199 protein-coding genes, 1 tRNA gene and 1 pseudogene (1 of these 201 running past the window's edge) are annotated in these 229,793 nt (G+C 64.1%); 97 read left to right on the top strand and 104 right to left on the bottom strand.

The window, feature by feature from the left end; all coding sequences use genetic code 11:
* The 4 genes in view from zwf to ACQR1W_RS21535 are tightly spaced (at most 2 nt apart) and all read left to right on the top strand, a layout consistent with a single transcriptional unit that may run on beyond the window.
* Positions 1-1,151: the 3' portion of a glucose-6-phosphate dehydrogenase gene (gene zwf, locus ACQR1W_RS21550; protein WP_434852678.1), read on the top strand. It extends 364 nt beyond the left edge of the window; 1,151 of the gene's 1,515 nt are visible here — the last part of the coding sequence; its start codon lies beyond the left edge, outside the window; the stop codon is at positions 1,149-1,151.
* Between the two features lie 2 nt (positions 1,152-1,153).
* Entirely contained in the window at positions 1,154-1,909 is a 756-nt protein-coding gene (gene pgl / locus ACQR1W_RS21545; RefSeq protein ID WP_434852677.1) for a 6-phosphogluconolactonase, read from the top strand.
* A complete protein-coding gene (locus ACQR1W_RS21540; RefSeq protein ID WP_434852676.1) occupies positions 1,890-2,456 on the top strand; it encodes a gluconokinase in 567 nt (188 codons plus the stop codon). Before pgl ends, ACQR1W_RS21540 begins: the two co-directional genes overlap by 20 nt.
* Positions 2,456-3,268 (top strand): HAD family hydrolase, encoded by an 813-nt coding sequence (locus ACQR1W_RS21535; protein WP_434852675.1) that lies wholly within the window; start codon positions 2,456-2,458, stop codon positions 3,266-3,268. The genes ACQR1W_RS21540 and ACQR1W_RS21535 overlap by 1 nt, the downstream gene beginning before the upstream one ends.
* A 25-nt stretch (positions 3,269-3,293) precedes the next feature.
* Here ACQR1W_RS21535 and ACQR1W_RS21530 read toward each other — a convergent pair whose 3' ends face one another.
* Positions 3,294-5,105: a glycoside hydrolase family 15 protein gene (locus ACQR1W_RS21530; protein WP_434852674.1), complete on the bottom strand. Its 1,812-nt coding sequence runs from the start codon at positions 5,103-5,105 to the stop codon at positions 3,294-3,296.
* Positions 5,106-5,158: 53 nt separating this feature from the next.
* Positions 5,159-7,117, bottom strand: a complete 1,959-nt coding sequence (gene malQ / locus ACQR1W_RS21525; protein WP_434852673.1) for a 4-alpha-glucanotransferase — start codon at positions 7,115-7,117, stop codon at positions 5,159-5,161.
* A gap of 348 nt (positions 7,118-7,465) precedes the next feature.
* Here malQ and treS point away from each other — a divergent pair, with 348 nt between their 5' ends.
* Genes treS through treY form a run of 5 tightly spaced genes read left to right on the top strand, consistent with a single transcriptional unit; the run spans position 7,466 to position 19,564 of the window.
* A complete protein-coding gene (treS, locus tag ACQR1W_RS21520) occupies positions 7,466-10,765 on the top strand; it encodes a maltose alpha-D-glucosyltransferase (RefSeq protein ID WP_434852672.1) in 3,300 nt (1,099 codons plus the stop codon).
* Entirely contained in the window at positions 10,762-12,906 is a 2,145-nt protein-coding gene (gene glgB / locus ACQR1W_RS21515) for a 1,4-alpha-glucan branching protein GlgB (protein ID WP_434852671.1), read from the top strand. Before treS ends, glgB begins: the two co-directional genes overlap by 4 nt.
* A gap of 4 nt (positions 12,907-12,910) precedes the next feature.
* Entirely contained in the window at positions 12,911-14,986 is a 2,076-nt protein-coding gene (gene glgX, locus ACQR1W_RS21510; protein ID WP_434852670.1) for a glycogen debranching protein GlgX, read from the top strand.
* Positions 14,983-16,749 (top strand): malto-oligosyltrehalose trehalohydrolase, encoded by a 1,767-nt coding sequence (treZ, locus tag ACQR1W_RS21505; protein ID WP_434852669.1) that lies wholly within the window; start codon positions 14,983-14,985, stop codon positions 16,747-16,749. The genes glgX and treZ overlap by 4 nt, the downstream gene beginning before the upstream one ends.
* A gap of 1 nt (position 16,750) precedes the next feature.
* Positions 16,751-19,564: a malto-oligosyltrehalose synthase gene (gene treY / locus ACQR1W_RS21500; protein ID WP_434852668.1), complete on the top strand. Its 2,814-nt coding sequence runs from the start codon at positions 16,751-16,753 to the stop codon at positions 19,562-19,564.
* On the opposite strand, the gene ACQR1W_RS21495 is transcribed toward treY, so the two are convergent.
* Positions 19,561-19,872 (bottom strand): polyhydroxyalkanoic acid system family protein, encoded by a 312-nt coding sequence (locus tag ACQR1W_RS21495; protein WP_434852667.1) that lies wholly within the window; start codon positions 19,870-19,872, stop codon positions 19,561-19,563. The genes treY and ACQR1W_RS21495 overlap by 4 nt on opposite strands.
* Positions 19,873-20,042: 170 nt before the next feature.
* Here ACQR1W_RS21495 and ACQR1W_RS21490 point away from each other — a divergent pair, with 170 nt between their 5' ends.
* Positions 20,043-20,207, top strand: a complete 165-nt coding sequence (locus ACQR1W_RS21490) for a DUF3309 family protein (protein ID WP_008967756.1) — start codon at positions 20,043-20,045, stop codon at positions 20,205-20,207.
* A 125-nt stretch (positions 20,208-20,332) separates the two neighbouring features.
* Here ACQR1W_RS21490 and ligD read toward each other — a convergent pair whose 3' ends face one another.
* Entirely contained in the window at positions 20,333-23,002 is a 2,670-nt protein-coding gene (gene ligD / locus ACQR1W_RS21485; RefSeq protein WP_434852666.1) for a DNA ligase D, read from the bottom strand.
* A 124-nt stretch (positions 23,003-23,126) separates the two neighbouring features.
* On the opposite strand from ligD, the gene ACQR1W_RS21480 reads away from it, so the two are divergent.
* Both ACQR1W_RS21480 and ACQR1W_RS21475 read left to right on the top strand, forming a co-directional pair.
* Complete coding sequence (locus ACQR1W_RS21480) at positions 23,127-24,008, top strand: Ku protein (RefSeq protein WP_434852665.1); 882 nt, start codon at positions 23,127-23,129, stop codon at positions 24,006-24,008.
* 153 nt (positions 24,009-24,161) lie between these two features.
* Complete coding sequence (locus ACQR1W_RS21475) at positions 24,162-24,554, top strand: hypothetical protein (RefSeq protein WP_434852664.1); 393 nt, start codon at positions 24,162-24,164, stop codon at positions 24,552-24,554.
* On the opposite strand, the gene ACQR1W_RS21470 is transcribed toward ACQR1W_RS21475, so the two are convergent.
* The 7 genes from ACQR1W_RS21470 to ACQR1W_RS21440 form a co-directional block, all read right to left on the bottom strand.
* Positions 24,551-25,240 carry a response regulator gene (locus ACQR1W_RS21470; protein ID WP_434852663.1) on the bottom strand — a complete coding sequence of 230 codons (690 nt, stop codon included), beginning with the start codon at positions 25,238-25,240 and terminating at the stop codon, positions 24,551-24,553. The genes ACQR1W_RS21475 and ACQR1W_RS21470 overlap by 4 nt on opposite strands.
* The gene (locus ACQR1W_RS21465) at positions 25,237-27,954 is read right to left on the bottom strand and encodes a DUF4118 domain-containing protein (RefSeq protein WP_434852662.1); all 2,718 of its coding nucleotides are present in this window, start codon (positions 27,952-27,954) and stop codon (positions 25,237-25,239) included. The genes ACQR1W_RS21470 and ACQR1W_RS21465 overlap by 4 nt, the downstream gene beginning before the upstream one ends.
* Before the next feature lie 69 nt (positions 27,955-28,023).
* Positions 28,024-28,629, bottom strand: a complete 606-nt coding sequence (locus ACQR1W_RS21460) for a K(+)-transporting ATPase subunit C (RefSeq protein ID WP_434852661.1) — start codon at positions 28,627-28,629, stop codon at positions 28,024-28,026.
* A 144-nt stretch (positions 28,630-28,773) separates the two neighbouring features.
* Positions 28,774-30,882 carry a potassium-transporting ATPase subunit KdpB gene (gene kdpB, locus ACQR1W_RS21455; RefSeq protein ID WP_434852660.1) on the bottom strand — a complete coding sequence of 703 codons (2,109 nt, stop codon included), beginning with the start codon at positions 30,880-30,882 and terminating at the stop codon, positions 28,774-28,776.
* A 25-nt stretch (positions 30,883-30,907) separates the two neighbouring features.
* Positions 30,908-32,611: a potassium-transporting ATPase subunit KdpA gene (gene kdpA, locus ACQR1W_RS21450; RefSeq protein ID WP_434852659.1), complete on the bottom strand. Its 1,704-nt coding sequence runs from the start codon at positions 32,609-32,611 to the stop codon at positions 30,908-30,910.
* A gap of 37 nt (positions 32,612-32,648) precedes the next feature.
* The gene (locus ACQR1W_RS21445) at positions 32,649-32,738 is read right to left on the bottom strand and encodes a K(+)-transporting ATPase subunit F (protein ID WP_008974092.1); all 90 of its coding nucleotides are present in this window, start codon (positions 32,736-32,738) and stop codon (positions 32,649-32,651) included.
* A 12-nt stretch (positions 32,739-32,750) separates the two neighbouring features.
* Entirely contained in the window at positions 32,751-32,918 is a 168-nt protein-coding gene (locus ACQR1W_RS21440) for a hypothetical protein (protein ID WP_434852658.1), read from the bottom strand.
* Positions 32,919-33,767: 849 nt separating this feature from the next.
* On the opposite strand from ACQR1W_RS21440, the gene ACQR1W_RS21435 reads away from it, so the two are divergent.
* From ACQR1W_RS21435 to dapA, 4 genes are all read left to right on the top strand, one after another.
* Positions 33,768-34,148 (top strand): hypothetical protein, encoded by a 381-nt coding sequence (locus ACQR1W_RS21435; RefSeq protein ID WP_434852657.1) that lies wholly within the window; start codon positions 33,768-33,770, stop codon positions 34,146-34,148.
* Positions 34,149-34,167: 19 nt separating this feature from the next.
* On the top strand, positions 34,168-34,452 hold the full coding sequence (locus ACQR1W_RS21430) for a hypothetical protein (RefSeq protein ID WP_434852656.1): 285 nt from the start codon (positions 34,168-34,170) through the stop codon (positions 34,450-34,452).
* Between the two features lie 139 nt (positions 34,453-34,591).
* Complete coding sequence (locus ACQR1W_RS21425; protein WP_434852655.1) at positions 34,592-34,867, top strand: hypothetical protein; 276 nt, start codon at positions 34,592-34,594, stop codon at positions 34,865-34,867.
* Positions 34,864-35,826, top strand: coding sequence for a 4-hydroxy-tetrahydrodipicolinate synthase (gene dapA, locus ACQR1W_RS21420; protein WP_434852654.1), 963 nt, complete (start codon positions 34,864-34,866; stop codon positions 35,824-35,826). Before ACQR1W_RS21425 ends, dapA begins: the two co-directional genes overlap by 4 nt.
* Positions 35,827-35,871: 45 nt before the next feature.
* Here dapA and ACQR1W_RS21415 read toward each other — a convergent pair whose 3' ends face one another.
* From ACQR1W_RS21415 to mobB, 8 genes are all read right to left on the bottom strand, one after another.
* A complete protein-coding gene (locus ACQR1W_RS21415) occupies positions 35,872-36,114 on the bottom strand; it encodes a hypothetical protein (protein ID WP_434852653.1) in 243 nt (80 codons plus the stop codon).
* 135 nt (positions 36,115-36,249) lie between these two features.
* On the bottom strand, positions 36,250-39,018 hold the full coding sequence (fdhF, locus tag ACQR1W_RS21410; protein ID WP_434852652.1) for a formate dehydrogenase subunit alpha: 2,769 nt from the start codon (positions 39,016-39,018) through the stop codon (positions 36,250-36,252).
* Complete coding sequence (locus tag ACQR1W_RS21405) at positions 39,015-40,718, bottom strand: NADH-ubiquinone oxidoreductase-F iron-sulfur binding region domain-containing protein (protein ID WP_434852651.1); 1,704 nt, start codon at positions 40,716-40,718, stop codon at positions 39,015-39,017. The genes fdhF and ACQR1W_RS21405 overlap by 4 nt, the downstream gene beginning before the upstream one ends.
* 136 nt (positions 40,719-40,854) lie before the next feature.
* Positions 40,855-41,130: a hypothetical protein gene (locus tag ACQR1W_RS21400; RefSeq protein ID WP_434852650.1), complete on the bottom strand. Its 276-nt coding sequence runs from the start codon at positions 41,128-41,130 to the stop codon at positions 40,855-40,857.
* A 93-nt stretch (positions 41,131-41,223) separates the two neighbouring features.
* Positions 41,224-42,948 (bottom strand): OFA family MFS transporter, encoded by a 1,725-nt coding sequence (locus tag ACQR1W_RS21395; protein WP_434852649.1) that lies wholly within the window; start codon positions 42,946-42,948, stop codon positions 41,224-41,226.
* A gap of 771 nt (positions 42,949-43,719) precedes the next feature.
* Positions 43,720-43,956: a sulfurtransferase TusA family protein gene (locus ACQR1W_RS21390; protein WP_434852648.1), complete on the bottom strand. Its 237-nt coding sequence runs from the start codon at positions 43,954-43,956 to the stop codon at positions 43,720-43,722.
* Between the two features lie 41 nt (positions 43,957-43,997).
* Positions 43,998-45,254 (bottom strand): molybdopterin molybdotransferase MoeA, encoded by a 1,257-nt coding sequence (locus ACQR1W_RS21385; protein WP_434852647.1) that lies wholly within the window; start codon positions 45,252-45,254, stop codon positions 43,998-44,000.
* Positions 45,255-45,262: 8 nt separating this feature from the next.
* A complete protein-coding gene (gene mobB, locus ACQR1W_RS21380; protein ID WP_434852646.1) occupies positions 45,263-45,784 on the bottom strand; it encodes a molybdopterin-guanine dinucleotide biosynthesis protein B in 522 nt (173 codons plus the stop codon).
* A gap of 177 nt (positions 45,785-45,961) precedes the next feature.
* On the opposite strand from mobB, the gene ACQR1W_RS21375 reads away from it, so the two are divergent.
* From ACQR1W_RS21375 to ACQR1W_RS21365, 3 genes are read left to right on the top strand one after another with little or no spacing between them, the layout of a single operon-like run.
* Positions 45,962-46,852, top strand: a complete 891-nt coding sequence (locus ACQR1W_RS21375; protein ID WP_434852645.1) for a formate dehydrogenase accessory sulfurtransferase FdhD — start codon at positions 45,962-45,964, stop codon at positions 46,850-46,852.
* On the top strand, positions 46,845-47,480 hold the full coding sequence (mobA, locus tag ACQR1W_RS21370) for a molybdenum cofactor guanylyltransferase MobA (protein ID WP_434852644.1): 636 nt from the start codon (positions 46,845-46,847) through the stop codon (positions 47,478-47,480). Before ACQR1W_RS21375 ends, mobA begins: the two co-directional genes overlap by 8 nt.
* Positions 47,470-48,084, top strand: a complete 615-nt coding sequence (locus ACQR1W_RS21365; protein WP_434852643.1) for a cation transporter — start codon at positions 47,470-47,472, stop codon at positions 48,082-48,084. The genes mobA and ACQR1W_RS21365 overlap by 11 nt, the downstream gene beginning before the upstream one ends.
* Positions 48,085-48,285: 201 nt before the next feature.
* Here ACQR1W_RS21365 and ACQR1W_RS21360 read toward each other — a convergent pair whose 3' ends face one another.
* The 3 genes from ACQR1W_RS21360 to ACQR1W_RS21350 are packed head-to-tail and all read right to left on the bottom strand — an operon-like array spanning position 48,286 to position 50,562.
* Positions 48,286-49,110 carry a substrate-binding domain-containing protein gene (locus ACQR1W_RS21360; RefSeq protein ID WP_434852976.1) on the bottom strand — a complete coding sequence of 275 codons (825 nt, stop codon included), beginning with the start codon at positions 49,108-49,110 and terminating at the stop codon, positions 48,286-48,288.
* 33 nt (positions 49,111-49,143) lie between these two features.
* Positions 49,144-49,866, bottom strand: coding sequence for an ABC transporter ATP-binding protein (locus ACQR1W_RS21355; RefSeq protein ID WP_434852642.1), 723 nt, complete (start codon positions 49,864-49,866; stop codon positions 49,144-49,146).
* Positions 49,867-49,869: 3 nt separating this feature from the next.
* Positions 49,870-50,562 (bottom strand): ABC transporter permease, encoded by a 693-nt coding sequence (locus ACQR1W_RS21350; protein ID WP_434852641.1) that lies wholly within the window; start codon positions 50,560-50,562, stop codon positions 49,870-49,872.
* 87 nt (positions 50,563-50,649) lie between these two features.
* On the opposite strand from ACQR1W_RS21350, the gene ACQR1W_RS21345 reads away from it, so the two are divergent.
* Together ACQR1W_RS21345 and ACQR1W_RS21340 are read left to right on the top strand one after the other, a co-directional pair.
* Positions 50,650-51,534, top strand: a complete 885-nt coding sequence (locus ACQR1W_RS21345; RefSeq protein WP_434852640.1) for a substrate-binding domain-containing protein — start codon at positions 50,650-50,652, stop codon at positions 51,532-51,534.
* A gap of 115 nt (positions 51,535-51,649) precedes the next feature.
* On the top strand, positions 51,650-52,831 hold the full coding sequence (locus tag ACQR1W_RS21340; RefSeq protein ID WP_434852975.1) for an ABC transporter substrate-binding protein: 1,182 nt from the start codon (positions 51,650-51,652) through the stop codon (positions 52,829-52,831).
* Between the two features lie 168 nt (positions 52,832-52,999).
* Here the strand turns inward: ACQR1W_RS21340 and ACQR1W_RS21335 are convergent, their stop codons facing one another.
* Positions 53,000-53,992: a TAXI family TRAP transporter solute-binding subunit gene (locus ACQR1W_RS21335; RefSeq protein ID WP_434852639.1), complete on the bottom strand. Its 993-nt coding sequence runs from the start codon at positions 53,990-53,992 to the stop codon at positions 53,000-53,002.
* A 104-nt stretch (positions 53,993-54,096) separates the two neighbouring features.
* On the opposite strand from ACQR1W_RS21335, the gene ACQR1W_RS21330 reads away from it, so the two are divergent.
* Both ACQR1W_RS21330 and ACQR1W_RS21325 read left to right on the top strand, forming a co-directional pair.
* The gene (locus ACQR1W_RS21330; RefSeq protein ID WP_434852638.1) at positions 54,097-55,068 is read left to right on the top strand and encodes a Bug family tripartite tricarboxylate transporter substrate binding protein; all 972 of its coding nucleotides are present in this window, start codon (positions 54,097-54,099) and stop codon (positions 55,066-55,068) included.
* A 165-nt stretch (positions 55,069-55,233) separates the two neighbouring features.
* Positions 55,234-55,309 (top strand) — tRNA-Ile (locus ACQR1W_RS21325).
* A 193-nt stretch (positions 55,310-55,502) separates the two neighbouring features.
* Here ACQR1W_RS21325 and ACQR1W_RS21320 read toward each other — a convergent pair.
* The 4 genes from ACQR1W_RS21320 to ACQR1W_RS21305 all read right to left on the bottom strand — a co-directional run bounded on the left by ACQR1W_RS21320 (position 55,503) and on the right by ACQR1W_RS21305 (position 59,419).
* Complete coding sequence (locus ACQR1W_RS21320) at positions 55,503-56,297, bottom strand: adenylate/guanylate cyclase domain-containing protein (RefSeq protein ID WP_434852637.1); 795 nt, start codon at positions 56,295-56,297, stop codon at positions 55,503-55,505.
* 439 nt (positions 56,298-56,736) lie between these two features.
* A complete protein-coding gene (locus ACQR1W_RS21315) occupies positions 56,737-57,414 on the bottom strand; it encodes a cupin domain-containing protein (RefSeq protein WP_434852636.1) in 678 nt (225 codons plus the stop codon).
* A gap of 60 nt (positions 57,415-57,474) precedes the next feature.
* Positions 57,475-58,620, bottom strand: coding sequence for a flavin monoamine oxidase family protein (locus ACQR1W_RS21310; RefSeq protein ID WP_434852635.1), 1,146 nt, complete (start codon positions 58,618-58,620; stop codon positions 57,475-57,477).
* 28 nt (positions 58,621-58,648) lie between these two features.
* Positions 58,649-59,419, bottom strand: a complete 771-nt coding sequence (locus ACQR1W_RS21305; protein ID WP_434852634.1) for an SDR family NAD(P)-dependent oxidoreductase — start codon at positions 59,417-59,419, stop codon at positions 58,649-58,651.
* Between the two features lie 242 nt (positions 59,420-59,661).
* On the opposite strand from ACQR1W_RS21305, the gene gcvA reads away from it, so the two are divergent.
* On the top strand, positions 59,662-60,576 hold the full coding sequence (gene gcvA / locus ACQR1W_RS21300; RefSeq protein WP_434852633.1) for a transcriptional regulator GcvA: 915 nt from the start codon (positions 59,662-59,664) through the stop codon (positions 60,574-60,576).
* 209 nt (positions 60,577-60,785) lie between these two features.
* Positions 60,786-63,416 carry a magnesium-translocating P-type ATPase gene (gene mgtA / locus ACQR1W_RS21295; RefSeq protein WP_434852632.1) on the top strand — a complete coding sequence of 877 codons (2,631 nt, stop codon included), beginning with the start codon at positions 60,786-60,788 and terminating at the stop codon, positions 63,414-63,416.
* A 54-nt stretch (positions 63,417-63,470) separates the two neighbouring features.
* Here mgtA and ACQR1W_RS21290 read toward each other — a convergent pair whose 3' ends face one another.
* Complete coding sequence (locus ACQR1W_RS21290) at positions 63,471-64,310, bottom strand: DUF1194 domain-containing protein (RefSeq protein WP_434852631.1); 840 nt, start codon at positions 64,308-64,310, stop codon at positions 63,471-63,473.
* A 722-nt stretch (positions 64,311-65,032) separates the two neighbouring features.
* Here ACQR1W_RS21290 and ACQR1W_RS21285 point away from each other — a divergent pair.
* Both ACQR1W_RS21285 and ACQR1W_RS21280 read left to right on the top strand, forming a co-directional pair.
* The gene (locus tag ACQR1W_RS21285; protein WP_434852630.1) at positions 65,033-65,872 is read left to right on the top strand and encodes an MBL fold metallo-hydrolase; all 840 of its coding nucleotides are present in this window, start codon (positions 65,033-65,035) and stop codon (positions 65,870-65,872) included.
* 84 nt (positions 65,873-65,956) lie between these two features.
* The gene (locus ACQR1W_RS21280) at positions 65,957-66,991 is read left to right on the top strand and encodes a hypothetical protein (protein WP_434852629.1); all 1,035 of its coding nucleotides are present in this window, start codon (positions 65,957-65,959) and stop codon (positions 66,989-66,991) included.
* A 20-nt stretch (positions 66,992-67,011) separates the two neighbouring features.
* On the opposite strand, the gene ACQR1W_RS21275 is transcribed toward ACQR1W_RS21280, so the two are convergent.
* The 3 genes from ACQR1W_RS21275 to ACQR1W_RS21265 form a co-directional block, all read right to left on the bottom strand.
* Positions 67,012-68,352 carry a hypothetical protein gene (locus ACQR1W_RS21275; protein WP_434852628.1) on the bottom strand — a complete coding sequence of 447 codons (1,341 nt, stop codon included), beginning with the start codon at positions 68,350-68,352 and terminating at the stop codon, positions 67,012-67,014.
* 137 nt (positions 68,353-68,489) lie between these two features.
* Positions 68,490-69,764: a hypothetical protein gene (locus tag ACQR1W_RS21270; RefSeq protein ID WP_434852627.1), complete on the bottom strand. Its 1,275-nt coding sequence runs from the start codon at positions 69,762-69,764 to the stop codon at positions 68,490-68,492.
* 31 nt (positions 69,765-69,795) lie between these two features.
* Positions 69,796-71,502, bottom strand: coding sequence for a GumC family protein (locus ACQR1W_RS21265; RefSeq protein ID WP_434852626.1), 1,707 nt, complete (start codon positions 71,500-71,502; stop codon positions 69,796-69,798).
* Between ACQR1W_RS21265 and ACQR1W_RS21260 the strand changes: the two genes are divergently transcribed.
* Positions 71,453-72,388 (top strand): glycosyl hydrolase, encoded by a 936-nt coding sequence (locus tag ACQR1W_RS21260; protein WP_434852625.1) that lies wholly within the window; start codon positions 71,453-71,455, stop codon positions 72,386-72,388. The genes ACQR1W_RS21265 and ACQR1W_RS21260 overlap by 50 nt on opposite strands.
* A 20-nt stretch (positions 72,389-72,408) precedes the next feature.
* On the opposite strand, the gene ACQR1W_RS21255 is transcribed toward ACQR1W_RS21260, so the two are convergent.
* Positions 72,409-73,428 (bottom strand): glycosyltransferase family 2 protein, encoded by a 1,020-nt coding sequence (locus ACQR1W_RS21255; protein ID WP_434852624.1) that lies wholly within the window; start codon positions 73,426-73,428, stop codon positions 72,409-72,411.
* Between the two features lie 109 nt (positions 73,429-73,537).
* Here ACQR1W_RS21255 and ACQR1W_RS21250 point away from each other — a divergent pair, with 109 nt between their 5' ends.
* Positions 73,538-74,401 carry an aldo/keto reductase gene (locus tag ACQR1W_RS21250; RefSeq protein WP_434852623.1) on the top strand — a complete coding sequence of 288 codons (864 nt, stop codon included), beginning with the start codon at positions 73,538-73,540 and terminating at the stop codon, positions 74,399-74,401.
* On the top strand, positions 74,392-76,047 hold the full coding sequence (locus ACQR1W_RS21245) for a GMC oxidoreductase (RefSeq protein WP_434852622.1): 1,656 nt from the start codon (positions 74,392-74,394) through the stop codon (positions 76,045-76,047). The genes ACQR1W_RS21250 and ACQR1W_RS21245 overlap by 10 nt, the downstream gene beginning before the upstream one ends.
* On the opposite strand, the gene ACQR1W_RS21240 is transcribed toward ACQR1W_RS21245, so the two are convergent.
* Complete coding sequence (locus ACQR1W_RS21240; RefSeq protein ID WP_434852995.1) at positions 76,014-76,208, bottom strand: hypothetical protein; 195 nt, start codon at positions 76,206-76,208, stop codon at positions 76,014-76,016. The two genes, ACQR1W_RS21245 and ACQR1W_RS21240, sit on opposite strands and share 34 nt — an antisense overlap.
* Here ACQR1W_RS21240 and ACQR1W_RS21235 point away from each other — a divergent pair.
* The 4 genes and pseudogenes from ACQR1W_RS21235 to ACQR1W_RS21220 all read left to right on the top strand — a co-directional run.
* Positions 76,164-76,574, top strand: a pseudogene (locus ACQR1W_RS21235) (glycosyltransferase); the annotation flags it as partial. The gene ACQR1W_RS21240 and the pseudogene ACQR1W_RS21235 overlap by 45 nt on opposite strands.
* A gap of 201 nt (positions 76,575-76,775) precedes the next feature.
* Positions 76,776-77,303 (top strand): glycosyltransferase family 4 protein, encoded by a 528-nt coding sequence (locus tag ACQR1W_RS21230; RefSeq protein WP_434852974.1) that lies wholly within the window; start codon positions 76,776-76,778, stop codon positions 77,301-77,303.
* Between the two features lie 381 nt (positions 77,304-77,684).
* On the top strand, positions 77,685-78,368 hold the full coding sequence (locus ACQR1W_RS21225; RefSeq protein WP_434852621.1) for a sugar transferase: 684 nt from the start codon (positions 77,685-77,687) through the stop codon (positions 78,366-78,368).
* 475 nt (positions 78,369-78,843) lie between these two features.
* Positions 78,844-79,188: a hypothetical protein gene (locus ACQR1W_RS21220; RefSeq protein ID WP_434852620.1), complete on the top strand. Its 345-nt coding sequence runs from the start codon at positions 78,844-78,846 to the stop codon at positions 79,186-79,188.
* 44 nt (positions 79,189-79,232) lie between these two features.
* On the opposite strand, the gene ACQR1W_RS21215 is transcribed toward ACQR1W_RS21220, so the two are convergent.
* On the bottom strand, positions 79,233-80,027 hold the full coding sequence (locus ACQR1W_RS21215) for a class I SAM-dependent methyltransferase (protein WP_434852619.1): 795 nt from the start codon (positions 80,025-80,027) through the stop codon (positions 79,233-79,235).
* A gap of 480 nt (positions 80,028-80,507) precedes the next feature.
* On the opposite strand from ACQR1W_RS21215, the gene katG reads away from it, so the two are divergent.
* Positions 80,508-82,688: a catalase/peroxidase HPI gene (gene katG, locus ACQR1W_RS21210; protein WP_434852618.1), complete on the top strand. Its 2,181-nt coding sequence runs from the start codon at positions 80,508-80,510 to the stop codon at positions 82,686-82,688.
* Positions 82,689-82,776: 88 nt separating this feature from the next.
* Here katG and ACQR1W_RS21205 read toward each other — a convergent pair whose 3' ends face one another.
* The 4 genes from ACQR1W_RS21205 to ACQR1W_RS21190 all read right to left on the bottom strand — a co-directional run bounded on the left by ACQR1W_RS21205 (position 82,777) and on the right by ACQR1W_RS21190 (position 89,300).
* Positions 82,777-83,889 carry a hypothetical protein gene (locus tag ACQR1W_RS21205; RefSeq protein ID WP_434852617.1) on the bottom strand — a complete coding sequence of 371 codons (1,113 nt, stop codon included), beginning with the start codon at positions 83,887-83,889 and terminating at the stop codon, positions 82,777-82,779.
* Between the two features lie 114 nt (positions 83,890-84,003).
* Positions 84,004-84,819: a lytic murein transglycosylase gene (locus tag ACQR1W_RS21200; protein WP_434852616.1), complete on the bottom strand. Its 816-nt coding sequence runs from the start codon at positions 84,817-84,819 to the stop codon at positions 84,004-84,006.
* A 102-nt stretch (positions 84,820-84,921) separates the two neighbouring features.
* A complete protein-coding gene (locus tag ACQR1W_RS21195; protein WP_434852615.1) occupies positions 84,922-88,077 on the bottom strand; it encodes an efflux RND transporter permease subunit in 3,156 nt (1,051 codons plus the stop codon).
* Positions 88,078-88,103: 26 nt separating this feature from the next.
* Entirely contained in the window at positions 88,104-89,300 is a 1,197-nt protein-coding gene (locus ACQR1W_RS21190) for an efflux RND transporter periplasmic adaptor subunit (RefSeq protein WP_434852614.1), read from the bottom strand.
* A gap of 345 nt (positions 89,301-89,645) precedes the next feature.
* Between ACQR1W_RS21190 and ACQR1W_RS21185 the strand changes: the two genes are divergently transcribed.
* Positions 89,646-90,074, top strand: coding sequence for a GFA family protein (locus ACQR1W_RS21185; protein WP_434852613.1), 429 nt, complete (start codon positions 89,646-89,648; stop codon positions 90,072-90,074).
* A 19-nt stretch (positions 90,075-90,093) separates the two neighbouring features.
* On the opposite strand, the gene hutU is transcribed toward ACQR1W_RS21185, so the two are convergent.
* Genes hutU through hutI form a run of 3 tightly spaced genes read right to left on the bottom strand, consistent with a single transcriptional unit; the run spans position 90,094 to position 94,541 of the window.
* Positions 90,094-91,764 (bottom strand): urocanate hydratase, encoded by a 1,671-nt coding sequence (hutU, locus tag ACQR1W_RS21180; protein WP_434852612.1) that lies wholly within the window; start codon positions 91,762-91,764, stop codon positions 90,094-90,096.
* Between the two features lie 18 nt (positions 91,765-91,782).
* Positions 91,783-93,330, bottom strand: a complete 1,548-nt coding sequence (gene hutH / locus ACQR1W_RS21175) for a histidine ammonia-lyase (RefSeq protein WP_434852611.1) — start codon at positions 93,328-93,330, stop codon at positions 91,783-91,785.
* Entirely contained in the window at positions 93,327-94,541 is a 1,215-nt protein-coding gene (gene hutI / locus ACQR1W_RS21170) for an imidazolonepropionase (protein ID WP_434852610.1), read from the bottom strand. The genes hutH and hutI overlap by 4 nt, the downstream gene beginning before the upstream one ends.
* Before the next feature lie 87 nt (positions 94,542-94,628).
* Between hutI and ACQR1W_RS21165 the strand changes: the two genes are divergently transcribed.
* The 5 genes from ACQR1W_RS21165 (at position 94,629) to ACQR1W_RS21145 (ending at position 99,514) form a co-directional block, all read left to right on the top strand.
* Positions 94,629-95,987, top strand: coding sequence for a formimidoylglutamate deiminase (locus ACQR1W_RS21165; RefSeq protein WP_434852609.1), 1,359 nt, complete (start codon positions 94,629-94,631; stop codon positions 95,985-95,987).
* The gene (gene hutC / locus ACQR1W_RS21160; RefSeq protein ID WP_434852608.1) at positions 95,984-96,727 is read left to right on the top strand and encodes a histidine utilization repressor; all 744 of its coding nucleotides are present in this window, start codon (positions 95,984-95,986) and stop codon (positions 96,725-96,727) included. The genes ACQR1W_RS21165 and hutC overlap by 4 nt, the downstream gene beginning before the upstream one ends.
* Before the next feature lie 121 nt (positions 96,728-96,848).
* Positions 96,849-97,805, top strand: a complete 957-nt coding sequence (locus ACQR1W_RS21155) for an ABC transporter substrate-binding protein (protein ID WP_434852607.1) — start codon at positions 96,849-96,851, stop codon at positions 97,803-97,805.
* Between the two features lie 153 nt (positions 97,806-97,958).
* Positions 97,959-98,732, top strand: coding sequence for an ABC transporter permease (locus ACQR1W_RS21150; RefSeq protein WP_434852973.1), 774 nt, complete (start codon positions 97,959-97,961; stop codon positions 98,730-98,732).
* Positions 98,729-99,514 carry an ABC transporter ATP-binding protein gene (locus ACQR1W_RS21145; protein WP_434852606.1) on the top strand — a complete coding sequence of 262 codons (786 nt, stop codon included), beginning with the start codon at positions 98,729-98,731 and terminating at the stop codon, positions 99,512-99,514. Before ACQR1W_RS21150 ends, ACQR1W_RS21145 begins: the two co-directional genes overlap by 4 nt.
* A gap of 37 nt (positions 99,515-99,551) precedes the next feature.
* On the opposite strand, the gene ACQR1W_RS21140 is transcribed toward ACQR1W_RS21145, so the two are convergent.
* Positions 99,552-99,797: a hypothetical protein gene (locus ACQR1W_RS21140; protein WP_434852605.1), complete on the bottom strand. Its 246-nt coding sequence runs from the start codon at positions 99,795-99,797 to the stop codon at positions 99,552-99,554.
* Positions 99,798-99,861: 64 nt separating this feature from the next.
* Positions 99,862-100,623: a DUF899 domain-containing protein gene (locus ACQR1W_RS21135; RefSeq protein WP_434852604.1), complete on the bottom strand. Its 762-nt coding sequence runs from the start codon at positions 100,621-100,623 to the stop codon at positions 99,862-99,864.
* A gap of 84 nt (positions 100,624-100,707) precedes the next feature.
* Here ACQR1W_RS21135 and ACQR1W_RS21130 point away from each other — a divergent pair, with 84 nt between their 5' ends.
* A complete protein-coding gene (locus ACQR1W_RS21130) occupies positions 100,708-101,928 on the top strand; it encodes a helix-turn-helix domain-containing protein (RefSeq protein WP_434852603.1) in 1,221 nt (406 codons plus the stop codon).
* Positions 101,929-101,961: 33 nt separating this feature from the next.
* Entirely contained in the window at positions 101,962-102,600 is a 639-nt protein-coding gene (locus ACQR1W_RS21125; protein WP_434852602.1) for a Vgb family protein, read from the top strand.
* 197 nt (positions 102,601-102,797) lie between these two features.
* On the opposite strand, the gene ACQR1W_RS21120 is transcribed toward ACQR1W_RS21125, so the two are convergent.
* A complete protein-coding gene (locus tag ACQR1W_RS21120; protein ID WP_434852601.1) occupies positions 102,798-103,907 on the bottom strand; it encodes a hypothetical protein in 1,110 nt (369 codons plus the stop codon).
* Positions 103,908-104,122: 215 nt separating this feature from the next.
* On the opposite strand from ACQR1W_RS21120, the gene ACQR1W_RS21115 reads away from it, so the two are divergent.
* Complete coding sequence (locus tag ACQR1W_RS21115) at positions 104,123-104,938, top strand: sugar phosphate isomerase/epimerase family protein (RefSeq protein ID WP_434852600.1); 816 nt, start codon at positions 104,123-104,125, stop codon at positions 104,936-104,938.
* Between the two features lie 35 nt (positions 104,939-104,973).
* Here ACQR1W_RS21115 and ACQR1W_RS21110 read toward each other — a convergent pair whose 3' ends face one another.
* The 3 genes from ACQR1W_RS21110 to ACQR1W_RS21100 form a co-directional block, all read right to left on the bottom strand.
* Positions 104,974-105,225 carry an alpha-amylase family glycosyl hydrolase gene (locus ACQR1W_RS21110; RefSeq protein ID WP_434852599.1) on the bottom strand — a complete coding sequence of 84 codons (252 nt, stop codon included), beginning with the start codon at positions 105,223-105,225 and terminating at the stop codon, positions 104,974-104,976.
* 111 nt (positions 105,226-105,336) lie between these two features.
* Complete coding sequence (locus ACQR1W_RS21105) at positions 105,337-105,588, bottom strand: hypothetical protein (RefSeq protein ID WP_434852598.1); 252 nt, start codon at positions 105,586-105,588, stop codon at positions 105,337-105,339.
* Positions 105,589-105,705: 117 nt separating this feature from the next.
* On the bottom strand, positions 105,706-106,593 hold the full coding sequence (locus ACQR1W_RS21100; RefSeq protein ID WP_008970692.1) for an NAD(P)/FAD-dependent oxidoreductase: 888 nt from the start codon (positions 106,591-106,593) through the stop codon (positions 105,706-105,708).
* 496 nt (positions 106,594-107,089) lie between these two features.
* Between ACQR1W_RS21100 and ACQR1W_RS21095 the strand changes: the two genes are divergently transcribed.
* Positions 107,090-107,284 carry a hypothetical protein gene (locus ACQR1W_RS21095; RefSeq protein ID WP_008970693.1) on the top strand — a complete coding sequence of 65 codons (195 nt, stop codon included), beginning with the start codon at positions 107,090-107,092 and terminating at the stop codon, positions 107,282-107,284.
* Between the two features lie 65 nt (positions 107,285-107,349).
* On the opposite strand, the gene ACQR1W_RS21090 is transcribed toward ACQR1W_RS21095, so the two are convergent.
* The 6 genes from ACQR1W_RS21090 to ACQR1W_RS21065 form a co-directional block, all read right to left on the bottom strand.
* Positions 107,350-108,852: an ABC transporter substrate-binding protein gene (locus ACQR1W_RS21090; RefSeq protein ID WP_434852597.1), complete on the bottom strand. Its 1,503-nt coding sequence runs from the start codon at positions 108,850-108,852 to the stop codon at positions 107,350-107,352.
* A gap of 32 nt (positions 108,853-108,884) precedes the next feature.
* The gene (locus tag ACQR1W_RS21085; RefSeq protein ID WP_434852596.1) at positions 108,885-109,937 is read right to left on the bottom strand and encodes an ABC transporter ATP-binding protein; all 1,053 of its coding nucleotides are present in this window, start codon (positions 109,935-109,937) and stop codon (positions 108,885-108,887) included.
* The gene (locus tag ACQR1W_RS21080) at positions 109,934-110,935 is read right to left on the bottom strand and encodes an ABC transporter ATP-binding protein (RefSeq protein WP_434852595.1); all 1,002 of its coding nucleotides are present in this window, start codon (positions 110,933-110,935) and stop codon (positions 109,934-109,936) included. The genes ACQR1W_RS21085 and ACQR1W_RS21080 overlap by 4 nt, the downstream gene beginning before the upstream one ends.
* A 2-nt stretch (positions 110,936-110,937) precedes the next feature.
* Positions 110,938-111,822: an ABC transporter permease gene (locus ACQR1W_RS21075; RefSeq protein WP_434852594.1), complete on the bottom strand. Its 885-nt coding sequence runs from the start codon at positions 111,820-111,822 to the stop codon at positions 110,938-110,940.
* Entirely contained in the window at positions 111,819-112,769 is a 951-nt protein-coding gene (locus ACQR1W_RS21070; protein ID WP_434852593.1) for an ABC transporter permease, read from the bottom strand. Before ACQR1W_RS21070 ends, ACQR1W_RS21075 begins: the two co-directional genes overlap by 4 nt.
* Positions 112,770-112,860: 91 nt before the next feature.
* A complete protein-coding gene (locus tag ACQR1W_RS21065; RefSeq protein WP_434852592.1) occupies positions 112,861-114,282 on the bottom strand; it encodes an amidase in 1,422 nt (473 codons plus the stop codon).
* Positions 114,283-114,403: 121 nt separating this feature from the next.
* Between ACQR1W_RS21065 and ACQR1W_RS21060 the strand changes: the two genes are divergently transcribed.
* A complete protein-coding gene (locus ACQR1W_RS21060; protein ID WP_434852591.1) occupies positions 114,404-115,291 on the top strand; it encodes a LysR substrate-binding domain-containing protein in 888 nt (295 codons plus the stop codon).
* A gap of 82 nt (positions 115,292-115,373) precedes the next feature.
* Here ACQR1W_RS21060 and ACQR1W_RS21055 read toward each other — a convergent pair whose 3' ends face one another.
* A complete protein-coding gene (locus tag ACQR1W_RS21055) occupies positions 115,374-115,535 on the bottom strand; it encodes a DUF2934 domain-containing protein (protein ID WP_434852590.1) in 162 nt (53 codons plus the stop codon).
* A 110-nt stretch (positions 115,536-115,645) separates the two neighbouring features.
* Between ACQR1W_RS21055 and ACQR1W_RS21050 the strand changes: the two genes are divergently transcribed.
* Positions 115,646-116,380, top strand: coding sequence for an SDR family NAD(P)-dependent oxidoreductase (locus tag ACQR1W_RS21050; RefSeq protein ID WP_434852589.1), 735 nt, complete (start codon positions 115,646-115,648; stop codon positions 116,378-116,380).
* A 33-nt stretch (positions 116,381-116,413) separates the two neighbouring features.
* On the opposite strand, the gene ACQR1W_RS21045 is transcribed toward ACQR1W_RS21050, so the two are convergent.
* The 3 genes from ACQR1W_RS21045 to ACQR1W_RS21035 form a co-directional block, all read right to left on the bottom strand.
* Positions 116,414-117,337, bottom strand: a complete 924-nt coding sequence (locus ACQR1W_RS21045; RefSeq protein WP_434852588.1) for an alpha/beta fold hydrolase — start codon at positions 117,335-117,337, stop codon at positions 116,414-116,416.
* Positions 117,338-117,373: 36 nt separating this feature from the next.
* Entirely contained in the window at positions 117,374-117,991 is a 618-nt protein-coding gene (locus ACQR1W_RS21040) for a TetR/AcrR family transcriptional regulator (protein WP_434852587.1), read from the bottom strand.
* A gap of 215 nt (positions 117,992-118,206) precedes the next feature.
* Positions 118,207-118,662, bottom strand: a complete 456-nt coding sequence (locus ACQR1W_RS21035; RefSeq protein WP_434852586.1) for a hypothetical protein — start codon at positions 118,660-118,662, stop codon at positions 118,207-118,209.
* A 162-nt stretch (positions 118,663-118,824) separates the two neighbouring features.
* On the opposite strand from ACQR1W_RS21035, the gene ACQR1W_RS21030 reads away from it, so the two are divergent.
* The 3 genes from ACQR1W_RS21030 to ACQR1W_RS21020 are packed head-to-tail and all read left to right on the top strand — an operon-like array spanning position 118,825 to position 122,144.
* The gene (locus tag ACQR1W_RS21030; RefSeq protein ID WP_434852585.1) at positions 118,825-120,237 is read left to right on the top strand and encodes a GH1 family beta-glucosidase; all 1,413 of its coding nucleotides are present in this window, start codon (positions 118,825-118,827) and stop codon (positions 120,235-120,237) included.
* Entirely contained in the window at positions 120,234-121,202 is a 969-nt protein-coding gene (gene glk / locus ACQR1W_RS21025) for a glucokinase (RefSeq protein WP_434852584.1), read from the top strand. The genes ACQR1W_RS21030 and glk overlap by 4 nt, the downstream gene beginning before the upstream one ends.
* A gap of 3 nt (positions 121,203-121,205) precedes the next feature.
* Positions 121,206-122,144 carry a 1-phosphofructokinase family hexose kinase gene (locus tag ACQR1W_RS21020; protein ID WP_434852583.1) on the top strand — a complete coding sequence of 313 codons (939 nt, stop codon included), beginning with the start codon at positions 121,206-121,208 and terminating at the stop codon, positions 122,142-122,144.
* Here the strand turns inward: ACQR1W_RS21020 and ACQR1W_RS21015 are convergent.
* Entirely contained in the window at positions 122,104-123,237 is a 1,134-nt protein-coding gene (locus tag ACQR1W_RS21015; RefSeq protein ID WP_434852972.1) for an SbmA/BacA-like family transporter, read from the bottom strand. The two genes, ACQR1W_RS21020 and ACQR1W_RS21015, sit on opposite strands and share 41 nt — an antisense overlap.
* 245 nt (positions 123,238-123,482) lie before the next feature.
* Here ACQR1W_RS21015 and ppsA point away from each other — a divergent pair, with 245 nt between their 5' ends.
* The gene (ppsA, locus tag ACQR1W_RS21010; RefSeq protein WP_434852582.1) at positions 123,483-125,951 is read left to right on the top strand and encodes a phosphoenolpyruvate synthase; all 2,469 of its coding nucleotides are present in this window, start codon (positions 123,483-123,485) and stop codon (positions 125,949-125,951) included.
* A gap of 188 nt (positions 125,952-126,139) precedes the next feature.
* Positions 126,140-127,660: a Do family serine endopeptidase gene (locus tag ACQR1W_RS21005; protein WP_434852581.1), complete on the top strand. Its 1,521-nt coding sequence runs from the start codon at positions 126,140-126,142 to the stop codon at positions 127,658-127,660.
* Between the two features lie 65 nt (positions 127,661-127,725).
* Here the strand turns inward: ACQR1W_RS21005 and ACQR1W_RS21000 are convergent, their stop codons facing one another.
* A complete protein-coding gene (locus ACQR1W_RS21000) occupies positions 127,726-128,751 on the bottom strand; it encodes a histone deacetylase family protein (RefSeq protein WP_434852580.1) in 1,026 nt (341 codons plus the stop codon).
* 234 nt (positions 128,752-128,985) lie between these two features.
* Between ACQR1W_RS21000 and ACQR1W_RS20995 the strand changes: the two genes are divergently transcribed.
* The gene (locus tag ACQR1W_RS20995) at positions 128,986-129,762 is read left to right on the top strand and encodes a class II aldolase/adducin family protein (RefSeq protein ID WP_434852579.1); all 777 of its coding nucleotides are present in this window, start codon (positions 128,986-128,988) and stop codon (positions 129,760-129,762) included.
* Between the two features lie 243 nt (positions 129,763-130,005).
* On the opposite strand, the gene ACQR1W_RS20990 is transcribed toward ACQR1W_RS20995, so the two are convergent.
* Positions 130,006-131,286 (bottom strand): hypothetical protein, encoded by a 1,281-nt coding sequence (locus ACQR1W_RS20990; protein ID WP_434852578.1) that lies wholly within the window; start codon positions 131,284-131,286, stop codon positions 130,006-130,008.
* A 362-nt stretch (positions 131,287-131,648) separates the two neighbouring features.
* On the opposite strand from ACQR1W_RS20990, the gene ACQR1W_RS20985 reads away from it, so the two are divergent.
* The 7 genes from ACQR1W_RS20985 to ACQR1W_RS20955 all read left to right on the top strand — a co-directional run bounded on the left by ACQR1W_RS20985 (position 131,649) and on the right by ACQR1W_RS20955 (position 141,941).
* A complete protein-coding gene (locus ACQR1W_RS20985) occupies positions 131,649-132,986 on the top strand; it encodes an MFS transporter (RefSeq protein WP_434852577.1) in 1,338 nt (445 codons plus the stop codon).
* A gap of 1,119 nt (positions 132,987-134,105) precedes the next feature.
* On the top strand, positions 134,106-135,011 hold the full coding sequence (locus ACQR1W_RS20980) for a LysR substrate-binding domain-containing protein (protein WP_434852576.1): 906 nt from the start codon (positions 134,106-134,108) through the stop codon (positions 135,009-135,011).
* A gap of 162 nt (positions 135,012-135,173) precedes the next feature.
* Entirely contained in the window at positions 135,174-136,118 is a 945-nt protein-coding gene (gene kdgD, locus ACQR1W_RS20975) for a 5-dehydro-4-deoxyglucarate dehydratase (RefSeq protein ID WP_434852575.1), read from the top strand.
* Positions 136,119-136,280: 162 nt separating this feature from the next.
* On the top strand, positions 136,281-137,636 hold the full coding sequence (gene gudD, locus ACQR1W_RS20970; protein ID WP_434852574.1) for a glucarate dehydratase: 1,356 nt from the start codon (positions 136,281-136,283) through the stop codon (positions 137,634-137,636).
* 54 nt (positions 137,637-137,690) lie between these two features.
* Entirely contained in the window at positions 137,691-139,139 is a 1,449-nt protein-coding gene (locus ACQR1W_RS20965) for an aldehyde dehydrogenase family protein (RefSeq protein ID WP_434852573.1), read from the top strand.
* Positions 139,140-139,390: 251 nt separating this feature from the next.
* Entirely contained in the window at positions 139,391-140,932 is a 1,542-nt protein-coding gene (gene garD, locus ACQR1W_RS20960) for a galactarate dehydratase (RefSeq protein WP_434852572.1), read from the top strand.
* 208 nt (positions 140,933-141,140) lie between these two features.
* On the top strand, positions 141,141-141,941 hold the full coding sequence (locus ACQR1W_RS20955) for a class II aldolase/adducin family protein (RefSeq protein WP_434852571.1): 801 nt from the start codon (positions 141,141-141,143) through the stop codon (positions 141,939-141,941).
* A gap of 122 nt (positions 141,942-142,063) precedes the next feature.
* On the opposite strand, the gene ACQR1W_RS20950 is transcribed toward ACQR1W_RS20955, so the two are convergent.
* Complete coding sequence (locus ACQR1W_RS20950; RefSeq protein WP_434852570.1) at positions 142,064-143,152, bottom strand: SMP-30/gluconolactonase/LRE family protein; 1,089 nt, start codon at positions 143,150-143,152, stop codon at positions 142,064-142,066.
* Between the two features lie 256 nt (positions 143,153-143,408).
* Here ACQR1W_RS20950 and ACQR1W_RS20945 point away from each other — a divergent pair, with 256 nt between their 5' ends.
* The 4 genes from ACQR1W_RS20945 to ACQR1W_RS20930 all read left to right on the top strand — a co-directional run bounded on the left by ACQR1W_RS20945 (position 143,409) and on the right by ACQR1W_RS20930 (position 148,652).
* The gene (locus tag ACQR1W_RS20945) at positions 143,409-144,023 is read left to right on the top strand and encodes a hypothetical protein (protein ID WP_008971222.1); all 615 of its coding nucleotides are present in this window, start codon (positions 143,409-143,411) and stop codon (positions 144,021-144,023) included.
* A gap of 109 nt (positions 144,024-144,132) precedes the next feature.
* The gene (locus ACQR1W_RS20940; protein WP_008971223.1) at positions 144,133-145,287 is read left to right on the top strand and encodes a patatin-like phospholipase family protein; all 1,155 of its coding nucleotides are present in this window, start codon (positions 144,133-144,135) and stop codon (positions 145,285-145,287) included.
* A gap of 27 nt (positions 145,288-145,314) precedes the next feature.
* A complete protein-coding gene (locus ACQR1W_RS20935; RefSeq protein WP_434852569.1) occupies positions 145,315-147,222 on the top strand; it encodes a peptidase M4 in 1,908 nt (635 codons plus the stop codon).
* A gap of 131 nt (positions 147,223-147,353) precedes the next feature.
* Entirely contained in the window at positions 147,354-148,652 is a 1,299-nt protein-coding gene (locus ACQR1W_RS20930; protein WP_434852971.1) for an MBL fold metallo-hydrolase, read from the top strand.
* Positions 148,653-148,656: 4 nt separating this feature from the next.
* On the opposite strand, the gene ACQR1W_RS20925 is transcribed toward ACQR1W_RS20930, so the two are convergent.
* Positions 148,657-150,099 carry a PLP-dependent aminotransferase family protein gene (locus tag ACQR1W_RS20925; protein WP_434852568.1) on the bottom strand — a complete coding sequence of 481 codons (1,443 nt, stop codon included), beginning with the start codon at positions 150,097-150,099 and terminating at the stop codon, positions 148,657-148,659.
* A 58-nt stretch (positions 150,100-150,157) separates the two neighbouring features.
* Here ACQR1W_RS20925 and ACQR1W_RS20920 point away from each other — a divergent pair, with 58 nt between their 5' ends.
* The gene (locus ACQR1W_RS20920) at positions 150,158-150,880 is read left to right on the top strand and encodes a pyridoxamine 5'-phosphate oxidase family protein (protein ID WP_434852567.1); all 723 of its coding nucleotides are present in this window, start codon (positions 150,158-150,160) and stop codon (positions 150,878-150,880) included.
* Between the two features lie 110 nt (positions 150,881-150,990).
* On the opposite strand, the gene ACQR1W_RS20915 is transcribed toward ACQR1W_RS20920, so the two are convergent.
* The 7 genes from ACQR1W_RS20915 to ACQR1W_RS20885 form a co-directional block, all read right to left on the bottom strand.
* Positions 150,991-152,820 carry a CocE/NonD family hydrolase gene (locus ACQR1W_RS20915; RefSeq protein ID WP_434852566.1) on the bottom strand — a complete coding sequence of 610 codons (1,830 nt, stop codon included), beginning with the start codon at positions 152,818-152,820 and terminating at the stop codon, positions 150,991-150,993.
* A gap of 4 nt (positions 152,821-152,824) precedes the next feature.
* Positions 152,825-153,835 (bottom strand): CobW family GTP-binding protein, encoded by a 1,011-nt coding sequence (locus ACQR1W_RS20910; RefSeq protein WP_434852565.1) that lies wholly within the window; start codon positions 153,833-153,835, stop codon positions 152,825-152,827.
* Entirely contained in the window at positions 153,832-155,442 is a 1,611-nt protein-coding gene (locus tag ACQR1W_RS20905) for an amidohydrolase family protein (RefSeq protein WP_434852564.1), read from the bottom strand. Before ACQR1W_RS20905 ends, ACQR1W_RS20910 begins: the two co-directional genes overlap by 4 nt.
* Before the next feature lie 223 nt (positions 155,443-155,665).
* A complete protein-coding gene (locus ACQR1W_RS20900) occupies positions 155,666-156,496 on the bottom strand; it encodes an ABC transporter permease (RefSeq protein WP_434852563.1) in 831 nt (276 codons plus the stop codon).
* Between the two features lie 10 nt (positions 156,497-156,506).
* Complete coding sequence (locus ACQR1W_RS20895; RefSeq protein ID WP_008967268.1) at positions 156,507-157,535, bottom strand: extracellular solute-binding protein; 1,029 nt, start codon at positions 157,533-157,535, stop codon at positions 156,507-156,509.
* Positions 157,536-157,548: 13 nt separating this feature from the next.
* On the bottom strand, positions 157,549-158,613 hold the full coding sequence (locus tag ACQR1W_RS20890) for an ABC transporter ATP-binding protein (protein ID WP_434852562.1): 1,065 nt from the start codon (positions 158,611-158,613) through the stop codon (positions 157,549-157,551).
* A complete protein-coding gene (locus ACQR1W_RS20885; RefSeq protein ID WP_434852561.1) occupies positions 158,613-159,437 on the bottom strand; it encodes an ABC transporter permease in 825 nt (274 codons plus the stop codon). Before ACQR1W_RS20885 ends, ACQR1W_RS20890 begins: the two co-directional genes overlap by 1 nt.
* A 391-nt stretch (positions 159,438-159,828) precedes the next feature.
* Here ACQR1W_RS20885 and ACQR1W_RS20880 point away from each other — a divergent pair, with 391 nt between their 5' ends.
* The 6 genes from ACQR1W_RS20880 to ACQR1W_RS20855 all read left to right on the top strand — a co-directional run bounded on the left by ACQR1W_RS20880 (position 159,829) and on the right by ACQR1W_RS20855 (position 168,616).
* Positions 159,829-160,719 carry an ABC transporter substrate-binding protein gene (locus ACQR1W_RS20880; RefSeq protein WP_434852560.1) on the top strand — a complete coding sequence of 297 codons (891 nt, stop codon included), beginning with the start codon at positions 159,829-159,831 and terminating at the stop codon, positions 160,717-160,719.
* A gap of 253 nt (positions 160,720-160,972) precedes the next feature.
* Positions 160,973-162,595, top strand: a complete 1,623-nt coding sequence (locus ACQR1W_RS20875) for an amino acid ABC transporter permease/ATP-binding protein (protein ID WP_434852559.1) — start codon at positions 160,973-160,975, stop codon at positions 162,593-162,595.
* A gap of 58 nt (positions 162,596-162,653) precedes the next feature.
* Complete coding sequence (locus ACQR1W_RS20870) at positions 162,654-163,895, top strand: acetamidase/formamidase family protein (RefSeq protein ID WP_434852558.1); 1,242 nt, start codon at positions 162,654-162,656, stop codon at positions 163,893-163,895.
* Between the two features lie 131 nt (positions 163,896-164,026).
* Positions 164,027-166,357: an acetamidase/formamidase family protein gene (locus tag ACQR1W_RS20865; RefSeq protein WP_434852557.1), complete on the top strand. Its 2,331-nt coding sequence runs from the start codon at positions 164,027-164,029 to the stop codon at positions 166,355-166,357.
* Between the two features lie 138 nt (positions 166,358-166,495).
* Positions 166,496-166,879, top strand: a complete 384-nt coding sequence (locus ACQR1W_RS20860) for a RidA family protein (RefSeq protein WP_434852970.1) — start codon at positions 166,496-166,498, stop codon at positions 166,877-166,879.
* A gap of 141 nt (positions 166,880-167,020) precedes the next feature.
* Positions 167,021-168,616, top strand: a complete 1,596-nt coding sequence (locus tag ACQR1W_RS20855; protein ID WP_434852556.1) for a gamma-glutamyltransferase family protein — start codon at positions 167,021-167,023, stop codon at positions 168,614-168,616.
* A gap of 53 nt (positions 168,617-168,669) precedes the next feature.
* Here ACQR1W_RS20855 and ACQR1W_RS20850 read toward each other — a convergent pair whose 3' ends face one another.
* Together ACQR1W_RS20850 and ACQR1W_RS20845 are read right to left on the bottom strand one after the other, a co-directional pair.
* Positions 168,670-169,926 carry an MFS transporter gene (locus tag ACQR1W_RS20850; protein ID WP_434852555.1) on the bottom strand — a complete coding sequence of 419 codons (1,257 nt, stop codon included), beginning with the start codon at positions 169,924-169,926 and terminating at the stop codon, positions 168,670-168,672.
* A 91-nt stretch (positions 169,927-170,017) separates the two neighbouring features.
* On the bottom strand, positions 170,018-170,971 hold the full coding sequence (locus ACQR1W_RS20845) for a threonine/serine dehydratase (protein ID WP_434852554.1): 954 nt from the start codon (positions 170,969-170,971) through the stop codon (positions 170,018-170,020).
* 66 nt (positions 170,972-171,037) lie between these two features.
* On the opposite strand from ACQR1W_RS20845, the gene ACQR1W_RS20840 reads away from it, so the two are divergent.
* From ACQR1W_RS20840 to ACQR1W_RS20810, 7 genes are all read left to right on the top strand, one after another.
* The gene (locus tag ACQR1W_RS20840; RefSeq protein WP_434852553.1) at positions 171,038-171,337 is read left to right on the top strand and encodes an ArsR/SmtB family transcription factor; all 300 of its coding nucleotides are present in this window, start codon (positions 171,038-171,040) and stop codon (positions 171,335-171,337) included.
* A gap of 266 nt (positions 171,338-171,603) precedes the next feature.
* On the top strand, positions 171,604-172,041 hold the full coding sequence (locus tag ACQR1W_RS20835; RefSeq protein ID WP_434852552.1) for a hypothetical protein: 438 nt from the start codon (positions 171,604-171,606) through the stop codon (positions 172,039-172,041).
* 63 nt (positions 172,042-172,104) lie between these two features.
* The gene (locus tag ACQR1W_RS20830; RefSeq protein WP_434852551.1) at positions 172,105-172,392 is read left to right on the top strand and encodes a hypothetical protein; all 288 of its coding nucleotides are present in this window, start codon (positions 172,105-172,107) and stop codon (positions 172,390-172,392) included.
* An 11-nt stretch (positions 172,393-172,403) separates the two neighbouring features.
* Positions 172,404-173,828 (top strand): TolC family protein, encoded by a 1,425-nt coding sequence (locus ACQR1W_RS20825; protein ID WP_434852550.1) that lies wholly within the window; start codon positions 172,404-172,406, stop codon positions 173,826-173,828.
* Positions 173,829-173,845: 17 nt separating this feature from the next.
* Positions 173,846-175,183 carry a multicopper oxidase family protein gene (locus ACQR1W_RS20820; protein WP_434852549.1) on the top strand — a complete coding sequence of 446 codons (1,338 nt, stop codon included), beginning with the start codon at positions 173,846-173,848 and terminating at the stop codon, positions 175,181-175,183.
* A gap of 44 nt (positions 175,184-175,227) precedes the next feature.
* The gene (locus ACQR1W_RS20815) at positions 175,228-175,686 is read left to right on the top strand and encodes a cupredoxin domain-containing protein (protein ID WP_434852548.1); all 459 of its coding nucleotides are present in this window, start codon (positions 175,228-175,230) and stop codon (positions 175,684-175,686) included.
* Positions 175,687-175,718: 32 nt separating this feature from the next.
* The gene (locus ACQR1W_RS20810; RefSeq protein ID WP_434852547.1) at positions 175,719-176,021 is read left to right on the top strand and encodes a copper-binding protein; all 303 of its coding nucleotides are present in this window, start codon (positions 175,719-175,721) and stop codon (positions 176,019-176,021) included.
* 170 nt (positions 176,022-176,191) lie between these two features.
* Here ACQR1W_RS20810 and ACQR1W_RS20805 read toward each other — a convergent pair whose 3' ends face one another.
* Positions 176,192-176,320 carry a hypothetical protein gene (locus ACQR1W_RS20805; protein ID WP_434852546.1) on the bottom strand — a complete coding sequence of 43 codons (129 nt, stop codon included), beginning with the start codon at positions 176,318-176,320 and terminating at the stop codon, positions 176,192-176,194.
* Positions 176,321-176,878: 558 nt separating this feature from the next.
* On the opposite strand from ACQR1W_RS20805, the gene ACQR1W_RS20800 reads away from it, so the two are divergent.
* From ACQR1W_RS20800 to ACQR1W_RS20790, 3 genes are all read left to right on the top strand, one after another.
* Positions 176,879-177,523 (top strand): hypothetical protein, encoded by a 645-nt coding sequence (locus ACQR1W_RS20800; protein ID WP_434852545.1) that lies wholly within the window; start codon positions 176,879-176,881, stop codon positions 177,521-177,523.
* A 511-nt stretch (positions 177,524-178,034) separates the two neighbouring features.
* The gene (locus ACQR1W_RS20795; RefSeq protein WP_008967248.1) at positions 178,035-179,198 is read left to right on the top strand and encodes a TAXI family TRAP transporter solute-binding subunit; all 1,164 of its coding nucleotides are present in this window, start codon (positions 178,035-178,037) and stop codon (positions 179,196-179,198) included.
* Between the two features lie 665 nt (positions 179,199-179,863).
* Positions 179,864-181,063, top strand: a complete 1,200-nt coding sequence (locus ACQR1W_RS20790; RefSeq protein ID WP_434852544.1) for a hypothetical protein — start codon at positions 179,864-179,866, stop codon at positions 181,061-181,063.
* A gap of 419 nt (positions 181,064-181,482) precedes the next feature.
* Here ACQR1W_RS20790 and ACQR1W_RS20785 read toward each other — a convergent pair whose 3' ends face one another.
* A complete protein-coding gene (locus ACQR1W_RS20785; RefSeq protein ID WP_434852543.1) occupies positions 181,483-181,710 on the bottom strand; it encodes a hypothetical protein in 228 nt (75 codons plus the stop codon).
* Between the two features lie 360 nt (positions 181,711-182,070).
* On the opposite strand from ACQR1W_RS20785, the gene ACQR1W_RS20780 reads away from it, so the two are divergent.
* On the top strand, positions 182,071-184,299 hold the full coding sequence (locus tag ACQR1W_RS20780; protein WP_434852542.1) for a tetratricopeptide repeat protein: 2,229 nt from the start codon (positions 182,071-182,073) through the stop codon (positions 184,297-184,299).
* Between the two features lie 193 nt (positions 184,300-184,492).
* Here the strand turns inward: ACQR1W_RS20780 and ACQR1W_RS20775 are convergent, their stop codons facing one another.
* From ACQR1W_RS20775 to ACQR1W_RS20750, 6 genes are all read right to left on the bottom strand, one after another.
* Entirely contained in the window at positions 184,493-185,713 is a 1,221-nt protein-coding gene (locus ACQR1W_RS20775) for an alpha/beta hydrolase (RefSeq protein ID WP_434852541.1), read from the bottom strand.
* A gap of 337 nt (positions 185,714-186,050) precedes the next feature.
* Positions 186,051-186,293 carry a hypothetical protein gene (locus tag ACQR1W_RS20770; RefSeq protein ID WP_434852540.1) on the bottom strand — a complete coding sequence of 81 codons (243 nt, stop codon included), beginning with the start codon at positions 186,291-186,293 and terminating at the stop codon, positions 186,051-186,053.
* Between the two features lie 348 nt (positions 186,294-186,641).
* Positions 186,642-187,286: an aspartate/glutamate racemase family protein gene (locus tag ACQR1W_RS20765; RefSeq protein ID WP_434852539.1), complete on the bottom strand. Its 645-nt coding sequence runs from the start codon at positions 187,284-187,286 to the stop codon at positions 186,642-186,644.
* 150 nt (positions 187,287-187,436) lie between these two features.
* Positions 187,437-188,447, bottom strand: a complete 1,011-nt coding sequence (locus ACQR1W_RS20760) for an amino acid ABC transporter substrate-binding protein (protein WP_434852538.1) — start codon at positions 188,445-188,447, stop codon at positions 187,437-187,439.
* Positions 188,448-188,459: 12 nt separating this feature from the next.
* Positions 188,460-189,809: an aspartate aminotransferase family protein gene (locus ACQR1W_RS20755; protein WP_434852537.1), complete on the bottom strand. Its 1,350-nt coding sequence runs from the start codon at positions 189,807-189,809 to the stop codon at positions 188,460-188,462.
* A 3-nt stretch (positions 189,810-189,812) separates the two neighbouring features.
* Entirely contained in the window at positions 189,813-190,685 is an 873-nt protein-coding gene (locus tag ACQR1W_RS20750; protein WP_434852536.1) for a MurR/RpiR family transcriptional regulator, read from the bottom strand.
* 85 nt (positions 190,686-190,770) lie between these two features.
* On the opposite strand from ACQR1W_RS20750, the gene ACQR1W_RS20745 reads away from it, so the two are divergent.
* Positions 190,771-191,955: an amino acid ABC transporter permease gene (locus tag ACQR1W_RS20745; RefSeq protein ID WP_434852535.1), complete on the top strand. Its 1,185-nt coding sequence runs from the start codon at positions 190,771-190,773 to the stop codon at positions 191,953-191,955.
* 2 nt (positions 191,956-191,957) lie between these two features.
* Positions 191,958-193,061: an amino acid ABC transporter permease gene (locus ACQR1W_RS20740; RefSeq protein WP_434852534.1), complete on the top strand. Its 1,104-nt coding sequence runs from the start codon at positions 191,958-191,960 to the stop codon at positions 193,059-193,061.
* 322 nt (positions 193,062-193,383) lie between these two features.
* Here the strand turns inward: ACQR1W_RS20740 and ACQR1W_RS20735 are convergent, their stop codons facing one another.
* Positions 193,384-193,626, bottom strand: a complete 243-nt coding sequence (locus ACQR1W_RS20735; RefSeq protein ID WP_434852533.1) for a hypothetical protein — start codon at positions 193,624-193,626, stop codon at positions 193,384-193,386.
* Between the two features lie 233 nt (positions 193,627-193,859).
* On the opposite strand from ACQR1W_RS20735, the gene ACQR1W_RS20730 reads away from it, so the two are divergent.
* Both ACQR1W_RS20730 and ACQR1W_RS20725 read left to right on the top strand, forming a co-directional pair.
* Positions 193,860-194,162: a DUF1330 domain-containing protein gene (locus tag ACQR1W_RS20730; protein WP_434852532.1), complete on the top strand. Its 303-nt coding sequence runs from the start codon at positions 193,860-193,862 to the stop codon at positions 194,160-194,162.
* Positions 194,163-194,394: 232 nt separating this feature from the next.
* Positions 194,395-194,706, top strand: a complete 312-nt coding sequence (locus ACQR1W_RS20725) for a hypothetical protein (RefSeq protein ID WP_434852531.1) — start codon at positions 194,395-194,397, stop codon at positions 194,704-194,706.
* 184 nt (positions 194,707-194,890) lie between these two features.
* Here the strand turns inward: ACQR1W_RS20725 and ACQR1W_RS20720 are convergent, their stop codons facing one another.
* Genes ACQR1W_RS20720 through ACQR1W_RS20710 form a run of 3 tightly spaced genes read right to left on the bottom strand, consistent with a single transcriptional unit; the run spans position 194,891 to position 196,057 of the window.
* Positions 194,891-195,439: a GNAT family N-acetyltransferase gene (locus ACQR1W_RS20720; protein WP_434852530.1), complete on the bottom strand. Its 549-nt coding sequence runs from the start codon at positions 195,437-195,439 to the stop codon at positions 194,891-194,893.
* 36 nt (positions 195,440-195,475) lie between these two features.
* Positions 195,476-195,778, bottom strand: coding sequence for a type II toxin-antitoxin system RelE/ParE family toxin (locus tag ACQR1W_RS20715; protein WP_434852529.1), 303 nt, complete (start codon positions 195,776-195,778; stop codon positions 195,476-195,478).
* 3 nt (positions 195,779-195,781) lie between these two features.
* Positions 195,782-196,057, bottom strand: a complete 276-nt coding sequence (locus ACQR1W_RS20710; protein ID WP_434852528.1) for a type II toxin-antitoxin system ParD family antitoxin — start codon at positions 196,055-196,057, stop codon at positions 195,782-195,784.
* 71 nt (positions 196,058-196,128) lie between these two features.
* Here ACQR1W_RS20710 and ACQR1W_RS20705 point away from each other — a divergent pair, with 71 nt between their 5' ends.
* The 3 genes from ACQR1W_RS20705 (at position 196,129) to ACQR1W_RS20695 (ending at position 199,861) form a co-directional block, all read left to right on the top strand.
* Complete coding sequence (locus ACQR1W_RS20705) at positions 196,129-196,605, top strand: hypothetical protein (RefSeq protein WP_434852527.1); 477 nt, start codon at positions 196,129-196,131, stop codon at positions 196,603-196,605.
* 540 nt (positions 196,606-197,145) lie between these two features.
* On the top strand, positions 197,146-199,275 hold the full coding sequence (gene flhA, locus ACQR1W_RS20700; RefSeq protein ID WP_008974050.1) for a flagellar biosynthesis protein FlhA: 2,130 nt from the start codon (positions 197,146-197,148) through the stop codon (positions 199,273-199,275).
* 388 nt (positions 199,276-199,663) lie between these two features.
* Entirely contained in the window at positions 199,664-199,861 is a 198-nt protein-coding gene (locus ACQR1W_RS20695; RefSeq protein ID WP_008974052.1) for a hypothetical protein, read from the top strand.
* Positions 199,862-199,987: 126 nt separating this feature from the next.
* Here the strand turns inward: ACQR1W_RS20695 and ACQR1W_RS20690 are convergent, their stop codons facing one another.
* From ACQR1W_RS20690 to fliI, 4 genes are all read right to left on the bottom strand, one after another.
* The gene (locus tag ACQR1W_RS20690; RefSeq protein ID WP_434852526.1) at positions 199,988-200,953 is read right to left on the bottom strand and encodes an anti-sigma factor; all 966 of its coding nucleotides are present in this window, start codon (positions 200,951-200,953) and stop codon (positions 199,988-199,990) included.
* Between the two features lie 38 nt (positions 200,954-200,991).
* Entirely contained in the window at positions 200,992-201,537 is a 546-nt protein-coding gene (locus tag ACQR1W_RS20685) for a sigma-70 family RNA polymerase sigma factor (RefSeq protein WP_434852525.1), read from the bottom strand.
* Positions 201,538-201,667: 130 nt separating this feature from the next.
* Positions 201,668-202,087 carry a flagellar export protein FliJ gene (gene fliJ / locus ACQR1W_RS20680; protein ID WP_008974055.1) on the bottom strand — a complete coding sequence of 140 codons (420 nt, stop codon included), beginning with the start codon at positions 202,085-202,087 and terminating at the stop codon, positions 201,668-201,670.
* A 109-nt stretch (positions 202,088-202,196) separates the two neighbouring features.
* Complete coding sequence (gene fliI / locus ACQR1W_RS20675) at positions 202,197-203,519, bottom strand: flagellar protein export ATPase FliI (RefSeq protein WP_434852524.1); 1,323 nt, start codon at positions 203,517-203,519, stop codon at positions 202,197-202,199.
* 371 nt (positions 203,520-203,890) lie between these two features.
* On the opposite strand from fliI, the gene ctrA reads away from it, so the two are divergent.
* Positions 203,891-204,592 carry a response regulator transcription factor CtrA gene (ctrA, locus tag ACQR1W_RS20670; protein ID WP_006614002.1) on the top strand — a complete coding sequence of 234 codons (702 nt, stop codon included), beginning with the start codon at positions 203,891-203,893 and terminating at the stop codon, positions 204,590-204,592.
* Positions 204,593-205,771: 1,179 nt separating this feature from the next.
* Here ctrA and ACQR1W_RS20665 read toward each other — a convergent pair.
* Positions 205,772-206,248 carry a hypothetical protein gene (locus ACQR1W_RS20665; RefSeq protein WP_434852523.1) on the bottom strand — a complete coding sequence of 159 codons (477 nt, stop codon included), beginning with the start codon at positions 206,246-206,248 and terminating at the stop codon, positions 205,772-205,774.
* Positions 206,249-206,676: 428 nt separating this feature from the next.
* Here ACQR1W_RS20665 and ACQR1W_RS20660 point away from each other — a divergent pair, with 428 nt between their 5' ends.
* A complete protein-coding gene (locus ACQR1W_RS20660; RefSeq protein WP_434852522.1) occupies positions 206,677-207,564 on the top strand; it encodes an alpha/beta hydrolase in 888 nt (295 codons plus the stop codon).
* A gap of 218 nt (positions 207,565-207,782) precedes the next feature.
* On the opposite strand, the gene ACQR1W_RS20655 is transcribed toward ACQR1W_RS20660, so the two are convergent.
* The 7 genes from ACQR1W_RS20655 to ACQR1W_RS20625 form a co-directional block, all read right to left on the bottom strand.
* Entirely contained in the window at positions 207,783-208,652 is an 870-nt protein-coding gene (locus ACQR1W_RS20655; RefSeq protein ID WP_434852521.1) for an EamA family transporter, read from the bottom strand.
* Between the two features lie 319 nt (positions 208,653-208,971).
* Positions 208,972-211,206 carry a phospholipase D-like domain-containing protein gene (locus tag ACQR1W_RS20650; protein ID WP_434852520.1) on the bottom strand — a complete coding sequence of 745 codons (2,235 nt, stop codon included), beginning with the start codon at positions 211,204-211,206 and terminating at the stop codon, positions 208,972-208,974.
* 461 nt (positions 211,207-211,667) lie between these two features.
* Entirely contained in the window at positions 211,668-213,065 is a 1,398-nt protein-coding gene (hydA, locus tag ACQR1W_RS20645) for a dihydropyrimidinase (RefSeq protein WP_434852519.1), read from the bottom strand.
* A gap of 26 nt (positions 213,066-213,091) precedes the next feature.
* On the bottom strand, positions 213,092-213,823 hold the full coding sequence (locus tag ACQR1W_RS20640; protein ID WP_434852518.1) for a maleate cis-trans isomerase family protein: 732 nt from the start codon (positions 213,821-213,823) through the stop codon (positions 213,092-213,094).
* Positions 213,820-214,605 (bottom strand): ABC transporter ATP-binding protein, encoded by a 786-nt coding sequence (locus ACQR1W_RS20635; RefSeq protein WP_434852517.1) that lies wholly within the window; start codon positions 214,603-214,605, stop codon positions 213,820-213,822. The genes ACQR1W_RS20640 and ACQR1W_RS20635 overlap by 4 nt, the downstream gene beginning before the upstream one ends.
* 2 nt (positions 214,606-214,607) lie before the next feature.
* Positions 214,608-215,417: an ABC transporter permease gene (locus ACQR1W_RS20630; RefSeq protein ID WP_434852516.1), complete on the bottom strand. Its 810-nt coding sequence runs from the start codon at positions 215,415-215,417 to the stop codon at positions 214,608-214,610.
* Between the two features lies 1 nt (position 215,418).
* Positions 215,419-216,369 carry an ABC transporter substrate-binding protein gene (locus ACQR1W_RS20625; protein WP_434852969.1) on the bottom strand — a complete coding sequence of 317 codons (951 nt, stop codon included), beginning with the start codon at positions 216,367-216,369 and terminating at the stop codon, positions 215,419-215,421.
* A gap of 263 nt (positions 216,370-216,632) precedes the next feature.
* Here ACQR1W_RS20625 and ACQR1W_RS20620 point away from each other — a divergent pair, with 263 nt between their 5' ends.
* From ACQR1W_RS20620 to ACQR1W_RS20595, 6 genes are all read left to right on the top strand, one after another.
* Complete coding sequence (locus ACQR1W_RS20620) at positions 216,633-217,373, top strand: GntR family transcriptional regulator (protein ID WP_434852515.1); 741 nt, start codon at positions 216,633-216,635, stop codon at positions 217,371-217,373.
* An 84-nt stretch (positions 217,374-217,457) separates the two neighbouring features.
* Positions 217,458-217,862 (top strand): DUF350 domain-containing protein, encoded by a 405-nt coding sequence (locus ACQR1W_RS20615; RefSeq protein ID WP_434852968.1) that lies wholly within the window; start codon positions 217,458-217,460, stop codon positions 217,860-217,862.
* Between the two features lie 2 nt (positions 217,863-217,864).
* Positions 217,865-218,248: a hypothetical protein gene (locus ACQR1W_RS20610; RefSeq protein ID WP_434852514.1), complete on the top strand. Its 384-nt coding sequence runs from the start codon at positions 217,865-217,867 to the stop codon at positions 218,246-218,248.
* A gap of 119 nt (positions 218,249-218,367) precedes the next feature.
* Entirely contained in the window at positions 218,368-218,595 is a 228-nt protein-coding gene (locus ACQR1W_RS20605) for a hypothetical protein (RefSeq protein ID WP_434852513.1), read from the top strand.
* A gap of 8 nt (positions 218,596-218,603) precedes the next feature.
* Positions 218,604-219,764 (top strand): glutathionylspermidine synthase family protein, encoded by a 1,161-nt coding sequence (locus ACQR1W_RS20600; RefSeq protein ID WP_434852512.1) that lies wholly within the window; start codon positions 218,604-218,606, stop codon positions 219,762-219,764.
* A gap of 133 nt (positions 219,765-219,897) precedes the next feature.
* Positions 219,898-220,278: a response regulator gene (locus ACQR1W_RS20595; protein ID WP_434852511.1), complete on the top strand. Its 381-nt coding sequence runs from the start codon at positions 219,898-219,900 to the stop codon at positions 220,276-220,278.
* A gap of 39 nt (positions 220,279-220,317) precedes the next feature.
* Here the strand turns inward: ACQR1W_RS20595 and ACQR1W_RS20590 are convergent, their stop codons facing one another.
* The 9 genes from ACQR1W_RS20590 to ACQR1W_RS20550 all read right to left on the bottom strand — a co-directional run.
* Entirely contained in the window at positions 220,318-221,259 is a 942-nt protein-coding gene (locus tag ACQR1W_RS20590; protein ID WP_434852510.1) for a peptidoglycan-binding domain-containing protein, read from the bottom strand.
* Positions 221,260-221,538: 279 nt separating this feature from the next.
* The gene (locus ACQR1W_RS20585) at positions 221,539-223,008 is read right to left on the bottom strand and encodes a sensor histidine kinase (RefSeq protein WP_434852967.1); all 1,470 of its coding nucleotides are present in this window, start codon (positions 223,006-223,008) and stop codon (positions 221,539-221,541) included.
* Between the two features lie 31 nt (positions 223,009-223,039).
* A complete protein-coding gene (locus ACQR1W_RS20580) occupies positions 223,040-223,336 on the bottom strand; it encodes a circadian clock KaiB family protein (RefSeq protein WP_035982264.1) in 297 nt (98 codons plus the stop codon).
* The gene (gene kaiC / locus ACQR1W_RS20575) at positions 223,333-225,087 is read right to left on the bottom strand and encodes a circadian clock protein KaiC (protein ID WP_434852509.1); all 1,755 of its coding nucleotides are present in this window, start codon (positions 225,085-225,087) and stop codon (positions 223,333-223,335) included. Before kaiC ends, ACQR1W_RS20580 begins: the two co-directional genes overlap by 4 nt.
* A gap of 181 nt (positions 225,088-225,268) precedes the next feature.
* Entirely contained in the window at positions 225,269-226,141 is an 873-nt protein-coding gene (locus tag ACQR1W_RS20570) for a CheR family methyltransferase (RefSeq protein WP_434852508.1), read from the bottom strand.
* Positions 226,138-227,334, bottom strand: a complete 1,197-nt coding sequence (locus tag ACQR1W_RS20565) for a protein-glutamate methylesterase/protein-glutamine glutaminase (protein WP_434852507.1) — start codon at positions 227,332-227,334, stop codon at positions 226,138-226,140. Before ACQR1W_RS20565 ends, ACQR1W_RS20570 begins: the two co-directional genes overlap by 4 nt.
* A gap of 89 nt (positions 227,335-227,423) precedes the next feature.
* Complete coding sequence (locus ACQR1W_RS20560) at positions 227,424-227,789, bottom strand: response regulator (protein WP_008970816.1); 366 nt, start codon at positions 227,787-227,789, stop codon at positions 227,424-227,426.
* A gap of 59 nt (positions 227,790-227,848) precedes the next feature.
* Complete coding sequence (locus ACQR1W_RS20555; protein ID WP_008970815.1) at positions 227,849-228,319, bottom strand: chemotaxis protein CheW; 471 nt, start codon at positions 228,317-228,319, stop codon at positions 227,849-227,851.
* A gap of 28 nt (positions 228,320-228,347) precedes the next feature.
* Positions 228,348-229,793, bottom strand: a 1,446-nt coding sequence (locus ACQR1W_RS20550) for a chemotaxis protein CheW (protein ID WP_434852506.1), incomplete at its 5' end; no start/stop codon positions are given.

Raw genomic sequence — 229,793 nt, 5'->3', positions numbered from 1 at the left:
ATCGGCTGTTCTATCTGGCGACGCCGCCGAGCGGGTTTGCCCCGATCGCACGCCAGCTCGGCCGCGTCGGCCTGCTCCGCGAGGACGGCGGCGCATGGCGCCGGCTGGTCGTGGAGAAACCGTTCGGCACCGATCTCGCCTCGGCCAAGGCGCTGAACGACGAACTCCTGAAGCTCGTCACCGAGCATCAAATCTATCGGATCGATCATTACCTCGGCAAGGAGACGGTGCAGAACATCCTGGTGCTGCGCTTCGCCAACGGCATGTTCGAGCCGATCTGGAATCGCCACCATATCGACCACGTCCAGATCACCGTGGAGGAGAAGCTCGGCGTCGGCACGCGCGGCAGCTTCTATGACGCAACCGGCGCGTTGCGCGACATGGTGCCAAACCATCTGTTCCAGCTGCTGTCGCTCGTCGCCATGGAGCCGCCCGCACGGTTCGACGCGCACACCGTGCGTTCGGAAAAGGCCGAGGTGCTGGCTGCGATCCAGATCCAGAGCGAAGCCGAGGCGCTGCAGAATTCGGTGCGCGGGCAATACATCGCCGGGCGCATCGGTGATAGCGGGCTTCCGGATTATCGCAGCACGCGGGACGTCAATCCGGAGAGTACGACCGAGACCTATGCGGCGCTGAAGCTCACCATCGACAATTGGCGCTGGGCTGGCGTGCCGTTCTACCTGCGCACCGGCAAGGCGCTGGGTCTGAAGCGGACCGAGGTCGCGATCAAGTTCCGCCAGGCGCCGTTTGCGATGTTCAGCTGCACGCCGGTCGAGACGCTCGCTGAGAACTATCTCGTCATGGGGATCGAGCCGACCCAGGGCATCACCCTGCAGTTCAACACCAAGGTGCCGGGCCCGACTGTCCGTACCGACGGCGTGCAGATGAAGTTCAACTACAAGGACTATTTCCAGGCCGAGCCGGCGACCGGCTATGAGACGCTGATCTATGACTGCATGATCGGTGACAACATGCTGTTCCAGCGCGCCGACAGCGTCGAGGCCGGCTGGAAAGCGGTGCAGCCCTTCATCGAGGCCTGGAAGAAGGCCGGCCATCACGGCCTGCAGACCTACACAGCCGGCAGCGACGGGCCGACCGCTGCGGCCGAGCTGCTGACACGCGATGGCCGCAGCTGGCGAAAGCTCGATTGACGATGTCAGGCGCGAGAGGCCGCCGACTGATTCGCATCGCCGACAAGGAGGCGATGGCCAAGGCGGCCGCCGAGCAGCTGCTGACGCAGATTGATGTTAATCCCGGCCGGGTCGCGATCTGCCTCTCCGGCGGCTCCAGCCCAAAGCAGCTCTACCGGCTGCTGGCGACTGAACCCTATCGCAGCCGCGTGCCGTGGCAGCGCGTGCACTGGTTCATCGGCGACGAGCGGTTCGTCCCGGCGGGCGATGCACTGCACAATATGGCGATGGCACGCGACGCCTTTCTGAACGCCTGTGCGCCGGCAGCAAAAATCCATGCGATTCCGACCGACACGGCTGATGTCCACCAGAGCGCCCGCGCCTACGAACGCACGCTGCAGGATTTTTATGGAGCTGATCGCCTCGATCCGGCGCGGCCCCTATTCGATCTGGTGCTGCTCGGCATCGGGCCGGACGGCCACACCGCGTCGCTGTTTCCGGGCTCACCGGCGCTCGATGTGCACGACCGCTGGGTCGTCGGCGTCGACCAGGCCAATGTCGCGCCCTTCGTGCCCCGGGTGACGCTGACCCTGCCCACACTGGGCTCCTGCCGCAAAATGCTGTTCGAAGTGGCGGGGGCGGACAAGCGCCCGATCTTGACGCGGGTGCTGTCGGGAGAGAATCTCCCGGCCAATCGCGCCCATTCGGATCAGGAGACCGTCTTCCTGGTTGATTCGGCGGCAACGCCGGAGAATTTGAGTGAACAACCTGACGTCTGACCTGCCCTCTGCACTGGTGATCATGGGCGTGTCCGGCTCAGGAAAAAGCACGATCGGCGAGGCGCTGAGCGCCCGTCTCGGCTGGCGCTACGAGGATGGCGATAGCTTCCATCCCGCCGCCAACGTCGCCAAGATGAGCGCCGGCCATCCGCTGACCGACGCCGATCGCTGGCCCTGGCTGCAGGCGATTGCAGCCGAGATCGAGCGCTGCCGCGCGGCCGGCGAGCATGTCATCATCGCCTGCTCGGCCCTTAAGAAGGCCTATCGCGACATCCTCGTGCACGGGCGCGACGACATCCGCATGGTCTACCTGAAGGGCACCGAGGCGCTGATCGCGGATCGGATCGGTCATCGCAAGGGACATTTCATGCCCCCGGGCCTGCTTGCCAGCCAGTTTGCGACTTTGGAACCACCCGCCGATGAGGAGCATCCTGTCACGGTCTCGATCGATGCGCCGGTCGAGGTGATCGTGGATCGCATCTTGCAAAAGCTCGACATCGAAAAGCTCGACATCGATGCCAGCCGCGCAGCCAACAGGAGCTCCTGATGCCCCCTATCGCGCTCGTTGTCTCCGACGTCGACGGGACCTTGCTCACGCGGGACAAGACCCTGACCGATCGCGCGCGTGACGCGGCACGGCGCCTGCACGAGGCCGGCATCGCCTTCACCATCACCTCCAGCCGGCCCGCGATCGGCATGCGCTTCCTGGTCGAGCCGCTGCAGATCAGCCTTCCGGTCGGTCCCTTCAACGGCAGCTCGATCGTCGATCCCGATATGACGCCGGTCGAGCAGAGCCTGATCCCGACGCGCGCGGCAGAACGCGCACTCGAGATGCTCAACCAGTTCGGGGTCGACATCTGGCTGTTCACCAATGATGCCTGGCTCACCCGCAATCCTGATGGCGACTACGTGCCGAACGAGAAGCGCGCGATCCGCGCCGATCCAACCATCATCGAGGATTTCTCACCCTATGTCTCGAACGCCTGCAAGATCGTAGGTTCGAGCCGCGATTTCGAGCTTCTGGTCCGCTGCGAGGGCGCAATGCGCGAGGCGCTGGGCGACCAGGCGCTCGCCGTGCGCTCGCAAAGCTATTATCTCGACATCACCCCGCCGGGCCGCGACAAGGGCACGTTCGTCGCCGCGACGGCGGAACGGCTCGGGATTCCGCTGGCGGCGGTCGCCACCATCGGCGACATGCATAACGACGTCGCGATGTTCAAGGTCAGCGGGCTCTCGATCGCGATGGGCAATGCCAGCGACGAGGTAAAGGGCTATGCGAAAGAGGTCACGACCTCAAATGAGGACGAAGGCTTTGCCAACGCGATCGACGCGATCCTGAGCGAGAATGCGAAGGGTTGACTGCTGCGGAGATACCCGACGGCGCTCACGACTCCGATCGCTGCATCGCCGGCTTCTTGCTCGTGGCCTTCGCTGCACTCAGATTGTGCGCAGTCGTGACCAGCGCGATGTGCGTGAGGGCTTGCGGGAAATTTCCGGTCTGGCGCCGTGCCTGGGTGTCGTATTCCTCGGCCAGCAGCCCGACATCATTGGCGATCTCGACCACGCGCCTGAACAGCACATCGGCCTTGTCGAGGTTACCCGCCAGCACATGGGCATCAGCGAGCCATAGCGTGCAGGCCAGAAAGGCGCCCTCGATCGGCTCCTGCTCGTCGGGCCGACGCTCGCGCGGATCATGGCGGAGCACGAAGCCGTCGCGGATCAAATGCTGCTCGATCGCCTCGATCGTGCCGCGGATGCGCGGGTCCGAGCAGGGGAGGAAGCCGACGGCGGGTAGCAGCAACAGGCTCGCATCGAGCAGTCTCGAGCCATAGGATACGACGAAGGTGTTCAGCGCGGCGTCGAAGCCCTTCGCGCACACGTCCTTGTGGATCGTCTCGCGCAGGCGGTACCAGCGCTCGAGCGGCGCCTTGAGGCCGAATTTCTCGGCGCTCTTGATCGCACGGTCGAACGCCACCCAGGTCATCACCTTGGAAAATACATAATGGTGGCCCTCGCCGCGGCGCTCCCAGATGCCATGATCGGGCTGGTCCCAGACGTCGGTGAGATGATCGAGCACGGCGCATTCGAGCGACCAGGTGCCGTCATAGAGCTTGAGCTTGGCCATCCGCGCCTGGTGGAAGGCGTCGATCAATTCGCCGAACACATCGAGCTGCAATTGCGCATGCGCAGCGTTGCCGATCCGGACCGGCTGCGACCCTTCATAACCCGGCAGCCATTCCGCCTGCCATTCCGTCAGCCGCCGCTGTCCCATGATGCCGTACATGATCTGCATATGGGCGGGCGCACCGGCCGCGGCGCGCAGCAGCCAATCATGCCAGGCCAGCGCCTCCTCGGTGTAGCCGGAGTTCATCAGCGCGAGCAGCGTGAAAGTCGCGTCACGCAACCAGCAGAAGCGATAATCCCAATTCCGCCAGCCGCCCAGCTTCTCCGGCAGCGATGTCGTCGGCGCGGCAACGATGCCGCCGGTCGGCGCAAAGGTCAGCGCCTTGAGCGTGATCAGCGAGCGCATCACCAGGTCATCGTTCTCATCCTGATAGGTGCAGCGGCCGGACCAGTCGCGCCAAAACCCTTCTGTATCAGCCAGCGCGCGATCAGGATCGATCGCCCGCGGCACCGGCAGATGCGAGGGCGCGTAGGTGAGCACGAAAGGCACGGTCTCACCGGCCTTGATGGTGAACTCAGCAACAGTGGTCATGTTCTCGCCGCGAGTCTCGACCGGCGTGCGCAGCACCGCCATGTCCTGCCCGCAGATCGCAAGCAGCGCGGTTCGGTCCTCGGACCGCTTCACCCAGGGAATATCGACGCCGAAGCCGAAGCGGATGATCATGTCCATCCGCATCGGAACGCTGCCGCTGAGACCGCGGACCATCCGGACCACATCCGAGGCATGGCCGCGCGGGGGCATGAAGTCGATCAGCTCGACGGCGCCCTCGTCGGTCTCAAACCGCGTCTCGAGGATGAGCGTGTTGCCGCGGTAGCGGCGCGAGCTGCTCTTGATCCCGCTCTTCGGCGCGATCAGCCAGCGACCATGATTGTGGTCGCCAAGCAGCGCCGCAAAGCAGGCGTCGGAAGCGAAATCCGGCCAGCACAGCCAGTCGATCGATCCGTTGTGACTGACGAGAGCCGCCGTCTCACAATCGCCGATCAGGGCATAATCTTCGATCCTGCAGGACATTCCACCCTCTGATGCCAACGTCCCCCCATGTTAGAGTGCCCCGCTCCGCAACCTCATTGTTTCATCCCTGCCGCGCTGACGCGCTCCGCTGTGGCCGCCTTCAGCGCGGCGACATCGACAGCGCCGGCGATGTCTTCCAGCGCGATCGGAACTTTCTGCCGCCAGTTCGGATGCTCGTCGATCGTCCCGGGAATATTGGGCTGATCGACCACGCCGAGCAGGTCCTCGAGCGAGACGGCGAGCAGGCGGCATCGCGTCCGGGACAGGAAGCCGATCGCCGAGTGGACATCGTTCTGACCGATGCCATTGTGCCGCAGCACCTCGTCCAGCATGCCGAGCGCGCGCCACCGCTCCTCGTCGGTCTCGCCCGGATCGATCCCGAGCGCACGCTTGGTGTTGAGATCGCCGAACGAGCGCCAGCCGGCATAGGTCGAGAGATCATGCGTGTTGAGGGTGACCAGCGCATTCGGCTGGTAGTAGTCGAGATCGCGGAAGTGACCGTTGTCCTCGCGCTCGAAGATCATCACCTTGTAGGACCAGATGCCCCAGTCTGCCATCTGCTCACGAAAGCCGGGCGGCACGGTGCCGAGATCCTCGCCGATCACCACGCAGGCGTTGGCGACGCTTTCCAGCGCCGTGGCCGCGAGCAGCGCATCGAACGGCATCTGCACATAGGCGCCCTGCCGCGCCGGGAAACCGTGCGGCACCAGATAAAGGCGCTTCAGACCGAGCACATGATCGAGCCGGATCGCGCCGGCATGGCGCATCGAGGCGCGGATCATCTCCCTGAACGGCTCGAACGACCTGAGCTCGAGCCCCGGCGCGTTGAAACCGGCCAGCCCCCAGTTCTGTCCGAGCGTATTGAGCGGGTCCGGCGGCGCGCCGACCGACAGGCTCCGCGAGATCGCCCCCTGTTCGTTCCAGGCATCGAAGCCATCGGATTGCACGCCGACGGCCACGTCGAGATAGAGCCCGACCTTCATGCCGAGCCGATGGCCAAGCTCCTTGCAGGCGCGCAGCTGGCGCTCGGCCAGCCATTGCACATAAGCGACGAAATCCGTTTCCTTCCGGTCCGGTCCCTGCAGCATTTTTCGGAATCGCGCCGCGTCAGGCTGCCGCCATTCTTCCGGCCACTCCCACCACGGCTGCTTGAACCGATGGCGCAGGACCTCGAAGCAGCAGAAGCGCTCCAGAAGCTCGCCGCGTTCGGCGCGATAGGCCACGAACTCCGCTGCATGTGCAGCATCTGCTCCGGCCCTGAAAGCCGCGAAAGCAGCGCGCAGTGCCGGCCACTTCAAGGCGGCGACGGCCTTGTAATTCACCTGCTCGGTCTGCCTGACGGATTCGAGCGCACTGGTATCGATCCCGCCCTGAAATCCCGGCGCCTGCTCGACATCGATGTAGAGCGCATTGAGAAACAGCCGGCTGTTCGGGGCATACGGACTGAAGTCGCCGGGCCGGTCGTCGAACAATGCATGCAGTGGGTTAAGCCCGACACCGTCAGCACCGAGCTCCGCACCGAGCTCGATCAGATCGGCAAGATCGGTGAAGTCGCCCATTCCCCAATTGCGGCCGGAGCGGATTCCATAGAGCTGCACAGCAAGCAGCCAGCCCCGATCGAACTCGCCGCCAAATGCCTTCGGCGGCGCGACGATCAGCGGCAGCTCCTCACGACATAATGATGCATCGATGAGCTGCAGCCGATAGGACCCGACCGGCAGATCGTCCGGCCACTCGATCATCGGCTCCTCGGCCTTGCCGACAGCCACCGCCTCGTCGCCGCGTCTGATCGTCCAGCTGACCGGCAGCTTGGCGGCATCCCCGAGCCGGCTGCGCGCCGGCTGGCCGGTCCGGATCACCACGGTGCCGTCGAGCAGCCGGTGCGGTGTTGGCTGCGGAAAGGATTCGACGATGATCTTCAGCGCCGCTTCCTCGGTGACATGGCGGCGGCCCTGACCATCGAAGAATTCGGTCATGATTCCGAGGCTGTGGGCTTGGCTGAAGAGATCCATTCGGCACGCGTTTCCCCGCAACTGGGTCGGACGTCACGGAATTGTTGTGGGACCACAAGAGGATAGTCTCGCCTAACGCATCGCCCGGGCTTGTGTTCCCGAGGGAACCAAGCTTGGGTGCGCGGCTTTGTATAGGGTGGGCGTCTCGTTTCGGCAACGAAACGGGACGTCAGTTTCTTGTCAATGGCATCACCGTGAACAAATTCACTCAAACCGTCGCGAGCGCCTCCATTCGCGGCTCATTTTCCCCTATTTTGCCCTCTTGTCGGGAGAGCCGCGTGCAGCGGATCGAACCCACCTACCTTTCTCTCCGCCAATTCGTCCGCTGCTGAGAAGCGTGAGGGCCTCATGAACCTGTTGTCATCCCTGGATGCGACCGACCTCGTCACCGATCTCCATGGCGACGGCCTCTGGTACAAGGATGCCATCATCTACCAGCTTCACGTCAAAGCCTTTGCCGACAGCAACAATGACGGCATCGGCGATTTCGTCGGGCTGACCGAGAAACTGGATTATCTGCAGGACCTCGGCGTCACGACGCTCTGGCTGCTGCCGTTCTATCCGTCGCCCGGCCGCGACGACGGTTACGACATCGCCGATTACGGCACCATCAATCCCGATTTCGGGACCATGAAGGATTTCAAGCGCTTCATCCAGGAGGCGAAGCGCCGGGGCCTGCGGGTCATCACCGAGCTCGTCGTCAACCACACCTCCGACCAGCACCACTGGTTCAAGCGCGCCCGCCGCAGCCCGCCGGGCTCCAGCGCGCGCAACTGGTATGTCTGGAGCGACACCGACCAGAAATATCTGGGCACGCGCATCATCTTCACGGACACCGAAAAATCGAACTGGACCTGGGATCCGGAGGCCGGCCAGTTCTATTGGCACCGCTTCTTCTCGCACCAGCCGGACCTCAATTTCGACAATCCGCGCGTGGTCAACGCCATCATCCAGGTGATGAAGCGCTGGCTGGACGCCGGCGTCGACGGCTTCCGGCTCGACGCCATCCCCTATCTCTGCGAGCGCGACGGCACCAACAACGAGAACCTCCCCGAGACGCATGCCATCATCAAGCGCCTCAGGGTCGAGCTCGACAATTACGCCCAAGGCAAGCTGCTGCTCGCCGAGGCCAATCAGTGGCCGGAGGATGTGCAGGAATATTTCGGCCAGGGCGACGAATGCCACATGGCTTATCATTTCCCGCTGATGCCGCGCATCTATATGGCGATCGCCCAGGAGGACCGTTTCCCGATCACCGACATCCTGCGCCAGACCCCGGACATTCCGACCAACTGCCAATGGGCGCTGTTCCTGCGCAACCATGACGAGCTGACCTTGGAGATGGTGACCGACGTCGAGCGCGATTATCTGTGGTCGACCTATGCCAATGATCCGCGCGCGCGGATCAATCTCGGCATCCGCCGACGTCTTGCTCCCTTGATGGATAATGACCGGCGCAAGATCGAGCTGATGAATTCGCTCCTGATGTCGTTCCCGGGGACACCGATCATCTATTACGGCGACGAGATCGGCATGGGCGACAACATCTATCTCGGCGACCGCAATGGCGTGCGCACCCCGATGCAATGGACGCCGGACCGCAATGGCGGCTTCTCCCGCGCTGATCCGGCCCGGCTCTACGCCCCGATGATCATGGACCCGGTCTATGGTTATGAGGCCGTCAATGTCGAGGCCCAGTCGCGCAGCCTGTCGTCGCTCTTGAACGCCAATAAGAAACTGATCTCGGTGCGCAAGACGACGCTGGCCTTCGGCCGCGGCACCATGAGCTTCATCCGGCCGACGAACCGGGCGGTGCTGGCCTATGTCCGGCAGTACAAGGACGAGGTGATCCTCTGCGTCGCCAACCTGTCGCGCTCGGCGCAGGCGACCGAGCTCGACCTCTCCGCCTTCAAGGACCGCATCCCGATCGAAATGCTGGGCCGCACGCGTTTTCCCGCGATCGGCGAGCTGCCCTACATGATCACGCTGGGACCCTATAGCTTCTATTGGTTCCAGCTCAAGGAGCGCGAGAAGTCCGAGCCGGTCGTCCAGCGCGTGGTGCCCGAATTCGAAACGCTGGTGGTGCCGCTCGGCTCGACCTGGGTGTCGCTGGCACGCACCCGCAGCGTGTTCGAGCGCGATGTGCTGCCCGGCTTTCTCACCCGCACCCGCTGGTATCCGGTCCGCCAGCAGGAGGCGATCCATCCGACGCTGACTGCGGCGATTCCCTTCTGCGACATCGGCGACAACCGCCCCTGGCTGATCTTCTTCAAGTCCGGCGAGCGGCCGGAGCCGCTTCGCTATCTGCTGCCGATGCAGATCGAATGGGTGCGTTTCGACCGGGAGCGCTACAACCCGCAAGCCTTCGCGGCCGTGCGCCAGGGCGCGCGCGAAGGCACGCTGCTCGACGTCGCGACCAGCCCGATCTTCCTCGCGCTGCTGCTGCGCAATCTGCGACAGTCGCTGACCGTAGAGGAAAACGGCCTGCGGCTGGAATTCCGCCCGACCGCGAGGTTTCCCGCCGAGCCGATCCGCGAAACGGACCAGGTCAAAATCGTCGAGACCGACCGCTGCAGCAGCAAGGCGGTGGTGGACAATGCGTTCTTCGTCAAAATCTATCGCCAGCTCGAGGCTGGAGCGCATCCCGAGATCGAGACCGGCCGCTTCCTCACCGAGATCGTGGCCTTTCCCAACGTGCCGCCGCTGCTCGGCAGCGTCGAACTGATCCACGAGGGTGAACACCAGGCCGTTGCGACCGTGCACGGCTTTGTCGAGAATCAAGGTGATGGCTGGACGGTCAGCGCCGCCTATCTCGATCGTTTCGTCGACGAGCAGCGCGTCCGCGTGGCGAACGACGATCCGCGCTCGAGCCAGGAGCAGCCGCCCTATCTCCGCTATATGACGCAGGCCGGCCGCCGCGTCGGCGAATTGCACGCGGCCCTTGCATCGCGATCCGACCTCGCCGATTTCGCACCCGAGCCGATCAGTGCCGACGACGTCGACCATTGGGTCGATGCCATCCGCGCGCAGGCGGCCCGCGTGTTCGCGATGCTGAGCGAGCGCCGTGATCGCACCAAGGACGCCGAGCGGGTGCTGGTCGATCAGGTCCTCGCGAGGCAGGCGGACCTTTCCGAACAGCTCAGCACCTTGAGGCCGCAGGATCTTGATGGCCTCAAGATCCGCGGGCATGGCGACTTCGACCTGCGGCAGATATTGATCGTGAAGGACGATATCTTCATCGTCGACTTCGATGGCGACGAAGAGCTGCCGCTCGTCGAGCGCCGCCGCAAGGTGCCGCCGGCGCGCGATGTCGCGGGCTTCGTCCGCTCGATCGACTGCTCGGTGCGCGCTGCGCTTGAGCGCGCCTTGAGGACCGCCTCCGACGAGCATGGCAAGCTCAGCACCGCGCTCATGGGGTGGCGCGATCACGCTGTCGCCGCGTTTCTGACCGGATATCGCGAGATCAAGGCGAATCAGCGCCTCTGGCCGGCTGACCGGCATGCGGTCGAGGCGATGTTGAATTTCTTCATGCTGGAAGCAGCCATCGCCGAACTCGACTATGATCTGGCGCGCCGGCCGGAGCGGTTACGCATCGCGTTGAGTAACCTGCTTCGCGTCATGTCTTTGTCAGTCAGCGAGTCCTCATGACCCAACTTTCTCCCGAGGCGTTTGCGATCATCGAAGGTCGGCATGCCGACCCGTTTCGCTATCTCGGTTTGCACCACGTCGACGACAAGACGGTCGTCCGCGCCTTTCTGCCCGAGGCCTCGCGCGTCGAAGTGGTCGGCGAGCATGGCGAGCTCGCGCCGCTTTCGCGCATCCACGATGCCGGCCTGTTCACCGGAACGCTGGCAGGCGGAGCGCAGCGCTATCGGCTGCGGACCCATTTCGGCGAGCATGTGGTCGATCTCGAGGATCCCTATCGCTTCCCGCCGATCCTGAGCGATTTCGACCTGCACCTGCTCGGGGAGGGCACGCACCAGCGGTTCTACGACAAGCTCGGGGCACATCCGATGGTGCTCGACGGCGTCGAGGGCGTCGGCTTCGTCGTGCTCGCGCCCAATGCGCGACGCGTCAGCCTGGTCGGGGATTTCAATTTCTGGAATGCGCGGCGCCATCCGATGCGGGTGCGCGGCAATGGCTATTGGGAGCTGTTCATCCCGCGCGCCAAGGCCGGGGACCACTACAAATTCGATATTATCGGCCCGCAAGGCGAACACCTGCCGCTCAAGTCCGATCCGATGGCCTTCGCGGCCGAGCTGCGTCCGAAGACCGCCTCCATCGTCATGGACGAAACCCGGCTGCCCCACCCGCAGCCAGCGCCAGCCGGCATCAATGCGCTCGACAAGCCGATCTCGATCTACGAGGTCCATCTCGGCTCCTGGCGACGCCGGGATGGCAATCAATGGCTGAGCTATCGCGAGCTCGCCGAGCAGCTGCCCGCCTATGCGCGCGACATGGGCTTCACCCACATCGAGTTCTTGCCGGTCAGCGAGCACCCGTTCGACGGCTCCTGGGGCTATCAGCCGACCGGCCTGTTCGCGCCGACCAGCCGGTTCGGCTCACCGGAGGATTTCTGTGCGCTGGTGGACGCCTGCCATCGCGAGGGTATCGGCGTCTGGCTCGACTGGGTGCCCGGCCATTTCCCGGACGATCCGCATGGGCTCGGCCATTTCGACGGCACCGCGCTCTATGAGCATGCCAATCCGATGCAGGGCCGCCACCTCGATTGGGGCACGCTGATCTACAATTACGGCCGCACGGAAGTTTCTAATTTCCTGCGGTCGAACGCGCTGTTCTGGCTGGAGCGCTATGCGATCGACGGTCTGCGGGTCGATGCCGTCGCTTCGATGCTGTATCTCGATTACAGCCGTCCGTCGGGCGGCTGGATTCCCAACAAATATGGCGGGCGGGAAAATCTCGAAGCGATCGAATTCCTGCGCCGCGTGAACACGGAAGTCTTCCGCAATTTCCCGCAAGCGACCACGGCTGCCGAGGAATCCACGGCCTGGCCGCAAGTCTCGCGCCCGGTCGAATTCGGCGGGCTCGGCTTCGGCTACAAGTGGAACATGGGCTGGATGCACGACACCTTGCGCTACATCAGCAAGGACCCGATCCACCGCAAATATCATCACGGTGAGATCCTGTTCGGCCTGCACTACGCTTTCTCCGAGAACTTCATCCTGCCGCTCTCCCATGACGAGGTCGTGCACGGCAAGCGCTCGATCCTGGGCCGGATGCCGGGCGACGACTGGCAGCGCTTTGCCAATCTGCGCACCTATTACAGCTTCATGTTCGGCCATCCCGGCAAGAAGCTCCTGTTCATGGGCTGCGAGCTCGCCCAGGAGCGCGAATGGGATCATGATCACTCGCTCGACTGGCACCTGCTCAGCCAGCCGAAATATGCCGGCATCCAGGCGCTGATCCGCGACCTCAACCTGCTCTATCGCAACCAGCCGGCGCTGCATGAGCGCGATTGCGAGCCCGACGGCTTCGAATGGCTCATCACCGACGACGCCGATCGCAACGTGTTCGCCTGGTTGCGCAAGGGCCGCGATGCGCGCACCCGCTGCGTGGTCGTCGTGAATTTTTCGCCTAACGTGTATTACAACTATAAGGTTCGGGTACCCTTCGGCGGCGCATGGCGGGAAGTTTTCAATTCAGATTCCGTTCATTACGGCGGCAGCAATGTCGGCAATATTGGCGAGGTCCATGCCTCTGAAGGTCAAAACGAGCTCAACCTCATCCTCCCTCCCCTGGCAGCGGTATTTCTCGTCCCGGAAGGCTGACTCGATGCGGCTGTCGGCCGGAACGCCCACCCGTCTCGGTGCAAGCTGGGACGGGCGCGGGACTAATTTTGCATTGTTTTCGGCCCACGCGGAGAAGGTCGAGCTGTGCCTGTTCGACAGCCAGGGCCGGCGGGAGATCGAGCGGATCGAGCTGCCGGAACGGACCGAGGATGTCTGGCATGGCTATCTCAACGACATCTCGCCGGGGCAGCTCTATGGCTATCGAGTTTATGGCCCTTACGAGCCGGAGCGCGGCCATCGGTTCAATCCGAACAAGCTCCTGCTCGATCCCTACGCCAAGCGGCTCGCCGGCCGCCTGGTCTGGAGTGATGCGCATTTCGCCTATCGCGCCGGAAGCCCGCGCGAGGATCTCTCCTTCGACCGACGCGACAATGCGCGCGGCATGCCGAAGGCCGTCGTCGTCGACGAGACCTTCAATTGGGGACGGCGCGAGATGCGTCCTTCCATCCCCTGGGAAGACACCATCATTTACGAGGCCCATGTCAAAGGGCTGACCATCAAGCGCGAGGACGTGGCGCCGAACCTGCGCGGCACCTATGGCGGGCTGTCCTCGCCCGCCATGATCAAGCACCTGAAGCGGCTTGGCGTCACCACCATCGAACTGCTGCCGATCCACGCCTTCATCGACGACCGCATGCTGGTCGAGAAAAAGCTCGTGAATTATTGGGGCTACAACACGATCTCCTATTTCGCGCCCGAGCCGCGCTACGCCCAGGACAATCCGCTCGACGCGTTCAGGACCATGGTCGCCCGGCTACACGATGCCGGCATCGAGGTGATGCTCGACGTCGTCTACAACCATACAGCAGAGGGCAATCATCTCGGCCCGACCTTGTGTTACCGCGGCATCGACAACGCCTCCTACTACTGGCTGAAGCCCGACAACCCGCGTTACTACGACGACTTCACCGGCTGCGGCTCGTCGGTCAATCTCACCCATCCGCGCGTGCTGCAGATGGTGATGGACTCGCTGCGCTACTGGGTCGAAGTCTGCCATGTCGACGGCTTCCGCTTCGACCTTGCCACCACCTTGGCGCGTGGCCCGCACGGCTATGATCGCGCCAGCGCCTTCCTCACCGCGATCCGGCAGGACCCGATCCTGGCCGGCGTGAAGCTCGTGGCCGAGCCCTGGGACGTCGGTCTCGGCGGTTATCAGGTCGGTGCGTTTCCGTCGCAATGGTCGGAATGGAACGACCGCTATCGTAGCGCCATGCGGCGCTATTGGAGCGGCCAGGGCAGCCTGATCGGGGAAGTCTCGAGCCGGATGACCGGCTCGTCCGACCTGTTCAATCATGACGGGCGCACGCAGCGCGCCAGCGTCAACCACGTCACCGTCCATGACGGTTTCACGCTCGCCGACCTCTTCAGCTACAATTCGAAGCACAACGAGGCCAATGGCGAGGACAACCGCGACGGCTCCAACGACAATCACAGCAACAATTGCGGCGTCGAGGGACCGACCGACGATCCCGCGATCAACGCGTTGCGCCGGCAGCTCCGCAAGAACCAGCTCGCCTGTCTGTTCCTCGCGCAAGGTCTGCCGCTTCTGCTCGCCGGCGACGAGGTCGGCAATTCGCAGAACGGCAACAACAATGCCTATTGCCAGGACAACGAGGTCGGCTGGGTCGATTGGGGCAGAATGGGACGCGAAGGCGACGATCTCGTCGACTTCATCGCACACATCACCGAACTGCGCCGCAGGTTCGGTCAGATCCGCGCCCGCCGCTGGCTCGATGGCCGGCGCCCTGACGGCAGTTTCGGCGTGCTCTGGCTTACGCCGTCGGCACAGGAGATGACGCAGGAAGACTGGACGTTCCCCGATGGGCGATTTCTCGCCTATGTGCTCGGTCCGGTGGAACCGGAGCAGTTGCCGATCTTTATCGTCCTGAACGCGGCCCCCGAAGAGATCGGATTCAATTTGCCCAAGCTCGCCGAATACAAGACGTGGCAACAGGTTCTCGATACGACGGAAGCCAAGCAGACGCCGGCAGACTTCGCTTCCGGCGCCGAACTCGTGGCGCCGCCCCGCTCCGTGCTGGCCTTCGCAGGCCTGTCATGAGGCCGCGTCAGTTTGGTCCTCGCCTGACCAAGGACGGCGTCTCGTTCCGCCTATGGGCTCCGGGTGCCGAGCGCGTCGACCTCGTGCTGGACACGCCACGGCCGATGCAGCGGAGCGAGGACGGCTGGTATGTGCTCGACGTCCCCGGTGTCGGCGCGGGGACGCGCTACAAATTCCTGATCGACGGCGAGCTCGATGTGCCCGATCCCGGCTCTGATTTCCAACCCGAGGACGTCTTTGGTCCGAGCGAGGTCATCGATCACGCCAACTTCGCCTGGCGCGCCAAGGACTGGCGCGGCCGCCCCTGGCAGGATGCAGTATTCCTCGAAAGCCATGTCGGCACGTTCACGCCGGAGGGCAGCTATCGCGCGATGATCGACAAGCTCGACCATCTGGTGGAGACCGGCATCACAGCGCTCGAGCTGATGCCGCTGGCGGATTTCGCAGGGACCCGCAACTGGGGCTATGACGGCGTGCTGCTCTATGCCCCGGACAGTGCCTACGGCCGCCCCGATGATCTGCGCACGCTGATCGACGAAGCACATCTGCGCGGGCTCATGGTGTTCCTCGACGTCGTCTACAACCATTTCGGCCCGGAAGGGAATTATATCGGCCGCTATGCGCCGACCTTCTTCACCGACGCGCACACGCCCTGGGGCAGCGCCATCGACTATGGCCTGCCCGAGGTGCGCGCCTATGCGATCGAGAACGCGCTGCATTGGCTGACCGATTACAGATTCGACGGCCTGAGATTCGATGCCATCAACCACATCCTGACGCCGCCAGGGGACGTGCCGATGCTGCATGAGCTGAGTGCAGCGGCCGGCGAGCTCGCGGAGGAGACAGGACGCGATATCCATCTCGTGCTGGAGAACGGCGACAACCTCGCCAGCATGTTGGATTCGACAGAAGATCCTCCGCACGGCAAGTTCCGGGCGCAGTGGAACGACGACTATCACCACGTCTGGCACGTGATGCTGACCGACGAGGACGCCGGCTATTACGGCGACTATCAGGACTCTCCGCGCGGTGGCCTGGCCCGGACGCTCGGCTCCGGCTTCGTCTACCAGGGCGAGCCGGCCGCGTTCTGGGGCGGCAATCCACGCGGCGAGCCGAGCGGGCATCTGGCACCGGGCGCCTTCGTCAACTTCCTGCAGAACCATGACCAGATCGGCAACCGGGTGTTTGGCGACCGGTTGGAGGCTCTGGCACCCGCCGAGGGCATCCAGGCCGCGCTGGCCGTCACCCTGCTCGCGCCGACCGTGCCGATGCTGTTCATGGGCGATGAATGGGGCTCGACGCGGCCGTTCCCGTTCTTCTGCGATTTCAAGGGCGACCTTGCACATGCCGTCCGCAAGGGCCGCCGCACCGAATATGCGTGGGCCTACGCCAAATATGGCGATGAGGTCCCCGATCCCCTGGACATCGAGACATTCAGGTCCGCGGTGATCGATTGGGAGGCGTGCAACACGAGCCCGGGCAAGGAACGCTTGGCGCTGGTGCGCGACCTGCTTAGGCTGCGTCACAAGGAGATCGCGCCAAGGCTTCCCGGCGCGCGCTTCGGCGAAGCTCATGTGACCGACGATGGGCGCCTCACCGCCTATTGGCTGATGGGCGACGGCACCAAATTGCGGCTGCTCGCCAATGTCTCGGGCAAGGAGATCGCAGGTCCTTCGTCGGAATTCCCTGGCACGCTGATCTGGGGCGGGACGCCCGCTGATTGCCTGCCGCCCTGGTCCGTGTTCTGGAGCATCGGAGGGTAACATGCCTCCGGCCATCCCGCTCGCCACCTATCGCCTGCAACTCACCGCAAATTTCAACTTCGACGCCGCTGCGCGCGTCGTGCCCTATCTGAAGGCCCTCGGCATCAGCCACCTCTATGCCTCGCCGTTCATGAAGGCGCGCAAAGGCTCGATGCACGGCTACGACATCACCGACCACACCAAGTTCAATCCGGAGCTGGGCGGCGAAGAAGGTTTTGCGCGGCTCGCTGCCGCACTGCAAGACAACGACCTCGGACTGATCCTCGACTTCGTGCCGAACCATGTGGGCGTTCACTACGACGACAATCCCCGGTGGCTCGACGTGCTCGAATGGGGCCAGGCGTCGCCGCATGCAGCGTCGTTCGACATCGACTGGGACCAACTCCCCTATCGCGCCCGCGGCGGCGTGCTACTGCCCATCCTTGGCTCATTCTACGGGGACGCCCTGGAACACGGCGAGATCGAGCTGCGCTATGACGCCAATGAAGGCAGCTTTTCCTGCTGGTATTTCGAGCACCGGCTGCCGATCGCACCAGAGCGCTATGGCGAGATCCTGCGGGTGATCGTCAAGGACACCGGCGCCGAACAGAGCGAGGCCGGCGAAAAGATCCTGGAGCTCGCCTCGCGCTATCGCGGCCTCCGCCACCCCAACCGCAAGGAGGCGCCCGCCTTCAAGGCGGAGCTGAAGGACATCCCCGGCGCAGCCGACATCATCGGACAAGGGCTCGCCGCCTATCGCGCCGGCCCTGACCGCCCGGCTCAGACGTTGGCCCTGCATCATCTCCTGGAGCGGCAGCACTACAAGCTCGGGCATTGGCGGCTCGCCTCCAGCGATATCAACTATCGCCGCTTTTTCGACGTCAATACGCTTGCCGGCCTGCGCGTCGAGGACGCCGGCACGTTCGAGGCGATCCATCGGCTGGTGAAGAAGCTGATCGCCGACGGCCAGTTGCAGGGACTGCGGCTCGACCATATCGATGGTCTGCGCGACCCCGCACAATATTTCCAGCGGCTACGCCGATTGATCCGCGACGCGCGCGGACCGGCCGCACAGCCGTTCTACGTCGTGATCGAGAAGATCGTCTGCGAGCACGAGAAGCTGCCGCACTTCGCCGGCGTGCACGGCACCACCGGCTACGAGTGGATGAATGTCATCACCCAGGTGCTGATCGATCGCAAAGGCCTCGAGCCGCTCGACGAGATCTGGCGCCAGATCAGCAACATCTCGCCGCGGTTGGAGCCACTGCTCAAAGCGGCCAAACGACGTGTGCTGGAAACTCTGCTGACGAGTGAATTCACCGTGCTGACGCGCCTGCTCGCGCGCATTGCCAACGGGCACTATTCGACGCGCGACTATTCGGAAGACAGTTTGCGCCAGGCGCTCGAACTCTACGTGCTCCATTTCCCGGTCTATCGCACCTATCTCACGGGCGCGGGCCCGACCGCGGCGGATCGCGCCCTGATCGATCGCGCGATCGAACGGGCGCGCGCCGAATGGTTCGCGTCCGACGGCTCGATCTTCGATTTCCTGCGCGACGCGCTCACGATGGATCTTGTCAAGGGCGATCGCCATGCGACACACAGCGCGCCACGCGTTCGGCGATTCGCCCTGAAGGTGCAGCAGTTCACCGGCCCGATGATGGCAAAGTCGCTGGAGGATACCGCCTTCTACCGCTACCATCGGCTCTTGGCGCTGAATGAGGTCGGCGGCGATCCGGCTGCGCAGGGCCTGTCGATTGCTGATTTCCACGCATTGATGCGGCAGCGTGCCAGGGATTGGCCGCACGGCCTGACTGCCACCGCGACACATGACACCAAGCGCGGCGAAGACGCCCGCACACGCTTGATGGCGCTGACCGAACTGCCCAACGACTGGACCTCGACGGTCGCGCGCTGGAAGCTGCTGAACGCGCCGAACGTGGTGACCGAAGGCAACATGCGCGCGCCCTCGGCGGCTTTCGAATACATGATGTACCAGACCTTGATCGGAATTTGGCCAGTGCATGGAGCTGCCGACACCTTGCCGGAGCGGCTGCAGGCCTATGCGCTGAAGGCTGCGCGCGAAGGCAAGCAGGAGACATCCTGGCTCAATCCTAACGAGGCGTATGAGAAAGGCTTGCGCCTCTTCATCGAGCGCATCCTCGATCGGGGGCGGTCACCGGAATTCCTGCAGTCGCTGGAGACATTGGCGAAGCGTATTGCGCTGTTGGGCGCGCTGAATTCGCTGAGCCAGATCACGTTGAAAGCGACGATGCCGGGCGTGCCCGATTTCTATCAGGGCACCGAATTCTGGGATCTCTCGATGGTCGATCCCGACAATCGGCGACCGGTCGATTTTGCGGCACGCGAGGCGGCATTGCGCGAGGTCGAGGACCCGGACTGGGCGAGCCTGACGCAACATTGGCCGGATGGACGGATCAAGCTGGCCTGGACGCGGCACTTGCTGAAATTGCGGAACGAGATGGCGCTGGTGTTCACGGAAGGCAGCTACGAGCCGTTGGAGGTCAGCGGCCCACACCGCGAGCACATCATCGCTTTTGCGCGGCGGCGCGGACGTGATGCCGCAATCACCATTGTCGCTCGCGCGTTTGCGCCGTTGACTGATAGTGGCCGCGTCTGGCCGGGCCCGAACGCCTTCGATGCCGCGGTGAGCCTTGAAGGCTACAGAATCGTGGACGGGGACCACGTGAGCGCGCTGCCGGTGTCCTCCCTGTTCAGCCATCTGCCGGCGGCCGTGATCGGCGCCCGGGCAGACCGTGCCGTGCATCCACTTCAGAAGCCGGCGGCTGCGCAGGCGGATGCTTCCACCGGTTAGCTCTTCTTCGACAACAGCAGCTGCCCGCGGCTGCGAATGGCGGCCTGCGCGGCTTCCGCAAAGCGCTGCAGCAACCAGGGCAGAACGACCTCCACGCGGACATGATCGTCAGCGACATTGATCTGGCCTGAGGCCGCCTGACCGAGCGCGCGAACGCGAAAGAACATCTGGTCGCCATCCCAGCGTTCCTCGTCGACTTTTAGCACCGGCACGCTGGCGGCGGCCCGCGTGAGCCCGTTCTGCAGACGGCGAACCGCCTCATCCTTGCCGAGACGATGCGGGATCGAGATGACGAGTGGCGCAGACATCGGAAATCTCCTTCCTGCCAATCGCTTAGATGTAGTTACGCCACCTGCGGCTGCAAAGACACAGCCCGCATTTTCCCTGCCCCCATTCCGGAACTTTCGAAGTTCCCGTCAGTTTCCTCGGCGAACGAAAGTGCAATCTCACCCCAAGCGGGGCTGGAGGAGGGACTATCATGTCAATCGGAACAATCATCCTGATCATTCTCGTGATCGCGCTGCTCGGCGGCTTTTCCGGGATCGGGGGCGGACCGTTCTACGGCACCGGCTATTATGGCGGTGGCGGTCTCGGGCTGATCATCGTGATCATTCTGATCCTGGTCCTGCTCGGACGCATCTGATCCGAACACATCATTGATGACCGCCGGATCGGGCATGGCAAAGCCATGCCCGATTTCCCTGTTAGGCCTTGTCCTGAGCGGCGAAACGCAGGTGATCGGTCTTCAGTACGAGCGCCGTCGCGAGCTCATAATTTCCCCGCCAGTTGCTTGATCGCCGCCTTGATCGAGCCTTCGGCCTCGTCATATCCCTCCCATGCTTTTGTCCTGGCAAGCAGCGCCGGCACTGTGCGGACCGTGTAGCGCTTCGGATCAAGCCCGTTCTTCACCTGCGCCCAGGTCAGCGGCATTGATATGGTGGCGCCCTCGCGCGCGCGCGGTGACAATGGTGCCACCGCCGTCGACATCCGGTCGTTGCGCAGATAGTCGAGAAAGATCTTTCCCTTGCGCAGCCGCTTCGACATGTTGAGCAGATAGTCCGCCGGGCTGTCGTTGGCCATCCACTGGCAGATACCTTGCGCGAACGCTTTTGCTTCCGGCCACGTCACCTTGTCGCGCGCGCCATGACGCAAGGGCGTCACCACATGCAGGCCCTTGCCGCCGGTGGTCTTGCAGAAGCTTTCGAGCCCGACGCTCGTGAGCCGTTCGCGCATATCCCTTGCCGCCGCAATCACCTCCTCGAACGCGACGTTCGGCGCCGGATCGAGATCGAAAACCAGCCGCCCCGGCACATCATAGGCAAACGGCGCGCAGTTCCAGGGATGCAGCTCGACGGCGGCGACCTGCGCCACCGCCGCCAATCCTTCCACGCGATCGATCTCCAGATACGGCTTGCGATCACCGGAGACCTTGGCGAGCTCGAGCAGCTCCGAGGTGCCCTGCATCCCGTGGCGTTGGAAGAACCTCTCACCGTCGATTCCATCAGGAGCGCGCACGATCGAGCACGGGCGGCCCTTGAGGTGACCGATCATCCATTCGCCGACCGTTTCGAAATAGCGCGCGAGATCGAGCTTGGTGACCGGAGCGCCGTCGCCGCCATCCGGCCATAGCGCCTTGTCGGGCTTCGAGATGACAACGCCCATCACCTCAGCGTCGCGCTTCGGCTTCGACGGCGCCTTGAACACGGCCGTGCCGGCGCTCGTCGCGGTCGCGGCCGCACGTGCGACCGGCTGCCGGACCTTGGTCAGGACAGGCGCGTCGGCGACAACCTCCTTCGCCGGCTTGTCCTGGCGCAAGCCTTTGAACGAGGCCTGCCGCACATTGCCGCCGTCGGTCCATCCGGCAAACTCGATCTCGGCGACCAGGTCAGGCTTGAGCCAATGGATGTCGCGCGTCTTGCGCGGGGCATTCTCGCCGCTGAACGGGCTTTTGTTGGAGGCCGACGCTTCCAGCGCCGGCATGATCTGCTTGACCTTATCCTGGCCGAAGCCGGTGCCGACGACCCCGACATAGGCGAGATGATCGTCCTTGTTGACGCCGACCATCAGCGAGCGGAACTTGCCGTTCGTCGTCTTCCAGCCACCGATCACCACCTCATGGCCCGGTCGCGTTTTTGCCTTGGTCCAGCTCTCGCTCCGGCCGGAATGATAAGACGTATCAAGCCGCTTCGAGACGATCCCTTCCAGCTTCAGCTTGCGCGCAGACTCCAGCACGGTTTCGCCGTCGCTCTCGAAGTGCTCGACATAGCGAATATGCGGGTTCTTGCCCTTGATCGTCGCCTTCAACAATTTCTGCAGGCGCGCCTTGCGCTCGCGCAACGGCAGCCGACGCAGGTCGAGCCCTTCAGCAAACAGCAGGTCAAACGCGAAGTAGATCAGCTCGTCGGTCTTGCCATCGGAGAGCGCGGCCTGCAGCGCAGAGAAATTTGGATTACCTTCGCTGTCCAGGGCGACAACCTCACCATCGATGATCGCATCCGGCAGCTTTGATGCTTCCTCCGCGACGGCGCCGAACTTCGCAGTCCAGTCCAGCCCCTTGCGCGTTTTCAGGGTCGCCTCGCCGCCCTCAACCCTGATCTGCACGCGATAACCGTCAAACTTGATCTCATGGCCCCAGCCGTCGCCACCCGGCGGACGTTCGACCGAGGTGCAGAGTTCGGGCGCAACGAAGTCCGGCATCGCCGACACTTTCTTCGGCTCTGGGCTTTTTCGGGCCGCCGGTTTGGTCGCAGCCGGCTTGCGCGACCGTGCCTCATTCGCTTCGCCGCGGTTGGAGTGCCAGACGGCATCCGCGCTCACCGCGTTCGTCTTGGCCAGCATGAACGGCTTGGGCGCCCTGCCCTTGCCAACCGCGATCTGCTCCATGGTGCGCCCCGAGGCAACAGATTTGTCCTGCGCCAGGATATCGTTGGCCCCACCCTCGCGCGCGAATTCGTCGCGATGCTTGATCAGCAGCCAGTTGGTGCGCTTGCCGCCGGTGCGATCATGGCGCATCCGCACCAGCACCCAGCTGCCGTGCAGCTTCTTGCCTTGAAGCGTAAACTTCAGATCGCCCTTCTTGAAACCGCGTTCGGGATCGTCGCTGTCCCAATAGCCGCGGTCCCACAGCATCACGGTGCCGCCGCCATACTCGCCTTCCGGAATCGTGCCTTCGAAATCGCCATAGTCGAGCGGATGATCCTCGACCTCTACCGCAAGCCGCTTGTCATGCGGGTCGAGCGAGGGGCCCTTGGTCACGGCCCAGGACTTGAACACGCCGCCAAATTCGAGCCGGAGATCGTAGTGAAGGCGCGTCGCATCGTGCTTCTGGATCACGAAGCGCGGCCGCTCGGCTGCCGCGACCTTGGCGTCGCCCGAAGGCTCCGCGGTCTTGTCGAAATCCCGCTTTTTGCGGTAGGTGGAAAGCTTTTTCAGCGCCACGACCTTGATCCCACTGAAGCCAAGCGGCGCCAGCCTAACACGTCCGGGCCGCCACCCGGAACCAAAACCCCTGAGATCAGTTGGGGTTCCCAGACCTTCATGCCAAGCAGCCGGGAGTTATGGGATGGCGCCGCGTGCCTATTGGAAAGGGACACTCAAGCTGTCGCTGGTCAGCTGCCCGGTCGTGCTCTATCCGGCTGCGACGTCCACCGAGAAAACCCGCTTCCACCTGATCAATCGCGAGACCGGCAACCGGCTCAAGCAGCAGATGGTTGACTCTGAAACCGGCGACATCGTCGAGGGCCAGCAGAAGGGGCGCGGCTACGAGCTGTCCAAGGGGCAATATGTCGAGATCGAGCCGGAGGAGCTCGAGGCTGTCCAGATCGAGAGCAACCATACCATCGATATCGATAGCTTCGTGCCCCGCGACGAGATCGATCAACGATACCTGAACCACCCGTATTACATCGCGCCGGACGGCAAGGCTGCGCTCGATGCGTTCGCCGTGATCAGGGATGCCATGAAGGATCAGGACCGCGTCGCGCTGGCGCGCATCGTGCTGACCCACCGCGAGCACATCATTGCGATCGAGCCGCTCGGCAAGGGCATGCTCGGCACCACGCTGCGCTTTCCGTATGAGCTGCGCGACGAGAGCGAGTTCTTCGACGACATCAAGGCACCCAAGATCACCAAGGACATGGTCGAGCTCGCGGGCCATATCCTTCAGACAAAGGCAGCGCATTTCGATCCCGCGACCTTCAAGGACGAATACGAGACCGCGCTGAAGACCTTGGTGAAGCGCAAGGCCGCCGGCAAGCCGGTCAAGCTGCCCGAGCCCGAGGAGCGGCCAAGCAACGTGATCAACCTGATGGATGCGCTCAAGCAGAGCCTGAAGGCCAAGCGGACCACGAAGCCGTCGCGCGCCTCGGCCCGCCGGCCTCGCACCCAACGCCGCTCCGCCAAGAAGACGCACCGTTTGGCGGCGCGACAGCGGAAGGCGGGGTAGTGTCATTGACACCGTTGAACGCCCCTGAGAGTCTGTCATCGCGACCGGAGCGCCGTGTCCGCTCCAGCCCGAAGGACGACGGCGGAAGCAATCCAACGTGGTTGCGGGAAGATCTGGGTTGCTTGGTCGCTTCACCCCTCGCAATGACGGTGGATGGCCGGGACCTCGCCCGGCCATAACGGTGCGGTAGCTCAGCTCTTCTTCGATGCCCGTTTCTTTGTCGACTTCCTGCTGGACTTCTTTGCGGATTTCTTCGACGACGCCCGGGCGCTCTTCTTTTTCGGCACCTTCTGTCCCGCCCGGCGCGCTTCCGACAGACCGATCGCGATCGCCTGTTTGCGGCTCTTGACCTTGCGCCCAGAACGGCCGCTCTTCAACGTCCCGGCCTTCCGCTTCTTCATTGCGCGTCCGACTTTCGCGGATGCGCCCTTGGAATATTTGCGTGCTGCGCGTGCCATGAAAATAGTCTCCTGTGGCACCAAAGCAATGACGACGCGCGCAGAAGGTTCCCGACAACCTCGGTTGAGCTCGCATCGGCGAACCTAATCCGGCGCACGCAGGCGATAACCGATGCCGGTTTCGGTGAGCACATAGTGTGGGCGTTCGGGGTCCTCCTCGATCTTCTGCCGCAACTGGCGGACATAGACGCGCAAATATTGCGCGTCGGTCAGCTCGTCCCACAATTCCTTCAGCAGGAAGCGATGGGTCAGCACCTTGCCGGCATGCTGAACCAGCACGCGCAACAGTTCATACTCCTTCGGTGACAGCTTGACCTCGCGCTCGCCGACCTTGACGATGCGGCGCACCAGGTCGACCGAGAGATCGCCGGTGCGAAACACCGGGCGCTCGCCCTTCACCTGCAGCTGATGCCTCAGCGCCGCACGCAGACGCGCAAGCAGCTCGTCCATCCCGAAGGGTTTTGTGACGTAGTCGTCGGCGCCGAGGTCGAGCGCCTGCACTTTCCCGGCTTCGTCGCCGCGGCTCGACAGCACCACGATTGGCACGGCGTCGTTACGCGCGCGAACCGTCCGCAGCAGTTCGTGGCCGTCGATATCGGGCAGGCCGAGGTCGAGAATGATCAGCGCCGGCTCTTGCGCGAGCAGTTCGAGCGCTTTCTTCCCATTCGGAGCCTCCAGGATCTCATAACCCTGCGTGCTCAAACCCATGCGCAAGAGCTTGCGGATCGGCGGCTCATCGTCGATGACGAGCACCTTGATGGGGGCCCCGGTCATGCCGCGGTATCCAATGATTTGGATTGTAAAGGGATAGGCAATCGGATGGTCAGCACCGCGCCGCTGCGGTCGTTGCGGTTGCCGGCCCAGATCTGGCCGTGCATCGCCTCGATGAAGCCGCGCGAGATCGCGAGCCCGAGGCCAGTGCCGGGTCGCACATGGTCGCCCTTCTGCACCCGGTAGAACTTGTCGAACACATGCTCGACCTCGCCCGGCGGGATGCCCTCGCCCTCGTCGCAGACGTCGAGCACCACGCTCTGACCGTCGCGCCGCGACCGGATCGCGATCAGCGTGTCCGGTGGCGAATATTTCGCCGCATTGTCCAACACATTGAAAAGCACCTGCTCGAACAGCACGGCGTCGAGCTCGAGCATCGGCAGATCGGCGGCGAGCTCGAGCGAGATCTTGTGGCGCGCCAGGATCTTGCTGGCGCGGCGCAATGCGCTGCCGATGATCTCGCCGATGTCGTGCGGTGCCGTGTTCGGGACGATCGCGCCGGATTCGAGTTTGGTCATGTCGAGCAGATTGGCGATGAAGCGATTGAGGCGCTCGGATTCGTCGATCACGGTCGCGAGCAGATCCAGCTTTTCCTTCTCGCTCAATCCGGCCGCAAGATCACGCATGGTCGAGGCGGCACCCAGCACCGAGGCCAGCGGCGTCTTCAGATCATGCGAGATCGAGGTCAACAGCGCCGAGCGCAGCCGGTCCTGCTCCATCGCCCGTTTGACCTTGTCCATATCCTCGACCAGAAGCACGCGCTCGATGGCGAGCGCGCCCTGGTCGACCAGCGCATCGAGCAGGCGACGCTGGTCCGGCGTCAACAAAGGTCCGGTGCGGTCGTCGTCGATGCCGATGACGCCGATCGATCCGCGGCCGGTGCGCATCGGCAGGAACAGTCGCTTGGCACCGGGCAGCGTATCCGAGCCGCGGCCGGCGGCGCGGTCATTGCTCCACGCCCAGCTCGCCGCGGCGAGGTCGGCATCGTCGAGCTGATCTTCCGGCGGATAGCCGGCCATCACCGTCAGCTTGCCGTTCTGCGGCAGCAGCAGCACGACGCGCACCTTGAGCATCAACGCCGCCTGATAGGCGGTGGCCCACAACACGTCATCGAGCGTCGCAGTGCCCGCGAGCTTGCGGCTGAACGCATAGAGCTGCTCGGTGGTCCGGATGCGACCAATCGCGGAATCCGCCTGCACGCGCACCCGCGATGCGAGATTGGAGACCAGGATCGCGATCAGCATGAAGAAGAAGAACGCCGCGATGTTGGTCGGATCGGTGATGGTGAAGGTGTAGATCGGCGGCAGAAAGAAGAAATTGTAGCAGAGCGAGGCGAGCACGCTCGCCAGCAGCGACGGCCACAGGCCGTAACGCGCGGCAACGCCAACCACCGCGGTGAGAAAGACAAGATCGACATTCTCGACGCCGAACCAGGGTTGGATCAATTCCGCGATCCCAAGGCCGAGCGCCGTGATCAGCACCGCCGTCAAATAGGGGCGCGGCTGGAACGGCTCGCTCCGCGCGCGGGTCTGCACCGAGCTGTTTGCATTGGGCGGCGGCTCGTCGCCGGCGATCACATGGACGCTGATATTGCCGGCGCGCCGCACCAGATCGTGCACCACTGAGCCTCTCATGATCTCGAAGAGGCGCGAGCGGTTGGACTTGCCGATCACGATCTGGGTGACGTTGTTGGCCTGGGCAAAGCTGATGAGATCGTCGGCGATATGACGGCCGCCGGCGGGAATCGCCAGCGCCTCGCCGCCAAGCGACTCGGCCAGCCGCAGCGTATCCGCCAGCCGGTCGCGCTCGGCATCGGTGAGCTGCAGGCTGCGACGCGTTTCGATGGTGATCGCGGTCCACGGAGCATGGACGCGGTCAGCCAATCGCTTGGTGTAGCGTACCAGACCGGCAGCACGCGGGTCCTCGCTGACACAGACCAGAATGCGCTCGCCGGCCGCCCACGGGCCGGCAATGGCATTGGCCTGCATGTGCGTGAGCAGCTGCTCGTCGACCCGCTCGGCGGTCCGGCGCAGCGCCAACTCGCGCAGCGCCGTCAGATTGCCCGGCGAGAAATAATGCTCCAGCGCGCGCTCGGCCTGCTTGGGGACATAGACCTTGCCCTCCTTGAGCCGCTGGATCAGGTCATCGGGCGTGAGATCGATCAGCTCGATCGCGTCCGCCCGGTCGAAGATCGAGTCCGGCACCGTCTCGCGCACCCGCACATGAGTGATCTGGGCGACGACGTCGTTGAGGCTCTCGATATGTTGGATGTTGACGGCGGTGTAGACATCGATGCCATGCGACAAGAGCTCCTCGACATCGAGGTAGCGCTTGGGATGGCGGCTGCCGGGGACGTTGGTGTGAGCCAGCTCGTCGACCAGCGCGAGCTTCGGTCGGCGCGCGATGACGGCATCGAGGTCCATCTCCTCCAGGACCTGGTCCTTGTAGGTGATGCGCTTGCGCGGGACCACCTCCAGCCCGCGGACCAGCGCCTCGGTCTCAGCGCGGCCATGGGTCTCGACGAACCCGACCACCACGTCGATGCCCGCCCTCAGCCGGGCCTGCGCGCTCGAGAGCATCTCATAGGTCTTGCCCACGCCGGGCGCGGCACCGACGAAGATCTTCAGGTGCCCGGCAGGACTATCCGCCCGCCGGGCAGCCTCGAGCAGGGCTTCCGGCGAGGGACGTTGATCAGAATCGCGGCGTTGACTGGCCATAATGCATTATAGATAAGCGGCCCGTCGCGCCAAGCCTAGCGCTCGGGGCGCGCTTTCCGTTCAGCAGCTTTACTTGCCCGTCGCGGTATCGAGAGCCAGGTTGAGTGCGAGCACATTGACGCGCGGCTCACCAAGCAGACCGATCAGGCGGCCTTCGGTGTTCTGCGTCACCAGGGCGCGGACCTTGTCCTCCGGCAGATTGCGCGCCTTTGCCACCCGCGGCACCTGGAAGAGCGCGGCCTCCGGCGAGATGTCCGGGTCCAGCCCGCTCGCGGACGTGGTGACGAGATCGACCGGCACGGCTTGCGACGGGTTCTCCGCCTTCAGCTTCTCGACATCGTCCTTGACGCGGTCCGCCAACGCCTTGCTGGTCGGACCGAGATTGGAGCCGCCGGAATTGGCCGCGTTGTACGGCGCAGACACCGTCTTGGTCGAATCGTTCGGATCCGGCGCCGTGGTCGCCGAGGGGCGGCCGTGGAAATATTTGTCGTCCTTGAACTCCTGCCCGATCAGGCTGGAGCCGATCACCTGGCCGTTGCGCGTCACCAGGCTGCCGGCCGCCTGCGCTGGAAAGATCGCGCCGGCGATGCCGGTCATCGCCAGCGGATAGATCAGTCCGGTGATCAGGGTCAGCGCCACCAGGACAAAGATGGCGGGACGGATTTCTCTGAGCATTGTGGTGTCTCCATTTATTCCGTCATTGCGAGCGAAGCGAAGCGATCCAATCCACCTGCTTCGTCATTCCGGGGCGATGCACAGCATCGAACCCGGAATGACGGTGGACGTGTTGATTGCTTCGCTCGTCATGACGATTGTCGTTTAAGCCAAGTGCAAGGCGGTCACGATGAGGTCGATCGCCTTGATGCCGATGAAGGGAATGATGATGCCCCCTAAGCCATAGACCATCAGGTTGCGCCTGAGCAGCGCGCCGGCGCCGATGGCGCGATAGGCGACGCCTTTCAGCGCCAGCGGGATCAGCGCGATGATGATCAGCGCGTTGAAGATGATCGCCGACAGGATCGCGCTCTGCGGGCTCGCCAAGTGCATGATGTTGAGCACGTTGAGCTGCGGATAGAAGGCGAGGAACATGGCGGGGATGATCGCGAAATACTTCGCGACGTCGTTGGCGATCGAAAACGTCGTCAGCGCACCACGCGTCATCAACAGCTGCTTGCCGATCTCGACCACCTCGATCAGCTTGGTCGGGTTGGAGTCGAGATCGACCATGTTGCCGGCTTCGCGCGCGGCCTGCGTGCCGGTGTTCATGGCGACGCCGACATCGGCCTGCGCCAGCGCCGGCGCGTCGTTGGTGCCGTCGCCGCACATCGCCACCAGCTTGCCCTTGGCCTGCTCGTCACGGATCAGCTTGAGCTTGTCCTCGGGCGTGGCCTGAGCCAGGAAATCGTCGACCCCCGCCTCGGCCGCAATCGCCGCCGCGGTCATCGGGTTATCGCCGGTGATCATGATGGTGCGGATGCCCATCCGACGCAGTTCGGCAAAGCGCTCGCGAATGCCGCCTTTGACGATATCCTTGAGCTGCACGATGCCGAGCAGCCGGCCATCCTTGGCCACCGCCAGCGGCGTACCGCCGGTCTTGGCAACCTCGTCGGCAATCGCGCGGACCTCGCGCGCAACATCGCTTTCTGCGGGCTGAATGGCGCGTACTGTGTTGCCGGACGCAAGCTGCGCTGCACCGCCGCCGATGTAGTTCAGGATCGCGTCGACCGCGCCCTTGCGCACCGAGGAGCCGCCGGCATCGACGCCGCTCATCCGGGTCTGCGCCGTGAATGGAACGAAGGTGGCGCCGAGCTCGGCCATGTCGCGACCGCGAATGCCATACTTCTCCTTGGCCAGCACCACGATCGAGCGCCCCTCCGGGGTCTCGTCGGCGAGCGAGGCGAGCTGGGCAGCATCTGCCAGCTCCTGCTCGCCCACGCCGCGCACGGGACGGAAGGCTGTGGCCTGCCGGTTGCCGAGCGTGATGGTGCCGGTCTTGTCGAGCAGCAGCGTGTCGACGTCACCGGCGGCCTCCACCGCGCGGCCTGACATCGCCAGCACGTTGAAGCGCACCAGGCGGTCCATGCCGGCGATGCCGATCGCCGACAACAGCGCGCCGATCGTGGTGGGAATCAAGGTCACGAACAGCGCGACCAGCACGATCACCGAGATCGAGCCGCCGGCATAGGCGGCGTAGCTCGGGATCGTCACGGTGGCGAACACGAAGATGATCGTCAGGCCCGCCAGCAGGATGTTGAGCGCGATCTCGTTCGGCGTCTTCTGCCGCTCGGCGCCCTCGACCAGCCTGATCATGCGGTCGATGAAGGTCGAACCTTGCGCCGCCGTGATCTTCACCCGGATCCAGTCGGACAACACCTGCGTGCCGCCGGTGACGGCCGAACGGTCACCGCCGGATTCGCGGATCACGGGGGCCGACTCACCGGTGATGGCGGCCTCGTTCACGGAGGCGACACCCTCGATCACCTCGCCATCGGACGGAATGACGTCGCCGGCTTCGACCAGCACGATATCACCGACCTTGAGGCTGGTGCCCGGCACCATCCGATAGCTGCGGTCGTTTCCAGTCAGGAGCTTGGCCTGGCTCTCGGTGCGGGTCTTGCGCAGCGAGTCCGCCTGCGCCTTGCCGCGGCCTTCCGCGACGGCTTCGGCGAAGTTCGCGAACAGCACCGTGAACCAGAGCCAGAGGATGATCTGGAAGGTGAAGCCGAGATTGGCGCCGCCGGTGACGAGATCGCGCAGGAAGATGACGGTGGTCAGTGCTGCGACGACCTCGACCACGAACATCACGGGGTTCTTGATCATCAGCCGCGGATCGAGCTTGACGCAAGCGGCCTTGATGGCGGGCAGCACGATCTTTGGGTCGAGCATCGTCGACATCGTCGTGCGTTTTTGCAGTTTCATGGTTTCCATGGAGATCACTCCGAATGACGACGGTTCAGAACGTGGCGCCGGAGATCATCGCGAGATGCTCGACGATCGGTCCGAGCGCCAGTGCCGGGAAGAAGGTGAGGCCGCCGACGATCAAGATGACGCCGACGACGAGGCCGACGAACAGGCCGCCCGTGGTCGGGAATGTGCCCATCGACGGCGGGATCGACTTCTTCTGCGCGAGCGAGCCGGCAATCGCCATGGCAGGCACGATCATCAGGAAGCGTCCGACGAACATCGCGGAGGCGAGCGTCAGGTTGTAGAAGAAGGTGTTGCCGCTCAGACCCGCGAAAGCGGAGCCGTTGTTGCCCGTGGCCGACGTGTAGGCGTAGAGCACCTCGGTAAAGCCGTGCGGGCCGGCATTGGCCATCGATGCGACCGCTGACGGCAGCACCACCGCAACCGCGGTCCATCCCAGCATCATCAGCGGCAGGATCAGGATCGCCAGCATGGCCATCTTGACCTCGCGTGCCTCGATCTTCTTGCCGACATATTCCGGCGTGCGGCCGACCATCAGCCCGGCGACGAAAATCGCGAGCACCACGAACAGCAGCATGCCGTACATGCCGGAGCCAACACCGCCGACGATGATTTCGCCCAGCTCGATATTGATCAGCGGGATCATGCCGCCGAGCGCGGTGAAGCTGTCATGCATGGCATTGACCGCGCCGCAGGATGCCGCGGTCGTGATCACGGCGAACAGCGAGGACGCGACGATGCCGAAGCGAACCTCCTTGCCTTCCATGTTGCCGCCGGTCAGGCCCAGCGCATTGAGCGTGGTGGTCCCGCTGGCCTCGGCCCAATAGGTCACGACCACGCCGGCGAGGAACAGCACGCCCATCACGGCGAGGATCGCCCAGCCCTGGCGCTGGTTGCCCACCATGCGGCCGAAGACATTGGTGAGCGCTGCGCCGAGCACGAAGATCGAAATCATCTGCACGAAATTCGACAGCGCGGTCGGGTTCTCGAACGGATGCGCCGCATTGGCGTTGAAAAAGCCGCCGCCATTGGTGCCCAGCATCTTGATCGCGACCTGGGAAGCGACCGGGCCGACCGCGATGGTCTGCTTGGCGCCCTCCAGCGTCGTCGCCTCGACATAATCGCCCAGCGTCTGCGGCATGCCCTGCCAGACCAGGAACAGCGTGTAGACGATGCAGATCGGCAGCAGCACATAGAGCGTGCAACGGGTGATATCGACCCAGAAATTGCCGACCGTGCGCGCAGACGCTCGCGCGAAGCCGCGGATGAGCGCGATCGCCAGCACGATGCCGGTTGCCGCCGAAAGAAAGTTTTGGTGGGTCAGGCCGACCATCTGCGTCAGGTAAGAGAGCGTGCTTTCGCCGCCGTAGTTCTGCCAATTGGTGTTGGTGATGAAGCTAATGGCGGTGTTGAACGACAAATCTTCCGCGACGGCTGACTGGCCCGCGGGGTTGAACGGCAGGATCGCCTGCAGCCGCATCACGCCGTAGATGATCAGGAAGCCGCCGACATGAAACAGCAGCATGGCGACCGTGTAGGTCAGCCAATGCTGCTCGCGCCGCTCGTCGACGCCGCCGGCCCAATAGATCGCGGACTCGATCGGGCGCAACACCGGGGAAAGAAACGTCCGCTCGCCCGAAAAGACGCGGGTCATGTACCAGCCGAGCGGTTTTGTGAGCGCGACAATGATCGCGCAGTAAAGAAGGATCTGGATCCAGCCGATTGCGGTCATGGGAGTTCTCTTTGAGATACGCTGAAAAGCCCGGCGGTCAGAACCGCTCGGGCCGCAGCAGCGCATAGGTGAGGTAGATCAGAAGGCCGACCGAGACGGCGGCGGCGAGCGAATAGTCGAAGATCATGTGCGCCTCCTCTTAGAGCCGCTCGCAGGCGTAGGTGTAGCCGATCGCCACTGCGAAGAGGCCGGCGGCAAGCGCCAGCATCAGAATGTCCAGCATGGTTTGCTCCAGGTCGTGCGCGAGAATAGGCCGCGCACAAAGCTGCCCCGGTCCGGATGAGCAGAATTGCGATGGATCAATCACGGTGGCTCTTCTGCTGCCTGGATCCGTGGCCTGGAAGTGCCATTTCGGCCATAGATTTTCGAGACGACGCCCGCGGCGAACTTATAGGAATCTCATAAAGACGGACCGCACTGCCGACCTGGGGGACACGCACGAGACACAATTCCGCTCTCTCGCGACGCACGAGGCGTCCGAGCTTTTGCGTCTTCGTAACCCTCTTGAGGCAGAGGGCGCAGGGAATGCCGGGTATCCACTGATACCCATGGCCCGCCTGCAGAAAAAAAGCAGGCAGCAGTCACCACAGGTCCAGCCGATCACCGGCATTCCCTGCGCAGTGGTTTTAACGCTTATACGTGATCTCCCCGGTGCGCCGGGCTTTCTGGCCACCGCTTTGCGCATGGTGCGTTCGCACCAGCGCGGCATCAGCGTCGGGATGCCAGGACCACACGATTTCACGTCCGCAACGCCTGCGCTCGTCGTGCGCAAGCGATCGCGGCCACCGCATCCTGCCTCCACGTTCGTGACGACGCGTACGCCCCTCCGACGAAGCAGGACGAGCAGACCATAGCATAATTTCTGAAAAAACGAAATACTTTTCTTGCACGAAGGCTGAACACGCCGATCGGCTTGAAAGCGCGTGGGAAATCGACTTTTCGGCGCACGCCGGCGTCAGAGGCGTCTCGTGCCTATGCCGCGCTTATTTCTCCCGACCCGCGCCCATCTCGTTTCTTTACGGCCCTTTCGCCATGTTGGCTGATGCAGTCCAAAGGCTGCAGCAATATGACCCAAGGGACAAACGTCATGTCGCTCACGACCTCATATCACGCATTTGCCGGACGCGACGATGTCGCCGCAACGACGTCGGCCGTCATGGCTGAGATCCTCGGCAGTTCCAGACGGGAGTCTCCGGTGCTGGAGCGCGGCTACCGCAGAGCGCGGATCGAGGAGCTCATGGGCTCCGGGGCGCGGATCGATGCCGCGCTCGAGCTCGTCGCGCTCGAATTGCCGCAGTGGCAGCTGCGGCGGCTCGCCTACGACGGCGGTGAATGGCATTGCGCGCTGTCCCGCATGCGCGAACTGCCCGACTGGCTCGATCGCTCGGTCGAGGGCCGGCACGCCGACCTCGTCCTTGCGATCCTCGAGGCCTGTATGGAAGCCCGCGAATACAGCGAGGTGAGGAGCGCCCCGCATGTGCCGCTTGTCAAAGCAGCCGCGGCGACGACGCCGTTCTGCTGTGACAACTTCGCCTGAGCGGCCGGGGGAAGAGGCAGTGGTGCCGTTTGCAGAGACACCGACCGAGCTTTCGCCGCTGCGGGTCATGGCACGCTTCGTCGTGCGGACGTCCATCCTGTTGGTCTTCGCCTCGTTCGGCACGATCGGCTTCGGCCGCAGCCTCGCCGCGCTGCTGTGGATGACGATCATCCTGTGCGCGGTGCTGGGGACGATCCGCCGCGAGCGCGTCTTCACCGCGGGCCTCAATCATTGGGACGAGATGGTCGCCTATACGGCGCTTTATTGCGGCGTCATGGCGCTCAATCAGCTCGCCACGTCCTGAGCGCAAGGCATTTACGCGGCGCTTATGACGTCGAGCGTCTCGCCGCCTCGAATTCCTATCCGCTCCCCTCGATATTCATCAACGACAGCGACGTCGCCTCGCAGGAGATCCGCGCGCTGTAACTGAAAGGACCACGTCCGTGAAACTCGTCGAACCTCCGTCGTGCAATCAATCCACTGCCGCCCTCGTCTTCGTCGGCAGGAACAGAAGCGGCCAATGGGTCGCCCAGGAACAGAACGGCCTCTATGGCGGCCTGTTCGTCAGCCGCGCGGCGGCGATGAAATATGCGCTGTTCGAGAACGGCCATCATCCGGAGACCATCGTCGAACTGTCCCGTGCGATCGAGCTCGACACCGAAGGCCGGCTTGCGCCGGTCGGCATCCTGTTCGGCGCCGGCAAGCGGCCTGTGGCATGACCTCGCAAATCGCGGCCTATCGCTGGGGCGGCGCTCCCGCCAGATGGCTCGCAGGCACCATTCCCGACATCCCAACGCCGTTCGACCCCGATGGTGCGGTCGATCTCGCCGCTCTTGGCGAGCTCTGCGAGCGGCAGATCGAGGCTGGCGCGCTGGCAGTGGTCGTCTGCGATATCGTCGGCGAAACCGCCACGCTCACGCCTGCGGAACGTGACGCGATCATCCGCATGGCGGTCGAGGTGTCGCGCAAACGAATCCACGTGATCGCCGGCGCCGGCTCGAATTCCACCCGCCAGGCGGTGGAGAACACCAAGCAGGCGGCCGCCGCCGGTGCCGATGCGATCCTCTCGGTTGTGCCTTACTACAACAAGCCGATGCAGGACGGGGTCTTTGCGCATTTCCGCGCCGTTGCCGAGGCGACAGCGCTACCGATCATCCTGCATGATTGTCCGGCGCGGACCGCGCGCGGCTTGTCCGACGACACGCTGGCCCGGCTCGCACAGTCCGCTCAGTTCGTCGGCTTGCGCGACAGCACCGGCGACATTGCGCGCACGGCATCCTTGCGTGCGCGGTTGCCGGCCGGCTTCCGGCTCCTGTCCGGCGATGATGCGACCGCCTTGCCCTTTATCGCCGCAGGCGGCGACGGTTGCTTCTCTCAGATGATGAACGTCGCGCCGGAGCTGTGCAGTGCGATGTTTGCATATGGCCAGCGGGCGCGCTGGCGCGCTGCGCGACGGCTATACCGTCAGATGCTGCCGCTGATCGAGCTCCTGGCCCGCGAGACGCCCGCAGCGCTCAAATACGCTCTGAGTTTAGATGGCATGGTACGTGCGGATGTCCGGCTGCCGCTGGTCGAGCTGGACCCGTTCGCTCAGACGGCCGTGGCGGATGCCCTCAGCCTGCTCCCGCCACACGATGCGATCGTCCCGGCCAGCCATAAGTTGCGCGCGCAAGCCTGAGCCAGAGACGCAATCGCGATACGCGGATGTCAGGCGCTAGCCTGTTCAGAAGTCCCATTTGTCGCCAAGAACGAGCGGTAGCTGCGGCTGCCGCTTGACCTCAGGCGCGGCAATGGAAGCTCTACGGGATATCAATTCATCGCGCAGCTGCCGGAGCCTTGCCGCGGCGATCGCCGCGCGGATTTTCTTGAAGGTGACGCGGAGCCTGCGAGTGGCCCGCGCAAGCGGCGCCGCTCCATCTTTGCCAAAGCCGCGCCCGGCGCTCCGATGCAGATCGATCGACATCATGACCACTCTCCTGATCCCGGCGCAGGTCAGCGTGCCGGCAGACAGGAAAGATGGACGTCACCGTCGTAGGAATGCGAGACGGCCTCCAGCCGCCTTGCATAGGAAAACCATAAGTGCCGCGTGCAGCGGCCCTCCTTATTCCGCGGCTGCCGTGCGGAGCTCGGCGCGTTCGACCTTGACCGCGCAGAACTTGAACTCCGGGATCTTGCCGAACGGATCGAGCGCGGGATTGGTCAGGAGATTGGCGGCGGCTTCCGCGTAGCAGAACGGCATGAACACCATGTTCTCCGGCACGTCGCGGTCGGAGCGCACCTTGACCTCGACCGCGCCGCGGCGGGTCTGCAGCCGGATGAAATCGCCCGGCACCACCTGCAGGCGCCGCATGTCCTTCGGCGACATGAAGGCCACCGCCTCCGGCTCGATCTGGTCGAGCACGTTCGAGCGGCGGGTCATCGATCCCGTGTGCCAATGCTCGAGCACGCGGCCTGTCGACAGCACCATCGGATATTCATCGTCCGGCAGCTCGTCCGGCGGGATGATATGCGCAGGCACGATCTTGCCGCGGCCGCTCTCGGTCGGAAAACCGGTGGTGAAGATGATCTCGTTGCCGGGCTTATCGGGATCGTCGACCGGGTAGGTCACCGCGCCCTCACGCACCAGCCGCTCCCAAGTGATGTTCTTGAGCGACGGCATCACCTCGGTCATCTCGGCGAACACGTCGGCCGGCCCGTTGTAGTTCCAGGGCAGGCCCATGCGCTTGCCGATCTCCTGGATGATCCAGAGATCCTGCTTGGCGTCGCCCGGCGGCTTGATCACCTCGCGCGCGAGCTGCACACGACGGTCGGTGTTGGTGAAGGTGCCGGACTTCTCGGCGAAGGCCGAGGCCGGCAGGATCACGTCAGCGTGGAACGCGGTCTCGGTGACGAACAGGTCCTGCACCACCAGGTGATCCAGCATCGCCAGCGCCTCGCGCGCGTGCTGCAGATCGGGATCGGACATCGCGGGATTCTCGCCCTCGATATACATGCCATGGATTTCGCCGGCATGGATCGCGTTCATGATCTCGACCACGGTGAGCCCGCGCTCTGGATCGAGCTGCTGCTGCCAGAGCTCTTCGAACTTGCCGCGCAGGTCGACGCGGCCGACCGGCTGATAGTCCGGCAGGAACATCGGAATCAGGCCGGCGTCGGAGGCGCCCTGCACGTTGTTCTGGCCACGCAACGGATGCAGCCCGGTGCCGGGACGGCCGACCTGGCCGGTGATCAGCGCCAGCGCGATCAGGCAGCGCGCGTTGTCGGTGCCGTGGACATGCTGGCTGATGCCCATACCCCAGAAGATGATCGAGGCTTTCGCGCGCGCATACATGCGCGCAACCTCGCGCAGGGTCTCGGCCGGGATGCCGCAGATCGGTGCCATCTTCTCCGGCGTGAACTCCTGGATCTTCTGCTTCAGATCGTCGAAGCCTTCGGTGTAGCCGGCGATGTATTGCTCGTCGGTCAGGCCCTCGGTGATGATGGTGTTGATCATCGCGTTCAGCATCGCGACATCACTGCCGGGCTTGAAAGCGAGGTGCTTATAGGCGTGGCGCGACAGCGTCTGCCGGCGCGGATCCATCACGATCAGCTTGGCGCCCTGCTTGGTCGCGTTCTTGATGAAGGTCGCCGCGACCGGATGGTTCACGGTCGGGTTGGCGCCGATCACGATGATGACCTCGGCATCCAGCGCCGCTGAGAACGGCGCCGACACCGCGCCCGACGCCAGGCCTTCGAACAGTGCCGCGACCGAGGAGGCATGGCACAGCCGGGTGCAGTGATCGACATTGTTGGAGCCGAACCCGGTGCGCACCAGCTTCTGGAACAGATAGGCCTCCTCGTTGGAGCCCTTGGCCGAGCCAAAGCCGGCCAGCGCCTTCGCTCCCTTCTCATCGCGGATCTTGACCAGACCGCGTGCCGCGATGTCGAGTGCCTCGTCCCAGCTCGCCTCGCGGAAATGCGTGAACGGATTGGCCGGGTCGACCTGGTCGTTGGCATCCTTCTTCGCGTTCGGCATCCGTACCAGCGGCTTGGTCAAGCGATGCGGATGGTGGATGTAGTCGAAGCCGAAGCGGCCCTTGACGCACAGCCGGTTGTGATTGGCCGGGCCGTCGCGCCCTTCCGCATAGATCACCTGCTCGTCCTTGACCTGGTAGGTGACCTGGCAGCCGACGCCGCAGAACGGACACAGCGAGTCGACCTTTCGGTCGGCATAGGTGACGCGGGTCTGCTTGTCATCGAGCATCACGGCCGGCATCAGCGCGCCGGTCGGGCAGGCCTGCACGCATTCGCCACAGGCGACGCAGGTGGATTCGCCCATCGGATCGTCGAAGTCAAATACGATCTTGGCGTCGGCATTGCGATAGGCCATGCCGATGACGTCGTTGACCTGCACCTCGCGGCAGGCGCGCACGCACAGGCCGCACTGGATGCAGGCATCGAGATTGACGCGCATCGCCGGATGGCTGGCATCGGTCTGCCAGCGCTCCGCGCCCGGGAAGCGGCTCTCGGTGACGCCGGTCTTCTCGGCCCAATGCCAGAACTTGGAGTCCGGATCATGCGAGGTCTCGCGCGCCGGCTGGTCGGCGACCAGGAGCTCCATCACCATCTTCTGCGCAGCGACGGCGCGGCTGCTCTCCGTCTTTACCTTCATGCCGACGGTCGGCGTCCGCTTGCAGGAGGCCGCAAGCACGCGTTCGCCCTCGATCTCGACCATGCAGGCGCGGCAGTTGCCGTCGGGGCGATAGTCCGGCGCCGGCGAATAGCAGAGGTGCGGGATCTCCTTGCCCTGCCGCTGCGCCACCTGCCAGATCGTCTCGCCGGCAGCGGCTTCGACATTGACGCCATCGAGCTCGAACTTGATCACAGTCATTCGGCTGCGTCCTTGAATTCGTCGGGGAAGTATTTGATCACGGATGTCAGCGGGTTCGAGGCCGCCTGGCCGAGCCCGCAGATCGAGGCATCGCGCATCGCCTGGCTCAATTCGTCGAGCAAAGCCCGGTTCCAGACCGGCTCTCGCATCAAGAGCGCCGCCTTCTGCGTGCCGACCCGGCACGGCGTGCACTGCCCACAGCTCTCATCCTCGAAGAACTTCATCAGGTTCAGCGCGGCGGCGCGCACGCTGTCCTCTTGCGACAGGATGATCACCGCGGCCGAGCCGATGAAGCAGCCGTATTTCTCCAGCGTGCCGAAATCGAGCGGAATGTCGTCCATCGACGCCGGCAGGATGCCGCCGGAGGCACCACCGGGCAGATAAGCGTAGAGGGTGTGGCCGTCGGCCATGCCGCCGCAGAACTCGTCAATCAGTTCGCGCACGGTGACGCCGGACGGTCCCAGCTTGACGCCGGGCTCCTTGACGCGCCCCGATACCGAATAGCTGCGCAGCCCGTTGCGGCCGTTACGGCCCTGGCTGGTCCACCATCCGGCGCCCTTCTCGATGAGGTCGCGCACCCACCACAGGGTCTCGACATTGTTGATCAGGGTCGGCAGGCCGAACAGGCCGACCTGGAACGGATAAGGCGGCTTGTGCCTGGGCAGGCCGCGCTTGCCCTCGATGCTCTCCAATAGCGAGGACTCCTCGCCGCAGATATAAGCGCCGGCACCGCGCCGCAGATGCAGCACCGGACCGCCCGGCGGCAGCTTGGCAATTTCGCGCGCCAGAATCTCGCGCGCCGCCGGATATTCGTCGCGGATGTAGATGTAGACCTCGCCGGCCTCGACGACATGGGCGCCGATCAGTGTCCCCTCGAGGAAGCGATGCGGGTCGCTGTTCAGATAGTGGCGGTCCTTGAAGGTGCCGGGCTCGCCCTCGTCGCCATTGACCGCCATCAGCCGCGGCCCGGGCTCGCCGAGCACCGCGCGCCATTTGCGCCCGGTCGGGAAACCGGCACCGCCGAGGCCACGCAGGCTGGCGTCGTCCAGTGCCTTCAGAATGTCGTCACGGCTGATGCGTCCGGCACGCAGATCATTGAGCAGCCTGTAGCCGCCGCCGGCGACATAGGCATCGTAGTCGATATAGTCAGGAATGTGCGGATGGCTGTCGCCACGGCCAGCGGTCGCCAGCACCTCCGCCGGCGTCGCCTGATGCACAAAGTGATGGCCGACCTCGGCCACCGGCGCGCAATCGCACAAGCCGACGCAGGGCGCGCGCACGACCCGGATACCAGGGCCGGCCTGGGCCTGCAGATCGCTCAGCAGCTGCTCGCCGCCCATCATGGCGCAGCTCAGCGAATCGCAGACGCGAACCGTCAGCGGCGGCAGGTCCGGCTCCCCTTCCTTCACCACATCGAAATGCGCATAGAAGGTCGCGGTCTCGAACACCTCGGCAAAGGACAGCTTCATCTCATCGGCCAGGGCGGCCAGATGCGCCGCCGAGATCTGATGATAGGTGTCCTGGATCAGGTGCAGATGCTCGATCAGGAGGTCGCGCCGCCGTGGCCGATCACCCAGCAGTTCCGCGATCTCATGCGCCGCGGTCGGATCGACTTGGCGGCCCTTCGGCGTCGCCTTGGCGCGGCGCCGGCCCTCGCCAGGATGGTCGAAGGCTCGAACCTTATGCACGTCATGAACCATAAGCGCTTCATTCCCTTTGATCTTTAGACCCACTCTAATCTCTGGCATGCCAGAGGCAAGTGGAACTCACGACATGACCAAGTCAGCAACCAAGTCGCGGAAATGAAGGGAACCGGTTTCCGAAGCGCGGTATGACTCAGCCTTTGCTCATGCAGTCCGAGATGTAGAACCAGCGATCGTCACCGATGAGACCCTTGGCCTTGACCTCTTTGCGGCAGGCCTTGAGCTTCGGTTTGTTGGCGCTCCATTGCGCCTTCATTTCCTTTAGCCTCTGCACCGTCAGCTTCATCCGCGACGGTTTTGCGCCCTCGGTCGACGCCGGAGCAGCCGGCGTCCCTGTCTGCGCGATGGCGGCAGGGAGCTGGCCTGCGACCAGCACCAAGGCAACACAACAAATCCAGATTCGAGACATTTCAATCCCCCAAATTGATTGATCAACAATAGTAAAAACGACATTGCGGGACGCGCCGAACCGGCGCGCCCCGCAATTGATAGCGCAACGCGATCAGAAAATCTTGACCGCGCCTTCCAGGGTTTTCAGCGTGCCCCAGAGTAGCGGCACACCGACGAAGGCCCAGAACAAAGCCGCCTTGAGATCAAGGCCGCCCTTGCCGATGCCGAACGAGCCGTGCTGGATCGAAGCTTCGCTCTTGGCGGTCTCCGACTGATAGCGGGCAACCTCCTCCGGGCTCATGTTCCACTTGTGGTCGACCGGCTTGATCAGGAAATTGCAGACCAGCCCGGCGGCCAGCATGGCGCACAGGATATACATCGTGCTGTTGTAGAGCTGGTCGCGCGGCACGCCGGCGGCCAGCTGGAACTCACGGATGTAGTTCACGACCACCGGGCCGATGATGCCGGCGGTCGACCACGCCGTCAGGAGCCGGCCGTGGATGGCGCCGACGAAGAGCGTTCCGAACATGTCGGCCAGATAGGCCGGCACCGTCGCGAAGCCGCCGCCATACATCGAGAGGATGATGCTGAAGGCCAGCACGAACAACAGCTTCGAGCCGACCACGGCAAAGGTCGGCGCCGCCGCGTACAGAACGATGCCGATCAGGAAGAAGCAGTAGTAGGTGTTCTTGCGGCCGATATGGTCCGACAGCGACGCCCAGAAGAACCGGCCGCCGATGTTGAACAGCGACAACAGACCGGCAAAGCCGGCTGCGATTCCGGCGATGGTCGCCTTCTGCGCGGTGTCGAGCTGATTGAAACCGACATCAGGCAACCCGATCAGCTTGCCGGCGAAGATCTCCTGCAGCATCGGCGAGGCCATGCCGATCACGCCGATGCCGGCGGAGACGTTCAGACACAGCACCCACCAGATCAGCCAGAATTGCGGCGTCTTGTGCGCGTTGCGCAGATGCACATGGTGCTCGGAGATCATCGCCTTCTTGGTGGTCGGCGGCGTCCAGCCGTCCGGCTGCCAGCCGGTGGGGACGACGCGATAGGCGAAAGCGCCGATCATCATGAAGATGAAGTAGACCAAACCCATGGTGACGAAGGTCTGCCAGACGCCGACTTCGGCCGCGGATTTGTAGCCCGCGAAAGCTGACAGGCTCGGCCCGGTGAACTTCACAGCTCCAAAGTCGAAGCTGAAGAAGTTGCCGCCATTCATGAGAATGTTGGCCAGGGGCGCGCCGATCATGGCGCCACCGCCAAATCCCATGATGGCCATGCCGGTCGCCATGCCGCGCCGGTCCGGGAACCATTTCACGAGGGTGGACACCGGCGAAATGTAGCCAAGGCCAAGCCCGATGCCGCCGATCACGCCGGCCCCAAGCCACATGATCCAGAGCTGGTGCACATAGACGCCCAATGCGCCGATCAGCAGGCCGCCTCCCCAGCAGCATGCAGCGACGGCGCCCGCCTTGCGCGGACCGACTCGCTCGAGCCAACCGCCCCAGATCGCAGCGGAGACGCCGAGCAGCACGAAGAACAGCGTGAACATCCACCCCAGGCTGGCGACCTTCCAGTCACACGTCGTGGTGAAAAGCTCCTCGACCAGCGACATGTCCGGGCAGGCCTTGGTCTGGGTGATGCCGATCGAGCGCGACAACGGCAACCAGAACACAGAGAAGCCATAGGCCATGCCAATGCACAAATGGATGCATAGCGCCGCCGGAGGCACTAACCAACGATTGAACCCGGCCTTGGCGACGGTGTGCTCGCGGTCAAAAATTCCCGCGGTTTCGCCGACCATGGTTCCAGCACTCTCAACACTCGCCATCCAAACCTCCCCTACATGCGCCCGTCCCAAGGCTCTGCATCATCTTCGGTCCCCTTGATCAGAATCAACGCGATCAGTCGCGCCGTCACGTATTGCTCCACCACGACGATTTCGCGATGCACAAGGGCCGGACGTCGGCTTTGACACGCATAACACCCCTGCCGACGTCTTATGCCGCTTGCCATCATTGCGTCGGGGCTTGCTAACCCCCCTCGATTCCACGACGGGCATGGCTGATCCTCCGCAACCTCTGCGGAGAAATCATGATTGGTGCAGAAGCTTCCGACAATGTCGAGCGAAAACGCGAGCCTTGTGGGAAACAGCGTGCATTCGTCGCATCGCAGCAACAAACATGGCTGATTGTTACTACGTGCCGCGCGCATATCATTAGTTCGCCACTAGCGGCTGCAAGCAACGGCTGCGGCGGATTGACGCTCTACATTCGAATCTCCGATCGCACTATCAAGATTCCGAATGAACTACGGCTGCATTTCGCACCGCGATATGCCCGTCGCGATACATGGCATCGCGTGACACCGTCGGCCTGCCTGCATTCGCCTGCAAGCCGCGGGCAAAATACGGTTGTCGGATCAACTTCAAAACCTCTCTGCCGAGCAGCCTACCAACTCATGCTCCGCTTCAATAGTTCGCATCCCTTTGTGTGCGAACTACGGAAGCGGGGTACCAGAAGCGTTCATCAATGGCTGGCATCCCAGCACAGCTGGACGCACATTTCCGTGATCAAGTTGCGATCAGGTCGGTCGCCGGCGATCAGGCCGCCGCGCCTAGCTTTTCGATCAGGAACACGATGCGCTGCTCGCTGCGCTCGCTGATCTCCACCTTGTCGCCGGTCTCCCGGATCAGATTAGGGATGTCAATCACTGACAACGGATCGGTGCAATGCACTTCGAGCCGGTCGCCGGGCTTGAGCGGCTTCAGCGCCTTGCGAGTCTTCAGGGCGGGGAGCGGGCACTTCAAGCCCTTCAGATCAAGCATCGTCGTGGTCATGGGCGGACCATGGCCAAGTGAAAGCGCAGCGTCAACCGCACTCAAATCAGTTCGGCATAGGAGAGGAATCCGACGCTCTGGCCAGGCTCGACCTTGGTGATGTCTTCGCCGAGTTCAGCCAATCCATCGGTCTCGATCAGCGACGACAGCAGACCGGCGCCTTCGCGCGGGAATTTGACCGCCTCGAACGAACCGTCCGCCGCACTGCGCAGGGACACGCGAACATATTCACGGCGGCCGGCTTTTTTCTTGTAGCTGAAGGCGGCGCGCACCGGCTTCGGCGTCAGCGCTTCCGGCAGCGCACCGGCCAGGGCCAGCACGGTCGGCCGCACCACGTGGACGAAGGTGACGAAGCTCGCGACGGGATTGCCGGGCAATCCGATGAACGGCGTGCCCGAGATGATTCCCATGGCGACAGGCCGTCCCGGCTTGATCGCCATCCGCCACAGCACCAGCGAGCCGACGCTCTCGACCGCCGCCTTGACGTGATCCTCCTCGCCGGTGGAGACGCCGCCGGTGGTCAGAAGCAGATCGTGCTGGCTCGCGACCTCGCGCAACGACGCCGCGAGCGGCGCACGCTCATCGCTGAAGATGCCGAGATCGGAGACGCCGCAGCCGAGGCGCTTCAACATCGCCATCAGCATGAACCGGTTGGAATCGTAGAGCTGCGCCGGGGCCCGCGATGCTCCCGGCGACGCCAATTCGTCGCCGGTGGAAAACACCGCGACGCGGATGCGCCGCCGCACTGCGAGGGACGTCAGGCCAAACGCCGCAGCCACCGCAACATGCTGCGGCCTCATGCGCTGCCCTGCCCTGAGCGCGACGACGCCGTTCGCCATGTCCTCGCCTGCCGGGCGCACATTGGCGCCTGGCTTGAGACCGGCCGGAAGCACCACCCGGCCGTCCTCGTCGACGCGCACATCCTCTTGCATGAACACGGTGTCGGCGCCGCCGGGCATCGGCGCGCCCGTGAAGATGCGCACCGCGTGCGCGGCCGGAACAGGCGTTGCTGCCGCGCTGCCCGCGGGCACGCGCCCGGTCACGACGAACGTCGCTTCACCCTCCGCCGGCAGATCGCTCGCACGCACCGCATAGCCATCGACCGCGGAGTTCGTGAACGGCGGCAGCGGCAAGGGCGCTGCGATATCGCCGGCGAGGATGCGGCCGTCGGCCGCGATCAGCGGCAAGGTCTCGGTTTCCGTGACGGCACTGACCTTCGCCGTGATGATGCCGACGGCATCATCGATCGACATCAACGGGCCGCCAAAGGCAAAACAATCGTCGGAGAGCTGCGCCATGGGGCCTCTTACCGTCTTCCGATCGCAAGAACGTCCGCGACCGGCATCGCCAGGCGTTGCATCATCGCTGCGATCGCCGGGATGTCGTCGAGATGCACCACGGGTAGCGACGTTTCAACCTGGACATCGCTGGCGATGCCGACAATGTCAGGATCGTTCGGGAACAGCAACGGCTTGCCATTGCCTGCACGATGCACCTCGATCTTGCGATGCGGCTCAGTCTTGTAGCCCTCGACGACGACAAGATCGACCGGAGACAGTTTGGCCACGAGCTCAGGCAGGGCCGGCTCGGCATGCCCGCGCAATTCATGCATCAAGGCCCAGCGCGCTGCCGACGACACCAGCACCTCTTCCGCGCCGGCTTCCCGATGCCGCCAGGAATCCTTGCCGGGCACATCGACATCGAACTTGTGATGCGCGTGCTTGATCACGGAGACGCGCAGGCCCTGCGCCTTCAGATGCGGGATCACGCGGGTCAGCAGGGTGGTCTTGCCGGCACCGCTCCAGCCGGCGAGGCCAATCAAATTCATTGCGGTCTCCGAACGGAACCAGATACGGCCGTCATCGCGAGGCAACAGCGACGAAGCGATCCAGTTCTTTCTGGGCCTCTGGATTGCTTCGCTCGCAATAACGGCGCCCGGTTGCAACTCTTCTCGTCAGCTAGCTTTATATCGGCGGCCCAGGAATGTCATGCTAACGTCTGCATCATGACCACATCTGCAAGAGCCCCCGCCCCCCGCATCCTGCCCAATCCCTCCGATCCGCGGCTGACCGAGCGCGTCAGCGGCATCGACCAGACCGGCGTGCGGGTCGAGATCAACGTGCCGGTGGAGCGGCCGCTGACGCTCTATCTCAACGCCCAGGAGATCGTCACCATGATGACGATCGGCGACTATCCGGAATATCTGGCGCTCGGCTATCTGCTCAACCAGAACATGCTGAAATACGACGACGTCGTCACCGAGGTCGAGTATGACGACGATCTCCAGGTGGTGGTCGTGCGCACCGCACATCACACCAATTTCGAGGCGAAGCTGAAGAAGCGCACGCAGACCTCGGGTTGCGCGCAAGGCACCGCCTTCGGCGATCTGATGGAGGCGATCGAGAGCATCGTGCTGCCGAAAGCAGAGCTCCGCACCTCCTGGCTTTATCAGATGACGCAGACCATCAACACCATGCCTTCGCTCTACCTGGAGGCCGGCGCGATCCACGGCTGCGTGCTGTGCGAGCAGGGTACGCCCGTCTGCTACACCGAGGATGTCGGTCGCCACAACGCGGTCGACAAGATCGCAGGCTGGCTCTACCGCCACGGTGTCGACCCCGCCGACAAGATCCTCTACACCACCGGACGGCTGACCTCGGAGATGGTGATCAAAACGGTGCGGATGGGCATTCCCATTCTGGTATCGCGTTCGGGCTTCACCGCCTGGGGCGTGGAGCTCGCGCGACAGGTCGGGCTGACCCTGGTCGGCCGCACGCGCGGCAAGCGCTTCATCGCGCTCTCCGGGCAAGAGCGCATCGTCTACGACCAGGACCTCGCCTATGTCGAGGAGGAATCGGCAAAGCATCGGCGGAAGGGCGAAGGCGGTGATGACTGACGCGGCGGGTTCCAGGCAAATTTCCGGCGTCGTGCTCGCCGGCGGGCTGGCGCGGCGGATGGGCGGCGGCGACAAGCCGATGCGCATGATCGCGGGTCGCACCATTCTTGAGCGCGTGATCGCGCGGCTTGAGCCGCAATGCGGCCGGCTCATTCTCAACGCCAATGGTGATCCCGCGCGCTTTGCGGCCTTCGGCCTCTCCGTCGTGCCGGACAGCGTCGCCGATTTTCCCGGACCTCTCGCCGGCATTCTGGCCGGGCTCGACTGGGTCGCGGCCAACCAGCCGTCGGCGCAATGGATGCTGAGCGCAGCCGGCGACTGCCCGTTCCTGCCGCGCGACCTCGTGGCGCGACTGTACGCCGCGGTGCAGGCCGACGACGCCGAACTGGCGGTGGCAGCCTCCGACGGACAGTCGCATCCGGTGATCGGCCTGTGGAGGGTATCCTTGCGGGATCAGTTGCGCCATGCGCTGGTCGTCGAGGATATCAGGAAGATCGATCGCTTCACGGCGCGCTACAGGCTGGCAACCGTGAGCTGGCCGGTGACCCCGGTCGATCCGTTCTTCAACGCCAACACGACTGAGGATCTCGCGGAGGCTGAACGATTGGCGGGGCTTGATGGCGGCTGACGAAATGACGAATGATGCGGCGACCACCGCCGTACGCCGCACGGTGATCGCGGTCGCACTGCTCAATCTCGGATATTTCGGCATCGAGTTCGCGGTGGCACTCGCGATCGGCTCGGTCTCGCTGTTCGCCGACAGTGTCGACTTCCTCGAGGATGCTTCGGTCAACCTGTTGATCCTCGTAGCACTGCGCTGGAGCGCGCTGGCCCGCGCGCGGCTCGGCATGGCGCTCGCAGCAGTCCTGCTGGTGCCGGCCTTCGCCGGGCTCTGGACCGCAGGCCAGAAGTTCTTCACCGCCATCATCCCAGCGCCGCTGCCGCTGACGATCACCGGGCTCGGCGCGCTGGTCGTGAACCTCTCCTGCGCACTGATGCTGGCGCGGGTCCGCCATCACCATGGCAGCCTGACGCGCGCAGCCTTCCTGTCGGCACGCAACGACGTGCTGGCCAACATCGCGATCATCGCAGCCGGGCTGGTCACGGCGTCTCTATGGCACTCAATTTGGCCCGACCTGATCGTCGGCGTCGGCATCGCCTGCCTCAACGCGGATGCCGCGCACGAGGTGTGGGAGGCCGCGCATGAGGAGCACAAGGCGGCGAAGGCGTAGCGCGTTACAAAACGTAGTGCAGCCACGGCGACGGTGAACTCCCTCCCCTCTTGCGGGGCGCGACGAGCTGCGCTTGCGCTGAGAGGGTTGGGGTGGGGGGTGCCCCAAGCGACACTGCCGCCGTGGCCCCCCACCCCCGACCCCTCCCCGCAAGGGGGAGGGGAGAGAACCGCACCTGCGGCAACCGCTCCCAACTACTGATCACGGCTTCGCGTTCGGAAAGAACAGCTGCTGGCCGTCGATCTTGTAGTTGGCGATCGCGGTCTGGCCGTCCGGCGAGATCAGCCAGTCGACGAAGGCCTGCCCGTCTTCCTTCTTCACATGCGGGAATTTCTCCGGGTTCACCAGCATGACGCCATACTGGTTGAACAGATGGGTGTCGCCCTCGACGACGATCGCGAGATCCCCGCGGTTCTTGAACGAGATCCAGGTGCCGCGATCAGAGAGCACATAGGCGTTCATTGCGCTGGCGGTATTGAGCGCTGCGCCCATGCCCTGCCCGATCTCGCGGTACCACGGCCCCCTCTGCGCAGTGATGTCGATGCCGGCGTCCTTCCAGAGTGCCAGCTCGGCCTGATGGGTGCCGGAGCGGTCGCCACGCGAGACGAAGGGCGCAGCCTTGGCGGCGATCGCCTTGAACGCCGCCAGGATGTCGTTGCCCTTCACAGCCGCCGGATCGCTGCTCGGTCCGATCAGCACAAAGTCGTTATACATCACGTCGTAGCGCTTCACGCCAAAGCCTTCGGCCAGGAACTTCTGTTCCTGCGGCTTGGCGTGGACGAAGACCACGTCGGCATCGCCGCGCCGCGCGGTGTCGAGCGCCTGTCCCGTGCCTTGCGCGACCACCTTCACGTCGATGCCGGTCTTGGCCTTGAACAGCGGCAGCAGATAGCCGAACAGGCCGGAATCCTGGGTCGATGTGGTGGAAGCGACCACGATCGAGCGGTCCTCCGCGCTCGCAGGCGCAAGTGCGGTCCAGGCCGCGACCAAGCTGACGACGAGGAGAGAGGCGAAGCGAGAGCGCATCACGATAGCCTTCTTGATCTTGATGATGAGCGTTCAGAGCACAAGATCGCCGCGGATGAACGCCGCGGCTTCCGGCGTGGCCGGATTGTCGAGGAAGTCGATGACGAGGCTGCGTTGGCGCACGGCGCCGCGCACCATGAAGATCACGTCGCCGGCGAGCCTGCGCACCTGGCCGAGGTCATGCGTGGTCATCACGATCTTGATGCCGGACTGCGCCGCGGTCAGCACGATGTCTTCCAGCGCACGTGTCGCGGCCGGATCAAGGCTTGCGGTCGGCTCGTCCAGGAACAGGATTTCGGGATTGCGCGCCAGCGCGCGCGCCACGGCCAGCCGCTGCTGCTCACCGCCGGACAGCCGTCGCGCCGGACGTTCGGCGAGATCGGTCAGGCCAACCCGCCCGAGCAGTTCGGCAATACGCGCGGGACGTTCGCCGCGCGGCACACCCGCTTGGACAAGCGCGTAATCCACATTGGCGGCGGCGCTTCGCCGCAGCATCGCCGGTCGCTGAAACACGAAGGCGCGCCGCGCCGGCGCACTGACCTCGCGCCCGCCCCAGGAGACGTGCCCTTGGCTCGGGCCCACCAGGCCCATGCACAGCCGCAACAGGCTGGTCTTGCCGGAGCCGTTGGGTCCGACAATCAAGGTCGGGGCACCCGGCGTAATCCGGAGGCTGACGCGGTCGAGCAGCGCGGTGGCGCCGACCCGCAGCGACACCTCGTCAAGAACCAGCGGCAGGTCGCTCGAGGGCGCACGCATGATCTAACCCGCCTGCCGTTCCGACCAGGCGCGCATCGCCCAGGCGGCTGCGTTGATCGCCACCACGATGGCGAGAAGGACAAGTCCCAAACCCAGCGCGAGCGGCAGATTGCCTTTGGAGGTCTCGAGCGCTACCGCCGTGGTCATGGTGCGCGTGAAGCCATCGATATTGCCGCCGACGATCATGACGGCGCCGACCTCGGCGGCGGCGCGGCCGAAGCCGGCCAGCAGCGCCGTGAGCAGGCTGTAGCGCGCGTCCCACAACAGCGTCGTTACCCGCCCGACCGGGCCGACCGCCATCGCCGCGAGTTCATCGCGATATTCGACCCAGAGGTCGGCGATGGTCTGGCGCGTCAGCGCCGCGATGATCGGGATGATCAGCACGGTCTGTGCGATCACCATCGCGCTCGGCGTGAACAGGATGCCGAGCTCGCCGAGCGGACCCGAGCGCGACAGCAACAGATAGACCGCCAATCCCACCACCACCGGCGGCAGACCCATCATCGCATTCAGCGCGACCACCACCGCCTCACGGCCTGGAAACCGGGTCAGCGCCAGCCAGGCGCCAAGCGGCATGCCGATCAATGCTGAGAACGCGACGGCGGCGAGACTGACGATCAGCGACAACCGGACGATCGCGAACAATGTCGCGTCGCCGTTCGCAATCAACTCCCAAGCACTGCCGTGATCCGTCATCCGCTGCTCCGGATAGCCTTGTTCGGCACAGATTCCAGAGCCTGTCAAATAATTGAAGAGGACCAGAAATATGCATATAGGTGCAGGATGGAGTTCCTCACCACCAGCGAAGCAGCCGACTACCTGCGCCTGGGCGAGCGCAAGCTCTATGAATTGGTGACATCGGGTGCAATCCCCTGCAGCAAGGTGACGGGGAAGTGGCTGTTCCCGCGCCACGAGCTCGACCTTTGGGTGCAGGCCGGCATGGCGCGGCCACCCGGCATGCCAGTGGCCGATCCACCGCCAATCGTCGGCGGCAGCCAGGACGATCTGCTCGAATGGAGCCTCCGTGAATCCGGCTCGGCGCTGGCCTCGCTGAACGAGGGCACGATGCGCGGTGTCGAACGGCTGCAGCGCGGCGAGGTGATTGCGACCGCTATCCACTTTCACGGCGGCGAGCCGGCCCGGGATGACGCCAACGTCGCAGCCGTCAGGGCGATGCCGGGGCTTTACGACGCGGTGCTGGTCGGGGTTGTCAGGCGGGAACAGGGGCTGCTGGTGGCGCCGAGCAATCCGCGTCACCTCGCGAGCTTGGCCGATGTGCTTGCCTCCGGCGCGGTCGTCGCCATGCGCCAACCCGGCGCAGGCGCGCAGCTGCTGCTGGAATCGCTGCTCGCTCGCGCCGGCGCCAGCCTGAAGGATGTGAAGCGAGGCGAGCCGCCCTGCCTCACCGGCCCGGACCTGGCTGCGGCGATCCGCAATGGCAACGCCGATTGCGGCATCGCAACCCGCGCAGCGGCCAAGGCGGCCGGGCTCGATTTCGTGCCGCTCACCTGGGAGAACTTCGATCTCCTGATGCGGCAGCGCAGCTATTTCCGTCCGCCCATGCAGGCGCTGATCCGCTTCCTGGCAGAGAAGCGCACCCGGGAGCGCGCCACCGAACTCACCGGCTATGATACCTCTCCCGCCGGACAGATCCGCTTCGCGGCCTGATTGACTGACGCGGCAGGTTCACTGCACAAAGGAACGACCGGCCGAAAGAGCCGGACACATCGGGGAGGACGGATTGCCAATCATCGACGTCGAACGAGCGAGCAAAGCCGCGCTCATGGCCGCGGCCGTGCTCTTGATCGCACCAACAGCGCGCGCCGAGATTTCCGACGGCATCGTCAAGATCGGTGTGCTCTCCGACATGAACGGCCCGGCGTCGACGCCGACCGGACAGGGCTCGGTCACGGCCGCGCAGATGGCCGTCGACGATTTCGGCGGCAAGGTCTTGGACAAGCCGATCAGCGTCATCGTCGGCGACCATCAGCTCAAGGCAGATATTGGCGCAGCGATCGCCCGGCGCTGGTACGACACCGAGCAGGTCGACCTGATCGTCGATGTTCCGGTCTCCGCGGTCGGATTAGCGGTGCAGACCATCGCCAACGAGAAGAAGCGGCTGTTCATCACCCAGTCGACCGGCGCGGCCGATTTCCACGGCAAATTTTGCTCACCCTACGCCATGCAGTGGGTGTTCGACACCCGCGCGCTCGCCACCGGCACCGCCAAGGAGGTGGTGAAGCGCGGCGGCGACAGCTGGTTCTTCATCACCGATGACTACGCCTTCGGCCATTCGCTGGAGCGCGATGCCTCGAGCGTCGTGACCGCCAATGGCGGCAAGGTGGTGGGCTCGGTGCGGCCGCCCTTCGCCACGCCTGATCTGTCGTCCTTCATCCTGCAGGCGCAGGCCTCCAAGGCCAGGATCATCGGCATCGCCGCTGGGCCCCCGAACAACATCAACGAGATCAAGACGGCGGCCGAGTTCGGCGTGATGAAGGGCGGCCAGCAGATGGCGGCGCTGCTGGCGCTGATCACCGACATCCATTCGCTCGGCCTGCCCGCGGCGCAGGGCCTGCTGCTGACCACCTCGTTCTACTGGGACATGGACGACAAGACCCGCGAATGGTCGAAGCGCTATTTTGCCAAGATGAACCGGATGCCGACGATGTGGCAGGCCGGCGTCTATTCCGCCGTCACCCACTATCTGAACGCGATCAAGGCCACGGGCAGCGACGACCCGCTCGCGGTGGCGGCGAAGATGCGCGAGACGCCGGTCGAGGATTTCTTCGCGCGCCATGGCAAGCTCCGTGCCGACAATCTGATGGTGCATGATCTGGTGCTGGTGCAGGTCAAGTCGCCGGAGGAGAGTAAATATCCGTGGGACTATTACAAGATCCTGGCGACGATCTCCGGCGAGGACGCATTCGGCCCGCCCGATCCGGCGTGTCCGCTGGTGAAGAAGTGACGCTGGGGCCACGGTGAAGGAATTGTCCCCGCCTAGCGCGCAATTGCGCGCGAGACGCGGGGACTGATAACGACCGACGGCGATGATGGAGGGATGCAGCGCGATAAGCGTCACGCTCCAGAACCAGTATCACGCCGTCGTCCCGGCGTTCGCCGGGACGACGGCGTGCTATTTGGCGGCGCCAATCTCCTTGAAGTACTTCAGCACACCCGGATGAATGAGATCGACGCTTGGCGCGGCCGCGACCGTATTCGCGGCCGTGGTCTCGCAGGCCTGCGCCAGCGTCTGACAAAGCGTCGTTTCCGCACCGTGCAGCGTGCGGGCGAGACGATAGGCGACGTCGTCCGGCAGGGTCTCGCGCACCAGGACGAAGCTCCAGGAGCCGAGCGACGCGATCGGTTCGCGCTGCCCTGGATAGCTGTTCGCCGGCACCGTCAGCGACTTTAAGAAGCTGTGCTTGGCGCGCACCATTGCGATCTCGTCCGCCGAAGGCGCGATGAAACGCGCGCCGCCGGCACTGTTCGCCATTGCGACAAAGCCCGGCCAGCCGGTGCCCGCGCCCCACAGCGCCGCCGCACGACCATCCTGGACCATGGCCGGCCCGTCGCCGGCGCGGTCGAGATAGATCGCCTTGAAATCCGTATCCTGCTTCAGGCCGAGACCGTCGAGGATGTAGCGCGACATGATCGGCAGGCCGGAGCCCTTGGCGCCGAACACAACGGTCTGCCCGATCAGATCGCGAATGGTCCTGTATGGGCTGTCGGCGCGCACGACGAACAGGCCGGGACTTGAAAAAATCGCGGTCAGGATCTTCAGCCGGGTCGGCGGCCGGTCGATGCCCATGAAGGCCTGATAGGCCGGCTCGCCCGCGACCAGGCCGAGGTCGAGCTCGCCCTGCTCGAGCAGCGGGATGTTCTCATTGCTGCCCTTGGTGTTACGCGGAACGATCTCCAGCGACGGATCGCCCGCATTCATGGCTTTAGCAAAGGCATCGCCGTAAAGCGGGAAGCCGCCGCCCGGTGTCGCGGTTCCCAGGCTGATCGCGGCCTTGCTGGTTGTGGCGCTGGTGATGGCGGTTTCTCCCTGCTGCGCTGCAGCGCTGCCGCTGAGCAGCGCAAGGGTCATGTAGAGGGTTATGCAAACGACACCGACAGGCCTCATGATCCACCATCCGCTCTCCGCGACAGCGAGCTTGTAGGCAACGGCGCCGCTTTATGGAAGCATGAGCCCGATCACAACGACAAGAGTTTCGAGGAGGAAGACCGATGAGGAGATCGCGTGCGATTCTGTTCGGCCTCGTTGTCCTGATCGGCATCACCTTGCGGCCGCTGCCGGCCGCCGCCGGCTATCCGGATCATCCGGTGCGCTGGCTGATCGGCTTCGCGCCGGGCGGCCCGGTCGACGTGGTCGCGCGCATCATGGCGCAGTGGCTGTCCGACCATTTCGGCCAGCAATTCGTGGTCGAGAACCGCACCGGTTCGGGCGGCAACATCGCCGCGGCAGCCGCGATCAATTCGCCGCCCGATGGCTATACGCTGCTGTTCGTCGCGCCGAACAACGCGATCAGCACCTCGCTCTACAAGAAGCTGTCCTACGATTTCCTCCGCGACACCGTCCCGGTCGCCAGCATCATGCAGCTCACCAACATGCTGGTGGTCAGCAATGCGGTGCCGGCAACAACGGTGCAGGAGTTCATCGACTATTGCCGCGCCAATCCCGGCAAGATCTCCTATGCCTCCTCCGGCAACGGCACCTCGGTGCACATGTCGGCCGAGCTGTTCAAGGCAATGACCAAATGCGACATGCTGCACGTGCCCTATCGCGGCTCGGCGCTCGCCTTTCCCGATATCATCTCCGACAAGGTGCAGCTGATCTTCGACAACCTGCCGAGCGCGCTGGAGCAGGCCCGCGGCGGCAGCGTGCGCGCGCTCGGCGTCACCTCGCCCCAGCGCTGGCCGACGGTGCCGGACGTGCCGGCGATCGCCGAGACCATCCCGGGCTACGAATCGGTCGGGTTCTACGGCATTTCGGCCCCCAAGGGTACGCCGCCCGAGATCGTCGGTATCCTCAACAAGGCCGTCGAGCAGGCGCTGAAGGACCCCAAACTGGTAGCGCGGCTGGCCGAGACCGGCGGCATCCCGCGCGCCATGGCGCCGGAGGAGTTCGGCAAGCTGGTGGCTGACGAGACCGAGAAATGGCGCAAGGTGGTCGAATTCGCCGGCGTGTCGGTGGATTGACGGGCCGGGCCGTTGCGGCTGTGGTTCGGCCCGGCGGCGGCATTGCGGGATCGCGGCCCACGCTGTAAACGAGGCCGGCACCGTCGCCCGGTTCCCCCGCCAGCAGCTTCGGATCAGCCCGTGCTGGTCCGCGGAGAGGCTTTTGTGCGGGGCGCCAGCGTCGCGGGGCCTGTAGCTCAATGGTTAGAGCCGGCCGCTCATAACGGTCTGGTTGCAGGTTCGAGTCCTGCCGGGCCCACCACATCAGTGGCTTACTCGGTACAGCCCCTTGTTCCGCTGAGTTGACCCACGAGAAACGCCCCGTGCCATCGCTCCGCGCTTCTTCGGTCGAGGGACTGCACTCTCACCTATGGTCTTCGCTCTCGATCATGAATGCGGTGGGGGCTCTCGCACGAACTGGCCGAGCAAAACCGTTGCCCACTCTGCAGAACACCTCAAGGTTCGACCCGATACAGGCGCCATCGCTTCGGCACGCCTTTGAGTTGATGAACGCCGCGATCCTTGAAGCGGATACCGGACTGCGACATCAGATCCTTCACTGCGCTCGAGACGAGCACTTCCCCGCCACGCGCTTTCGCGGCGACGCGCGCGCCGATATGAAACGCGAGACCGACGACCTCGGCTCCGCTCACTTTGTATTCGCCCGCATGAAGCCCCACCCTGATTTCCAGGCCCAGCGTGCGCACCGCCTCCTGGATCGCGGTCGCGCAACGGACAGCGGCAACCGGCGCCTTGAAGGTCGCGAGCATTCCGTCTCCCGTCGTCACGACCTCCTTTCCGCGCAAGGTCTTCAGTTCTCTGCGGACCGCGGCGTAATAGTGGCTCATCACCAGCGTCCAGCGGGAATCGCCGAGTCGCGCGGCTTTTTCGGTGGAGCGAACGATATCGACAAAGAGGATCGTCGCGAGCGCTTGTTCGAGTTCGGCGCCACGGCCGGCGGATTTGCGGCGGATCGCAATAGGTCCTGCCAGCGGTTCATAGCGATGGTTGCGTCGCCGCGCGATCGCGGCTTTTGCATAGCCTTTGGCACGCTCCGCCGTGCCGCACCGAATTGCTTTCACCCTCGGTGTAAGCGTCCAGTAGACCTTTCGCCCATCGCCGGCGCCACGGACCTCTACGGCGCCCCACTTCAGGAAAACCGTCGAGCCAACCCGTCGAACACACCATGCCTTTGACGTGTATCCGGAAACGTTCGACTGATGGACTCCGATGCGAAGAAACTTGGACATGAACGTGCGGCCGATCGAAAGACCGTTTGGGCATACCGGCAGTCAAGCGTAGTCGTACATTTCCATGTTGGCAACAGCTCTACTTCGAGCAAATGATGTCCGGCATGTGTGTCCGATCGCAGAAAAGCGTGCGGCGCACGCCCGACGTGTGGACGCCGGCGAGCTAACTGCCGGCGTTTCTCTTCGCAGCCGCCTGCGTACCGACCGCCGCCGCCATTGCAGCGCTCGATGGCGTCGGCGGAGCTTCTTGCTATCGCCTAAGCGGACGAAGATCGACGATCGCTGCCGTGAGCGGGAGACGCTGCGCAAGGCCGTGGCGGGCGGGGCCACCACGGTAGACTTGGCCGCCGCGACAGGATCAGCTGCCCCCAAGCGTAGAGCCCGCTCTGAGCTACCGCCCCAGACGGAGATGCCTCCGCTCCCGATCACCCGACAGAATTCAAGGCAGTCGGCAGACGTCGGGATGAAGCAAGGGCGCGTCCTTCAACCAGAATTTAGCGCCGTCCGAGCCGGCGACGGCGCGCAACGCATTGCCAGCCGGCAAGCGGATCCAGCTTTGCGATGTCAGCATCTGATCGCCAATCGACAAGCTCCCCGCGAGAACAAGCGCTTCAAGCCCGCGTACATTGTTGATCATGATCGTCTCGTCGGGTGCCCAGCTCTCGAGACGTACGTTTTCGAATCCGTCGTCGAACAATTCAATCGCGCTCGCCGCGCCCAGTCTCGGCTTCATCAGACGATCCTCCGCGGGCCGCCACACGATCTGCTCACGATCGCCGTCCCGGAATTGCCAAAGCCGGACGAAGATCGTGCAGCCGTCCTTCGACGCGGGAACGTGCGAGGTCCCCGGAGGATTGCGGAAGTAGCTGCCGGCCGGGTAATCGCCGTGCTCATCCTGGAACACGCCGTCGAGAACGACGATCTCCTCGCCGCCGCCGTGCGTATGGCGGGGAAACGCACTGTGAGGTGCGTATCGCACGATGGAGGTGGCGCGCGCCACCTCGTCACCGATGCGGAACAGCATCCGCCGATCGACACCCGCCGCCGGGCTCGCTTTCCACGGGAGCTCCGCGGCGTGAACGATCACAGGAACCGTCAGATCATCATTGATACGCATGGCACCCCTCCTTTCGTGGTCAACATCATTCTCAACTTGGTCTGGCCGGATCTCATCTCGTCAGAGGTTTCCTTCGAATGAGGCTCGACCGCCGACGCGCGTCGTTCGCAGACGTGCGACTAGCGAAGCGGCGGCGCCTTCCGCTGCATGGACGGCACCGGCGAGATATCCCGGCTCGCGAGCGCTCGTCTCGCTACCGGCCAGAACGATGCGGTCGCGCCATCCTTCACCGACCCATGGGCCACGATCCGCGACGGGATGAACGGCCGCGATTCGGTCCCGGTCCGTGGCCGTGAGGGGATCGGCCGCCCAATCCTTGAAGAGAGTAGCGCGAACCTCGGCGGCCTTCGAGTCGAACAGGAGAGCCAATTGCTGGATGCAGGACGCGATGATCGCTGCCTCCCCCAGCGAAGCGCGGTCTTCCGCGGGTAGGCCGAGAAAGCCGAACAATGCGGCTTTGCCGGAGGCAGTCGTAGCATCGTGCACTTCGGCGAGCGGTCCCACCATGCTTTGCGCCGTGCCCGACAGACCCTTCTCAAGCCAGAATGGCCGATCGTATAGCGCGAAGAACTTCGCATGCGGTGCCATCCACGTCGGCGTATCGCGCCAGCGTCGCGCCGACGTTTGATCAATTCGAGGGGTAAACGAGACGGCCGCTTCAAGCAGACGCGGCGGGAGCGCGAAGACGACTTGCGATGACCGGTAACTCCTTTCAGCGCCGCCAGCGTCGATGAAGGATAGCTCGACATCATCGCCGTCCAGCATCGCGCCAGTCACTCGGGCGTTGAGCTCGATATTCCCGTCCGGAAGGCCAGCGGCGAGCGCCGATATAATCGAAGCCGTGCCGCCGACGAGCCGCATGGAAGGGGACGCTCCGCTTAGTCCCCCGAACCGCCGGGGGGCTTCGAGAGGCAGTCGATGTAAGACGATGTCACCGCCACTCTGCTGAGCGAAGCTGGCCAGTCCAAGGCCGTCGACGAGCCGACTGAAGGACGGCTGCACGTCGGGCCAGAACCAGGACGGACCGAGATCGAACCCATCGCACGAGGCTTGGCCCGACTCGTCGACCGACAGGATACGTCCTCCGAGCCTTCCTCGCGCTTCCAACAGTCGAAAATCGATCCCCGCACGGTGGATCAGATGGGCCACGGTCAGACCGGCAAGGCCCCCTCCGACGATCAGAACAGCAGCATCCGATGACGACACACTGAATTCTCCCTAACTGCTGGTCCAATTATTGGCGGCCGGCGGTGACGCCACCGTCAACGGGAAGTACGGTGCCGGTGATCCAGGACGCCTGGTCAGAAGCAAGAAACAGAATGGCCTCGGCCACGTCCCGCGGTTGGCCATTGCGGCCGAGCGGATGGAAGGCGTCGAAGCTCGGAAGCACTTGCTTCACCTGCTCGTCGGACATGAAAGTATTGTAGACCGGAGTTTCCACGACGGCAGGCGCGACGGCATTGATGCGGATCTTATATCGGGCCAGTTCGATCGCGAGATTGCGCACCATCGCATGAACGCCGGCATTGGCGGCGGAATAAGCCGCCGAAGGCGTAGCGCCGATTGCCTGGATCGCCCACATCGAGCCCGTCTGGACGATGGCGCCACCCCTGTCCTTCATGGCTCTTGCTGCGGCCTGGGCCGCAAAGAACTTCCCCTTCAGGATCGTGTCGAGATACCAGTCGTAGTCCGCCTCGGTGAGTTCGAGGAAAGGCTTCGGGTTGAAAACCCCGGCGTTGTTGACCAGGACGTCCAGCTTTCCGAAGCGGGCAACCGCAGCCCCTACCAACGCCGCGCCAGTTTCGGGATTGGCGATATCGCCGGCCGATATGATGACTTTCTCACCACCCGGATCGATCTCACGAGCGGCCGCCAGCAATTTCGCGGCATCGCGCCCGTTGATCGCGACCTTCGCGCCTTCGGCGAGGAAGCGCGCGGCGGCTTCCTTGCCGATACCTGAGCCACCGCCGGTGACGGCGACCACTTTTCCTTCGAAACGCATCATATTCCCGCCTCTCCTCCGCGCATCTCTCGGCTTGCCAACTCAGGCCAGCGTCGGGATGACGCCTCATCTAGAAGAAAAACTATTCGGTGCACCGGCCGCCGCCGAAGCAGGATGCAATCCACATCTCGGCACCTCTGCCCTTTTGCATGAGCCTCAAATGGCTTTCGTTGATTGTTATTGACAGACGCGCAGCGCGTCGCAAATCTGAAGTTCTTTCCGTCCGCTAAAGAAAATCTTTTTGGATGAGATCACCGATCTTTTTGAACGCGCTCCGGGCTTTCGAGGCCAGTGCCAGGCACGAGAGCTTTTCCGCCGCGGCTTCGGAACTCAACGTGACGCCCGCGGCCGTTGGACAACTCGTGCGGAGTCTCGAGGAGTGGCTCGGCACATCGCTATTTCACCGAAGTCCCAGCGGGCGGGCCAGGCTGGTCCTGACCGAGATCGCTCAGCGCGCGCTGCCGGACATACGCGCCGGGTTCGACCGATTGAGTCTGGGCCTTGAACGCCTCAAGGAGGGCTCGGCAAACGGCGTGCTGACGGTTACGGTCAGCCCCGCCTTTGCGGCCAAGTGGCTGCTGCCGCGCATCGATCGCTTCCAGGCGTTATGGCCGGATATTGACCTGCGGCTCGATACCAGCCTCAAGCTGCTGGATTTCGTCGCGCAAGGGATCGATATCGGGGTGCGGTATGGCGCCGGGATTTGGCCCGGCTTGACTGCCGAAAAACTCATGGACGAGGAGATCTATCCGGTCTGCTCGCCGACGCTGTTGCGCCGGAACCGACGGCTACGGACGCCAGCCGATCTGGCCGCTCAGACGCTCATTCATGATCTGTCAGTGGATGCCCGAGCCGGTTTCGCGACATGGAGTACCTGGCTGGAGAAAGCCGATGCGCCGGATGTCGCAACGAAACGGGGATTGCGGATCAATAATTCGGCCGCGGTCCTGCAGGCAGCGATCGACGGACACGGCGTCGCGTTGGCTCGCAGTATCATGGCGCGTGACGACCTGGCGGCGGGCCGCTTGGTGCGGCTCTTTCCCAAGGTCGAGTTGGCCTCGGCGCTTGCATACTACGTGGTCTATCGTCCGGAGTGTGCCGCGCTGGCGAGACTGGTTGCCTTCCGCGACTGGCTCGTCGCGGAGGCGTCGATGGCATAGAGGCAGGCCGCTGCTGCGGCAAGGCCGCTTCGACCGACGATCCGACCTCTATTCCTGCTCTCGCTCATTCGAGAGCGCGCAGACGAGCTGTGATATTTCCGGGATGCCGTGGCGACGCCCTGGCGTGCCAGCCGCTTGATCTCCCGCAACATGGTGCGGCGCAATGATGATTGTATAGGTTTCGTCAATCCCTCAGCGGATCCAACACCATGCACTTGCTGTCGAAGCCGATGAAGAAGATTGACCACCATGGCGCCGATGCGGCGGTGAACCACGGCTGGCTTGCCGCAATGAGCCACCTTGAGCCCGGCGACGCCTGCACGGAGATGGGTTCGACACCGGAAGGAATACTCGCTGCCGACGCGGCCGCGCGGCTGAAGAAGCTCGGACCGAACCTCGTTGCGCGGGAACGCAAGCCAACCATTCCCGAGGAGATCTGGAATCGCGCGCGCAATCCGTTGAATGCGCTGCTCCTGACGCTGGCTGTGGTCTCCTATTTCCTGGGCGACGTACGCGCAGCAATTGTGATTGCTGCGATGGTCGTGCTGGCGATTACAACAGCCTTCATCCAGGAGCACCGCTCCAACGAGGCTGCAGCCCGGCTGCGGGCCATGGTTCACACCACCGCCAGTGTCAGACGCAGGCCCAGCCAATCGGATGATCCGTTCACCGAGATTCCTATCGATCATCTCGTGCCGGGGGATGTGGTGCGGCTCTCCGCCGGAGACATGATTCCGGCTGATCTGCGCCTGCTCGATGCCAGGGATCTGTTCGTCAATCAGGCCGTCTTGACGGGTGAATCCATGCCCGCCGAGAAGCACGGCAAATGCTGCACGTCAGAGCACGAGGACCCCCTCGACCTGCCGAATGTCTGCTTCATGGGAGCCAATGTTGTTTCGGGCTACGGCACCGGAGTGATCTTGCGAACCGGCCGAAGCACCTTCTTCGGCCAGCTTGCCCACGAGATTGCAGGCCGCCGCGTTCCGACCGCCTTCGACCAGGGCGTCAACAGGTTCACCTGGCTGATGATCCGCTTCATCCTCGTGATGGTCCCTGCCGTTTTCCTGATCAACGGCCTGACCAAGCACGATTGGCTGGAGGCGCTGCTTTTCGCGGTCGCGGTGGCCGTCGGCCTCACGCCCGAAATGCTGCCGATGATCGTGACGGTCAATCTCGCCAAGGGCGCGATCGCAATGTCGCGCAAGAAGGTGATCGTCAAGAGGCTGAATGCCATTCAGAATTTCGGGGCGATGGACGTGTTGTGCACCGACAAGACGGGCACCCTCACGCAGGATCGAATTATTCTCAAACGGCACATCGATATCGAGGGAAATGACTCGGATGAAGTGCTCCAATACGCGTTCTTGAACAGCCATTTCCAATCCGGGTTGAAGAACCTCCTCGACAAGGCGGTGCTTGCGCACGCCGAACTCGATCAACGATTGCGGGCTGACGGAGGCTATTCGAAAGTCGACGAAATCCCCTTTGACTTCACACGCCGGCGGCTTTCCGTGGTGGTCAGGCGCGATGGCACGAAGCATCTGCTGATCTGCAAGGGCGCGGTCGAGGAGATTTTCGCCGTCTGCTCGAACTACTCGCTGAATGGTGAGGTGGGCCGGCTCGACGAAACCCACTTTGAGACAGCCAAACAGCAGACCAGCGTCTTGAATTCCGACGGATTTCGTGTCGTTGCGGTGGCCTACAAGGAGATGGCCCCCTCGAAGACGGTGTATTCGGTCGAGGATGAGGCAGACCTGACGCTTCTCGGATACATCGCCTTTCTGGATCCCCCGAAAGAAAGCGCAAGGGAGGCCATCGCGGCGCTCGCGCGGAAAGGCGTTCAGATCAAGGTCCTCACCGGCGACAACGAGGTCATTACACGCAAGATCTGCCATGAGGTTCAACTGGAGCCAGGCGAAATTATGCTGGGCAACCGGATCGGCCAGATGAGCGATGCTGAACTGGCCGAGGTCGCCGACCGCACGACGGTTTTCGCCAAACTGAACCCGGAGCAGAAGGAAAGAGTGGTGCAGGCCCTTCACGCCAAGGGACACGTCGTCGGATTCCTCGGCGACGGTATCAACGATAGTCCAGCCCTGAAAGTCGCTGATGTCGGCATCTCGGTGGACACCGCGGTCGATATCGCAAAAGAATCGGCGGACATCATCCTGCTCGAAAAGAGCCTTCTCGTCCTTCAAGAGGGCGTAACGGAAGGTCGCAAGATCTTCGCGAATATCACCAAGTACATCAAGATGGGCGCGAGCTCGAACTTCGGGAACATGTTCAGCGTGCTCGGGGCAAGCATCTTCCTGCCGTTCCTGCCGATGGCGCCGATCCAGGTCCTGACCAACAATCTGCTTTATGACTTCTCGCAGACGACGATTCCGACCGACAATGTCGACGATGAGTATGTGGCTCTTCCGCGAAAGTGGGACATCGGCAACATCTTCAAGTTCATGATCTTCATCGGACCGATCAGCTCGATCTTTGACTACGCGACCTACGGCATGATGCTCTTTATCTTCGATGCCTGGAATAATCCGCATCTGTTTCAAACCGGCTGGTTTGTCGAATCGCTACTGACTCAGACCCTGATCATTCACATCATCAGAACCGCACGGATTCCGTTCGTCGAGAGCCACGCAAGTCCTGCGCTCATTGCGACGACAGTGATCATCTGCACGATCGGCATGACGTTGCCCTTTACCTGGGCCGGCGCCGCCCTGGGCTTCGTGCCACTGCCGTGGGCTTATTGGCCGCTGGTGGGAGCCCTGCTGCTGACGTACGCAATACTTACGCACTTTGTGAAGGTCTGGTTCACGCGAAGATGGGGCCTTTGACAGGCGTGCGTCGTGCGATCCAAGTTAGTCCGGCCGGCCAGAGCGCCGGGCCCCCTAGCGTCCCCAACGATCCTGCCAGATCTTCTCGCCGATCGCGCAGCTGATGCGCGGCGCTTTTTCGGCGATCGGAACCATCCGGTGTCCGGGTGTCCTGTCCGCGACCTCCCGGATCAACTTGGCGCGGATCGCCTCCTTGAAATTATCGCGATCCTTGATCGGCACCACAAAAGAGCCCGGGCCGCCGATGACACAATCCTCATAATACCAATCGAGATTGTCGATATCCATCGTCGAGTAGGATGGCTCCTTCACCATGACCGGCAGGCCATTGATGACGATCCCCTTCGCCAGCGCCTCATCGCGAACGGACGTGACCGGGGGACCGTTGTTGTTCGGGCCGTCGCCTGAAATGTCGATGACGCGGCGCAGTCCTCGGTACGGGTCCTGCTCGAACAGCGGCATCGCGAACAGGATGGCACCCGAGATCGAGGTACGCGACCCGCGCCGGACCGGCGTCTGCAGGATTTCGTTTGCGATGGCGTCAGCCGTCTCCGGCCCCTCGATCACGCGCCAGGGAATGATGATCTTCTGGTCGCTCGACGCGGACCATTCGAAATAGGTCAGGGAAATCCTGGCGTTCGGCCCCGTCCGCAGCGCCTGCAAGAATTCCGTGGAGGTGATGGCCTGAGCATATCCCTCGCGCTGAACGGCGAGTTCGTCCAGATCCATTGAATAGGAGACGTCGACAGCAATGACAAGCTCAACATCCACCGGGGTCGCGGCTTGCTTGTCTGCTACTTCGGATCTTTGGCCCGGCGCCGCAACGCTCGTGATATCGGCGCCAGCAAGCATGCCAGCGACCAGCACCGTTCCGATCGAGATACACCGTCGCATAGTGGACCTCCGCATCTTGAAACGATGGTGACACGCGAGCTGCGCCGCTGCAAAGCGGAAGTTATGCTGCTCACGTTGAAGTTAATGGCAGTGCAGCCACAATCATGACGGTATTTCCAAACGCCCCGCACGCCCGCCGATAATGCGCCCGAGGCGCCGTTCACCTGGGGTTGCGGTCCATCCATCACGAAAGGTGATGCCCCGCCTCTGGTCAATGCACGAAGCAAGACGTAGCCATCTGAGTATCCAATCTGGCTCAATCCAACCTGGCTCAATCCATGACGCAAAGGGCCAGCTGCTCGCGAAGCGAGATATGACCTGGCTCCTTGTTAAATCGCCGATGCCAGCTCGCGCTCAAGACGAAGCGTTCCATACTCTCGTCGATGAAGCCGCGAAATCCGCCGCCATCGCCACAACGATGTGCTCGATAGCGGCATATTCCTCAAAATATCTATACCTCGTATACGCGATATTGATTTCAAATTGATCCCGAGGTTCTGCATGAGGCGTGTGTGCGGCCATCACGCGGCAAGCGGATTTGAGGAGGACCCGGCGTCATGTTGGAGACTACGTATCGGCATCACGCATGGCGGATCTCATGGCGGGCGGCGGCGTTGGCCTGCGGGCTTCTGATATGCGGAGGCAGCGGTCCGCTCCCGGTCAGTTCGGCGTCAGCTGCGGCCCCCTTTGCGAAGGTTGCAGCGCCGGGCTTCTTTCGCACGATGTTGGGTCGCTTCGAAATCACCGCTCTTTATGACGGAGCGCAAGCTGTCGACCTGGTCAAGCTCCTCGATGAGCCCCCCACCAATACCGAAGTCGCCCTCAAGAGTGAGTTTCTGGAAAATCCCGTTCCGACATCCGTCAACGCCTTTCTCATCAACACCGGATCAAGGCTTGTTCTGGTGGATACCGGTGGAGCGGAATTTTTCGGCGGGCGGCTCGGCAAGCTCCAATCGAACCTTCGCGCCGCGGGTTACGAACCGGACCAGATCGACGACGTCCTGCTGACTCACATGCACCGGGACCATATCGGAGGCCTCGTGTTGAACGGTGCGCGCGCATTTCCGAATGCGATGATACACGCCGACAGACGCGAGTCGGACTATTGGCTGTCAAAGGACAATCTCGACAAGGCTCCGGACGGAGCGAAGGCCAGATTCCAAAGTGTGGTGGCCAGCCTCACGCCCTACATCGACGCCGGACGGTACCAACCGTTCGAAACTGACTCCGAAATCATCCCTGGAATCCGCTCGATCAGAAGCTACGGGCACACGGCGGGGCATACGGCCTACGCCGTCGAAAGCGAAGGGCAGCTTCTGTGGCTGACCGGCGATGAGATCGTAGCCGCTGCGGTACAGCTCGCAAATCCCGAGGTGGCGACCGCCTTCGATACGGACGGCGCTGCCGCCGCGACGACTCGCGAACACATGCTTGAGAATGCCGCAAAGCAAAGGGCATTGATCGGAGCCGCGCATCTGCCCTTTCCCGGGCTCGGGCACATCGGTACGAGGGGGGCCGAATGGCAATGGGTGCCGCTGGACTATTCGGCCGCCGCTCCATGACACGGCGCCGACATCGGCTGTCTATCGCGGCAGGAACGAAGATCGCTGCACCGCGTTCATCCGCATCTCGGAGGACCGCCCCAGATGAAACTTGTGTGGCATGCCGACAACCTTCTGGAAGTTGACTGGCTGCGTGATGTCTTAGGAGATCTGGTCGAGGAGGAATGCACGGACCTCGCGCTGACCTGCTTCGATGATGACTGCATTCATGTCGTCAGCAGCAATTCGCGACCACTGCCTGCATACGAAGACTACTTCCAAGAGTGCCGAGCGAGGTGCCGTCGCCTGGTGCTGCTTCATACCAGCGACGAATGGTTTTCGGGAGGCTACGCGCTCTACCGCCATTTCGACGCGGTGATCCGGAACTTCGCAACCGGACTGGCACGGCACGAGGGGATATGGACGATCCCGGAGGGGTATGCCAACGGCACGAGAACATCCGGCGCGGTGCGTCCGATCACGGAAAGACCTTACGTCTGGTCCTTTACCGGGGAGATCAAGGCCTCTCGAACCGACATGGCTGCCGCCTTCGCAGGGTTGGAGCCGAACTTCCTGACCGGCACCGCGTCCATTTACGGAAGCGGTGGCAGAAAACTGAGCAAGCCCGAGTTCGATGACGTTCTCGACAATACGATGTTTTCGCCTTGTCCGATGGGGAACGCCATTCTCGAGACGTGGCGGCTCTATGAGAGCCTCGAGCTCGGATGCATCCCGATCATCGAGACCAGAGCCTCGATCGACTATTTTACGCGGCTGTTCGGACCGCACCCCATCCCGTCATTCAGAAGCTGGGAGGCTGCTCGCACCTACGCGCAACATGCGCTCGCAGACAAATCTTCCCTGCTCCGGAAGCAGTCGGAGATTTCGAGCTGGTGGACGGCAAAAAAGCAGGACGTTCGAAAGCAGGTGCGTCGCGCGGCGACCGGCCCATCGCATCGTGCCGCCCTGCAAAGATTTGGCGCTCTCACCCGCAACCGCTACCCGCCGGTGCATGAACCTCTGCGTCTCCTGGAGCTCCTGCGCCATCAAAGCGGCGGCAGCCTGATGCGACGGATCAAGCGTCCCGGCGGTCCGCTCAGACGTATCGCGCGCGAGAGCTTGCGCAACCTTCGTGCTTGACAACCTTCGTCCCCGAGATGTCAGATTTCGCCGGTCCCGACCTGTAACTCTTCCGGAGATTTTTCGCGCGCGCTCTTGTTCCGCAGCGAAGAACTCAACGAATATAGACATTCCGCGTAGAGCACCGAGCCCGCTCCATAGACAATCACATAGGCGACGATGAAGGTGTCGATCGTCCAGTGAAGCAGCACCATCAGCGTGCTGACCAGCACCATGCCGCCGAGCGTGAGACATGATCGGCGGGCGAGCTCCCCGAACCGCCCCACGCCGATCAGCACGATCTGGCAAGTTGTCTGTACCAGCATGAAGGCGAACATCGCGCAGATCGCGATGCGCATGACCGGCGAGACGATCGCGTTGTGGTTCAGAATGAGGCCGAAGAGCCGTTCGCCGAACAGCGCGATCGCGAGGATGCCCGCCGTCATCGGCATCAATCCAATCATCACCCCTTTTGCTGTTGCCCGGACCAATCCGGCGGCATCCTCGTTGTGGACCGCGCGGGTCTGCTGGGGCAGGACGGTCTCGGCACCAATCAGATAGCTCATGACTGCGAAGCGGGTCACCTTGTAGAACATATCGAATGCGACAATCGCCATCGCATCGCCTGCCACGGCGAGCAGATAGTATGGGAAAACGCTGATGATGAAGTCGGTCAGCGACAGCAGGACAGTGGCCCCTACCCCGCGGATTTCATTCCGAAGCAAGCGCACTCCGTTGAGAAACGCGCCGCGTCTCGGCATGAAGCCATAGAGCCTTGCCAGCCCGAGCAGCCCGGCAATCGACAGCACCCATATCGCCAGGCTGATCGCGCTATACGACACAAACGAAAGGCCGAGGAGCATTGCCACGGTCACGGCCAGGAGCGCAACGCGCCTGCCCAGATCGACGGCTTCCGTCCATACGAAGCCATCCCTGGCATTGACGGCCACCCGAAGGGCCATGCGCGGCAAGGCGCAGACTGCGCCGGCAAAGATCAGGAGATATGCGAGGCCGTGAGGGGCGACCTTAAGGAGCCCCGCGGCGAGCGTGGCCGCCAAGATCATGACCGAAACAACGCCGATCGCGATGTACAGCGTCACGATGGTCGCAACCAGGTCCTGGTCGTCCTGGCTCGCGTCGTCTCTGTCGGCTTCCGCGAGATAGTGAGAGCGAAGTTTGAAGAATGTCAGCCCCGTGATCCCGAGGTCGCTCTGCACGACAAGCGCCGCCGTGGCCAGCAGGCTCGCGATCACGGCATAGGAATTGAGGCCGATCGTCCGGACCAGCACATACGCCAGGACGAAATTGGATATCGCCGTGAGCGCCGAATTGACTCCCTTCAGCGTGAAGAGTGCGAGCGAGCTGTGAGAGATCCGATTCAACCGGGAGCGGATCGTGCTGCTCAGATATGTCTCGGGGCCGGCAACTGGCCGGCTCAGCCCGGATTGAGACACCGTTCGCTCGCCCTCGCCCTTTGGGAGACGTTCGGAGTCGTTCGCGGTCCATGGCGGCCGGCCGGTCATCTCGTCCCCAGCGCCGGCACGAACATGTGGCCGGTCTCCTCGGGTGCACCTTCGCGCGCCTGATCTGTTGCGGGGGCTGTTTTGCCAAGCCAAACCACCAGAGCTGCGAGCTGCATCAGAATCGACGGATTCAGCAGGTAGCCACCGAGGAACAGGTAAGTATAGCCAAGCGCAAAACGCAGGCCTCGAGGTCCCCTGCAGAAGGCAACATAAAAGAACCTGACGTAAGCCAGCGCGCCCAGCAGGCCATATTCATAGATGACCTTCCCCCAGGTCGGATCGAAGGCGTAGAACGACAACAGCCTGAATTGCTCCTGCACCGTGCCCGGACCCCGTCCAAGGAAAAACGTCAGGTCGTTGGCGAACACCACTTCCTGCAGCACCCTGAACATCGACAGGAAGCGCGCCCAGCCGCTCGACTGCACATCCGAAAATTCACTGATTCGCCGCGTGAATGCATCGAGGGACAAGGCGTCACCAAACATGATCAGCACAAGGCCGAGCAGCGCCGCGAACACAAACAGCCGAGAGTGCCCGTGACGCAGGAAATAGAATGGAAGGAACAGCGCCAGCATCGTCAATCCGGTGCCTGAATAGCTGCACAAGAGGCCGGCGGTGAGGATAACCAGCCGGAGCGCCGTGGATCCGAGCACCAATTCGGCGACCAACGCAACAGCGAGAAATTGACAGAAGAAGGATGGCTCCAGGAAGAAGACCCCGTTGCTCTTGTACACGGGCGACGACCAGTAGAGCGGAATCAGCGAATTGTATCCGGCCACGGTCACGTTTTCCGGCAGGTGCTTGTCGAGAAAAAACGCGACGTCAGGTCCGACGACGAACTGTCCCACGAATTGCAGAACGCCGATCAGCGCGCAGACGCAGCCGACCGTTGAGAGAAAGCTCATCATGCGACGCTGAAAGTCCTCGGACGAGGCATTCCGGAAGACCAGCGGAAACTGCGCAACCACGAAGAACCCCAGCGACAGCGCGGACACATGCGGGCTGGGTGACAGCGCAGTGCTCAACGCTCCCAGCGAAACGAAAAGCGCATACCAGACCAACGCGGTCGTATTGATCTCGAGCACGCCCGCGAGAAAGGCGGCGATCGTCACAGCAGGAAACACGAAGAGGTTCAGCGGATATAACCCGCCGGTCCCAGGCAGCGCGATCTTTTGCAGAAAGACCGCGGACACAAGTGTAAGAGCGCAGACCGCAAAGCCCGACCGTGCGGCCAGACGCGCAGCCGCTCCTGCTGGCGCGACCTCCAGCATCAAGTTGCTTTCCTCGCAGCCTCGATGTGCCTCATGCGACAGGCCCCTGGCGGCGGAAGCGATAATCGGCCATCTCATAGTCGGCCATCTCATGGGCCGGCGTCCACTCGTCCGGCTCGGACGCAAATCGATCGCTGAGACGCTCGTCGACGTCTGGCTGCCGCCAGCGCTTATACGCGCGTCGACGCCGCGCGCTGATCGCTTCGAACATCACGCAAACAGCCGCCCCACCCACCAGCCCGATGACGGCGCCCAAGGCGACGAAAAGCGGCTTGGGCGGAAACACCGGCTCGGTGGGCGCCGTGGCGGATTGCGCGACCTTCACGTTCGAGAGCTTTTCGCTGGCATCCCAATCGGCGTTCATCTGGGCATCGGCAGCGCGGCCGACATTTGCTTCCATTACCTTGGATATCTGGTCGAGCTGGTCCTTGAGGCGGCTGAACTCCGCCGTGATCGACGACAGCTCGCTCAGCTTGTGCTCGACGTCAGCAACTGCCTCGGTCTGCGCCTTTTCCAGCGATCGCAGACCCACGATCTCCGAATTGAGGTTCACAAGCGACTGTGCGGTCTCCTGGAACACGCGCACCAACAGCAGGGGGGATTCATTTGCCGGCACCTTGTTGGTGTCGGTCAACGCGTCGCTATTCCCAGCGGGAACGTTCTGTTTAGGGCCCGTGATCTCGCCAGGAAGCGAGATTCGGCGACGGAGCTGTGTCAACGTGTTCTGGAAGGTCGCGGCCTGCGCTTCCTTCTCTGCGATCGAGCCGCGCGTCTTTGCCAGCGCGACCAGCGCATTGTCGCGCCGCGTGAGCGCAAGCTCAGTCTCCTGGCTCACCGAGTAGGTCGAATGCTTCTGTGCAAAATCGCTCAGCTCGGCGGAGGCACGCTTGTACTCGTCGCGGTAGCGCGCAGCCTGCTGGCGAAAGAAGGCCGGCGCTTCGGCATTGCCGCTGAGATCAGCCTGGCGCTGGAGAAAGTCACGTACCACGAGGCCCAGGAACTGTTCGGCAATCTTCGGGTCTTCATGCCGGAACGTCAGAGACAATATCTGCGAGTCTTTCTCGAGCGTCACCGCGAGGCGCTTCTTGACCTTCAACAGCGCGCGATCGGCATCGGAACGCTCTTCATCAGGCTTCCTGGGTCGAACCGAATCCAGCATGGGTCTGACCGGATCAAGAACTCTCGAAATCGTTGTCGACAGTTCAGGAGGCAAGATATCCAGAGCATGCCACGAGGTCGTCTGCTTCCGGTCAGGAAACAGGCGTTGCGCGCCAAATTCGCCGATCGCCTGCCGAAGCACGTCTTCGCTATTGATGATGTAGATCTGCGAATTCAGCTGGTAGCGGAGCGTGTCGGGAAACTGAGCCTGTTGCCGCTGCGCCCGGTCAAGGGTGGTCATCAACAAGGCTTCTGACTGGAACATCGGCGTCACCGCGAAGGTGAAGCCGATTGCGCCGGCGACGATCAAGGCGAAGACCGTCAGGAATGTGAGCCGTCTGGCCCAAACAATCTTGCTGAGTAGGCTGAACGACATGCACGTCTCGCGGTTAGTAGGCCTTGGGCAGGTGCGAAAGAGGCATGTGGCAAGTGCGAAATGGCGCCTTGGTTCCAAAATTTGTTGGCCGAAGCGACCAGATCGGCTGCGTCCACATGCCGAAAAAAAACGCTCACAGGAATGGGATTTCCTCATGTTTCTGCGCACCTCGATTGCCGCTTTATTGTTGGTCTGGTTCGGCACCCCATGCTCTGCGGGCAGTCCGGCGCTCGGCGCTTACGTCGGGAACAGCACGTCCAACTCGCAGCAATTCGAGAGTTGGCTCGGCAGACCGGTCGATCAGATCCCGGCGCACACCGGACGCACGGACTGGAACGACTGGATCAACAGCATCAGCTGGTCAGTGCAGCTCTGGTCGCCGCTCAACAAGCCGATCTGCTGGACCATTCCGCTGTTTGCCGACGGCGGGTCTTTGTCGGAGGCCGCGGCCGGCGCGTATCAAGCTTCCTACGTTCGGGCGGCACAAATGCTGGCGGTCACTCGACCGTCGGACGCCGTGATCTACGTGCGAACAGGAGAGGAATTCAACGGAAACTGGATGCCGTGGTCGGCAGCGGGACACGAGCAGGATTTCGTCAAGGCGTATCGAAACTTCGTCGCGGCCTTCCGTTCAGTGTCTGACCGCTTTCGCTTCGAATGGAACGTCAATGTCCGCGAAACGCGCATGAACCCGGCCGATGCCTATCCCGGCGATGATGACGTCGACGTCATCGGAATGGACTTCTACTACAACATCCAATGGAACCCGACGGATCCCATCAAGGCATGGGATGAAATGGTCAACAGCCAATATGGCCTGCAATGGCTCGAGGATTTCGCCTCGGCCCACAAGAAGCCATCGGCCTATCCGGAATGGGGCGTGAACTCTGACAGGGCCGGCCCCTACATTGCGAAGGCCGCGCAATGGTTCTCGGATCACAATGTGCTGTATCAAAACGTCTGGAATTCGAATGACGCTTTCCCGGGCAAGCTCAGCGATGGGCAATATCCCAATGCAGCGGCGGCCTATATCGCCGCATTCGGCGCAACGACGTCGGGTGCCAACATGCGCGCGAGCCCTAACAGGTGAGCGACGTTTGACGCCGAATGCTAACGCAGAACCTCGTCAGACACAGGGATCTGAGGTCTTTTGGAAACTGAGACCCGCAATGCGCGGTAAACGAAGCCGGCTGCCCAACTTTGATGCATAATCATCGCGGCAGGACCGGCCGCACATCCGGCCGGATCGCGCTGTGATACTGCCAAATATAGTCCTCCGGTCAGGCACGCCCCCGCGTAGGCCAAACTCGGCAGAAAGAACAGCCATCCAAAAGCAACACCCGAAGCCACGCTGAGCATGTTCATTCCAAGCGCACCCAAGGGCAGCAATTGCCTGGCTTTCGGTCGACGGCGGTGCTTGAGCATTGTCCTTGCGCGGCCGGAGCCATGGTTGAAATATTGGCGGGCGAGCGCGCCGAGAGAGCTGCGCGGAAAATAGCTGATGGCGAGCTCCGTGCACAGCCAGATCTGCGCACCTGAATTCCTCAGCCGGACATCAAGCTCAGCATCTTCATTGTGGGTGAAACTCTCATCATAGCCGCCGATGGCCAGGAACGTCCTGCGCGCGAAAGCGGCATGGTGACCATGATCCACATAGCACGAGCGATTTCCGACCCGGTGCGACGCCCCGCCATTTCCCAAACGACTGTTCTGCGCAGCGGCTATCCCACGCTGCAGAAAGCTCGTTCCGCGCGTGCGCATCGGCACCACGACGGATGCCGCGTCCCGCTCTCTCAGCTCTCGCACCAGCCCGGCAACAAAGCCGGGCGGGTACTCGGCATGCGAGTCGGCGCGAATGATGATTTCGGAGTCCGGTCTGGCCAATATTGCGCCACGATTGAGCGCGGCCGATTGGTAGCGCGCCGGATTCATCTCCAGCCGAATTCTCGGATTGAGCCTCGCCAATTCTTCAACGATCAACGCTGTGTGATCGGTGCTGCCGCCATCGAGCACGATCAGCTCATAGTCGAGGCCTTCGCCCTCCGGAATCAGTGAACTGATCGCCTGCCGAATGTATTTCTCCTCATTCAGCGTTGGAACGATTATCGTGACGGACGGTTCAGGTGGCATGAGATGATCCCGAAGCGGAACTCAGGTTGACCTACGCAAACGCGCCAGTGTTTGCGATGGGGTCGGTGTCACGGGGCACAATGCTGATCAGTTATCCAGGTTCCAATCGATGAATGGCCCGGCTGCGTTCGATGTCGTTCAGCAACGGCTTGGACTGGGCTGCGCACGTCTCGGCTCCGTTCTCGGCCGCGATCGAGCCAATGCTTTCACGCTGATTCAAGCAGCATATGATCGCGGCATTCGCTTCTTCGACACGGCGAACATCTACGGCCAGGGCGAAAGCGAACGCATCCTGGGCGCGGCGCTCGGCAGCCGACGCAAGCGCGTCACCCTCGTGACGAAGGCGGGACAATATTTTCCTGCATGGATGCGCATCGCCAAACCGCTGAAAAGCACCGTCGCGCCCCTGATCCGTCGAAGCGGCGCCGGTCGTCACCTGATTTCAAAAGCGCGCGAGGCACCCTTGCCGCAGAATTTCTCCGATCACGGTCTCCGCGCATCCATCGACGCCAGTCTCCGGCGACTGAACACCGACTACGCGGACATTCTTCTCCTGCACAGCCCGCCCGCGGACGTGATCGCCAGGGGTGACGCGCTTGGCTTGCTGGACAAAATGCGTGACGCTGGCAAGGCCATCAAAATCGGCATCTCGTGTGAAGACGTCCAGACAGGTTTGCTTGCATTGGACGATCCGCGCGTCGACGCCGTCGAGCTCCCGTTGTGGCCGCCCACGGAGATGACGGATCGCTTCCTTGATCGCGCGCGACGTCAGGCCGTGTTCGTCATCGGCCGCGGCCTGATCAACACTGCACAGCCAGCCAGCAGCAACGATCGATGGTCGGCCGCCCAGGCGGCGCTCACAGCCTCACTGGCGCGGAGTGAAATCAGCCGCGTGCTCATCGGCACGACCCGTCTTGCGCATCTCGATCAGGTGCTGGATGCCGTTCGGAGAGCGGAAACGTCGTGTTCATAGATGGACGTCAGATTCCTTCGGGATCGGACCTCGACACGGAGGTCTGCATCATCGGCGGCGGCCCTGCGGGCATCGCAATCGCGCGCGAATTGTTGGGAGCGTCACGTTCGGTCATTCTGATCGAAAGCGGAGGATGGCGGCCCAACAGGCTGACCCAGAGCCTCAATGCAGCCGAACTTGCTCCCGACAGCCGGCATCCGCCGCCGGAGATGTATCGGGAGCGGCGCTTCGGCGGTTCTTCCACGATCTGGGGAGGCCGCTGCGTCCCGCTGACACGAAGCGATTTCGAACCGCGATCTCACGTCGCCAACAGCGGCTGGCCGATTTCATACGACGACATGGTTCCGTACTATTTGAGGGCACTGACGTACTGCGAAGCCGGCGAGTTTGCATTTGACCCAACCTGCCTGGATGCGCCGGGGCCGCTCATCGACGGATTTGACAATGAAGCGATCATGGTCGGACTAGAGCGCTTCAGTCCACCGACCGACTTCGGCCGGCGTTTCAAATCGGATTTGATTGGATCGCCCACACACCGGATCTTGCTGGAATCGACCTGCGTCCGCTTATCGAGCGATGCCTCCAGCCGCGCGGTGGACGCTGTCGAATGCACGACCATCGCGGGCAACCATTTCCGGATTCGCGCGACATACGTGGTGGTCGCGGCCGGCGGATTGGAATCCGTGCGTCTGTTGGCGGCATCCAAGCTTGCCAATTCGAGTGGAACGCTCGGCCGGTACTACATGTCGCACCTCGAAGGCACCTTGGGATGGCTGCAGGTCGCCCCAGGACGCCAGGTTGCCTGGAACTTCGCGCGAACACGCGATGGCATTTATGCCAAGCATCATCTTCGACTGTCCAACGAGATCCAGCAGCGCCATCGGCTGCGGAACATGATCTTCCGCCTCCACCATGCGAATCCCATGGATCCCCAGCATGGTGATCCAGTGTTGTCGTTGATGTACATCGCCAAGCGATTCATCCTTCCCGAGTATCGCCGCAAGATTTCCACGGTCGAACTGGAGTCGTTGGATCGATTGCCAAAAGGGCGCGCGCTGACCGCCCGTCACGTCGCCAACGTCGCCAAGAACCCGTGGCCGTTGATCAAATTCCTGAGCTCCTGGGTCTACAAGCGTCACGCCTGCTATCGCCGCATCCCCTATGTGGCGCTGTACTCGAAGGCCGGCTCCTACCCGCTCGACTACAATGCGGAGCAGACGCCCTCATACGAAAGTCGGCTTTCTCTCACCCATGAGAAGGACCGCTTTGGCGTTCCCAGGCTTCACATCGATTGGCGGGTCTGTCCCGATGATCTCGCCTCGATCGCGGCAAGCTACCGGCAGGTGCACAGCATCCTGGCCGAGACGGGCGTCGCTGCGGTCGTCTATGACGAAAACCTCCTGGACGAAAGCGTGAAGCAGACCATCCCGGTCGGCGGGCATCACATCGGCACCGCGCGGATGAGCGATGATCCGAAATACGGGGTCGTCAACCCGCAGTGCCGGACGCATGATCTCGAAAATCTCTATTTGGCCGGAAGCGCGGTGTTCCCGACCAGCGGCTCTGCCAACCCCACGCTGACGATCGTCGCATTGGCGATCCGCATCGCCGATCACCTCAAAAGCGCCTTGCGGAGTGCCACGTGACGATATCGATCCTTTGGCTTGGGCGAACGATGCCCATTCCACTCAATGCGGGCGATCGTATCTATTCTGCTCAGCTCGCCGGAGCGGTCGCGCGCCAGGGGGCGAATGTCGCTTTTCTGGGTCTGCAAAATCCCGACGATCAAACCGGCAGCCTCGCTCATCTCGAGCCTCGGGTGCGCTGGAACGTGGTGCCTGGCGCTCCCAACGCGAAGCTGCTCGCGTTAGCAAGCAACCTTCCGATGGTGGGAGCGCGATTTGCGACCAAGAACTACCGGGCCACGATCGCGCAGGAACTTGAGACGACCGACTATGACGTCGTGGTCTTGGATCAATATGGAATGAGCTGGGCGGTTGCTGACATCAGACAAATCGCCCGGAATCGTCCGGTCCTGGTTCATGTGTCGCATGACTTTGAGACCAGGGTCACCGATCAAATCGCCAACAATTTTTCCGGCGACATGATTCGCAAATTCCTGCTCAAGCAGAATGCGCGGAAGACGCGCCTCGCGGAACAGTGTCTCGCACGTTCCTGCGATTTTCTGGTGACCCTGACGGATGAGGACCGCGCTGCGTTCAATGACATCAATCCCACGCTCGGCTGTGTCGTTCTGCCGCCGGGCTATGCCGGGACCAGGCAGCGCGCCCGCGCCCTGGACAAGACGGTGCCGCGGCGTGCGATCATTGTCGGTTCCTTCAGCTGGATCGCCAAACAGATGAACCTCGAGCGAATGCTGGAAGCGGCGAGCGGCACCTTCACGCAGCATCGCATCGAGCTTCATGTCGTCGGCATCATACCGGAGCCGCTTCTGTCGCGTTTACGGCTGCGGTTCCCCTGGGTCGTATTTCGCGGCTTCGTCGATGATCTCGGCGAAGAATTTCGAAATGCGCGGATTGCCTTGGTTCCAGAGGAGATCGGCGGCGGGTTCAAGCTCAAGATCTTGGACTACATCTTCTCGCGCGTGCCGGTCGCCGCCGTTGAGGCAGCGCTCGGTGGAATTCCCAAGCAGCTGAAGAGCCACTTCATCGTCGAGAACAGCGTTAGCAAGCTGCTGGCAAGCGTTGCAGCCATGATGGACGACGTCGACGCTCTCGACAGGAGGCAGAGTCTTGCCTTCGAGGTGGCGGATGGTCTGTTCAACTGGGACGCCAACGGGCGTCGCCTGCTGGACAAGTTGGAGTGCGCTCTCGGCGCGAGGCCGATCAAAAAGTCATCTCAGATCTGGGCCGCGCCCAGTCCAGCGCATCGTTCTGCCTGAGCGGATTCCGGTCGCGCACGTTCCGGCGCCGATATTCGCTTCCTCTGGGAACGACGGTCTGAAGTTCCTGACATGAACTTGTCGCAAGTGAGCTCGAGTAAGCCAAGGACTCTCAAGCGGCCGAACCTGATTGGTCGGTCGCGACGCCTACGATCAAAGTTCACGTACTACTCACGATTCATCTACTTCTCACAATTCATCTACTTCACGTGCACAACAACCGATCACGCTGATGCCTAATTGGGCGAGCGAATGGCTTTTTTCTGGTGACTTCCAGGACGCGAGGAACCGTCGCACAAATTTGGGAAAAATTGGAACGATGATTAGCAAAACGATTTTGTTCGCATTGCAGCATTCACCTGTGCGTCGGAGTGCCCACTCATGAATGGAATGGCAAAAGCGAATAGGGTCGATGAAGACACACTATTTGTTTTGGTGCAGACCACCCATCCGATAGGCCTCGCTTCCAAGCGGGTCACAGACATCATTTTGGCGTTGGGCGGCATCGTTCTGCTCGCGCCATTTCTGGTGATCTGTTGCTTGGCGACGGCCCTGTTCTCCCCCGGCCCCGTGCTGTTCCGACACAAGCGCGTCGGGTTCAATGGAAAGCAGTTCGATTGCCTGAAATTTCGCACCATGGCGACGAATGCATCCGAACGCTTGCGCCGGCATCTTGAATCGGATCCCGCCGCCGCGGCGGAATGGATCGCGACGAGAAAGTTGCGCAACGATCCGCGTGTGACCGCCGTTGGCGCCTTGTTACGGAAATCCAGCCTGGATGAGCTGCCGCAACTCTTCAACGTCCTCAAGGGCGATATGAGCATTGTGGGACCGCGACCGGTGACGGAGGAAGAGCTGGGCCGATACTCCGACGCCCTCAACGCATATTATGCGTGTCGTCCCGGGATCACCGGGCTTTGGCAGGTCAGCGGGCGGAGCAGCACGACCTTCCAACGGCGCGTCGTCCTCGACAGCTATTATGCGCACAACTGGTCGATGATCCTCGACGCCAAGATCATCATGGCAACGATTCCGGCGGTCTGTTTCTCGAACACGGCCTATTGACGTGTAGCTGGCACGAAACGCACGTCCTCGCTTCATCTGCGCCGCTGACCGGCTGAGCCACAATCGATCGGTCCGGCGAAACGAGGCGTAAGCCGCCTGCAAAGTTCAGCCGCCAAGCACTCGCCCTCAGTCGGCCGGTCGCGAATCGATCGACGATGACGCTAAATCGACCGCATCCGGCATTCGCATAGTTCTGCCGCGTGAGGCTCGTGTCCGGATGTATCCGGACCTGGGAGCTGTCCGTGGATACGGACGCACGGCCCTTTTCGGGTCAAGACCGGCAATCGAAACCGCCACTTTGCCTAGAGGGCCGTTGCACGGCACTTCTGCAAGTTCCGAATCTCACGTAAGCTTATCGCGCTTTCGCTGTCGCAGATGCCTGGAGCAGAGCCGAATTGGTCCCCGATCATTTCTCGACAATCGACCAAATGGAGATGCGCGCCGCCTTGTGGGCTCGATCTCGAGGGGCACTCATATGATATATTTTGCCGTTGGACTGGCATTGCTGGGAACTGCCATCGGGCTGGTGTTCCGATGGAAAGTGCTTTTGCCCATCATCATCCTCGTACCTTTCGCGGCGGTCGTCTTCTCGGTCGCTCGAGGAGCAAGTCTTGAAACTACGGTGATAATTGTCCTCGCCGCGGAAGCCATCCTCCAGGGCGGCTATTTCTTGGGTTTGCTGATCCGCTTTCTTGCCACCGCCGTCAAACGACTGGTCCGCCCTTCAAGCTTGATCGAGAGGGGTCGTGTTCCCGAGACCCGCGATAATGACCGCCACCCCGCTCCGCCCACACAGCCGGGATCATCGACGCTCAGCTAGAGGTGATCGAGCCAATTTCGCAAAGACGCTTTTGGCGACGACAGTTATTTCCAGGCGTAGAGCTTGAACTCCGGTAAATCGCCCTCTCCCGGCTTTCTCAGCACCCAGAGATTATAAGCCGCGAGGTCTCTCAGGCCTATGGCATGCATCGTGCTGTCGTACAGGTATGAGATCATGTAGAAAGGCAGAAAGAATTCAAGATAGGAGCTGCTGTTGTAGCCTGGCAGATGGTAGACGGCCTTAAAGCCGGAGGCCTGCACCATCTTGCGAAAAGCGGAATAGTTCGTCCTGTCATAGTGCGCGACAAAGCCGAGATGCTCGGCGGTCTCGCCCATCGCCGTCGCCAGCAATCTTTTCGAGGCCGATTTGGGCAGCATCCTGTTGGCGACGGCAAACGGCGCATACCGTCCCGGAAACTGGGCGATCAAATATCCACCGGGCCGCAAGACATCGAACGCATTGTTGAGAAATCGTTGATTGTCGCTGAAGTGCTCGATGCCCGAGCTGATCATGACAAGGTCGACACTGCCTGGGGGGATCGGGATCTGCGCGACGGCATCGCATTCAATCTTCTCATCGAGCAGCGGGTTGTCCGCCATTTCGGCGCCGTCGATGTCCACCCCGATGAGCTTGATGCTGTACCAGGTCTTGTAATGTTTCGGAAAATGCCACTGTTGTCCCGCCCCGACATCGAGCACGATTTTGGTATCTGGATGGGACAACAGGATGGCTCCTATCTTATGATAGGCGGCAAAGACATTCGCCTCATGAAAATGGTCGGGAGTGATCGCCCGTGAAACCTTTCGGTTGAGCGCCAAGAACGACCGCAACGGTTCCATTGAAATTCTCCCCGGCAAATGGTCTGGCTCAAGGGGTTGCGCACCAACGGATTGGTAGGCCTCCCCGACGGTCATGCAATCCGATCGCGTTTGCGCAGCCGAGCGAATGGCGGACGCATCTACGAACGAAGGGGATGACTCGGTGCTGATGAAGGCATTATCAACCGACCAGAAACGCCCCGCATCTCAATCATTTCAGGATCATTTTGTGCCTCTGCAGCATCGCTTTTGGCGCGGTCCGGCCCGAACCCAGGTTCCGAACCCAGACGCTGATGCGGTGGCGAGAATTGGGGGACGAAGTCAGGACAAAGCAACAGCCGGAAGGCTCAAGGGAACAAGCGTCCTAAAACCATCACAGAATCATCATCAGAAATTCTTATCCTTCCAATCATCAATCTCGATTTCCCCTGATGGCGCAAGCTCCTTAGAGTGCGCCCACCCAAGCCAGGGAAACCATCTACAGCACGGCAGGAGGCAACCATGGACGACGTCAGCAAGTGCCCGTTTTCGGGCGGCTCGAAGGGATTCACCAACAAGGAATGGTGGCCGAACCAGCTCGACCTCTCAGTCCTGCATCAGCATTCGAACCTCTCCAACCCGCTGGGCGAGGCGTTCGACTATGCCAAGGAGTTCAAGAGCCTCGACCTCGATGCCGTGATCAAGGACCTCAAGGCCCTGATGACGGATTCGCAAGCGTGGTGGCCGGCCGACTTCGGTCATTACGGGCCGCTGTTCATCCGCATGGCGTGGCACGCAGCCGGCACCTATCGCATCGGCGATGGTCGCGGCGGCGGCGGACGCGGGCAGCAGCGCTTTGCCCCGCTCAACAGCTGGCCTGACAACGCCAACCTCGACAAGGCGCGCCGTCTGCTTTGGCCGATCAAGCAGAAATACGGCCAGAAGATCTCCTGGGCCGACCTCTTCATCCTCACAGGCAACGTCGCGCTGGAGTCGATGGGCTTCAAGACCTTCGGCTTCGGCGGCGGTCGTCCCGACACTTGGGAGCCCGACGAGGACATCTATTGGGGGCCGGAAGGCAAATGGCTCGCGGACGAGCGCTACAGTGGCGATCGTGAGCTCGCCGGCAATCTCGGCGCGGTCCAGATGGGCCTGATCTACGTCAACCCGGAAGGGCCGAACGGCAACCCCGATCCGCTCGCGGCCGCGCGCGACATCCGCGAGACGTTCGCCCGCATGGCCATGAACGACGAAGAGACGGTGGCGCTGATCGCGGGCGGCCATACCTTCGGCAAGACCCACGGCGCCGGCGATGCCACGCTGGTCGGCGCGGAGCCGGAAGGTGCAGACATGGCCGAACAGGGCCTCGGCTGGGCCAGCAAATATGCTTCGGGCAAGGCCGGTGACACCATCACGTCAGGTCTCGAAGTGATCTGGACCACGACGCCCACGAAGTGGAGCAACAACTTCTTCTGGAACCTGTTCGGCTATGAATGGGAGCTGACCAAGAGCCCGGCCGGCGCGCACCAGTGGAAGCCCAAGCACGGCGCCGGCGCCGGCACTGTGCCGGACGCGCACGATCCGTCGAAGCGTCACACGCCGTCGATGCTGACCACCGATCTCGCGCTGCGCTTCGATCCGGCCTACGAGAAGATCTCGCGCCGCTTCTACGAGAACCCGGATCAGTTCGCCGATGCCTTCGCCCGCGCCTGGTTCAAGCTGACCCATCGCGACATGGGCCCGAAGGTGCGCTACCTCGGCGCGCTGGTGCCGAAGGAAGACCTGGTCTGGCAGGATCCGCTGCCGGCCGTCGATCACGCGCTGATCGACGAGAACGATGTCGCGGCGCTCAAGGCCAAGATCCTGGCCTCGGGTCTTTCGATCTCGCAGCTGGTCTCGGCGGCCTGGGCGTCGGCGTCGACCTTCCGCGGCTCCGACAAGCGTGGCGGCGCCAATGGCGCGCGCGTTCGCCTCGCGCCGCAAAAGGACTGGGCCGTCAACCAGCCGGCGGAGCTTGCAAAGGTGCTGAAGGGCCTTGAAGGCATCGCTGCGGACTTCAACGCGACGGCAGCCGGCGGCAAGAAGGTCTCGATCGCGGACCTGATCGTGCTCGGCGGCAATGCCGCGGTGGAAGCGGCGGCCAAGAAGGCCGGTGTGGACGTAAAGGTGCCGTTCGCACCGGGGCGCTCCGATGCTTCCGAGGCCCAGACCGACGTTGAGTCCTTTGCGGTGCTGGAGCCAAGGGCAGACGGCTTCCGCAACTATCTGGCCGGCACGCAGTGGCTGTCCGGTGAGGAATTGCTGGTCGACAAAGCACAGCTCCTGACCCTGACGGCGCCAGAAATGACGGCACTGGTCGGCGGCATGCGCATGCTCGGCACCAATGCCGATGGCTCCAAGCACGGCGTGTTCACCAAGCAGACGGAGACGCTCAGTAACGACTTCTTCGTCAACCTGCTTGACATGAGCACCGCCTGGCAACCGGTCGATCAGGGCGAGCACACCTTCGAAGGCCGTGATCGCAGCACCGGCGCAGTGAAGTGGACTGCGACCCGCGCCGACCTGATCTTCGGCTCCCACTCGCAGCTGCGTGCGCTTGCCGAGGTCTATGCGAGCTCGGACGCCAAGGCGAAGTTCGTGAAGGACTTCGTCGCGGCCTGGACCAAGGTGATGAACCTCGACCGCTTCGACCTGAAGGCGTAAGAGTCGCCGTTAACGGCCAATCGACCGCACTGAACGAGAGCGGCGCTTCGGAAACGAGGCGCCGCTCTCTTGCAACGACTCCACGGCATCATGGCTGGATATCATCAAGCCGCTCCAGGAATTTCCGCTTAGTATTGTGTCTTGCACGGATATCGGCAATCCGACGCACGAATTCGGCCGTCGTTCCTTGCTCGCCCGCGAGCGCCTTGAAATCGGATAACAAGGCAGCCGCATTGTCGTAACCGGATGCATTGCGCCGCTCGACCTCCGTTTCGATCTCACGCCAGACCGCTTCTCCGCGCTGCTTGAGCGCCTTGAGCCGAACCTCACGCGCCTTTTTGTCGTGCTCGGCTTGGCGCCGTCTCTCAGCCTCCTGGCGTTCGGCATCCGCGCGCTCGCGAGCCGCAGCAACCTGTTGCCGGCGCGCCCGCAAGTCTCCCGCGGTTCGCTGCGTAACGCAGGCCGCGTCCTTCTGGCGAAATCGGCGCTTCAGCTCCGATGCAACATGTGCATCACCGTCAACGACGCGCAACAGGAGCTGGATCTTCTCATGTTCGGAAATGGTGCCGATGGCGTCGCGCAACTCATCTTGCGACTGCCCTGCCGCTGCAGCATTCTCAGCCGCCGCCTGCAACAGATCCGGGTCGATCAGGAGAAATTCGCCCAGGCTCTCAAGGGCACCACTGAGCGGGCCAATTCCTGGCAGGGGCTCCAACTCCTCATTGGAGATCAGCTCCTCCTCAACGGCCGTCAGCCAGATGAGATAAAACAACCTGAGGTCACCGCAAAGCAGGTCAGCGCGGAGTGGCGCGAGCTTCGCCATCCAATGCGAACCATCGTCCCACTCGTCGATGTCGAGCTCGTAACGGCTGATATCGACGATGACATTGTCGCCGGAGACCGACATTGCGACCCAATCGATATCGCTCAGAAAGGGTTCGGCATCCGAAGGATCCAACGCCGGCCTCGGCACACGAATCATGAGGCGCCGCGCGCCCCAATTGGCGACATAGACATGGAGATCGAACCACGCCTCCATGAACTTGTGCGGATCGCCTTTGAGATCGCCCCATTCATAATGGTTCGTGAAGCTCGTCGCGGTGATCTCCGCGCGCGAGGATATCGAGCGCAGCTTTTCCTGCACGCCAGCATCGAGGCTATGGTCGATCGCCAGAAATTCGTAATATTGATATTCGCTCATGATGATGAGGCAGGCTGCCGGTCACGGCGGACATCACATGGTTAGCCCGCCGCCAATCATAGTCCAGCCCTTGCCATCCGCCGTTCGTTTCTCATCCACAGCAATCACCTGAGCTCACCGCTCCGCAGCCGAGCCGCCGCCGTCGATCTGGCGGCCCATCAGCGCGATTGCCTTCTGATAGACACCCGCGGCGTTCCAGGCTTCGATCGCGGCAAAGTTCGGCTCGCCCGGCTGATAGCCGGCGCCGGCGCGCCAGCCGTTGGCATGCAGGAAGTTCGCCGTGGACATCAACGCATTGGCAGCGTTGTCGAGATTGCCGGTGCCGTAGTTCAAGATCGTCTTCGGCATGAACTGGGTCTGCCCGACCTCGCCATGCATCGAGCCGCGCTGCGACGGCGACAGCTGGCCGCGATCGATCAGCTTGAGCGCCGCATAGAGCTGATCGGTGAAGAATTCCGGACGCCGGCAGTCATAGGCCAACGTCGCGATCGAGGACAGCATGTGCTGATTGCCGCGCTGGCTGCCGAACGCCGTCTCCATGCCCCAGATCGCGATCAAGGGGCCAGGCGGCACGCCATAGCGCTGCTCGATCGAGGCGAATAGTGCCGCGTGCGACTGCTTCATCGCGCGGCCGCGCGCGACGATGCCGGCGGCACCGCGCTTGGCCAGGAACTGATCGAGCGACAGGCCGAAGCTGCGCTGGCTGCGATCGGCGGCGATGGTGGCGGATGCGTAGTTGGTCTGCATCAGCGCGCCGATCGCGCTCGCCCCAATGCCCTTGGCACGGGCCTCCTCGCCGAACTGTTGCTTCCAGGTTTCGAAGCCGCCCGGCCCATTGCCGCACTGCGCGGCATCGGCCCGCACCGCCACGCCTGCCACAAGCACCAAAGCCAGCACGGCCGCCTTCGCAACATCTCCGCCCTTGGTCATCCGGCTATCTCCCTCGGCCAACCTGCGGTCTTCCCGCGGAAGGAAGCTCTTAGCACCGGGCGGCGCGCGATCCTACCCTCCAGAGCCGCACAACGGCCGAGTTCAAACCGCCACCGGCTTCTTGCGTTCCCGGCCCTCGGCGAGATTGCGCACCACCACGTAGAAGATCGGCGTGAACATGAGACCGAACAGCGTGACGCCGAGCATGCCGAAGAACACGGCGACGCCGACCGCCTGGCGCATCTCCGAGCCGGAGCCCGTCGAGATCACCAGCGGCAGCACGCCGAGAATGAACGCGAAGGAGGTCATCAAGATCGGCCGCAGTCGCAGCCGGCAGGCCTCGATCACGGCATCGAGCCGCTCGCGGCCTTCGTTCTCGATGTCGCGCGCGAACTCGACGATCAGGATGGCATTCTTGGCGGCAAGCCCGACCAGCACCACGAAGCCGATCTGGGTCAGGATATTGATGTCCTGGCCCATGATGCGGACGCCGATCGTTGCGGCCAACAGGCACATCGGCACGATCAGGATCACGGCAAACGGCAGGGTCCAACTGCCATATTGCGCGGCCAGCACCAGATAGACGAACAGCACGCAGATCGGAAACACATAGAGACCGGCGCTGGCGCCGTTCACCTGCTGAAACGACAGGTCGGTCCACTCGTAGCCGAAGCCGCTCGGCAGCGTCTCATCGGCCAGCCGCTTCATGATGTTGATCGCCGTCGCCGAGCTCACGCCGGGCAAGGTATCGCCCTGCACCTCCGATGACGGATAGAGATTGTAGCGGGCGACGCGATCGGGACCTGCGACATCCTTGAAATCGACCACGCTGCCGAGCATGACCATGTCGCCGGCCGCGTTGCGCGTGCGCAGCCGTGCCAGATCCGCGGTCTCCTTGCGGAACGGCAGGTCGGCTTGCGCGGTGACGTGATAGGTGCGGCCGAACAGGTTGAAGTCGTTGACATAGGTCGAGCCGAAATAGGTCTCGATCGTATCGGTGATGTTGGCGATCGGCACGCCGAGCTTCTCGGCCTTGACCCGATCGATGTCGACGAACACTTGCGGGGTGTTGGCGCTGTAGGGCGAGAACACTGCGGTCAATCCCGGCGCCTTGCGCGCCGCCCCCACCAGCTCGTCCGTCGCTGCGGCGAGCAGCTCGCTGCCGCGTCCCTGCCGGTCCTGGATGCGCATGGTGAAGCCGCCGCCGGTGCCGATGCCCGGCACCGCGGGCGGCGGGATCACGATGATGAACGCGCCTTCGATCCCCGCAAGGCGCTTGCGCAGCTCGGCTGTGATCGCAGTGGCGGTCAGCCCCTTCTTGGCACGGACCTCTGGCTCGTCGAACACGGGAAACAGTGCCGCAGAGTTGCTCGCCTGCGTGCGCGTGGCCCCCGATAGACCCGCCAGCGCCGGAACCCGCACCACGCCCGGCGTGGCCAAAGCGATGTTCTCGATCTTGCGCACGATTTCGGTGGTGCGCGCCAGCGAGGCTGCGCCGGGCAATTGCACGGACACGATGACGTAGCCGCGATCCTGCGCCGGAATGAAGCCTTGCGGCGTGGTCGCAAGCAGCCATCCGGCACTGCCGATCAGCAGCGCATAGACCAGCAGCATCACCACCGAATGCCGGATGACGAAGCCCGCGACGCGTGCATAGCCCTGCGACAGACGATCGAAGATTCGGTTGAACAGACCGGTGAAGGCGTCCCAGCCCCGAGCGATCAGATTCCAGCGCGCCGGCGGCCGTCGCTCACCATGCGGCTGCAGGATCTGCGACGCCAACGCCGGCGACAGCGTCAGCGAGCAGAAGCAGGAGATCGCGGTCGCGACCGCGATGGTGACGGCGAATTGCTGGAAGAACTGTCCCGAAATGCCGCCGAGGAACGCGGTCGGCACGAACACCGCGCAGAGCACGAGCGCGATCGAGACCAGCGCGCCGCCGACCTCCTCCATCGTCTTGAGCGCCGCATCCCGCCTGCTCAGGCCATGCTCGAGATGGCGTTCGACATTTTCGACCACCACGATCGCATCGTCCACCACGATGCCGACCGCCAGCACCAGGCCGAACAGAGTGAGATTGTTGATCGAGAAGCCCAGGGCCGCCATCACGGCGAAAGTGCCGACCAGCGACACCGGGATCGCAACGATCGGAATGATCGCCGGCCGCCAGCCCTGCAGGAACACCAGCACCACGATGACGACCAGCGCCATCGCCTCATAGATGGTCTTCACCAGTTCGCTGACGGACTGAGCGATGAACTCGGTCGGGTTGTATCCGATGTTGTAGTCGAGGCCCTTCGGGAAATTGGCCTTCAGGCCCACCATCGTATCGGAGATGCGCTTGGCGGTGGCGAGCGCATTCGAGCCCGGACGCTGAAACACCAGCAGCGCCACCGCGGACTTCCTGAGCAGGAAGCCGTTGGTGGAGAAGTCCAGCGCCCCGAGCTCGATCCTGGCCACGTCGCGCAGGCGCACGGTGCGTCCGTCGGCGCCGGCCTTGACGACGATGTCCTCGAATTGCTGGGGCTCCTTGAGCCGGCCGGTGAACGTCAGGTTCGGCTGGAAGGCGCGGTCGGCGATCGGCGGCGAGGCGATCTGCCCACCTGTGATCTGCAGGTTCTGAGCCCGGACCGCCGCGACCACCTCGCCTGCCGTCATGCCGAGATTGGCGATCTTGTCGGGATCGAGCCACAGCCGCATCGAATAGTCGCGCGCGCCGAAGATCGTGATGTCGCCGACGCCGTCGAGGCGGAGCAACTGGTCGCGAACCTGCAGCAGCGCGTAGTTCGAAATGTAGGTCTGGTCGAACGTGTCGTCCGGCGACAGCATGAACACGACCATCATCAGGTCGGGGCTGTTCTTGCGCGTGACGACACCGTTGCGCTGCACCTCCTCCGGTAGCCGCGGCTGCGCGATCGCGACGCGGTTCTGCACCAGCACCTGGGCCTTATCGAGATCAGTGCCGAGCTTGAAGGTGACGGTGATGTTCAACTGGCCGTTCGAGGTCGCCTGGCTGTAGAGATACAGCATGTCGTCGACGCCGTTGATCTCCTGCTCGATCGGCGCCGCCACCGTGTCGGAGACGGTCTGCGCGGAGGCGCCGGGATATTGCGTGGTGACGACGACGGTCGGCGGCACAACTTGCGGATATTCCGAGACCGGCAAGGTCGGATAGGCGATCGCACCTACGATCAGGAGCACGATCGACAGCACCATCGCCAGGATGGGCTGGTTGATGGAGAGCCGCCCGAGATTCATGAGTTTGCGCCTATGACTTGTCGCCGTTACGTGCCGCTCGCAGCCGGATGCGGCGCCACCTTGGCACCCACCCGCGCGCGCTGGATGCCGTCGATGATGACGCGATCCTCCGCCTTCAGCCCTTCGCGGATCACGCGCAGGCCATCATCCAGTGGCCCGAGCACGACTGCGCGAGCCTCGACGGTGTCATCGGCCTTGACCACAAAGACGATCTTGCGCGATTGGTCGGTAGCGACAGCGGTGTCCGGAATCAGCAGCGCCTCATAAGGCAAGGAGCCGATCAGGCGAACGCGGCCGAACTGCCCGGGCAGAATCGAGAGGTCCTTGTTCTGGATCACGGCGCGGCTGCGCAGCGTGCCGGTCGAGACGTCAAGCCGGTTGTCGAGGAAGTTGACGGTGCCGTCATGTGACGGCTTGGTCTCGCCAGTCAGCGTGACCTGCACCGGGTTCGGCGTGTCGCGCGAACTCGGACGCTTGCCCTCGAACCACAGCCGCGAATTCTTCTGGTAGGTCGTCTCGTCCATGTCGAAATAGATGTAGATCGGGTCGAGCGTGACGATCGAGGTCAGCAGCGTCGAGGTGCCGGTGTCGCTGCCCTGCACGAGATTGCCGGCGCTGACCAGGTGCCGGCTGACGCGGCCGGTGATCGGCGCCAGCACGTGGGTGAATTCGACGTTCAGCTTGGCCCCTTTCATCACGCCCTCGACCTGGGTCTCGGCGGCCTGCGCCGATTGCAGCGCCTGACGGCGCTGGTCAACCACGGAATCGGAGACCGCCTGGGTCTGGTTGAGCGTCGTTGCACGGTCAAATTCGCGCCGCGCCAGCTCGGTCTTGGCCTTGGCGTCCGCGAGCTGGCCTTCGGCCTGCTCGGCCACCGCCTCGAACGGCCTGGAATCGATCACATAGAGCAGATCGCCGGCGTGGACGATCGCGCCGTCCTGGAACTCGACCGAGGTGACGTAGCCGCCGACGCGGGCGCGCACCTGCACCTCCTCCATCGCGTCGAAGCGGCCCGTGAACTCGTCCCAATCGGTGACGGTACGCTTGACCGGCTGGGCCACGGTGACGGGCGGAGCAGCGGCCGCCTGCGGCTGCGGCTTCTGTTCCCCGCAGCCCACCAAAGCGGCTGCAAGGCTGAGGGTTAAGATGTTGAGCGTCCTCTTAAATCCAGCAGAACTGTCGGTTCGCTGTGGCGCGGCAGACAACGAGCAGCTGATACACATCGACGCACATTCCCCCGGAATCTTACGGGGAGCATAACACGCCATCACGCATCCGGCGCTCAAAATCGACCGCACCCTGCCCGATCGGGCGGGTTGGAGGATGCGCATCATCTCTCCGGCCGGGTTCCATCCGCCGCGGCGGGCCCGATGTCATCAGGTCATCATCATTCCAGGCTCGGCAGGTCGAGATAGTTTCACACGCGTTCGCGCGGTTCGCCCCGCCGAGCAGCTGGTCCTGCGCCTTGATCAGCTCGATCGACTGTCGGAGGCCCTCCCGGCCTGCCCTCCTTGTCCCGCCGCACCGTGCTAGGATCGGTGCAGCGCGGACCTTCGTAGGGCATCATGATGACTGACGCGGCACGGCCTCCATCACGCCGCCTGACGGGTCGGTGCCTCTGCGGCACTGTTTGCTATCAGGTCGCGGACGCCTTCGAATATGCCATGAACTGTCATTGCAACGACTGTCGGCGGGCCACGGGATCAGCGTTCAAGCCCTTTGCCGGCATCCGGCGCGAACATCTCGCGATCGCGGCAGGGGGCGACGCCACCTTGATCTACGGCGACGCCTCCGCCGCGCACGACGTACACTGCCGGCACTGCGGATCCCTGCTCTTCTCCGTCGTCCGCGAAGGCGCCTATGCCCATGTCACCATGGGCACGCTGGTCGATGCCCCGAGCATCCGTCCGTCGATGCACCTGTTCGTCGCTTCAAAGGCGCCATGGCACGACATCACGGACGACCTGCCCCAACACGCACGCTTTCCGGGAGAATGACCACCCGCAGGCTATTGCATCACGCGCTCAGACTCGGCAGATCGAGCTCATTCTCGCGCGCACATGCGATCGCCTCGTCGTAGCCTGCGTCGGCATGACGCATGACGCCGCTGGCCGGATCGTTCCAGAGCACGCGCTCCAGCCGTCGCTTGGCATCTGGCGTGCCATCAGCCACGATCACCATGCCGGCATGCTGCGAATAGCCGATGCCCACGCCGCCGCCATGATGCAGCGACACCCAGGTCGCCCCGCTTGCGCAGTTCAGGAGCGCGTTGAGTAGCGGCCAGTCGGATACCGCATCCGAGCCGTCGCGCATCGCCTCGGTCTCACGGTTCGGGCTCGCGACCGAGCCGCTATCGAGATGATCGCGGCCGATCACGATCGGCGCTTTCAACTCCCCGCGCGCCACCATCTCGTTGAAGGCGACACCCAGACGATGGCGATCGCCGAGCCCGACCCAGCAGATCCGCGCCGGCAGGCCCTGGAACTTGATGCGTGACTTCGCCATGTCGAGCCAATTGTGCAGGTGCTTGTTGTCGGGCAACAGCTCCTTGACCTTGGCGTCCGTCTTGAAGATGTCCTCGGGATCGCCCGAGAGCGCGGCCCAGCGGAACGGACCGATGCCGCGGCAGAACAGCGGCCTGATATAGGCCGGGACGAAGCCGGGAAAATCGAACGCGTTGGCGAGGCCCATATCCTTGGCCATCTGGCGGATGTTGTTGCCATAGTCGAGCGTCGGCACGCCGCTGCTGTGAAAGTCCAGCATCGCCTGGACGTGGCCGACCATCGACGTCTTTGCCGCCATTTCGACCGCCTTGGGATCGGCCGCGCGCTTCGCCTCCCACTCCGCGAGCGTCCAGCCCTTCGGCAGATAGCCGTTGATCGGATCATGTGCGCTGGTCTGGTCGGTGACGACGTCCGGTCGCACGCCGCGACGCACGAGTTCGGGGAAGATCTCCGCGGCGTTGCCGAGCAGGCCGACCGAAACCGGCTTCTTGGTCTTTGCAGCCTCGGCCATCAGCGCCAGCGCCTCATCGAGCGTGGCCGCCCGGCGGTCGAGATAGCCGGTGCGCAGCCGCATCTCGATGCGGCTCGGCTGGCATTCGACCGCCAGCATCGAGGCGCCCGCCATGGTCGCGGCGAGCGGCTGCGCGCCACCCATGCCGCCGAGGCCGGCCGTGAGAATCCACTTGCCCGCGAGATCGCCGCCATAGTGCCGGCGGCCGACCTCGACGAAGGTCTCGTAGGTGCCCTGCACGATGCCCTGGCTGCCGATATAGATCCAGGAGCCGGCGGTCATCTGGCCGTACATCATCAGGCCAAGCTTATCGAGCGCGTTGAAATGATCGAGCGTCGCCCAATGCGGCACGATGTTCGAATTCGCGATCAGCACGCGCGGTGCGTCCGGATGGGTGCGGAAGATGCCGACCGGCTTGCCTGACTGCACCACCAGCGTCTGGTCGGCCTCGAGCCTCCGCAAGGAAGCAACGATGCGGTCAAAACTCTCCCAGTCGCGCGCGGCGCGGCCGATGCCGCCATAGACGATCAACTCGCTCGGCTTCTCGGCGACATCAGGATCGAGATTGTTCATGAGCATGCGCAGCGGCGCTTCAGTCAGCCAGCTCTTGGCGCTGATCTCGCTGCCAACAGGTGCGCGGATCACCCGCTCATTGTCGAGGCGTCGGTTCATGACAAAAAGTCCCTCTCATCAAAGCTTGGGGAACGGGTCGCGGCCGAGCGCGCGGGCCACGGCAGCCGGTAAGGCACAGCTTGCGACCAGTGCGCCGGCCTTGGCGATATCGTCGGCCATGTAGCGGTCGGTGCCGAGCGGCGGCACCTCGGCACGCAAGGCAGCAATGACGGCGCCCAGCGCAGCGCTCGTTGCATGCGGCGCGCGCAGCTCGATTCCTTGGGCCGCGACCAGAAGCTCGATGCCGAGGATCTGCGCGAGATTGTCGCACATGTCGAGCAATCGTCGCGCGGCATGCGCGGCCATCGAGACGTGGTCTTCCTGGTTGGCACTGGTCGGCGTGGAATCGATCGAGCACGGCAGCGCGCGCTGCTTGTTCTCGGCGAACAGAGCCGCCGCTGTGACCTCCGCGATCATGAAACCGGAATTGAGCCCGGGCTCAGGGGTGAGGAACGGCGGCAGGCCGAAATTGAGCGCAGGGTCTACCAGCGTCGCGATCCGGCGCTCGCTGATGGCGCCGATCTCGGACAGGGCGAGGGCGATCTGATCCGCGGCAAAGGCCACCGGTTCGGCGTGAAAATTGCCGCCTGAGACGATCTCGCCGGTGTCGACCAGCACCAGTGGATTGTCGGTGACGGCATTGGCCTCACATACAAGCGTGCGCGCGGCCTGCGCAAAGACGTCGAGTGCGGCGCCGGTCACCTGCGGCTGACAGCGCAGGCAATACGGATCCTGCACCCGCTCGTCGCCCTCGAGATGCGACATGCGGATGGCGCTGCCGTTCAACAGCTCTGTCAGGATCGCACCCGCGGCGATCTGCCCGGCATGACCGCGCAGTGCCTGGATCTCGGGCCGGAATGGCGCGGTCGAGGCCATCGCCGCATCGACTGACAGCGCGCCCGTAACCAGTGCCGTGCACCCGAGATCATGCGCGCGGATGAGGCCTGCGATCGCATAGGCGGTCGAGAACTGGGTGCCGTTGATCAGCGCCAGCCCCTCCTTCGGTCCGAGCGTCACAGGTGCAAGGCCCGCTATCGCCAGCGCCTCCTGTCCGGGCAGCAGCCGGCCCTCAACAAAGGCTTGGCCCTCGCCGATCATCACGGCCGCCATGTGCGCAAGCGGCGCGAGATCGCCGGAGGCGCCGACCGAACCCTGCTGCGGCACCAGCGGATAGACATCTCGCGCCAGCATCGCCTGCAATTGTTCGATGATCGCCCGACGCACGCCAGAGGCGCCGCGGCCGAGCGAGACGATCTTCAGCGCCATCATCAGCCGCACGATCGGCTCCGGTGTCGGTGCGCCGACGCCACAGCAATGCGACAGGATCAGGTTGCGCTGGAGAGCCGTGGTCTGCTCCGGCGGAATCCGCTTGGACGCCAGCTTGCCGAAACCCGTATTGATTCCGTAGACGGGCTCACGGCCCTGCGCGGCCTTGGTCACGATCGCGGCCGCTGCGTCGACAGCCGGCCAAGATGACGGGTCAAGCTCGATGCTCGCACCAGCGACGAGCACCGGCACGAGCTCACTGAAGCTGACGCGGCCCGGCGTCACGAGGATGGCTGTCATTGCCCTCTCCACACCCGGCGCTGCAGCGGATTGAAGCCGACGCGATAGACCAGCTCGGCGGGACGGCCGATGTCCCAGATCGCGAGATCGCACCACTTGCCGGCTTCGAGCGTCCCGGTTTCATCGAGCAGGCCGAGCGCGCGCGCGCCTTCCCGCGTCACGCCGGCCAGGCATTCGTCGACCGTCATCCGGAACAAGGTCGCCGCCATGTTCATAACGAGCAGCAGCGAGGTGAGGGGTGAGGTGCCGGGATTGCAGTCGGTTGCGAGCGCCAGTCGCACGCCGTGCGCACGGAACAGATCGATTGACGGCTTGTGCGTCTCGCGAATGAAGTAGTAGGCACCGGGCAACAGCACGGCCCCCGTGCCGGCCCGCGCCATCGCCGCCGCGCCCTCGGCATCGGTATGTTCGAGATGGTCGGCCGAGAGCGCGCCGAAATCAGCCGCCAGCCTGGCGCCGCCGAGATTGGACAATTGATCCGCGTGCAGTTTGACCGGCAGGCCCAGCGCCTTCGCGGCATGGAAGACGCGCGCGGTCTGTGCGCCGGAAAAGGCGATACCTTCCATGAAGGCGTCGACGGCATCGGCAAGTCCCGCGCTGGCGACCGCAGGCAGCATCTCCTGGCAGACGAGATCAATGTAGCGGTCCTGGTCGCCGCCGGCCTCTGCAGGCAAGGCGTGCGCGCCGAGGAACGTGGTGCGGATCGCAACTGCCCGCTCGTTCGCGAGCGCACGAGCAGCCGCGAGCTGGCGCAGCTCCGTCTCCGTGTTCAGCCCATAACCGGACTTGATCTCGATCGTGGTGACGCCTTCACCGAGCAGCGCATCGAGCCGCGGCAGCGCGGCGGCAATGAGTTCGGCCTCGCTCGCAGCGCGCGTCGCCGCGACGGTGGAGACGATGCCGCCGCCGGCGCGGGCAATCTCCTCATAGCTCGCGCCCTTCAGCCGCAGCTCGAACTCGTGCGCGCGATCGCCGCCGTAGACGAGGTGGGTGTGGCAATCGATGAGGCCCGGCGTGATCCAGCGTCCCTCACAATCGATCCGCTCCAGCGCGTCGGCATCGACCGGGAAATCGGCACGCGCGCCGGCAAAGGCGATGCGCCCCTCACGCGCCGCGATCACCCCGTTCTCGACCAGTCCGAGCCCGGGCAGATCCTCCCGCAAGGTCGCGAGCCGTGCATTGTGCCAGATCCGATCGAAACGCTCGGCCATGCTGCCTCCCGGGATTACGAAAGCTTGACGGGGCCATATGTCTATACATAATCTCGCATCGACCAATCTGTCCAGCGGGCTTCGACAATGGCGTCCTTGCACTTCGCATCCGCACTGCTCCCTTCGGGCTGGGCCGATGACGTGCAGCTGACGGTGACTGATGGTCTCATCATGGGCGTAACGGTTGGCGCGGCGCCGGGCGCCGGTGATGAACGGCACGCGCTGGCGATCCCTGGTATCGCCAGCCTGCACAGCCACGCATTCCAGCGCGGCATGGCGGGATTGGCCGAACTGCGCGGCGAGTCCACCGATACGTTCTGGACCTGGCGTGAGACGATGTATCGCTTCGCGCTCGCGATGACCCCAGACGATGTCGCCGACGTCGCGACGTTGCTCTATGTCGAGATGCTGGAGCGCGGCTTCACCCGCGTCGGCGAATTCCACTATCTGCATCACGACCGCGACGGCAGTCCCTACGCCGACATTGCGGAGATGGCGAGCCGTATTGCCCAGGCTGCCGACGCATCAGGCATTGGGCTCACATTGCTGCCGAGCTTTTATGCGCATGGTGGTTTTGGCGGCGCCGCGCCGCATGAGGGTCAACGGCGCTTCATCTGCAACGTCGATCAGTATGAAAGGCTGCTCACGGCATCGCGCAACGCAATCAGCGCACTGCCGGGCGGCAATATCGGCATTGCGCCGCACAGCCTGCGCGCCGTCTCGCCCGATGAGTTGAAGGCGATCCTCGCTCTCGCCAACGGCGGCCCGGTGCACATCCATGCTGCGGAGCAGGTGAAGGAGGTCGAAGACTGTCTCGCCTGGTCGGGCCAGCGGCCGGTCGGATGGCTACTCGATCATGCCGACATCGACGGGCGCTGGTGCCTGATCCATGCCACCCATATGACGCCTGATGAGACGACCTCGCTCGCCACGCGCGGCGCGGTGGCCGGTCTGTGCCCGGTCACCGAAGCCAGCCTCGGCGACGGCGTCTTCCCGGCGCGGGACTTTCTCGCGGCCGGCGGTCGCTTCGGCATCGGCAGCGACTCCAACGTGCTTGTCGGCATCACCGACGAATTGCGCCAGCTCGAATATGCCCAGCGGCTGACCCATCGCGAACGCAACGTGCTCGCCGGCGGCTCCGCGCGCTCGACCGGCCGTGCCCTGTTCGACCAGGCGCTCGCCGGCGGCGCCCAGGCGCTGGCGCAAACCTGTGTCGGGCTGCAGGTCGGCGCGCGCGCGGACATCGTCACGCTCGACATGACGCATCCCTCGCTCGCCGGGCGTAGTGGCGACGCGATCCTCGACGGCTGGATCTTCGCGACATCGAACGATGCCGTCGACTGCGTCTGGGCCGGCGGCACCAAGCTCGTCGAACACGGGCGCCATCGGCTGCGCGACACGGCACGCGCGGCGTTTAACGCCGCGATCCGGAGGCTCGTCGCATGAGCCTTGCGGAAAGCCGCGGCAGGCCGGAAACGGCGGGCCGGCCGACGTTGTACAAGCAGATCCGGCTCGACATTGAGCGGCGGATCCTGACCGGCGAATGGCCGCCCGGCCACCGCATTCCGTTCGAGCACGAAATCATGGCGCGCTATCGCTGCTCGCGCATGACCGTCAACAAGGCGCTGTCCGAGCTTGCCCAGGCCGACCTGATCGAACGCCGCCGGCGCGCCGGCACCTTCGTGCGCCGGCCGCAATATCTGTCGGCGGTGTTGAAGATCCCCGACATCCGCGCCGAGATCACCGCGCTCGGCCGCGCCTACGGCTATGAGCTGATCAGCCGCGCACGGCGTAGCGCGAATGCAGGCGACCGCGAGCGATTGGGCGTCAAGGGAGCGCGCAAGGTAGTTGCGATCACCTGCCGTCATAGCGCCGATGGCGTGCCGTTCGCGCTCGAGGACCGCTTGATCGATCTTGAAGCGGTGCCCGGCGCGGCAACTGCGGATTTCGCGGCGGATCCGCCGGGCTCGTGGCTGCTGCATCACGTGCCCTGGACCGAGGCCGAGCACGCGATCAGCGCCATCGTCGCTGATATGGCGACGGCAGAGGCGCTCGACATCGCGGCCGGCGCGGCCTGCCTCGTGATCGAGCGCCACACCTGGCGCAAGGCGCGGCCGATCACCGCGGTGCGGCTGATCTATCCCGGCGAATCGCACCGGCTGGTCGCGCGCTTCAAAGGGAGCTGAGATAGAGCGTCATGCACACAAAGCTCCAGCACAAGACTTGCAGGCTCGTTTTGCAGATTGTGCGGCATCCGCCGCACCGAGACGAACGGACAATACACTCAACCAGCAAAGGACGACGATGATGCGCAGCTTCGGGGCCCTCGCGATATCGGCCGCTCTGGCCACCACCCTCCTGGCCTCTGCACCCGCTCATGCCGACGACGTGAAGGTCGGCGTCGGCATTTCCGGATGGACCGGCTTTGCGCCGCTGACGCTGGCGAAGGAGGCCGGCATCTTCAAGAAGAACGGCCTCGACGTCACCTTGAAGAAGATCCCGCAGAAGGATCGCCATCTGGCGATCGCCTCGGGCGACATCCAGTGCGCAGCGACGACCGTCGAGACATGGATTTCCTGGAACGCCAACGGCGTCGCCACCAAGCAGATCTTTCAGCTCGACAAGAGCTACGGCGCCGACGGCATGGCCGTGCGCAACGACATCGCCGCGATCAAGGACCTCAAAGGCAAGCAGGTCGCGGCCTCCGCGCCCGGCACCGCGCCCTATTTCACGCTGGCCTGGATGCTCAAGAAGAACGGCCTTTCGGTCAAAGATGTCACGGTGGTGAACCTGGAGCCCGCAGCAGCGGCGCAGGCCTTCGTGTCCGGCCAGAACGACGCGGCGATGACCTACGAGCCGTATCTGTCGACGGTGCGCGCCGCCCCCGACAAGGGCAAGATCATCGCCACCACGCTCGACTATCCGATGGTCATGGACACGTTCGGCTGCACGCCGAAATTCCTCGCCGAGAATCCGAAGGCGGCGAAGGCGCTGACCGACAGCTATTTCGAGGCGCTCGACATGATCGCCAAGGACCAGGCCAAGGCCTATGAGATCATGGGCGCAGACGTCAAGCAGTCGGCCGAGCAGTTCGGCAACTCGGCGAAATATTTGCGCTGGCAGGACAAGGCCGCCAACCAGAAGTTCTTCGAGACCGAATTCAAGAGCTTCAACAAGGATGCAGCCGATCTCCTGCTCGAGATCGGCATCATCAAGCAGGCGCCTGATCTCAACGACATCTACGACGCGAACTTCATCAAGTAGGACGGGTCGCAACGAGTCCGTAGTCCGTAGGATGGGTAGAGCGAAGCGAAACCCATCGATTCAGCGTTGTAGCGATGGGTTTCGCGAACAGGTCGGGCGACCCGACCCGTTCGCTCTATCCATCCTACACATTGAGAAAGCCCCTCTCTCGTGATCCGTCCTCTCGATCCCGTCAGCACGACCTCCCGCACGGTGCTCGGCCTTGCCTTCTTCGTGCTGTTCGTCCTCGTATGGGCGCTGGCGACGTTCGGCGGCTATGTGCCGAAGACCTTCCTCGCCAATCCCCTGACCATGCTGCACGAGGGCTGGGACCTGCTCGCGAAATATGGCTTCGTGTTCGATATCGGCATGACGATCTGGCGCGTGGTCGGTGGCTTCGTGCTCGCCGCGCTCATCGCCGTCCCGATCGGAGTGCTGATGGGCGCCTACAAGCCGATCGAGGCCTTCCTCGAACCGTTCGTGTCGTTTGCGCGTTATCTGCCGGCGTCCGCCTTCATTCCACTGCTGATCCTGTGGGCTGGGATCGGCGAGTTGCAGAAGCTCCTGATCATCTTCATCGGCTCGGTGTTCCAGATCATCCTGATGATCACGGTGGCAGTCGGAAACACCCGGCGCGATCTGGTCGAAGCCGCCTATACGCTCGGCGCCAGCGACCGCGGCATCATCGGCCGCGTGCTGCTGCCGTCAGCCGCGCCGGAGATCGCCGAAATCCTTCGGCTGGTGCTGGGCTGGGCCTGGACCTATGTGATCGTCGCCGAGCTGATCGGATCATCGTCCGGCATCGGCCACATGATCACCGACAGCCAGGCGCTGCTCAACACCGGCCAGATCATCTTCGGCATCATCGTGATCGGCCTGATCGGGCTGATCTCGGATTTCCTGTTCAAGGCGTTCAATGCCTGGCTGTTCCCGTGGAAGCTCGCATGACGACGCTTCGCATCGCGCAGGTCTCGCGCACCTTCCCGGCCCGCGCCGGTCATGCACCGACCCGCGCGCTGGAGCCGATCGATCTTGCGATCGGCGACAATGATTTCGTCACCATCCTAGGTCCCTCCGGCTGCGGCAAGTCGACGCTGCTGCGCATCGTGGCCGGGCTCGACCGACCGACTTCCGGCCGCGTGCTGCTCGACGACCGTGAGGTAACCGGCCCCGGCGCCGATCGCGGCATGGTGTTCCAGTCCTACACATTGTTTCCCTGGCTGACCGTGCGCGACAATATCGCTTTCGGCCTGCGCGAGCGCGGCGTCTCGGACACCGAGCGCGGCAAGATCGCCGACCGCTTCATCCAGCAGATCGGATTGAGCGGCTTTGCCAATCACTGGCCGAAACAGCTGTCCGGCGGCATGCAGCAGCGCACCGCCATTGCGCGCGCCCTTGCCAACGATCCGAAGATCCTGCTGCTGGACGAGCCGTTCGGCGCACTCGACAACCAGACCCGTGTCTTGATGCAGGAGATGCTGCTCGGCATCTGGGAGCGCGACCGCAAGACGGTGCTGTTCGTGACCCACGACATCGAGGAGGCGATCTTCCTCGGCAGCCGTGTGCTGGTCATGAGCGCGCGGCCCGGGCGGATCAAGGCCGACATCAAGATCGAGCTGCCGCATCCGCGCTCCTACAAGATCAAGACCTCGGCCGAATTCGTTGCCCTCAAGGAACGGTTGGTGGAAGAGATCCGGGCCGAGGCGTTGAAGGTGGTGGCTGAGGCCTGAGCTTCAGCGCACGACGGAACGGCCCGGTGCCGCTGCTTCATGGCAGGTAGCGCTCCGCGGCCGTCATCAAGCGCCGGCCGATCCGCCACCGGTCCAACAGCCTGAGCCAGGGCGCGAGATGGAAGACGCTCATCAGCACGTACATCAGCAACATCGGATTCATCGTCATTCCTTGTCCTGCGGTTGTGCAGAGCGGCTCCGGCGCGCCGGTGCTGAGCACGCCGCTCGCGAGCGCCATGAACGCGAAGGTCGGAGCGGCCGCGAGGCTCAGCCAATCGGCCACGCCGGGAGTTGCTCTGTCTCTTGATGGCGATTGCTTCATCGATCGGCCGCCTCTGTCTGCGTTATCAGCGCGCGCCGTACTCATCGTGACGGCGCCACCACATGCCGCTCTCGTTGCGGCCCTTCGGCGCGCGATCGAGCCATTGATAGCTGCCCCACAGCCCGTCGAGGCCGCGCGCATAGGCCGAATAGGTGTGATAGATGACGCCATCTTCGCACACGAACGCGCTCATGCCGGGACGGTCGCGCATGAAGGTCGCGCCATCGGTTCCGCAAGTGGACGCAACCTGCGCCGCCTTAGGAGGCACATCGGCCGCGCTGCGGGCGGGGCTCGGCTGATAATTGTATTCGGTGCCGCCCTGGCGCTGCTGGTCCTCGGTGATCGAGACGTTGAAGTCGAAATTGAAATCGCTGCCGGCCGAGGAGGCCCAGGGAAAGGTCCAGCCCATCCGCTTCTTATAGGTTTTGAGCTTGGCCAGCGGCGCACGCGAGACCGCCCACAGCATCACGTCGTGATGGGCGAGATGCACCGCAAAGCCGTTGAAGCCGTCGGCGATCATCGAGCAAGAGGGGCAGCCGGCCGCGAAGTCGGGGCCGAACATGAAATGGTAGACCAGGAGCTGCGAGCATCCGTTGAAGAGGTCGGGCAGCGAGGCCGGTCCCTCATCGGTGTCGAAGCGGTAGTCCTTGTCGACGCGGACCCAGGGCAGCGCCTGCCGCCGCCGCGCCAGCGCATCGCTCTGCCGCGTCAGTTCCTTCTCGGCCTGCAGCAGCTCCAGCCGTGCGGCCAGCCAGTCTTCGCGTGTTCCGGTCGGATGAGAGGTCATGGTGTGATCCTTTGCGTGTTGACCGCGAGCTAGACTAGGATCGGCCCCCACAGGGGTGAGAGTTACAAGTGTGGCGGGATTTGCATGGACTCGCTGATCACGGCTGCAGCGCTGGCGCTGGCTTCGGGTGATGCGCTCGGCGCGCTGAACCGGGTGGCCCTGCGCGAGGATGCGCCCGCGCTGGCGCTGCGCGGCATTGCCATGGCGCGGCTCGGTGATTTCGTGCGCGCCAAGGCGTTGCTGCGGCGTGCAGCGGGCGCATTCGGCCCGAGCGAGGCGGTGGCGCGCGCCCGCTGCATCGTCGCCGAAGCCGAAATCGCGCTGGCCTCGCGCGATCTGCGCTGGCCGACCAAGGCGCTGGACGCGGCACGGGCGACGCTCGACAAGCATGGCGACCGGCTGAACGCCGCGCACGCGCGCAGCCTCGAGATCCGCCGGCTGCTCCTAATCGGCCAGCTCGACGAGGCCGAGCAGCGCCTCGCCGCGCTCGATCCGGGACCGCTGCCGCCGGCATCGCGGGCGGTCTATGAACTGATCGTCGCGGGGCTGGCGATGCGGCGCCTGCAGACCAAGGCCGCACGCGCCGCGCTCGAACGTGCCGAGCATGCGGCACGGCGTGCCGGCATCCAAGAACTGATCGCCGAGATCGAGCAGGCGTCGCGCGCCTTGACCGCGCCCGCGGCACGGCTGATCTCGCGCGGCGGGGAACAGCTGTTGCAGCTTGCCGACGTCGAAGCGCTGCTCCGCTCCGATGCATTCGTTGTCGATGCCTGCCGTCTGACCATGCGTCACGGCCGCGTGGTGGTCCCGCTTGCCCGGCGGCCGGTGCTGTTTTCGCTTGCCCGGTCTCTGGCCGAAGCATGGCCGGACGACGTGCCGCGCGGCACGCTGATCGCGCAGGCGTTCCGCGGCAAGGAAGCGGATGAGTCGCATCGCGCGCGGCTGCGCGTCGAAATCGGACGGCTGCGGCAGGCCATGCAGCCGCTGGCCGAGGTCACCGCGACCAAGGCGGGCTTTGCGCTTTTGCCGATCCGCGCGCAGGAGGTGGTGGTGCTGACGCAGCCGATCGAAGATGAGCACGCGGCCGTGCTCGCATGCCTCGCCGATGGCGAGGCCTGGTCGAGCTCCGGCCTGTCGCTTGCGCTCGGCGCCAGCCAGCGCACCGTGCAGCGGGCGCTCGACGAGCTGCTGGTCGCCGGAAAGGTGCAGGCGTTCGGGCGCGGACCCGCCCGGCGCTGGACCTGCCCGCTGCTGCCGGGATTCGCGACCACGTTGTTACTCCCGGCGTCGCTGCCGAGCGAATAGGCTTTCTGCATTGCAGACGACAGGAGCGGACAGATGAAGCGAAGCGCAGCGGAGATCGTCAGAGAATATGGTCCGTTCGCGGATACCAAGCAGGTCGGCGGCGTCACCTATGACGGGCAGAAAGTCTGGTTCGCAGCCGGCGAGACATTGAGGGCGTTCGATCCGGCCGATGGGACGGTCCAGCGTTCGCTCGACGTCCCCGCGCATGCCGGGACCGCGTTCGACGGCCGGCATCTGTTTCAGCTCGCCGAAAACCGCATCCAGAAGATCGATCCCGCGAGCGGCGAGGTGCTGGCGACGATTCCGGCGCCGGGTGGTGGCGGCGACTCCGGCATGGCCTGGGCGGAAGGAACGCTCTGGGTCGGCGTCTATCGCGAGCGCAAGATCCACCAGATCGATCCCGACACGGGCAAGATCCTGCGCACCATTCCCTGCACCCGCTTCGTCACCGGCGTGACCTGGGTCGACGGCGAACTCTGGCACGGCAGCTGGGAAGATGAGGCCGGCGCGTTGCGCCGCATCGATCCGCAGAGCGGCGAAGTGCTCGAACAGCTCGACATGCCCGAGGGCATCACGGTGTCCGGTCTGGAGTCCGACGGCGGCGACCAGTTCTATTGCGGCGGCGGCAGCAGCGGCAAGGTGCGCGCGGTGCGGCGACCAAGGCGCAAATAGGGTGCAAGGTCAGCGGCTCGAGAATCTTTTTCTCGGTTCATCCTTCGAGACGCATCGCTCCGCGATGTTCCTCGGGATGAGGCCCGCTTCGCGGCGAGCTCATATATGGACCCTCATGGTGAGGAGGTGTGAAGCGCCGTCTCGAACCACGAGGCCTCCGCGACACGACAACAATGCAGCAGGCCCCGCCCACTCCTCTACTGCGCGATCGAGGTGTACGCCGCCTTGCGGAAGGCGGCGTTGGCCTCATCGCGCTGCGGGCCCTGTGCCTGTTGGCCCAGCGCCTTGGTCGGCGTGATCACCGAGAAGAGAACGAAGCCGCCGGCCTTGCGCGGGAAGATGAAGTACTCGGTGATGTCAGACTTCTCGCTGTCCTCGCATGACGACATGCCGCGGAACACGACCTGGCTGTCGACCAGCTCGCTGTTGCGTGCGGAGATGAACTTGCCTTTGCAGTCCCTCGCATCGTTGCCGACGATGATGGCCGCGACCTCCAGCCCGTCGACATTGGGCTCGGGCGGCACGATCCGAACGAAACCGGTGGCGTTGTCGGCCTTCCAGGCCACCCCGCCCGGCATCAACCACACCGGCTTTTCGCCGCCCCCCAGGATCGATGGATGTGACAGCGCTGCCTTGAGGATGAAATTCGAGGCGATCTGCATCGCCTCCAACTGCAATTCAGCTGAAGCGCCCTGCGGCCTGGACGGCTTCGCATTCGACGCGGAGGTGACCGGCGGCGGAGCGGGCTGATGCGACACGGCGGCGGCGCGCGTGACCCCCGCCATGAAGTTGGTCGCAGCCGCAAGGCCGCCTTGATTGACCGTCTTGGCGCAATAGACCAGCGCAGGCAGCATCACCGCGGTGCCGTCAAGGGTGAACTGAAACAGGTTGCCTTGCGCAAAGGCCGACATGGTCTTGGCGGCTCGAAAGCTCTTGACCAGCGCCGAGTCGACCGGCATCGGCACTGCGACCATATTGGTCGAGAACACGGTGCCGTCCACATTGAAGGTGTTGCGGCCGTCGAAGCTCAGCACGATCGGGAATTTCTGTCCTGGCGTCAGCGTCCAGCTCGGATGGATGAAGGCCAGCGCCCATTCGTAGGTCTTGGACACCACGACGCTGAAGGTGATGCCGCTCTTGTAGCTCGCACTCGCGATGCAGCTGGTGAACGCGCCGGTCTTGTCGTCGGTATAGGCGCCGCCCGACCAGCCCGCGGCCGAAATCGAGCCGTAAGGACCGCGCGCTTGAGCGGGCGACACCAGCGCCACCACCAGCACGAACAACAACATCGCAAGTCCAGCCCTCACGGCAGCCCCCATTTCCAACACGAAATTACCGCATTCTTGCAAAAACCTCGCCTACGTCAAGTAGCGGGACCGACATTCTCACTACTCCAAGGATGCTTGCTTCAAACGTGCTGGCTTGATAGGTCGCAGCCATCTCCGCCCCCTCTTCACCGGACCGTCATCAAACCGGGCTAGCGCTCACGCCTGTCGCAGACGATGGTCAAGGGATCCACGACATGTCCGAATCGCTGCCCGTGCTCGGCGCTGCGCTCTCCATCAAATCCATCCCCGCACATCGCGACTGGCTGCTGGAGCGCCAGCGCGATCTCGAGATCCAGGATTTTTCCCGCGCCGAAGTGCTCGATGGCGACTGGCGCGCGATCGCTTGCGACATCAAGGCCATGCTCGACGGCCACACCGGGCGGCGCGGCATCCACGGCCCGTTCTGGGGATTCAAGATCGACAGCCATGACCCCTTGATCCGCCGCGCCGTGACCAAGCGCCTGCTGCAGGGGCTCGAAGTCGCCGAGTTCCTCGGCGCGACGCATATGGTGATCCACTCGCCCTACACGACCTGGGACTACAACAATCTCGATAGCGAGAGCCGCGAAGGCCTGATCGAGCGCGTTCGTGCGACGCTTGGCGATGTGATCGCGCGCGCCGAGCAGGCTGGCTGCGAGATCGTGATCGAGAACATCGAGGACAAGGATCCCAAGGATCGCGTCCAATTGGCCAAGGCGCTCGGCAGCGCCAAGGTGCGGGTCTCGCTTGACACCGGTCATGCCAACTATGCGCATCATTCAACCGGGGCGCCGCCGGTCGACCATTATGTCGATGCAGCCGGCGACATGCTGGCGCATGTGCATCTGCAGGACACCGATGGCTATGGCGACCGCCATTGGGCGCCGGGCGAGGGCAATATCCCCTGGCCCGCGGTGTTTCGTGCGCTCGGCCGGCTGACCTCCAAGCCCCGTCTGATCCTCGAGCTGCGCAACCACGACTATGTCCGCGCCGGTGCTGCGCATCTGAAGGCGCTCGGCCTCGCCGAATAGAGCCGCACGCGACACCGGGATGGCCACTTGCCGCATCAGCGTCGGTGAAGAGGGCTATCGCAGAAATCGGCAATGTCGTAACCAAAATCGCGAAACGGATTCGTGTAGATCGGGGTCAGCCAGACCGCATCGACCCCGAGCCATCGCAGATAGCTGGCGCGTTGCAGGAGCCCGGCGATATCCCCCTTGCCGTCGCCGTCGCTATCCTGAAACGAGATGGTTGCGATCTCATAGATGACGGCGCCTCGCCACCATTCTTTTTCGGTTCGATTGGCTTTCGTGGGCATTCGCGGGGGCGTGATTGATCATTCATGCAATGGTCCATGCGCCGAGGGTGGCGTGGACACCGCTGGCCCCAATGCAGGCGAAAGCGTTCCGTTTCCTTGGGCTCGCAGCAATCAATGGGGGACGCGTTGCTGCGTCCATAGCGCACTGACGCGGCCGGACGAATCTCCGCCGGCAAATGCGCCACCCGCTCGGGGCGCCATCGAGATCGTCTCGACCGTCTCGATGGCGACGATCTCAAGGCTGATCGCGGCAACCACGCTTTCGCGCGCCAGTGCCGTCCATCTCTCGGCCTCCTGCAGCCAGAGAGTACGACGCGACGGATCGCGCTCGGCCTCCTCACGACAGTTCGTAGCTGCCGTCAAACATGCCGACCTTCTGTCCATGCCCCATGGTGCGGCAGGTCCGTGACAGCAGCATTAACTTACGCTGCCGCGCTCGCGATTTCTCCAGGAGCAGGCTTCGAGTTCCTATTCCCGCTCTCAGGCATATCTCATGGGCAGGGAGTGGTGGGCATGACAGGCGGCAACGGCCGCGTGACCGAACGCAACCGATATCTGATGCAGGTCGGTGACGACGTCGCCGATGCCATACAGGTGATCGATGTCGCTGCGCTGCTTGTCGTCGACCTTGAGAAAGCCGTCCGGCGTATGGCTCGCACCGAGTTGCATGGCCAGGTCGGAGCGCACCGCGGCGCCCATCGCCGGATAGACGATCTCAAACTGTTCGCACGAGCCGTCGACAAGCACAGCTTCGATGCCGTCACCCTGGCGACGGAGCGCATCGAGCTTTGGCGTCACGCGCACCGCCGCGTCGCTCAGCTTCTGCCGCAACGCATCGTCGTTCGCGTCGTCGATCGGGACCAAACTCACATCGGCGCTATAGCTTCGCATGAACAGCGCTTTGCCGGCGGCATGACTGAGCGGCCCGATCACCGCGATCCTGCGACCGATCGCCTCGAAGGCGTCGCAGACCGGACAATAGCGCAGTTCGCCCCGCCTCACCGCGTCAACCCACTCCGGCAGCGGCATCTGCTTGTCGACGATTCCGGTCGCGAGAATGACCCGCTGCGCGGTAATGGCACCAGCGGCGTGAGAGGCCAGCAATCCCACTTCATGCCTTTCCAATGAGCTCACCGAGCCACGAATCACGGGCACTCCGAGTTCGATGACCTGCTGCTGCATGCGCGCGAGCAGTTCGCGTCCAGGAATGCCATCAGGAAATCCGGGCAGATTATGACTGCGCGGAATCAAAGCGGCACGCGACGCGCCGCTGTCGACGATCGCAACGTCGCGACGGAAGCGCGCCAGATAGATCGCAGCCATCAAGCCGGCGGGGCCACCGCCGATGATCAAGACCTCGGTTTGCATCGGATGACCTTCACGTGGAGCGGCCACGCCGCGATGGGTTCACGCGACGTCGCTCCGGATTGCCCCTCGCAGAGACTAAGAAGTTCGTCAGCGAAAAGTTCTGGCATACAAGGGAATTTCCGGCTCGGCGCCGAGTTCTTGTCGAAAGGGTGCGGCGCCGCGCTTGCTGAGCGGCTCGCGTTCCGCGCCAACATTCGCCTCCCTTAGAGGCACCTGAGTGAATGTTGGCGCCAATGGAACTCTGGCTGGACGGGGTGTTTGGAGTGCAGCTTTGGATCTGACGCTGTGTAGCAGTGTTGCGACAAGGGGAACTTGTACGTCAAATCCGCTGTCCAGCAAAAACCCACTGCTGCTGGACGTTCAAAGAGCTTCATCCACAGAGAACTTTTTATCCTACTTGAAACTTCTGGTTGAAACGGTACTTTTTAACCTATGACGCTGCCCAGGGGGGCGCGTTCGTGTGAAGTTGCCGACGTTGATAGATGCGAGGGCGTCAATGAGGTTTGTAAATTCGACTGATGAGAGTTTGCTGGCTTATTATGAAAGCGTTCGCAAGCAGGTCGCCGCTGACAGTCGGATCGGAGGTCCTTTCCGGCTGATCGGGGAAAGCGCCAAGCAATATGCGACCGAGTTGCAGGCGGAGATGCGGCGACGGCAGCTTCGATTCACACCGATCGACTGGCCGCACTGATCGGCGCCGCGGCATAGGGTGAAGCGAACGCAGCGGAGTTTCCGCTGCGTCCGCCCTTCCCTTTGCTACTCCCAGGCCCAGCTGGAAAAGTCATTCTCGAACTGCGGGACGTCTTTCCAAACGCCCTTGAGCTTCTTGTTCACGATCGTGATCCACTGCGGCTGGTAGAGGAAACCCGCCGCCGCATCGGTCGCCAGCATGCGCTGGGCGTCGCCGAGCAGTTTGGCACGCGCGGCTTCGTCCGGCGTCGCCACGATCGACTGATAGAGCTTGTCGAAGGCGTCGGAGTGATAACCGAAATAATAGTCCTCGGTGAACTTCACGAGGTCGAACGGCTCGACATGCGACACGATGGTCAGGTCGAAATTGCGGGGACCGTTCAAGACCTGCGACAGCCACGCCGCCCATTCGAGGTTTTCGATCTTGGCGACGATGCCGACCTTGGCGAGCTCTGCGGCCAGCACCTCGCCACCCTGCCGCGCGTAAGGCGGCGGCGGCAGCTTGAGGCTCAGCTCGAGCGGCGTCTTGATGCCGGCCTCCGCCAGGAGCTTCTTGGCTTTCTCCGGATCATACGGGTTGATATCGGCGGTATCGACATAGCCGAGCGAGCCCGGCACGTAGAAGCTGCCGATCGGCGTGCCGAGCCCGTCGGCTGCGCCCTCGATCATCGCCTTGCGATCGATCGCGGCCAGAATGGCACGGCGGACGCGGACATCGTCGAGCGGCTTCCTCTTGTTGTTGATCGTGACGATGGTCTTCGCCTTGGAGCCGCCGATCAGCACCGTAAAGCGGGGATCAGACTTGAACTGCGCGAGACTCCGTCCCGCAGCAACGCGCGGGAAGGCGTCCACGTCACCCGACAGCAGTGCCGCGACTTGCGCTGAAGGATCCGAGATGAAGCGGATCGTCACCTTGGCGAGCTTGATCGCCGCGGCGTTGCGATAGTCCGGCCATTTGTTCAGCGTGATCGATGAGCCCTTGGCCCAGGCACCCAACGTGTAGGGCCCGGTGCCGACCGGCTGCGTCGCATCACTGGCTGCGCTCTTCGGCTCGATGATCGCGGCGGTCGCCTGCCCAAGCAAAAACGGCAGGTTCGGCTCGGCATATTTCAACGCGATCACGATCGTTTCGGCGTCGGGCGCATCGACATGCTCGAAGCTCTGGAACAGCGCCTTGTCCTTGTTGGTGCTGTTTTGCGCCGCCGCCCGCTCGAACGAGAACTTGACCGCCGCGGAATCCAACGGCTCACCGTTCTGGAATTTGGCGCCCTTGACCAGCTTGAAGGTGTAGGTCTTCAAGTCGGGCGACGCCTGCCAGCTCGTGGCGAGCAACGGCGACACCGAAGAGTCCTCGTTGATCTTGGTCAGGGTCTCATAGATGTTGTAGAGCGTCACTTCGGCGATGGCCGCAGCCGCGGCGCTGGTCGGATCAAGGCCCGGCGGCTCCAGCGTCATGCCCATCACGACGCTGTCCTTCTTGCCTTGCGCCAGCGCCGGCACCGACCAGGCGAACAATGGTCCCGCAGTGAATGCGGCGACCCAGACGGCAATACCAACCTTCTTCAACATCGGCTCTCTCCCTAGATACTCCAAACTATCAATCAAAGCCGATCGGAGACAATAGCATCGCCGGTCCCGATCACCGTCGCAGGCTGCGCCATTACCATTTCGGCCTTGTGGCATGCAGCCAAATGTTGAGCCCCGATGGCGCGTAACGCCGGCGCTGCCTCGCGGCAATGTCCGTCAGCGAGCGGGCAACGCGGCACATAGGCGCAGCCGGCGGTAGTGGCCGATTGCGAGACGTTCATCGGCGCCGCGCGGCGCCGCCTGATTGCCCCGGCCTGCGCGCGCGGCACTGCCTCCAGGAGCGCGCGCGTATAGGGATGGCCGCATCGTTCGAACAAATCTTCGGGGCGTCCCTGCTCGACGACCCGTCCGAGATACATCACCGCGACCTCGTCGCAGAGATAATCGACGACCGCGAGATCGTGACTGATCAGGACGTAGCTCAGGCCGAACTCGTCCTGCAGATCTTCCAACAGGTTGAGCACCTGGGCCTGCACCGACACGTCGAGCGCGCTGACCGGCTCGTCGGCCACGATCAGCTTCGGCTGGGTGATCAGGGCGCGCGCGATCGCGATGCGCTGGCGCTGGCCGCCGGAGAACTCGTGCGGGTATTTGTCCATGTCGGCGTCGCGCAATCCGACCTGGCGCAACACCGTGCCGACGCGCTCGCGCAAGCTCGCGCGATCGAGCCGGCCGAGCGCCGTCAGCGGCTCGGCGACGATGCGCGCGATGGTCTGGCGCGGATCGAGCGAGCCATACGGGTCCTGAAACACCATCTGGAAATCGCGCCTGGCGCGGCGCAGCTCATCGGCCGGCATCGCATTGAGATCGCGGCCCGACAGCTTGACCGAGCCGGAGGTCGGCCGCTCCAGCGCCATCACCAGCCGCGCGAAGGTCGACTTACCCGAGCCGGATTCGCCGACGACGCCGAGGCTCTGTCCGGCCATCACCTGCGCCGAGACGCCGTTGAGCGCGAGCACCTCGCCCGGCGCACGCAACAGGCTCTCGCGCGGCAGCGCATAGCGCTGCACGAGATCCTGCACCTCGAGCAGTGGCACGCGGGACGAGATCTGATCCGCCGCACTCATGCGCCGGCTCCCGCCAGCGATACGTCGGTCCTGATACAGCGCGCCCGATGCCCGCCTCCGATATCGATCGCATCGGGAAGCGCTGCACGGCAACGCGCGATGACGATCGGACAGCGGTCGGCGAAAGTGCAGCCTTGCGGCAGATCGGCAAGCTCGGGCACCGAGCCGGCGATGGTCTTCAGCCGCGTTCCTTTCTTGGCGCCAAGCCGCGGCCGGGCGCGAAACAGCCCCTGGGTGTAGGGATGGCCCATGCGCGAGAACACCGCATCCGTCGTGCCGCTCTCGACCACGGCGCCGCCATACATCACCATCATGCGGCTGACATTCTCGGCGATGACGCCGAGATCGTGGCTGATCAGGATCATCGCCATGCCGCGCTCCTCGACCAGATCAGCGACGAGGTCGAGGATCTGGCGCTGGATGGTGACGTCAAGCGCGGTGGTCGGCTCGTCGGCGATCAGCACGTCGGGCTGGCAGGCAAGCGCCATCGCGATGGTGATGCGCTGGCGTTGGCCGCCGGAGAACTGGTGCGGATACGCATCCGCGCGCTTGACTGCATCAGGCAGGCCGACGCGATCGAGCAGTGCGATCGCCTCCTCGCGCGCCTCAGCCGCGGAAAGGTTCTTGTGGCGACGCAACGGCTCCGCCACCTGCCGCCCGACCGTGTGCATCGGATTGAGTGCGGTCATCGGCTCCTGGAAGATCATGCTGATGCGGTTACCCCGCAGCCGGCAATAGTCAGGGTCCGACAACCCGACCAGCTCGCGGCCGTCGAGCCGAATGCTGCCGCTGACGACCGCGCTGTCCGGCAGCAGTCCCATCAGCGCCAGCGCGGTGACGGACTTGCCGCAGCCGGATTCCCCGACCAGTCCGAGCGTCTCGCCGCGCCGAAGCGCAAATGAGACCTCGCGGACAGCCTGCGCCCGGCCGCGGCTGGTGTTGAGCGAGATGCCGAGCCCTTCGACCTCGATCAAAGGCGTATCGCTCGCTGCGCTCATGCTCAACGCTCACGTGAGAGGCGTGGATCGAGCAGGTCGCGCAATCCGTCGCCGAGCAGGTTGAGACCGAGCACGGCAATGGCGATCGCCAGACCCGGATAGACCGCGAGCATCGGCGACTGAAACAAGAGACTCTGCGCATCGTTCAACATGCGTCCCCATGAGGGCATCGGCGGCTGCGTGCCGAGCCCGAGATAGGACAGCGCGGCTTCGGCCAGGATCGCGAGCGCGAACTGGATCGTCGCCTGCACGATCAGGATCGACAGGATGTTCGGCAGCACATGCTCGATCGTGATACGAAAGCGGCCCTTGCCGGACGCGCGCGCGGCAAGCACGAATTCCCGCGCCCAGATCGCGCTCGCCGAACCACGGGTGACGCGAACGAACACCGGAATCTGGAAGATGCCGATGGCCGTGATCGAGGTCACCATGCCCGGGCCGATCACCGCGGCCAGCATGATCGCCGACAGCACGGCGGGAAACGCGAAGGTGAAATCGGACAGGCGCATGATCAGCTCCTCGGTCCAGCCTTTCCGTGCTGCGGCGACCAGCCCGAGACAGACGCCAACGGAGAGCCCGATGCCGACGGCGATGATGCCGACCAGGATGGTCGCGCGCGCACCGACCAGCAGCAGCGAGACGATGTCGCGCCCGAGCACGTCGGTGCCGAGCCAATGCGACGCCGATGGCGGCCTCAGCTTGGAGGCGATGTCGAGGTCGTAGGCCGACCACGGCGTCCACGCCAGCGACAGCAGCGCAGCGCCAAGCACGAGCAGGCAGAGCGCGCCGCCGAGCGCGAAGCTGCGATGGCGCAGCGCGCGCCGCCAGAAGCCGTTCGCATTGCGCGTACGATCCGGCACGAGCGCGATCGTGGAGGAAGTGTTCACAGCTCGTGCACCTTGATCCGGGGATCGATCGCGGCATAGAGCACATCGACCACGAAATTGACGACAATGACCATCGCCGCGAGCAGCATGACGCAGTTGCGCACCACGATCAGGTCGCGATTGGCGATCGACTGGAAGATCAGCCGGCCGAGCCCTGGCAGATAGAACACGTTCTCGATCACGATCGTGCCGGCCAGCAGATTGGCGAACTGAAGGCCCATCACGGTCATCACCGGGATCATCGCATTGCGCAGCACGTGCCGCCACAACACCTCGCGCCTGGTCAGCCCCTTGGCGCGCGCCGTGCGCACGAAATCCTCGCGCGAGACTTCGAGCACGGCCGAGCGCGTGACGCGGGCGAGGATCGCCGCCTGCACGACGGCAAGCGCGATGGCCGGCAATAGCAGCGACTTGATGCCGGGCCACAGCCCGTCATCCCAGCCGGCAAAGCCGCCGGCCGAGAGCCATTGCAGCTTCACCGCGAACAGGAGAATCAGGAGGATCGCGAACCAGAAGCTCGGCAGCGCGATGCCGATCTGCGTCAGTGACATCACGCCGACGTCGCCGAGCCTGTTGTGATGGGCGGCGCTATAGACGCCGGCGGCAAGCGCCAGCGCTGTGGTGATGGCCATCGCCATGATCGCGAGCGGGATGGTCAGGACCAGCCGTTCCGCGATCAGGCCGGCGACCGGCGTGCCATAGGCGTAGCTGTTGCCGAGGTCGCCGACTGCCATCCCGCCGAGCCAATGCACGTAGCGAACCACCAGCGGCTGGTCGAGCCCGAGCTTGACCGCGAGCGCCTGCACGGCTTCCGGCGAGGCATCGGCTCCCATCAGCATCTGCGCGGCATTGCCGGGCAAGGCGTCCAGCACCAGGAAAATGACCAGCGACGCGCCGACCAGGGTAGCCAGCAGGGTCAGGAAACGCCGCAGAACGAACACGCTCATTCTATGATCTCGGCCTCACGCCACCCCACGGCACGATCCAACATGTCCCGCTGCCGGACGCAAGCCCCGCGCGCATGGTGCTTCCCCGCGATCAGCCAGGCCTGCGGGCCAGCAGATCGTGCGACGCCTCGAACAGCGCGCTCACCCGCAACAGCTCCGCATCGGCGCGGAAGCGGCCGACCAGTTGAAGGCCGATCGGCAGACCGTCGCGACCAAAGCCGCAAGGCAGGCTGACCGCCGGGTGCCCGGTCATGTTGAATGGCATGGTCCAGGGAAACCAGTGTGGCCGGACATGATCGAAACTTTGCCCGTCGATCTCGATGGTGCCGAACAGGTCCTGGTCGATCGGTAACGCCGTCCGGCTCAGGGTCGGCATCGCCAGCAGGTTGCCACGCGCAAGCAGCGCCTGCACGCGGCGGAACAGCGACGTGCGTTCGAACATGGCCTGCTGGTAGTCCGCACCGCTGACCTTGGCGGCCAATGCGATCTGCTTGTGGAACGTCTCGCTCAGGACATCGCCGTGCTCGGCGGCCAGCTTCTCGAAGCGCGTCCGCCAGACGGTATGATTGATGGCGCGCCAGACCGGCTCGACATCGAAATCCGCGCCGGAAAATTCCTCGAGCTCTGCGCCCAGACCTGCCAGCCGATCGAGACTGGCCTTGAAGGCATCAGCAACGTCGGCCGCGACCGGCCGCCCCGGCAGCGACAGGCAGAACAGAATCCTCTGTCCGCGCAGATCGCCGCGCGGCGTGGCCGCAACCAGGAAATCCGGCACGGGAACGCCGATCGACCAGGGATCGGAGGCATCCTCCCCTGCCATCGCCTGCATCATCAGCGCGGTGTCAGCAACCGTCCGCGTGGTCGGCGTCACGTAGGTCTGGTTGCCGAAGGCATCCTGCACCTGGCTGTGGGGGATGACGCCGTTGCTCTGCTTCAATCCGACCACGCCGTTGCAGGCGGCAGGAATCCGCGTCGACCCGCCGCCATCGGTGGCAACCGCCAGTGGCGCGATCCCGCTCGCCACCGCCACCGCCGCGCCGCCGCTCGAGCCGCCGCTGGAACGCCGCGCATCCCAGGCATTGCGGGTCCGGCCGAACAACGGCGAGTCGGTCAGGCATTTGCTGCCGAACTCCGGCGTCGTGGTCTTGCCGATCAGGATCGCGCCCTGCGCGCGCAGCCGCGCAACCGCCACGGCATCCTGATCGGGGACATTGTCCGCATAAGGCACCGCGCCGAAGGTGGTGCGGACGCCCTTGGTGTTGACGATGTCCTTCACCGTGAAAGGGAGACCCTCCAGCAGCCGGGCGGGCTCGCCGCGCGCGATCCTGCGTTCGGCATCCCTTGCCTGTGCCAAGGCGCTGTCCGCGCAGATCGTGATGAAGCAGTTGAGCTCGCCCTGCAGCCGCTCCGCCCGGGCCAGGACCGCGCTCACGATCTCGGTCGGCGAGATCTGCTTGCGAGCGATGGGCTCGCGCAGCTCGGTTGCGGAGCGGAAGCAGAGATCGTCGCTCATCTTCAGGTCATTCTCCGGCAGCGCAGTCCCGCGAAGGCGCATTGACAGCAAGAATGGCACCCGGGTTAACTCGCCGTCCAATACGAATTTGAGCGCCAACCCATACATTTTCGGTATGCCCATGGACCTCCGCAGGCTTCCTTACTTCGTGGCCGTGGCCGAGGAGCGCAGCGTCGGCAAAGCCGCAGAGCGGCTGCGGATGGCGCAGCCGCCGCTGTCGCTGCAAATCCGAAAGCTGGAGTCCGAAATCGGCACCGCCCTGTTCCGCCGGGGCAGTCGCGGCATGGACCTGACCGAGGCCGGTCAGGCGCTGCTGTCGCGGGCGCGAGCAGCGCTCGCCCTTGCAGCGGAGGGCGCGGAATCGGCGCGTGCCGTCGCAGCCGGACGGCGCGGACGGCTCTCCGTTGGCTACATGTTCGTGCTGGCCAATGCCGTGCTACCCAGGCTCGTTCCCGAGCTGCGCCGGTCGCTGCCCGGAGCGGACCTCGAGTTTGTCGAGCTGAGCGCGTCGACGCGCGAGGCGCGGCTGCTCGACCGCAGCGTGACGGTCGCGCTGTGCATGCCTGCCATCCGCCACCCTGAGATTCAGGCGGCGCAGATCGGCACGCAGCCGCTCATGCTGGCCCTGCCGGCGCGGTCGCCGCTCGTGCGCCTGACAGCGGTGCCGGTGAACAGATTGCACGGGCGTCCCCTCATCGCTCTGCCGCGACCAGGCGAGGAGTCCGCCTCGTCCGCGGTGGCCGCCCTGCTTCGGCGGCATCAGGTCGAGATGCCGATCGTCAGCCGGGTCGAGACCGTCCATTCGGCGATGAGCCTCGTCCTGGCCGGCGAAGGTCTTGCAATTCTTCCGGCTTGCGCGGCGCTCGGCGCACCACGCGGCATCATCTTCAAACCTTTCCTCGACGCGACCGATACGATCGAGATCGCGATCTGCTGGCGGCGCGATGTCGACAGCCCGCTGATCCGAAACTTTCGCAAATGCGCCGAGAGAGTCGTGGCCCGGCTGTAAGGCCGAGGGCGAACCGACCCACCCCTTCGACGCGGAAACGCTCCGCATCAAGGGGCAGACGCGCCGCGAGAAAGGCGCGTGATCAAAGGTTATCCGGCATCTTGAGCTCGTGGCGGATCCGCTCCGCCTTGATCTGCCGTTCGGCCTCGTACCAGAATTCCTGGTCACGGCCGCTTGGCCGGCCGGCCTGCTCCCAGAGCTGATGGGCCCTCTTGCTGATCTCCTGGTCGTCCGTGTCGTTCATCCCTTTTGCTCCTGTGTCCGGCAGCTTCACCGAGATTTGCGGCCACACCGGCCGTCGGCGCGTTAAAGCTCGGTCTTGCATCAACGCTTGAAACAGTCATGGAGACAATCATGGCCGATCAATTCCTTCGCGGGCGCGTTGCGCTGGTGACCGGTGGTTCGCGCGGCATCGGTGCCGCCATATGCCGCGCGCTGGCCGCCGCCGGTGCCTCCGTCGCGATCAACTACCGGAACCGCACCGATGAGGCCGAGCGGTTGGCAAAGGAGCTGCAGGGCAAAGGAGCCCGCGCGATCCCGTGTCAGGCGGACGTGTCGAACACCGCGTCCGTCACGACGCTGGTCGCCGCGGTCCAGAGCGGGCTCGGCCCGGTCGATATCCTCATCAACAACGCAGGAATCGCGATCACGCGCGGCATCGATGATCTCACCGAGGCCGATTTCGACACGACCATCGCCGTCAATCTGAAATCGGCGTTCCTCTGCACGCAAGCCGTCGTACCGGGCATGCGGGCGCGCAAATGGGGACGCATCGTCAACATCTCCTCCGGTGCGGCGCGCGGCGCCGGCGCGATCGGCCCGCATTACAACGCGTCCAAGGCCGGCATGGAGGGCCTCACCCGCGGCTATGCCGCGCGGCTCGTCAAGGACGGCATCACCGTCAATGCGGTCGCCCCCTCACTGATCGCCACCGACATGATGCAGGATCAGAAGGCGCTGGTTTCGCGCATTCCACTCGGACGCTTCGGCCAGCCGGACGAAGTGGCCAAAGCCGTGATGCTGCTGCTCGACAATCCCTACATGACCGGCCAGACCATCGCGATGAGCGGCGGCATGGCGTTCAATTGAAGCGATGCGGGATGGAGATGGCGGCGACGGCTGTCACTGAGCGCCCGGCACGACATCGCTGAAGAACCGGATCAACTCGCCGCTGACCTCGTCGGGGCTCTCTTCGGGCATGTAATGCCCGCAGCCCGCCACGACGCCGCCCTGCACGTCGCTGCCGAGCGAACGCATCGCCTCGACCATGCCCTGTCCGACGCCCCGTTCCGCGCCCAACGCCAGCACCGGCATCGGCAGCGGCCGCTGGCCTCTGGCGCGATTGGCGGCCAGACCTTCCGGACTGAAAGCCGCCTTGTAGTAGGCCGTGGCCGCGCGGATCGCCCCGGGTGCGGCGAGCTGCCGCGCATATTCATCGATATCGTCAGGGCCGATCGCCCAGGCGTTGATGGCCTTGGCGCGGAACAGCCAAGTCAGGAACGCCGGCTCCCGCCCTGCGATCAGAATCTCCGGCAGATCATCGAGGCGATTGAAGGCGAAATGCCATGTGCGCAGGTTTGCCTCGTCAGGCGCAAGATCGGTGCGCGGCGACGACAGGCCGGGCACCAGCGCGTCCAGCACCGCCAACCGCCTGACATCATCAGGCCAGTCGGCCGCGTAGGCGTAGCCGATCCAGGTGCCGACGTCATGACCGACAACGTCGATGGGGCCGTCGGCAAGCAGACCGAGCTTTTCCGCGAGCGCGTGGATATCAGCGGCGACCGTTGTCAGGTCGTAGCCGCCCGCAGGACGATCAGACTCCCCCATGCCGCGCGGATCCAGCGCGACGACGCGACGGCCGGCGGCAGCAAGGCGCACCATCACGAAACGCCACGCATACCAGCTCTGCGGCCAGCCGGGCAGAAGCAAAACCGGCGCGCCGCTGCAGCCGGCGACATAATGGAGATGGACGCCGTCCACGACCGCGGTGCCGTGACGGAAGGTTTGCCAGAAAGCGGACAGGTCGGATTCGGTTGAGCGCATCATTTTAGAACAATCGTTTCCTAATTAGCGATAGCAAAGTCAGTCGAGGAGGTGCAGCGCGTGTTCGCAGACGGCAACCATGTCGGCCTGCTTGCGGCCCGTCTTGCCGACAACACGCATGCCCTGAATCAGGCAGAGCATCAGGCGGCCCGTAATCTCCGGGTCCACATGCGATGCGACCGAGCCGTCGGCCTGGCCTTCACGGATGAAGCGCACCAGCCGCGCCTCATGCGTCGCGAGAATCTTCGCCAAGCGTTCGCGAAACCCGGCGTCCGAGGACGCAAACTCGATGAGGCCACCGACGACAAGGCAGCCGGTCCGCCCGGCGTCGCCGTGGCTGTATTCGGCATAGGCGCTCAACACGGCCGCAACGCGCTGGCGACCGGTCGCAGCCGAGGCCAGCCATTCATCGAGCCGCCGGGACCGTTGATCGACGTAACGATCGAGTGCCGCCAGCAGAAGACCGCGCTTGTCGCCGAACGCCTTGTAGATGCTGCCGGACGTCAGCCCCAGCGCCTTGTTCAGGTCGGAGATCGAGGTCGCGTGGTAGCCGATCCGGCTGAACACCGTGATCGCCTTGTCCAGCACGCTGTCGATGTCGAACTCGCGCGGACGTCCGGGCTGGCGGCGATCCAATTCGGTAATGATCGTTTCCATATTCGGTCAGTTAGAACATGATCGTATCCAAATCAAGCCCCCCCCCCGCCATGGGGCAGGGTATGCACGCATTTCTGGATCAACCGCATCGCATGCTGGCGCGACAGTCTCGGTGTGCTCCCTCTCCCCGTTCCTGCGGGGAGAGGTAAGGGCATGCGCGGCTCGAGCGGAAAAAATGTGTGTTGCCCTGGCGCCGTGACGGAGCGACGCCCGGTTCACCCCTGCACGACGCCGAGCAGCAGGGCCACCTCGCCGTTCTCCCACAGCGGCAGCAACAGCCGCGACAGCTCGCGGCTGGATGTTTCGGTCAGGCGCAGCAAGGTCGGCTCACCGGCCTCGACCGTGACACTCGCCTGCGCGCGGAGATAGCCGAAGGCGGCGTCCGGGGTGGTCTCGTCGGCGAATTTGCCGACCGCAGCCTCGGGCAGGCCGGCACTCACGAACTCGAAGCGGAAGCGCTCCGGCTTCGTGAAAACCTTCAGCAGAAAAGCCTTGTGCAGCCGTCCGACGGCGGACTGGGCGAGATCGTCGGCGAAGGGCATGCTGTTTTCCGCCCGTTTCAGTCCCTGCCACAGCGCAACCGCCGCCTGCAGCCTGTCGTCGAGATGATCGGGAACTGGAAGCGGATTTCGGCACAGCATGATTTTCGGTCCCATCATCTTCGGCGGCATCGGGATCTGCGCGGCGTGATCGGCCGCGCAGCCTTCGTTGAATTTCGATCCACCCTACGCATGCGAGGCGCTGTCACTTTGATCCTCGTCAACGGGAGGCCACGGAGGAACTGCATCATCGTGGCGACCCCATCGACATCGAAAGGCAATCGACCGTCGGCCATGCCCAACAGCAGTCCACAGAGCAATCTGCACCTTCATCCGCACGCGGCGGCCCCGGACAGACCCGGCTTTCTCTGGGGTGCCTCGACCTCGAGCTATCAGGTCGAGGGCGCGGCACATGTCGACGGCCGCGCCGACAGCATCTGGGACGTCTATGCCCGCCCGCCCGGACGGGTGAAGAACAACGACAGTGGCGAGATCGCCTGCGATCACTATCATCGCTATGCCGACGATGTCGCGCTGATGCGCGAGCTCGGACTGAATGCCTACCGCTTCTCGGTCGCTTGGCCGCGCGTGCTGCCGCAAGGCCGCGGCGCGCCGAACGAAAAGGGTCTCGCCTTCTACGACCGGCTGATCGATGCGCTGCTTGCAGCCGAGATCGAGCCGTGGATCTGCCTGTATCATTGGGACCTGCCGCAGGCGCTCGACGACCTCGGCGGCTGGCAGAACCGCGACATCGCCGGCTGGTTCGCCGATTACGCCGCGCTGCTGGCAAAGCGGTATGGCGACCGGGTCAAACGTTTCGCCACCTTCAATGAGCCCTGCGTGTTCACGCTGTTCGGCTATGGCTTTGGCTGGCACGCGCCCGGCGTGGCCGACAAAGCCGCGCTGCACAAGGCGATCCACCACGTCAATCTCAGCCACGGCAAGGCGATCGACGTGCTGCGCGCGAGCGTGGCAGGCAGCCAGCTCGGCGCGGTCCACAATCGCCAGCCCTGCTATCCCTGCACCAACAGCCCGGCGGACGTAGCGGCGGCACTGCGGTTCGCCGAATATTGGAACGATGCGTTTCCGCTGCCGCAGCATTTCGCCTGCTATCCGCCGACGCTGGCCGACGCGGTCGCGCCCTATGTCCAGCCCGGCGACATGGCGCAGATCGCGCGTCCGCTGGACTGGTTCGGCCTCAATCACTATTCGCCCCACTACATCAAGGCCGACAGCAACCTGATCGGCGCCACCTTCGGCGCGCCACCCGATGACGTGCCGCGCACCGCGATCGGCTGGCCGATCGTGCCGGAGGCGTTCCGCGACACCCTGCTCGACATCCACACGAGATTTCGGCTGCCGATCTATGTGGCGGAAAACGGTACGGCCGCCGATGACAAGATCGACGCGACGGGGCAGGTCCGGGACGACAGCCGCATCGCCTATCTGAAGGCCTATACGGAAGCCATGGAACAGGCGATGACCCAGGGCGCCGACGTCCGCGGCTATTTCGTCTGGTCGCTGCTGGATAATTTTGAATGGGGGTCGGGCTATTCACAGCGCTTCGGCATTGTCTATGTCGACTTCGCCACGCAGCGGCGCATTCCCAAGGCATCTGCGCGGTGGTATGCGGACATGATTGCGGCGCAGCGGAGCACGAAGGTTCCCGTCGGCCGCACCAACACGGTGGAAGCGGCTGAGGGATGAGCGAGCGCGTTCTTTTGGCGGATATTGGCGGCACCAATGCGCGCTTTGCGCTGATGGATCGCGGCGTGATCGGGCCCATCGAACATCTGAAGGTCGCCGACTTTCCGACCATAGGCGACGCGATCAGATCATTTCTGTCGCAACAGGCGGGCGGCCCGCCGTCCGCCGCCGTGCTCGACGTTGCCGGAACCATCGAGGCCAATCGCGCCACGCTGACCAACAGCCATTGGGTGATTGACGGCGCAGACCTTGCGCGACAATTCAACCTCGCCTCGGCCAAGCTCCTGAACGATTTCGAGGCCGTGGGCTGGTCATTGCCGGCACTGCAGCCGGTCGACCTCTATCCGCTCGGCGGAGGGACGACGGTCGCGGGCGCGCCGATGGTGGTCCTTGGCCCGGGAACCGGCTTTGGCGCGGCCTGTTATCTGCCAGGCGACGGCCGTCCGATGGTCGCCGTCACCGAAGCCGGCCATGTCACGCTGCCGGCGACGACCGAACGCGAGAGCCAGGTGATCGCCAAGATGCGCGAGCGACTCGGCCATGTCTCGGTCGAGCGCGGCGCGCTGTCCGGCATGGGCATCGAGCACACCTACCAGGCCATCGCCGCGGTTGACGGCGCTGATGTGCCGCAGCGCGATGCTGCCGAAATCACGCAACGAGCGCTCGACGGCAGCTGCGCCGTCTGCCGTGCCACGCTCGACATGTTCTGCGGCTGGCTCGGCGCGGTCGCCGGCAATCTGACACTCACCTTCTGCGCCCGTGGCGGGGTCTATATCGCCGGCGGCATCGCCCCGCGCTTTCCGGACTATCTCGCGCGATCGGATTTCCGGCGCCAGTTCGAGAACAAGGGGCGGTATGACGCCTATCTGCGACTGATCCCGGCCTATATCGTCACCAAGCCTGACATCAGCTTCCTCGGCCTGAAATCCTTCTTCGAAACCAGCGCTGCATCGCCGGCGCGCTGACACATGACCGACATCGTCACGATCACACCCAACCCCGCCGTTGACGTCTCGACCGAGGTCGAGAAGATCGTGCCGATCATGAAGCTGCGCGGCCGCGCTGCGCGGCGCGATGCGGGCGGCGGTGGCATCAACGTCGCGCGCGTCATCACCCGCTTTGGCGGCGACGTCACCGCGGTCTATCCGGTGGGAGGCGCGACCGGCGCCCTGCTCAACAAGCTGGTCGCACGCGAGGGTGTCGCCAGCCTGACTTTTCCGAGCAACGAGGAGACGCGCGAAGATTTCTTCGTGCAGGAAGCCGCGACCGGCCAGCCCTATCGCTTCATCCTGCCTGGGCCGACACTCAGTGAATCCGAGTGGCAGAGCTGCCTGAAGCTGCTTGCCGACATCAGGCCATTTCCGCGCTACGTCGTTGGCAGCGGCAGCCTGCCCCTCGGCGTGCCCGCCGACTTCTACGGCCAGATCGCAAAGCTCGCGCGCGAGCGCGGCGCGAAGTTCATGCTCGATACCTCGGGGCCGGCGCTGACGGCCGCAGTCGACGCCGGCGTCGACCTGATCAAGCCGTCCTTGCGTGAGATGCGCGAGCTTGCCGGCGGCGAGCTCGGCGATGCGCTCGCCTGGGAAGCTGCCGCACGGGCGCTGGTGCATAGCGGCAAGGTCGAGACGGTGGCTTTGACGATGGGCCATCTCGGCGCGGTGCTGGTCACGCATGACCGCGTGCTGCGCGCGCAGCCGCTGCCGATCACGCCGGTCAGCGCGGTCGGCGCCGGCGACAGCTTTCTCGGTGTGCTGATTGCCAGGCTCGCGGCTGGCGCAGCCCTTGACGAGGCGTTCCGCTGGGCGGTGGCGGCAGGCGCCGCGGCCCTGCTGCACACCGGGACCGCGCTGTGCGATCCCGCCGACGTCAGACGTCTTGCTGCAGAGGTGATCGTAGAGGTGGCGTGAGCGGAGCATCCCCTGCTGCCGCGTGATGGTTGAGCTTGTCCAGCGACAGCAACAATCCGCCGACCCGCTCCAGCGAGGAGATCCAGTCGGCGACGCGGCTGTAATTGTCGACCAGCCAGTTGAACGAGCCCTGCACCAGGGTGAATGCAGCCGCCGCCTGGGTCAGCTCACCCAGCGTCATCGCGCCGTTGAGAAACTTCGGCGCGCATAGCACCAGCCCGATGATCGGCGCCAGCAGCGAATTGAGATGCGATACCGATGTGGTGCGCATCAGCTGCCAGCACAAGCGCAGCCATTGCTTGACCACATGCCGCAAGGCCTGCCAAAGGCCGTCGATGACGCCGCGTTCCTGCTGCTTCGGCGTGACGCCTTCGCCGATATCGCGGAGCAGATGTGCCGCCGTGATCAGCTCGGCCTCGGCCTGATCCTTGGACTGGATAACGCGTGTCAGCGGCCAGCCGACCCAGATCATCGCGCTGGTGACCAGGCCGGAATAGACCGCGACGCTGATGACCAGATAGCCCGGTATCCAGAGCTCATGCCCCCACCAGGTGAACGTGATCGGGCCGCCGACCTGCCACAGCACCTGCACGAAGATGATCGCGGTCAGCAGCGAGGAGATCACGCCGAGGGCGAAATCGACCGGCGCATCGGTCGCGATCCTGACGTCCTCGGCGATGCGATATTCCGGAATTTTCTGCTCGCCCTCCGCCGCGGCCAGCCGCGCGTACCGGTCGTTCTCGACCCAATAATTGATCACCTTCGTGGTCAGCCATTCACGCCAGTTGCGCTGCATGGTCATGCGGCCCCACACCGAGGTGACAGCAAGAACGACGCTCCCGAGGCAGAGCGGAACCAGCAGATAGGCCGCTTCGCGCAGCCGCGCCGGATTGCGGCTCTCCAGCGCGTCGAAGAAATCCCTGTTCCAATAGTTGAAGCGGAACTGCACATAGAGCTGCAGCACGACGATGATGACGAGGAAGGCGCACAGCAGCCACACCCGCCAAGCCCTCACGCCACACCAGAAGTGTCGGGCAGTGAGCCAGAAGCGCGACCATTCGAGATCGCCACGGTCTTCGCTGTCTTCAGCCATCATCCTGGCAAACGGCCCTATCCACACGCACCACATCTCGCGCAGCATGGGTGCCTGTTTCTGGGCACAACACCACCCCATGCCGAGCAGGCACATTGCTACCCTGATCTCGTTGACAGGCCCTTTCTCCTCCCCGTTCCCTTGTTAGAGCCAATCATTGGTATCAGCTTGATCCTGCGCAAGGCACTCCTTGGATCTCCCGCCAAACTCGTTCTCAACAACGTTGCAGTGCGGGAGAAGCGGCGATGACGGCAATTGGCTCTGTCCCTGGTTATATCCGATGGTTCAAGGATCTCCGCATCGAGGATGTGCCTCTGGTCGGCGGCAAGACCGCCTCGCTCGGTGAACTCTATTCGGCGCTGGCGCCGCAGGGTGTCCGGGTACCCAACGGCTTTGCCCTGACGGCTGCGGCCTATCGCGACGCCTTGCGCGCAACCGGCGCCGACGAGAGCTTGCGCGCGCTGCTCGAGGGCCTCGACAAGCGCCGCATCGCCGATCTCGCCAAGCGCGCGGCGAAGGCGCGCGCGATCATCTATGAGGCGACCGACCGCGCCGATCTGCGCAAACAGGTCAGCGAGGCCTACCGCCAGCTCGAGCAGGAATATGGCAGAGCCGCAGCGGTCGCGGTGCGCAGCTCGGCGACGGCCGAAGACCTGCCCAATGCGAGCTTCGCCGGCCAGCATGACAGCTTCCTCAACATCCGCGGGCCGCGAGATCTGTTCGAAACCTGCCGGCGCTGTTTCGCCTCGCTGTTCACCGATCGCGCGATCTCCTATCGCATCGACAACGGCTTCGATCATTTCAAGGTGGCGCTCTCGGTGGCCGTCATGAAGATGGTGCGCTCCGATCTCGCCGCGAGCGGCGTCATGTTCACGCTCGACACCGAAAGCGGTTTCCGCGACGTCACCTTCATCACCGGCGCCTATGGGCTTGGTGAGAACGTGGTGCAGGGCGCGGTCGATCCGGACGAGTTCTACGTGCACAAGCCGACCTTCAACGCCGGCTTCCGCGCCGTGCTGTCGCGTCGGCTCGGCGCCAAGGAAAAGCGCATGGTCTACGCCAAGACCGCAAGCAAGAAGACCGGCGCGAAGGCGCACGGCGCGACCACGCGCAACGTCATCACGCTTCCGCCTGAGCGCAATGCGTTCTGCATTACCGATGCAGACGTGCTCGAGCTCGCGCAGGCCGCCATCGTCGTTGAAAATCACTATTCGCAGAAGGCGGGCCGGCCAACGCCGATGGATATCGAGTGGGCGAAGGACGGCAGTGACGGCGCGCTCTATATCATCCAGGCCCGGCCCGAAACGGTGGCCTCGCGGCGCACGCCGGAGGCGCTGGAAACCTATTCGCTCAAACAGCCGGGCAAAGCGATCGCGACCGGACGCGCCGTTGGCGAGAAGATCGCCGCCGGCAAGATCCGCCTGATCAGGAGCGAGCGCGATCTGCGCGCCTTCCGTCCCGGCGAGGTGCTGGTCGCGACCTCGACCAGCCCGGACTGGGAGCCGGTGATGAAGACGGCGGCCGCAATCGTCACCGATCATGGCGGCCGCACCTGCCACGCCGCGATCATTGCCCGCGAGCTCGGCGTGCCCGCCGTGGTCGGCACCGAGAGCTTCACCAAGACCGCAAGGACCGGCATGACCGTGACCGTCTGCTGCGCCGAGGGCGACGTCGGCCACGTTTATGAGGGCGCCCTCCCCTTCGAGGTGAGCAAGATCGCCATCGACACGCTGCTTAAGCCGCGCACCGAGATCATGGTCAATCTCGGCAATCCCGAGGTCGCGTTCAGGACTGCGATGATGCCGAATGCGGGGGTCGGCCTGGCACGGATGGAGTTCATCATCAGCCAGCATATCGGCATCCATCCGATGGCACTGGCCGCGCCTGAGAAGGTGAAGTCGGCAAAGGTGCGCAAGGCCATCCAGAATCTCACGGCGCGCTACAAGGCCCCGGCGGACTTCTTCGTCGAGCGCCTGGCGGAAGGCGTCGGCACCATCGCGGCGGCGTTCTTCCCTCATCCGGTGATCGTGCGGCTGTCCGACTTCAAGACCAACGAATATGCGAGCCTCATCGCCGGCGATAATTTCGAGCCGAGGGAAGAGAACCCGATGCTCGGCTTCCGCGGCGCTTCGCGCTATGCGCATCCGGCCTATGCCGCGGGCTTCGCGCTCGAATGCGCGGCCCTGCGACGCGTGCGCGATGTCATGGGCCTCACCAATCTCAAGATCATGATTCCGTTCTGCCGCCGCGTCGAGGAGGCGCGCAAGGTGATCGAGACCATGGCGAGCCATGGGCTCACGCGCGGCGACAGCGGGCTCGAGATCTTCATGATGTGCGAGATCCCGAACAATGTGATCCTGATCGATCAGTTCGCCAAGCTGTTCGACGGCTTCTCGATCGGCTCCAACGATCTGACCCAGCTGACGCTCGGCGTCGACCGCGATTCCGACATCGTCGCCTTCGATTTCGACGAGCGCGATCCCGGCATGCTGAAGATGCTGACGCTGGCGGTCGAGGGCGCCAAGCGCAACCGCCGCCATGTCGGCATCTGCGGCGAGGCCCCCGCGAACTATCCGGATATCGCGCGCTTCCTGACAGAGCTCGGCATCGACTCCATCAGCGTCAATCCGGCCAGCGTCGTGCGCACGATGGAAATCGTGCGCGAGGCGGAGCGTGAGCTGGCGGCACGCGCGCCAAAGGCGCTGGCGAGCTGATTTTCACCATCAGGCGGGTCGTACCCGCGACGTCATTGCAGGCGCCGGCCGATGTAAGGCCCGCTATGCATTACGACGAATTAATTCCGCGGACAGGATGAATTAATTCGCCCGACAGGACGCGGTAATCCCGTCGTTGTACTTCGAAAAGCGGGGCAGTTGAGCTTTTGCATTTCGGAGATACGAGAATGACAGACACCAATCAACCACCCCGCAAGCCGCTTGCAAGGCGCCGGCTCGCTTTGCTCGGCTCGGTCGCCGTCATCGGCGCGGGCGTGATCCTGGCCGGTCCGCTGGCCGGACAAATGTCCACGAGCGCCTTCGCGGCAACGCCAACAACACAATCTGAGCAGGGACCGCGCGGCTTTGCCGACCTCGTCAGCAAGGTCAAGCCTGCGGTGATCTCGGTACGTGTCCGCATCGACGGCGCTTCCGATGCCAACATGCTCAACCGCAATGGCGAAGATCCCGGCGTGCAGCCCTTCATGGATGGGTCGCCGTTCGAGAAATTCTTCCGGCAATATGGCTTCAACGACGGCCCGCAGCCGCACCGGCATCAAATGATCACCGGCCTCGGTTCGGGCTTCTTCATCTCCGCCGACGGTTATGCGGTCACCAACAATCACGTCGTCGATCACGCCAAGTCGGTCGAAGTCACCACCGATGACGGCCAGACCTATACCGCCAAGGTGATCGGCACCGATCCGAAGACCGACCTCGCGCTGATCAAGGTCGAGGGCAACCACACCTTCGCCCATGTCGATTTCGAGACCCAGATGCCGCGCATCGGCGATTGGGTCGTGGCGGTCGGCAATCCCTACGGCCTCGGTGGCACCGTCACCGCCGGCATCGTCTCGGCCGAGGGCCGCGACATCGGCAACGGGCCCTATGACGACTACATCCAGATCGACGCGCCCATCAACAAGGGCAATTCCGGCGGCCCGACCTTCGACGTCAACGGCAACGTGGTCGGCGTCAACACCGCGATCTACTCGCCCTCGGGCGGCTCGGTCGGCATCGGCTTCGACATTCCCGCCGCCACCGCCAAGCAGGTCATCGCGCAGCTCAAGGATCACGGCACCGTCACGCGCGCCTGGCTTGGCGTACAGGTGCAGCCGGTCACCGGCGGCATCGCCGAAAGCCTCGGCATGAAGAACGCCGCAGGCGCCCTGGTCGACGAGGCGAAGCCGGACACCCCGGCCGCGCAGGCCGGCATTCAGGCCGGTGACGTGATCACGGCCGTCAACGGCAATGCGATCAAGGATTCGCGCTCACTGGCACGCGAAATCTCCGGCATGAGCCCCGGCAGCAGCGTCAAGCTCGACATCCTGCGCAAGGGCGAGGCGAAGACCATCAACGTGACCTTGGCGACGATGCCCGGCGAGCAGAAGCAGGCCAATGCCGGCGAGCATGACAATGGCGCGGTGCCCGGCGTACCGCATCTCGGACTGTCGGTTGCGCCTGCGGATCAGGTCGCCGGCGCCGGCAGCAAGGGCGTCGTGATCACCGCCGTCGATCCCGACGGTCCCGGCGCCGAGCACGGGCTGAAATCCGGCGACGTCATCCTCGATGTCGGCGGCAAGAGCGTCGGCAGCGTCTCCGATCTGCGCAACGCGTTGTCGGCGGCGAAGTCCGACGGCAAGCACGACGTGCTGATCCGGGTCAAGACCGCCGACAACACTCGCTTCATCGCGGTGCCGATCGGCTGATCGGCTTAAGGCTTGCGAGCCCGCCGCGGCGCTTCGTTCGAGGCTGCGGCGGGCTTGGCGTTGAGTCACCTCGCCTCTTCGAAGCCCGCGAGCACCGCGGTGAGGTTCTCACCCAGGATATCGGAAAGATAGCCGCCCTCCTGCACGAACACGGTCGGCAGCGCGAGCCGCGCGATCGCAGCCCCGATGCGTTTGAAGCCCGCCGTGGTGACCGCAAGCCCGGCGAGCGGATCGTGCTCGGAGGCATCGAGCCCGAGCGCCACCACCAGCGCGCCCGGCGCGAAGGCGCGGATGGTCTTTGCAGCCGTCTCCAGCGCGTTCATGTAGCCATCGTCGCCGGTCTTCAGCGGCAGCGGAATGTTGAGATTGGCGCCGAGACCTGCGCCCGCGCCGCGCTCATGCGCATAGCCCCACACGAACGGATAGTAGGCGACCGGATCGGCGTGGATCGACACCGTCAGCACGTCGCCACGCTCGTAGAAGATGCCCTGCGTGCCGTTGCCGTGATGCACGTCGACATCGAGGATCGCGACGCGCTCATGAGTCAGGCGGAGATGCGCCGCCGCGATGGCGCTGTTGTTCATGAAACAGAAGCCGGAGGCGATGTCGCGATAGGCATGATGACCGGGAGGACGGCACAGCGCATAGGTCGCATCCTCGCCGTCCATCACCAGCTGCGCCGCGGTGGTGGCGATATCGGTCGCGGCGCAGGCACCGGCCCAGGTGCCGGGGCCGATCGGCGCCGACGTATCCGTCGTGTGCCAGCCGAGCCGGCCGACGATATGCGTCGGATAGGTGCCGGCGTTGCGCACGGGATGCATGTTCGGAATCATCTCAGACCCGGCATCGCCGAGCGCGGCCCAGGCCTCCCAGGCCTCCGCGAGGAAGCTGAGATATTCGGGACTGTGGACACGCGCCCGGGGTCCCTGGCCGAAATTGATCGGCGCCACCACGCGGTGATTGCCGGCCTTCAGGCCCGCCAACAGACGGTCCGCACGTTCGGGCTGTTCGGTGGTGCGCTTGACCACGCCTCGCACGAGATAGAACTGCGGATCGTGGCTGCGATGCAGCTCGCTGTAGACGGCCTTCACGTGATGCTGCTCCGGTTCGAGGACAGCCGAATTGTGCATGAGCGAACGGACAGCACAAGCGCAGACCGCTCAATCCTTTGCGGGGTCCGGTGCAGGCACTTCCATCCGGCGGAACAGCTGCCCCATCCTCCGCTGCATCCGACTAACTCCTATGCGCCGGCTGTCGACAGTTTGAGCTTGCCCGTCCGGCGCCGCTGAACGAAAGTTCGCCCAAACCGCGGAAGGACCAGCCAGATGATGACCACGCATGTGAAGCCCGACACTCTGACGGATGCGAACAGGCAGGCGCGGACCGATCTCGCCGCCGCCTACCGGCTGATCCACCGGCTCGGCATGGACGACAGCATCTACACCCACATCTCGGTACGGCTGCCCGGCACCCATGATCGCTTCCTTATCAATCCCTATGGCATGCGCTTCGAGGAGGTGACGGCGTCGAACCTCGTCACGGTCGACATCGAGGGCAACGTGACCGACGATCCGCTCGGACTTGGCATCAACCCGGCCGGCTTCACCATTCACAGCGCCATCCACATGGCGCGGCCGGATGTCGCCTGCGTGCTGCACACGCATACGGTCGCGGGCGTCGCCGTCTCCTCGCTGAAGTGCGGGCTATTGCCGCTCAATCAATGGTCGCTGCAGTTTGCCGGCCGCGTCGCCTATCACGACTTCGAAGGCATCGCGCTCGACCTCGACGAGCGGTCGCGGCTGATCAAGGACCTCGGCGACAAGAACGTGCTGGTGCTGCGCAACCACGGCCTGTTGACCTGCGGCCGCTCGGTCGCCGAAGCCTTCAAGCTGATGCACAACCTCGAGCGCTCCTGCAAGGCGCAGCTCGCGATCCAGGCGTCAGGCGCCGAGATCAACACCGTCTCCGACAACATCGCCCGCCACACCGCCGAGCAATACGCGAAATTCTCTGACCGGATCGAAACCGAAGGCCGCCCTGACAGCGAATGGGCCGCCTTCAAGCGTATGCTGGACAAGTCTGATCCGGATTATGTGAACTGACTTGCGTTGCGAGCGAGCCGACTGCGCCGCAGCTCGCACCGCGAGCTTACCTCGCCCCGCTTGCGGGGACGCAACGAGCTTCGCTCGCGCTGAGAGCTCGGATTGCATCATCAGATGCGATCGGGGTGAGGGGTACAGGTTTCACCATTCGCACCACTCGCGCGGCTTCCCCTCACCCCGCCCCTCTCCCCGTAAGAACGGGGAGAGGGAGTACACCGAGCTCGCCCGCGCCAGTCTCCACGCTCAGATCACGTGCAGACGGCGCAGCTTCTGCACCTCTTCGTCCACCTCTTCCAGGCCGCCCTTGTCATAGACCATCATCAGCCGCTCCGGGCTGAGATAGGACAGCACGACGTTGCGGAAGAAGTTGTTGTAGCGCGACACGTCCGAGGTATCGTAGCCGAACTGTGGCGCGATCTGCTGCAGGATGACCTGCACCTGCGTCACGGCGGGAATCGAGTTGACGAAATCAGCATCCGACAGGTTATGGATCTGATACTCGACCAGCACGTTGCCTTGTCCGGCGGAGGGCAGGTTGACGCCGGCACCGAGCGCTGCGAGCGGCGGCAGGCGCAGATGGCCGCTGCCGTCGACGGCCAGATAGCCCTTCGCCACCGGATCGATCTGCGCGATGATGGCGGCCGCGCGCAGCCAGTTCACCACCTTGAACTCGTTGCCGAGCGTCGGCGCCGAATGGGCCGAGGCCTGCGTGATCACGAACAGCGGCGGCAGGCCACGCGCCATGGTCTCGGCGATGCTGATGATGTGGTGGCCGCCGGTGCGGGAATCGCCCGCCGCGCCATAGTTGTCAGTGGTGCCGGCGCCACCGAAATTGAGCTCGGCGAATTCGGTGCCGTCACCGTTCCACTGGAACACCATCATCTTCGCCCAGTCGTGCCAGATCGGCGCGGCCAGGACCACGTCCTGATTGATCCTGACGTCTCCGTGTCGCTGCGCGCCGCGGGTCACGGGCAGACGATGCTCGCCAAGGCTGCCATATTCACCGCGATAGGTGTCGGCGAAATTGATCGAGCTCTGGTCGTTGAAGGATTCATGGACGGCCAATCCGCCGGGATAGGAATGGTGGCCGCCGAAATTGCTGCCGGGCGTTGCACCAAAAGTCAGCGGCAGGTTCGGGCAGGAGCTGCCGTCATGCACGACCGGTGGGAAGATGCCGGCCTTCAGGCCACCGGTGATCGATGCGGCATCAGCGGGGTTGACCAGGTTCTGTGCGATCAGGGTGTTGATGATCTGGGTTTTGACGGCGTCATTCACATTGGCGCGGTGACGGATGCAGGTGTTCGGATTCAGGAAGGAATCGAGCGTCTGGCTGCGCAGCTGCGCGTCCTCGATCTGCTCGGCGTTCTCCTTCAACAGATCGATCGCAGAGCGCACGAGCGGCGAGCCGGCGCCGATCTGTTGGGCGCGCGCGTTCCCGGCGCCGACCTGGGTCTGGTCGCCCGCGTCGGCCGATACCGCCGTCAGCATGACGGCGCAAACGATCATTGCTCCCTGACGACTCATGGCAGCTCCATTGGAATTTTTGCTGAATTGAAGAGGCAAACGGATGCGTTGCGGGCAGCAGCGCCGCCCGCGCGGCAGGCAAACGTTAGTGGGCTTTAATGTCTGCGGCGTGAAGCTTCGGTGTCAGTTGGATCGCGCCATGCGGACCTAGTATCCCGCCGGCTCGATCGGGAGTGACGGCCGGGTCGTTCAAAACGACAGCCGCTCCTGTCCCCGCGCCCCGCCTTCCGCGCAGGTCCATCGCCGGTTTCGGGCGGCGATCGATACAAAATCGGCATCAATCGATACAGGCTTCGGCTTGGACCCACTGGCTCCGTCTGTCTAGACATTCCACAGAGGAAAAATTCAGGGAGGTCTTGCGCATGAGCGCAATTGTGTCCGTGGCCGAGGCGCGACGATCGCGGGTCAGGCTTTTCATCGTCACCATGCTGTTCCTGGTCACGACCGTCAATTACGCCGACCGCGCGACGCTCTCGATCGCGGCTCCGGCCCTCTCCAAGGAGCTCGGCCTGGATCCGATCGCGATGGGCTACGTGCTCTCGGCGTTCGGCTGGTCCTATGTGATCGCGCAGGTGCCCGGCGGATGGCTGCTCGACCGTTTCGGCTCACGCTGGGTCTATGCGGTGAGCATCCTGACCTGGTCGCTGTTCACGATGCTGCAGGGCTGGATCGGCTTCGTCACCGGCGGCGTCGCCGTCGCGACGCTGTTTGGGCTCCGTTTCCTGGTTGGTTTCGCCGAGGCGCCGTCATTCCCGGCCAATGCGCGGATCGTCGCGGCCTGGTTTCCGAGCAACGAGCGCGGCACGGCATCCGCCTTCTTCAACTCCGGCCAGTATTTCGCCACCGTGATCTTCGCGCCGCTGATGGGCTGGATCGCGCATGAGTTCGGCTGGCGCCACGTCTTCACCGTCATGGGCGCGCTCGGGCTGGTCATGGGCGCGATCTGGATCAAGACCATGTACGGCCCGAAGGAGCACCCGGCCATCAACGAGGCCGAGCTCGACTATATCCGCCAGGGCGGCGCGCTGGTCGACCTCGACGGCGCGCAGGAGACCAAGGCGGCATCGAGCGGTCCCGGCTGGTCGCATATCCGTCAGCTGCTGTCGAACCGGATGATGCTCGGCGTCTATATCGGCCAGTATTGCATCAACACCCTGACCTATTTCTTCCTGACCTGGTTCCCGATCTATCTGGTCCAGGAGCGCGGGCTGACGATCCTGAAGGCGGGCTTCGTCGCCACGCTGCCGGCGCTGTGCGGCTTCATCGGCGGCGTGCTCGGCGGCTTCATCTCGGATGCCATCCTGCGCAAGACCGGTTCGCTGACGCTGGCGCGCAAGATCCCGATCGTCGGCGGCATGCTGCTGTCGATGGCGATCATCGGCTGCAACTATGTCGACGGCCAAGCGCTGGTGGTCGGCCTGATGGCGGTCGCCTTCTTCGGCAAGGGCATCGGCGCGCTCGGCTGGGCGGTCGTCTCCGACACCTCGCCCAAGGAGGCCGGCGGTGTCTCCGGCGGCCTGTTCAACACCTTCGGCAACCTCTCGAGCATCACCACCCCGATCGTGATCGGCTACATCCTGGCCGCCACCGGCTCCTTCAACGGCGCCCTGGTGTTCGTCGGCCTCAACGCGCTGGTCGCGGCGATCTCATATCTCGTGATCGTCGGCCGCATCGAGCGGGTGCAATTGCGAACCTCCTGAGCACCACGCGTGGGGCTCACCTTGACGGCGGCCTTCGGCCGCCGTTTTTTTTGCGCAAGCGGTGGGGCAAACTCATTTGTCATTCCGGGGCGCCGCGCCGCGGCGAGCCCGGAATCCATCAGGCCCGCGACCCGCGGTGAGATGAATTCCGGGCTCGTGCTACGCACGCCCCGGAATGACGGAGGAGAGAGTCCACAACTCATTCCAGCTGAACAGACCGATCAGGCCGAATTGACAAATCCATCATTTCTGAAAACAATAATTTTCTTGCTATTTTTCCGAAATCATGATTTTATCTGCGCATCCCGCCTCACCGCGGAGGGGCGTTGCGCGCGATCGTCACGACACGCGAGGCGGGATGCGATGGCCGCTGTCATGCCGCAGCGCGTCTTGCGACGCGTGGACGAACGGCAGGCGCGGACGTGAAGTCGCAGCGTCCTGACACCCCGACGCTGGTGTTACGTTCGCGACGGCGCTAACGCGCCGCGTGGATATGGTGGCCAAAAAGCCCGGCGCACCAGGGAGACTGCGTATAAGCGTTAAGACCATCGCGCAGGGAATGCCGGATGTTCGGCTTGACCTGTGGTACCTGCCGCCTGCATTTTTTTCGCAGGCGGGCCATGGGTGAGGCCTTCACCCGGCATTCCCTGCGCCCTCTGCACTTTTTAAGGGGGACACACTGATCAGAAGCCTCGGGCATCGGTTGCCGCGAGAACGCGCCGTTATGTCAAGTTGACTGATCCACCCCTTCTGATGGATGCGCTGTTTGAGATGTGAAGCCGCTCTCTCCCCGTCGTCCCGGACAAGCCGCGACGCGCGTCAGCGCGTCGCGGCGCCGATCCGGGACCCATACGCCGCGGCCGGCGTGGTGAGCGAGCAGCTAACGACGCTTCTGCCCCAAACCGCTCCCCGGGGATATGGGTCCCGGCTCAAGGCCGGGACGACAGGGTGCTTGTTGGTGCAGTCGAGCTTCCGTCATTGCGAGCCAACGGACCACTGGCGCGAGCCCAACATGGAAGACCGCCTGGCAACTGTCGATCTGCCCCCGGCATTTTCAGTTGATCCGATCAATGCTAATCCGCGGTCTACGCCCGCGCCATCCATACCTGGGAGGCATCGATGTTCGATCTCAACCAGCTTCGCTGCTTCGTCACGGTGGCCGAGGAGCTGCATTTCGGCCGCGCCGCTAGCCGGCTCAACATGACCCAGCCGCCCTTGAGCCGGCAGATCCAGGTGCTGGAGCACATCATCGATGCGGCGCTGCTGGAGCGCACCAGCCGCTCGGTGAAGCTGACGCCGGCGGGGCGCAGCTTCCTGCCCGAGGCGCGGCACATCCTGAAAATGGCAGAAAGCGCGGCGCAGGTGGCGCGGCGGATCGCCAGCGGCAAGAGCGGCTCGCTCAAGATCGGCTTCACGGCCGCCGCAGCCTACGGATTCATGCCGGAGCTGCTGGCGGCCTGCCGCACGCGGTTGCCCGAGGCCGATCTGTCATTGAGCGAGATGGTATCGGGCGACCAGATCGAGGCGCTCGCCTTTGGGCAGATCGATGCCGGCCTGTTGCGGCCGCCGATCGCGCGGCCGGAATTCGCGACCAAGCGCGTGGTCGCCGAGCAGCTGCTCGCCGCCGTGCCGCGGCGCCACCGGCTCGCCTCCGCCGACAGCATCTCGATCAAGGACTTCGACGGCCAGCCCTTCATCATGTATTCGCCCTCAGAAGCGCGCTATTTCCACGACCTGCTGGTGGCGCAATTCATGCGGGCGGAGGTGCTGCCACGCTACGTCCAGCACTTAAGCCAGATCCACTCCATTCTCTCGATGGTGCGCGCAGGTCTTGGGGTCGCCATCGTGCCGGAAGCGGCGAGCAGCCTTCGGATCGCCGACGTGAAGCTGCGTCCCCTGAAGCTGCGCAATGCCGCCCCAGTCGAGCTGTTCCTGGTCTGGCGGCGTGAGCACGACAATCCGCTGCTGCCCGCGTTGGTTGAGATTGCAAGCAGCCTCGCCGCGCTGCAGCAGAGCGAGGATTGATGCCGACCTGGTATTGATCGATACCGTGATTGGCTTGGACCGGCATCGGACTTGGTCTTAACGAAAGGCCTCAAGGACGCGATGTCTGAGCCCCAAGGTATATGGCCCTAGGCTCATGGCCCAAGTTCCGCGTCGATGATCGGAATCCGAGAGGAACGCGCGATGAGCAAGATGACCCCCAAGGAGATGGCCGCGCAGATCGGCAGTGGCCTGCTCTCCTTCCCCGTGACGCCGTTCAAGGCGGACTATTCCTTCGACGAGGCGACCTATCGTTCCAACATGGACTGGCTGTGCGGCTATGACGTTGCTGGCCTGTTCGCCGCCGGCGGCACCGGCGAGTTCTTCTCGCTGACGGCGACCGAGGTTCCGGAGGTCGTTCGCGTCGCGGTCGAGGAAACCAAGGGCCGCGTGCCCGTGCTCGCCGGCACCGGCTACGGCACCGCGATCGCGCGCGAGATCGCTGTCGGCGCCGAGAAGGCCGGCGCCGACGGCCTGTTGTTGCTGCCGCCCTATCTGATGCATGCCGAGCAGGAGGGTCTCGCCGCCCACGTCGAGGCGATCTGTAATGCGGTGAAGATCGGCGTCATCGTCTACAACCGCGACAATGCGATCCTGCAGCCCGATACGCTGGCGAAGCTGTGCGAGCGCTGCCCGAACCTGGTCGGCTACAAGGACGGCATCGGCGACATCGAGCTGATGACCCGGGTCTATTCCAAGCTCGGCGACCGCCTCACCTATATCGGTGGCCTGCCGACGGCCGAGACCTTCGCGCTGCCTTATCTCGACATGGGCGTCACGACCTATTCATCGGCCGTGTTCAACTTCGTGCCGGAATTTGCGGTCCAGTTCTACGCCGCGGTGCGCCGGCGCGATCACGAGGCGATCCACGCCGGATTGAAGGATTTCATCTTGCCTTTGATCGCGATCCGCAACCGCAAGAAGGGCTATGCGGTGTCGATAATCAAGGCCGGCATGAAGGTGATCGGCCGCGATTCCGGTCCGGTACGCCCGCCGCTAACGGATTTGATTGAAGCCGAAATGGCCGAGCTCACCGCCCTGGTAGCGCAACTGCCGAATGCGCTGCCGGCGCGTCAGGCGGCGGAGTAGGTTTCACGGTCATTCCGGGGCAAGGCCGCAAGGCCTTGAACCCGGAATCTGGAGATTGATGGAAGAGAAAAGACGCAAGCCAATTTCAAGATTCCGGGTTCAGCCCTGACGGGCTGCCCCGGAATGACGGTGGTACTAACAAGACGACCAAAGGAGGAGCAGATGGTTCAAAACGCGATTGGCGCCGGTTTCAACGGCGCGCCGATCGTCACCGCGATGGAGGTCATCCCCGTCGCGGGCCGTGACAGCATGCTCCTCAACTTAAGCGGCGCGCATGCGCCGTTCTTCACCCGCAACCTCGTCGTCCTCACCGACAATTCCGGCCATACCGGGCTCGGTGAGGTGCCGGGTGGCGAGAAGATCCGAAAGACGCTGGAGGACGCGCGCGACCTCGTCATCGGCCAGACGATCGGCGCCTGCAACAACATCCTGGCGTCGATGCGCGAGACGTTCGCCGATCGCGACTCCGGCGGCCGCGGCAAGCAGACCTTCGACCTGCGCGTGATGATCCATGCGGTGACCGCGGTCGAATCCGCGCTGCTCGACCTGCTCGGCCAGCATCTTGGCTTGCCGGTGGCGGCCCTGCTTGGCGAAGGCCAGCAGCGCACATCGGTCGACGTGCTCGGCTATCTGTTTTTCGTCGGCGACCGCAGCAAGACCGACCTGCCTTACACCACCGGCGAGGGCGAGAAGGACGGCTGGTTCGCCCTGCGCCACCAGGAGGCGATGACGCCCGAGACGGTGGTGCGGCTCGCGGAAGCCGCGCATGACCATTACGGCTTCGCCGATTTCAAGCTGAAGGGCGGCGTGCTGCGCGGCGAGCAGGAGATCGAGGCGGTGACCGCGCTCGCGAAGCGCTTCCCTGACGCGCGCGTGACGCTCGATCCCAACGGCGCCTGGTCGCTCGACGAGGCGATCCGGCTGTGCAGCAACATGCACGGCATCCTCGCTTATGCCGAGGACCCCTGTGGCGCCGAGGCCGGCTTCTCGGGACGCGAGATCATGGCCGAGTTCCGCCGCGCCACCGGGCTGCCGACCGCGACCAACATGATCGCCACCGATTGGCGGCAGCTCAGCCATGCGCTGCGACTGGCCGCGGTCGACATTCCGCTCGCCGATCCCCATTTCTGGACCATGCAGGGCTCAGTGCGGGTGGCGCAGACCTGCCGCGACAACGGCCTGACCTGGGGCTCGCATTCGAACAATCATTTCGACATCTCGCTGGCAATGTTTACCCATGTTGGTGCCGCGGCTCCCGGCAAGGTGACAGCGATCGACACCCACTGGATCTGGCAGGACGGTCAGGCCCTGACCAAGGAGCCGTTCCAGATCAAGGGCGGCAGGATCGCCGTTCCCGACCGGCCCGGCCTCGGCATCGCGCTCGACCGCACGGCGGTCGACAAGGCCCATGTCCTCTATAAGCAGCATGGGCTCGGTGCGCGGGATGACGCAATCGCGATGCAGTTTTTGATCCCTGGATGGACGTTTGATGACAAACGGCCCTGTCTCGTGCGTTGACGCATTTGATGGGGTAAGGTGCCCGTCCAATCGCGCAATTTCTCGGAGAACAACATGAACGCGATCTTGAAGAACTTCATCGCCGGCGAATGGGTCGACGGTCACGGTGCGACGCGCAACATCAACCCGTCCAACACCAATGACGTCGTCGGCGAATATGCCAAGGCCGACAAGGCGCAGACCGAGAAGGCGATCGCCGCTGCCAAGGCTGCCTTCCCGGCGTGGTCGCGCTCGACCCCGCAGGAGCGCTATGACGCTCTAAACAAGATCTCGGCCGAGATCCTGGCACGCAAGGAAGAGCTCGGCCGCCTGCTGGCGCGCGAGGAAGGCAAGACCCTGCCCGAAGGCATCGGCGAGGTGGCCCGTGCCGGGCAGATCTTCGCATTCTTTGCCGGCGAAGCGCTGCGCCTCACCGGCGAGAAGGGCCCTTCGGTACGGCCCGGCCTCGACGTCGAGATCACCCGCGAGCCGGTCGGCGTGGTCGGCCTGATCACGCCTTGGAATTTCCCGATCGCGATCCCGGCCTGGAAGATCGCACCTGCGCTCTGCTACGGCAACACCGTGGTGTTCAAGCCGGCCGAACTGGTGCCCGGCTCGGCGCATGCGCTGTCCGAGATCATCGCACGCTCCGGCATTCCCGCTGGTGTGTTCAATCTCGTGGTCGGCCCGGGCTCGGTGGTCGGCCAGACCCTGCTCGAACATCCCGATATCGCTGCGATCTCCTTCACCGGCTCGGTGGCCACGGGGCGCAGAATCGCGCAGGCCTGCGTGAGCTCGGATCCGCTGAAGAAATTCCAGCTCGAAATGGGCGGCAAGAATCCGATGATCGTGCTCGACGACGCCGACCTGAAGGTCGCGGTCGAAGCTTGCGTCAACGGCTCCTATTTCTCCACCGGCCAGCGCTGCACGGCCTCGTCGCGTTTGATCGTGACCGAAGGCATTCATGACAAGTTCGTGTCAGCGATGACCGAGCGACTCAAGGGCCTCGTGGTCGACGACGCCGTGAAGCAGGGCACCCATATCGGCCCTGTCGTTGACCAGAACCAGCTCGAGCAGGACCAGCGCTACCTCAAGATCGGCCAGGACGAGGGCGCGAAGCTGACCTGGGGCGGCGAACTCTTGAACCGCGAGACCCCCGGCTTCTACATGCAGCCGGCGCTGTTCACCGAAGCCACCAACACCATGCGCATCGCCCGCGAGGAGATTTTTGGCCCCGTCGCCGCTGTCATCCGCGCCAAGAGCTACGACGAGGCGCTTGCGATCGCCAACGACACGCCGTTCGGCCTCGCCGCCGGCATCTGCACGTCGAGCTTGAAATACGCCTCGCATTTCAAGCGCAACAGCGAAGCCGGTATGGTGATGGTCAACCTGCCGACCGCCGGCGTCGACTATCACGTGCCGTTCGGCGGCCGCAAAGGCTCCAGCTACGGCGCCCGCGAGCAGGGCTCCTACGCGCGCGAGTTCTACACCGCGGTCAAGACGGCCTATACCTATCCGGTGTGAGTTCGGTGAGATCACGCGGCATCAGCGGTCGGCTCCCTCTCCCCGTTCTTTACGGGGAGAGGGTTGGGGTGAGGGGCAGACGCTTGCTCGGTGCAAGCCACAAGACCTGTACCCCCTCACCCGGATTGCATCTTGCGATGCAATCCGACCTCCCAGCGCGAGCGAAGCTCGTCGCGTCCCCGCAAGCGGGGCGAGGTTGCACAGCGAGTGCCGCGTCAGCCTAACCAAAGCTCATAGGACGAGGAGCAGGCATGAAACACGAACCGGTCGCGGCGGCAGAACCGCGTTACATCAAGCTGAACCCGCGCGACAATGTCGCGATCGTCGTCAATGATTTCGGCCTGCCCGCCGGCACCAAATTTCCTGATGGCCTTGAGTTGAAGAGCTTCGTGCCACAGGGCCACAAGACCGCGCTGGTCGACATCGACCAGGGCGCGCCGATCGTCCGCTATGGCGAGGTGATCGGCACCGCGACATCGCCGATCAAGGCCGGCGAATGGGTCGATGAAGCCCGCATCGAGATGCCGGAGGCGCCTGCCCTCGACAGGCTCGAGATCGCCACCGTCGTCCCTGCCCCGCTGCCCCCGCTCGAAGGCTACACCTTCGAGGGCTATCGCAATGCCGACGGCTCAGTCGGCACCAAGAACGTGCTGGGCATCTCGACCTCGGTGCAGTGCGTGTCCGGCACGCTCGAATTCGCCATCAAGCGCATCAAGTCCGAGCTGCTTCCCAAATATCCCAATGTCGATGATGTCGTTGGCCTCACCCATGCCTATGGCTGCGGCGTCGCCATCACCGCGCCCGACGCGGTGGTGCCGATCCGCACCTTGCAGAACCTGGCGCTGAACCCGAATTTCGGTGGTGAGATTCTGGTGGTCGGCCTCGGCTGTGAGAAGCTGGCCCCTGAGCGGCTGGTGCCGGAGGGCGTCGACAATGCGATCGTGCGCATGCAGGACGAGGCCTTCGACGGCTTTGGTGCCATCGTCGAGTCCATCATGGAGGCGGCCGATCGACGGCTCGCGCAACTGAACAAACGCAAGCGCGAGACCTGCCCGGCCTCCGACCTCGTCATCGGCCTGCAATGCGGCGGCAGCGATGCGTTCTCCGGCGTCACGGCCAATCCCGCCGTCGGCTTTGCCGCGGACCTCTTGGTGCAGGCCGGCGCCACCGTGATGTTCTCGGAAGTCACCGAAGTCCGCGACGCCATCCAGCTTTTGACGCGACGCGCCATCAACGAGGAGGTCGGCCGCGCGCTGGTGCGCGAGATGGCATGGTACGACGCCTATCTCGCGCGCGGCGGCGCCGACCGCAGCGCCAACACCACGCCGGGCAATAAGAAGGGCGGCCTTGCCAACATCGTCGAAAAATCATTGGGCTCGATCGTGAAGTCAGGCTCAACCCCGATCACCGGCGTGCTCGCACCCGGCGAGAGGGCGCGGCAGAAGGGCATGCTGTTTGCGGCGACGCCGGCGTCGGATTTCATCTGCGGCACCCTGCAGCTCGCCTCCGGCATGACCTTGCAGGTGTTCACCACCGGACGCGGCACGCCCTATGGCCTCGCGGCGGCACCGGTGATCAAGGTCGCAACCCGCAGCGAGCTGGCGCGGCGCTGGAAGGACCTGATCGATTTCGACGCCGGGCGCATCGCCACCGGCGAGATGACGATCGAGGAGACCGGCTGGGAGCTGTTCAATCTGATCTTGGATGTCGCAAGCGGCCGCACCAAGCCGTGGTCCGACCGCTGGGGCATCCACAACGACCTCACGCTGTTCAACCCTGCGCCGGTGACATGAGATTCTCGATCAGGGGTCGTGATCGGGACTGATCTGGGAGCGTCGGCGAAGGTGCTACCCTTGTAATTCAAAGACGGCCAATTCTGCTACATCGGCTGTTTCGAGCTACAAGGGTAGCAGCGGCATCTGGATTGCTTCGCTTCGTCCGCAATGACGGGTATGCTGGGAGTGTCAAACTTAAATCCACCCGACATGGCGGACCGATCAGATGCACATCATCAGCCGTTTTGCTGCGCTCGCCGTCGCTTTGCTCCTTGTGACCGGCGCGACCTCCCGCGCGCAGGAAACCATCAACACCGTCCCGCGCGAACTGCTTGACGACCTCGTGGTCGGCAGCCGCATCCTTGCTGATCTCGGCGTGGTCGACGGCTTCGGCCATGTCAGCGCGCGGCATCCGACCAACCCGAAGCACTTTCTGATGTCGCGCTCGCTGGCGCCGGCGCTGGTGACGGCCGACGACATCATGGAGTTCGACGAGAACGGCGAGCCCGTCGACGCCCGCGGCCGCAGCATCTTTCTCGAACGCTTCATCCACGCCGAAATCTACAGAGCGCGGCCGGACGTGATGGCCGTAGTGCATGCTCATTCGCTGGGCGTGATTCCATTCGCCAACAGCAAGACACAGCTGAAGCCGATGTTCCACAATGCCGCCTTCCTTGCGGCGGGTGCGCCGGTCTGGGACATCGGCGCGGCGTTCGGCGCCACCAACATGCTGGTGAGCAACAATGCGATCGGCAAGTCGCTTGCGACTGCGCTCGGCGACAAATCGATCGTGCTGATGCGCGGCCACGGCGATGTCGCCGTCGGCTCCGCGGTGAAGGTCGCGGTGTTCCGCGCCTATTACACCGACGTCAACGCCAAGCTGCAGGCCCAGGCCCTCGGGCTCGGCAGCGACGTCACCTATCTCAGTCCGGAAGAAGGCACCAAGGCCGACGCGGTCAACATGGTGATCATGGACCGCGTCTGGAATCTCTGGAAGCTGCGGGTACAGACGCTGATGGGGAAGTAATAACGAACAGAACTGCTCCCACGTTCGCCTCCGTCATTCCGGGGCAGCCCGAAGGGCTGAGCCCGGAATCCATAACCACAAGGCGAAGTGGGACGCGTCGCTCGCGACAGACCTCCGCTCGCCTACACCGCCCCTTCCGCCTCGACGTAGAGCGAATACAACGAGTGCGAGGCCGCCATATAGAGCCGGTTGCCCTTCGGGCCCCCGAAGGTCAGGTTCGGACAGCGCTCGGGCAGGCGGATGAAGCCGATCGGCTTGCCTTGCGGGTTGAACACCATGACGCCGTCGAGATCTTCGGATTTGCCCTTCAGCTGATAGACCTTGTGGCCGTTGACCTCGGTGGGCTCGGATTGCAGCGCGCCGTTCGATCCCCAGCCGCACCAGAGATTGCCGTCGCGGTCGACCCGGAAACCATCGAGAGCGCCCTGGTCGGCGGCATCGATCAGCTTCACCTTGTTGCCGACTGTGCCGTCCGCATTGACGTCGTAGCTCCAGATGCTGCGGTTCGGCGTGCCCTTCCATTCCACGACATAGAGCTTCTTCTCGTCCGGCGAGAAGGCAAGCCCGTTCGGGTTGACCAGGTCGGTGATGACGGCGGTCAGCTTGCCGTCGGCGCCGATGCGGAAGACGTTGGTGTTGGCCTGCTCCGGCTTGGCCTTGAAGCCTTCCCAATTGCCGCCGATGCCGAAGATCGGATCGGTGAACCAGATCGTATCGTCCGACTTGACCACGATGTCGTTCGGCGCGTTCAGCCGCTTGCCCTCGAAACTGTCGGCGAGCACCGTGATCGCACCATTCTTCTCGGTGCGGGTGACGCGCCGCGTCAGCGAATGCTCGCAGGTGACCAGCCGTCCCTGGCGGTCGCGGGTATTGCCGTTGGCGTAGTTTGACGGGCTGCGGAATACCGTGAAGCTGCCGTCGGCCTCGCTGTACTTCATGATCCGGTTGTTCGGGATATCGCTGAGCAGCAGATAGCCGCCGTCCGGGAAATAGACCGGGCCTTCCGCCCAGCGCATGCCGCTCGCCAGCTGCTCGACCGTGCTGCTGTAGAGCCGGTATTTGGCAAAGCTCGGATCGAGGATCTCGACGGCAGGATCCGGATAGCGCTGGTTGGGCTTGAATGGGAATGATTGAGCGGCGGCGCGCCCGGCGATGGCCGCGGCGGAGCCCGCCACAGCGCCTGCAAGAATGTGTCGACGTGAAAACTTCACAAGAATCCTCCCTGGTTTGGCTTTTGCTTCGGCCTATCGCCGGCCTGCACCTGCTTAAAACCGGCGTGCCGGCGGGTCTAATCCTGTTCCGGCATCGATCGATGCCGTCGGCACATCGATATTGCGGCGCACGCTGCGCCGGATCCTTGAAGGAGGTGACGAACGGGGCGGCGCTCGCTATAAGCCCAATGATCCGCCGACAGAATCCGCCGCAAACCGCTTGCAACAGCTCGCCGACCCACTCGACCCCTGCCCCATGCGGCGCCGTCCGTCCGTGACTTCGCGCCTTGGCTGGCGCGTGGTCCAGTGCCTGGTCGCGGCCTTGAGCCTCTGCCTGGTCGGGTCCGCCCTCGCGCAAGACCCGACTACCGCCTCGACCGACCCGGAGATCAAGCCAGACATCGACCTCTATGCGCTGATGTCCGGCACCTGCAGCAAGCTCACCGTCGACGGCCGGGAATTTCCTTGCAAGGCGGTCGCCTTCTTTCACAGCGAGAAGGGCCGCGCACATTTCACGGTCGCGCTGGACGATCCGGCCGATGACAGCCACATCATCGCGTTTTCCGGCATCAACGGCCACCGCTCGCGGGCGCAGCAGGATCTTTACGAGCTGCCTGTCGACCGGATGCTGCTGAATTCCAAGGACCGCCCGAGGGTCGACGGCATTCCGGTGCCGGCGACCGAGACCTCGGCCGGCGTTTGCCGTCAGATCGGCAATTTCGCCTCGCTTCAGGTTGCGAGCGTCACCTGCCGCGCAACCGATCAAGCGGGACGGGCCTACGAGCTGCAATTCGTCTCGGACGGCTCGCCGATCACGCTGCGCCGGGTCCGCCAGACCACGCCGAACATTCAGCACGATCCATATCAATAAGGCGCATGACGTCCTTCAGACACGCGGCGCAATGCGTGTCGGATTATTTTGATTCGCCTTGAACGTGCAGCCCTCCTCGCGCGACCGATCGCAAACAGGGGGGAGCGTCATGCCGATCGAACCGACCGACCTCGATTCCGAATCTACCGAGCAAGTACAGGGCGCCACGCTGTCGCTCTCCGGCGGCGGCTATCGCGCCATGGTGTTCCACATCGGCGCGCTGTGGCGCCTCAATGAAGTTGGGCTGCTCGGCCGGCTGAAGCGCATCTCGAGCGTCTCCGGAGGTTCGATCACCGCGGCCTATCTCGGCTTCAAGTGGAAGGACCTGCAGTTCGACAACGGCAAGGCCAAGAACTTCCAGCTTTTCGTCGACGGCATGCAGCAGATGGCGGATAGGACCGTCGACGCCGGCGCCATCATCGGCGGCATCTTCCTGCCGGGTACGATCAGCGACCGGGTCGCCAAGGCCTATGACGAGGTGCTGTTCAACGGCGCCAAGCTTGCCGATCTCCCTGACGACAGCGACAACAAGGCGCCGCGTTTCGTCATCAACGCGACCAACGTGCAGACCTCGGTGCTGTGGCGATTCTCGCGGCCCTATATGGGCGACTATCGGATCGGTCTCGTCGATGCGCCGGATGTCGCGCTCGCCACTGCGGTAGCTGCCTCCTCGGCGTTCCCGCCCGTGCTGTCCCCGCTGACGCTGCCGATCAAGCAGAAGGTACGCCAGACCAAGGGCGCCGACCTCAATCACGACCAGGCTTACACGACGCAGGCGATCCTGAGCGACGGCGGCGTCTACGACAATCTCGGCCTGGAGACGGTGAAGCGGTTCACGACGCTGCTGGTAAGCGATGCCGGTCAAAAGATCGCAGCCGAACCGGACCCGCATCATGACTGGGCGCGTCACTCCATGCGCGTGCTCGATATCATCGACAACCAGGTGCGGAGCTTGCGCAAACGGCATCTGATCGATGCCTATGAACGCGGCGATTACACCGGCACATATTGGGGCATCCGCACCAATTTTGCCGACTATCATCTGCCTGACGATCCCCTGGGCTGCCTGCATCGGGACGCCACGCCGCTTGCGGCGATCGCGACGCGGCTGGAGAAGATGCCGCGCGATCAGCAGCACCGTTTGATCAACTGGGGCTATGCGATCTGCGATGCGGGGTTGCGGGCGCATATCAAGCCGGAGCTGCAGGCTGCACTTGGCATGCAGATGACGCCGCCAGCATTTCCCTTTCCGGAAGCCTATTGAAGCGCGCCCATCGTTGCGGAGGCGACCATGTCAAATCGATCGCGGTTCAGATGCGATGAAACGGGCGGACCGGGCGAGCGGCCGTCCAAGCCGGATGAAAGCCCGATCGACATCTTCACCTCGACCGAGATCCCGACGCCGTCGATCCGCCCGCTCAACGTCTATGCTTTCGATCCGAGTCTGGGCAATTTCGTCGGCAACCAGATGATCACCCGTGTCAGCTACGAGGAGCTCGAGCCCGGGCCGGTCGGCGATCGGTTCGCGGTGATCGATTATGATGGGGGGCAGCGCACGTTCTACAAGCCGGTCAATCTCGACGATCCCAGGCTGCTGATGACCAATGGCCTGCCGCCGTCGGAGGGAGATCCGCGTTTCCATCAGCAGATGGTCTATGCTGTCGCGAGCGAAACCTTGCAGCGCTTCGAATATGCGCTCGGGCGCCGCGTCCGCTGGCGGACACGGCTGGGCGACAATCAGCCGCATGCTCCGAAGGGCGCGTCCCGCCGTCTCAATCTGTTTCCGCACGCCATGTGCGAAGCCAACGCGTTTTATTCTCCGGACGCGCACGGCATCCTGTTCGGCTACTTCAAGGCAAGCCAGACCAATCCCGGTCGCAATCTGCCGGGACAAACCGTGTTCATCTGCCTGTCGCACGACATCATCGTGCACGAGACCACGCATGCGATCGTCGACGGCATCCGCGAATATTTCATGGAGCCAAGCAATGTCGATGTCGCGGCCTTCCATGAAGCCTTCGCCGATCTCGCCGCTCTGTTCCTGCATTTCTCCCACGAGGAGGTGTTGATCGACACCCTCCAGAAGACCGGCGGCAAGCTGTTCGACTTCAAGCTCAAGGGCGATTTCGCCACCGCCCCGGGCGCCACGCCGGTCCTGCAGTCGCAGCTCGACACCGAAAATCCGCTGATCGCACTGGCCACCCAGTTCGGCGAGGCGGCAGGCCGGCAATGCAGCCTGCGGAGCGCGTTGACCACACCTCCGACGACGGAAGGCGCGAAGGACATCGCCACCAAGACGGAGCCGCACGAGCGCGGCTCGATCCTGGTCGCCGCCGTGTTCGACGCCTACTTTACTGTCTATGGCCGCAGGACCTTTGACCTGTTCCGGATCTATCGCGCCGGCGGCGGCAGCCTGGAAAAATCCGACCTGCCCTCGCCGCTTGCCGGCCGCCTGGCCGCGGAGGCGAGCCGAACCGCCGAGGAGTTCTTCACGATCTGCGCCCGCGCCCTCGACTATTGCCCGCCGGTCGACATCACCTTCGGCGACTTTCTGCGCGCCCTGCTCACCGCGCATCTCGACTATTCACCCGATGACCGCGACCATATTCGCGACGCGCTGATGCAGGCGTTCCGGCTGCGCGGCATCTACGCCGAAGATGCGAACTCATTTTCCGAGGACGCATTGTTCTGGCCCAAGGCGCCGTCCGGCCGGCTCCGGGTCCCAGGCCTGGTGTTCGGCGATCCGAACGGCCTGACCAAGGAGGAGAAGGATCGCAACGGCGACGTGCTGCGCGCCTACGCCGCCGAGAACGCCGAGATGCTCGGCTTCGACCGCCACGCGGGCGCGATTGCCGCGCCGTCCTTCCATCCGATGTTCCACACCGGAAAGGATGGCAAGCTCTATGTCACCATGGTGGTGGAGCTGGTTCAGACCATGCAGATTCCGTTTGGGACCGGAATCCCCGGTACCTTCCCGATGCGCAACGGCGTCACGCTCCTCATCGCCCAGGATCCGCCGGACCGCGATGAGCGGCCGGATCCACGGATACGGTTCGTCATTCCGAAGCTCTACAAGCCCGAGCGCGAAGAGCGGATCCGCAGCTTCTACATCGCGAGTGGGCGCGCCGCGGCCGACAACGCGTCGGACGACAATTCGCGCTTCCGCCTGAACTTCGCGCTGCTGCATGCTGGAGTCTGACCATGGCCAAGGCGTCCTCCAAATCATCTCGCCCGCGGTCACCCAAGCGCATGACCGCACGCAATCCCGCCAACGCGCGCCGGGCATCCGTGCCGGCGCCGCAGGAGACAACGCCCAACTCCCGTGCGCTGGTGAAGGCCGCCGGCGGCATGCGGGTGCGCATGTATCGCGTCGGCTTCGGTGACTTCTTCCTCTTGAGCGTGCCGACCAGGACCGGCGCCGGCCACATCCTGATCGACTGCGGGGTCCACGCCAGGGATCTTGGCAGCATTCGCGACGCCGTCACGCAGATGGCGGAGGACTGCAACAAGCACCTGTCGCTGGTCATCATGACCCATCGGCACGCCGATCATATCTCCGGCTTTGCCAGTTGCAGCGATATCTTCAGCCAGATCGCCGTCGACCGCGTCTGGATGCCCTGGTTCGAAAAGCCTGATGATCCGAAGGCGGCGGCCTTCCAGGCCAGCCTGACCGCAATGGCCGGTCATCTCGGCCAGCAGTTTCGCGCCCGGCTGGCCGCAAGTCACGACGATGCCACCGAGCAGATGCTTCAGATGGCCGAGAACATCACCGGCGGGCTCGGCGCTGCCGGGATCGCCGCCAATCAGAAGGCACTCAACGTCCTGCATGGCGGCTTCAAGACCAAGGTGCAACCCGATTACTACAAGGCCGGCGACACGCCGAAGCTGCCGCCGGATCTCGAGGATGCCGGCCTCAACGCTGAGATCCTCGGGCCGCCGATGGACGACGCGCTGATCACGCAGATGACCAACAAGAACCAGCAATATCTGGCCGGCGCGACCGGAACGGAGCAGGATTTCGGGCGCTCGAAGCCGTTCGCCGATGCCTATCGCGGCAGCCATGAAGACTACAACGACAAGGCTTTCGAGCTCTACGGTCCCGATCAGATCATCCGGATGATCAGGAGCGCACAGCCCGACGTGCTCGCTGCCCAGGCGGTGGCCGCGGACAAGACGCTGAACAACCAGAGCCTGGTCGTGCTGTTCTCGTTCGGCGGCAAGAACCTCCTGTTCGCGGGTGACGCACAATGGGGCAATTGGGAGAACTTCCTCTATGGGGGCGCCTATGGCACTCCGGGCCATACCGAGCTGACCGAGAAGGCCAAGGGCATTCTCGGCAAGATCGATTTCTACAAGGTCGGTCATCACGGCAGCGCCAATGCCACGCCGAAGGACGCCGTGCAGGCGATGCGCATGGGCTGCGTCGGCATGTGCTCGACCCAGGAGCACGCTTACAATGAGGTGCCGCGGGCGCCCCTGCTCGATGCGTTGCGCAAGCGCATGAATGACCAGCTCGCGCGCAGCGACCAGGTTGCGGCCGGCACGGAGGAGCCGGCTCCGGACGCAGGCAACGTGCCGACCGCCTTCACGGCCCCGAAAGGAGGGCTCTTCATCGACTATAGTTTCTGACCAGCTATCGCGCTCCGCGCAGGACGTCACGCGCGGCGCGCCCGAGCCGCTTGGCAGCGTCGACCAGGTCGGTTGCCGGAAAGCCTGAATAGCCGAGGATGAATCCGTCCGGTCCGCGCGGCACGATGCGCGCGTCCGACAACAGCCGGCTCTCGATGCCGGCGCGTTCGCGGATCAGCCGCGCCGCGTCCTTCGGCGCGTCCAGCGGCAGTGTCGCGAGCAGATGCAGGCCCTGCGCAGGGGCTGCGATGTGCAGACAGTCCTTGGCAGACCGCTGCAGCGTCTCCGCGACGGCATCGCGGGCCTGACGGTAACGCAAACGCATCCGTCGCATATGGGCCGCAATCGCGCCATCCGCCATCAGGTCGGCGAGCGCATCCTGCATGAAGCGCGGCGGAAAGCGATCATGCGAGGCGCGGGCCGCGACCACGGATGGCACGAGCCTCGGCGGCAGCACGAGATAAGCCAGCCTGAGACCTGCGAACAGCGTCTTGCTGAACGTGCCGATATAGATCACGCGCTCGCCGCCGATGCCGGCCAGCGCCGTCAACGGCGGGCCGGCAAAGCGATACTCGCTGTCGTAATCGTCCTCGAAGATGACGGCATCAGCCGCTTGCGCCCAGTTCAGCAGTGCCACGCGCCGCGCCATGCTCATCGCGACCCCGGTCGGGAACTGGTGCGACGGCGTCACGTAAGCGGCCTTGGCCGCGCGCATCGCCTTCTCACCGGCCGTCACAACAATGCCTTCGCCATCGACTGGCACGGGCACCAGCGTCATGCCGGATGCGCGCAGAGTGTTGCGCGAGGCATAGTAGCCGGGGTCTTCAAACCAGACGGGATCGCCCGGCTTCAGCAGCGCCTCCGTGCATAGCCGCAGGCCTTGCTGCGTGCCGCTGACAATCAGGATGCAGCTCGGATCGCTGCGAATGCCGCGATTGGCCGCAAGATAATGCGCGATCTGCGTGCGCAGATGAGCGCTGCCGCGCGGATCGCCATAGCCGAGCTCATCGCGCGAGGCCCGAGCAATGCGGCGCCGGCTCGCGGCAGCAAGCCGCTTCAGCAGCGGCGTGTCCACAAGGGTAAAGCCGAGCGCGAACGGACGGTGCGGCGTGGTCTGGACGGCGAGCTCGGCAACAGGAGCCGCCGGCGCGGGCGCCGGCAGTTGCGCGGCGACATAGGTCCCCGCACCATGTCGCGCTTCGACCAGACCGTCGGACAGCAACTGCTCATACGCCGTGACGATGGCGTTGCGACGGACGCCGAGTTGCTCGGCCAGGGCGCGCGTCGACGGCAGCCGCAGGCCCGGCGTCAGCAGCCCGTCGACGATCGCGGCGCGCAAGGCACCGTGCACCTGGAGCGCCTGGTTGCGGATCGCGCGATCCAGCCGGATCGGCAGGGCCAGCACGTCGTCGCGGCGGCGCCTGGAAGTGGTTGCTTGGTTTCTCATCAAATTGGAGCTCGCAGCAACCACTTTGCCATGGCAGGAAGCGTTCTCCAACCGGAGAATGACGATGTCCGAACAGGCCAGCTATCCCGTCGACGAGACCAACCGCGTTAAGCGCCGGCACGATCGCGGCCGCTACGACCATGCCACCGTGCACGCCCTGCTCGACTCCGCCGCGCTCGGCCACGTCGCCTATGTGATCGACGGTCAGCCCTATTGCACGCCGACGCTGTATTGGCGCGAAGGAACGACGCTGTATTGGCACGGCTCCAGCGCCAGCCGCATGCTGCGCAACCTGTCCGAAGGCGAGCCTGCCTGTCTCACCGTTGCCCAGCTCGATAGCCTGGTGCTGGCGCGCAGCGGCTTCCATCACTCGGCGGACTACCGCGCCGTGATGGCGTTCGGCCATGCCAGGCTGATCGAGGATCAGGCCGAAAAGGCGCATGCGCTCACCATGATGGTCGACCGCTTCTTCCCCGGTCGCACCGCGACCCTGCGCCCGACCACCGCACAGGAGCTCAAGGCAACTGCCGTCGTCACGATGGAGATCGAGAAGGCCTCGGCCAAGATCCGCAGCAGCGGCATCGTCGACGATGAGGAAGACTATGCGCTGCCGACCTATGCCGAGCGCATTCCGGTCCGCACCGTGCTCGGCGCGCCGGAACCGTGCAGCCGGCTGGTTGCGGGCACTTCGCGGCCGGCCACGCTCGCGAGCTACAGCGCCGGCCGGCTGTTGGAAGATGCGCTGACGGATGCCTATGCGATGAGCTATCCGGCAGGATAGTCCGTCCATTCGCGACAGCAGCCCGAACGCTGCATCAACAAGCACGGTGCACCCTCTCCCACAAGGGGAGAGGGTAAACCGTCTTCGCCGACGGCGCACGAGTTCGTCAGCTACACTGCAACCAGCGGCAGCTCGATTGCGGAGGCGTGCTCGCCGCCGCGCATCGTGGTGATCACGGGCGGACGGCCATGCGGCACCTGGCCGCAATGATCGTCGTCGTGGCCGGCGATCGAGACGCGGATGCGGCTGCCGCTTGCGAATTGCCACGCCACTGGCAACAGCGGCACGCGGATACGCTCGAGCTGCCCCGGAATCAGCGGCGCGGCGTCGGCGCGCGCAAAGCTGCGAAACGGCCATGTGGTGCGATACTGGTCCGGCGCTGTGCTCTCCTTGCGATGCAGGGCGCGCAGCAGGCCTTCGGTGACATAGCGCTCGGTGCCGTCGGCCTCGACCTCGCTGAGGTACACGAACAGCGCAAGATCCGGCTCGCTGGACCAAAGCCAGAGGTCGGCAAGCCCATGGCCGGCCAGCTCCATCGCCGATGGCAACGGCGCGCTGGTGTAGCTCAGCATCGACGCCGTACGACCCTGCCAATCGGCGTAGTAATGCCGGCTGTCGATGCCCGCGATCCGCTCATAGCGGGTGTTGTGACCGGTGCCGCGGCTGAAATCGACGTGATGCTGATCTTCGCCCGCTTGCGGCGCGGCCTGGGTGAGTTCGCCGTCAGAGGCGAGGTAGAATTGCCGCCGCGCCACGACCGGCGGCCATTGATGCCCGGCGCGCCATTGCTCGGCATGAAGTGCGTAGTAATGGATCGGCGCCTCGTCAATCAGCCCGGTATCATAGCCGAGCAGATAGGTATCGAAGAAGCGCAGGATCTCACCGAGAAGCGCGAAACTCGGCTCGACCGATGTCCGCCACGGCGAGATGTCGATGCGTGCGCCGTGATCCCAGGGGCCGAGCAGCAGATGCCTCGGATTGTCTCGCATGGTGAGATGCCGCACGATGGCACCGTTGGCATAGCCGGCACCATCGAACCAGCCGGACACCGACAGGATCGCCACATCAGGCCTGATGCCATCGGCCACCGAATAGGGACTGAACGAGGCCGAGCTGAAGGCGGGATCGTAAGGCAGCCCCTCCTCGCGAAATCTGAACTCGGCCATGAAGTCGGTCTGGCGGAAGTTGCCGAGATGCTGCGTGATCGCCGTGTTCAGCAGCGCGCCATCCGGGTCCTCATCGACCGGCTGCGGCCCTTCGAAATCCGGATTCGCGAAATAGGAGAACTGCCGCAGGATATCGCGCCGATCATGGTCGAGCCCGACCATCAGCTCGTCATAGACCTTGGTCAGCGATTTCAACTGAATCCCGCCTGGGAAGTAGTTGTCGGCATACGTATCCCACACCGAAAACAACGGCGCGATCGCCTTGACGGCGGGATGGCCCGTGCTGGCCAGAAAATCGGCGGCGGCGCCGAGATAGGAGATGCCCGTGGCGCCGATGGCGCCATTCGACCAGGGTTGCGCGACGATCCAGTCGGCAATCTCCCGGCTATCCTCGCGCTCCCTGGGCGAACGGAAGCTGTCGCGGGTCCCGAAGCTGGCGCCGGTGCCGCGGACGTCGACCACAACCACTGCATAGCCGCGCGGCACAAAGTAGTCACGGAACTTGCCGGTGTTGGGATTGATCTCGCCGCTGCCGCCAGGCCTCAGCTTGAAGCGGCGATAATAGGGCGTGAAGAACACGAGTGTGGGAAAGCGGCCGGCGCCGGTGCCGTCCTTCGGCTGCGGCACGTAGGCATCGACCGCGATGCGGCAGCCGTCGCGCATGGTCACGTAACAAGAGGATGGCTGGGTGATCAGATAGTCGAGCGGCCGGGCCGCGACATAGTCGGCCGGCGGCACGCGCCAGGCCGATGCCGTGTTGTCAGTCACAGTCATGCGCTCAGCTCACCCATTCTGCTTTGATCTCGGCCGCGCCTGGTGCGGACTCCGGCTGGCGCCAGGAGAAGCTGAACAGGCCTGACGGCGCGACCTGCTCCACTTCGGCGCGCATGATGTCGCGCGCGATCACCACGACGAACGGCGGCGGCGGATTGTCGGCCGAAAGCTGTCGTGGCGGCGAGAACATGGTGCCGACGCTTTCGACCAGCAGCGGCCGGGGTGCCTCGTGAACCCTCACCAGCCCCTTGATGCGGAGCAGGCGTTCGCCGAGCGCGCCGGCGACATTGTCCAGCCAAGCCGCGAGATCGGCATAGGCAAGTTCACCGACTGGACGTACGAGGCAAAGAGCGAGCCGCGGATGCGCAGATGTGGTCGGAGGCGTCAGTTCGCGCAATGGCGGCGCCGACGCGAGTGGCGCGAACGCCGTCCGCACGGCTGCGGTGCGATCGGCCGTTGCGATCACCTCGGCAACCGGATTGATGCCGGCGATCGCTTCCGTCGCACCCGCCACCGCGTCCGGTGCAAGATCGGCCTTGGTCGCGACGATGCGGTGCGACGCCGCCCATTGCGCCGCCGCCTCTTCGAAAGCGGCCACCGCGGTGCCGCGCGCGAGATCGTAGGTGCCGACCACGGCAACACGCATCCGGTGCTCGGCGAGCGTTGCGAGCTGGCGTAGCACCGGACCGGGCATCGACAGGCCCGACGTTTCCAGAATGATCCGCTGCAGTGGACCCGCGCCCGCCGGGCGCGGCGGCATGATCAGGCGATCGATCGTAAACGCCAGATCGGAGCCGATCTGGCAGCAGACGCAGCCGTTCGAAAGCATCGCCATCGGCACGTCGTCGCCGCTCTCGCGCAGGATCACGCCGTCGAGCCCGATCTCGCCAACCTCGTTGACGATCACCGCCGTATCGCTCGCCGCGTCGCTGACAAGGAAATCGCGCAGCAACGAGGTTTTGCCCGAGCCGAGAAAGCCGGTCAGGACGAAGAAGTCGATCGGCGCAGCTGTCATGGCGCGGCAGCGTCCTTGACAGCGTATTTCTCCGGCACGTCGCTTTCCCAGCTCGCCTTGACCAGCTCGCGCACGTCGGCCAGGAGCTCCTCGGTATCGTAGACGATGCCGTCCTTGATGGTGTATTTCAGGCCGCGATGCCATTCGACGGCATTGGTCGTGTCGTTGAAGCGCATCGCGCCGGTGCCGTAGAGCAGCTTGAAATCGGTCAGCGGGTTATGATCGTGCACCAGCATATCGGCACGCATGCCGATGTCGATGGTACCGATCTCATTCTCGAGTCCGCACAGCGCCGCGCCTTGCGAGGTCGCCGAGCGCAGCACCTCGAGCGGATGGAAACCGGCCTCCTGCAACAGCTCCAGCTCGCGCACATAGCCGAAGCCGAAGATCTGGTAGATGAAACCGGAATCCGAGCCAGTGCAGACGCGACCGCCGCGATTCTTGTACTCGTTGATGAAGGCCATCCAGAGCCGGTAGTTCTCCTTCCACTCGATCTCGTTCTGGGTCGACCAGCGATACCAATAGGAGCCGTGGCCACCACGCTGCGGGGTGAAGTAGTCCCACATCGATTTCCAGGTATAGTCCTTGTGCCAATAGGCCTGACGCGCCCGCATCAGATCGCGGTTGGCATCGTAGATCGAGAAGGTCGGGACGAAGGTGAAGCCGATTTCGAGGAACTGCTCCAGCACCTCATTCCATTTCGCCGAGCCCGGCTCGGCGCCCTGCCGGAACATCTGACCTGACACCGAGAAGCGGAAATATTCGTCGGTGTAGTTGTAGTCGAGCGGGAAGTTCTGGATCACGCGATCCTCGAACAGCGCCTCCGGCAGGCCGTAATAGTGCTCGGCGCTGGTCAGCCCCCAGCGCGCGGTGGTCAGCGCGTTCATGCGCGACACCGCCATCTGCGCGTGATGGCAGCCGGCGCGCAGGCCGAGCTTCTTGCACTCGTCGAGCGCAGCCTCCATGATCGCCGGCGGCGCGCCGAAGAACTTGATGCCGTCGACGCCGCGCTCCTTCACAGCGCGCAGCCAGCTACGGCCCTGCTCGGGCGTGTAGATGGTCTTGACCATGTCGTTCACGGCCGGAAAATACGCGTAGGACAAGAGCCGGGGCGCCGCGATGCTGTTGTCCTCGGAGCGCTTCTTCTGGTCGATCATCCAGGACAGGCCGTTCATCGAGCCCATCTCGCGCACCGTGGTGACGCCGTGGGCGAGCCAGAGCTTGTAGACATAGTCGACCGGCGGCACCCAGCCGTTCGCCGAGTGATAGGCAACGCCGGCGTGGGCATGACAGTCGACGAAGCCCGGGGTCACCCATTTGCCGCGACAGTCGATCTCGTGATCGGCTGGCTCGCCCGGCTTGCCGCCGTAGCCGTAACCGACGACCTTCTTGATGCTGACGATGCGACCGTTCTCGACGATGATGTCGACCGGACCGATCGGCGGCGCGCCAGTGCCGTCGATGACCGTGGCGCTGCGCAGGGCCAGCCGCTTGAACGGTCCAGTGCCGCGATCGCGCGAGGTCGCCGCCGGCACGATCGCCTGCGTGCCCTTGTTTCTGATATGCGCGAGCTCGTCGCCCGGAAGGATGTCGGCCTGTTCAGTCATGCTCTTGTTTCCTTGTCTTCCAATCAGCAAGCCTCGTCGGCGGTCTACTCCCTCTCCCCGTTCTTACGGGGAGAGGGTTGGGGTGAGGGGCAGACGCACGAGAAGTGCGAGTGGTCGGACCTGTACCCCCTCACCCGGATGTCATCTTCGATGCCGTCCGACCTCTCCCCGCAAGCGGGGTGAGGTTGCAGCGATTGCGCCGTGATATCGTGACTCTATTCACTTACGCCGTCCTGTACCGCCGCGCGAAAGCCACGCTGCCGAACACCGTGAAGGCCATCGTCACCGCCAGCAGCATGAAGGCGAGCGTGGCGCCCATGGGCCAGTTGTTGCCGCGCACGAACTGGTCGTACACCGCCGGCGCCATCATCTTGAATTTGGGGCCGCCGAGAAGCACCGCCGTTGCATAGGTGTTCATGCACAGCACGAACACCAGGATCGAGCCCGCCGCGACGCCGGGCGCCGACAAGGGCAGGATCACCCGCCAGAACACGCGCAAGCCCGAGGCGCCGAGATTGGCAGCGGCATCTTCGAGATCGCGCGGAATGCTCTCGATCACGGAGGCGATGGTCAAGATCATGTAGGGCAGCACCACGGCGATGATGCCGATGATCACTGCCTTCGGCGTGTACATGATCTCCAGCGGCTCCGAAATGATACCGAGCTTCAGCAGCGTCACGTTGATCAGGCCGCCGCGCGAGAACAGCGCCATCCATCCCGCCGAGCGCACCACGTTACCGACCAGCAGCGGAAACAGGGTCGAGATCACGGCCAGGCTCTTCCAGCGGCTCTCGATGCGGCCGAGCCAATAGGCCGCCGGAAAGGCGAGCACGAGCGTCAGCAGCGTGCAGAACAGCGCGATGCCGAGCGTCGAGACGATGATCTGCTGATAGTACGGGTCGGTCGCCGCCTTGATATAATTGTCGGGCGTGAAGGCCTGCACCATCAGCTGGGTCGGGCTGAACTGGTTGAGCGAGATCCGGAACATCAGGATCATCGGCCCAACCAGCAGCGCGAGCACCAGCAGGCAGGCGGGGACGACCAGCAGCGCCATCACGGCCTCATTAGCCCTTGAAGTCCTTGTTCCAGAAATCCATCGTCCGCTGCGAGCGGCCGGCGGCATAGGCATAGTCCGGCTTCACCAGCCGGGCACGCTCGGTCTCATTGAGGCTGACCTGCGCGGCCAGGTCCTCCGGCAGCACCGCATCCGACACCGTCGGCACGTATCCCATCTTGTCGGCGAAGGCGACCTGGGCCTTCGCATCCAGCATCGCATCGAGATAGGCGAACGCGCCCGGCTTGTTCCTGGCGTTCTTAGGCACCGAGCCCTGGAACACGATTGCCGGCGCGCCCTCCTTCGGCACCACATGGGCGAGCGGAATGCCGGCCTTCTTCCACATGAAGCCGCGGGCCAGCCACATCGTAGTCAGCCACACCTCTTCCGACTTCAGCGCTGCCGCGAGCGCCTCGTTCGACGGATAGATCTTCACGTCGAGCGAGCGCCATTCCATCAGCTTCTTTTCGGCTGGGTCGAGATTGGACGGGCCGCCGCCGCCAGCCAGCGCCGCGGCCAGCGTGTTGTTGGGATAGAGAATGTCGGCGAGGCCGACGCGGCCGCGCCATTTCGGGTCCCAGAGATCGGCGAAGGATTGCGGCGGCGTCTTCACCTGGTTGGTATTGTACAGGATCACTTGCGCTGAATAGATGTGCGGAATGGCGATGTCGCTCTTGAGCTCCGGAAACACCTTGTCGAGCCGCGTCATCTGCTTGGGATCGATCGGATCGAAGGTGCCGGACTGCGCCACGATGTACATGTCGCTGTCAGACAGCAGCGCCACATCCATGGAGCCGCGCCGGCTCTGCCGCTCGGCGAGCAGCTTGGTCTTGCGCGGATCGTTGTTGGCGATGTCCTGCACGATCTCGTAGCCCTTCGGGATCAGGATCGGCTTGTCGATGATGTCGCTGAGCAACTGCCCATAGTCGCCACCCCAGGTGCCGACCACGATCTGGCCGGTTTCCGCGCGCGCAGGGAGAGCGGAGGCCAGCGCCGCAGCGCCGGCGGTGGCAGAGAGAAAATGGCGTCGCGAAATCATGATGACCTCTCACTCATGCTGATGTTTGCGGGACAAGGCGCGGAGCCTTGCGGTCCCATTGCAGTGACACGGTGTCCTCGGGCCTCAGCGCCGCCAGCGGCTCGCCGGCGCTGGGCGTCTGGCGGATCACTACCAGGGTCTCTGCGCCGACCGCGACCACGTATTCGGTCTGTGGACCCATATAGGTGACGGCCTTGAGCCGCCCCTGCACACCATCAGTGCCGCCGGCCTGCAGCGTGATCCGCTCCGGCCGCAGCGCAAAGGCATCGGCATCCTTGCATTCATCGGCGACGCTGTCGACGGGTAACGCAAGCCCGCTTTCAGTGCGAAATTGAGCTTCGCTCTCGCGGCGGCCCGAGAGGATGTTGCAGCGCCCGACGAAGTCGGCGACGAAGGCGTCCTTCGGCGTATCGTAAAGCTGCTGCGGCGTTCCGATCTGGCGCACGCGACCGCGCTCCATGACGACCAGGCGGTCAGCCATGGTCAGCGCTTCCTCGCGGTCATGCGTGACCATCAGGGTAGTCAGACCCAGGCGCTGCTGCAGCGCGCGGATCTCCAGCCGCACCTCGCTGCGCAATTTGGCATCGAGATTGGACAAGGGCTCGTCGAGCAGGAAGATGCGCGGATTGATCACCAGCGCCCGCGCCAGCGCCACGCGCTGCTGCTGGCCGCCGGAGAGCTGGCGCGGCAAGCGGTCGGCGAGATGCGACAGGCGGACGAGCTTGAGCGCCTCGTCGATCCTCGCCTTGCGTTCCGCCGCATTCAGTCCGCGCATCTCCAGGCCAAAGCCGACATTGTCGGCCGCGGTCATATGCGGAAACAGCGCGTAGGACTGGAACACCATGCCGGTCGCGCGCTTGTAGGCCGGCTGCCGGGTGACATCCTCGGCATCGAACAAGACGCGCCCACTGGTCGGCGGCAGGAAGCCCGCGACCATGCGCAAGGTAGTGGTCTTGCCGCAGCCGGAGGGGCCAAGCAGCGCGACCAGCTCACCTTGCTGGATGGTGAGATCCAGCTCATCGACCGCAACGGATGTGCCGAAGCGCTTGCTGAGTCTTTCAAGCGACAACCGAGACATCAAACGACCCGGGACAGTTTGACGAAGCGGTCTGTCACCACCATCAGCAGCCCAACCAATGTGATCTGGACGGTTGCTACGGCGGCAAGCGTCGGGTCGATCCGGAATTCGAGATAGTTCAGCATCGCGACAGGGAGTGTGATCCGACCGGGGCCGACGAGCAGCATCGAGAGGTCGAGATTCTCGAAACTCTGGATGAAGGAGAACATCGCGGCCGCCACGACGCCTGGCCGCATCATCGGCAGCGTGATGCGGCGAAACACCGTGAAGGGGTTGGCGCCGAGGTTTGCCGCCGCTTCTTCCGCTCTGCGGTCGAGACCTTGCAGGCTCGCGACTACCAGGCGCACCGTCCAGGGAATTGCGAGCAGCGTGTGCGCCGCCACCAGCCCTTCGGTGGTCGCCTTGATATCGCGGTCAAAGAAATCCTCGGCCAGCACATAGAGCATATAGAGGCCGGAGCCGGCGACCACGCCGGGGACGGCGAGCGGCGCGAGCAGGAAGGAACTCAAGGCCTGGCGTCCCGGAAATTCACCGCGCACGATCGCGAGCGCCGCTGCCGTGCCGATCGGGACCCCGATCGCGGCGGCGAGCAAGGCGACCTGAAAGCTCGTGAGCAGGCCGCGCAGGAATTCGGGCTTGGCCCATGCGTTGGCGTACCATGCCAGGGAAAGCGCCGGCGGCGGGAAACTGATCAGCTCCTGCGCGAAGAAGCTCGTGACCACGATCATCACCACGGGCGCGAAGATGATGAGATAGGCGAGTGCAATCAGTGTCCGCATCAGGACGCGGCCAACCGACGGCTGTTCCGTTAAACGGAACATCATTATGGACACCTTACCAACGAGATAGCCCCAGATGCTCGAGCTTGAGCGGCGGCATCGTAGTCGGCCGCCACGCGCGCGCCAAGCCCACTGCTCGAACTATCGCGGTGCACATTTGCATCACAGCATGGCGCGCGCGACAACGATCAGTACGCGCATCGTTGCGCGGCTTCACCGCAAGCACGAACCTCCATCCGATCTCCGCTCGGTATCGCGGACAGTTTTTGGGCACGCCCTGCTCAATTCTTGCGCCGGCACTTTGCAACATTTTGTGCGCCCGTGGACAAGTCTTCCGCGTGCACGCACCCGTAAGCTTCCTTCGAGCCTGGGCCGCGGCGACGCACCACAGTGTCGCCGGACCACGCGACCACGACCGTTTCGAAGGAGCTGGCAAATGCAGAAATGGCTTTTCACCAAGGCGCGCCGCGCGGGGCTGGCCGCGCTCGGCGCCGTGATCGCGGCGGGACTGTTGACGCCGATCGAGGCGCAAGCCGCGACGCCTGCGGGCTGCGCGGCGCTGCAAGAGAAATATCCGGACTGGAAGGGCAAAACGCTCACGAATGCGATCAACCCGCATACGCCGGGTTATGAGGCGATCGATCCCAAGGACCCGAGCAAATATGTCGGCTTCGACATCGATCTCGGCGAGGCGATCGGCGACTGCCTCGGTTTCGCGCTGACCTACAAGCCGGTGGTGTTCGCGGCATTGCTGACCACGCTCGCAAGCGGCCAGGCCGACATCGTGATCTCCGATATCTATGCCACCAAGGAGCGCGCCAAGGCCGCCGATTTTATCACCTATTCCAAGGTGTTCGATGGCGTGCTGGTGGCCAAGGGCAATCCGAAGGGTATCCACGGCATCGACCTCACGCTGTGCGGCGCAGCTGCGGCCGAAAATACCGGCTTCGTCGAGGTGCCGCTGGTGCAGGACATGGGGCCGAAATGCAAGGAAGCCGGCAAGCCGGAGCCGACCTTGCAGCTCTATGACAACAACGCCAACTGCATCCAGGCGATCCTGGCGGGGCGTGCCGACACCTACATCAACGACGTCAACACGGTGGACCAGGCCGTCAAGGCCTATCCCGACAAGCTCGAGAAGGCGATCGCGGTGACCATCCCCTATTCGGTCGGCATCGCCGTGCCGAAGGACAAGCCGAAATTCCGCGACGCGGTGCTGGCGGCGCTGATCGAGGTGCAGAAGGCCGGCATTCACCAGGAGCTCTTGAAGAAGTGGGAGCTCGATCCGGCCAACTTCAAGGAGCCGGACATCCTGACCGCGGATTGAGAAAGTGAGCTTCGATCGATGGAAGCGGCGTTGATTGACCGCGAACCGCTCCACGAATGCAGTGCGCCCCCTCTCCCCGTTCTTACGGGGAGAGGGTTGGGGTGAGAGGCAGACGCCCGATCGGTGCAAGTCGTTAGACCTGTACCCCCTCACCCGCCCGCACTTCGTGCGGTCGACCTCTCCCCGCAAGCGGGGAGAGGTGAACTTCCGTCGCCGTAACTGGCGAGCCCTATCTCACCGCGCGAACTGATCGATGTCCCTGTTCCTGCACTATCTCAGCATGCCGTACCTGCTGCAGGGCATCGAGCTGACCCTGCAGGTCACGGCGCTCGGGTTGATCGGCGGCCTGGTCCTCGGCCTGATTCTCGCGGGCATGCAGCTCAGCCGCTTCTGGCTGCTCTCGGCTCTGGCGCGCGGCTACACCGTGATCTTCCGCGGCACCCCGCTGATCCTGCAGATGGTGTTCGCCTACGACGCGCTGCCGCATATCGGCATCAAGCTGCCGGCGGTGCTCGCCGCAGGCCTCGCGCTCGCCTGCAACGAAGCGCCCTTCATCGCGGAGATGCTGCGCGCCGGCGTGCTCGGCGTCGATCGCGGCCAGCTGCTTGCCGGGCAAGCGCTCGGCATGACACCTGGCGTGTTGATGCGGCGGATCATTGCGCCGCAAGCGATCCGCACCATGATCCCGGCCTTCGGCAACGAAGCGGTCAGCGCACTGAAAAACTCCTCGCTCGCCTCCGTGATCGCAGTGCAGGAGCTGACACTACGCTCGACCCAGCTCGCCTCCTCCACCTTCGACTTCTTCTCGATCTTCTTCGCCTCCGGCCTGATCTATCTGGTGCTGACCGGCGCGGTCAGCGCGATCCAGCTCGCGCTGGAATGGCTGCTCGATCTCGACCGCGCCAGCCGCAAGCGCCAGCTGGCGGATTATCTGCCTTGGTGCCGCGTCGATCTCGCGACCAAGCTGAAGCTCGCCGAGCAGACCGCCGCTAGGACCGCGGGGCCTCAGCCGGCCGAGCTGAAGGAGACGCCGCCGCTTGCGCTGACCAGCGAGGATCGCGCCAGGCGCGCCGCCACCATCGCCCGCAACAACATCGCGGTCGAGGTGAAGGATCTGCGCAAGAGCTATCACGGCCATCCCGTCCTCGATGGCCTCGATCTCACGGTGCGCATCGGCGAGGTGGTCGCGCTGCTGGGTCCGAGCGGCTCGGGCAAGAGCACCCTGCTCCGCTGTATCAATCATCTGGAGCATTGGGAGGCCGGCGAGATCCGCGTCGGCGGCCGCCGGCTCGGCTTCGGCGACGACGGCAGGAAGCTGTCGCCGCGCGCCATTGCCAATGAGCGTGCCAATGTCGGCGTCGGCATGGTGTTCCAGCAGTTCAACCTGTTTGCTCATCTCACCGCGAAGGAAAACGTCGCCGGTCCCCTGCGCTGGGTTCATGGCCTCGGCCGCTTCGAGGCCGAGCGCCGCGCCGGCGAATTGCTGGAACGTGTCGGGCTCAGCCATCGCGCCGATGCGCTGCCGCGCCATCTCTCAGGCGGCCAGCAGCAGCGCGTGGCGATCGCGCGCGCGCTTGCGCCGAACCCGAGCGTCCTGCTGCTGGACGAGCCGACCTCGGCGCTCGACCCCGAACTGGTCAACGAAGTGCTGGAGGTGATTCGGCGGCTCGCGATCGACGACGGGCTCACCATGATCATCTCGACGCATCAGATCCGCTTTGCCGACGAGGTCGCCGACCGCGTCGCCTTCCTCAACGGCGGCGTGATCCTGGAGCAAGGCCCGGCACACCAGGTGCTGTCCCATCCGCGCCATCCACTGACTGCGCGCTTTCTGTCGGTGATGGATGCCGAACGGCAGAAGGACGCCGTGGCATGAACTCATCCTTCACATCAACATCAATGATCTCGCGTCCCAGCTGCAAAGAGGCCCTTGCATGAGACATCACCTGTTGCCGGTGTCACCGAAAACCGTTCACTGGGGCTATTTCAGCAAAGTGGTCGCCCCGGCGCTGACCTTGCGCTCCGGCGATCGCGCCACCATCGAGACGCTCACCCATCACGCCAATGACGACTATGAGCGCATGATCAAGGACGATCCCGGCGCCGAGAGCGTGTTCGCCTGGACCCGCGAGCACAAGGCGGTGGCGCGCCGCGGCGCGGGTCCGACCCAAGGCCCGTTCGTCCGCGGCTCCGGCGAAGGTCTCGGCGTGCATCTGCTTACCGGTCCTGTCGCGATCGAAGGCGCCGAGCCCGGCGACGTGCTGGAGGTCCGCATCCTGGACATCAGGCCGCGACCGAGCCAGTGCGGCTGCCATGCCGGCAAATGCTTCGGCTCCAATGTCGCCGCCAATTGGGGCTTCCACTATCACGACCTGATCGAGGAGCCGAAGCCGCGCGAGGTCATCACCATCTTCGAGCTCGACACAGCGGGCGAGCCTTATGCCAAGGCGGTCTACAATTACGTCTGGACGCCGCAGACCGACCCCGACGGCATCGTGCACGCGACCATCGACTATCCCGGCGTGCGCGTCGATCACGCCACCATCACCAAGCGCGAGAACATCCTGCCCGACATCAGGGTGCCGGCGCGGCTGCATTTCGGCACCATGGGGCTGGCGCCATCGGAAGCCGATTTCGTCTCCTCGATTCCGCCAGGCTATAGCGGCGGCAACATCGACGACTGGCGGATCGGCAAGGGCGCGCGGATGTATTATCCGGTCGCCGTGCCCGGCGCCTATTTCTCCGTGGGCGATCCGCATGCGGCGCAGGGCGACAGCGAGCTCGGCGGCACCGCGATCGAGACGTCACTGACCGGCGACTTCGAGTTCATCCTCCACAAGAACAACGATCTCGGCGGCACGCCTCTCGAAGGCCTCACCCATCCCCTGCTGGAAACTGCTCAGGCGTGGTCGGTGTACGGTTTTACCTATCCCAACTACCTCGCCGAGCTCGGCGCCAGTGCGCAAACCGAGATCGCCAACCATTCGAGCCTTGATCGCGCCATGCGCGATGCGTTCCGCAAGCTCCGGCGCTTCCTGATGACGGTCCATCGTTTGAGCGAGGACGAGGCGATCTCACTGATGTCGGTCGGTGCCGATTTTGGCGTCACCCAGGTGGTCGACGCCAATTGGGGCGTGCACGGCACCATCCGCAAGAGCGTGTTCCGATGTGAGTAGTGCACCGGGCTGAAGGCTCTTTTGGACCAGCGGCGGGGGATATGAGCGTCATCATGACGCCGCCGTGGCGGCGAACAGTCGAACTCGTCTGGCACGGGGGTTGCTTCGCATTCCGCAACCCGGGTCGTGTCATGAGTTTTCGCCCCTTCACCAGCGAATCCTATGCGCAGGACGAGCGCCCTGAAGCGTGGCGCGATGTCCTGAACGCGGCCGGGCTGCAGCCGGCGGCCAAGTCATCTTTCTATGACGGGCATGCGACCGCCTCGCACCGCAACGCGCCGGGCCTCGCGCTGTCACGGCTGGCGGCAGGTGCGCAAGTCGTGGCGCCGCTGCCTCACAACCATGAGGATCTGCCGATCGCGCTGCTCGTGACTGAGGATGGCGCCGTGCTGAAGAGCACCGAGGGCCATCGCATCGTGCCGGCCGGGCATTTGCTGCTGCTGCCCCGCGGCGGGGATTGCAGCATCGGCTTCCAGCGTGACCTGCGCGCGATCGCATTGTCGGTGACATCGGATGCGCTGCACGGCCGCATGATCGGCAAGCTCGAGTTCACCAAGCCTCATGTCATCCCACCGAACGGTCTCGCCGAAATCTTCTGCGGCACGCTGGCGGCCACCGCGCGATCGCTTGAAAGCCTGACCGATGCCGAATGGAGCACGGTCGCGCAAAGCCTTGTCGACCTGTTGCTCACGCTGGCGCACCAGCAGGCGGCGTCCGTCAAGGATGCCTGCAACAGCGCGACCCAGGCCGCCACCCTGCACCGCATCTGTCAGACCATCGAACGCCGGCTCGACGACGCCGAGCTGACACCCGCGCGGATCGCGCAGGCGGAAGGCATTTCCGAGCGCTACCTGCAGAAACTGTTCGAAGGTGCCGGCGACAATTTCAGTCATTATGTGCGCGAGCGCCGGCTGCAGCGTGCACTCGCCGATCTGTCCAACCCGACCGAAGCGCACCACTCGATCTCGGAGATCGCCTACCGCTGCGGCTTTGCCGATTCCGCGCATTTCAGCCGCAGCTTCCGCCAGCGTTTCGGCCTGTCGCCGCGCGAGTTCCGGCAGCAGCAGGCCGGGCGGACCAGCGCGGCCGCCGCACCGCGCGGCCAGCGCGGCTGGCCGCATCAGGCCCTGGCGCAATTGCGCGCGCATCAGGTCGCGCCCGCGAAAGGCCAGACCATGCTGCCGGCGCAGGCCAACGATCTGGCCGCGGCGCAGCAGCGGCACCATCTCGCCGTGTCAGCCGACCGCGTGCATTGGGGCTATTTCAGCCGTTCGCTGCCTCCGCAGTGCGAGATCGCATCCGGCGACACCATCACGATCGAAACCTTGACGCAGCACGCCTCCGACGATCCCGCGCGCATGATCTCAGGCGATGCCGGCGCGGAGAGCGTGTTCGGCTGGACCAGCACCAAAAAGAACGTCGACCGGCGCGGCGCCGGCCCGATGGATGCCAGCGTGTTCGGGCGCGGGGCCGGCGAAGGTTTTGGCGTGCATATCTGCACCGGCCCGGTCGCGGTCAAGGATGCGCAGCCGGGCGACGTACTGGAGGTGCGCATCCTCGACATCGTGCCGCGGCCGAGCCGCAGCGCCGACTATGCCGGCCGCGTGTTCGGCTCCAGCGTCGCCGCGTGGTGGGGCTATCACTACAGTGAGCTGCTGGCCGGCCCCAATCCGCGCGAGGCCGTGACGATCTACGAGATCTTCGCCGACGAGGCCGAGCCCCATGCCCGCGCGCTCTATTCCTACCGCTGGGAACCGCAGACCGATCCGTTCGGCGTGGTGCACGCGACCTACGACTACCCCGGCGTCCCCGTTGCGCCCGGCAGCGTCAAGCGCCGCCACGGCGTGCTCGATCACGTCCGGGTTCCGCTGCGGCCGCATTTCGGGGTGATCGCGGTGGCGCCGCGCGAACTCGATTTCGTCGACTCGATCCCGCCCTCTTATTTCGGCGGCAATCTCGACAATTGGCGGCTCGGCAAGGGATCGACGGTCTATCTGCCGGTCGCGGTGCCCGGCGCGCTGCTCTCGGTCGGCGATCCCCATGCGACCCAAGGCGACGGCGAACTCTCCGGCACCGCGATCGAATGCTCGATGACGGGCACGTTCCAGGTGATCCTGCACAAGAAGGGGCAGCTCGCTGGCAAGCCGTTTGCCGACCTCACCTATCCGCTGATCGAGACGGCGACCGACTGGGTGCTGACCGGCTTCAGCCACCCGAACTATCTCGCCGAGTTCGGCGCGCAGGGCCAGAGCGAGGTCTATGCCACGTCCTCGCTCGACCTCGCGATGAAGGATGCCTTCCGCAAAATGCGCCGGTTCCTGATGCACGTCAAAGGGCTCAGCGAGGACGAGGCGGTCGCGCTGATGTCGGCCGCGGTCGATTTCGGCGTCACGCAAGTGGTCGACGGCAATTGGGGCGTGCACGCGATCCTGAGCAAACGGCTGTTCGAGGATGTCAGCTGATTTCAGGCTGGTCGTAGGGTGGGCAAAGCGAAGCGTGCCCACCGCTGATCAGTGCCCCGCAGCATGGTGGGCACGCACCGCCTGACGGCGCCGCTTTGCCCACCCCACACATTCATTCAGGCAAGAAGGATCCACACCATGCAGTTCCACATGATCGCGGGCGCGACCAGGCCCGTTGCCCCGTTCAGCCATGCGGTGGAGACGGACGGCTTCGTCTTCGTCACCGGACAGATGCCGGACTCACCGGAGGCGCCGGGCGTGCTGCCGGAGGGCATCATCGATCAGACGAAGACAGTGATGCAGAACTTGAAGTACATCCTCCAAGGTCTCAACCTCGGCCTCGAACATATTGTGATGGCTCGGATTTACCTGACGCGCTTCAAGCAGGATTACGCGGCAATGAATGAAACCTACCGCTCGTTCTTCCCCGCGGACCGCTTGCCTGCCCGCACCTGCGTCGGGGTCACCGGTCTCGCTTATGACGCGCTGATCGAGATCGATCTGGTCTGCAAACGACCATAGCAGCGACTGGTAAATATACGGTAACCGAGGGAGGTGTCGACCATTCGCTGAGGTCGCAGGTGCCAGACCCTTTCGCCGATTGCCTCGCGCCGTGGCGCGATGTCAATTCGCTCACGACAATGATGTCGTGAGGAAGTCTCCATGCCGAACCAGTTCTCCCGCCGCCAAGAGATCAGAAAGCCCGCGGTCAGCTCGAAGGGCGGCATTGTCGCTGCGCAGTCGCGACATGCGGCAGAGATCGGTGCTGATGTGCTGGCGGCCGGTGGCGACTGCGTCGATGCGGTGGTGGCGACCGGCTTTGCGCTCGGCGTGCTCGAGCCCTGGATGAGCGGCATCGGCGGCGGCGGCGCTATGGTGCTGTACCGCGCCAAAGAGAATCGTGTCGAGGTGATCGACTACGGCATGCGCGCGCCGGACAGCCTGCGCGTGGCGGATTATCCGCTTGTAGGCGACGGCACGGTCGCTGCCGACATTTTTCCCTGGGCGCGGGTCAAGGACGACCGCAATCTGCACGGCCCCGGCGCGATCGCGGTGCCCGGCGTGGTCGCCGGCATGGAGGCGGCGCACCAGCGCTACGCCAAGCTGTCGTGGCAGGAGCTGGTCGCACCGAGCGTGACGCTCGCCGGCGAGGGCCTGTTGGTCGACTGGTGGACCACGGTGATGATCTCGAGTGCCGCCGCCGATCTGCGCCGCTACGCGGCCAGCGCCACGACCTATTTGAAGGACGGCCTGCCGCCGAACCCGCAATGGGGCGTCAAATCGGTGGTGCGGCTGTCACAGCAGGAACTGAAGGCGACACTGGCGCACCTCGCCGCCGCCGGCGCCCGCGATTTCTACCAGGGCGACCTGGCCCGCTCGATCGCGCGCGACATCGAGGCCGCCGGCGGCGGGCTCTCGGTCGAAGATCTCGCAAACTTCAAGGCGCATCTCCGCGAGCCGCTGAAAATCCCCTATCGCGGCGGCACGGTGTTCGCGACACCCGAACTCACCGCAGGCCCCACGCTCGCGCAGACGCTGCGGCTTCTGCAAGCGAACCTGCAGCCCTCGCGCGGCGCACCCGATCCTGCCACTTACCTCGCTTACGTGGAGGCCTTGCAGGCCGCCTATCGGGAGCGGCTCAATGGCATGGGCGATGCCGACGGACGTCGCGCGCTCGGCGCCGAATATCTCGCGCCGACCTGCACCACGCATTATTCGGTGGTCGATCGCGACGGCAACATGGCCTCGGTGACGCAGACCCTGCTCTCGACCTTCGGCTCGAAATTCCAAACCTCGCAGAGCGGCATCATGATGAACAACGGCATCATGTGGTTCGACCCGGCCCCGGGCACGACCAACTCGCTTGAACCCGGCAAGCGCTGCCTGACCAACTACACGCCGGTAGTGGCCGAAGCCCCCGACGGAAGGCGGCTTGCGCTGGGCGCCTCCGGCGGCCGCCGCATCCTTCCCGCGGTGACGCAGATGCTGTCCTTCGTGATGGATTTCGGCATGGATCTGAATCGTGCGATCCACCAGCCGCGCATTGATGCCAGCGAGGGCGACATCGTCGGCGCGGATACGCGACTGTCAGCGGATGCATTATCGGCGCTGAAATCCAGGTTCGACGTCGAACAGGCGCCGGTGCAGACGCTGCCGCTCAAATTCGCCTGCCCGAGCCTCGTGCTGCGCGATGGCGACACCAACAGCGGCGCCACCGAGATCTTCCATGCCTGGGGCGATGCGGTGGCTGAGGCGTAGGGCTGGTATCGTCATTACGACGCGCCCGAAGCAATCCAGCTTTGTCCGCCGGGTCACGCCATCGCCGCCCGCTGACGCCGCGCCAGCATCAACAGCGTCAGCACAATCGCCAGATTGAGGCCGTTCCAGGCGACGCCATTGATGAAGGCGGCGGCATAGGAGCCGGTCGCGTCGAAGATCACGCCCGAGATCCAGCCGCCGAACGACATGCCGACCACGGTCGCGAAGACGACGATGCCGATCCGGGTCGCGGCCTCCTGCGCCGGCATGGTCTCGCGGATGATGATCGCATAGCTCGGCACGATGCCGCCCTGGAACAGGCCGAACATCGCGGAGATCACGTAGAGCGAGCTCAAGCCGTCGAAGAACAGATAGAAGCTGAGCGCAAAGCCCTGCGCCAGCGAACCGACCAGCAAGGTGCGCAACCCGCCGATGCGATCGGCAAGGAAACCGGAGCCGATGCGGCTGACGATGCCGAACCCCATCATCAGGGACAGCATCTCGGCGCCGGCAGCGACGCCATAGCCGAGATCGCCGCAATAGGCGACGATATGGACCTGCGGCATCGCCATCGCCACGCAGCAGGCAACGCCGGCGATGCAGAGCAGCACCGTCAGCGCATTGGTCGAGATGCCGAGATCGAGCCGCGGCGGCGCCGCCCGCGCATGGCTTTGCGCGGCGACGCCGTTCATCCGCGCCCGCAACACCGCCAAGAGCAGTGTCATCGATGCCGCGCAGAACAGGCCGATGGCGATGTGCGTGGTGCGCCATCCCACACTCTGGGTCCCGTAATTCACGATCGGCGGCCACACTGTGCCCGCGACATAATTTCCGGCGGCGACGATGGTGACGGCAAGCCCGCGATAGCGGTCGAACCAGTGCGAGGCTTCCGCCATCAGCGGCGCGAAGGTCGCTGACGCGCCGAGCCCAATCAGGAAATAGACCGCCTGGAACTGCCAGAGTGTCGTGGAGAGACCCACGAGCACGTAGGACATGCCGGTGCAGGCAATGCTCAGAGCCATGGCCGTCACGATGCCGAAACGATCGGTGATGCGGCCGATGATCACGCCGCCGAGGCCGAAGCCGAACATGGTGAGCGTGTAGGCCAGCGACACCGCGGCACGGCTCGCCGCATATTCGGCCTGCACGGCCGGCAGCACGACCACGACCGACCACATGCCGGCGCCGCCGATCGAGGCGATCAGCAGCGCAAGGCCGAGCCTGACCCATGCCTGACGCGAATCAGGGGTGAAGCTGGGCGTTTCCTGATGGTGATTCAGATGGACGTGCACGGCGAAGAACTTCGTCATCAATGGATTTGCGGTCAATCGCCAGCAGTGCAAGGTGAGCATGCAGAAGCACTGCAACACGCGCTTGATCTGGCGACGGTGCGGGGCAAGCTCACTCGTCGAAATTCACCGCCGTGGTGTTGGCGCCACAGAGCAGCACCGCGACGCGCTCGGAACGTTCGGGGCGATAAGCGCCTGACAACAGCGCGGCGAAGGCGGCTGCGCCGCCGGGTTCGGTGACAACCCGCAAGTTCGCCCACAAGACACGCTGCGCGGCGCGGATATCCTTGTCACGCACCAGCACGACATCGGGGGCGACAAATTCGCGGGCGAGCGGAAACACCCGCTCACCGATCCGTCTCGGCGCCAGACTGTCGGCCGCAATGCCGCCCGCGGGCGCATCGACCGGACGGCCTGCCGCCAGCGCGTCGCGCAAGGTCGGCGCGCCGTCGGACTCGACTGCGACGATCTTGATGCGTCCCTCATACCAGGCCGCGATGCCTCCGATCAGCCCGCCGCCGCCGACGGCGACCAGCAGCGTGTCGATCTCGGGAGCGTCGCGCTCGATCTCGAGCCCGACCGAGCCCTGCCCCAGCATGGTCTCGGCTTGATCGAAGGCGTGGATCGCAACCGCGCCGCTGGCCGCAACATGCCTCTCGCTCGCCGCCAGCGCATCGGCATAACGATCGCCGCCGACATGGATCTCGGCGCCATGGCGCGTGATCATCTCGATCTTCGAGCGCGACGCGATGGTCGGCACGAAGATCGCGGCCTTCTTGCCCAGACGGTTGGCCGCAAACGCCACCGCGACACCATGATTGCCGCCGGAGGCCGCGACCACTCCGGCTGCGGGGACATCGCGCGTCAGCAGATTGGCGAAGGCGCCGCGCGGCTTGAACGAGCCTGCATGCTGCATGAATTCGAGCTTCAGCCGCAGCGACGATGTCGGCAGGCCGAAGTCCTCGCCGGCAACCGTGATCAGCGGGGTCTGACGGATATGCGGCCGGATCAGCTCATAAGTCGTCGCGATACCCTGCCGATCCACCGCTTTCGCGACATCCGCCATGCCGCACCTCCTCAAATTGCCTTCCGCCTCTCTTGACATGAATTAGCCATTTGGCAAAGTCACAAAATGGCTCCTGACGTGACGTTCCGTGCGCTGGCCAATGGCAAGCGGCTGCAGATCCTCGCCTGGCTGCGCGAGCCGCGCCGACATTTTCCGCCGCAGGCCGATGGCGATCTGGTCCGAGACGGCGTGTGCGGCATCTCGATCGCCGAGAAGCTCGGCATTTCGGCCCCGACCCTGAGCGAGCATATGCGGGTGCTGACGACAGCGGGGCTGGTCAAGGCCAAGCGCGCCAAGGGCTGGACGTTCTACAAGCGCGACGAGGTCGGGCTGAAAGCTGCGAAACAGCTGATCGGTCGGCTGTAGGATCGCTCCGATGTCCCGCGAAGATTTGACGACCTCAACCGACGCGCGCTTAAGGCAACAACTGCTGCGCATGCGGCAGCCACATCGGCCTGGCTACACAGCGCGTCGGAGGCGTTCATGTTCAAGCCACATTGCTGCAACAGAAGCTCCGCATAAGTAGCGCCGCCGGGCGCAGGCCCTTGGCGGCGCCCGGCTTTGCCGCTAGATTCGGCTCGGCAAGGCAGGGAATTGTCTGGAAAGCGATGTCGCTCGCAATGACACGGCGGATGAGGTTTTTGGCGGGACGCCTGGTCGTCCTGGCCTATCTCTTCTGCGTGGTCAGCCCGAGCTTCGCGATGGCGCTGGGCAACGTGGAAGAGCCCTGCTTCGATGTGGTTCCGGTCGCGGTCCATCACGCGATGGCTGCTCACGACGTGATGAGCCACGAGGTGATGGGGCATCTCGATGCCGACCATGCGCTCCACCATCATGACGGCAGGTATGCGCATGATCGGGCCGATCAGCCCCTGCCCGCCGACCATCATGATGGCGGCAAGATGCCAGGCCCTTGCTGCGCGACGCTGTGCGTGGTCGGGATCGCTGCCGATCTGCCGGGCCTGAGCGCACCGCTGCGCCCCACTGCTGAGCGCGTCACGCAAGGCGACCAGAGCCTGGTCGGCCGCGCGCCGCCGCTGCTCTATCGTCCACCGATCGTCCTGGTCTGAACGAACGCCACGGCGTGCGGCCTGATGGCCGCGCCGGTTCATCGACAGATCAAAGGACCAATCATGTCATCGCCATCAAAGGCGACGCGCGCTGCCGCGTATGCGGCGCGTGGCCGCCTGCCACTTCCGCTCTCCATGCTGACGCTCGTCGCTGCGGCGATCGGCACCGCCGGATGCATGCCAACTGCAATGACGCTCGGCGGTGCCGATCCGGCTGACGCTACGGCCAGGGTGGCGCCGGTGCAGTATCGCGCGATCACCGCGCCCTATAGCAGCCTGCGTCCGGCAGCGCCCACGTCCTGGCGCGAGCGCAACGACGCCGTCGCGCCGCGCTCCGAATCCGATCGCTAGGAGCGCCAACGATGACCGGGATCTTCAGGCTGGCGCCAGCGACGGCGCTCGCCGCGGCGTTGGCGCTTGGCGGATGTGCCTCGCTCTCGCCGGACGGCGGCATGAGCGTGGTCGGCGACGTCACGAAACGCACGATCAATAAAGAGGCGACGGCTGTGCGCGCGGCCGAGGATGGCGATCGCGTGCGCGCCGCGAGCCGGCGCCTATTGGCGCGTCCGCTCAACGCGGACGCGGCGGTGCAGCTTGCGCTGCTCAACAACAAGGGCCTGCAGGCCGCCTATGACGAGCTGGCGCTGAGCGAGGCCGATCTGGTTCAGGACAGCCTGCCGCCGAACCCGACCTTCTCGCTCTCCCACATCTCCGGCGACGGCGCGTTCGAAGCCGAGCGCCAGGTCGCGGGTGACATCCTGGCCCTTGCGACCCTGCCCGCCCGCTCGGAGATCGCGCGCGACCGTTTCCATCAGGCGCAGCTCAAGGCGGCACTGGCGACGTTGCGGCTCGCGACCGATGTGCGCCGCGCCTATGTCCGCACGGTGGCCGCGAGCGAGCTCGTCGCTCTGCTCACCGAGGCGCAATCCGCCGCGGAGGCCACCGCGCAGCTCGCGCGCAAGCTCGGCGAGACCGGCGCGCTCAACCGGCTCGATCAGGCCCGCGAGCAGGTGTTCTACGCCGAGACCACGGCCGAGCTCGCCTCCGCCCGCCAGGCGGCTGCAAGCGCGCGCGAGCGGCTGACGCGCCTCATGGGTCTGTGGGGCGACGACCTCGCCTTCCGCCTGCCTGAGCGCCTGCCCGAGCTGCCGCGGCAGCCGCTGACCGAGCCGTTGGTCGAGGCCGACGCCGTCGGCCACCGGATCGACCTGCAGATCGCGCGCATCGAGCTCGCAGCCTTGGCGAAATCGCTCAGCCTCACCGAGGCGACGCGCTTCGTGAACCTGCTCGACCTCGCCGGCATCGATCGCACCACCCGCGACCCCGACGGACGCAAGTTCAGCGAGCGCGGCGTCGACGTGCAGTTCCAGATTCCGATTTTCGACGGCGGCGAGGTCCGGATGCGGCAGGCGGTCGAAAGCTACAATCTCGCGTTCAATCGCCTGACCGAGAAGGCCGTCAACATCCGCTCGGAGGCCCGCGACGCCTATCGCAGCTACCGCTCGACCTACGACATCGCGCGCCACTACCAGCGCGAAGTGCTGCCACTACGGCAGATCATCAGCGACGAGATGCAGCTGCGCTATTCCAGCATGCAGGTCGACGTCTTCGCACTGCTTGTTGAGGCACGCCAGCGGATCGCCTCTCGCCGTGCTGCGATCGACGCCATGAGCAACTTCTTTCTGGCGCAGGCCGAGCTCTCCGCCGCCATCAATGGCGGCAGCAGCGGCGCATCCGAGAACACACCGCAGCTGACCGCGAGCGCACGCGATCCGAGCAGCGACTGACAAAGGGAGACATTCGAATGTTCTCACGCAGGACACTTCTGAGCACCGCGGCGCTGGTCGGCGCCAGCGCGGTCTCCGGCCGGGTGCAGGCGGCCGCGATTCCCGAAGCCCCGACCATGGAGCGCGCGGCGACGCAGCCGCCGCTGCATCCGACCACGGGCCCGGACTATCAGCCGGTCGTGACCCTGAACGGCTGGACGCTGCCCTGGCGCATGAACGGCGACTGGAAGGAATTCCATCTGGTTGCCGAGCCCGTTGAGCGCGAGTTCGCGCCCGGCATGATCGCCCATCTCTGGGGCTATAACGGGCAGTCCCCCGGACCGACCATCGAAGCGGTCGAGGGCGACAAGGTTCGCATCTTCGTCACCAATAAATTGCCCGAATACACCAGCGTGCACTGGCACGGCGTCATCCTGCCCTGCGGCATGGACGGCGTCGGCGGACTGACGCAGCCGCACATCAAGCCGGGCAAGACCTTCGTCTATGAGTTCGAGATGAAGAAAAGCGGGACCTTCATGTACCACCCGCATTCCGACGAGATGGTGCAGATGGCAATGGGCATGATGGGCATGATCGTCGTGCATCCGCGTGACCGTGGCTTTCGTCCCGTCGATCGCGACTTCGTCTTCGTGATGTCGACCTACAGGATCGATCCCGGCAGCTTCCTGCCGCAGGTCAACGAGATGACCGACTTCAACATGTGGACCTGGAACGCGCGCGTCTTTCCGGGCATCGATCCCATGCCGGTGCGGCTCGGCGACAAAGTGCGCGTGCGGATCGGCAATCTCACCATGACCAACCATCCGATCCATCTGCATGGCCACAGTTTCCAGGTGACCGGCACCGATGGCGGCTGGATTCCGGAAACCGCGCAGCTTCCGGAGACGACGACGGACGTGCCGGTCGGCGCCATCCGGGCGTTCGACTTCGTCGCCGACAATCCCGGCGACTGGGCATTCCACTGCCACAAATCACATCACACCATGAACGCGATGGGCCACGACATGCGCAACCTGATCGGCGTGTCGCGCAAGGAGCTCGCCCGCGCCGTCGGCAAGCTCGCGCCGGATGCGATGGTGATGGGCGCAACCGGCATGGCGATGGGCAACATGGAGATGCCCGCGCCCGACAACACGCTGCCGATGATGACCGGTGATGGTCAGTTCGGCGCAATCGAGATGGGCGGCATGTTCACGGTGCTGAAGGTGCGCGACGACCTCGCACGCGACGACCACCGCGATCCCGGCCCCTATCAGTTTCCGCCGGGCACGGTGGCCCATGAGGTCGAGACCCCCACCGCAGAACCTCCGCGGCAGCAGCCGCCAGCCGCGAAGCAAACCGGGAAGCAACGGTGACGTCCGTCGGACCCGATCAACACCCAACCAACAGGAGATGCAGTATGAAAATTTCGATCGCGATCGGCGCGCTGACCGCCGCCCTGATCGCCACGGCGCCGGCGCTTGGCCATGAGCACCATGGCGCGCACGGCTATTCCGCCGGCGAGCCCGGTGATCCCAAGCAGCCGGCGCGCACCATCGAGGTGCTGTTGAGCGAGATGGAATTCACCCCGGCACGCATCGAAGTGAAGCGCGGCGAGCAGATCCGCTTCGTGCTTCGCAACACCGGCAAGGAGGATCACGAATTCCTGCTCGCCACCACCGAGGAGAACCTGAAGCATGCGGCGGTGATGAAGAAGTTTCCGAACATGGAGCATGACGAGCCGAACGGCGTCCGGCTCGCGCCGAACAAGACCGCCGAGATCGTGTGGAAGTTCACCAAGGCCGGAACATTCGAATATTCCTGCCTGATTCCCGACCATCGCGACTACGGCATGACCGGCCACGTCACCGTCAAGTGACGCACAAACTTAACCAAGCAGGAGACCACGACATGACGCGATTTTTCCGGATTGCCGCCGCGGCGGCCCTGACCTCGGCGCTCACGCTGACTACGGCACTGGCCGGGGACGCCGACATCAGCGGCGAGGTGAAGAAGATCGACGAAGCCGCAGGCAAGATCACCCTGAAGCACGGCCCGGCCAAGAGCCTCGGCATGGACGAGCCGATGACGATGGTCTACCACGTCAGGGACCCTGCTGTGCTCAAGACGGTGAAGGTCGGTGACAAGGTGACGTTCGAGGCCGCGCAAGAGGCCTCGGGCTACACGGTGACCAAGCTGCAGAAGAGCAAGTAGCGCGGTCATTCGCGAGGTTGCAGACCGTGGACGGGTTCGTCTGACTGCGTCATTGACGCAGTCGCCCTCTGCAGGACCATTCCGGGGCGCAAGGCGACGAAGTCGGCGTTGGACGCCGACTTCGCGCCGACAAGGAAGGCCGGAATGTCCCGGAATGCGCGCGTGACCCGCTAGTCGAACATCGGCCCGGCGGTTTCAGATGGTGGCGTCGTATCCGCCGACGCTGATCGCGGCATCAGGTAAACAGCGGTCAGGATGTGGAGGACGCAAAAGCCGACCACAATCATGACCAGCAGCATATTCTCACTCAAGGTCGGGAGCTGAATGGAAGCCTTGCGCTCCGCTCTCACACGGGTTGGCATTATCAACGATCCCTCAACTTCGTCAGATCAAGCTCTTCACCGGACCTCTCAAACAGATGCGCGTGTTGTCTCAGAATGCGTTCGGCCTGCAGCCGCCGCGAGTGGTGCAACATTGCCGATAGAAATTTGAAAAAGCCTGGATGTTTCGGAGTGGCTTGGGAAGCGGTTCGGGCCGAAGTGACGGCCCTCAATGAAAATGACGCCTGTGCCATCGGATAGGCTCCGCAATCGGGTCAATATGCGCATAGGTCGTCGCAGCCGGCTCGCGCGGCTGTGGGCGATTTCACATTTCAAGAAAAGTTTACGAGCGCCCGCACCTGTCTCGGCGGTGCCACGCGCTGCGATTGCGATCGAAGGCGAGGACATCGACTGGGTCGGTGTCGCGCTGGCGGTGCGGCGCGCGGTCGGACGGGCCTGAGCGGAGCCGATAGCTGTCCGTCGTCAAATCGCCGTGTCGATCAGGCATAGAGAGGCTTTCCTTCGATTGAGCCTGATATGCTGACCGACACGTTCCTCCACGTTCTCTACGACCTGGCGCAGTGGCGCTTTCTCGTCTTGTTCGCCTGCATCTTCTTAGGCCTGGGCGCGCAGATCGTGCCACCGTTCCGCCCGCGCGCGGATGGCCAGGCGCGGTTTCGCACGCTGATTCCGATCCCGCTCGGGGTCGTGCTTGGCATCGGCAACCTCATCTATGGCACGGAGCTGTCTGCCAACTTCATCCACCGCTACGGCATGCAGGGTCAGGCGACGGTGACCGGCTCGCATGACACCGGCAATTCCTACAACGACCGGCGGGTGATGGGCCACAACGTGCTGATCAGGACGGCTGACGCCAAGACCGTCGAGACAAGCTTTACCGATGCGGATTTCAACGTCTATCCGCCGGCCAATGGCGTCTATTATCCGCAGCAGGGCGACATCTTCAATGTCAGCTACATCGCGAGCTTCCCCCAGGATTTCATCATCATCAGCAACGATGACAGCCCATGGGCGCGACGGCTCCGCTGCTTCGAGCTGAATTCGGCGATGCAGCAGGCCGACGCCAAGCGGCGCTTCGCCCTGGCCTCGGAGGAATTCCGGCAGGCTTACGAGGCTGCCGCACAGGCGGCGCACGCTGCCGGCTGCGATCGGGGCTCGTGACAGGCGGATGAACGTCGGTGTCATCCGCCTGTCGATAATGCGCTGAATTCGAGGTCACCGCCGCCGATCCGCCACTCCCCTGCCTACAACCGATGGCTGTATTCCGCATGGCGGCCGCGGCGCGGCCGTCCCTGACGGCCGGGGTGAGGGGCGCCTGACACCATCGTCCGTCGCCGTATCGGCCGTCAGCAGAGCGGACATGACATTCGCCAGTTGCCCGCCGGACTATCGAACTGCGCACGTCAAATCCAAAGCTTCTACTCACATCAATCAGTTAGCTGGTGGTCCCTTGACCCCAGCATGCGCCAACGTGACACCCGGATGAGATCCAAGCATTGGATCGGACCGTCAGCGGCAAATTTGGCAGTGGCTTTTTGGTCGCTGTCTTGCGCATGGGGCTCTGCGCATCACCACCACCCGCGAGTGGTAGCCGGCTCCGAGGACCTCTGACATAGTGGCACGAGAAGCCGCGCCAGACGGCGAGCGCGCGGCCAAGCCAGGGGGATCAGCCATGCGGGCAGCGATGGTGATGGGCTTGCTTGCGGCAGGATTGGGCATGGCGGTCGCGTCCGTCGCGCCGGCGGCCGCGCAGGCCATAAAGGGAGGGCGTCCGACCACGGCCACTTCCGTCGGCGAAGGCAGCAAGCTCCAGGAGTCCAACGAATGGACGGTCGGCCTCGCCGGCGGCTTGCTGGAAGGCACCAACATCCGGTTCGCCGCCGAAATGGCCAAGGTGCTCGACGACCGGCCGAACCTGCGGGTGCTGCCGATGGTCACCTACGGGGCGCTGGGCAATATCGAAGACCTGCTCTACCTCAAGGGCGTCGACATCACGATCACGTCCGCCGACGTGCTCGACGAGTTCGCGCGCAACGGCACCCTCGCCAACATCAAGAACCGGATCCGGTACATCTGCTCGTTCTACATCAACGAGATGCATGTCTATGTCCGTCCCGAGATCAAGACGCTCGAGGATCTTGCGGGCAAGAAGGTCAGCTTCAACACGCCGGGGAGTGCGGCGAACCTGACCGGCGGCATCATCTTCGACCGCCTTCACATCAATGCGGAGAAGGTGTTCATCAACAATTCGATCGCGCTCGAGAAGATGCGGACCGGCGAAATCGCCGGCGTGGTGCACGTCACCGGCGCGCCGACGGACCTGTTCGCCAAGTTCAAGCCGGAGCCGGGCTTCCACTTCCTGCCGGTGCCGTATACGCGGGCTTTGCAGGACTATTATGTGCCGACCGCACTGACGTCACTGGACTATCCCAATCTGCTCCAGCCCGGCCAGAGCATCGAGACGGTCGGCGTGCCGCAGGTGCTGGCCGTCTACAACTGGCCTCCCGAGAGCGAGCGATATCGCCGTGTCGCCCGCTTCGTGGAATATTTCTTCAAGCGGTTCGACCAGTTCAGGCAGCCGCCATTTCATCCGAAGTGGAACGAGATCAATCTCGCTTCCACGGTCCCCGGCTGGACGCGTTTTCGCGCCGCCGACGAGTTGCTGGCGGAGATCGCTCCGGCGGAGGGGGACCGCGCCGTCAAACAGCAGTTCGACGAGTGGATCAAAGTCAGGGCGGCAAAGACCGGCCAGCGCATAAGCGACGAAGACGCCATGGCATTGTTCAAGCAATTCCGCGGCTGGATGAAGCGGGACGGCAGCCAGCCCGCGCCGTAGCTCAGACCGATGTGAGGCGACGCTGCAGTGCTCCTGCCAAGACCACCAGCCTCCTGCCAAGCGCGGCAGGAATTGCCAAGACGGCCTGGAATGCCGCGAATACCCGCGCGGCCCGGTCTCGCGTTTCGAAATTCGCCTTGAGCGAAGACACGCATAAGTAGCATACGGGGCAACTACTCTCTTTTGATTATGGATTTTTTTGGACGTCGGCTTGACCCGCCCTCACTTTGGACGAAGATTTCGACCATAATACCGCCGGGACTGTGAGGCGAAGAGCGGATGCGCATCGGCAGCTACCACGTCGTGCCGCGGAAATCGGAAAGAGATATTCCGATGGTATCGGCGCGGAGGGATGAGCAATGCGCTCGCGCCTCGGTGAGGAAGCGCGGCCGGGTCGTTGGCATGCGTGGGTTCGCTGGTGTCTCGGTTCTGACGTTCGTACCATCGCGGCGCGCGCGTCTACGAATGTCAGAACTGAGGGATACTAGCAAAATCAGGATTCGAGTGTGGCCTTGTCTGACATTCGCTTGGGACTGCGCCGGTGATGCCGGAGCCAATGTCAGATGCGCCACACACGTGAGAAATGGCCGGCGTGAGCGAAAGGTGAACGCACGCTGTCGCCAAATCGAAAGCGAGGGGGAGTTCAGCGTGAGCGGGGGTTTAGCGTGAATGACATCAGGCACAACCACGATCCCAACAGCCTTGCCTACTATGCGCCACCGGGATCGGACGCCAGAAGCGCATCGACGGTGCCGCCTGAGGATGACGGCGCGTCACTGCAACGCCGGACCGATGAGCCGGCGCCGCACTTGCGCGTCGTGGGGACCAACGAAACGCGCCCCGGCGACACATCCGACGCCTTTAGCACCGCCGTTGCCGCCGCGCTGCGGCAGCAGATGGAAGCCGAACAGTTGAAAGCATCCATGCTGAATCGCGGCAGATCGGGCCCAAGCCTGGCAACTTTTGCAATCGCAACCGTCGGCGCAGCGGCGGTCGCGCTGGCCTATACCGTTCTGTTTCCGCTAGCGCAGTCGACCTCCGAACAACACGGTTGGTCCTCGGCGCGGCTGTTCACCGCGGCGCCGCGCCGCCCGCCGCCGACATTGGTCGTTCGCAATCAAAGCGGAGCGATCAACGAGCCGCTCGAGCTCGGGGTCACCATCGACAAGGCCGAGCCGGGGTCGACCGTCACCGTCAAGGGTCTCCCGATCGGGTCGCGGCTCACATCCGGCACACAGACAAGCCCGGGCGAGTGGCGCGTCCCGGCAGAGGCCGCCACAGACGTCGTCGTGACGCCACCAGCGGACTTTGCCGGCGAGGTCAAGCTCCTGGCCGAGTTGCGGGGCGCAGACGGGGCTGCCTCGGTCTCGGCCGTGGTGCAATTGGGATGGAAGGCGCCTCCAGCGCCTGCGCCGGTGGTGGCCGATATCCCGGCTGCTCCGGTTGCCGTGCCTCCTGCTGCGTCTGTGGCCGCTACGCCGCCGGCGACTCCGGAGCCCGCCACAGCGGCGCCAGCGGGCACGGAAACAGCAACCACGGAAACGGCGAAGACCCCCGCCATCAATCCCGTCACCGATGAGGTCGGCAGCCTGATCCGGCGCGCGCAGGAGATGCTCGCGATGGGCAACGTGAAGGGCGCGCGAGCTCTGTTGCTTCGAGCCAGCGATGCGCATGATCCGCGCGCGGCCTATGCTCTGGCGCAGACCTATGATCCGACCGTGTCGCACCAGTCAAGCGCCGCCGATGCCGCCACCGATTTGGCGCTGTCGCGGTCGTGGTATCAGAGGGCTCGGGAGTGGGGAGCGCCGGAAGCGCAGCGTCAGCTCGATGCGCTCGCGTCGGCCAATGGACGCCGAGACAAATGATCCTTGGCTGATTTTTGGCTGATCCCTGGTTGATCCTTGGCGCGTGCGCACCAATGCCGAAGACAGGTGACCGCCCGAGTGGCGGTGACCATGCATTCAACAACGCACTTCACTGATAACCGATCTCATGCGCCCTCGCCGGGGTTCGCCCCGTCGGGCCTGCGCCCGTCGTCATCCGGTTCTATGACACACGCCTGATATCGTCGCGGATGCGTCGCGACCCGAATTGCGGCGAGCACCGTAGTCACGTTCGCGGAGAGGAGACAACCGGCTCTCGCGCAGACCCGTAAGGCCCCTTCAGCGGCTCAGTGGCGAGCCCGGCCGTGAGCCGTCCGAGGCCCTGGCCGAAACAGGTCGGGGCGGGCAACGCGATTGACGACTGAAGCTGCCCAGCCCCGCGCTGCCGCAGCGCCGCTTGATCACTCGTCCTCGGCCTCGGCGAGTTCCTCGAGTTCTTCGAGCTCCTCAAGCTCTTCGGTCACGTGATCGACCACATCAAGGGCTTGCTGGACGTCGAGGAGACTCTTGATCGCGGTCTCCGTCTCACCCTGCTTATAGCCGGCCGCAATGGCTTTGATCCAATTCTGGCGCACCTCGACCAGCACCGTGCGCGCACTCAGGAGAGTTTCAAGATCGTTGTCGGCCATGTTGCTCCTCGCCATCATCTCGTTTGGTTCCTAACCGCGAGGTATGGCACTCATATGTCAAACAGCGAGAGCTTCGACACGGCCCGTGAAAAGGCAGGCTCGGATCTCTCCGTCGACAACATCTTCAGATTGTATTAACGCCATGCCGCTCCCGTTCGCACCGGTTGCGATCACCGCGGGCGGGCACGCATGGTGGTGCGCTGCCACGCTACGGGCCTTCACCATTAACCAACCGCTAACCATGCAATGGCTAAATCTTGCCGGGCTGAAGGCGGGGCATGCCGAAAGAGACGTTCGGAAGATCGTCCGTCAGCCCCCCAGGGCCGCGTAAACTTACAAGAACTTCTTGGAGACGAGCCCTTGGGCAGCAACGTCGGATCCCGCGCCTTCCAAAACGCCAGGCAGCAAAAGAAGCTGAAGAAGCAGGCCGAGACCCTGCTGGCGGCGGCATTCACCGCCTATCGCGAGGGACGGCAAGCGGACGCGCAATCGCTGTGCCGGGAGTTGCTGCAGGAGCAGCCGAATTGCTTCGAGGCCCTCCACATCCTGGGGGTATCGATCGTCCATGGCGGGCGGTTTGCGGAAGGGCTCCCGTGGCTCGAACGCGCTGTGGCGCTCGACCCGGGCTCGGCCGAGGCGCAATCCAATCTGGGCTTCGCGCTGCTCAACCTCGCACGTTATGACGAAGCGCGCGCGCACTTGCAAAAGGCGATCGTTCTGCAGCCGAATTTCCCCACGGCGCAGCGTAATCTCGCCGACACCCTGCTGCACCTGAAGCTGCCGGAGCCCGCGCTCGCAGCCTTCATCCGCGCCATTCAGCTCAAGCCCGACGATGCCGACGCCTGGAGCAATCGTGCCGTGGCGGAATTGATGCTGGGGCGCTGGGACGCTGCGACCGCCAGTTCCGAGCGCGCGCTTGCGTTACGGCCGGGCCACGTCGAAGCGCTGATCAACAACGGGCAGGCGCAGCTCGAGCTGCGGCACTTCGCGATCGCCGAGGCGGCATTCAATGCGGCGCTCGCGATCCAGCCGAACAGAGCGGAGCTGTTGGCTCACCGCGGACGGCTCTATCTGCTGATGGACCGGAGAGCCCAGTCGGAAGCGGATTATGACGCGGCGCTCGCGCTCGACCGCACGCTGATAGCAGGATGGCAGGGCAAGGCGGAGCTCAGCATTCTGAACGGCAACCTGGCGCAGGCGACCGCCGCCTGCAACAAGCTGCTGGAACAAAATCCCAGGTCTGAAGTCGGCCTCACCTTGCGCGGCGCGTGCCTCGGGCGACTTGGGGACCCCGCCGGTGCGATCCAGCAATTCGATTCCGCGCTCGAGATCAGGCCGGACTACGCCGAAGCGATCTCGAAGAAGATCTTCTATCAGGACTTCGTTCCCGAATCCGATTTCGCGGTCCAGCAGGCCACGCGCCGCGCCTGGTGGGACGTGTATGGCTGCAAATTCCCGCGGCGGATCCTAGCGGCGCGAGCGCTCGACCCGAACAAGCGCATCGTGATCGGCTACGTCTCGTCCGACTTCCGAATGCATTCGGCGGCCTTTGCCTTCCTGCCGGTGCTGCGCAACCACGACAAGACGCGCTTTCAGGTCAACTGCTACGCGTCGTCGACGGCGCGTGACTCCTTCACTGAAACCTTCCGGTCACTGGCCGATGTCTGGGTCGATGTTTCAGCCCTGTCGGACGACGAACTGGCGGACCGCATCCAGGCCGACGGCGTCGATATCCTGGTCGACCTCTCGGGCCATACGACGGGCAACCGTTTGAACGTGTTCGCGCGCAAGCCGGCGCCGGTGCAGGTCACGGCCTGGGGCAATGGCACCGGAACCGGACTTGCCACGATGGACTACATCTTCGCCGATCCAGTTTCGATCCCGCTGGAGGCGAGATCCCTGTTCGCGGAAGCCGTCTACGATCTTCCCTCGGTCATCACGATCGATCCGATCGTCGCGCTAAAGCCGTCCGCGCTGCCGATGCGCGCCAACGGCCATGTCACCTTCGGCGTCTTCAACCGGGTCAGCAAGATCTCGGACTCCGCGCTCGCGCTATGGTGCAGGCTGCTGCGCGAGATCGACGGCGCGCGGCTGATCGTCAAGGATATTGCGCTGTCCGATCCGATGGTGCGCGACATGCTGCTTGCGCGCTTCCTAGCCCATGGTACGGCGGACGGACGCGTCATCTGCCTGGGCGGAAGCGAACGCCACGACCATCTGCGCGCCTTCGCCCAAATCGACATCGCGCTCGATCCATTTCCGCAGAACGGCGGCATCTCGACCTGGGAAGCGCTTTACATGGGCGTACCCGTTGTTGCCAAGCTCGGCCGTGGCGCGGCGTCGCGCATGGCCGGCGGCATCCTCAGAGCCATCGGTCTCGATGACTGGGTCGCCGACGATGACGACGGTTATGTCGCGATTGCCAAGCGATTTGCCGCACAGCCGGATCAGCTGGAGCAGCTGCGGGCCGAGCTGCCCGATATCATCGCCCGCAAGCCGGCCGGCGACGTCGCGGTCTACACGCAACAGGTCGAGGCCGGCTACCGGCAGTTCTGGCGCGATCATTGTGCGGCGGCCGCGCGCGGCTGATGCGGGCAGCGTTGCCGATGGCGTAGCGCCTGCGATTGAGGACGGCGGAGTACTCGCTAGCGGGCGTAGCCCGGATGAGCGAAGCGATATCCGGGGATTCACCCGCGTGTCGCTAGCGCTCACGCGGGCTACGCTGGCTGCGACCAAGGACGGCGGCCCACTCGCTAGCACGGCCGCCCACCGTCCAACGCCCTCACGGAATTGGGTAACCCTTCCACAGCCATTCCAGCGCTGATGGCAGCGTCTGCGCGATGGTCGGCCTGTCGACGTGTTTGGCGTTGCGCACGAACAAGAACTGATAGTGGTAACTCTTCTCGGCGAGCACCTTCGCCATCAGCTCGGCCGAGAGCGTCCAGTCGTGCATGCCGTCGGGGATGGTCGGATTGGGATAGAACAGGTCCTGATCGCCCATCTCGAACCAGTAGCGGATCGGCTTGACCGGCGCGCTCGGGATCAGCGGCGAACCCGGCGCTTCTGACGGCACCAGCTTGCCGTCCTTCACGGTGAGATTGGGCGTGGCCGGGCCCGTCCATGGCGAATGGAATTCCCAGGCGCCGCCGCGCAACGCCGGGTTCTGCGGCCATTGCTGGTTCACCATGGTCGGTGAGTAGGCCAGCACGCGATGATAAAGATCGGGATTGAACCACGCCATGATGAAGGCCGCAGCGCCGCTGGAGCTTAAGCCCATGGTCGCGCGTCCCTCGGGATCATGTGTCAGTTTCACGCCGGCCTCTCGCTCCACGCGCGGCAGCACCTCGCGTTGCACGAACTGCGAATAGGTCTCAGAAACCGTATCGTATTCGCGGCCGCGCTGCGCGCCCTGCGCATCCTGTCCGCCGTTGCCGATCTGGATCGACACCATCGGCGGCACGCGCCGCTCGTGGATCAGGTTGTCGAGAACGGTGTTCATGTCCTTCCAGGCGGCCGACCCGCCGTCGCCGAGCACGATGAAGGGCAGCTCGGTGCCCGGCGCGATATTCGCCGGCACATAGACCTCGACCCTGCGGGTCCAAGTGCCGGGATGGCTGGTGGTGACGACCATGTTCGACTTGTCGTTCGGCGCCGTGGTCGTGATCATGATCGACGAGTTCGTGCACCCCGCCACGTCATCGCGGATCAGGCCGGGATTGTAGATCACGCTGTCGGCCGATGACATGGTGAAGGAGACGACGGTGCCTTTCGGCACTCCCTCCTTCGCGATCGTCTCAGGCGCGGCCGCATGGGTCGGACCGATGATGAAATTCCCTTCCGCCCCGGCCGGCGGCAAGCTGCCGTCCGGAAGCTCGGTGGCCTTCGGATAGTTCGGATTTTTCGGGTCGCGCGTCGGCGGCTTGGTCGAGAAGTCGAGCCCGGTGGTGTCGATGAAGAACGGCTCGTCCTTGTCCGTGGTATTAGCGCCGGGAGGCACGATCATGTTCTGCGTGACGCACGACGTCTGTGCCTGTGGCGTCTGAACTTGTTGCGCCTGAGTTCGGTTAGCTGTCACGAGCAACGCGGCGGTGATCAATGTTCCCGCAAGGACAGTCTGGGCGCTTTTCATGTTTCTTCCCGTGCTGGCGATCTTGTGAGCGAGCCTTGGCCGGGATTATGTCGGGCCGTCCGTGGGTGGTCAATCGGATGGTGTTCTCTTGCGAGGGACGTCCATAGTGCAGGCGTAATCCGCCTATGCACATGCAACACGGCTGGGCCGCGATCACGCTGCGCGCTGTCCCTAGGCGCTACGAGTTGCTCCGATGCGGCCCCTCGGTCGGCTATTTCGATGCTTGGCTGATCTTGTGCTCGGGATGGCCAGTACTGTGATCTCGGCGCAATTGGCTCAGCGATGTCTCATTCAACTGAGACAAGACTTCGCTGAGTTTTGCCGTATCCGGATAGCCGGCCGCGAACGACTTTCCGTAGATCTTGCGGAGTGTGCCGATCAGGGTGTTGCCGTGCTTCCTGCTGATCTCGCCGTCCTTGTCCCGGTGACGACCATCCAGACCCGGCTCCTTCATGTCTTCCCTCCCTGCCTGCGTCTATGCGCTTTGCAGGTACCGTGCTCCCAATCCAGCTGATTGGCAACGCTCTGGAGGGAGCTGGCAGCGAGAAAATGATCAGCGCGTAGAACGGATTGGCGTCAGGCGTAATCCGCCGTTGCACGGTCAATTTGGAAGAGCGGCGAGCTACGCCTGCGGCTAGCCCGCCCTACGTGCTAGCCGTCAAAGCAATCCAGAGCCAGGGAGGAAGTCTGGATTGCTTCGTCGCCTGCGCTCCTCGCAATGACGTCACCATGCGCCAGCACAGCGCGCTTTTGGTTTTGGCAGGAGCACAATCATTCAGTGGCAAGTCGGAAGCGAGACGGTCTAGCCGACGAGGTCCGCCGACAGCAGCTTCTTCAGCTTCAGGACCGCGCAGTCCGGCGTCGTGACGACCGGCTTGCCGGTGGCTTCTGCGACCAGCGGCGCCGTCGCAGCGATGCTGAACTGCGCAAGCGCAATCACGTCGCAATCGCGCAAGTCGCGGGAGGCTTCCACGATCAGCCGGTCATGCGTCGGGCGGTCGCCGCGGTCCAGCGCAGCAAGCGCGCCTTCCGCGAGCCTCGGCACGATCTCGACGGCGGATGGAAATTCCGGCGGCATCGATACCAGCGTCGGCGGAAAGGTAGCGAGCAGGCCGATCCGCTTTCCCATGACGGCCGCCTGCTCGATCATGGCTTGGTTGGGCTTCAGGACCGGCATCGGCGCATGCGCGTGCACGACCGCCTCGATGCAGGGGCCGAATGCCGAGCAGGTGAAGAGGATCGCATTCGCGCCCGTCGCCGCGGCATAGTCCCCGAGCGCCAGGAAGCGCCGGGTCATTCCGTCGGTGAGATGGCCAGCACGCGCCAGGTCCGCTGACAGGCTGTCGTCGAGCAGGTTCATCAAAGACGCATCCGGCCAGAGCTGCGCGAACGCAGCCTCGATCGGCGCGATCGAATGCTTGAGGGCATGGATCAAGGCGACGCGCATGTTCGTTACGGTTTGTGCTCCACTCTTCACGTGCCCCAGACGTAGCGCATATGGTCTCGCACTGTCGACCCCGGGGACGCTCACCGCGCGGGTCCCGGCCTGCGCGGCGACGCTGACGCGCCGCTGCACGCTCCGGGACCCACGAGGGCGCTACTTGAACGGAATGGAATACATCAACCCGCCTTTGGTCCAGAGCCCGTTGAGACCCCGGTCCAGCTTGAGCGGGCTAGCCTTGCCGACATTGCGCTCATAGATCTCGCCGTAATTGCCGCCGGCCTTGATCGCGGCGGCCAGCCATTTGTTGTCGAGCCCGAGGCGGGAGCCGAGATCGCCGCTGGCGCCGAGCAGGCGCTGCACGGCGGGCGTCTGTGACTTCGCCATTTCGTCGACATTGGCCTGCGTGACGCCCAGCTCCTCGGCCTCGATCAGCCCGTAGTGCAGCCAGGTGATGATGTCGCTCCAGACCTCGTCACCGTTGCGCGTGAAAGGGCCGAGCGGCTCCTTACTGATCGTTCGCGGCAGCACCACGTAGTCCGCGGCGTTCGGTGCGGCGGTGGTCACCGCGCCTGCCAGGGCGGAGGCATCCTGGGTCATAGCATCGCAGCGGCCGCCGAAGAAGGTCTGGTACATGGTGTCGACGCGGTCGAACACCAGCGGCTTCCAGTCGATGCTGTTGGCCCGGCCGTAGTCGCCGAGCGTCACCTCGTGTGTCGTTCCTTGCGCGACGCAGATGGTTGCGCCCTTGAGGTCGGTCAGCTCCTTGACTCCGAGGTCCTTCCTCACCACGAATCCCTGGCCGTCATAGAAGTTGATCGGCCCCTGCCGCAGACCGAGCGTCGTGCCGCGCAAGTAAGTCTGGGTCGAGTTGCGATAGAGCACGTCGATCTCGCCCGATTGCAATGCCGTGAAGCGGTTCTGCGCGGTCAGCGCAACGTAGCGCACCTTGTTGGGGTCCCCCAACACGCCGGCAGCGAGCGCACGGCAATAATCGACATCAAGACCTTTGTAGTTGCCTTGCGAGTCCGGCGCAGAGAAGCCCGCAAAGCCCGCGCTGACGCCGCACACGAGCGCGCCGCGGCTCTTCACCGTGTCGAGCGTCGCGGCCGACCCAATGCCCGTCATTGCAGCGAGCAGTCCAGCGACGATGGCCACCTTCCTCATGTTACTCTCCCCTCACTGATTGACACTACTCAAGACGTCGTCGACGGCCGTGCCGAGCTTGTCGACGATCACATCGATGTCCTCCGGAGAGGCGATATAGGGCGGCGCCAGCAGCACATGGTCACCGCTGCGGCCGTCCACGGTCCCGCCTCCCGGATAGCAGCCGAGACCGTTGGCAAACGCGGCCGCCTTGATCTTCTGATGCAGCTTGAGCGCGGGATCGAACGGCGCTCGCTTGGCGCGATCGGCGACCAGCTCGATCGCCCACAGCAGGCCGCGGCCCCTGATGTCGCCGACATGACGATGATTGCCGAAGCGTTCCGTCAGCCGCTGCTCGAGCTGCTTGCCGCGCGCTTTGACGCGGTCGAGCAGGTTCTCCTCCCGGATCACCTCCTGCACTGCGAATGCGGCCGCGCAGGCCATCGGATGCGCGAGATAGGTGTGGCCGTGCTGGAATGCGCCCGAGCCGTCACGGATGCAGTCGATGATCCTGCGGTTCGCGAGCATCGCGCCGATCGGCTGATAGCCGCCGCCAAGTCCCTTGGCGACGGTCTGGATGTCGGGCGCGATGCCTTCCTGCTCCCAGGCGTGCATCGTCCCAGTCCGGCCCATGCCGCACATGACCTCGTCGAGGATCAACAGCGCACCATGGCGGTCGCAGATCTCGCGCACTGCGCGGAAATACCCCTCCGGCGCCGGCACGCATCCGGCGGTAGCGCCGACCACGGGCTCAGCGATGAAGGCGGCCACGGTTTCGGGGCCGCAGCGCTGGAACTCGGCCTCAAGCTCGGCCGCGAGTCGCGCGACGAACGCCGCATCCGTCTCGTCGTCGCGCTTCTCGTGATAGGCGAAGGCTGGGGTCACGTGGCTGAAGGCTGTGGAGAGCAGCGGAGCGTACGGCTCGCGGCGCCAGGCATTGCCGCCCGCGGCGAGCGCGCCGAGCGTATTGCCGTGATAGCTCTGCCTGCGCGCGATGAAATGGTGCCGCTGCTCTTCGCCGCGCTCGATGAAATATTGCCGCGCCAGCTTGATGCTGGCCTCGATCGCTTCCGATCCGCCGCTGACGAGATAGGCGTAAGCGAGGCCGCCGGGCTCCTGTCCGACCAGCGCGTCGGCGAGCGCCTCCGCGGGCTCAGAGGAAAAGAAGGCGGTGTGGGCATAGGCAAGCCGCGAGAGCTGCTTGGTCATCGCGTCGATCACACGCGGATGCTGATGGCCGAGGCAGGACACCGCGGCGCCTCCGGAGCCGTCGAGCACGCGCCGGCCGTCCTCGGCAATCAGATACATGCCGTCGCCGCCGATCGCTCGAGGCGGCGTCTCACGCAGGGATCGATGCAGCACGCGGCTCGGGCGGGCGCTCATGGCTCAACCTTTCTCTGACACATAGACGGAGTTCGCGGCGAGGCGGGCCTCCGTTTGTTGGAGGCGCTTCTTCGAGGCTGCACCCCCGAGCGAGAACGTCAATGCGGCGAGCGACTGCGCGATCGCGATCGCGCCCGTCAGGCTCGGAAAGAAGCCGGGCGAAGATGCCGCTTCGAACAGCAGGACGTGGGCCGCGCCCGCGGCCACGGGAGCGCTGGCCGCATCGGTGATCGCGATCAGAGTTGCGCCGGCGCGACTGGCGGCCTGCGCGACCCTCACGCTGGTGCGGGTATAGGGCACGAAGCCGATCACCACGACGGCTTCGCCTGCGCGGAACGCGCCGCAATCGAAATCGTCGGGTCCGGAGCCGCCGACCAGCTGCACCTTGTCCGGCTCGAACAGGCGAAGCTCGTAGTTGAGCAATTCGGCGACGCTGCGGCAGCTGCGAAAACCGGCGATCCAGATGCGGCTGGCGTCGTGCAGCGCCCTTGCGGCCTCCGCGACCGCATGTGCCGAGATGCGCGGAAGACCGGCAGCCTCCGCCTCGATCTTCTCGGTGACCAGCGCGACGCCGGCATGGGGGCCATTGCGCCGATTCCGGGCGCGGCCCGAAAAGGGAGAGCTTTGCGCAGGCCTGCGCGCTTCGACCAACGCGGCGCGCAATTCGTCCCAGCCGGAATAGCCGATCGCCTTGGCAAGACGCGTGAAGGACGCGGGATCGGCGCCCGCCTCCGCCGCGAGGTCACGCATCGAACGGGTGGTGGCGTCGTAGTCGTTGGCGGCGACGAAGCGCCCGACCTCCTGCAGGCGCAAGGGAAGCGACGGGAGTGCGCTGCAGAGTTCGCTGAGCGGTGAGGATTTGACGGGCTCCGACATGAAACATTTGTTGCACAGATTGGTAGATAATGCAACATATGATGCATGTCGCTGGAGAACGCCGCAGGCCCGAGGTATTTACGCCATGACGACCGATGCTCGCAGACCGCCGCGCCGCCGCTTCTCGCTCGCGCTGGGAAGCCGGGAATTGAAAGGCCTGCTCTGGCAGGTCGTGGTGGTGGGGACCGTGGTTGCGATCATCGTTTTTCTCTGGTCCAACACCGTCCACAATCTCGCGGCTCGCCGCATCTCGACCGGGTTTGCCTTCCTCGGCCGCGAGGCCGGCATGCCGATTGCCGACACCCTGCTCGGCTATAATCCGAGAGACACCTATCTCTGGGCCTTCGTCGTCGGCGTCGCCAACACCTTGCGCGTTGCCGTGATCGGCATCGTGCTGGCCACCATTCTGGGAACGGTGATCGGCATCTCGCGGCTTTCGGCCAACTGGTTGCTGGCGCGGCTCGCGGCCGTCTATGTCGAAGTGCTGCGCGACATCCCGCTCCTGCTGCAGCTCCTGTTCTGGTACGTGCTGATACAGGCGCTGCCGCCCGCGCGCGCCGCATGGCGGCCGGTCGAGGGCGTATTCCTGTCCAATCGCGGACTGATCCTGCCCTGGGTCCCGGTCGAGGCCAGCCAGCTCTGGGTGCTCGCCACGGCCGCGCTGGGCCTTGCCGTGTTCCTCGGCATACGGCACGCGCTGATCGCGCGGCAGATGCGCGACGGCAAGGCCAGGCGCGCTTGGCCCTATGCGCTTGCGCTGGTCATTGTGCTTCCGGCGCTTTCGTCGTGGCAGCTCGCGGTGCCCTGGACCATCGCGTGGCCCGAGCTGCGCGGTTTCAACTTCGTCGGCGGGCTGACGCTTGCGCCGGAATATTTCGCGCTCCTGATCGCGCTCGTGACCTATACCTCGGCCTTCATCGCCGAGATCGTCCGCAGTGGTATCCAGTCCGTTCCCCGCGGCCAGTGGGATGCCGCCAATGCGCTGGGCCTGCGCCGCGGCTTCATGCTGCGGCGGGTCATTCTGCCGCAGGCGCTGCGCGTGATCGTGCCACCGATGACGAGCCAGTACCTCAATCTGACCAAGAACTCCTCGCTCGCGGTTGCGATCGGCTACCAGGACGTGGTGTCCATCGCCAACACCACGCTGAACCAGACCGGGCAGGCAATCGAGGCGATCGCGCTGATCATGGCGGTGTTCCTCACCATCAGCCTCTCCATCAGCGTCTTCATGAACTGGTTCAACGCTCGCATTGCGCTGGTGGATCGCTGATCATGATCGCCGCCACCGACATTGCCGACGCCGCGCGCCCCCGCCCGCAACCGGGCAATCCGATCCTGCGCTGGTTGCGCGCCAACCTGTTCCCCTCGATTCCGAACGGCATTCTCACGCTGGTGTTGGTCGCCGTGCTGGCCAAGGGGCTGCACGGCCTTGCGCAATGGGGCATCACGCATGCGGTCTGGCTGACGCCCGCCAATGATTCCAGCGCATGCCGCGCCGCTCACGGGCTCGGCGCCTGCTGGGCCGTGATCCCCGAAAAATACCGCTTCATCCTGTTCGGCACCTATCCGTTCGACGAGCAGTGGCGGCCGGCGCTGTCGGTCATGCTGTTCATCGCGCTCTATTATGTCTCGACCCGTCGCGCCTTGTGGCGGCGCGAGCTGATCTATCTGTGGATCGGCGCGCTCGTCGTGATCAGCGTGTTGTTGTGGGGCGGCGTCTTCGGCCTGTCCTACGTGTCCCAGGACCGTTGGGGCGGACTGCCGGTCACGCTGATCCTGGCCACCTTCGGTCTCGCCTTCGGCTTTCCGCTCGGCATTCTCGTGGCGCTTGGCAGGCGCTCAAAGCTGCCAGCCATTCGCTCGCTCTGCGTGCTCTATGTCGAGTTGATCCGCGGCGTCCCGCTGGTGAGCCTCCTGTTCATGTCGAGCGTGATGTTCCCGCTGTTCATGCCGGACGGATTCAACATCGACAAGCTGCTGCGCGCGCAGATCGCCATCGTGCTGTTTGCCGGTGCCTATCTCGCCGAGGTCATCCGCGGCGGACTGCAGGCCGTGCCGCGTGGCCAATACGAGGCCGCCGATGCCCTTGGACTGTCCTACTGGCGCAAGCACCGCCTGGTCATCCTGCCCCAGGCGATCCGCCACGTGATCCCGCCATTGGTGAACACCTTCATCGCCTTTTTCAAGGACACAAGTCTCGTCCTGATCATCGGTATCTTCGACCTCCTGACCACCGCCAAGACCGCCATCGTCGATCCCGCCTGGCAGCAATTCTCCGTCGAAGTCTACGTCTTCGTGGCCGCGATCTATTTCGCCTTCTGTTTCGCGATGTCGCGCTATAGCCGAAGCCTGGAGGCGCACCGGGCTGGGCGGTGATCGTCCTTCCTCTTGTTGGAGCAGGTGGCACGCAGCCGCGGCAGCGCGTGCTATGCGGCGAGCGTAGCTTGCATCAGCGATGCGAGATCCGGGGACTGCACCCGCGCATCGCTTGCGCTCACGCGGGCTACTCTGGCTGCTACGTGCCAGAGCAACATAACCGGCTTGCTCACGGAATCGGATATCCCTTCCACAGCCATTCCAGCGCCGACGGCAACGTCTGCGCGATGGTGCCAATGCACATGCCACAAGGCCGAGCCGCGATCACGCTGCGCGCTGTCCCCACGCGCTACGGGTTGCTCTGATGCGGCCCCTCGATCGGCTATTTCGATGCCTGGCTGATCTTGTGCTCGAGATGACCAGTACTGTGATCTCGGCGCAATTGGCTCAGCGATGTCTCATTCAACTGAGACAAGACTTCGCTGAGTTTTGCCGTATCCGGATAGCCGGCCGCGAACGACTTCCCGTAGATCTTGCGCAATGTGGCGATCAGGGTGTTGCCGTGCTTCCTGCTGATCTCGCCATCCTTGTCCCGGTGACGACCATCCAGACCCGGCTCCTTCATGTCTTCCTCCCTGCCTGCGTCCATGCGCTTTGCAGGCAAAGTGCTCCTAATCCAGCTGATTGGCAACGCTCTGGAGGGAGCTGACAGCGAGAAAATGATCAGCGCGTAGGACGGATTGGCGCCAGCGTAACCCGCCCTTGTACAGCCAACTTGGAAGGGCGGCAGGTTACGCCTGCGGCTAACCCGCCCTACTTGCTAGCTGTATCTTTTCGACGGAAATCCCGGAGCTGACGATGAAAGCCTATCTTGTCCTCGATATCGCTGTTCATGATTTCGGGTCGTTCAAGGAATATATCGACGAAGTGCCCGCCTTCGTCGCGAAGCACCGCGGCAGGTATATCGTTCAAGGTGCCGTGCCCTCACCGATCGAAGGTGATTGGCGACCTGAAAGAATGGTGATCCTGGAATTTCCAGCGCGCCAGAATGCGACGGACTTCCTGAGCGATCCGGATATTCGAGGCCTGTTTGTGATCCGGCATCGGACGACGGCCAGCAAGCTGGTTCTGGTGGATGGGTGCACGGACCAAAATTCGTAGGGCAGATTGGCGTCAGCGCGGTCCACTATTGCGTGGCGAATTTGAAGAACAGCGGCGGATTCCGTCTGCAGCTAGCACCTCTCAAGGCCGAGATAGAATTCCTCGATGCCGCAGTCATAACTGACTGACATAGACCGAACGATTTTGAGACAGTCCTGCATAGTATTTGGAACAAACTTACGCCTTGGCGGACGTCGATGCTTCAGCTCTGGGTAACTGCGAAGGAAAACGGATGTCTGAAGTCAAGCCTCCGCGCACCGCGATGAGGAACATATGCCGACTGCTCGCCTCCGTCCTCAGTCTGACGATGGTGGCCATGACAGCTGTTCCGGCCGAGGCCGCCAAGGCCAGCAAGCAAGACAAGATCAAAGCTGCCCAGGCAGGGAAAGCCAAGGCAGCCGCGAGGAAACAACTGACTGGCCGCGACCATCAGGGAAATCACGATAGCCTGACAAAGCCGAACAAGTCCGGGGCCAAGGGCGATCGGCACGCCAAGGGCGTCAAGCAGGCCGGCGCCGCAGGGAAGAAGAAAAAGAAGAAATGAGCGCGGAGGACGGATTAGCATTCGCATAATCCGCCGTTATGTGACGAATGTGGAAAGGCGGCGGTTAGGCCTGCAGCCACGGTGACACTGCACTTAATGCCCGATGAGGCGGCGCAGCCATCAGGCATCGCAGAGCCCGCGGCTTATCCTGCAGGCTCACGATCCCGTTTGATTGACTGCGCCGTCACCGCAATTCGACATCTGTCTCCAGCACATAACGGTGCTGCTTTATCGTCTCGCCTCGCGACAGAGAATCGCGCTGGACCACGTCAAGAGGATTGAAGCCGAGCTTGGCCAGAACTCGTCCAGACGCTGGATTGTCGTATGCGTGTCCCGCTCTGAGCTTAAGAAGAAGAGCGTCATTGAAGGCAAAGAGGATAAGAGCCTGAGCCGCTTCGAAGGCGTACCCTTGGCGCCAATGCGCACGATCGAACCAGTAACCCAAATTCGCTTCACGATCAGCGATCGCGTCCAAATAAGCCATCCCGATCATTTGCCCTTCAAGCTCGACGGCGAATCTGTACGCTTCGCCGGACTTCCATTGACGCACATGATCTGCGAACCACGCACCAACCTCCTCTCGACTTGGGGGAAACGAGCTCGTACGCAGCATGCGCGCGACTTCCCAGTCCGATTGAATATCGAAGGCCCGACCAGCATCAGAGCTGCATGTCGGGCGAAGAAAAAGGCGCTCCGTCTGCAGAGAACGAGGAGCTATGTCGACCGCAGTCATATTCACCTCATGCCTTTCAGGCCGTCGACGAATTGCCTATTCTTTCAAGTCGTCCTCGGAATTCCGGCCCGCATAGGCGACGGTCACAATCTCCACCTGCTCTTTGAAGACCCAGAAAGCGATCGTGACTCTGCGCTCAAAGCCGATTGTGCGAAGGCCGGGCAGGACATCGTCCCGGCGTGTGCCGCGCTTCGGAAACGTGGCGAGCGCCATGCAGGCTTCCTCGATGCGGTCGATGAAATCGCCAGCGATATTGTGACCCGACCGCTCCGCGATGTATTCGTAGAGGCCAATGAGATCGGCCTCCGCTTCCGGCCGGAATACGACCTCGAACGCCACGCTTCAAGTGCTCCGCTTGGCGGCTTTCATGGTCCTCGCGTGGCGAGCCCGGAGGCGCTTGAAAACATCGGCGGCCGGAACGCTGGGGCGCGGGTCCTTGACCGAGGCCTGCACCTTGGCGCGCAGGTAGTCGTCGAGCGCGGCATCCTGGCGGTCGAGGGCACGCAGGGCCGCGCGCATGACCTCGCTGGCCGAGGCGTATTCGCCAGACTTCAGGCGCGCCTCGAGGCTTGCGAACTGCGGGCCGAGCGTGACAGTGATGGGCTTGCTGCTGCGCATGTGGTGCCTTCCTTTTGGGTCCTTATATCACAGGTATGACAGTGTCATACAGGACGAATTGATCTGAAGACGTGCATGGCCGCGACAGGCGCGGCCGTGACGGCGGAGAAGACGTTGCGGCATTGCGCGCGAAGGTCGACCCGACCGGCAAATCGGTTGTGCAATCTTTTGAAGGGACGCGGGCCGCGCATCAAACCGCCAAAGTTCACCTGCGCCGAAAAACCAATTTCGCTTGCGCCATCAAGCTGATTTGCCCTGTCCAGCCCTCCGCGCAAAGATATTCCTATTTCTATTTTTCAGAAATCATGGTTTCCTACATCCATCCCGCTTCCACCGGAGGGGCGTATCGCGATCGTCACGAGACGTGGGAAGGGGATGCGATGGGCGCAGTGGGTCGCAGCGTGGCTGATGTCGCGCCGACGAACGATCCATTGCGCACGGCGAAATCGTGCGGTCCTGGCCTCCCGGTGCTGAGGCCAAGCTTTGCGGACGACGATCTGCGAAGCGACGGGGGCAAGAACGCCGGTCCCCGGGGAGACCACGTATAAGCCGTAAAGCCATTCGCGCAGGGAAGGCCGGTTGTTCGGCCCACCTGTGGTGACTGCCGCCTGCTTTTTGTTTTGCAGGCGGGCCATGGGTGCCGGCCAGGCATCCGGCCTTCCCTGCGCCCTCCACAATTCGAGGGCGGCGAATTTCTCCGTAGAAACTCGGGCGCGAGGCGCGGCGAGAACGAACAGTTGTGTCGTCATGAACGGTGGATTGGATTTGCGTGCCTCACGCAAGAGCGCGTTGCTTGGACCCCCACCCCGGCGCTACGCGCCGACCCTCCCCGCAAGGGGGAGGGTGAAGCATGGACGCCTCACCGGCCCACACTTCATGCCGTTGTCACCGGTCATTAACCGGTTGCTAACCATACACCGGGCAAAAATTGCCGGGTTGGAAGTGAGTGTCGCAGTCGGGTGCGGATGTTGGGGGAGGCCCTTTCCGTGGACGCCAGTGCGGTAGCTCAGTCTCGAAACGGTGGCCCGGTGGCCGCCGCGAAATCGTTTGGGGCCGGCCAGCGCGGCCCGCGGGGAGAGCCGAGAGCCATGGTCGACGTCACGGCAGGACAAGGGGCCGGGTTGCCGGCATCAGGATTCAAGCTCAGCGACATCATCGATATCTTGAAGCGCGGCGACATCGCACTCGCACTCGGCATCCTCACCATCCTGGTGGTGCTGATCCTGCCGCTGCCGTCGATCCTGCTCGACATGTTCCTGGCGATCTCGATCACGCTGTCGATGCTGATCCTGATGACCGCGCTGTTCATCCAGGCGCCGCTGGAATTCTCCTCCTTCCCGACCGTGCTCTTGATCTCGACCATGCTGCGGCTGTCGCTGAACCTGGCGTCGACCCGGCTGATCCTGTCGCGCGGCCATGAGGGCACCGACGCTGCCGGCCACGTCATCGAGGCCTTCGGCTCGTTCGTGATGGGCGGCAATTTCGTCATCGGCCTGATCGTGTTCGCGATCCTGGTCACGGTGAACTTCGTGGTCATCACCAAGGGTTCGGGCCGCATCGCCGAGGTCGCGGCGCGCTTCCATTTGGATTCGATGCCCGGCAAGCAGATGGCGATCGACGCCGATCTCTCCGCCGGACTGATCGACGAAAAGGTCGCCAAGGAACGGCGCAAGGCGCTGGAGGACGAAAGCGGCTTCTTCGGCGCCATGGACGGTGCCTCAAAATTCGTCCGCGGCGATGCGATCGCAGGCCTGCTCGTCGTCTTCATCAACATCATCGGCGGCATCATCATCGGCGTCGCGCAGCAGGGCCTTTCCTTTAGCGATGCCGCCCGATCCTATACGGTGCTGACGGTCGGCGACGGCCTGGTCACCCAGGTGCCGGCGCTGATCGTCTCCACCGCCGCGGGCCTGCTGGTGTCCAAGGCCGGCGTCACCGGCGCGGCCGACAAGGCGCTGATCAAGCAGTTCTCCGGCTATCCGCAGGCGCTCGGCATGTCGGCCGCTGTCATGCTGGTGCTGGCGGCGCTGCCGGGCATTCCGACCCTGCCCTTCCTGGCGCTCGGCTCGGGCGCGGCCGCGCTCGCCTGGAAGGCGCGCAAGCAGAAGCATGTCGCCAAGGCCGCGGAAGCCGCAGCCGCCGCCGCGCCCGCTGCGGCCGCCGCCGCGGCAGCGGCTGCGGAAGAACCGATCTCCGCCGCGCTGAAGATCGACGACCTCAAGATCGAGCTCGGCTATGCGCTCTTGCCGCTGGTCAATGGCCCCGACGGGACCGACCGGCTGACCGACCAGATCAAGGCGCTGCGACGATCTCTGGCGATCGAGATGGGTTTCGTGATGCCGTCGGTGCGCATCCTCGACAACGTCCAGCTCGAAGCCAATACCTACGTCATCAAGATCAAGGAAGTGGACGCCGGCACCGGCAAGATCTGGCCGAGCCAGTTCATGGTCATGGATCCCGGCGGCAATCAGGTCGCCGTGCCCGGCATCCACACCACCGAGCCGACCTTCGGCCTGCCCGCCACCTGGGTCGATGCCAGCCTGAAGGAAGAGGCCTCGCTGAAGGGCTACACCGTGGTCGACGCCGCCACCGTGCTCTCGACCCATCTCACCGAGCTGCTCAAGGCCAATATGAGCGACCTGCTCTCCTATGGCGAGGTGCAGAAGCTCTTGAAGGAGCTGCCGAAGGAGCAGAGCGAGCTCATCAAGGACATCGTGCCGAGCCAGATCACCATCTCCGGCATCCAGCGCGTGCTGCAGCTCTTGTTGGCCGAACGCATCTCGATCCGCGATCTCTCGACCATCCTCGAAGGCATCGCGGATGCGCTCGCGTTCTCGCGCAATCCGTCGACCATCGTCGAGCATGTCCGCGCCCGCCTGGCCCGCCAGATCTGCGCCCACAACACCTCGCCGATGGGCTATCTGCCGCTGATCGCGCTGTCGGCGCGGTGGGAGCAGGCGTTCGCGGAATCGCTGGTCGGCCAGGGCGAGGAACGCAGCCTCGCGATGCAGCCATCGAAACTCTCGGAGTTCATGACCGCCACGCGCGACGCCTTCGAGCGCGCCGCTCGCGAGGGCGAATCGCCGGTGCTGGTGACGTCAGCGGCGATCCGCCCGTTCGTGCGCTCGCTGGTGGAGCGCTTCCGCGCCCAGACCACGGTGTTGTCGCAGGCCGAAATCCATCCGCGAGCCCGGCTGAAGACCGTCGGCAGCATCTAGCGCAACGGTTGAGTTTGACTATATTATTCCCGCAGAGGTCGGCACCAAATGCTGACCTCTGCCGCTTTCGGTAGCATTTTCCGCCTATGCCTTTCCGCCACAGGCAACTAATTTGTTAATTTTCCTTCATCAAGGCGATTTTTTGTCAGAGACGGCCAAAATTGTTGCAAGCGATTGTATTTACTAGGCTTATTCTGGATTTAGGCTGCCACAATCGCGGCAGATCACGACTGATCACGCTCTTGTGATGGTGACTTGGGAACGGAATTGGGATTTCCTACGTTTCTTAGCGCGACACGATGAACCCCCGGCCGAACCGCACCGACGAATCGACGAATCATCGAGGACGCAAGACGAAATCGCGAGCGGAAGGCGGCAGGAGGCTTCCATGAACCACTCGATCTACAGCGCAGATCGGACCACCCACCTGAAGATCGTGGTCGTGGCGCTCGTGGCTGGCATCGCGGTGGCAGGTTTCGGCATTACCGCCCGCAGCGGTTCGGACAACGACATGCAGACGGCCCGCGTCATCAAGGCGGGCAAGCCGGTGGTGGTGACGAGTTCGGAGGCGCCGCTGGTTCGCTAAAGGAGTTTAAGGAATTCACGCGGTGCTACAGCCCCCCAGTGGCCGCGTGGATATGTAGTAGACCCAACCCCAAGTCCACTACCGAAAACGCCCGCTCCCCACGGGCGTTTTCTTTTTGTGGAGGTCTCAGCGCGCCGGCGCGGGCGGCACGGTCTCGATCAGCTTGCCGGAGAACACGATCGGTCCGGTCGCCACTCCGGTCGGCGAACCGCCCTCCGGCTCCAGCGTCACGGCAAAGGTCGCCCGATTGACCGTGTCGGGATCGTAGGCGGCGAGCACCGGCCTGGTGGTGAAATCGTTGCCGCCGATCACGCCGAGCGAGCGCGGTCGCTGCAGCCTGTCCGACACCAGCCACAGCTCGTAGCTCTTGCCGGGCTCCGGTTCAGCACCGACCCGGCGCACGGTGAAGTTCTTGCTGCTGGCATCGACCGTCAGGATGAAGGCCGGCGACGATCCGTCTTTCTGCAGCAGCGCGACATATTGCGCGGCCGGCGCCTTCACCTGGGCCACTTGCGTGCGCGGCTTGGGCCGCAAACCTTCCGGCAGCAATTCCGGTCGATAGAGCTGGACGCCGATTATCGCCAGCAGCACTGCCGCAAGCGCCGCCATGACATTGGCGACCATCCGCCATTGCCGGGCCTTTAGGGTCAGCCGCACCATCTCGACGTTGTCGTTGACCGCTTGAACCGTGGGCGCCCCTGTCAGCGCGCCAGGCCTGGTGGGCTGTTCCGGCCGCTCGCGCTCAGCGTTCGCCGGAAGCTCCTGCTCCAGAACCGGTGCACCCGGAGGCGTCACGTGCTCCGATGCCACGTCCGACGTCTGCGCCGACAGAGGTGTCTGTTCTGGAACGACCTGTTCCTGCTGACGCGGGGCTTCGATCGCGGCCTTGATGCGAGCCCACAATTCGGGCCGCGGCTCCACCAGCCCGACCATCTGATTGAGCACGCTCAGGCGGAATTCCCATGCCTGAACCAGGGCCGCATAGTCCTTGTCGACGGACATCATCGTCTCGACCTGTGTCCGCTCGTCCGCATCGAGCGTGCCGAGCGTGTATTCCGCGGCCAGCGCAATATGATCTTCGCTATACGCCATCACACGTCCAGATCATCAGACCCGCCGCCTCAACGAAATCAGAGACCAAGGCACGCGCGGATATCCATCATGCTCCGCCTGAGCCAAGTCTTTACCGTATTCACCGGCGCCCCAAACTTCGCCGCCAGCTGCTCGCGGCTCCAACCGTTGTAATAGGCCAGCAGCACCAGCTTCTGACGGTCAGGTTCGAGCTGCCCGACGCATTCCAACAGCCGCCTGAGCTCCTCCGACATTTCACGGCGCGCCAGCGGATCCGGAGTCTCGGCCGCAACCTCCATCGCGTCGGGTGCCTCTTCGAGCGACAGTTCGCCGCGTTTGCGGACTAGGTCGATGGCGCGATTGCGCGCGATCGCGGCCATCCAGGTGATCGGCGAGGACACCGCGGGATTGAATTGCGCAGCGCTGTGCCAGACCTTGACGTAGGTTTCCTGGACGACCTCCTCGGCGAGATCCTGTCGCCGCAAGATACGGAGCACGACGCCATAGAGTTTCGCCCGCGTCGCCGTGTACAGACGCTCGAAGGCGGCTTCGTCTCCCCTGGCGACCGCGGCGAGCAGCCAGACCAGCTCTGCCGGCGTCAGCATTCAGCTTTCCCCGAAATCGCCCTGCTCCATCGTTTCCAAACCCGGCCAAAGTGTAGACGCCATCGCCGCGACAAAAAAGCCCGGGCGCCAGGCCCGGGCTCGATCCTGCCACTTGATCAAACCCGCGCGGTCAGGCGATCACGCCGAGGCGGGCACGCATCAAGCCGATGCTGTCGAGGTCGGCCTGCTCGCGCGCGTTCTCCTCGGCCTTTTCGCGGGCCTGATCGCGCTCATCGAGCAGCTCGACCTTCTTCAATTCCTCAAACGCCTCCGACAGCGCGCCCTTGGCTTCCTCGAGCTGGCCGCGCAGCTCGTCGGCCGAGCGGGTCAGGTTCTCGCGGCGCTGGATCGCAGCCTTGGCGTAGGTCGGATAGGCAAAATGCGAGGGATCATTGATGCCGGCGCGGTCCTGCTCGGTCTGGATCTCGCGCTCCAGCTCGGCCGACATGCGCTCGAAATCGGCAATCATGCCCTCGATCTGCGCCACCCGGCGGCGCTTCTCGTCGACCTGGAATTTCTTCAGGCGAATTAGTGTTTCGCGCGACTTCATCGACTCATACTCCCCAGAAGTCCCGTAGCGGACGCGGGACGGGGCCGGCCGCCCGTCAAGGGCCCGCCGGCTTGGCTCATCACATGGCGCGGATGATTACCCGACAAAGTTAGCTTTCCGTTTCCAACCGCCCCAGGATTTGTTCCAGCTGGCGGTAGCCGGCAGCAAGACCGCAAATTTCGTCCTTGCGCTGCCGCAGGAAGCCCTCCAGCGGCTCGTGCAGGCGGATCGCCTCGTCGACCTCCGGGCTGGAGCCGGCGCGGTAGGCGCCGAGCCGGATCAACTCCTCCATGTCGGCATAGGTTGCCATCACCTGGCGGGCCCGCATGATGGTGGGCAGGTAGGCAGGATCGGCCGACTTCGGCATCGTGCGCGACACCGATTTGAGGATGTTGATCGCGGGATAGCGTCCGCGCTCCGCGATCGAGCGCTGCATCACCACGTGGCCGTCGAGAATGCCGCGCACCGCATCCGCAACCGGCTCATTATGATCGTCGCCGTCGACCAGCACGGTGAAGATGCCGGTGATGGTGCCCTCGCCCGTCCCCGGCCCCGCCCGCTCCAGCAGCTTCGGCAACTCGGTGAACACGGTCGGCGTATAACCCTTGGCGGTCGGCGGCTCGCCGGCGGAGAGGCCGATCTCGCGCTGCGCCATGGCAAAGCGTGTCACCGAATCCATCAGGCACAGCACGTCCTTGCCCTCGTCGCGGAAATATTCCGCCGTCGCCAGCGTCAGATACGCCGCCTGCCGCCGCATCAGCGCCGGCTCATCCGAGGTCGCGACCACCACCACCGATCGCGCCAGACCTTCCTCGCCGAGATCGTCCTGCAGGAATTCCTGCACCTCGCGGCCACGTTCGCCGATCAGACCGATGATCGAGATGTCGGCGTCGACGTTGCGCGCCAGCATCGACAGCAGCACCGACTTGCCGACGCCGGAGCCGGCGAAGATGCCAAGCCGTTGGCCGCGGCAGCAGGTTAAGAAGGTGTTGAGCGCGCGCACACCGAGATCGAGCGGGGTGCCGACCCGTTTGCGCGAATGCGCCGGCGGCGGCATGTTGCGATAAGGCACCGGCGAGCCGCCGAGCGGCAGCGGCCCCTTGCCGTCGATCGGCTCGCCCATGGCATTGATCACGCGCCCAAGCCAAGCCGGGGACGGCCGCACCTGGTTGGCTGCATTGGCGATCACGGCACGACAACCGCGGCGTACGCCTTCGAGCCCGGCAAACGGCATCACCACCGCGTTCTTGCCGGAGAAGCCGATCACCTCGGCAGGGATGTAATTATTGCCGGTCTCGATCACGATCCGCGCGCCGACCGACATCGCGTGGATCGGCCCCGCGATTTCGACCATCAATCCTTTGACGCCGACGACGCGCCCATAGATATTCACACCGTCGATGTCGTTGATTTGCTCGGCGAGCGCCTTCATTGCGGAAACCTTAAGTATCGGCGGTTTAGCCCGCCCTGCTTAACTTCGTGTTTACCCGCATCATTAATCATTGCGTCACTGTCTTGGGTGACTGAGAGGCTCGGCTCGCTGCTTACAAAAATCAGCGGGTCGCGGGAGTCGGTTAGGTCCGTCTCTTAACATGGAGCTTGAACGAGAACGGCTGAGAAAACCTGCTTCGTCGCAATATCTTAGGGCGATTCGACAAAAATTGCACGGATGGAGCTTGCGGAGGTGAATCAGATTTTGTTAACCATCTTCTCGTCAGGATCCGAATCAGTTGTTCAAAGGCGTTTTGAGTGCCGCAAGTGCGGCCGACCTGACGCCCGGAGCGGCGACTATGGGGAACTGGCATGCGCGTTTTGCTGATTGAGGATGACAGCGCCGTCGCGCAGTCTATCGAATTGATGCTCAAGTCCGAGAGCTTCAACGTCTATACGACGGACCTTGGCGAAGAAGGCGTCGATCTCGGCAAGCTTTACGACTACGATATTATCCTGCTCGACCTCAATCTGCCCGACATGTCCGGCTACGACGTGCTCAAGCAGCTGCGGGTCTCCAAGATCAAGACTCCGATCCTGATCCTGTCCGGCCTCGCCGGCATCGAGGACAAGGTCAAGGGTCTCGGCTTCGGCGCCGACGACTACATGACCAAGCCCTTCCACAAGGACGAGCTGATCGCACGCATTCATGCGATCGTGCGCCGCTCCAAGGGTCATGCCCAGTCGGTCATCCAGACCGGCGACCTCGTCGTCAATCTCGACACCAAGACGGTGGAAGTCGGCGGCCAGCGCGTGCATCTGACCGGCAAGGAATACCAGATGCTGGAGCTGCTTTCGCTCCGCAAGGGCACCACCCTGACCAAGGAAATGTTCCTGAACCATCTCTATGGCGGCATGGACGAGCCGGAGCTGAAGATCATCGACGTCTTCATCTGCAAGCTGCGCAAGAAGCTCGCCAACGCCTCCGAAGGCCGCAACTTCATCGAGACCGTCTGGGGCCGCGGCTATGTGCTGCGCGAGCCGCACGACCTCGACGAACGCATTCCCGCCTGATCTTACGGCTTTTCCCGGGGCTGGCTGCGAGCGCCGCGCTCGCGACACCCGAACCTCGACCCCGCCGCGAATGGCGGGGTTTTTGTTTGTGGGGATTGATGTTGGACGCCCGCGTGCCTTGCGGACGCTGCGCTCCCTCTCCCCGCCTGCGGGGAGAGGGTCGGGGTGAGGGGGACTCTCCACAGACGGACCTCGCGGAGAGTCCCCCTCACCCGGATTGCATCTTCGATGCAATCCGACCTCTCCCCGCAAGCGGGGCGAGGTGCCCCCGAGCAAGCCGTGATATCTGCGACCAACAATTGTCCTACTGAAAGACGTGGACGTCTGCGCCTGCAGCGCAATCTCATCACACAAGGTCGTCGATCTCATTGCGACACGCATCTCGTTCTGACATGCCCATTTCGTTCTGACATGCAGTAGCGATCTCGCGGCGCATCGCGCCCGAGCTATTTGGCAATCTCACCGCCCTCTTGTCCTTGAGGGCGCAGGGAAGGCCGGGCGCTGGCCGCGCCCGTGGCCCGCCTGCAGAAAAGAAAGCAGGCGGCAGTCACCACAGGTCTGGCCGAGAACGCCCGGCCTTCCCCGCGCGATGTTTGAAGGCTTACTCCGCGCTCTCCCCAGGGACCGGCTCTCTTGCCCCTGTCATCCGCAACGCGCCAAACGCATCGTCACGAACTTGACGCCAGCACCGGGGCGCCAGGACCACGCGGCTTGACCGTGCGCACCGGATCGTTCGTCCGCATGAACTTTACTTGGGCATGATCTTTATCGGAAAACCGCTACGCACTTTTCCGGATCATGCCGCCATGCTGCGACCCGACGCGCCCACCGCATCCCGCACCCGACGTCCGTGACGATCGCGAAGCGTCCCCTCGTTGGGGCGAGACGAAGACATAAAAACATATCTTCCGAAAAAACGAAATCAGAATATTTTTGCGTGAAGATCTGGACAGGCCAAATCACGCTGAAATTTCTTGCGAAATTCCTCTTTCCGGACTCGCTGACACGATTGCGATGCCCGAGCGGCCCCGAGCAGGTCAAGCCCGGTGTCGCCAGAAACAAACAAGCGAACGTAGCTCGCATGAGCGACAGCGACATGCGGGATCACAACCCGGATTTCGCTTTCGCTCATCCGGGCTACGCTTGCCTCCCCATGCAGGACCTGCGGATGTTACACCGTCATGACCCCGGGGTTTTGATCACGAGCTTGATGTTCAGCAGGCTGACGCCCTTGAATGGGTTTGGCGCGCTTTCGATCGTTCCCGTGCCGGTGGCGTTCGCATAGGCGCCTGTTCCCGAAAGGATCGTGTACTCGCCGGTCGACTTGCCGTCCTTGGCCATGCCGGTGTAGCGCGCGGTGATCGAGCCTTCCTCGAATGTGTAGGTGCTGTAGCCGAAGAAGGGGCCCGAGCCTTTGAGCAGGTCCGCAGTATTGACGAACTCTTTCACGCCGATGCGGCCGTCGTTGAAGACGGCGACGCCAAACAATTTGCCGGACGCGATCGTCTGTCCTTCGACGTTCGCGACCTCCATGACTTTGACATCGATCGGCTTGGTGACGAGCTTGAACTCAAGCACCTTCTCACCGGCAACAGCGGTTGATGCCGCAGCGGCCATCGCGACGCCAGACAGGACAAAGATGAGAGACTTCCGCATAGGCTCCTCCTCCTTTGCTTGCTGAAATCAAGTCAAGAAGTTGCGCAGCGGGCTAGACGCCATGCCCCGGCTCTTGCGGCAGCACGACAGAGAGCCCTCGGCGACGCCCCGGAAGCGGCCGAAGTCTCTGAACCCCAGGCACGCAGGCCGGGACGCACCTATAGGTCTTGAGCGATGGCTAAAAGTTCAGGGGTCGTTCAGGTATAACTGTAGGCAACAGAATTGCACGGCGAGCGCGCTTGATGCACCGTGTCGCCGAATTCACGCAGTTCGTCGCGGACGATGGCCCGCGCTTGGTTGCCGCTGTGCGCATGATTGGAAGGGTGGAGTAGATCCGCAAATTTGCACTTGGCTTTTGAAGGACGCGGCGACGTGGGACTCGATAGGACTGCGTTCGAGTTCTCGGCGGTCAGGATGGAGGTGTGCACATGGGTCAGAACGAGATCGAGGCCATACGCGCATTACTGAGCTCGAAGCCGCGCCCGGTGGGGTGGAGTGAACGACGGCAACGTCTCGACGAGGTCGGTTCGGTATGGCCGATTGCGGGAGATGTCAGACTCGATCCGGTCGATCTTGGAGGCGTCCCCGGCGAGTGGTCGACCGCGCCCGGAAGCGATACCGATCGGGTCCTACTTTATTTCCATGGCGGCGGCTATTGCTCAGGCTCCATTGTCAGCCACCGACGCATGGTGACGGAAGCCGGCCGCGCGGCCGCGGTCCGCACGCTCGCGGTCGGCTATCGGCTGTCCCCGGAGCATCCGTTTCCGGCTGCGCTCGATGACGCGCTCACGGCCTGGCAATTCCTGCGGCGGCTCGGGATCCCCGCGGCGCAGATCGCCATCGGCGGCGACAGCGCCGGCGGCGGCCTCACGATCGCGCTCATCAATCGCCTGCGAGAGACGCAGGCCGAACAGCCGGCCTGCGCCTGGCTGGTATCACCCTGGACCGATCTGACCATGTCCGGTTCAACGCTCGAAACGAAGGAGGCCGTCGATCCCATCATCCATAGAAGCTACCTCCTCGAGCTGGCCGAGGCCTATGTTCCCGCCGGAGTCGACAGGGAAGACCCGCTTGTGTCGCCGCTCTATTCGGACTTGAAAGGCTTTCCTGCAACTCTGGTCCAGGTCGGATCGAACGAGACCCTGCTCGCGGACGCGACGCGCTTTGCGGCTGCAGCCGGTGCTGCGGATGTCGCGGTGACCTTGGAGATCTGGCCCCACATGATTCACGCCTGGCATCTTTGGAATGCTCACCTCGAGCCCGGGCGCCAAGCGCTCGCGAGTGCCGGCGCCTTCATCCGTGGGCGTCTTGGGTAGGACGCCGTAGGACGGGCGAAAGTGCGTCCGTATTGTCTACGCGTTAAAGATCGCGGAGGCATCGTGCCCATCGGAAAGCTTACTTGTCCGCATTGGCGACTTGGGTGAACGAGCAGTCCAGACCGCAAGTGTAGCCCGCATGAGCGGCAGCGATATGCGGGAGCACGAACCCGGATTTCGCTTCGCTCATCCGGGCTACGCTTGCTGGCAGGTGATCATCAAGTGACGAGCAGCACAACGCCTGCGACGAGCAGCAGGCATCCCATGAATCTCCATGCGCCGACCGGTTCTCGCAGCAGGAGCACGCCGAATAACGCGCCGATCATCATGGACATTTCGCGGGTCGGTGCGACCACGCTCAGTGGCGCGCCCATCTCCAGAGCGGCGAGGACCAGGATGTATGACAGCGGTGACAGCAGCCCGACGCCGATCGCGAGAAGCCGGCGTCCTTGCATCAGCTCACCGGCGCGCTCGAGGTTGCGCAGCACTACGGGTGCGAGCAGCACGAAGCGCAGCAGGTTCGAGAACCAGTCGAGCATGACCGGCCGGATGCCGAGCGCTTTCACGCCGTAAGCATCGACGATCGTGTAGCTGGAGATCAGCAGACCGGTTGCGATGCCCCAGCGTACGCCGGCCTGGCCGCGCGATTGACGGAACGCGATGAGGTCACCCTGGGTTAAGATGAGACCGATGCCGACGACGACCGCGGCGAGGCCGAGAAGTCCCTGATACGAAGGTGTTTCGCCCAACAACAGGAAGGCGCCGAGCGTCGAGAACGTCGGTCCCATGCCGCGGGCCACAGGATAGACCACCGAAAGATCCGCGACCTGATAGCCGCGCTGCAGGCAGAGACTGTAGCAGAGGTGGATCGTGCCGCTGAGCAGGATGCAGCCCACGACGGCTGGACTCACGACGACGCCCTCGTGGGTCAGGACGCAGGCCACCCACGGCGCGTAGGCGATGCAGGCGATGAGGTTGTATGCGAACACGAAAGTCGGCCCCGCCGCAGCGGCTCGCTTCGAAAGCATGTTCCAGGTGGCGTGGACGAAAGCGGCGAGAACGACGAGAATAACTGGGGCGAACGACATGAGACCTCCGCGCGCCAACACGGCGCAAGGTTGATCTCGACGTCTCCGCCTCTGGGCTTTTGTCCCTCGGGTGCAGCCGCGGGTCTGCCGCGGTGTCTGCAACGCTCGGACCAGCGACAGCGCAATGGCTGTCCGGCCCCCTAGTTGCCACTCGGTCGATGGGACGCATTTAATCTGCCGGATTGCTGCGTTGTCAATCCATCGATGCAAGCCAAGCGTATCCCGCATGAGCGACAGCGGGGATAATGATGTCGGCTCGCTGATCCAGGCTTCAGATCGTCGAGGCCCGTTCGCTCAGCGAGGCTTCCGTGCCGCGCGCTCACCGCTTCGATTGCTTGGTGCGCTTCGCTCCGCTCCGCTTCGTGGATCGCTTGGTCGCTTTCGGTGCCATCTTCTTCGCCGGACGCTTGGCGGCTTTCTTGGCCTTCTTGCCCTTCTTCGCTTTGCCGGTCTTCTTTGCCGCCTTGGCCTTCCTGGCGCTGCCCGCAGCAGCTTTCTTCTTGGTCGTCTTCTTCCGGCCGGCGGAGGCTTTCGCCGCGGCGGCGGCCTTCTTGCTGGTTTTCTTGCCGGGCTTCTTGGTCGTCTTCGCCTTTGCGGCGCCGGACTTCGGCGCAGTCTCGGCTGCGGGGGGCGCTTCGGCTGGCTGCGACGGCTTGGAGCCTGCGCCCGATGATGGCCTGGTCGTCTTGTTTCGCGAAGCGCCTGACGCGGGCGATGGAGCGGCGCCGCTGCCGCCAGCACCGGCGACCTTGGCGGCCGCCGACATCCAGAAGCGCAGCTCGGGCGACTTCTCCTCAGTTCCGCTGATATACCGGTCCTGCCAGGTGTCGTCGCCTTGAAGCGGCTTGCCGAAGATCTCCGGATGCTGCTTCAGGAGGAAGCGCCAGGCGTAATGGTCGTACAGATCGAGCACGTGGCAGGCATAGGCTTCCGCAAGGCCGCGATGGCCGCGGATGATCAGCATGTTCTCGTCATTGTTGTGCGAGGCGCGGAAGCCGAGATTGTGCGAGCCGGTCACGACCACGCAATCGTCGCTGAACGGATCGATCACCACGATCTTGTTGTGGATGATCGCAAAGCCGTATTTGGCAAGCTCCTTTTCCCACTTGCCAAAGGCATCCTGCACGGCGCCGGCCGGCACCGCGCGAAAGTCGATCGGTCCCTTTGCTGCTTTGGCACCCTTCTGCTTCGGCCCGCCGGCCTCGCCGACCACCTTGACCTCCGGTGTTGGCGCCTCGTCGCCGCCGTCAGCCGGCCGCTCGGTGTGGCCGCCCGAATGCAGCGCCTCGGAGAAGTTGGTCGCGCGCTGCGGGCTGGTCAGCGCACCGCGCACGAACAGATCAGGCTTCTCGGCCAGCAGCTTGCCGGCCTCGTCGAGGATCGAATTATTGCCGGGGTCAAAGGCCAGGAACAGCACGGCTTGTTTGGCCTGGCTCATCAGGTCGAACACCCGCCCCATGTCGTTGGGCGTGTCCGGATGCTTGCCGAGCTTGCCCTTGGTGTTGGGCGAGAACATCGGCTCGATGGTGACGCCATTGGGAAGCTTGATGGGGCTTTTGATCGACTTGTCGTTGTCGGCGTGGGCGAAGTCGCGCAACGTCTTCGACTGCAGCTTCTTCTCGTCGCCGTCCGCCGCGTCGGTATCGTCCTTCAGCGCATTCCAGTAGTCGAGGTAGCGCTGCGCCAGATCGGGCGAATCGACCACCAGCGCATTGTTGGTCTGGGTGCACAGCCCGGTCGAGGTCCAGTTGGTCGAGCCCGACAGCACCGCCGTGGGCTTGCCGTTCTGCGTCAGCACCATGAACTTGTTGTGCGGGATGTCGCCCTTGCCCAGGATACGGTCGATCACGTCGACACCGGCCTTCTTCAGGGCGGCGCGGTTGTCGGCGTCGGCATCCTCGGTGTCCGGCCCCTGCTCGTTGCCGAGGATCACCGTCCGGCTTTTCGGATTGGCCTGCAGCTGTTTTTCGAGCCCGTTAGGATCGTTGAGCTCATAGAGCGCGGCATGGATCTCGCCGCCTTCGTCATCGGCCCGCTTGAGCAGTGAGGTGACGCCCTCCTGCAGCTGTCCCATCAAACGGATGCGGATCTCATCGTTCGGATCGAGAATGTGGGGCGCGAGCGCGTCGATGCTGGGGTGGTCTTTCAGCTCATGGCTGAGCGCCTGGGTCGCGATGATGCCGCGATTGAAATAGGCGTGAAACGGCGGCCGGCTCGGCGTCAGCGTGACCTTGTTGCTGAGCAACGGCTTCACGCCGGCGAGCGGGCTCAAGGTCCGGCCGGGCGTGCCGCCCATCGGCACGATCTTGTACTGATAGGTGCCACCGCGTTTGGCGAAGAGATCCTTCCACCAGAATTTCTGGACGGGGGCCTGTTCGGTGGTGAGCTTGTCGGCGGTCTGCCCCTTGAAGCGGGCGAGCGCCGGCAGCACGGTTTCCTTGTTGGCGTCGAGATCGATCTGGTGAATCGCAAAGCCGAGGCAGCCATCGAGGCGGCTGTCGAAGGTCCAGGCGACGACGGCAATATCATTGTTTGAAAATGCAAGGGCGGGCATGGGGCAATCCTTTCGTACAAGGACTATGCCCCGAAGTTGTAACAGGCATTCCACGCACTCGGAACCAGAATTGGGCGGCGCGCAGATACCAGCGAACGGTGGTGCGATGCAGCATCACTCTGGCTGCAAACGGCCATTGGAGTTGAGCTATGTCCGCGGAAGAAGGTGAGCCCCCCTCCCCCTTGCGGGGAGGGGTTGGGGGTGGGGGTCGGCACGCGCTGAACTTCGTTGGACGCGCGTGCGCGATATCCAGGACGTTATCGTTTGATCGGTGAAGTCTTGGTGGAGTCAGCTCTCCTCATGAAGAGCACGACTCGTGGACCCCCACCCCCGACCCCTCCCCGTAAGGGGGAGGGGCTCACCTCCGTCGTCGTGAGAGCTCGGATCCACTCCCGACAACGATTTCGTCATTGGAGCGAAGCGACGAAGCAATGACTCGCCGAGAGATCATCGCCCTCGCATCACGCCCCCGGCTTGCCGCGGGTGACGTAGCGGCCCTCGCCCTTGGCGCCGACCAGCGCACCGTCGCGCACCACGAAGCGGCCGCGCAGCATCGTCGCCACTGGCCAGCCCGTGATCTCGATGCCCTCATAGGGCGTATAGTCGGAGCCGTGATGCAGGCCGGCCTGGCTGATCTTCGCCGTCCTGGTCGGATCCCACAGCGCGATGTCGGCGTCGTAGCCGATCGCGATCGAGCCTTTGCCCCTCAGGCCATAGGTCTTGGCGTGGTTGGTGGCGGTCAACGCGACGAACTGATTCAAACTGATACGGCCCTTGCTCACGCCCTCCGAGAACAGGATCGGCAGCCGGGTCTCGACGCCGGGAATGCCGTTCGGCACCCAGCGGAAGCTGGTGCGCCCCTTCGGCGTCAGCTTGCCTTCCTCGTCGTCGTAGCGGAACGGGCAATGATCCGAGGAGAACAGCGCGAACACGCCCCTTTGCAGCCCCTCCCAGCACGCCTGCTGGCTGGCCTTGTCGCGCGGCGGCGGCGAGCAGACATATTTGGCGCCTTCCATGTTGAGGCCCTGCATGTCCTCCTCGGTCAGCACCAGATATTGCGGGCAGGTCTCGCCAACAATTGTCAGGCCGCGCATCTGCGCGCGACGGATCTCCTCCATCGCCTCGCGGTTGGAGACGTGCACGATCACGATGGGGACGTCGATCAGCTCGGCCAGCGAGATCGCGCGATGGGTGGCCTCGCGCTCGACCGCAATCGGCCGCGACTTGCCGTGGAAGTAAGGCGCGATCTGACCGGCGCGTTCGAGCTTGTCGGTCAGGAAACGGATCGCGTCATAATTCTCGGCATGGATCTGTACCAGCGCGCCGGTTTCGCGCGCGACATCGAGCACGCCGAGGATCTGGAAATCGCTCAGCGCCAGATCCTGGTAGGTCATGAAGATCTTGAGCGAGGTGTAGCCGTCGGCGACCAGCGCCGGCAGCTCCTGGCCGAGCACGGCCTCGCTCGGATCGGCGATGATCAAATGGAAGGAGTGGTCGATATAGCAGGCCTGATCCGCCAGCGCGTGATAGTCCTTCAGCGCCTCGCGCAAGGGCTGGCCCTTGGCCTGCAGGCAATAGGGCATCACGAAGGTGTTGCCGCCGAACGCAGCAGCGCGCGTCGCGCTCTCGAAATCGTCGGCCATGACGATGTCGGGGCCGGACGGCTGGGAGATGTGCACATGGCTGTCGATGCCGCCCGGCAGCACCAATAGCCCCGAGGCATCGACGATCTCGGCGGCGTCCGTCATCGCCGCGCCGATCGCGGCGATGCGCCCGTCCTTGATGGCGACATCGGCCTGATACGTATCACTCGCCGTAACCACGGTGCCGTGGCGGATCACAGTGTCGAACGCGGTCATCTTTCACACCTCCCCAACGCACGGCCTCAAGCAAGTTTGTGGAACAACGAACCCCATTCGCTGACGCGCCGGGGCTCGACGCCCGCCATCTTCAGGCACTTCCACACCACGGTCGCGATCGTATCGTAGATCGGAATCCCCGTCTCCAGCTCGAGCCGCGGCACCAGCGGCGCCGCCTTCAGATTGGTGCAGATGATCGCGATCGCCTCGGGCTTCTCAGCCGCGACCTCGCGCAGCATGGTCTCGAGCTGCGTCGGTGTCACCTCGGAGAAGGAGAAATTGTCCTGCAGCCCGAGATGCCGCTCGGCCTGGCAGCCGATGCCGAGCCTCTCGTAATTGGCGATGATCCTCGCCTGCACGTCGTCGAGATAGGGCGTGACATAGCCGAGCTTCGTCACCTTGGTCTCATGGAGGATCTCGTTCAGCGCCAGCATCGAGGTGGTGGCGGGAATGCCGGTCGCCGCCGTGATCTGTTCGCACAGCTTCACGTCGGCATCGAAGCCGAGCCAGCCCGAGGACGTCCCGTTCCAGCCGATCACGTCGACCTTGGCATGGGCCAGAAGCTCCGCCGCGCGCAGGATGTTGCTGTTGTCGAACTGGGCCAGCGCCTGATCCGAGAGTGCGATCTCGGTCACCTTGAAGCGCGAGAAGTGCGCTGACACTTCGGGCAGGTTAGCCACCATCGCCGAGGTGATCGGCTCCAGCGCGGTGTTCGACGACGGCGTCAGCATGCCCAGGAGAATACGTTTGCTGTTCATTGATTGACCACTTCCAAGGGGGACGGCGCCCGTTCGCCGCGTAGAAGCGCAAGGATATGCCGCTTCAGCGCGTTGAACTGCGGCGAGGTGATGTCGCGCGGCCGCGGCAGATCGATCGGGATGATCTCGCGGATGCGGCCGGGACGCGCACTCATGACCGCGACATGGGTGCCGAGCGTCAGCGCCTCATCGATGCCATGAGTGACGAACACGATCGTGCCCTGGTGCTGCTGCCAGATCCGCACCAGCTCGGTCTGCATGTCCATTCGGGTCTGCTCATCGAGCGCACCGAACGGCTCGTCCATCAGGATCACCTGGGGATTCATCAGAAGCGCACGCGCAATGCCGACGCGCTGGTTCATGCCGCCGGACAGTTCGGACGGATAATGGTTCTCGAAGCCGGTGAGGCCGACCATGTCGATAAAGCCTTGCGCCCTGGCGCGGCGCTCGCCCTTCTGGCTGCCGCTGAGCAAGAGATGAAAGGCGACGTTCTCCCACACCGGCAGCCACGGCATCAGATTGGCGTGCTGGAACACGACGCCGCGATCGGCGCCGGGCGCCGTGACCGGCTGGCCGTCGACGGCGATGGTCCCGCTGCTCGGTTGCTCGAAGCCCGCGATCATGTTGAGCAAGGTCGACTTGCCGCAGCCGGAGGGGCCGAGCAGGCACAGGAACTGATTGCGCGCCACCGAGACCGTGATGTCGTCGAGCGCGATGACATCGGAGTTGCGCGTCTTGTCGTTGAAGATCTTGGAGACGTGGGAGATCTCGATCGCAGCCATTGTCAGGCCCCGCCGCGCAAGGTCGTATTGCGCTGCCAGTGCAGCACGCGCGCCATCACCATGCGGATGGCGAGATCGCTCAGGAAGCCGAGCAGGCCGATGCTGGCCATCGCCGCCAGCACCAGATCGTAGCGCAGGAAGTAGTAGGAATCCCACAGCACGTAGCCGAGCCCGCTCTTCACCGCGACCATCTCGGCCGTCACGGTCAGCATCCAGGCCGAGCCGATGCCGATGCGGAGCCCTGCGAAGATGCTGGGCAGCGCCGCCGGCACCACGATGTAGCGCAGCAGCTTGCGCTCGCTGCCGCCGACCATCGCGCCGGCGCGGATCAGATTGCGGTCGCAGCCCTTCACGCCGTGGATGGTGTTGAGCAGAATCGGGAAGAAGGCGCCGAGAAACACCAGGAAGATCGCCGGCTTGTTGGCGATGCCGAACCAGATGATGGCGAGCGGAATCCAGGACACCGGCGGGATCGGCCTGAGCATCTGCAGCGTCGGCTCGATCACGATCTCGGTAGCGCGCGACCAGCCGATGGCGACGCCGAGCGCCACGCCGAGCAGGGTGGCGATGGCAAAGCCGGCGGCGACGCGCGACAGGCTCGCGGCCATGTCGACCAGCCAATGCGCACTGTAGGTCTGGGTGTTGCCGTCGGTGCCGAACACCCAATCCGCCCAGGCCCAGATCACGGTCGACGGCGCCGGCAACAGTGCCGCCGGCAGCGCGCCGGAGCGCGAGAACGCCTCCCATCCGGCTAGCACCAGGATCGGAACGAGGGTGCGATCGAGCTTCCTGATGTGAGCAATTGCGCTCATCTCAATAGCCGAGCTCGGTCTTCGGTTTGCCGGTCGCGGCCTCGAGGAAGCGATAGTCCATGTTCTTCTCGACCGCGGCCGTGACGTCCGAGTTGATGTATTTGAGATCGCGCATCATGGTGGCGATCGCCACAGCCGATGCCCGATACATCTTCGGGTCCGGATCGAGATTGTCGATCGCCCCGGTCGCGATCGCCTTGTCGAGCCCGGTGATCTTGCTGATCACCTCGACCAGCGCCGGCTTGTCGGCCGCGATGTGCTCATCGACCTTGACGACGGCGCGCACGGTTTCTTCCAGCGCCTTCGGCTTGGCTGCGATCACGTCGGAGCGGGTCACGATCAGATTGGTCAGCTTGCCGGCCGCCTGGTCATAGGGGAAGCCGAAGAACTTCGCAGCCTTGGCCTGCATGATCTGGGTGGCGAACGGCTCGACCGTGCAGATCAGCTCGACCTCGCCGCGGCGCAGCGCCTGTAGATGATCCGACGGATTCGGGATGTTGACGAACTGCACGTCCTTGTTGATGTCGATGCCCTGCTTGGCGAAGGCGCCGCGCATGTGGATGTCCTGCGCATTGCCGCGCGAGGCAGCGACCCGGAACGGCTTGCCCTCCGCCTTGTACTTCGCGATCAGCGCCTTCAGCGCACCCCAGTCGTTCTGCGCCACGTCGAGGTCATTGGCCAGCAGTAGCGCCGAGCCGCCATTGACCTGGCCGGAGATCGCAACGACATCAAAACCCTTATCGAGTGCGATCGCATAATGCAGATAGGTCACCTGCGCGACCTCGATGTTCTTCGACACCAGGGCGGTCAGGGCGTCAGTGCCGGTGTTGAAGCCGACCGCGTCGATCTCTATCCCTTGCGCGAATTGCGGCGTCAGCGACATCGGCGTGCAATGGGCGCATTTGGCATAGCCCAGCTTGATCCTGGCCTCGTCCTGCGCAAGGCCCGGCATGGGTGCGAGCAGCACGAGCGCGGTCAGGATGGCGAACAGACAGCGTGTCACTTTGATCTCCACGGTCGACGCGAAAGGGTCAGCAGACAGAAAAGGTCAGCAGACTGTTAGCAAGTGACGTGCCATCTGGATGCGGTATGCAATTTTGATTTTCTAAAGTATATTCAATCGATAAGATTGATTATCTAGAATCAAAAAACGCCCGATCTGTGGGCACTGCGCCTGCTTTCCAGGCACAGCATCCGGGAGCAGCCATCGCCATCATGAGCGCATCCGCACCACGGACCAGACTGAAGACGCGCTTCAAGCCGGCGCGGCTCAAACTGTCGTCGGACCATTCGAAGCGCCCGCTGGATCGGATGTCGCTGCACGACCAGCTCGTCGCCAAGGTGCGCGAGATGATCGTGGACGGCGAACTCGCCGCCGGCGCGCCACTGCCCGAGCGCATGCTGTGCGAAACCTTCGGCGTGTCGCGCACGCCGTTGCGGGAGGCATTCAAGATCCTGGCGGCGGAGGGCCTGATCGAATTGCGGCCACACCGCACGCCGGTGGTGGCGCCGATCGACCGCGCCGAGATCGCCGAGATTTTCGACGTCATGGTCGCACTCGACCGCAGCGCAGGCTTCCAGGCAGCAAACCGCGCAACAGCTGACGACATCGCCCGGCTCGACGCGCTGCACGCCGAGCTGGTCGAGCTGCATCGTGCTGCGCAGCGCTCCGCCTATTTCCGGCTGAACCAGCAGATCCATAGCGAGATCACCAGGCTCGCCGGCAACAGCGTGCTGTTCAACATCTGGAGCACCCTGCAGCGAAGCGTATTCCGCGCGCGGGCCGTGGCGAACTACGACGCCAGGCGCTGGAGCGAGTCGGTCGCCGAGCATGAGGCGTTCATGGCGCTGCTGCACGCCGGCGACGCCGAGGGTTTTGCAGATGCATTGAGCTTACACACGCGAAAGACCGGAGATTCGGTGCTGCTGATGCTGGATCAGGCTGCCGACGCATAGACTTTGTTAGCTTTGAACCGGCAATTGCGGTGTGCCGACGAAACAAGCGTGCGACAATGGGGCGCGTTTCCGCCGGGCCTGATCATGATCCTGCAATCGCTTGCCGGGCTGCCGGCGTTTCTGGTCTATTTCTGCACTTCGATCATCGCGGTGACGGCATACCTTTTCGTCTATACGCGCGTCACCCCGCACAACGAATTCCAACTGATCCGCGACAATGATCCGGCCGCCGCGATCGCGCTCGGCCTAAGCCTGCTCGGCTTCACCTTGCCGCTGGTCAGCGCCATCGCCCATTCGGTCAATGTGGTGGACTGCCTGATCTGGGCTCTGATCGCGCTGATCGTTCAGGTCATCGTCTATTATCTGGTCAAGATCCCGGTGCCGAACCTGTCGCAGCGGATCGCGGCCGGCGAGCTTGCGCCTGCGATCTGGCTCGGTCTCGCCTCGCTCTCGGCCGGCGCGCTGAATGCGGCGTCAATGATCACCTGACCATGACCGAGCATCGCACCGAGTTCGGCAAGCGCAGGCCACTTGGACCGCCGACGCCGTCACCGCCGGCCAAGCGCTCCGGCCATGTTGCGCTGCTGCTGATGGGCACGCTTGCCGTCGGCGGCACCGCCGCGACGCTGATGCCGCGCAGGAGCTGCGAGCCGGCCTCGCCCACCATGGCCGCGCCACCGCAGACCGACGACGCCTGTTCACGCAGCGGCTCGTCGTCCGGCGGTTCGGGCGGTGGCGGCCATTGGCGATTTGCCGACAGCGACTCCAGCAGAAGCGGCGGATCGGGCGGAAGCTCCGAGAGCTCATCCGGTCATGTCAGTCGCGGCGGCTTTGGCGCGTTCGCACATGGCTTTGGGTTTTCCGGAGGCGGCTAAACAAAGGCCCACAGATCGCCGTGAAATCACCGCCTTTGCGTGGTGATTTGTAAATGGATCTTTGACACAGACTACAAAATCATAACAAAAGAGACGTCCAACTGATCGGGGATAGACCGATGAAACGGTCGCGCCGTGTGGTGCTGACAATGATGGGGACTGCGGCAGTCGGCGCGGTCTCCATGGGCTTCACGCGCGCGCGGCCCTGCGGTCCCGGGCTCGAAACTGTGCCCGGGCCGGACGGTCAACCTTATTGCCGAGCGATTCACGGCGGCTTCGGCGCTGCCGTGCACCATTTTCATGGGCACGGTCACGGCGGGCATGGTCACGGCCACGCCGGCGGCTAGTTAGATCGATGCAGCGCATCGCCTGTCCGGAGCGTGACGACTGGCGAGACACCGCCGCGCAATGTGGATTCGACTTCCACACCATCGACGGCGAGCGCTATTGGGACGAGCGCGGCTACTACGCGTTCACGCTCGACGACATCGAGCGCGACATCGAGGCCCCGACCGCCGAGATCGAGGAGATGTGCCTCGAAGCGGCTGGCCGCATCCTCGATGATGAGCGGCTGCTCCGTCGCCTGCAAATCCCGCAAGCCTTCTGGCCGCTGCTGGCTGCAAGCTGGCAACGCGACGACAAGAGCCTGTATGGCCGCTTCGACCTCAGCTATGGCGGCCACGGCCCGGCCAAGCTGCTCGAATATAACGCCGACACCCCGACCTCGATCTTCGAGGCGGCAGTCTTTCAGTGGACCTGGCTCGAGCAGGCGATCGAGCGCCGGATCATCCCGCAGCGGGCCGACCAGTACAATTCGATCCACGAACGGCTGATCGCACGCTGGCAGGACTTCGGCGGCAGCCATCATCTGCATCTGACCGGCCTCACCGGCGACAGCGAGGATGCCGGAACGCTTGCCTATCTCGCCGACACCGCAAGCCAGGCGGGGCTTGCGACCACCCTGCTCGACATTGAAGACATCGGCTGGCGCGACGATGGCGGCGGCTTTGTCGATCTCGACGGCAACGACATGGCGCTGGTGTTCAAGCTCTATCCTTGGGAATGGATGTTTCAGGACGCGTTCGGCGCGCGACTAGAGCAAGCTGCGACGCGCTGGATCGAGCCGCCATGGAAGGCGGTGCTGTCCAACAAGGGCATCCTGCCCCTGCTCTGGGAGATGTTCGAGGGACATCCGAACCTGCTGCCGGCGTTTTTCGAGGACGATCCGAAGGCGGCCAGTCTCGGCCCAAGCTTCGTCCGCAAGCCGCTGTTCTCGCGCGAGGGCGCCAATGTCAGCCTGGTCGCCGACGGCGTGGCGGTGAGCGCGCAGGACGGTCCCTATGGGGCCGAAGGCTTCATCCGTCAGGCCCTGGCACCGCTGCCGGATTTCGGCGGCGTGTTTCCGGTGATCGGCAGCTGGCTGGTCGCGCATGAGCCGTGCGGCCTGTCGATCCGGGAAGACGAAACCCCGATCACCGGCAACAGCTCCCGCTTCGTGCCGCACGCGATTCTTTAACCGCACCGGGACGCTCCTTCCCGGTTGCGGTTCCGACCCGCGAAAACGGCTCGACATGGCCGGGAGGAGCGCTAGAAAGGCAGGGGCGGAACCGCTCCGCAACGAGACCCTTTCGACCGCAAGATTGAACGCCATGGCGCCGACAGATTCGCCCCTTGCGGGCCTGCGCATCCTGGTCGCCGAGGATGAGGGCCTGATCGCACTCGAGCTCGAGACGATCCTCCAGGACTTCGGCTGTGAGGTGGTCGGGCCGGTATCACGCGTTGACGACGTGCTGCGCGAGGCCCAGCGCGGCGGGCTGGACGGCGCGCTGCTCGACGTCAACCTGCGCGGCGAGCAGATCTTCGACATTCTGCCGCAGCTGGTCGAGCAGAAGCTGAAGCTCGTCATCACCTCGGGCTATGACGACGCCACGCTGTTTCCGCCGGCATTCCGGTCGCTCCCGCGGCTTGCCAAGCCGTTCAACGAACAGGCGCTGCGGCGGATCTGCGAAGAGACGTTCTCGAAGAGCTAGAGCGCGAACTCACAAATCCGGTTCTGCCCGCCGCTTCGCTTATGGCGCCGGCAGCGGCGGCACAGCGGGTTCTCCGCCATCCGAATTCCTCTGCCGAAAGCGATCCGCCAGCAACGCCACGATCTGCGCGATGGTATTGGCATTCGTGAACGCCTGGGCCGTGTTCGTGACTGAGTTGTCGCCCAAGCCCTGGATATGAAAATACTCGTGTGTGATCACATCGCGTTGCAGGTCCAGACCATCGTTTGTGAAGAATATCTCGCAGAGATGAGTTTTGGGATCAGGCACGCTGGCACTGGTCCTGGCGTGGTCGCCTGGGTGCCCGGCGCAAAATCCCGTCGTCCCGGCGACCTTGATCGTCTTCGCCTGCGCGAGATTCCGCTCACAAAGCAGTATCACTTTGGCCAGAGCATCCTTGAACGCCTGGCTGTTTGGATCCGGCGTCAGCACCAGGCGCCTGGCCAGAACTGCGATGTTTCTCTTGTGCTTGAACAGCAGGTTGACCATCGCCGCGCCAAATGCCGGGTCGGAGCTCGACGGCAGAAGATTGATGTCAGTTCGTAGACTTCTCAGGTGGGTCAAGGCGACGCGCAGCGCGGCGCGGCTCGCTTCGTGCGCCCGATCGGCAACTGCGTCGCGGTCGGAGAGCGGCGTGCCGTTCAAGTCGGCGTCCATCGCCTTGATGGTCATCTGGCCGCAGATTGGATCAACATCGTGCTGATAAGCGGTGTTGATGATCGGCGGAACGTGAGTTTTCTTGTAGTTCAAGACAGCGGCGGCCGTGGTCGGCCCGTACCGCATCGCCCTTTTCTCGGCATCGTCAATCTTCGGCCCCGTCGGCCGGAGTCTTTCCAAAGCGAGCTGAACCTTCAAAATGTGCGGACCTGGCGGGCTGCCAACTTTCAAATGTGCACTTGGTGTCGTGGCACAAGCATCCAGTTTCGGATCATCCTTGAGTTCGTCGGAAATCAGTACACCCACAATCGCCCCCTATCGCCAATTTATGCGGCGCTGGTCCAACGCCGATCAAGTCGAAGCTGCTGAAATAAGAAGAGCGAGCACCGTAAAGATTTGCATTGGTGCCCGCCCGGATGGCAGCTTGAAGCGTATGCGCTCGCGGCGAAACGTCAAGTTCCGCCACCGGCCGACAGAAGGCATCAACGGTATCTGCTGAAGCTGCGATAGGCTGGCCGCCAGCTACCTGGCTGCCGTCAAACTCGCCTCGATCGGGCTATGGCTCCGCGCCAACGGATACACGTCCTAATCCGTCCGCACGGCCGACCCCGGGAGCTCCTCCGGCGATGTCTCGGCACTGAGTGCAAAGCCAAGCACGCAGCGGAGGCCTTCGGGTGGAAAGTCCAGACTGGCCTCGCCATCCAGGTCGAAGCGCACCACGCGGTCGATCAATGTCGTGCCAAAGCCGCGTGCCCCGCGATGCTCGACCGGAGGTCCGCCGCGCTCGAGCCAGATCAGTTCGAGCCTGCGGCCATCGTCGCGCAGACGCCAGGAGATCGCGACCTTTCCGAACGGCTCCGACAGCGCACCGTATTTGGAAGCATTGGTCGCGAGCTCATGCAGCACCATCGAGAGCGGCAGCACCAGGCGCGCCTCGAGTAGCACGGGCGCGCCTTCCGTGATCAGCCGCCCCTCGCCAATGCCATAGGGCGCGAGCACGGTGGACAGAAGCTCGTTCAGGCCGATGCCGATCCAGCGCGTCTGGGTGAGGATGTCGTGGGCGATCGAGACCGCCTGGATTCTGCCGGAGAACGCCTTGTTGAAGGCCGGCAAGGATGGCGAGGTGCGCAGGGTCTGCCCGGCCACCGACTGCACGATCGCCAGGATGTTCTTGACCCGATGATTGAGCTCTGCGACCAGCATGGTCTGCTGCTCTTCGGCGCGCTTGCGTTCGGTGATGTCGATCAAGGTGACGATCGAGCCCACGATCGCCTTGGCATCGTTCACCAATGGGCCCGCGCTGAGCAGGAAGGAGCGCCCGGAAAGGCCCTCCTTGCGCAACTTGACCTCGACGCCGTGAAACGGCTTGGTCGCCAGCGCACGGTCCAGGCTCTCGCGCGAGAAGCGCGCCAATGTGCCCTGGTGTCTTGCGCTCTGCGCATCCAGCGGAAACGCATCCGAGAACAGCTGCCCCACCGGCGAGGCACCCGCGAGCTGCTCGGCGACGCCGCTGGCATGGGTAATGCGACCGTCGAGCGCCAGCACCACGATCGCGTCCGTGGCCTGCTCCAGGATCGATCGCGCAAACCGCTCGGCGCTCGCGACCTCCTCGGCATGGCGGTGGATCGACAGATCGGTCAAGGTGACGAGGGTCGCGACCACGCCGCCCATCGTCATCTGGCGCATCCACACCGACACCGGCAGCGGACCGCCATCGGCGCGGATGAGCTGCGCTTCGCTCGCGCTGTCGTCCGCGCTCTGCACCGGCACAGCGCCGGAGAACAACGACGCAAAGTTGCGGCCGACCAGCTCAGCTGTGGTCTGCGCCGTCAGCGCGCACAGCCGGGAATTGACGTAGACGATGCTGCCGCTGCCGTCGAGCGTCAGCGCGCCGTCGCTCATGCGCTCGACCAAGACGTGATAGGGCGCGTCCGCGCCCTGCAGCATGATGACCTGCGGACCTTCGGGACCCTGGACGACGACGGCATCGACATTGCCCTGGTGGATCGCCTCGACGGTTTCCTCCGCTTCGTTGCGGGGGCGGTCGTCCTGCATGGTCCTGGTCGATAAGGTCACGCCTGCTCCATCAGCTCGGTGCGATGTCGAGACCGACCAGCACCTTCTCGGCATTGGAGAGGTCGCCGATGATTCGTTTCAGCGGCTCCGGCAATTGCCGGATCAGGGTCGGGATCGCCACGATCTGGTCGCGTTGCGCCAACGCCGGGTCCTTCATCAGATCGATCACCTCGATCGTGTAGCGCCCGGGCAGATGGGTCTCGCACAGCTTCTTCAGATTTGCGATCGCGGCGACTGATTTGGGGGTCTGACCCGCCACGTAGAGGCGGAGATTGTAGCCGTCTTGTTCGGTCATTGCGGCCGTCACTGCTCGGATATCCTGAGATTGGAGGGCGGGCTAGCGTCGCGGCCGGAGGAGCGGCTCGTCGACATCGCGGTGCGGTCGGCAGAGAGCTGATCCTCCCGCGCATGGGCCTCGCGATTGAGAAGCGCAATCTCATGCTCTTCGGTCGCGAGCTGAGCGTTGAGCGCCTCGATCTGCGCGCTGATTTCGCGGCGACGGCGTTCGACCTCGCGGCTGCGCCGCTCGATCTCCTGATCGCGCAGCATCCGATCCGCCCGGTCCCTGGCCTCCTGCGCCAGCCGCGCCGAGCCGGTGAGCACACCCTCGGGACCGATATAGACCTCCCGCAGGCGAATGCCTTCGGATGTCATCAGAAACTCGCGCACCTGGTTGGAATGCGCCATGCCGCGCGATTTCAACAAATAGAGCTGGCGGTTGTGCTCGCCATTGCTCTCACGGTTGTAGAGCAGGAGCCAGGTGTCGGTGAGCGATGAGATCTGCATCTCGGTGGTGGCGGTCTCCGCGGTGCCGCCGCCGAGATTGGTGAACAGCGCCGTGACACCGCGCGCCTTCAGAAAATCGATCAACCGCAAGGTCATCGTATGCACGTCACCCGCGACCCCGGCCCCCATCAGCGCCGAGATGGGATCGACCACGACGGCGGCGGGATCGAACTCCCTGACCTCGCGGTGCATCGACGCAAGGTGCGTCTCCAAGCCGTAGAGATTGGGCCGACGCGCGGAAAAGCGCAGCAACCCGCGTTCGACCCATCGCTGCAGGTCGAGTCCCACCGACCTCATGTTGCGGATGATCTGCTGCGGCGATTCCTCCAGCGCGAAGTAGATGCAGCGCTGACCGGAGGCGCAGATCGAATTGGCAAAATGCGCCGACACCGTCGATTTGCCGGAGCCGGCCATGCCTGAAATCAGGATGCTGGAGCCCTTGTAGTATCCCGTCCCCTCCAGCATCCGGTCGAGATCGGCGATCCCGCTGGACACGCGCTCGGTGGAGGCGCCATGCGCCAGGCCCGACGAGGTGATCGGCATCACCGTGATGCCTTCCTGGTCGATGATGAAGGGATATTCGTTGGTGCCGTGCGCGGTGCCGCGGTATTTCACCACGCGCAGCCGCCGCGTCGAAAGCTGGTCGTGCACGCGGTTGTCGAGCAGGATCACGCAGTCGGCGACATATTCCTCCAGTCCATAGCGGGTCAGCGTGCCGTCGCCGCGCTCGCCGGTGATGATGGCGGTCACGCCTTTCGACTTCAGCCACTCGAACAGGCGGCGCAGCTCCGAGCGCAGCACGGCCTGATTGTCCAGACCGCCGAACAGCGTCTCGATCGTATCGATAACGACGCGCTTGGCCCCGATCGCGTCGATCGCAAAGCCGATCCTGATGAAAAGGCCCTCGAGATCGTATTCGCCAGCCTCCTCGACCTCGTTACGGTCGAGATGAATGTGGTCGATGGCAATCTTCTTGTCGGCGATCAGCTTCTGGATGTCATAGCTGAGCGAGCCGACATTCTTGATCAGATCTTCGGGCTGCTCCTCGAACGCGATGAACACGCCCGGCTCGCCAAATTGAACCGCGCCATTGTAGAGGAAGGTCATCGCAAACAGCGTCTTGCCGCAACCGGCCGCGCCGCACAGCAGGGTGGGCCGTCCCTTTGGCAGCCCTCCGAACGTGACCTCATCCAAACCGTCGATCCCAGTCGGGGACTTTTCGATCACGGGAAGATCCCGCGCCACCACCTTCGGACGCACACTCGCCTTCATTGAGCCCCCTGCCAAGGAACGTTCTACCCGTACGGAGGGTGGAAACGGCCAGGACGGGAAAAGGTTCCGCGCCGTCGCGCTCTATTTCGCGACAGCGAATGGCTGGCGTGGCAGGACTTGCGTGACTGGGAATGGAGGTGCAGGCGGGACGCGCTTCCGCGCCCGGCCCGATGCAGCGGGATCAGCGCGCGGCGACGACCTTCAGCCCGAGCGGCATGGCGGCTCCGACCGGCCGCGCCCCGCGCGCCGGATTGAGCTGATAGAGGCCGCGCCGCTCCTGGCTCGGCCGGAACGTATCGGTGATCCCGACCACGGACTCCGCCGCTCCCAGGATCAGCGTGCCGTCGGGCTCGAGCACCTTGGCGAGCCGTTCGAAGATCGCGCCCTTGGTCTCCTGATCGAAATAGATCAGCACGTTGCGGCAGAAGATGACGTCGAACTTGCCGAGATGGGAGAAGTCCTGCAGCAGGTTGAGCTGCCGATGCTGGACCATGCCGCGGATATCGGCGGAAAGCTGCCAGACCTCGCCGAGCTGGGTGAAGTATTTCACGAGCAGCTGAATCGGCAGCCCGCGCTGGACCTCGAACTGGCTGTAGAGGCCGGCCTTGGACTTCTCCAGCACCTCCTGCGACAGGTCGGTGGCGACGATCTCGATGCGCCAGCCCGACAGCGCCGGTCCATATTCGCGCAGGCACATCGCGATCGAATAGGGCTCCTGGCCGGTCGAGCTTGCCGCCGACCAGATGCGAAGGGAGCGCCGGTTGGCGCGCGACTGGATCAACGCCGGCAGGATCGCGTCACGCAGGTGATCGAACGGAATCTTATCGCGGAAGAAGAACGTCTCGTTGGTGGTCATGGCCTCCACCACCTCGGAGGTCAGCGCCTCCGCGCCGCTCTTCATCTTCTGCACGAGTTCGGTGATCCCGGCGAGGCCGGTGCGGCGGGCCACCGGCAGCAGACGGCTCTCAACCAGATATTGCTTGTCGGACGACAGGTCGAGCCCGGAACGTTCCTTCAGGAGCTTACGCAAGAACTCATAGTCCAGAGGCGTCACGAACGGTCTCCTGCAAACAATCGGACCAGCTTCGGTGCGATCTGATTCAAGGGAAGGATGGCCGCGCAGATGCCGGCATTGGCGGCCGCGCCCGGCATGCCCCAGACGACGCTGGTGGCCTCGTCCTGGGCGATGACGCTGCCGCCGGCCGCGACGATCTCCTTGCCGCCGCGCATGCCGTCGGAGCCCATGCCGGTGAGGATGACCGCGAGCGTGGTGCCCTGCCAGATCTCGATGGCCGAGCTGAACAGCGGATCGACCGCGGGCTTGCAGAAATTGACCGGCGGGCCGTTGTCGAGGGCGATCACGACATCCGTCCCGTGGCGGGCAACGCGCATATGGCGTCCACCCGGGGCGAGATAGATCTGGCCAGGCTTGACCACCTCGCCATCGATGGCTTCATGCGCCGGGCGTCGGCTCGAGCGCGCCAGATGCTCGGCCAGGATGGTGGTGAAGGTCGGCGGCATGTGCTGGGTGATCAGCACCGGGACACGGTCGATCACCGGACCGAGCTCGGTCACCAGCGCCATCAGTGCCTGGGGGCCGCCCGTGGACGAGCCGATCAGGAGCACGCGCGGCGTCTGCGAGCTGAACGCGCGCCGGGCCAGCGCCGTGGGCGCGGCGGGCTGAACCGCTGGAGGCACCGTGGTCAGCGGACGCACCAACGACGGCCGCTGCCCCGGGACCGGTACCAGTGTCGGAGCCGGCGCATGCATCGGCGACACGTGTCCGGAGCGGCGCGCCTTGCCGCCGAGGGTGCGGATCTTCTGGATCAGATCGTGATGGAAGATGTCCGCCGCAGCCGGCTCGCGCGTGCTTTCCGGCTTCGGAATGTAGTCGGCCGCGCCGAGCGACAACGCCTTGAAGCTGATCTCCGCATTGCGGCGCGTCAGCGTCGAGGCCATGATCACGGCGAGGTTGCGCTTCTTGGCAAGCATCTTCGGCAACGCCGCGATGCCGTCGAGCTCCGGCATTTCGATATCGAGCACGGCGACGTCGGGATTGACACGCTCGAGCTGGTTGACCGCTTCAAGCCCCGTCCTGAGCGACGCGACCACGACCATGTCGGGCTCGGACCCGATCCAGCGGGAGATCATGCCGCGAATCACAACGGAATCGTCGACGACCATCACCCGCAGCGGCTCTTGGCTGCTCGAGCCCGGGATCGAAGAACTTGCTAACGCGACGCGCATTGATCACCCAAACAGGCCGGAGCCTCAGCGGAACGGCAGTACCGAACACAAGAACCGATGACGTCCCTTCGCCCTCCGGCAAAACGACTTCAGATCAGTCCAACTTCCATGAATTTAGCCGTCACGATGTCCTTGTCGAACGGCTTCATGATGTACTCATTGGCGCCGGCATGCAGTGCGCGGGCAATGTGGGCGACATCGTTCTCCGTCGTGCAGAACACGACCTTCGGTCCGTCGCCGCCGGGCAAGCGCCTGAGCGCGCCGAGGAACTCATAGCCGTCCATCACCGGCATGTTCCAGTCGAGCAGAACGGCATCCGGCAGACCGCGCTTGCAGATCTCCAGCGCCTGTTCGCCGTCCTCGGCCTCTATGATCTGGAAGTCCAAGCCTTCCAGAATGCGTCGCGCGACTTTGCGGATGACGCTCGAATCGTCGACTACCAAACAGGTTCTCATGTCGGCCTCTCAGGTTTCTGACTTATTGCTGTTGTGTCCATGGCCTGATCTTGACAGGTCTAGGCGGCCATCTTGTCCTGCGCCAGCTCGAGGACGCGATCGACGTCGAGAATGACCATGAGCTGGCCATCGAGGCGGTGCACACCGCCCGCAAGCTTCGCCATCCGCGGATCGAGATTGACCGGATTCTCTTCGCGACTCTCCTCGGGCAGACGCAGCACCTCGCCGATCTGGTCGATCAGGAGGCCATAGGATTCCCCGCGCAGGTCGACGCCAACCGCCATCGGCGGTCTGCCGTCATCGGCCTTGGCGAGGCCGAGCCGCGCACGCATGTCGATCACCGTGACAATGCGGCCGCGCAGGTTCAGAACGCCCGCGATCTCTACTGACGACAGCGGCACCCGCGTCAGCCGTTCCGGCATGAACACGTCCTGCACGCGCGAGATCGGCAGGCCGAACAGCTGGCCGCCGATCACGGCGGTGACATATTCAGCAACCGCGCCGTCACTGGTTTCGGTCTTGATGCTCATCTTAACGCTACTCCTGAAACGGCTGCGGTTAGGCGGCCTGCTTGGCGGCTTCGGCGCGGGCCCGCTCCTCGACCTGCTCCTTCAGCGCCGCGATCAGGCCCGGCCGGTCGAACTTGGCGATGTAGTCGTAGAAGCCGGCCTGGCGGCCGCGCTCGATCGCCGCCGGCGACACCAGCGACGACACCGCGATCACCGGCAGGTGGTGCAGATGCTGATCGGCGCGGATGGTCTCGGCGAACTCGAAGCCGTTCATCTCCGGCATCTCGATATCGGTGACGACGATGTTGTAGTTCTGCCCCGAGCGCAGCGCGGCCAGGCCCTCGATCGCCGAGCTCGCGGTGCGCACCTTGTAGCCGGCCGACTTCAACACCGGCGCCAGCATGTTGCGGAAGAACGGCGAGTCGTCGACCAGCAGCACCGACTGGGTCTGCGCCTCGGTCGCCATCTCCTTGCGGATGAACCAGTCGGCGAACGCCATCGGCAGGAAATGGCCGACATCGATCACCTCGGTCGCCTGGCCCTTGATGACCGCCGAGCCGAGAATGCCATCGCGCGAGCCGGAGACCTGGATGTGGAGCCGCTCCTCGACGATGTCGATGATCTCGTCGACCACGAGGCCCATCGCGCGGGTCTCGTCGGCGAACACCAGGATCGGCTGCGAACCGGTGGTCTGGACCGAGACGCCCTCCATCTGCACCAGCGGCATCAGCTGATCGCGGTACTGCACCATGTAGCGGCCGTTCGAGATCTCGATCTTGTCGGCCGCGATCTCCTCGAGCCGGGTGACCAGCGCCAGCGGCACCGCCTTGGGCTGCGCCGTGCCGGCGCGGAACACCAACAGCGAGGTGAGCTGCTCGCCGGTCGTGGCGTGATGCAGCGCGTGCTCGTCGGCCACCGCCTGCGAGGCCGAGCCGGCGGCGCCGAGCGCCTTGGCAATGCCGTTGGGATCGATGATCATGATCACCGCGCCGTCGCCCAGGATGGTGTTGCCCGAGAACATGTCGATGTGGCGCAGCTTGGTCGACATCGGCTTGACCACGATTTCCTCGGTGTGGAACACGCCGTCGACCACGATGCCGAAGGTCTGGCTGCCGACCTGGGTCACCACGATGAAGCCGTTCTCCGGGTCGGTCGAGGAGCCGTCGTCGATCTTCAGGAGCTTCTTCAGATGCATCAGCGGCAACAGCTTGTTGCGCAGGCGCAAGACCGCGGTGTCCTTGATGCGCTCGATGCGGTGCTCGGAATTGGCGCGCGCCCGCACCAATTCGACCACCGACAATTGCGGGATCGCGAAGCGGTCGCCGCCGGCCTCGACGATCAGCGCCGAGACGATGGCGAGCGTCAGCGGGATCTTGATCGTGACCGAGGTGCCCTCGCCGGCCACCGACTTGATGTCGATGGTGCCGCCGATCTGGTCGATATTGGTGCGCACCACGTCCATGCCGACGCCGCGCCCGGACACCGAGGTGACGGC

Origin of the sequence: Bradyrhizobium sp. HKCCYLS1011 (assembly GCF_051167795.1) — a bacterium.
Lineage (GTDB): Bacteria > Pseudomonadota > Alphaproteobacteria > Rhizobiales > Xanthobacteraceae > Bradyrhizobium.
This window is presented reverse-complemented; position numbering and strand designations above follow the sequence as displayed.

Excerpts from the sequence above, each read along its gene's own strand:
- ACQR1W_RS21100 (WP_008970692.1), bottom strand. The coding sequence starts at position 106,593 with ATGCAAACCGAGGTCTTGATCATCGGCGGTGGCCCCGCCGGCTTGATG.
- ACQR1W_RS21445 (WP_008974092.1), bottom strand. The coding sequence starts at position 32,738 with ATGATCTTCGACTATTCGCTCGCCGCCGCCGTCTCGGTCGGCCTTCTG.
- ACQR1W_RS21355 (WP_434852642.1), bottom strand. The coding sequence starts at position 49,866 with ATGCGTGCGCCCTCGAGCGACCTGCCGCTGGTTCTTGACGAGGTGTCG.
- treZ (WP_434852669.1), top strand. The coding sequence starts at position 14,983 with ATGAGGCCGCGTCAGTTTGGTCCTCGCCTGACCAAGGACGGCGTCTCG.
- ACQR1W_RS20885 (WP_434852561.1), bottom strand. The coding sequence starts at position 159,437 with ATGATGTTCCGTTTAACGGAACAGCCGTCGGTTGGCCGCGTCCTGATG.
- fdhF (WP_434852652.1), bottom strand. The coding sequence starts at position 39,018 with ATGACTGTGATCAAGTTCGAGCTCGATGGCGTCAATGTCGAAGCCGCT.
- ACQR1W_RS20660 (WP_434852522.1), top strand. The coding sequence starts at position 206,677 with ATGGGTCAGAACGAGATCGAGGCCATACGCGCATTACTGAGCTCGAAG.
- ACQR1W_RS20795 (WP_008967248.1), top strand. The coding sequence starts at position 178,035 with ATGCGGGCAGCGATGGTGATGGGCTTGCTTGCGGCAGGATTGGGCATG.
- ACQR1W_RS21055 (WP_434852590.1), bottom strand. The coding sequence starts at position 115,535 with ATGAACGACACGGACGACCAGGAGATCAGCAAGAGGGCCCATCAGCTC.
- ACQR1W_RS21365 (WP_434852643.1), top strand. The coding sequence starts at position 47,470 with ATGGCGGCTGACGAAATGACGAATGATGCGGCGACCACCGCCGTACGC.
- dapA (WP_434852654.1), top strand. The coding sequence starts at position 34,864 with ATGACCTCGCAAATCGCGGCCTATCGCTGGGGCGGCGCTCCCGCCAGA.
- ACQR1W_RS21305 (WP_434852634.1), bottom strand. The coding sequence starts at position 59,419 with ATGATGCGTTTCGAAGGAAAAGTGGTCGCCGTCACCGGCGGTGGCTCA.
- flhA (WP_008974050.1), top strand. The coding sequence starts at position 197,146 with ATGGTCGACGTCACGGCAGGACAAGGGGCCGGGTTGCCGGCATCAGGA.
- gudD (WP_434852574.1), top strand. The coding sequence starts at position 136,281 with ATGGTTCAAAACGCGATTGGCGCCGGTTTCAACGGCGCGCCGATCGTC.
- ACQR1W_RS20865 (WP_434852557.1), top strand. The coding sequence starts at position 164,027 with ATGAGTTTTCGCCCCTTCACCAGCGAATCCTATGCGCAGGACGAGCGC.
- ACQR1W_RS20665 (WP_434852523.1), bottom strand. The coding sequence starts at position 206,248 with ATGCGGAAGTCTCTCATCTTTGTCCTGTCTGGCGTCGCGATGGCCGCT.
- treS (WP_434852672.1), top strand. The coding sequence starts at position 7,466 with ATGAACCTGTTGTCATCCCTGGATGCGACCGACCTCGTCACCGATCTC.
- ACQR1W_RS21495 (WP_434852667.1), bottom strand. The coding sequence starts at position 19,872 with ATGTCTGCGCCACTCGTCATCTCGATCCCGCATCGTCTCGGCAAGGAT.
- ACQR1W_RS20955 (WP_434852571.1), top strand. The coding sequence starts at position 141,141 with ATGCACATCATCAGCCGTTTTGCTGCGCTCGCCGTCGCTTTGCTCCTT.
- ACQR1W_RS21085 (WP_434852596.1), bottom strand. The coding sequence starts at position 109,937 with ATGAGTGCGGCGGATCAGATCTCGTCCCGCGTGCCACTGCTCGAGGTG.
- ACQR1W_RS20720 (WP_434852530.1), bottom strand. The coding sequence starts at position 195,439 with ATGACTGCGGTCGACATAGCTCCTCGTTCTCTGCAGACGGAGCGCCTT.
- ACQR1W_RS21015 (WP_434852972.1), bottom strand. The coding sequence starts at position 123,237 with ATGGCTGAAGACAGCGAAGACCGTGGCGATCTCGAATGGTCGCGCTTC.
- ACQR1W_RS20770 (WP_434852540.1), bottom strand. The coding sequence starts at position 186,293 with ATGAAGGAGCCGGGTCTGGATGGTCGTCACCGGGACAAGGACGGCGAG.
- ACQR1W_RS21280 (WP_434852629.1), top strand. The coding sequence starts at position 65,957 with ATGAAACTTGTGTGGCATGCCGACAACCTTCTGGAAGTTGACTGGCTG.
- ACQR1W_RS21395 (WP_434852649.1), bottom strand. The coding sequence starts at position 42,948 with ATGGCGAGTGTTGAGAGTGCTGGAACCATGGTCGGCGAAACCGCGGGA.
- ACQR1W_RS20945 (WP_008971222.1), top strand. The coding sequence starts at position 143,409 with ATGCGGCGCCGTCCGTCCGTGACTTCGCGCCTTGGCTGGCGCGTGGTC.
- ACQR1W_RS21250 (WP_434852623.1), top strand. The coding sequence starts at position 73,538 with ATGAATGGCCCGGCTGCGTTCGATGTCGTTCAGCAACGGCTTGGACTG.
- ACQR1W_RS20825 (WP_434852550.1), top strand. The coding sequence starts at position 172,404 with ATGACCGGGATCTTCAGGCTGGCGCCAGCGACGGCGCTCGCCGCGGCG.
- ACQR1W_RS21330 (WP_434852638.1), top strand. The coding sequence starts at position 54,097 with ATGAGGAGATCGCGTGCGATTCTGTTCGGCCTCGTTGTCCTGATCGGC.
- ACQR1W_RS21335 (WP_434852639.1), bottom strand. The coding sequence starts at position 53,992 with ATGAGGCCTGTCGGTGTCGTTTGCATAACCCTCTACATGACCCTTGCG.
- ACQR1W_RS20920 (WP_434852567.1), top strand. The coding sequence starts at position 150,158 with ATGACGATGTCCGAACAGGCCAGCTATCCCGTCGACGAGACCAACCGC.
- ACQR1W_RS20615 (WP_434852968.1), top strand. The coding sequence starts at position 217,458 with ATGATCCTGCAATCGCTTGCCGGGCTGCCGGCGTTTCTGGTCTATTTC.
- ACQR1W_RS21135 (WP_434852604.1), bottom strand. The coding sequence starts at position 100,623 with ATGACCTCTCATCCGACCGGAACACGCGAAGACTGGCTGGCCGCACGG.
- ACQR1W_RS21145 (WP_434852606.1), top strand. The coding sequence starts at position 98,729 with ATGACGACGCTTCGCATCGCGCAGGTCTCGCGCACCTTCCCGGCCCGC.
- ACQR1W_RS21320 (WP_434852637.1), bottom strand. The coding sequence starts at position 56,297 with ATGTCCAAGTTTCTTCGCATCGGAGTCCATCAGTCGAACGTTTCCGGA.
- ACQR1W_RS20830 (WP_434852551.1), top strand. The coding sequence starts at position 172,105 with ATGTCATCGCCATCAAAGGCGACGCGCGCTGCCGCGTATGCGGCGCGT.
- ACQR1W_RS20630 (WP_434852516.1), bottom strand. The coding sequence starts at position 215,417 with ATGAGCGCAATTGCTCACATCAGGAAGCTCGATCGCACCCTCGTTCCG.
- ACQR1W_RS21535 (WP_434852675.1), top strand. The coding sequence starts at position 2,456 with ATGCCCCCTATCGCGCTCGTTGTCTCCGACGTCGACGGGACCTTGCTC.
- ACQR1W_RS20995 (WP_434852579.1), top strand. The coding sequence starts at position 128,986 with ATGATGACCACGCATGTGAAGCCCGACACTCTGACGGATGCGAACAGG.
- ACQR1W_RS21205 (WP_434852617.1), bottom strand. The coding sequence starts at position 83,889 with ATGAGCGAATATCAATATTACGAATTTCTGGCGATCGACCATAGCCTC.
- ACQR1W_RS21460 (WP_434852661.1), bottom strand. The coding sequence starts at position 28,629 with ATGCTCAGAGAAATCCGTCCCGCCATCTTTGTCCTGGTGGCGCTGACC.
- glgX (WP_434852670.1), top strand. The coding sequence starts at position 12,911 with ATGCGGCTGTCGGCCGGAACGCCCACCCGTCTCGGTGCAAGCTGGGAC.
- hutH (WP_434852611.1), bottom strand. The coding sequence starts at position 93,330 with ATGACAGCCATCCTCGTGACGCCGGGCCGCGTCAGCTTCAGTGAGCTC.
- ACQR1W_RS20620 (WP_434852515.1), top strand. The coding sequence starts at position 216,633 with ATGAGCGCATCCGCACCACGGACCAGACTGAAGACGCGCTTCAAGCCG.
- ACQR1W_RS20690 (WP_434852526.1), bottom strand. The coding sequence starts at position 200,953 with ATGGCGTATAGCGAAGATCATATTGCGCTGGCCGCGGAATACACGCTC.
- ACQR1W_RS20625 (WP_434852969.1), bottom strand. The coding sequence starts at position 216,369 with ATGCCGGGCCTTGCGCAGGACGAGGCCAGGATCAAGCTGGGCTATGCC.
- ACQR1W_RS21125 (WP_434852602.1), top strand. The coding sequence starts at position 101,962 with ATGAAGCGAAGCGCAGCGGAGATCGTCAGAGAATATGGTCCGTTCGCG.
- ACQR1W_RS20835 (WP_434852552.1), top strand. The coding sequence starts at position 171,604 with ATGAGGTTTTTGGCGGGACGCCTGGTCGTCCTGGCCTATCTCTTCTGC.
- ACQR1W_RS20800 (WP_434852545.1), top strand. The coding sequence starts at position 176,879 with ATGCTGACCGACACGTTCCTCCACGTTCTCTACGACCTGGCGCAGTGG.
- ACQR1W_RS20925 (WP_434852568.1), bottom strand. The coding sequence starts at position 150,099 with ATGAGAAACCAAGCAACCACTTCCAGGCGCCGCCGCGACGACGTGCTG.
- ACQR1W_RS20640 (WP_434852518.1), bottom strand. The coding sequence starts at position 213,823 with ATGAACAGCAAACGTATTCTCCTGGGCATGCTGACGCCGTCGTCGAAC.
- ACQR1W_RS21240 (WP_434852995.1), bottom strand. The coding sequence starts at position 76,208 with ATGAGCGAGGCTGCCGGTTTGATCGTCGGGATTTTGCAGACCCAGAAA.
- ACQR1W_RS20815 (WP_434852548.1), top strand. The coding sequence starts at position 175,228 with ATGAAAATTTCGATCGCGATCGGCGCGCTGACCGCCGCCCTGATCGCC.
- ACQR1W_RS20935 (WP_434852569.1), top strand. The coding sequence starts at position 145,315 with ATGTCAAATCGATCGCGGTTCAGATGCGATGAAACGGGCGGACCGGGC.
- glk (WP_434852584.1), top strand. The coding sequence starts at position 120,234 with ATGAGCGAGCGCGTTCTTTTGGCGGATATTGGCGGCACCAATGCGCGC.
- garD (WP_434852572.1), top strand. The coding sequence starts at position 139,391 with ATGAAACACGAACCGGTCGCGGCGGCAGAACCGCGTTACATCAAGCTG.
- ACQR1W_RS20980 (WP_434852576.1), top strand. The coding sequence starts at position 134,106 with ATGTTCGATCTCAACCAGCTTCGCTGCTTCGTCACGGTGGCCGAGGAG.
- ACQR1W_RS20875 (WP_434852559.1), top strand. The coding sequence starts at position 160,973 with ATGTCCCTGTTCCTGCACTATCTCAGCATGCCGTACCTGCTGCAGGGC.
- ACQR1W_RS21035 (WP_434852586.1), bottom strand. The coding sequence starts at position 118,662 with ATGCCGCCGAAGATGATGGGACCGAAAATCATGCTGTGCCGAAATCCG.
- fliJ (WP_008974055.1), bottom strand. The coding sequence starts at position 202,087 with ATGAAGTCGCGCGAAACACTAATTCGCCTGAAGAAATTCCAGGTCGAC.
- ACQR1W_RS21190 (WP_434852614.1), bottom strand. The coding sequence starts at position 89,300 with ATGTGTATCAGCTGCTCGTTGTCTGCCGCGCCACAGCGAACCGACAGT.
- hydA (WP_434852519.1), bottom strand. The coding sequence starts at position 213,065 with ATGACCGCGTTCGACACTGTGATCCGCCACGGCACCGTGGTTACGGCG.
- ACQR1W_RS20910 (WP_434852565.1), bottom strand. The coding sequence starts at position 153,835 with ATGACAGCTGCGCCGATCGACTTCTTCGTCCTGACCGGCTTTCTCGGC.
- ACQR1W_RS20845 (WP_434852554.1), bottom strand. The coding sequence starts at position 170,971 with ATGGCGGATGTCGCGAAAGCGGTGGATCGGCAGGGTATCGCGACGACT.
- ACQR1W_RS20585 (WP_434852967.1), bottom strand. The coding sequence starts at position 223,008 with ATGCAGGACGACCGCCCCCGCAACGAAGCGGAGGAAACCGTCGAGGCG.
- ACQR1W_RS20880 (WP_434852560.1), top strand. The coding sequence starts at position 159,829 with ATGCAGAAATGGCTTTTCACCAAGGCGCGCCGCGCGGGGCTGGCCGCG.
- ACQR1W_RS20610 (WP_434852514.1), top strand. The coding sequence starts at position 217,865 with ATGACCGAGCATCGCACCGAGTTCGGCAAGCGCAGGCCACTTGGACCG.
- ACQR1W_RS21225 (WP_434852621.1), top strand. The coding sequence starts at position 77,685 with ATGAATGGAATGGCAAAAGCGAATAGGGTCGATGAAGACACACTATTT.
- ACQR1W_RS20740 (WP_434852534.1), top strand. The coding sequence starts at position 191,958 with ATGATCGCCGCCACCGACATTGCCGACGCCGCGCGCCCCCGCCCGCAA.
- kdgD (WP_434852575.1), top strand. The coding sequence starts at position 135,174 with ATGAGCAAGATGACCCCCAAGGAGATGGCCGCGCAGATCGGCAGTGGC.
- ACQR1W_RS20860 (WP_434852970.1), top strand. The coding sequence starts at position 166,496 with ATGCAGTTCCACATGATCGCGGGCGCGACCAGGCCCGTTGCCCCGTTC.
- ACQR1W_RS21185 (WP_434852613.1), top strand. The coding sequence starts at position 89,646 with ATGACTGACGCGGCACGGCCTCCATCACGCCGCCTGACGGGTCGGTGC.
- ACQR1W_RS20985 (WP_434852577.1), top strand. The coding sequence starts at position 131,649 with ATGAGCGCAATTGTGTCCGTGGCCGAGGCGCGACGATCGCGGGTCAGG.
- ACQR1W_RS20560 (WP_008970816.1), bottom strand. The coding sequence starts at position 227,789 with ATGAGAACCTGTTTGGTAGTCGACGATTCGAGCGTCATCCGCAAAGTC.
- ACQR1W_RS21110 (WP_434852599.1), bottom strand. The coding sequence starts at position 105,225 with ATGCCCACGAAAGCCAATCGAACCGAAAAAGAATGGTGGCGAGGCGCC.
- ACQR1W_RS21405 (WP_434852651.1), bottom strand. The coding sequence starts at position 40,718 with ATGGTTCATGACGTGCATAAGGTTCGAGCCTTCGACCATCCTGGCGAG.
- ACQR1W_RS21155 (WP_434852607.1), top strand. The coding sequence starts at position 96,849 with ATGCGCAGCTTCGGGGCCCTCGCGATATCGGCCGCTCTGGCCACCACC.
- ACQR1W_RS20735 (WP_434852533.1), bottom strand. The coding sequence starts at position 193,626 with ATGAAGGAGCCGGGTCTGGATGGTCGTCACCGGGACAAGGATGGCGAG.
- treY (WP_434852668.1), top strand. The coding sequence starts at position 16,751 with ATGCCTCCGGCCATCCCGCTCGCCACCTATCGCCTGCAACTCACCGCA.
- ACQR1W_RS21345 (WP_434852640.1), top strand. The coding sequence starts at position 50,650 with ATGGAGTTCCTCACCACCAGCGAAGCAGCCGACTACCTGCGCCTGGGC.
- ACQR1W_RS20820 (WP_434852549.1), top strand. The coding sequence starts at position 173,846 with ATGTTCTCACGCAGGACACTTCTGAGCACCGCGGCGCTGGTCGGCGCC.
- ACQR1W_RS21215 (WP_434852619.1), bottom strand. The coding sequence starts at position 80,027 with ATGGAACCGTTGCGGTCGTTCTTGGCGCTCAACCGAAAGGTTTCACGG.
- ACQR1W_RS20940 (WP_008971223.1), top strand. The coding sequence starts at position 144,133 with ATGCCGATCGAACCGACCGACCTCGATTCCGAATCTACCGAGCAAGTA.
- ACQR1W_RS20765 (WP_434852539.1), bottom strand. The coding sequence starts at position 187,286 with ATGCGCGTCGCCTTGATCCATGCCCTCAAGCATTCGATCGCGCCGATC.
- ACQR1W_RS21375 (WP_434852645.1), top strand. The coding sequence starts at position 45,962 with ATGACCACATCTGCAAGAGCCCCCGCCCCCCGCATCCTGCCCAATCCC.
- ACQR1W_RS21195 (WP_434852615.1), bottom strand. The coding sequence starts at position 88,077 with ATGAATCTCGGGCGGCTCTCCATCAACCAGCCCATCCTGGCGATGGTG.
- fliI (WP_434852524.1), bottom strand. The coding sequence starts at position 203,519 with ATGAAGGCGCTCGCCGAGCAAATCAACGACATCGACGGTGTGAATATC.
- ACQR1W_RS21130 (WP_434852603.1), top strand. The coding sequence starts at position 100,708 with ATGGACTCGCTGATCACGGCTGCAGCGCTGGCGCTGGCTTCGGGTGAT.
- ACQR1W_RS21045 (WP_434852588.1), bottom strand. The coding sequence starts at position 117,337 with ATGATGCGCTCAACCGAATCCGACCTGTCCGCTTTCTGGCAAACCTTC.
- kdpA (WP_434852659.1), bottom strand. The coding sequence starts at position 32,611 with ATGACCGCAATCGGCTGGATCCAGATCCTTCTTTACTGCGCGATCATT.
- ACQR1W_RS20915 (WP_434852566.1), bottom strand. The coding sequence starts at position 152,820 with ATGACTGTGACTGACAACACGGCATCGGCCTGGCGCGTGCCGCCGGCC.
- ACQR1W_RS20850 (WP_434852555.1), bottom strand. The coding sequence starts at position 169,926 with ATGACGAAGTTCTTCGCCGTGCACGTCCATCTGAATCACCATCAGGAA.
- ACQR1W_RS21350 (WP_434852641.1), bottom strand. The coding sequence starts at position 50,562 with ATGACGGATCACGGCAGTGCTTGGGAGTTGATTGCGAACGGCGACGCG.
- ACQR1W_RS21090 (WP_434852597.1), bottom strand. The coding sequence starts at position 108,852 with ATGTTGAAGAAGGTTGGTATTGCCGTCTGGGTCGCCGCATTCACTGCG.
- ACQR1W_RS20745 (WP_434852535.1), top strand. The coding sequence starts at position 190,771 with ATGACGACCGATGCTCGCAGACCGCCGCGCCGCCGCTTCTCGCTCGCG.
- ACQR1W_RS20870 (WP_434852558.1), top strand. The coding sequence starts at position 162,654 with ATGAGACATCACCTGTTGCCGGTGTCACCGAAAACCGTTCACTGGGGC.
- ACQR1W_RS20730 (WP_434852532.1), top strand. The coding sequence starts at position 193,860 with ATGAAAGCCTATCTTGTCCTCGATATCGCTGTTCATGATTTCGGGTCG.
- glgB (WP_434852671.1), top strand. The coding sequence starts at position 10,762 with ATGACCCAACTTTCTCCCGAGGCGTTTGCGATCATCGAAGGTCGGCAT.
- ACQR1W_RS21165 (WP_434852609.1), top strand. The coding sequence starts at position 94,629 with ATGGCGTCCTTGCACTTCGCATCCGCACTGCTCCCTTCGGGCTGGGCC.
- ACQR1W_RS20805 (WP_434852546.1), bottom strand. The coding sequence starts at position 176,320 with ATGCTGCTGGTCATGATTGTGGTCGGCTTTTGCGTCCTCCACATCCTG.
- kaiC (WP_434852509.1), bottom strand. The coding sequence starts at position 225,087 with ATGAAGGCGAGTGTGCGTCCGAAGGTGGTGGCGCGGGATCTTCCCGTG.
- hutI (WP_434852610.1), bottom strand. The coding sequence starts at position 94,541 with ATGGCCGAGCGTTTCGATCGGATCTGGCACAATGCACGGCTCGCGACC.
- malQ (WP_434852673.1), bottom strand. The coding sequence starts at position 7,117 with ATGGATCTCTTCAGCCAAGCCCACAGCCTCGGAATCATGACCGAATTC.
- ACQR1W_RS20900 (WP_434852563.1), bottom strand. The coding sequence starts at position 156,496 with ATGGCGCTGCTGGTCGTCCCCGCCTGCCTGCTGGTGCTCGCGCTGCTG.
- ACQR1W_RS20895 (WP_008967268.1), bottom strand. The coding sequence starts at position 157,535 with ATGATTTCGCGACGCCATTTTCTCTCTGCCACCGCCGGCGCTGCGGCG.
- hutU (WP_434852612.1), bottom strand. The coding sequence starts at position 91,764 with ATGAACCGACGCCTCGACAATGAGCGGGTGATCCGCGCACCTGTTGGC.
- ACQR1W_RS20965 (WP_434852573.1), top strand. The coding sequence starts at position 137,691 with ATGAACGCGATCTTGAAGAACTTCATCGCCGGCGAATGGGTCGACGGT.
- pgl (WP_434852677.1), top strand. The coding sequence starts at position 1,154 with ATGTCAGGCGCGAGAGGCCGCCGACTGATTCGCATCGCCGACAAGGAG.
- ACQR1W_RS21470 (WP_434852663.1), bottom strand. The coding sequence starts at position 25,240 with ATGACCGGGGCCCCCATCAAGGTGCTCGTCATCGACGATGAGCCGCCG.
- ACQR1W_RS21230 (WP_434852974.1), top strand. The coding sequence starts at position 76,776 with ATGCTGGAAGCGGCGAGCGGCACCTTCACGCAGCATCGCATCGAGCTT.
- ACQR1W_RS20655 (WP_434852521.1), bottom strand. The coding sequence starts at position 208,652 with ATGTCGTTCGCCCCAGTTATTCTCGTCGTTCTCGCCGCTTTCGTCCAC.
- ACQR1W_RS21070 (WP_434852593.1), bottom strand. The coding sequence starts at position 112,769 with ATGAGCGTGTTCGTTCTGCGGCGTTTCCTGACCCTGCTGGCTACCCTG.
- katG (WP_434852618.1), top strand. The coding sequence starts at position 80,508 with ATGGACGACGTCAGCAAGTGCCCGTTTTCGGGCGGCTCGAAGGGATTC.
- ACQR1W_RS21360 (WP_434852976.1), bottom strand. The coding sequence starts at position 49,110 with ATGCGCTCTCGCTTCGCCTCTCTCCTCGTCGTCAGCTTGGTCGCGGCC.
- ACQR1W_RS20750 (WP_434852536.1), bottom strand. The coding sequence starts at position 190,685 with ATGTCGGAGCCCGTCAAATCCTCACCGCTCAGCGAACTCTGCAGCGCA.
- ACQR1W_RS20635 (WP_434852517.1), bottom strand. The coding sequence starts at position 214,605 with ATGGCTGCGATCGAGATCTCCCACGTCTCCAAGATCTTCAACGACAAG.
- ACQR1W_RS20685 (WP_434852525.1), bottom strand. The coding sequence starts at position 201,537 with ATGCTGACGCCGGCAGAGCTGGTCTGGCTGCTCGCCGCGGTCGCCAGG.
- ctrA (WP_006614002.1), top strand. The coding sequence starts at position 203,891 with ATGCGCGTTTTGCTGATTGAGGATGACAGCGCCGTCGCGCAGTCTATC.
- ACQR1W_RS21285 (WP_434852630.1), top strand. The coding sequence starts at position 65,033 with ATGTTGGGTCGCTTCGAAATCACCGCTCTTTATGACGGAGCGCAAGCT.
- ACQR1W_RS21385 (WP_434852647.1), bottom strand. The coding sequence starts at position 45,254 with ATGGCGCAGCTCTCCGACGATTGTTTTGCCTTTGGCGGCCCGTTGATG.
- ACQR1W_RS21340 (WP_434852975.1), top strand. The coding sequence starts at position 51,650 with ATGGCCGCGGCCGTGCTCTTGATCGCACCAACAGCGCGCGCCGAGATT.
- ACQR1W_RS21290 (WP_434852631.1), bottom strand. The coding sequence starts at position 64,310 with ATGCGACGGTGTATCTCGATCGGAACGGTGCTGGTCGCTGGCATGCTT.
- ACQR1W_RS20565 (WP_434852507.1), bottom strand. The coding sequence starts at position 227,334 with ATGCGCGTCGCGTTAGCAAGTTCTTCGATCCCGGGCTCGAGCAGCCAA.
- ACQR1W_RS21475 (WP_434852664.1), top strand. The coding sequence starts at position 24,162 with ATGGCCGGGACCTCGCCCGGCCATAACGGTGCGGTAGCTCAGCTCTTC.
- ACQR1W_RS20905 (WP_434852564.1), bottom strand. The coding sequence starts at position 155,442 with ATGACTGAACAGGCCGACATCCTTCCGGGCGACGAGCTCGCGCATATC.
- ACQR1W_RS21315 (WP_434852636.1), bottom strand. The coding sequence starts at position 57,414 with ATGCGTATCAATGATGATCTGACGGTTCCTGTGATCGTTCACGCCGCG.
- ACQR1W_RS20555 (WP_008970815.1), bottom strand. The coding sequence starts at position 228,319 with ATGAGCATCAAGACCGAAACCAGTGACGGCGCGGTTGCTGAATATGTC.
- ACQR1W_RS21465 (WP_434852662.1), bottom strand. The coding sequence starts at position 27,954 with ATGGCCAGTCAACGCCGCGATTCTGATCAACGTCCCTCGCCGGAAGCC.
- ACQR1W_RS20755 (WP_434852537.1), bottom strand. The coding sequence starts at position 189,809 with ATGAGCGCCCGCCCGAGCCGCGTGCTGCATCGATCCCTGCGTGAGACG.
- ACQR1W_RS20990 (WP_434852578.1), bottom strand. The coding sequence starts at position 131,286 with ATGAGTCGTCAGGGAGCAATGATCGTTTGCGCCGTCATGCTGACGGCG.
- ACQR1W_RS20710 (WP_434852528.1), bottom strand. The coding sequence starts at position 196,057 with ATGCGCAGCAGCAAGCCCATCACTGTCACGCTCGGCCCGCAGTTCGCA.
- ACQR1W_RS21480 (WP_434852665.1), top strand. The coding sequence starts at position 23,127 with ATGGCGCCGCGTGCCTATTGGAAAGGGACACTCAAGCTGTCGCTGGTC.
- mgtA (WP_434852632.1), top strand. The coding sequence starts at position 60,786 with ATGCACTTGCTGTCGAAGCCGATGAAGAAGATTGACCACCATGGCGCC.
- ACQR1W_RS20595 (WP_434852511.1), top strand. The coding sequence starts at position 219,898 with ATGGCGCCGACAGATTCGCCCCTTGCGGGCCTGCGCATCCTGGTCGCC.
- ACQR1W_RS21050 (WP_434852589.1), top strand. The coding sequence starts at position 115,646 with ATGGCCGATCAATTCCTTCGCGGGCGCGTTGCGCTGGTGACCGGTGGT.
- ACQR1W_RS20890 (WP_434852562.1), bottom strand. The coding sequence starts at position 158,613 with ATGTCTCGGTTGTCGCTTGAAAGACTCAGCAAGCGCTTCGGCACATCC.
- ACQR1W_RS21060 (WP_434852591.1), top strand. The coding sequence starts at position 114,404 with ATGGACCTCCGCAGGCTTCCTTACTTCGTGGCCGTGGCCGAGGAGCGC.
- mobA (WP_434852644.1), top strand. The coding sequence starts at position 46,845 with ATGACTGACGCGGCGGGTTCCAGGCAAATTTCCGGCGTCGTGCTCGCC.
- ACQR1W_RS21270 (WP_434852627.1), bottom strand. The coding sequence starts at position 69,764 with ATGCTGGAGGTCGCGCCAGCAGGAGCGGCTGCGCGTCTGGCCGCACGG.
- ACQR1W_RS21415 (WP_434852653.1), bottom strand. The coding sequence starts at position 36,114 with ATGATGTCGATCGATCTGCATCGGAGCGCCGGGCGCGGCTTTGGCAAA.
- ACQR1W_RS21490 (WP_008967756.1), top strand. The coding sequence starts at position 20,043 with ATGTCAATCGGAACAATCATCCTGATCATTCTCGTGATCGCGCTGCTC.
- hutC (WP_434852608.1), top strand. The coding sequence starts at position 95,984 with ATGAGCCTTGCGGAAAGCCGCGGCAGGCCGGAAACGGCGGGCCGGCCG.
- ACQR1W_RS20650 (WP_434852520.1), bottom strand. The coding sequence starts at position 211,206 with ATGCCCGCCCTTGCATTTTCAAACAATGATATTGCCGTCGTCGCCTGG.
- ACQR1W_RS21400 (WP_434852650.1), bottom strand. The coding sequence starts at position 41,130 with ATGTCTCGAATCTGGATTTGTTGTGTTGCCTTGGTGCTGGTCGCAGGC.
- ACQR1W_RS21030 (WP_434852585.1), top strand. The coding sequence starts at position 118,825 with ATGCCCAACAGCAGTCCACAGAGCAATCTGCACCTTCATCCGCACGCG.
- ACQR1W_RS20725 (WP_434852531.1), top strand. The coding sequence starts at position 194,395 with ATGTCTGAAGTCAAGCCTCCGCGCACCGCGATGAGGAACATATGCCGA.
- ACQR1W_RS21530 (WP_434852674.1), bottom strand. The coding sequence starts at position 5,105 with ATGTCCTGCAGGATCGAAGATTATGCCCTGATCGGCGATTGTGAGACG.
- ACQR1W_RS21040 (WP_434852587.1), bottom strand. The coding sequence starts at position 117,991 with ATGGAAACGATCATTACCGAATTGGATCGCCGCCAGCCCGGACGTCCG.
- gcvA (WP_434852633.1), top strand. The coding sequence starts at position 59,662 with ATGAGATCACCGATCTTTTTGAACGCGCTCCGGGCTTTCGAGGCCAGT.
- ACQR1W_RS21390 (WP_434852648.1), bottom strand. The coding sequence starts at position 43,956 with ATGACCACGACGATGCTTGATCTGAAGGGCTTGAAGTGCCCGCTCCCC.
- ACQR1W_RS20605 (WP_434852513.1), top strand. The coding sequence starts at position 218,368 with ATGAAACGGTCGCGCCGTGTGGTGCTGACAATGATGGGGACTGCGGCA.
- ACQR1W_RS21115 (WP_434852600.1), top strand. The coding sequence starts at position 104,123 with ATGTCCGAATCGCTGCCCGTGCTCGGCGCTGCGCTCTCCATCAAATCC.
- ACQR1W_RS21220 (WP_434852620.1), top strand. The coding sequence starts at position 78,844 with ATGATATATTTTGCCGTTGGACTGGCATTGCTGGGAACTGCCATCGGG.
- mobB (WP_434852646.1), bottom strand. The coding sequence starts at position 45,784 with ATGAATTTGATTGGCCTCGCCGGCTGGAGCGGTGCCGGCAAGACCACC.
- ACQR1W_RS21435 (WP_434852657.1), top strand. The coding sequence starts at position 33,768 with ATGGCTGAGATCCTCGGCAGTTCCAGACGGGAGTCTCCGGTGCTGGAG.
- ACQR1W_RS21200 (WP_434852616.1), bottom strand. The coding sequence starts at position 84,819 with ATGACCAAGGGCGGAGATGTTGCGAAGGCGGCCGTGCTGGCTTTGGTG.
- ACQR1W_RS21020 (WP_434852583.1), top strand. The coding sequence starts at position 121,206 with ATGACCGACATCGTCACGATCACACCCAACCCCGCCGTTGACGTCTCG.
- ACQR1W_RS20775 (WP_434852541.1), bottom strand. The coding sequence starts at position 185,713 with ATGATCGTGCCTCCCGGCGCTAATACCACGGACAAGGACGAGCCGTTC.
- ACQR1W_RS21080 (WP_434852595.1), bottom strand. The coding sequence starts at position 110,935 with ATGAGCGCAGCGAGCGATACGCCTTTGATCGAGGTCGAAGGGCTCGGC.
- ACQR1W_RS20840 (WP_434852553.1), top strand. The coding sequence starts at position 171,038 with ATGGCTCCTGACGTGACGTTCCGTGCGCTGGCCAATGGCAAGCGGCTG.
- kdpB (WP_434852660.1), bottom strand. The coding sequence starts at position 30,882 with ATGGAAACCATGAAACTGCAAAAACGCACGACGATGTCGACGATGCTC.
- ACQR1W_RS21005 (WP_434852581.1), top strand. The coding sequence starts at position 126,140 with ATGACAGACACCAATCAACCACCCCGCAAGCCGCTTGCAAGGCGCCGG.
- ACQR1W_RS21095 (WP_008970693.1), top strand. The coding sequence starts at position 107,090 with ATGAGGTTTGTAAATTCGACTGATGAGAGTTTGCTGGCTTATTATGAA.
- ACQR1W_RS20600 (WP_434852512.1), top strand. The coding sequence starts at position 218,604 with ATGCAGCGCATCGCCTGTCCGGAGCGTGACGACTGGCGAGACACCGCC.
- ACQR1W_RS20695 (WP_008974052.1), top strand. The coding sequence starts at position 199,664 with ATGAACCACTCGATCTACAGCGCAGATCGGACCACCCACCTGAAGATC.
- ACQR1W_RS20810 (WP_434852547.1), top strand. The coding sequence starts at position 175,719 with ATGACGCGATTTTTCCGGATTGCCGCCGCGGCGGCCCTGACCTCGGCG.
- ACQR1W_RS21065 (WP_434852592.1), bottom strand. The coding sequence starts at position 114,282 with ATGAGCGACGATCTCTGCTTCCGCTCCGCAACCGAGCTGCGCGAGCCC.
- ACQR1W_RS21260 (WP_434852625.1), top strand. The coding sequence starts at position 71,453 with ATGTTTCTGCGCACCTCGATTGCCGCTTTATTGTTGGTCTGGTTCGGC.
- ACQR1W_RS20855 (WP_434852556.1), top strand. The coding sequence starts at position 167,021 with ATGCCGAACCAGTTCTCCCGCCGCCAAGAGATCAGAAAGCCCGCGGTC.
- ACQR1W_RS21255 (WP_434852624.1), bottom strand. The coding sequence starts at position 73,428 with ATGCCACCTGAACCGTCCGTCACGATAATCGTTCCAACGCTGAATGAG.
- ACQR1W_RS20785 (WP_434852543.1), bottom strand. The coding sequence starts at position 181,710 with ATGGCCGACAACGATCTTGAAACTCTCCTGAGTGCGCGCACGGTGCTG.
- ppsA (WP_434852582.1), top strand. The coding sequence starts at position 123,483 with ATGACGGCAATTGGCTCTGTCCCTGGTTATATCCGATGGTTCAAGGAT.
- ACQR1W_RS20760 (WP_434852538.1), bottom strand. The coding sequence starts at position 188,447 with ATGAGGAAGGTGGCCATCGTCGCTGGACTGCTCGCTGCAATGACGGGC.